The 225,029-nt window shown below is 62.7% G+C and carries 203 protein-coding genes, 2 rRNA genes and 2 pseudogenes; 95 read left to right on the top strand and 112 right to left on the bottom strand.

The features are described 5' to 3' along the window. The 8 genes from AC3WLP_RS03905 to yfiB form a co-directional block, all read left to right on the top strand. A 23S ribosomal RNA gene (locus tag AC3WLP_RS03905) occupies nt 1–81 on the top strand; the annotation flags it as partial. 130 nt (nt 82–211) lie between these two features. Beyond that, nucleotides 212–327 (top strand): 5S ribosomal RNA (gene rrf / locus AC3WLP_RS03900). 306 nt (nt 328–633) lie between these two features. Further along, nucleotides 634–4,116: an exodeoxyribonuclease V subunit gamma gene (gene recC / locus AC3WLP_RS03895; RefSeq protein WP_088513308.1), complete on the top strand. Its 3,483-nt coding sequence runs from the start codon at nt 634–636 to the stop codon at nt 4,114–4,116. Beyond that, nucleotides 4,113–7,787: an exodeoxyribonuclease V subunit beta gene (gene recB, locus AC3WLP_RS03890; protein ID WP_088513309.1), complete on the top strand. Its 3,675-nt coding sequence runs from the start codon at nt 4,113–4,115 to the stop codon at nt 7,785–7,787. Before recC ends, recB begins: the two co-directional genes overlap by 4 nt. Further along, nucleotides 7,784–9,859 carry an exodeoxyribonuclease V subunit alpha gene (gene recD / locus AC3WLP_RS03885; RefSeq protein ID WP_088513310.1) on the top strand — a complete coding sequence of 692 codons (2,076 nt, stop codon included), beginning with the start codon at nt 7,784–7,786 and terminating at the stop codon, nt 9,857–9,859. Before recB ends, recD begins: the two co-directional genes overlap by 4 nt. A 100-nt stretch (nt 9,860–9,959) precedes the next feature. After that, entirely contained in the window at nt 9,960–10,526 is a 567-nt protein-coding gene (gene yfiR, locus AC3WLP_RS03880; protein ID WP_017147955.1) for a regulatory sequestration protein YfiR, read from the top strand. Continuing rightward, nucleotides 10,523–11,794 carry a diguanylate cyclase DgcN/YfiN gene (dgcN, locus tag AC3WLP_RS03875; protein ID WP_003251568.1) on the top strand — a complete coding sequence of 424 codons (1,272 nt, stop codon included), beginning with the start codon at nt 10,523–10,525 and terminating at the stop codon, nt 11,792–11,794. The genes yfiR and dgcN overlap by 4 nt, the downstream gene beginning before the upstream one ends. A 4-nt stretch (nt 11,795–11,798) precedes the next feature. After that, nucleotides 11,799–12,290 carry an outer membrane lipoprotein YfiB gene (gene yfiB / locus AC3WLP_RS03870; protein ID WP_041168526.1) on the top strand — a complete coding sequence of 164 codons (492 nt, stop codon included), beginning with the start codon at nt 11,799–11,801 and terminating at the stop codon, nt 12,288–12,290. Nucleotides 12,291–12,560: 270 nt separating this feature from the next. Here the strand turns inward: yfiB and AC3WLP_RS03865 are convergent, their stop codons facing one another. After that, entirely contained in the window at nt 12,561–13,511 is a 951-nt protein-coding gene (locus tag AC3WLP_RS03865) for a LysR family transcriptional regulator (RefSeq protein ID WP_014859456.1), read from the bottom strand. 132 nt (nt 13,512–13,643) lie between these two features. Here AC3WLP_RS03865 and AC3WLP_RS03860 point away from each other — a divergent pair, with 132 nt between their 5' ends. Beyond that, on the top strand, nt 13,644–15,170 hold the full coding sequence (locus tag AC3WLP_RS03860) for a CoA-acylating methylmalonate-semialdehyde dehydrogenase (RefSeq protein ID WP_003251574.1): 1,527 nt from the start codon (nt 13,644–13,646) through the stop codon (nt 15,168–15,170). 10 nt (nt 15,171–15,180) lie between these two features. Continuing rightward, nucleotides 15,181–16,068, top strand: a complete 888-nt coding sequence (mmsB, locus tag AC3WLP_RS03855) for a 3-hydroxyisobutyrate dehydrogenase (RefSeq protein ID WP_012053718.1) — start codon at nt 15,181–15,183, stop codon at nt 16,066–16,068. A gap of 192 nt (nt 16,069–16,260) precedes the next feature. Here mmsB and AC3WLP_RS03850 read toward each other — a convergent pair whose 3' ends face one another. Then, complete coding sequence (locus tag AC3WLP_RS03850; protein ID WP_003251579.1) at nt 16,261–16,605, bottom strand: cupin domain-containing protein; 345 nt, start codon at nt 16,603–16,605, stop codon at nt 16,261–16,263. A 96-nt stretch (nt 16,606–16,701) separates the two neighbouring features. Further along, entirely contained in the window at nt 16,702–17,640 is a 939-nt protein-coding gene (dmeF, locus tag AC3WLP_RS03845; RefSeq protein WP_012053717.1) for a CDF family Co(II)/Ni(II) efflux transporter DmeF, read from the bottom strand. Nucleotides 17,641–17,710: 70 nt separating this feature from the next. On the opposite strand from dmeF, the gene AC3WLP_RS03840 reads away from it, so the two are divergent. After that, complete coding sequence (locus tag AC3WLP_RS03840; RefSeq protein WP_003251584.1) at nt 17,711–17,986, top strand: metal/formaldehyde-sensitive transcriptional repressor; 276 nt, start codon at nt 17,711–17,713, stop codon at nt 17,984–17,986. 106 nt (nt 17,987–18,092) lie between these two features. On the opposite strand, the gene AC3WLP_RS03835 is transcribed toward AC3WLP_RS03840, so the two are convergent. Next, nucleotides 18,093–18,974 (bottom strand): LysR family transcriptional regulator, encoded by an 882-nt coding sequence (locus AC3WLP_RS03835; protein WP_012053716.1) that lies wholly within the window; start codon nt 18,972–18,974, stop codon nt 18,093–18,095. Nucleotides 18,975–19,051: 77 nt separating this feature from the next. Here AC3WLP_RS03835 and AC3WLP_RS03830 point away from each other — a divergent pair, with 77 nt between their 5' ends. Next, nucleotides 19,052–19,816 (top strand): sulfite exporter TauE/SafE family protein, encoded by a 765-nt coding sequence (locus AC3WLP_RS03830; RefSeq protein WP_014754443.1) that lies wholly within the window; start codon nt 19,052–19,054, stop codon nt 19,814–19,816. Here AC3WLP_RS03830 and AC3WLP_RS03825 read toward each other — a convergent pair. Beyond that, complete coding sequence (locus AC3WLP_RS03825) at nt 19,806–20,120, bottom strand: putative quinol monooxygenase (protein ID WP_003251589.1); 315 nt, start codon at nt 20,118–20,120, stop codon at nt 19,806–19,808. The genes AC3WLP_RS03830 and AC3WLP_RS03825 overlap by 11 nt on opposite strands. A 163-nt stretch (nt 20,121–20,283) precedes the next feature. On the opposite strand from AC3WLP_RS03825, the gene mdaB reads away from it, so the two are divergent. From mdaB to ggt, 3 genes are all read left to right on the top strand, one after another. Next, on the top strand, nt 20,284–20,874 hold the full coding sequence (mdaB, locus tag AC3WLP_RS03820) for an NADPH:quinone oxidoreductase MdaB (protein WP_012053714.1): 591 nt from the start codon (nt 20,284–20,286) through the stop codon (nt 20,872–20,874). Nucleotides 20,875–21,057: 183 nt separating this feature from the next. Beyond that, nucleotides 21,058–21,954: a LysR family transcriptional regulator gene (locus AC3WLP_RS03815; protein WP_003251593.1), complete on the top strand. Its 897-nt coding sequence runs from the start codon at nt 21,058–21,060 to the stop codon at nt 21,952–21,954. A gap of 117 nt (nt 21,955–22,071) precedes the next feature. Continuing rightward, the gene (ggt, locus tag AC3WLP_RS03810) at nt 22,072–23,739 is read left to right on the top strand and encodes a gamma-glutamyltransferase (RefSeq protein WP_012053713.1); all 1,668 of its coding nucleotides are present in this window, start codon (nt 22,072–22,074) and stop codon (nt 23,737–23,739) included. 121 nt (nt 23,740–23,860) lie between these two features. Here the strand turns inward: ggt and AC3WLP_RS03805 are convergent, their stop codons facing one another. Together AC3WLP_RS03805 and ypfJ are read right to left on the bottom strand one after the other, a co-directional pair. Then, complete coding sequence (locus AC3WLP_RS03805) at nt 23,861–25,780, bottom strand: methyl-accepting chemotaxis protein (protein WP_012053712.1); 1,920 nt, start codon at nt 25,778–25,780, stop codon at nt 23,861–23,863. A gap of 171 nt (nt 25,781–25,951) precedes the next feature. Next, nucleotides 25,952–26,842, bottom strand: coding sequence for a KPN_02809 family neutral zinc metallopeptidase (gene ypfJ, locus AC3WLP_RS03800; RefSeq protein WP_014754439.1), 891 nt, complete (start codon nt 26,840–26,842; stop codon nt 25,952–25,954). A gap of 199 nt (nt 26,843–27,041) precedes the next feature. On the opposite strand from ypfJ, the gene pcaH reads away from it, so the two are divergent. Both pcaH and pcaG read left to right on the top strand, forming a co-directional pair. Then, nucleotides 27,042–27,761: a protocatechuate 3,4-dioxygenase subunit beta gene (gene pcaH / locus AC3WLP_RS03795; RefSeq protein WP_014754437.1), complete on the top strand. Its 720-nt coding sequence runs from the start codon at nt 27,042–27,044 to the stop codon at nt 27,759–27,761. 10 nt (nt 27,762–27,771) lie between these two features. Beyond that, nucleotides 27,772–28,377, top strand: a complete 606-nt coding sequence (pcaG, locus tag AC3WLP_RS03790; protein ID WP_003251601.1) for a protocatechuate 3,4-dioxygenase subunit alpha — start codon at nt 27,772–27,774, stop codon at nt 28,375–28,377. Nucleotides 28,378–28,546: 169 nt separating this feature from the next. On the opposite strand, the gene trmA is transcribed toward pcaG, so the two are convergent. The 3 genes from trmA to AC3WLP_RS03775 form a co-directional block, all read right to left on the bottom strand. Then, complete coding sequence (gene trmA / locus AC3WLP_RS03785; RefSeq protein WP_012053711.1) at nt 28,547–29,632, bottom strand: tRNA (uridine(54)-C5)-methyltransferase TrmA; 1,086 nt, start codon at nt 29,630–29,632, stop codon at nt 28,547–28,549. Next, nucleotides 29,629–30,924: an NCS2 family permease gene (locus AC3WLP_RS03780; protein ID WP_003251606.1), complete on the bottom strand. Its 1,296-nt coding sequence runs from the start codon at nt 30,922–30,924 to the stop codon at nt 29,629–29,631. Before AC3WLP_RS03780 ends, trmA begins: the two co-directional genes overlap by 4 nt. A 229-nt stretch (nt 30,925–31,153) precedes the next feature. Then, nucleotides 31,154–32,374, bottom strand: a complete 1,221-nt coding sequence (locus tag AC3WLP_RS03775; protein WP_003251608.1) for an MFS transporter — start codon at nt 32,372–32,374, stop codon at nt 31,154–31,156. 344 nt (nt 32,375–32,718) lie between these two features. Here AC3WLP_RS03775 and AC3WLP_RS03770 point away from each other — a divergent pair, with 344 nt between their 5' ends. From AC3WLP_RS03770 to AC3WLP_RS03760, 3 genes are read left to right on the top strand one after another with little or no spacing between them, the layout of a single operon-like run. Beyond that, the gene (locus AC3WLP_RS03770) at nt 32,719–34,155 is read left to right on the top strand and encodes a cytochrome ubiquinol oxidase subunit I (protein WP_010955309.1); all 1,437 of its coding nucleotides are present in this window, start codon (nt 32,719–32,721) and stop codon (nt 34,153–34,155) included. Nucleotides 34,156–34,158: 3 nt separating this feature from the next. Further along, nucleotides 34,159–35,166, top strand: coding sequence for a cytochrome d ubiquinol oxidase subunit II (gene cydB / locus AC3WLP_RS03765; protein WP_003251612.1), 1,008 nt, complete (start codon nt 34,159–34,161; stop codon nt 35,164–35,166). Between the two features lie 9 nt (nt 35,167–35,175). Then, entirely contained in the window at nt 35,176–35,331 is a 156-nt protein-coding gene (locus tag AC3WLP_RS03760; protein WP_003251614.1) for a DUF2474 domain-containing protein, read from the top strand. Between the two features lie 105 nt (nt 35,332–35,436). Here AC3WLP_RS03760 and AC3WLP_RS03755 read toward each other — a convergent pair whose 3' ends face one another. Both AC3WLP_RS03755 and AC3WLP_RS03750 read right to left on the bottom strand, forming a co-directional pair. Then, nucleotides 35,437–36,561 (bottom strand): methyltransferase, encoded by a 1,125-nt coding sequence (locus AC3WLP_RS03755; RefSeq protein ID WP_012053709.1) that lies wholly within the window; start codon nt 36,559–36,561, stop codon nt 35,437–35,439. Nucleotides 36,562–36,657: 96 nt separating this feature from the next. Beyond that, nucleotides 36,658–37,365 carry an autoinducer binding domain-containing protein gene (locus AC3WLP_RS03750; protein ID WP_012053708.1) on the bottom strand — a complete coding sequence of 236 codons (708 nt, stop codon included), beginning with the start codon at nt 37,363–37,365 and terminating at the stop codon, nt 36,658–36,660. A 215-nt stretch (nt 37,366–37,580) separates the two neighbouring features. On the opposite strand from AC3WLP_RS03750, the gene AC3WLP_RS03745 reads away from it, so the two are divergent. Further along, nucleotides 37,581–38,357 carry a ferredoxin--NADP reductase gene (locus AC3WLP_RS03745; protein ID WP_029611788.1) on the top strand — a complete coding sequence of 259 codons (777 nt, stop codon included), beginning with the start codon at nt 37,581–37,583 and terminating at the stop codon, nt 38,355–38,357. Between the two features lie 276 nt (nt 38,358–38,633). On the opposite strand, the gene mscL is transcribed toward AC3WLP_RS03745, so the two are convergent. Then, the gene (gene mscL, locus AC3WLP_RS03740) at nt 38,634–39,053 is read right to left on the bottom strand and encodes a large-conductance mechanosensitive channel protein MscL (protein ID WP_003251622.1); all 420 of its coding nucleotides are present in this window, start codon (nt 39,051–39,053) and stop codon (nt 38,634–38,636) included. Nucleotides 39,054–39,229: 176 nt separating this feature from the next. Between mscL and radA the strand changes: the two genes are divergently transcribed. Further along, nucleotides 39,230–40,600: a DNA repair protein RadA gene (radA, locus tag AC3WLP_RS03735; protein WP_003251626.1), complete on the top strand. Its 1,371-nt coding sequence runs from the start codon at nt 39,230–39,232 to the stop codon at nt 40,598–40,600. Nucleotides 40,601–40,635: 35 nt separating this feature from the next. Here the strand turns inward: radA and AC3WLP_RS03730 are convergent, their stop codons facing one another. Both AC3WLP_RS03730 and AC3WLP_RS03725 read right to left on the bottom strand, forming a co-directional pair. After that, nucleotides 40,636–42,153 (bottom strand): nucleobase:cation symporter-2 family protein, encoded by a 1,518-nt coding sequence (locus tag AC3WLP_RS03730; RefSeq protein WP_012053706.1) that lies wholly within the window; start codon nt 42,151–42,153, stop codon nt 40,636–40,638. A gap of 263 nt (nt 42,154–42,416) precedes the next feature. After that, a complete protein-coding gene (locus AC3WLP_RS03725) occupies nt 42,417–42,779 on the bottom strand; it encodes a PilZ domain-containing protein (RefSeq protein ID WP_003251630.1) in 363 nt (120 codons plus the stop codon). A gap of 176 nt (nt 42,780–42,955) precedes the next feature. Between AC3WLP_RS03725 and AC3WLP_RS03720 the strand changes: the two genes are divergently transcribed. From AC3WLP_RS03720 to yjiA, 3 genes are all read left to right on the top strand, one after another. After that, nucleotides 42,956–45,022 (top strand): carbon starvation CstA family protein, encoded by a 2,067-nt coding sequence (locus AC3WLP_RS03720; RefSeq protein ID WP_004577217.1) that lies wholly within the window; start codon nt 42,956–42,958, stop codon nt 45,020–45,022. 17 nt (nt 45,023–45,039) lie between these two features. Next, nucleotides 45,040–45,237: a YbdD/YjiX family protein gene (locus tag AC3WLP_RS03715; protein ID WP_003251633.1), complete on the top strand. Its 198-nt coding sequence runs from the start codon at nt 45,040–45,042 to the stop codon at nt 45,235–45,237. Between the two features lie 77 nt (nt 45,238–45,314). After that, nucleotides 45,315–46,292 (top strand): GTPase, encoded by a 978-nt coding sequence (gene yjiA / locus AC3WLP_RS03710; protein WP_012053705.1) that lies wholly within the window; start codon nt 45,315–45,317, stop codon nt 46,290–46,292. Here the strand turns inward: yjiA and AC3WLP_RS03705 are convergent. Further along, nucleotides 46,252–47,739, bottom strand: a complete 1,488-nt coding sequence (locus AC3WLP_RS03705; RefSeq protein WP_017147950.1) for a methylenetetrahydrofolate reductase C-terminal domain-containing protein — start codon at nt 47,737–47,739, stop codon at nt 46,252–46,254. The two genes, yjiA and AC3WLP_RS03705, sit on opposite strands and share 41 nt — an antisense overlap. A gap of 243 nt (nt 47,740–47,982) precedes the next feature. On the opposite strand from AC3WLP_RS03705, the gene AC3WLP_RS03700 reads away from it, so the two are divergent. Next, the gene (locus tag AC3WLP_RS03700; protein ID WP_012053703.1) at nt 47,983–48,807 is read left to right on the top strand and encodes a 5-methyltetrahydropteroyltriglutamate--homocysteine methyltransferase; all 825 of its coding nucleotides are present in this window, start codon (nt 47,983–47,985) and stop codon (nt 48,805–48,807) included. Nucleotides 48,808–48,945: 138 nt separating this feature from the next. On the opposite strand, the gene AC3WLP_RS03695 is transcribed toward AC3WLP_RS03700, so the two are convergent. Then, nucleotides 48,946–50,124, bottom strand: coding sequence for an acetyl-CoA C-acetyltransferase (locus AC3WLP_RS03695; RefSeq protein WP_012053702.1), 1,179 nt, complete (start codon nt 50,122–50,124; stop codon nt 48,946–48,948). 301 nt (nt 50,125–50,425) lie between these two features. Between AC3WLP_RS03695 and fabV the strand changes: the two genes are divergently transcribed. Continuing rightward, nucleotides 50,426–51,637, top strand: a complete 1,212-nt coding sequence (gene fabV / locus AC3WLP_RS03690; protein ID WP_014754427.1) for an enoyl-ACP reductase FabV — start codon at nt 50,426–50,428, stop codon at nt 51,635–51,637. Between the two features lie 143 nt (nt 51,638–51,780). After that, on the top strand, nt 51,781–52,689 hold the full coding sequence (locus tag AC3WLP_RS03685; protein WP_017147949.1) for an alpha/beta hydrolase family protein: 909 nt from the start codon (nt 51,781–51,783) through the stop codon (nt 52,687–52,689). A 44-nt stretch (nt 52,690–52,733) separates the two neighbouring features. Here the strand turns inward: AC3WLP_RS03685 and AC3WLP_RS03680 are convergent, their stop codons facing one another. The 4 genes from AC3WLP_RS03680 to AC3WLP_RS03665 are packed head-to-tail and all read right to left on the bottom strand — an operon-like array spanning nt 52,734 to nt 54,706. Beyond that, the gene (locus AC3WLP_RS03680) at nt 52,734–53,075 is read right to left on the bottom strand and encodes a HopJ type III effector protein (protein WP_003251646.1); all 342 of its coding nucleotides are present in this window, start codon (nt 53,073–53,075) and stop codon (nt 52,734–52,736) included. Then, nucleotides 53,072–53,365 (bottom strand): DUF1244 domain-containing protein, encoded by a 294-nt coding sequence (locus AC3WLP_RS03675; RefSeq protein WP_003251648.1) that lies wholly within the window; start codon nt 53,363–53,365, stop codon nt 53,072–53,074. Before AC3WLP_RS03675 ends, AC3WLP_RS03680 begins: the two co-directional genes overlap by 4 nt. A 9-nt stretch (nt 53,366–53,374) precedes the next feature. Continuing rightward, nucleotides 53,375–54,112, bottom strand: coding sequence for a dihydromonapterin reductase (gene folM, locus AC3WLP_RS03670; RefSeq protein ID WP_012053700.1), 738 nt, complete (start codon nt 54,110–54,112; stop codon nt 53,375–53,377). Between the two features lie 33 nt (nt 54,113–54,145). Beyond that, nucleotides 54,146–54,706, bottom strand: a complete 561-nt coding sequence (locus AC3WLP_RS03665) for a putative antibiotic biosynthesis monooxygenase (RefSeq protein ID WP_003251651.1) — start codon at nt 54,704–54,706, stop codon at nt 54,146–54,148. A 220-nt stretch (nt 54,707–54,926) separates the two neighbouring features. On the opposite strand from AC3WLP_RS03665, the gene AC3WLP_RS03660 reads away from it, so the two are divergent. After that, complete coding sequence (locus tag AC3WLP_RS03660; RefSeq protein ID WP_012053699.1) at nt 54,927–55,862, top strand: MerR family transcriptional regulator; 936 nt, start codon at nt 54,927–54,929, stop codon at nt 55,860–55,862. Here the strand turns inward: AC3WLP_RS03660 and AC3WLP_RS03655 are convergent. Together AC3WLP_RS03655 and AC3WLP_RS03650 are read right to left on the bottom strand one after the other, a co-directional pair. Continuing rightward, entirely contained in the window at nt 55,847–56,464 is a 618-nt protein-coding gene (locus AC3WLP_RS03655; RefSeq protein ID WP_012053698.1) for a hypothetical protein, read from the bottom strand. The two genes, AC3WLP_RS03660 and AC3WLP_RS03655, sit on opposite strands and share 16 nt — an antisense overlap. A gap of 59 nt (nt 56,465–56,523) precedes the next feature. After that, complete coding sequence (locus AC3WLP_RS03650; protein ID WP_003251655.1) at nt 56,524–56,952, bottom strand: PAS sensor domain-containing protein; 429 nt, start codon at nt 56,950–56,952, stop codon at nt 56,524–56,526. Between the two features lie 115 nt (nt 56,953–57,067). On the opposite strand from AC3WLP_RS03650, the gene AC3WLP_RS03645 reads away from it, so the two are divergent. Further along, nucleotides 57,068–57,523, top strand: a complete 456-nt coding sequence (locus tag AC3WLP_RS03645; RefSeq protein ID WP_003251656.1) for a flavodoxin — start codon at nt 57,068–57,070, stop codon at nt 57,521–57,523. Nucleotides 57,524–57,544: 21 nt separating this feature from the next. Here AC3WLP_RS03645 and AC3WLP_RS03640 read toward each other — a convergent pair whose 3' ends face one another. Then, nucleotides 57,545–58,426, bottom strand: a complete 882-nt coding sequence (locus AC3WLP_RS03640; protein ID WP_003251658.1) for a LysR family transcriptional regulator — start codon at nt 58,424–58,426, stop codon at nt 57,545–57,547. 97 nt (nt 58,427–58,523) lie between these two features. On the opposite strand from AC3WLP_RS03640, the gene AC3WLP_RS03635 reads away from it, so the two are divergent. The 4 genes from AC3WLP_RS03635 (at nt 58,524) to AC3WLP_RS03620 (ending at nt 64,205) form a co-directional block, all read left to right on the top strand. Beyond that, the gene (locus AC3WLP_RS03635; protein ID WP_012053697.1) at nt 58,524–58,910 is read left to right on the top strand and encodes a CidA/LrgA family protein; all 387 of its coding nucleotides are present in this window, start codon (nt 58,524–58,526) and stop codon (nt 58,908–58,910) included. Then, the gene (locus AC3WLP_RS03630) at nt 58,900–59,586 is read left to right on the top strand and encodes an LrgB family protein (RefSeq protein WP_003251661.1); all 687 of its coding nucleotides are present in this window, start codon (nt 58,900–58,902) and stop codon (nt 59,584–59,586) included. The genes AC3WLP_RS03635 and AC3WLP_RS03630 overlap by 11 nt, the downstream gene beginning before the upstream one ends. 176 nt (nt 59,587–59,762) lie before the next feature. Beyond that, nucleotides 59,763–60,671, top strand: a complete 909-nt coding sequence (locus tag AC3WLP_RS03625; protein WP_041167255.1) for an alpha/beta fold hydrolase — start codon at nt 59,763–59,765, stop codon at nt 60,669–60,671. 309 nt (nt 60,672–60,980) lie between these two features. After that, nucleotides 60,981–64,205, top strand: coding sequence for a hypothetical protein (locus AC3WLP_RS03620; protein ID WP_041167254.1), 3,225 nt, complete (start codon nt 60,981–60,983; stop codon nt 64,203–64,205). Here AC3WLP_RS03620 and AC3WLP_RS03615 read toward each other — a convergent pair. Continuing rightward, nucleotides 64,136–64,969 carry an IclR family transcriptional regulator gene (locus AC3WLP_RS03615; protein WP_012053693.1) on the bottom strand — a complete coding sequence of 278 codons (834 nt, stop codon included), beginning with the start codon at nt 64,967–64,969 and terminating at the stop codon, nt 64,136–64,138. The two genes, AC3WLP_RS03620 and AC3WLP_RS03615, sit on opposite strands and share 70 nt — an antisense overlap. A gap of 112 nt (nt 64,970–65,081) precedes the next feature. Between AC3WLP_RS03615 and hmgA the strand changes: the two genes are divergently transcribed. The 3 genes from hmgA to maiA are packed head-to-tail and all read left to right on the top strand — an operon-like array spanning nt 65,082 to nt 68,324. Next, the gene (gene hmgA, locus AC3WLP_RS03610) at nt 65,082–66,383 is read left to right on the top strand and encodes a homogentisate 1,2-dioxygenase (protein ID WP_003251670.1); all 1,302 of its coding nucleotides are present in this window, start codon (nt 65,082–65,084) and stop codon (nt 66,381–66,383) included. A gap of 3 nt (nt 66,384–66,386) precedes the next feature. Next, nucleotides 66,387–67,679 (top strand): fumarylacetoacetase, encoded by a 1,293-nt coding sequence (fahA, locus tag AC3WLP_RS03605; protein WP_014754420.1) that lies wholly within the window; start codon nt 66,387–66,389, stop codon nt 67,677–67,679. Between the two features lie 12 nt (nt 67,680–67,691). Further along, entirely contained in the window at nt 67,692–68,324 is a 633-nt protein-coding gene (maiA, locus tag AC3WLP_RS03600; protein ID WP_012053692.1) for a maleylacetoacetate isomerase, read from the top strand. On the opposite strand, the gene AC3WLP_RS03595 is transcribed toward maiA, so the two are convergent. Next, nucleotides 68,318–69,124 carry a SirB1 family protein gene (locus AC3WLP_RS03595; protein ID WP_004575364.1) on the bottom strand — a complete coding sequence of 269 codons (807 nt, stop codon included), beginning with the start codon at nt 69,122–69,124 and terminating at the stop codon, nt 68,318–68,320. The genes maiA and AC3WLP_RS03595 overlap by 7 nt on opposite strands. A gap of 124 nt (nt 69,125–69,248) precedes the next feature. On the opposite strand from AC3WLP_RS03595, the gene AC3WLP_RS03590 reads away from it, so the two are divergent. Further along, complete coding sequence (locus AC3WLP_RS03590) at nt 69,249–70,268, top strand: Leu/Phe/Val dehydrogenase (RefSeq protein ID WP_003251677.1); 1,020 nt, start codon at nt 69,249–69,251, stop codon at nt 70,266–70,268. A 58-nt stretch (nt 70,269–70,326) separates the two neighbouring features. On the opposite strand, the gene AC3WLP_RS03585 is transcribed toward AC3WLP_RS03590, so the two are convergent. The 3 genes from AC3WLP_RS03585 to AC3WLP_RS03575 all read right to left on the bottom strand — a co-directional run bounded on the left by AC3WLP_RS03585 (nt 70,327) and on the right by AC3WLP_RS03575 (nt 71,606). Then, the gene (locus AC3WLP_RS03585; RefSeq protein WP_003251679.1) at nt 70,327–70,590 is read right to left on the bottom strand and encodes a YebG family protein; all 264 of its coding nucleotides are present in this window, start codon (nt 70,588–70,590) and stop codon (nt 70,327–70,329) included. Between the two features lie 355 nt (nt 70,591–70,945). Beyond that, the gene (locus AC3WLP_RS03580) at nt 70,946–71,209 is read right to left on the bottom strand and encodes a DUF3077 domain-containing protein (protein WP_003251681.1); all 264 of its coding nucleotides are present in this window, start codon (nt 71,207–71,209) and stop codon (nt 70,946–70,948) included. Nucleotides 71,210–71,363: 154 nt separating this feature from the next. After that, nucleotides 71,364–71,606: a hypothetical protein gene (locus AC3WLP_RS03575; protein ID WP_088513312.1), complete on the bottom strand. Its 243-nt coding sequence runs from the start codon at nt 71,604–71,606 to the stop codon at nt 71,364–71,366. Nucleotides 71,607–72,054: 448 nt separating this feature from the next. Here AC3WLP_RS03575 and AC3WLP_RS03570 point away from each other — a divergent pair, with 448 nt between their 5' ends. After that, a complete protein-coding gene (locus AC3WLP_RS03570) occupies nt 72,055–72,525 on the top strand; it encodes a phosphate-starvation-inducible protein PsiE (protein WP_003251685.1) in 471 nt (156 codons plus the stop codon). A 3-nt stretch (nt 72,526–72,528) separates the two neighbouring features. On the opposite strand, the gene AC3WLP_RS03565 is transcribed toward AC3WLP_RS03570, so the two are convergent. Both AC3WLP_RS03565 and AC3WLP_RS03560 read right to left on the bottom strand, forming a co-directional pair. Further along, on the bottom strand, nt 72,529–72,819 hold the full coding sequence (locus tag AC3WLP_RS03565) for a DUF3509 domain-containing protein (RefSeq protein ID WP_003251688.1): 291 nt from the start codon (nt 72,817–72,819) through the stop codon (nt 72,529–72,531). A gap of 121 nt (nt 72,820–72,940) precedes the next feature. After that, on the bottom strand, nt 72,941–73,288 hold the full coding sequence (locus AC3WLP_RS03560; protein WP_003251689.1) for an HPF/RaiA family ribosome-associated protein: 348 nt from the start codon (nt 73,286–73,288) through the stop codon (nt 72,941–72,943). Nucleotides 73,289–73,544: 256 nt separating this feature from the next. Between AC3WLP_RS03560 and AC3WLP_RS03555 the strand changes: the two genes are divergently transcribed. From AC3WLP_RS03555 to AC3WLP_RS03530, 6 genes are all read left to right on the top strand, one after another. Continuing rightward, nucleotides 73,545–73,850: a DUF3649 domain-containing protein gene (locus tag AC3WLP_RS03555; RefSeq protein WP_003251691.1), complete on the top strand. Its 306-nt coding sequence runs from the start codon at nt 73,545–73,547 to the stop codon at nt 73,848–73,850. Next, complete coding sequence (locus tag AC3WLP_RS03550) at nt 73,847–75,424, top strand: PepSY-associated TM helix domain-containing protein (RefSeq protein ID WP_014859903.1); 1,578 nt, start codon at nt 73,847–73,849, stop codon at nt 75,422–75,424. Before AC3WLP_RS03555 ends, AC3WLP_RS03550 begins: the two co-directional genes overlap by 4 nt. Continuing rightward, on the top strand, nt 75,424–75,750 hold the full coding sequence (locus AC3WLP_RS03545; RefSeq protein WP_014859904.1) for a DUF3325 domain-containing protein: 327 nt from the start codon (nt 75,424–75,426) through the stop codon (nt 75,748–75,750). Before AC3WLP_RS03550 ends, AC3WLP_RS03545 begins: the two co-directional genes overlap by 1 nt. A gap of 5 nt (nt 75,751–75,755) precedes the next feature. Further along, nucleotides 75,756–76,331 (top strand): RNA polymerase sigma factor, encoded by a 576-nt coding sequence (locus AC3WLP_RS03540; protein ID WP_014754414.1) that lies wholly within the window; start codon nt 75,756–75,758, stop codon nt 76,329–76,331. Then, nucleotides 76,328–77,308, top strand: a complete 981-nt coding sequence (locus AC3WLP_RS03535; protein WP_012053688.1) for a FecR family protein — start codon at nt 76,328–76,330, stop codon at nt 77,306–77,308. The genes AC3WLP_RS03540 and AC3WLP_RS03535 overlap by 4 nt, the downstream gene beginning before the upstream one ends. Nucleotides 77,309–77,483: 175 nt before the next feature. Continuing rightward, nucleotides 77,484–79,874, top strand: a complete 2,391-nt coding sequence (locus AC3WLP_RS03530) for a TonB-dependent siderophore receptor (RefSeq protein WP_088513313.1) — start codon at nt 77,484–77,486, stop codon at nt 79,872–79,874. Nucleotides 79,875–79,903: 29 nt separating this feature from the next. Here the strand turns inward: AC3WLP_RS03530 and AC3WLP_RS03525 are convergent, their stop codons facing one another. Next, nucleotides 79,904–80,779: a helix-turn-helix domain-containing protein gene (locus AC3WLP_RS03525; RefSeq protein WP_088513314.1), complete on the bottom strand. Its 876-nt coding sequence runs from the start codon at nt 80,777–80,779 to the stop codon at nt 79,904–79,906. Nucleotides 80,780–80,964: 185 nt separating this feature from the next. Between AC3WLP_RS03525 and AC3WLP_RS03520 the strand changes: the two genes are divergently transcribed. Next, on the top strand, nt 80,965–81,867 hold the full coding sequence (locus tag AC3WLP_RS03520; RefSeq protein WP_014859911.1) for a DMT family transporter: 903 nt from the start codon (nt 80,965–80,967) through the stop codon (nt 81,865–81,867). Between the two features lie 117 nt (nt 81,868–81,984). Here AC3WLP_RS03520 and AC3WLP_RS03515 read toward each other — a convergent pair whose 3' ends face one another. Together AC3WLP_RS03515 and AC3WLP_RS03510 are read right to left on the bottom strand one after the other, a co-directional pair. Continuing rightward, on the bottom strand, nt 81,985–82,959 hold the full coding sequence (locus AC3WLP_RS03515) for a 2-hydroxyacid dehydrogenase (protein WP_004575357.1): 975 nt from the start codon (nt 82,957–82,959) through the stop codon (nt 81,985–81,987). A 173-nt stretch (nt 82,960–83,132) separates the two neighbouring features. Continuing rightward, nucleotides 83,133–84,080 (bottom strand): LysR family transcriptional regulator, encoded by a 948-nt coding sequence (locus AC3WLP_RS03510; protein ID WP_003251712.1) that lies wholly within the window; start codon nt 84,078–84,080, stop codon nt 83,133–83,135. A 191-nt stretch (nt 84,081–84,271) separates the two neighbouring features. Here AC3WLP_RS03510 and AC3WLP_RS03505 point away from each other — a divergent pair, with 191 nt between their 5' ends. The 4 genes from AC3WLP_RS03505 to AC3WLP_RS03490 are packed head-to-tail and all read left to right on the top strand — an operon-like array spanning nt 84,272 to nt 89,036. Next, nucleotides 84,272–85,801, top strand: a complete 1,530-nt coding sequence (locus AC3WLP_RS03505) for an efflux transporter outer membrane subunit (protein ID WP_088513315.1) — start codon at nt 84,272–84,274, stop codon at nt 85,799–85,801. Next, the gene (locus AC3WLP_RS03500; RefSeq protein WP_003251716.1) at nt 85,798–87,975 is read left to right on the top strand and encodes an FUSC family protein; all 2,178 of its coding nucleotides are present in this window, start codon (nt 85,798–85,800) and stop codon (nt 87,973–87,975) included. The genes AC3WLP_RS03505 and AC3WLP_RS03500 overlap by 4 nt, the downstream gene beginning before the upstream one ends. Continuing rightward, nucleotides 87,965–88,165 carry a DUF1656 domain-containing protein gene (locus AC3WLP_RS03495; RefSeq protein ID WP_009685040.1) on the top strand — a complete coding sequence of 67 codons (201 nt, stop codon included), beginning with the start codon at nt 87,965–87,967 and terminating at the stop codon, nt 88,163–88,165. The genes AC3WLP_RS03500 and AC3WLP_RS03495 overlap by 11 nt, the downstream gene beginning before the upstream one ends. A gap of 10 nt (nt 88,166–88,175) precedes the next feature. Beyond that, complete coding sequence (locus AC3WLP_RS03490; protein WP_004575355.1) at nt 88,176–89,036, top strand: efflux RND transporter periplasmic adaptor subunit; 861 nt, start codon at nt 88,176–88,178, stop codon at nt 89,034–89,036. 71 nt (nt 89,037–89,107) lie between these two features. Here the strand turns inward: AC3WLP_RS03490 and AC3WLP_RS03485 are convergent, their stop codons facing one another. Next, nucleotides 89,108–89,560, bottom strand: coding sequence for a universal stress protein (locus tag AC3WLP_RS03485; protein WP_088513316.1), 453 nt, complete (start codon nt 89,558–89,560; stop codon nt 89,108–89,110). Between the two features lie 216 nt (nt 89,561–89,776). Here AC3WLP_RS03485 and AC3WLP_RS03480 point away from each other — a divergent pair, with 216 nt between their 5' ends. The 4 genes from AC3WLP_RS03480 (at nt 89,777) to AC3WLP_RS03465 (ending at nt 94,900) form a co-directional block, all read left to right on the top strand. After that, nucleotides 89,777–90,682 (top strand): LysR family transcriptional regulator, encoded by a 906-nt coding sequence (locus AC3WLP_RS03480; RefSeq protein WP_003251728.1) that lies wholly within the window; start codon nt 89,777–89,779, stop codon nt 90,680–90,682. A gap of 135 nt (nt 90,683–90,817) precedes the next feature. Further along, on the top strand, nt 90,818–92,359 hold the full coding sequence (locus AC3WLP_RS03475) for an MFS transporter (RefSeq protein WP_088513317.1): 1,542 nt from the start codon (nt 90,818–90,820) through the stop codon (nt 92,357–92,359). Between the two features lie 28 nt (nt 92,360–92,387). Beyond that, nucleotides 92,388–93,449, top strand: coding sequence for an HlyD family secretion protein (locus AC3WLP_RS03470; RefSeq protein ID WP_003251732.1), 1,062 nt, complete (start codon nt 92,388–92,390; stop codon nt 93,447–93,449). Then, nucleotides 93,446–94,900, top strand: a complete 1,455-nt coding sequence (locus AC3WLP_RS03465; RefSeq protein ID WP_088513318.1) for an efflux transporter outer membrane subunit — start codon at nt 93,446–93,448, stop codon at nt 94,898–94,900. The genes AC3WLP_RS03470 and AC3WLP_RS03465 overlap by 4 nt, the downstream gene beginning before the upstream one ends. Before the next feature lie 249 nt (nt 94,901–95,149). Here AC3WLP_RS03465 and AC3WLP_RS03460 read toward each other — a convergent pair whose 3' ends face one another. Then, nucleotides 95,150–95,962, bottom strand: a complete 813-nt coding sequence (locus AC3WLP_RS03460) for an SDR family oxidoreductase (RefSeq protein WP_088513319.1) — start codon at nt 95,960–95,962, stop codon at nt 95,150–95,152. A 121-nt stretch (nt 95,963–96,083) separates the two neighbouring features. Further along, nucleotides 96,084–96,548 (bottom strand): hypothetical protein, encoded by a 465-nt coding sequence (locus tag AC3WLP_RS03455; protein WP_004577148.1) that lies wholly within the window; start codon nt 96,546–96,548, stop codon nt 96,084–96,086. Between the two features lie 169 nt (nt 96,549–96,717). Here AC3WLP_RS03455 and AC3WLP_RS03450 point away from each other — a divergent pair, with 169 nt between their 5' ends. Next, nucleotides 96,718–97,170 carry a hypothetical protein gene (locus AC3WLP_RS03450; protein WP_088513320.1) on the top strand — a complete coding sequence of 151 codons (453 nt, stop codon included), beginning with the start codon at nt 96,718–96,720 and terminating at the stop codon, nt 97,168–97,170. A 39-nt stretch (nt 97,171–97,209) separates the two neighbouring features. Here AC3WLP_RS03450 and AC3WLP_RS03445 read toward each other — a convergent pair whose 3' ends face one another. From AC3WLP_RS03445 to yaaA, 13 genes are all read right to left on the bottom strand, one after another. Beyond that, nucleotides 97,210–98,664: a mannose-1-phosphate guanylyltransferase/mannose-6-phosphate isomerase gene (locus AC3WLP_RS03445; RefSeq protein WP_003251742.1), complete on the bottom strand. Its 1,455-nt coding sequence runs from the start codon at nt 98,662–98,664 to the stop codon at nt 97,210–97,212. Nucleotides 98,665–98,699: 35 nt separating this feature from the next. Beyond that, nucleotides 98,700–99,347 carry an alginate O-acetyltransferase AlgF gene (locus AC3WLP_RS03440; RefSeq protein ID WP_003251744.1) on the bottom strand — a complete coding sequence of 216 codons (648 nt, stop codon included), beginning with the start codon at nt 99,345–99,347 and terminating at the stop codon, nt 98,700–98,702. A 20-nt stretch (nt 99,348–99,367) separates the two neighbouring features. Beyond that, the gene (locus tag AC3WLP_RS03435) at nt 99,368–100,525 is read right to left on the bottom strand and encodes an alginate O-acetyltransferase (protein ID WP_088513321.1); all 1,158 of its coding nucleotides are present in this window, start codon (nt 100,523–100,525) and stop codon (nt 99,368–99,370) included. An 11-nt stretch (nt 100,526–100,536) separates the two neighbouring features. Beyond that, entirely contained in the window at nt 100,537–101,994 is a 1,458-nt protein-coding gene (locus AC3WLP_RS03430) for an MBOAT family O-acyltransferase (RefSeq protein ID WP_047604385.1), read from the bottom strand. A 179-nt stretch (nt 101,995–102,173) separates the two neighbouring features. Continuing rightward, the gene (locus AC3WLP_RS03425) at nt 102,174–103,277 is read right to left on the bottom strand and encodes a mannuronate-specific alginate lyase (protein ID WP_019752510.1); all 1,104 of its coding nucleotides are present in this window, start codon (nt 103,275–103,277) and stop codon (nt 102,174–102,176) included. 8 nt (nt 103,278–103,285) lie between these two features. After that, nucleotides 103,286–104,728, bottom strand: a complete 1,443-nt coding sequence (locus tag AC3WLP_RS03420) for an alginate O-acetyltransferase (RefSeq protein ID WP_088513322.1) — start codon at nt 104,726–104,728, stop codon at nt 103,286–103,288. A 13-nt stretch (nt 104,729–104,741) separates the two neighbouring features. Then, entirely contained in the window at nt 104,742–106,301 is a 1,560-nt protein-coding gene (gene algG / locus AC3WLP_RS03415; RefSeq protein WP_003251754.1) for a mannuronan 5-epimerase AlgG, read from the bottom strand. A gap of 22 nt (nt 106,302–106,323) precedes the next feature. Further along, on the bottom strand, nt 106,324–107,802 hold the full coding sequence (locus AC3WLP_RS03410) for an alginate export family protein (RefSeq protein WP_003251756.1): 1,479 nt from the start codon (nt 107,800–107,802) through the stop codon (nt 106,324–106,326). Next, nucleotides 107,799–109,232: an alginate biosynthesis TPR repeat lipoprotein AlgK gene (gene algK, locus AC3WLP_RS03405; RefSeq protein ID WP_003251758.1), complete on the bottom strand. Its 1,434-nt coding sequence runs from the start codon at nt 109,230–109,232 to the stop codon at nt 107,799–107,801. The genes AC3WLP_RS03410 and algK overlap by 4 nt, the downstream gene beginning before the upstream one ends. Nucleotides 109,233–109,242: 10 nt before the next feature. Further along, complete coding sequence (locus AC3WLP_RS03400; protein ID WP_088513323.1) at nt 109,243–110,409, bottom strand: PilZ domain-containing protein; 1,167 nt, start codon at nt 110,407–110,409, stop codon at nt 109,243–109,245. Nucleotides 110,410–110,446: 37 nt separating this feature from the next. Next, nucleotides 110,447–111,928 (bottom strand): glycosyltransferase family 2 protein, encoded by a 1,482-nt coding sequence (locus AC3WLP_RS03395; protein ID WP_003251762.1) that lies wholly within the window; start codon nt 111,926–111,928, stop codon nt 110,447–110,449. An 86-nt stretch (nt 111,929–112,014) separates the two neighbouring features. Further along, nucleotides 112,015–113,331, bottom strand: coding sequence for a nucleotide sugar dehydrogenase (locus AC3WLP_RS03390; protein WP_004577139.1), 1,317 nt, complete (start codon nt 113,329–113,331; stop codon nt 112,015–112,017). A gap of 837 nt (nt 113,332–114,168) precedes the next feature. Continuing rightward, nucleotides 114,169–114,948 (bottom strand): peroxide stress protein YaaA, encoded by a 780-nt coding sequence (gene yaaA, locus AC3WLP_RS03385; RefSeq protein WP_088513324.1) that lies wholly within the window; start codon nt 114,946–114,948, stop codon nt 114,169–114,171. 137 nt (nt 114,949–115,085) lie between these two features. On the opposite strand from yaaA, the gene AC3WLP_RS03380 reads away from it, so the two are divergent. From AC3WLP_RS03380 to AC3WLP_RS03310, 15 genes are all read left to right on the top strand, one after another. Beyond that, entirely contained in the window at nt 115,086–116,213 is a 1,128-nt protein-coding gene (locus tag AC3WLP_RS03380) for a polysaccharide deacetylase family protein (RefSeq protein ID WP_088513325.1), read from the top strand. Between the two features lie 281 nt (nt 116,214–116,494). Beyond that, entirely contained in the window at nt 116,495–117,889 is a 1,395-nt protein-coding gene (locus AC3WLP_RS03375; protein WP_003251772.1) for a PhoH family protein, read from the top strand. 195 nt (nt 117,890–118,084) lie between these two features. Next, a complete protein-coding gene (gene moaC, locus AC3WLP_RS03370) occupies nt 118,085–118,555 on the top strand; it encodes a cyclic pyranopterin monophosphate synthase MoaC (protein WP_003251775.1) in 471 nt (156 codons plus the stop codon). Continuing rightward, a complete protein-coding gene (gene moaD, locus AC3WLP_RS03365; RefSeq protein WP_003251777.1) occupies nt 118,555–118,800 on the top strand; it encodes a molybdopterin converting factor subunit 1 in 246 nt (81 codons plus the stop codon). Before moaC ends, moaD begins: the two co-directional genes overlap by 1 nt. Before the next feature lie 2 nt (nt 118,801–118,802). Next, nucleotides 118,803–119,249, top strand: a complete 447-nt coding sequence (gene moaE, locus AC3WLP_RS03360; RefSeq protein ID WP_012053667.1) for a molybdopterin synthase catalytic subunit MoaE — start codon at nt 118,803–118,805, stop codon at nt 119,247–119,249. Between the two features lie 457 nt (nt 119,250–119,706). Further along, nucleotides 119,707–120,273, top strand: a complete 567-nt coding sequence (gene pnuC, locus AC3WLP_RS03355) for a nicotinamide riboside transporter PnuC (protein ID WP_088512249.1) — start codon at nt 119,707–119,709, stop codon at nt 120,271–120,273. Beyond that, a complete protein-coding gene (locus tag AC3WLP_RS03350) occupies nt 120,270–120,839 on the top strand; it encodes an AAA family ATPase (protein WP_088512250.1) in 570 nt (189 codons plus the stop codon). The genes pnuC and AC3WLP_RS03350 overlap by 4 nt, the downstream gene beginning before the upstream one ends. 297 nt (nt 120,840–121,136) lie before the next feature. After that, on the top strand, nt 121,137–121,574 hold the full coding sequence (gene fapA / locus AC3WLP_RS03345; RefSeq protein WP_003253914.1) for a functional amyloid chaperone FapA: 438 nt from the start codon (nt 121,137–121,139) through the stop codon (nt 121,572–121,574). Between the two features lies 1 nt (nt 121,575). Further along, nucleotides 121,576–122,154 carry a fibril amyloid subunit FapB gene (gene fapB, locus AC3WLP_RS03340; protein WP_088512251.1) on the top strand — a complete coding sequence of 193 codons (579 nt, stop codon included), beginning with the start codon at nt 121,576–121,578 and terminating at the stop codon, nt 122,152–122,154. 49 nt (nt 122,155–122,203) lie between these two features. Beyond that, nucleotides 122,204–123,655, top strand: a complete 1,452-nt coding sequence (gene fapC / locus AC3WLP_RS03335) for an amyloid-like fimbrin subunit FapC (protein ID WP_088512252.1) — start codon at nt 122,204–122,206, stop codon at nt 123,653–123,655. A 61-nt stretch (nt 123,656–123,716) separates the two neighbouring features. Next, nucleotides 123,717–124,397, top strand: coding sequence for a fibril amyloid maturation endopeptidase FapD (gene fapD / locus AC3WLP_RS03330; protein ID WP_012052567.1), 681 nt, complete (start codon nt 123,717–123,719; stop codon nt 124,395–124,397). A 45-nt stretch (nt 124,398–124,442) separates the two neighbouring features. Continuing rightward, a complete protein-coding gene (gene fapE, locus AC3WLP_RS03325) occupies nt 124,443–125,195 on the top strand; it encodes a fibril amyloid subunit FapE (protein WP_004577465.1) in 753 nt (250 codons plus the stop codon). A 46-nt stretch (nt 125,196–125,241) separates the two neighbouring features. Further along, nucleotides 125,242–126,522, top strand: a complete 1,281-nt coding sequence (gene fapF / locus AC3WLP_RS03320) for a fibril amyloid transporter FapF (protein ID WP_004577464.1) — start codon at nt 125,242–125,244, stop codon at nt 126,520–126,522. A 135-nt stretch (nt 126,523–126,657) separates the two neighbouring features. Beyond that, nucleotides 126,658–128,859, top strand: a complete 2,202-nt coding sequence (locus tag AC3WLP_RS03315) for an LTA synthase family protein (protein WP_088512253.1) — start codon at nt 126,658–126,660, stop codon at nt 128,857–128,859. 94 nt (nt 128,860–128,953) lie between these two features. Then, complete coding sequence (locus AC3WLP_RS03310) at nt 128,954–129,682, top strand: DUF899 domain-containing protein (RefSeq protein ID WP_088512254.1); 729 nt, start codon at nt 128,954–128,956, stop codon at nt 129,680–129,682. A 439-nt stretch (nt 129,683–130,121) separates the two neighbouring features. Here AC3WLP_RS03310 and AC3WLP_RS03305 read toward each other — a convergent pair whose 3' ends face one another. The 10 genes from AC3WLP_RS03305 to AC3WLP_RS03260 form a co-directional block, all read right to left on the bottom strand. Further along, nucleotides 130,122–132,590, bottom strand: a complete 2,469-nt coding sequence (locus tag AC3WLP_RS03305; protein ID WP_012052570.1) for a phosphatidylinositol-specific phospholipase C domain-containing protein — start codon at nt 132,588–132,590, stop codon at nt 130,122–130,124. A gap of 268 nt (nt 132,591–132,858) precedes the next feature. After that, on the bottom strand, nt 132,859–133,482 hold the full coding sequence (ureG, locus tag AC3WLP_RS03300; RefSeq protein WP_012052571.1) for an urease accessory protein UreG: 624 nt from the start codon (nt 133,480–133,482) through the stop codon (nt 132,859–132,861). Nucleotides 133,483–133,493: 11 nt separating this feature from the next. Continuing rightward, entirely contained in the window at nt 133,494–134,168 is a 675-nt protein-coding gene (locus AC3WLP_RS03295; RefSeq protein ID WP_014756407.1) for an urease accessory protein UreF, read from the bottom strand. Then, nucleotides 134,168–134,713 carry a HupE/UreJ family protein gene (locus tag AC3WLP_RS03290; RefSeq protein ID WP_003253925.1) on the bottom strand — a complete coding sequence of 182 codons (546 nt, stop codon included), beginning with the start codon at nt 134,711–134,713 and terminating at the stop codon, nt 134,168–134,170. The genes AC3WLP_RS03295 and AC3WLP_RS03290 overlap by 1 nt, the downstream gene beginning before the upstream one ends. Nucleotides 134,714–134,731: 18 nt before the next feature. Next, complete coding sequence (gene ureE, locus AC3WLP_RS03285; RefSeq protein WP_003253926.1) at nt 134,732–135,235, bottom strand: urease accessory protein UreE; 504 nt, start codon at nt 135,233–135,235, stop codon at nt 134,732–134,734. A 9-nt stretch (nt 135,236–135,244) separates the two neighbouring features. After that, nucleotides 135,245–136,948 carry an urease subunit alpha gene (gene ureC / locus AC3WLP_RS03280; protein WP_088512255.1) on the bottom strand — a complete coding sequence of 568 codons (1,704 nt, stop codon included), beginning with the start codon at nt 136,946–136,948 and terminating at the stop codon, nt 135,245–135,247. Beyond that, a complete protein-coding gene (locus AC3WLP_RS03275; RefSeq protein ID WP_010953752.1) occupies nt 136,945–137,262 on the bottom strand; it encodes an urease subunit beta in 318 nt (105 codons plus the stop codon). The genes ureC and AC3WLP_RS03275 overlap by 4 nt, the downstream gene beginning before the upstream one ends. A 19-nt stretch (nt 137,263–137,281) precedes the next feature. After that, entirely contained in the window at nt 137,282–137,584 is a 303-nt protein-coding gene (locus tag AC3WLP_RS03270; RefSeq protein ID WP_003253929.1) for an urease subunit gamma, read from the bottom strand. Between the two features lie 9 nt (nt 137,585–137,593). Then, nucleotides 137,594–138,427 (bottom strand): urease accessory protein UreD, encoded by an 834-nt coding sequence (locus AC3WLP_RS03265; protein ID WP_029611749.1) that lies wholly within the window; start codon nt 138,425–138,427, stop codon nt 137,594–137,596. 277 nt (nt 138,428–138,704) lie between these two features. Continuing rightward, the gene (locus tag AC3WLP_RS03260) at nt 138,705–139,619 is read right to left on the bottom strand and encodes a site-specific integrase (protein ID WP_004576552.1); all 915 of its coding nucleotides are present in this window, start codon (nt 139,617–139,619) and stop codon (nt 138,705–138,707) included. Nucleotides 139,620–139,835: 216 nt separating this feature from the next. On the opposite strand from AC3WLP_RS03260, the gene AC3WLP_RS03255 reads away from it, so the two are divergent. Beyond that, nucleotides 139,836–141,017: an NnrS family protein gene (locus tag AC3WLP_RS03255; RefSeq protein ID WP_012052576.1), complete on the top strand. Its 1,182-nt coding sequence runs from the start codon at nt 139,836–139,838 to the stop codon at nt 141,015–141,017. A 97-nt stretch (nt 141,018–141,114) separates the two neighbouring features. Here the strand turns inward: AC3WLP_RS03255 and AC3WLP_RS03250 are convergent, their stop codons facing one another. The 8 genes from AC3WLP_RS03250 to AC3WLP_RS03215 all read right to left on the bottom strand — a co-directional run bounded on the left by AC3WLP_RS03250 (nt 141,115) and on the right by AC3WLP_RS03215 (nt 152,521). Continuing rightward, nucleotides 141,115–143,376, bottom strand: a complete 2,262-nt coding sequence (locus AC3WLP_RS03250) for an ATP-dependent DNA helicase (RefSeq protein ID WP_088512256.1) — start codon at nt 143,374–143,376, stop codon at nt 141,115–141,117. Beyond that, nucleotides 143,373–145,022 (bottom strand): VRR-NUC domain-containing protein, encoded by a 1,650-nt coding sequence (locus AC3WLP_RS03245; protein WP_012052578.1) that lies wholly within the window; start codon nt 145,020–145,022, stop codon nt 143,373–143,375. The genes AC3WLP_RS03250 and AC3WLP_RS03245 overlap by 4 nt, the downstream gene beginning before the upstream one ends. A 125-nt stretch (nt 145,023–145,147) precedes the next feature. Beyond that, nucleotides 145,148–146,455 carry an MFS transporter gene (locus AC3WLP_RS03240; RefSeq protein WP_232535912.1) on the bottom strand — a complete coding sequence of 436 codons (1,308 nt, stop codon included), beginning with the start codon at nt 146,453–146,455 and terminating at the stop codon, nt 145,148–145,150. 99 nt (nt 146,456–146,554) lie between these two features. Next, nucleotides 146,555–147,772, bottom strand: coding sequence for a fumarylacetoacetate hydrolase family protein (locus AC3WLP_RS03235; RefSeq protein ID WP_088512258.1), 1,218 nt, complete (start codon nt 147,770–147,772; stop codon nt 146,555–146,557). Between the two features lie 20 nt (nt 147,773–147,792). Further along, the gene (locus tag AC3WLP_RS03230; protein ID WP_012052581.1) at nt 147,793–148,851 is read right to left on the bottom strand and encodes an Ldh family oxidoreductase; all 1,059 of its coding nucleotides are present in this window, start codon (nt 148,849–148,851) and stop codon (nt 147,793–147,795) included. Between the two features lie 35 nt (nt 148,852–148,886). Then, a complete protein-coding gene (locus AC3WLP_RS03225; RefSeq protein ID WP_088512259.1) occupies nt 148,887–150,428 on the bottom strand; it encodes a UxaA family hydrolase in 1,542 nt (513 codons plus the stop codon). A gap of 146 nt (nt 150,429–150,574) precedes the next feature. Next, the gene (locus tag AC3WLP_RS03220; protein ID WP_014861306.1) at nt 150,575–151,546 is read right to left on the bottom strand and encodes a LysR family transcriptional regulator; all 972 of its coding nucleotides are present in this window, start codon (nt 151,544–151,546) and stop codon (nt 150,575–150,577) included. Nucleotides 151,547–151,573: 27 nt separating this feature from the next. Then, nucleotides 151,574–152,521, bottom strand: a complete 948-nt coding sequence (locus AC3WLP_RS03215) for a LysR family transcriptional regulator (protein ID WP_088512260.1) — start codon at nt 152,519–152,521, stop codon at nt 151,574–151,576. Nucleotides 152,522–152,622: 101 nt separating this feature from the next. On the opposite strand from AC3WLP_RS03215, the gene AC3WLP_RS03210 reads away from it, so the two are divergent. Then, the gene (locus AC3WLP_RS03210) at nt 152,623–153,936 is read left to right on the top strand and encodes an L-fuconate dehydratase (RefSeq protein ID WP_088512261.1); all 1,314 of its coding nucleotides are present in this window, start codon (nt 152,623–152,625) and stop codon (nt 153,934–153,936) included. 66 nt (nt 153,937–154,002) lie between these two features. Then, the gene (locus AC3WLP_RS03205; protein ID WP_088512262.1) at nt 154,003–155,304 is read left to right on the top strand and encodes an MFS transporter; all 1,302 of its coding nucleotides are present in this window, start codon (nt 154,003–154,005) and stop codon (nt 155,302–155,304) included. 126 nt (nt 155,305–155,430) lie between these two features. Here AC3WLP_RS03205 and AC3WLP_RS03200 read toward each other — a convergent pair whose 3' ends face one another. From AC3WLP_RS03200 to AC3WLP_RS03190, 3 genes are all read right to left on the bottom strand, one after another. Continuing rightward, nucleotides 155,431–156,786, bottom strand: a complete 1,356-nt coding sequence (locus AC3WLP_RS03200; RefSeq protein WP_088512263.1) for a GntR family transcriptional regulator — start codon at nt 156,784–156,786, stop codon at nt 155,431–155,433. Further along, nucleotides 156,786–158,171, bottom strand: coding sequence for a hypothetical protein (locus AC3WLP_RS03195; RefSeq protein ID WP_088512264.1), 1,386 nt, complete (start codon nt 158,169–158,171; stop codon nt 156,786–156,788). Before AC3WLP_RS03195 ends, AC3WLP_RS03200 begins: the two co-directional genes overlap by 1 nt. Nucleotides 158,172–158,688: 517 nt before the next feature. After that, on the bottom strand, nt 158,689–159,711 hold the full coding sequence (locus AC3WLP_RS03190; protein ID WP_010953736.1) for a zinc-dependent alcohol dehydrogenase family protein: 1,023 nt from the start codon (nt 159,709–159,711) through the stop codon (nt 158,689–158,691). Nucleotides 159,712–159,917: 206 nt separating this feature from the next. Between AC3WLP_RS03190 and AC3WLP_RS03185 the strand changes: the two genes are divergently transcribed. The 4 genes and pseudogenes from AC3WLP_RS03185 (at nt 159,918) to AC3WLP_RS03170 (ending at nt 162,380) form a co-directional block, all read left to right on the top strand. Continuing rightward, the gene (locus AC3WLP_RS03185; RefSeq protein WP_088512265.1) at nt 159,918–160,832 is read left to right on the top strand and encodes a LysR family transcriptional regulator; all 915 of its coding nucleotides are present in this window, start codon (nt 159,918–159,920) and stop codon (nt 160,830–160,832) included. A gap of 141 nt (nt 160,833–160,973) precedes the next feature. Then, nucleotides 160,974–161,198, top strand: a pseudogene (locus AC3WLP_RS03180) (LysR family transcriptional regulator); the annotation flags it as partial. Nucleotides 161,199–161,252: 54 nt separating this feature from the next. Further along, nucleotides 161,253–161,831 carry an NAD(P)H-dependent oxidoreductase gene (locus AC3WLP_RS03175; protein WP_003253953.1) on the top strand — a complete coding sequence of 193 codons (579 nt, stop codon included), beginning with the start codon at nt 161,253–161,255 and terminating at the stop codon, nt 161,829–161,831. Nucleotides 161,832–161,996: 165 nt separating this feature from the next. Beyond that, nucleotides 161,997–162,380, top strand: a complete 384-nt coding sequence (locus tag AC3WLP_RS03170) for a MerR family transcriptional regulator (protein WP_003253954.1) — start codon at nt 161,997–161,999, stop codon at nt 162,378–162,380. A 69-nt stretch (nt 162,381–162,449) separates the two neighbouring features. Here AC3WLP_RS03170 and AC3WLP_RS03165 read toward each other — a convergent pair whose 3' ends face one another. The 12 genes from AC3WLP_RS03165 to AC3WLP_RS03110 form a co-directional block, all read right to left on the bottom strand. Continuing rightward, nucleotides 162,450–165,059: an efflux RND transporter permease subunit gene (locus tag AC3WLP_RS03165; protein WP_088512266.1), complete on the bottom strand. Its 2,610-nt coding sequence runs from the start codon at nt 165,057–165,059 to the stop codon at nt 162,450–162,452. A 33-nt stretch (nt 165,060–165,092) separates the two neighbouring features. Further along, the gene (locus AC3WLP_RS03160; protein WP_003253956.1) at nt 165,093–165,929 is read right to left on the bottom strand and encodes an outer membrane lipoprotein-sorting protein; all 837 of its coding nucleotides are present in this window, start codon (nt 165,927–165,929) and stop codon (nt 165,093–165,095) included. A 50-nt stretch (nt 165,930–165,979) separates the two neighbouring features. After that, nucleotides 165,980–167,263 carry a DUF1302 family protein gene (locus AC3WLP_RS03155; protein WP_088512267.1) on the bottom strand — a complete coding sequence of 428 codons (1,284 nt, stop codon included), beginning with the start codon at nt 167,261–167,263 and terminating at the stop codon, nt 165,980–165,982. Between the two features lie 2 nt (nt 167,264–167,265). Further along, nucleotides 167,266–168,030, bottom strand: coding sequence for an SDR family NAD(P)-dependent oxidoreductase (locus AC3WLP_RS03150; protein WP_088512268.1), 765 nt, complete (start codon nt 168,028–168,030; stop codon nt 167,266–167,268). Then, nucleotides 168,027–168,764 (bottom strand): 3-oxoacyl-ACP reductase family protein, encoded by a 738-nt coding sequence (locus AC3WLP_RS03145; protein WP_003253959.1) that lies wholly within the window; start codon nt 168,762–168,764, stop codon nt 168,027–168,029. The genes AC3WLP_RS03150 and AC3WLP_RS03145 overlap by 4 nt, the downstream gene beginning before the upstream one ends. 9 nt (nt 168,765–168,773) lie before the next feature. Beyond that, nucleotides 168,774–171,644, bottom strand: coding sequence for an aminotransferase class III-fold pyridoxal phosphate-dependent enzyme (locus AC3WLP_RS03140; RefSeq protein WP_088512269.1), 2,871 nt, complete (start codon nt 171,642–171,644; stop codon nt 168,774–168,776). A gap of 38 nt (nt 171,645–171,682) precedes the next feature. Then, nucleotides 171,683–172,894, bottom strand: a complete 1,212-nt coding sequence (locus AC3WLP_RS03135; RefSeq protein ID WP_012052688.1) for a beta-ketoacyl synthase N-terminal-like domain-containing protein — start codon at nt 172,892–172,894, stop codon at nt 171,683–171,685. Next, the gene (locus tag AC3WLP_RS03130; protein ID WP_088512270.1) at nt 172,891–174,189 is read right to left on the bottom strand and encodes a beta-ketoacyl-[acyl-carrier-protein] synthase family protein; all 1,299 of its coding nucleotides are present in this window, start codon (nt 174,187–174,189) and stop codon (nt 172,891–172,893) included. The genes AC3WLP_RS03135 and AC3WLP_RS03130 overlap by 4 nt, the downstream gene beginning before the upstream one ends. After that, on the bottom strand, nt 174,186–175,100 hold the full coding sequence (locus AC3WLP_RS03125; RefSeq protein ID WP_088512540.1) for a beta-ketoacyl-[acyl-carrier-protein] synthase family protein: 915 nt from the start codon (nt 175,098–175,100) through the stop codon (nt 174,186–174,188). Before AC3WLP_RS03125 ends, AC3WLP_RS03130 begins: the two co-directional genes overlap by 4 nt. Before the next feature lie 169 nt (nt 175,101–175,269). Further along, a complete protein-coding gene (locus AC3WLP_RS03120) occupies nt 175,270–176,544 on the bottom strand; it encodes a beta-ketoacyl-[acyl-carrier-protein] synthase family protein (protein ID WP_088512271.1) in 1,275 nt (424 codons plus the stop codon). A gap of 11 nt (nt 176,545–176,555) precedes the next feature. After that, nucleotides 176,556–177,125, bottom strand: a complete 570-nt coding sequence (locus AC3WLP_RS03115) for an acyl carrier protein (RefSeq protein WP_033726736.1) — start codon at nt 177,123–177,125, stop codon at nt 176,556–176,558. A gap of 332 nt (nt 177,126–177,457) precedes the next feature. Next, nucleotides 177,458–178,129: an ATP-binding cassette domain-containing protein gene (locus AC3WLP_RS03110; RefSeq protein WP_088512541.1), complete on the bottom strand. Its 672-nt coding sequence runs from the start codon at nt 178,127–178,129 to the stop codon at nt 177,458–177,460. Between the two features lie 573 nt (nt 178,130–178,702). On the opposite strand from AC3WLP_RS03110, the gene AC3WLP_RS03105 reads away from it, so the two are divergent. Then, nucleotides 178,703–179,890, top strand: coding sequence for an acyl-CoA dehydrogenase family protein (locus AC3WLP_RS03105; protein WP_004576530.1), 1,188 nt, complete (start codon nt 178,703–178,705; stop codon nt 179,888–179,890). An 8-nt stretch (nt 179,891–179,898) separates the two neighbouring features. Further along, the gene (locus tag AC3WLP_RS03100; RefSeq protein WP_003253968.1) at nt 179,899–181,002 is read left to right on the top strand and encodes a sigma-54 interaction domain-containing protein; all 1,104 of its coding nucleotides are present in this window, start codon (nt 179,899–179,901) and stop codon (nt 181,000–181,002) included. Between the two features lie 211 nt (nt 181,003–181,213). Here the strand turns inward: AC3WLP_RS03100 and AC3WLP_RS03095 are convergent, their stop codons facing one another. The 7 genes and pseudogenes from AC3WLP_RS03095 to msuE all read right to left on the bottom strand — a co-directional run bounded on the left by AC3WLP_RS03095 (nt 181,214) and on the right by msuE (nt 188,211). Next, a complete protein-coding gene (locus AC3WLP_RS03095) occupies nt 181,214–182,539 on the bottom strand; it encodes an ABC transporter substrate-binding protein (RefSeq protein ID WP_012052696.1) in 1,326 nt (441 codons plus the stop codon). Nucleotides 182,540–182,606: 67 nt separating this feature from the next. Further along, nucleotides 182,607–183,674: a branched-chain amino acid ABC transporter permease gene (locus tag AC3WLP_RS03090; protein ID WP_012052697.1), complete on the bottom strand. Its 1,068-nt coding sequence runs from the start codon at nt 183,672–183,674 to the stop codon at nt 182,607–182,609. Between the two features lie 12 nt (nt 183,675–183,686). Then, a pseudogene (locus tag AC3WLP_RS03085) lies at nt 183,687–184,572 on the bottom strand (branched-chain amino acid ABC transporter permease). Next, nucleotides 184,548–185,381: an ABC transporter ATP-binding protein gene (locus AC3WLP_RS03080; protein WP_012052699.1), complete on the bottom strand. Its 834-nt coding sequence runs from the start codon at nt 185,379–185,381 to the stop codon at nt 184,548–184,550. Before AC3WLP_RS03080 ends, AC3WLP_RS03085 begins: the two are co-directional and overlap by 25 nt. 9 nt (nt 185,382–185,390) lie before the next feature. Next, a complete protein-coding gene (locus AC3WLP_RS03075; RefSeq protein ID WP_088512542.1) occupies nt 185,391–186,521 on the bottom strand; it encodes an AMP-binding protein in 1,131 nt (376 codons plus the stop codon). An 11-nt stretch (nt 186,522–186,532) separates the two neighbouring features. After that, on the bottom strand, nt 186,533–187,624 hold the full coding sequence (gene sfnG / locus AC3WLP_RS03070) for a dimethylsulfone monooxygenase SfnG (RefSeq protein WP_003253974.1): 1,092 nt from the start codon (nt 187,622–187,624) through the stop codon (nt 186,533–186,535). Between the two features lie 26 nt (nt 187,625–187,650). After that, complete coding sequence (gene msuE, locus AC3WLP_RS03065; RefSeq protein WP_003253975.1) at nt 187,651–188,211, bottom strand: FMN reductase; 561 nt, start codon at nt 188,209–188,211, stop codon at nt 187,651–187,653. Between the two features lie 338 nt (nt 188,212–188,549). Between msuE and AC3WLP_RS03060 the strand changes: the two genes are divergently transcribed. Beyond that, nucleotides 188,550–189,788, top strand: a complete 1,239-nt coding sequence (locus AC3WLP_RS03060; protein WP_088512273.1) for an acyl-CoA dehydrogenase family protein — start codon at nt 188,550–188,552, stop codon at nt 189,786–189,788. 66 nt (nt 189,789–189,854) lie between these two features. Here the strand turns inward: AC3WLP_RS03060 and AC3WLP_RS03055 are convergent, their stop codons facing one another. The 16 genes from AC3WLP_RS03055 to AC3WLP_RS02980 form a co-directional block, all read right to left on the bottom strand. After that, nucleotides 189,855–190,841: an ABC transporter permease gene (locus tag AC3WLP_RS03055; RefSeq protein ID WP_088512274.1), complete on the bottom strand. Its 987-nt coding sequence runs from the start codon at nt 190,839–190,841 to the stop codon at nt 189,855–189,857. A 1-nt stretch (nt 190,842) separates the two neighbouring features. Beyond that, a complete protein-coding gene (locus tag AC3WLP_RS03050) occupies nt 190,843–191,820 on the bottom strand; it encodes an ABC transporter permease (RefSeq protein WP_003253978.1) in 978 nt (325 codons plus the stop codon). Next, a complete protein-coding gene (locus AC3WLP_RS03045; RefSeq protein WP_088512275.1) occupies nt 191,804–193,342 on the bottom strand; it encodes a sugar ABC transporter ATP-binding protein in 1,539 nt (512 codons plus the stop codon). Before AC3WLP_RS03045 ends, AC3WLP_RS03050 begins: the two co-directional genes overlap by 17 nt. After that, complete coding sequence (locus AC3WLP_RS03040; RefSeq protein WP_012052704.1) at nt 193,339–194,367, bottom strand: sugar ABC transporter substrate-binding protein; 1,029 nt, start codon at nt 194,365–194,367, stop codon at nt 193,339–193,341. Before AC3WLP_RS03040 ends, AC3WLP_RS03045 begins: the two co-directional genes overlap by 4 nt. After that, entirely contained in the window at nt 194,364–195,335 is a 972-nt protein-coding gene (locus tag AC3WLP_RS03035; RefSeq protein WP_088512276.1) for a sugar ABC transporter substrate-binding protein, read from the bottom strand. The genes AC3WLP_RS03040 and AC3WLP_RS03035 overlap by 4 nt, the downstream gene beginning before the upstream one ends. Beyond that, on the bottom strand, nt 195,332–195,718 hold the full coding sequence (locus tag AC3WLP_RS03030) for a hypothetical protein (protein WP_003253982.1): 387 nt from the start codon (nt 195,716–195,718) through the stop codon (nt 195,332–195,334). The genes AC3WLP_RS03035 and AC3WLP_RS03030 overlap by 4 nt, the downstream gene beginning before the upstream one ends. Nucleotides 195,719–195,727: 9 nt before the next feature. Then, the gene (locus AC3WLP_RS03025; protein WP_014756367.1) at nt 195,728–196,960 is read right to left on the bottom strand and encodes an SfnB family sulfur acquisition oxidoreductase; all 1,233 of its coding nucleotides are present in this window, start codon (nt 196,958–196,960) and stop codon (nt 195,728–195,730) included. Between the two features lie 347 nt (nt 196,961–197,307). Further along, nucleotides 197,308–198,657 (bottom strand): OprD family porin, encoded by a 1,350-nt coding sequence (locus AC3WLP_RS03020; protein ID WP_088512277.1) that lies wholly within the window; start codon nt 198,655–198,657, stop codon nt 197,308–197,310. A gap of 283 nt (nt 198,658–198,940) precedes the next feature. Continuing rightward, nucleotides 198,941–199,717 (bottom strand): ABC transporter ATP-binding protein, encoded by a 777-nt coding sequence (locus tag AC3WLP_RS03015; protein WP_003253986.1) that lies wholly within the window; start codon nt 199,715–199,717, stop codon nt 198,941–198,943. Between the two features lie 116 nt (nt 199,718–199,833). Then, entirely contained in the window at nt 199,834–201,168 is a 1,335-nt protein-coding gene (locus tag AC3WLP_RS03010; protein ID WP_088512278.1) for an ABC transporter substrate-binding protein, read from the bottom strand. Nucleotides 201,169–201,227: 59 nt separating this feature from the next. After that, entirely contained in the window at nt 201,228–202,568 is a 1,341-nt protein-coding gene (locus AC3WLP_RS03005) for an ABC transporter substrate-binding protein (RefSeq protein WP_088512279.1), read from the bottom strand. Between the two features lie 78 nt (nt 202,569–202,646). Next, entirely contained in the window at nt 202,647–203,711 is a 1,065-nt protein-coding gene (locus AC3WLP_RS03000) for a branched-chain amino acid ABC transporter permease (protein WP_088512280.1), read from the bottom strand. 4 nt (nt 203,712–203,715) lie between these two features. Beyond that, a complete protein-coding gene (locus tag AC3WLP_RS02995; RefSeq protein WP_003253990.1) occupies nt 203,716–204,597 on the bottom strand; it encodes a branched-chain amino acid ABC transporter permease in 882 nt (293 codons plus the stop codon). After that, nucleotides 204,594–205,364 carry an ABC transporter ATP-binding protein gene (locus tag AC3WLP_RS02990; RefSeq protein WP_003253991.1) on the bottom strand — a complete coding sequence of 257 codons (771 nt, stop codon included), beginning with the start codon at nt 205,362–205,364 and terminating at the stop codon, nt 204,594–204,596. Before AC3WLP_RS02990 ends, AC3WLP_RS02995 begins: the two co-directional genes overlap by 4 nt. Then, entirely contained in the window at nt 205,361–206,332 is a 972-nt protein-coding gene (locus AC3WLP_RS02985; RefSeq protein WP_088512281.1) for an AMP-binding protein, read from the bottom strand. The genes AC3WLP_RS02990 and AC3WLP_RS02985 overlap by 4 nt, the downstream gene beginning before the upstream one ends. A 20-nt stretch (nt 206,333–206,352) precedes the next feature. Next, on the bottom strand, nt 206,353–207,762 hold the full coding sequence (locus AC3WLP_RS02980) for an LLM class flavin-dependent oxidoreductase (RefSeq protein WP_004576517.1): 1,410 nt from the start codon (nt 207,760–207,762) through the stop codon (nt 206,353–206,355). 243 nt (nt 207,763–208,005) lie between these two features. Between AC3WLP_RS02980 and AC3WLP_RS02975 the strand changes: the two genes are divergently transcribed. The 5 genes from AC3WLP_RS02975 to AC3WLP_RS02955 all read left to right on the top strand — a co-directional run bounded on the left by AC3WLP_RS02975 (nt 208,006) and on the right by AC3WLP_RS02955 (nt 212,893). Then, entirely contained in the window at nt 208,006–208,995 is a 990-nt protein-coding gene (locus tag AC3WLP_RS02975; protein ID WP_088512282.1) for a universal stress protein, read from the top strand. A 95-nt stretch (nt 208,996–209,090) separates the two neighbouring features. Next, a complete protein-coding gene (locus AC3WLP_RS02970) occupies nt 209,091–210,050 on the top strand; it encodes a ribose-phosphate diphosphokinase (RefSeq protein ID WP_088512283.1) in 960 nt (319 codons plus the stop codon). A 188-nt stretch (nt 210,051–210,238) separates the two neighbouring features. Beyond that, nucleotides 210,239–210,832 (top strand): GNAT family N-acetyltransferase, encoded by a 594-nt coding sequence (locus AC3WLP_RS02965; protein WP_012052715.1) that lies wholly within the window; start codon nt 210,239–210,241, stop codon nt 210,830–210,832. Continuing rightward, on the top strand, nt 210,829–211,188 hold the full coding sequence (locus AC3WLP_RS02960; RefSeq protein WP_003253997.1) for a cupin domain-containing protein: 360 nt from the start codon (nt 210,829–210,831) through the stop codon (nt 211,186–211,188). The genes AC3WLP_RS02965 and AC3WLP_RS02960 overlap by 4 nt, the downstream gene beginning before the upstream one ends. Before the next feature lie 67 nt (nt 211,189–211,255). Then, nucleotides 211,256–212,893: a mechanosensitive ion channel family protein gene (locus AC3WLP_RS02955; RefSeq protein ID WP_012052716.1), complete on the top strand. Its 1,638-nt coding sequence runs from the start codon at nt 211,256–211,258 to the stop codon at nt 212,891–212,893. Nucleotides 212,894–213,098: 205 nt separating this feature from the next. On the opposite strand, the gene AC3WLP_RS02950 is transcribed toward AC3WLP_RS02955, so the two are convergent. Continuing rightward, on the bottom strand, nt 213,099–213,986 hold the full coding sequence (locus tag AC3WLP_RS02950) for a MerR family transcriptional regulator (RefSeq protein ID WP_012052717.1): 888 nt from the start codon (nt 213,984–213,986) through the stop codon (nt 213,099–213,101). Between the two features lie 153 nt (nt 213,987–214,139). Between AC3WLP_RS02950 and AC3WLP_RS02945 the strand changes: the two genes are divergently transcribed. The 7 genes from AC3WLP_RS02945 (at nt 214,140) to AC3WLP_RS02915 (ending at nt 219,645) form a co-directional block, all read left to right on the top strand. After that, nucleotides 214,140–214,586 (top strand): PAS domain S-box protein, encoded by a 447-nt coding sequence (locus AC3WLP_RS02945; RefSeq protein ID WP_012052718.1) that lies wholly within the window; start codon nt 214,140–214,142, stop codon nt 214,584–214,586. A 102-nt stretch (nt 214,587–214,688) separates the two neighbouring features. After that, entirely contained in the window at nt 214,689–215,111 is a 423-nt protein-coding gene (locus AC3WLP_RS02940; RefSeq protein ID WP_003254001.1) for a nuclear transport factor 2 family protein, read from the top strand. Beyond that, nucleotides 215,108–215,860, top strand: a complete 753-nt coding sequence (locus AC3WLP_RS02935; RefSeq protein ID WP_088512284.1) for an SDR family NAD(P)-dependent oxidoreductase — start codon at nt 215,108–215,110, stop codon at nt 215,858–215,860. Before AC3WLP_RS02940 ends, AC3WLP_RS02935 begins: the two co-directional genes overlap by 4 nt. 6 nt (nt 215,861–215,866) lie before the next feature. Beyond that, nucleotides 215,867–217,114, top strand: coding sequence for an NAD(P)/FAD-dependent oxidoreductase (locus AC3WLP_RS02930; protein WP_088512285.1), 1,248 nt, complete (start codon nt 215,867–215,869; stop codon nt 217,112–217,114). Further along, nucleotides 217,111–217,920 (top strand): DUF1365 domain-containing protein, encoded by an 810-nt coding sequence (locus AC3WLP_RS02925; protein ID WP_014756355.1) that lies wholly within the window; start codon nt 217,111–217,113, stop codon nt 217,918–217,920. Before AC3WLP_RS02930 ends, AC3WLP_RS02925 begins: the two co-directional genes overlap by 4 nt. Next, entirely contained in the window at nt 217,895–219,157 is a 1,263-nt protein-coding gene (locus tag AC3WLP_RS02920) for an SAM-dependent methyltransferase (protein ID WP_088512286.1), read from the top strand. The genes AC3WLP_RS02925 and AC3WLP_RS02920 overlap by 26 nt, the downstream gene beginning before the upstream one ends. Then, nucleotides 219,157–219,645, top strand: a complete 489-nt coding sequence (locus AC3WLP_RS02915; RefSeq protein WP_088512287.1) for a DUF2878 domain-containing protein — start codon at nt 219,157–219,159, stop codon at nt 219,643–219,645. Before AC3WLP_RS02920 ends, AC3WLP_RS02915 begins: the two co-directional genes overlap by 1 nt. Here AC3WLP_RS02915 and AC3WLP_RS02910 read toward each other — a convergent pair. From AC3WLP_RS02910 to AC3WLP_RS02890, 5 genes are read right to left on the bottom strand one after another with little or no spacing between them, the layout of a single operon-like run. Next, nucleotides 219,583–219,765, bottom strand: coding sequence for a DUF2256 domain-containing protein (locus AC3WLP_RS02910; protein ID WP_003254007.1), 183 nt, complete (start codon nt 219,763–219,765; stop codon nt 219,583–219,585). The genes AC3WLP_RS02915 and AC3WLP_RS02910 overlap by 63 nt on opposite strands. Further along, nucleotides 219,762–221,288, bottom strand: a complete 1,527-nt coding sequence (locus AC3WLP_RS02905) for a cryptochrome/photolyase family protein (RefSeq protein ID WP_014756352.1) — start codon at nt 221,286–221,288, stop codon at nt 219,762–219,764. Before AC3WLP_RS02905 ends, AC3WLP_RS02910 begins: the two co-directional genes overlap by 4 nt. An 8-nt stretch (nt 221,289–221,296) precedes the next feature. Beyond that, nucleotides 221,297–221,602 carry a DUF6482 family protein gene (locus AC3WLP_RS02900; RefSeq protein ID WP_012052724.1) on the bottom strand — a complete coding sequence of 102 codons (306 nt, stop codon included), beginning with the start codon at nt 221,600–221,602 and terminating at the stop codon, nt 221,297–221,299. Continuing rightward, on the bottom strand, nt 221,599–222,135 hold the full coding sequence (locus tag AC3WLP_RS02895; protein WP_012052725.1) for a DUF3833 domain-containing protein: 537 nt from the start codon (nt 222,133–222,135) through the stop codon (nt 221,599–221,601). Before AC3WLP_RS02895 ends, AC3WLP_RS02900 begins: the two co-directional genes overlap by 4 nt. 2 nt (nt 222,136–222,137) lie before the next feature. Continuing rightward, nucleotides 222,138–222,674 (bottom strand): chalcone isomerase family protein, encoded by a 537-nt coding sequence (locus tag AC3WLP_RS02890; protein ID WP_012052726.1) that lies wholly within the window; start codon nt 222,672–222,674, stop codon nt 222,138–222,140. 159 nt (nt 222,675–222,833) lie between these two features. On the opposite strand from AC3WLP_RS02890, the gene AC3WLP_RS02885 reads away from it, so the two are divergent. From AC3WLP_RS02885 to AC3WLP_RS02875, 3 genes are all read left to right on the top strand, one after another. Then, nucleotides 222,834–223,325, top strand: a complete 492-nt coding sequence (locus tag AC3WLP_RS02885; protein WP_088512288.1) for a DUF1543 domain-containing protein — start codon at nt 222,834–222,836, stop codon at nt 223,323–223,325. 78 nt (nt 223,326–223,403) lie between these two features. Further along, nucleotides 223,404–224,174, top strand: coding sequence for an SDR family NAD(P)-dependent oxidoreductase (locus AC3WLP_RS02880; RefSeq protein ID WP_088512289.1), 771 nt, complete (start codon nt 223,404–223,406; stop codon nt 224,172–224,174). Between the two features lie 95 nt (nt 224,175–224,269). After that, nucleotides 224,270–224,962 carry a DUF421 domain-containing protein gene (locus tag AC3WLP_RS02875; protein WP_012052729.1) on the top strand — a complete coding sequence of 231 codons (693 nt, stop codon included), beginning with the start codon at nt 224,270–224,272 and terminating at the stop codon, nt 224,960–224,962. Nucleotides 224,963–225,029: the final 67 nt, after the last annotated feature.

Below are 225,029 nucleotides of genomic sequence, written 5' to 3'. Positions count from 1 at the left end.
CTACGACGTTGATAGGTTGGGTGTGTAAGCGCTGTGAGGCGTTGAGCTAACCAATACTAATTGCCCGTGAGGCTTGACCATATAACACCCAAGCAATTTGCTACGCAGATTGCGGTGGTGAAGACGAAAGACCCGAAGATTCGTAAGACCACAAATATCGCATATCCGAATTCGCTGGGCTGTCCATCTGGACATTCTGGCAACAGAATTTCTTGACGACCATAGAGCATTGGAACCACCTGATCCCATCCCGAACTCAGTAGTGAAACGATGCATCGCCGATGGTAGTGTGGGGTTTCCCCATGTGAGAGTAGGTCATCGTCAAGATTCATTTCGCAAAACCCCTATCTGCGCATGCAGGTAGGGGTTTTGTCTTTGTGGGCAAAAAAGGAGATGGCACCGGCTTCGCCGGTGTTCGCGGGTAAACCCGCTCCTACGGGGAAGGGGGCAACGCCAGGCAGGGGCGCACACTCTCCAGGCCACCAACGTCACCTCCCCTATGGATCGGGAGTGCCACGCTGCGGATGGCACCGCGTTGAAGTGCCCGCTCCCACAGCCTGATGGCATTCGGCCGTTTCATGTGCGCGTGATATCGTTCCCCTCTCAGCCATCAGCGCCTCCAGAGACCTTCCGATGCCCCACACCGCCCATCTCCACCCAGGCTTCATGATCGTCCACGGCAACCGCCTCGACGACCTGCGTAGCCTGGTAGTGAGCTGGATGCGTCGCTACCCGCTGGCGCCTCTGGAAAACGAAATTGCCCTGGTGCAAAGCAATGGCATCGCCCAATGGCTGAAGCTGGCCCTGGCTGAAGATCCGCTGGAAGATGACCAAGGCGGCTGCGGCATCGCCGCTGCCATCGATGTGCAACTGCCCGGTAGCTTTATGTGGCAGCTCTACCGCAGCGTGCTTGGCCGTGGCGAAATTCCCGAAGTGTCTCTGCTCGACAAGGCACCACTGACCTGGCGGCTGATGCGTCTGTTGCCAGCGCTCATCGAGCGTCCGCATTTCGAGCCACTGCGGCGCTTCCTCACCGACGACAGTGACTTGCGCAAGCGCTACCAGCTAGCCGAGCGCCTGGCCGACCTGTTCGACCAGTACCAGGTCTACCGTGCCGATTGGCTCAAGGACTGGGCCAGTGGCGAGCACGTCATCAACACGGCCCGCGGCGAGCGCAAAGTACTGCCGCCAGGCAACCGCTGGCAAGCCGAGTTGTGGCGAGCATTGCTCGAGGATGTTGGCGAGCAAGGCATGGCGCAGAGCCGCGCCGGAGTACACCAACGTTTCATCGAGCGCATCAACAGCCTGGAGCAGGCGCCTGCAGGGCTGCCACCGAGGGTGATCGTGTTCGGTATCTCTTCGCTGCCGGCCCAGGCCCTGGAAGCGCTGGCAGGCCTGTCGCGTTTCAGTCAGGTATTGCTGTGCGTACACAACCCATGCCGCCACCACTGGGCCGATATCGTCGCCGACAAGGACCTGTTGCGCCATCAGTACAAACGTCAGCAACGCAAGCAAGGCATGCCCCTGCAACTGGACGACCAGACGCTGCACCAGCATGCCCACCCATTGCTGGCTGCCTGGGGTAAACAAGGCCGCGACTACATCAACCTGCTCGACAGCTATGATGACCCAGGCAGCTACCAGGGCGTGTTCAGCGACGGCCGTATCGACCTGTTCAGCGACGGTTCGCCCACCACGCTGCTCAACGAACTGCAGGACGACATCCTGGAATTGCGCCCGCTCGCCGAGAGCCGCGAACGGTGGCCACCAGTCGACACCACAAAAGACCGCTCGATCCGCTTCCATGTTGCGCACAGCCCGCAACGTGAAGTGGAAATCCTCCACGACCAGCTGTTGGCCCGCTTCAGCGCCGACCCGACTTTGCGCCCGCGCGACGTAATCGTCATGCTGCCGGACATCGACACGTATGCGCCGCATATCCGCGCCGTCTTCGGCCAGTTGCAGCGCAACGACCCGCGCTACATCCCGTTCACCCTGACAGACCAGGGCCAGCGTGGTCGCGAACCTTTGCTGATCGCGCTTGAGCACCTGCTCAAACTGCCTGACAGCCGCTTCGCGGTCAGCGAAGTGCTCGACCTGCTGGACGTGCCGGCAGTCCGCGCCCGCTTCGGCATCCGCGAAAACGATCTGCCCACGCTGCACCGCTGGATCGAGGGCGCTGGCATTCGTTGGGGCCTTGACGCCGCGCAGCGGGCGAGCCTGGGCTTGCCCGCCGGGCTCGAACAGAACAGTTGGCGTTTCGGCTTGCGCCGCATGCTGTTGGGTTATGCCGTGGGGGTGGGTGAGGCCTGTGATGGTATTGAGCCCTACGATGAAATCGGTGGCCTGGACGCGGCACTGATCGGCCCGCTGGTCGCGTTGCTCGATGCGCTCGAAGTCGCCTGCCAGGCCTTGTCCGAGCCTGCCACCGTCAGCCAGTGGGGCGAGCGACTGCATGCCTTGCTGCACGTGTTCTTCCTCGCCGAGGACGAGGGTGATGAGTTCCTGTTGATGCAGTTGCAGGATTTGCGTGATAGCTGGCTTGAGGTGTGCGAGACCGTCGGCCTGCACGACCCGCTACCGCTTACCGTGGTGCGTGAAGCCTGGTTGTCGGGCCTTGATCAGGGCAAGCTGTCACAACGTTTCCTCGCCGGCTCGGTCAACTTCTGCACACTCATGCCCATGCGCGCGATCCCGTTCAGGGTGGTCTGCCTGCTGGGCATGAACGATGGCGATTATCCGCGTGCGCAGCCACCGCTGGACTTCGACCTGATGGCCAGCGACTATCGCCCCGGCGACCGCTCACGCCGCGAAGACGACCGTTACCTGTTGCTTGAAGCGCTACTGTCCGCACGTGACCAACTGTATGTCAGCTGGGTCGGGCGCAGTATTCGCGACAATAGCGAACGCCCGGCCTCGGTGCTGATCGGCCAGTTGCGCGATCACATCGCTGCGGGCTGGCATTTGGCCGACGCGCAGCAGGGCCAGCCCGCGAAACCGGGCGAGCAACTGTTGCACGCACTGACCCAGGAGCACCCGCTGCAGCCGTTCAGCCCTCGGTACTTCCAGAAGGGCAGCCCATTGTTCAGCTATGCCCATGAATGGCAGGTGCTGCACCAGCAAGGTGAGGCAGACGAGCAGAGCGAGCCGGGCCTGCCGCCTTATCAGGACGCTGAAGCCCTGAGTTTGCACCAGCTGAATGACTTCTTGCGCCACCCGGTACGGCACTTCTTCAGCCAGCGCTTGAAGGTGTACTTTGAGGCGCTGGAAGCGCCGACCCCGGACGAGGAACCCTTCGTCCTCGATACCCTGCAACGCTACGGCGCCAGTGAAAGCCTGCTTGGCGCCGCCTTGGCCGAACCGGACAACGCCGAACAGGCCTTGCGCGCCCAGGCCCGACGCCTGCAGGCCTGCGGTTTGCTGCCGCTAGCAGGTTTCGGCGAACTGCTGCAAAACGAGTTGATCGAACCGCTGCCGGACCTGCTGCAACGTCACCAGCAATTGCTGCAACGCTGGCCACAGCTGGTCGAGGGCGCTTTGCCGGTGCATTTCGAGCACGGTCAGCACCGTCTGGAGGGCTGGCTGGGCCGGGTGTTCCAGGCGGAAGATCAGAGCCTTCTCAGCATCACCACAGTACCCAACACTATCAGTGCCGGGCGCAACAACCTGAAGTGGCACCGCCTTATCGCGCCCTGGGCTACGCACCTGGCGGCCTGTGCAGCGGGCTACCCCTATAACAGTGCATTGGTAGCCAGTGACCTGACCCTGTTGCTTGCACCGCTGCCGCAAGCGCTGGCCGCGCAACTGCTGGGCGACCTACTGGTGGCCCGTCAGGCGGCAATGAATGCGCCGTTGCCAGTCGCGGCCAAGACCGCGTTCGCCTGGTTGGCCCAGGACGATGCCGATAAAGCCATGGCCGCAGCAGCTCGCGCCTACGAAGGCGACGAACGCACCAGTTTTGGCGAACGGAGTGAAAGCATTGCCTTGGCCCGCCAGTTCCGGGACTTTGCAGCACTCACTGCTGACGAAACGTTTGAAGGCTGGTGCGAAACCTTGTATCGCCCGTTGTTCACCGCCCCTTGGCAGACCTTGGGCAACCCGGAGAAAGGCGCATGACCCAGGACCGTCCTCTGGCACTGAGTTTCCCCCTGCACGGTAGCCAGCTGATCGAGGCCAGCGCCGGCACGGGCAAGACCTTCACCATTTCGGCGCTGTACCTGCGCCTGATCCTCGGTCACGGTGGCGAACAGGGCTTCGAGCGCGAGCTGCTGCCACCGCAGATCCTTGTGGTGACCTTCACCGACGCCGCGACCAAAGAGCTGCGCGAGCGTATCCGCGCCCGCCTGGCTGAAGCCGCACGGTTCTTCCGTGGCGAGCTGGAAGGCGCCGATCCGCTGTTGCACCAACTGCGTGACGATTACCCACAAGAGACTTGGCCGCGTTGCGCCGGCCGGTTGGAAATCGCCGTGCAGTGGATGGACGAGGCTGCGGTATCGACCATCCATGGCTGGTGCCAGCGCATGCTGCGCGAGCATGCCTTCGACAGCGGCAGCCTGTTCACCCAGACCCTGGAAACCGACCACAGCGAGTTGTTGGGCCAGGTCATGCGCGATTACTGGCGGCGCTTCTGCTATGGGATGCAAGGTGACGCACTGGCCTGGGTGCGCGGCAACTGGGGGAGTCCAGACGCCTTGCTGCCGCGCATTCGCCCACTGTTCGGCCGTGTGCGCGCCCAGCAGGATGGGCCAGAGCCCGCCGCATTGATCCAGGCATCGCTGCAGCAACGTGGTGCACAGTTGGCCCGGATCAAGGCGCCATGGGCACAGTGGGCCGAGGAACTGCGGCAAATCTGCCGCGATGCGCTGGCCGCCAAACAGGTCGACGGCCGCAAGATGCAAGCCCGTTACTTCGAGCCCTGGTTCGACAAGCTCTGCGCTTGGGCCAGCGATGAGCAACTGGTAGAGCTCGACTTGGGCACCGGCTTTACCCGGCTGACCCCGGCGGGCATGGCCGAGGCCTGGAAGGGAGAACCTCCCGAGCACCCAGCCCTCAACGCCATGCAGCACTTGCAGCAACAACTGCAGGCCCTGGACAGCCCGGATGCCCCTCTGCTCGAGCACGCGGCCAGTTGGGTATCGGCACGTTTCGAAGTGGAGAAGCGCCGGCGTGCAGAAATGGGCTTCGACGACATGCTCGTGCGCTTGCAGCACGCACTCGCCAGCGAGGCCGGCGAGCGCCTGGCCAGTCTGATTCGTGAACAGTTCCCGGTTGCGCTGATCGACGAATTCCAGGACACCGACCCGGTTCAGTACGGCATTTTCGAGCGCATCTACCAGATCAGTGAAAACCGCGCCGAAACCGGTCTGTTCATGATCGGGGACCCCAAACAGGCGATCTACGCCTTCCGCGGTGCCGACATCTACACCTACCTTGCGGCGCGGCGCGCCACCAGCGGCCGTCTGCACAGCCTGGACACCAACTACCGCTCCAGCAAAGCCATGGTGGCGGCGGTCAACCAGGTGTTCCTGCAGGCCGAGGGGCGTGAAGCGGGGCGGGGTGCATTCCTGTTCCGCGAGGCCGATGACAACCCGCTGCCATTCATCGAGGTGCGCGCCAAGGGGCGTGGCGAACAGCTGCTGATTGACGGTGAAGTCAGTGCAGCCCTGCAATGCTGGCAGCTGGAAAGTGAAGAGCCAGTCTCCAGCAGTGTTTACCGCCAGCAACTGGCCGCCAGTTGCGCCAGCCATATTGTCGCCTTGCTCAATGGCGGCCAGCAGGGCACGGCGGGTTTCCAGAATGCCGAAGGCGAATTGCGCGCCTGCTTGCCCTCGGACATTGCCATCCTGGTGCGCGATGGCCATGAGGCGCAGATGGTCCGCGCCGAACTGGCCGCACGCGAGGTGCGCAGCGTCTACCTGTCCGACAAGGACTCGGTGTTTGCCGCCCAGGAAGCCCACGACCTGCTGGCCTGGCTGAAGGCCTGCGCCGAGCCTGACTCGGAGCGCCTGCTCAAGGCTGCTCTGGCCAGCCTTACACTGGGCCTGTCGCTGGCTGCGCTGGACCGGCTTAACCAGGACGAGCGGGTCTGGGAAAGCTGGGTGATACGTTTTCGCCTGTACCGCGACACCTGGCAGCGCCAGGGGGTGTTGCCGATGTTGCGTCACCTGCTGCATGACTTCCAGCTACCGCGTACGCTGATTCGCCGCAGTGATGGCGAGCGGGTGCTGACCAACCTGCTGCACCTGGCCGAGCTGCTGCAGCAGGCCGCTGGCGAGCTGGACGGCGAACAGGCGCTTATCCGCCACCTGGCCGAGCACCTGGCCAGTTCCGGTCAGGCCGGTGAAGAGCAGATCCTGCGCCTGGAGAGCGACGAACAGTTGGTCAAGGTGGTGACGATCCACAAGTCCAAGGGCCTGGAATATCCCTTGGTATACCTGCCATTCATCTGCACCAGCAAACCGGTGGATGGTAGCCGTCTACCGCTGGCCTGGCATGACAGCGAAGGTAACGCCCACCTCACCCTCACACCTGACGAGGAGCAGATCGAGCGCGCTGACGACGAGCGCCTGGCCGAAGACCTGCGCCTGCTCTACGTGGCCCTGACCCGTGCCCAGCATGCATGCTGGCTGGGTGTCGCCGACCTCAAGCGCGGTAATCAGAAGAGCTCGCAGCTGCATCGCTCGGCGTTTGGCTACCTGCTGGGGGGCGGCCTGGCCCTGGCTGGCTCGGCGCAGCTGACGGACTGGTTGCAGACGTTGGCGGCGAAGTGCCCGCACATCACTTGCCCAGGCCTGCCGCAGGCGGATGAGCAGATATATCGCATGCCACACGCCGAGCGTGAACTGCTGCCGGCACGCAGGCCACGCCATGCGCCTGCCGAGCACTGGTGGATCGCTTCGTACAGTGCCCTTCGTGTCGGCGATCAGACCCTCGGCGCCGACAGCTCGCAGGCCCAGCAACTGCTGGATGACGAGGTGCCCGATGCCCAGGTGTTGCGCGAGGTCCCCGCCGACAGCGGCGATATCCATCGCTTCCCGCGGGGGCCTAACCCCGGCACCTTCCTCCATGGTTTGCTGGAGTGGGCAGGCCGTGAGGGCTTCAGCGAGGTCAGCGGTAACCCTCAGCTGATCGAGCGTACCGTTGGCCAGCGCTGCAATCGCCGTGACTGGGCCGGCTGGATCCCCACCCTGAGCCACTGGATGCAACGTTTGCTGGGCGAGGCGTTGCCGCTGCCGGGCAGCGACCAGAGCGTAACGCTGGGCCAGCTGCGTCATTACCAGATCGAAATGGAATTCTGGTTCGCCAGCCACCGGGTCGACGCAGAACAACTCGATCGCCTGGTGGCACGCCACACCCACCCCGGTCTGGCGCGCCCAGCTGCGCAGCCGACTGTGCTAAACGGCATGTTCAAAGGGTTCATCGACCTGGCGTTCGAGCTGGACGGGCGTTACTACGTGACCGACTACAAGTCCAACTGGCTGGGTGCGGACATCCAGGCCTACGATGCCATGGCCATGGAAAAGGCGATTCTTGAGCACCGCTACGACCTGCAGTATGTGCTGTACCTGCTGGCCCTGCACCGCCAGTTGCGCGCGCGGCTGGCGGACTACGATTATGACCGCCATGTTGGCGGCGCCCTGTTCATCTTCCTGCGCGGTGCCAGCAGCAGCGGCCACGGCGTGTACCACGCCAAGCCACCGCGTGAGCTGATCGAAAGCCTCGATGCACTGTTCCGTGGTGAGCACGCGCCAGTACAGCAGGACCTGTTTGCCGGAGTTGCGCCATGAGCCGAAGCCTTGTCGACCTGTTGCCCACCCCGTTGCACGCAGAGCACCTGCTGGCGCTGGCACCGCAGCACAACAGCGCTGATTTGCTGCAATTACTCGACCGCTGGGTTGAGCGGGGCTGGCTACGTGCCCTGGACCGCGCATTCGTGTCGTTCCTGGAAGAGCGTGCCCCCGGCAGTGATCCCTTACTATTGCTGGCAGCGGCGCTGGCCAGCCACCAACTGGGGCACGGACATGTCTGCCTCGACCTGCAACAAACCTTGGCCGAGCCGGATTTCGCCCTGTCGTTGCCGCCGGAAGGTGACGCCCTTATCGGCCCTTTGCTACTGCCATCGCAACTGCTGGCCAACCTTGACTTGAATGCCTGGCTTCAGCGCATCATCGCCAGCCCGCTGGTGGCCGCAGGTGATACGCCTGGCCAGCAGGCGCGGCCGCTGGTACGCAGTGGCGAGCGCCTTTACCTGCGCCGTTACTGGCGTTACGAACGGCGCATCGACCATGCCCTGCGCCAGCGCCTGAGTCAGGCCGAAGCACCGCCTGCGGATCTGCCAGAGCGCCTGGCGCAACTGTTCGAGGGCGGCGCGCCAGCTGGCCAGGTGGACTGGCAGAAGCTTGCCTGCGCCTTGGCTACCCGGGCCGGTTTCAGCATCATCACGGGTGGCCCCGGCACCGGCAAGACGACCACCGTGGTGCGCCTGCTGGCGTTGCTGCAGGCGCCGGCAGTGGAGCAGGGTAGGCCACTGCGCATCCGCCTGGCTGCACCGACCGGCAAGGCCGCTGCGCGCCTGACCGAATCCATTGGCCAGCAAGTCGAGCGCCTGCAAGTCAGCGCCGAAGTACGCGGGCAAATCCCCACTGAAGTCAGCACCGTGCATCGTCTGCTCGGAAGCCGCCCGGGCTCGCGGCACTTCCGCCACCACGCTGGCAACCCGTTGCCGTTGGATGTGCTGGTGGTCGATGAGGCGTCGATGATCGACCTGGAAATGATGGCCAACCTGCTCGATGCCTTGCCGCCGCGGGCGCGTCTGGTGCTGCTGGGCGACAAGGACCAGTTGGCCTCGGTCGAGGCCGGCGCGGTGCTGGGTGACCTATGCCGGGATGCTGAGGAGGGCTTTTACTCGCCGGCGACTGCTGCGTGGCTTCAGCAGGTCAGTGGCGAGTCGCTGGCCGGCAGTGGCCTCAAGGCCGGCGATGAGCAGCGCCACCCGTTGGCTCAGCAAGTGGTGATGCTGCGGTTTTCACGGCGTTTCGGTGAAGGCAGCGGTATTGGCCAGTTGGCCAGACTGGTCAATCGTCAGGATGCTCACGCGGCGCGCAACCTGCTGGCCGCGCCGCCTGCTGACGTGCACAGCCTGTCGCTCAAGCACGAGCAGGATCGTGCTTTCGACCGCCTGTTACTGGACGGTCTGAACCGCGGTACCGATGGACCGCAAGGCTACCGCAGCTACCTGCGCACCCTTGGGCGTTACCGGCCAGCACTTGATACCGCCTTTGACGACCCCGCCTGGGAGCAATGGGCGGGCAAGGTGTTGCGCAGTTTCGAGGATTTCCAGTTGCTGTGCGCGGTGCGCCGGGGCGCCTGGGGGGTCGAAGGCCTGAATGAACGGGTGGCGCGGGTGCTGCACAATGCCGGTCTGATCGACAGCCAGCAGCCTTGGTACGAAGGACGCCCGGTGCTGGTGACCCGCAACGACTACGGCCTGGGCCTGATGAACGGTGACATCGGTATAGCCCTGCGCCTGCCGGATGAGCAGGGCCAGCCGCTGCTGCGTGTGGCCTTCCCGCGCAACGACGGCAGTGGTGGTGTGCGGTTCGTTCTGCCGAGCCGGCTCAACGAAGTGGAAACGGTATTCGCCATGACCGTGCACAAGTCCCAGGGCTCGGAGTTCAGCCACACTGCCCTGGTGCTGCCGGATGCGCTCAACCCGGTGCTGACCAAGGAACTGGTGTACACCGGCATCACGCGGGCCAAGCACTGCTTCAGCCTGGTCGAGCCACGCCAAGGCATTTTCGAAGAAGCGGTGGCGCGCAAAGTACGGCGTATTTCCGGGTTGATGCTCGAGCAGGTCTAGGGCCATGACACCCATTACACGTGGCTGCAGGCTCATACATTAAAGCGGCCATGTGCTATCGTTGCGCCGATATCGGAAGGGGCTTAAAGGGATTTCCCACATGAACGTGGCCGCAAGGCGAGTGACAAGCTGTGCGCTTTCGCTATTGCTGGCCGTCCTGTTCCTTTCTGCAGGCGCTGCCCGGGCAGACCCCGGCACAACCGCCGCCCAGGCACAGCAACGCGCCAAGGCAGTCACCCAGGTAGTACTGGGTATCTTCAGTTACGCCCGCTGGCCCGTCGAACCCTCTCCTTTGCGCCTGTGCCTGGTCGGCCCGACCGAGTACGCCGACGATCTCATCAAGGGCCATGTCCAGGAGTCCGGCCGGCCGCTGCAGGTGCGGCGCTTGCTGGCAGAAGACACCCAAGTCGCCCAGGCCTGCGATGCCCTCTACATTGGCAAGCTTGACCAGGGCCAGCGGGATCGGCTGTTCCAGCGTATCGGCGGCCACCCGGTGCTGAGCATCAGCGAGGCGGATGACCCCTGCACGGTCGGCAGCCTGTTCTGCCTGCGGGTCAGCGACCAGCAGGTGGCCTTTGAAGTCAATCTCGACTCGGTGGCACGCTCTGGCGTGCGTATTCACCCCAGCGTGCTGCAGTTGTCGCGGCGCCGGGGGGGGCAGCCATGAAACCGACCCGCAAGCGTACGGTGCGCCCGACCCTGCGCTCGGTGCTGGGCCGTGGTCACCTTAGCGTCGCCTTGCTTGCCGTTGGCCTGGCGGGTATCTCCCTCACCCTGCTGGGCGTGCTCGCCCTGCGTGTCTATGCCAACCATAACCTGCAGTTGATCGCCCGCTCGATCAATTACACGGTAGAGGCGGCGGTGGTGTTCGATGACAGCGCCGCTGCCAATGAGTCGCTGGCGTTGATTGCCAGTACCGAAGAAGTGGCCGAGGCCAAGGTCTTCAACAACGAGGGCGAGCAACTGGCGCACTGGCAACGCGACAATACCGGCATGCTCGCGCAGCTGGAGGTGCAGGTTGCCAGCGCCTTGCTGGATGAGCCGGTCATTTTGCCGATCGTGCACCAGCAACAGCAGGTCGGGCACATCGAGCTGGCAGGCCAGGGCAGGAGCCTGTTGCTGTTCCTGCTCAGTGGCTTGGCCGGTATCCTGTTCTGCACGGTCCTCAGCGCCTTGGCTGCCCAGTATCTGTCGCGGCGCCTGCTCAGCGATATCACCCGCCCGCTGCGTGGCCTGGCCAGTGTCGCCCATGCCGCCCGCCGCGAGCGCAGCTTCGACCGGCGCGTACCAGAAGCGCCGATTGCCGAGCTGAACGAGCTGGGTAATGACTTCAATGCTCTGCTGGATGAACTGGAGGTGTGGCATAGCCACCTGCAGAGCGAAAACCAGACCCTTGCCCATCAGGCCAGCCACGATAGCCTGACCGGCTTGCCCAACCGCGCCTTCTTTGAAGGGCGCCTGAGCCGCAGCGTGCGGAATGCGGCGCGTCAGCAGGACCACCTGGCACTGCTGTTCCTCGACAGCGACCACTTCAAGCAGATCAACGACACCCTTGGCCACGCCGTGGGTGACGAGGTGTTGATCAGCGTGGCCGAACGTGTGCGCGCCCAACTGCGCGAGCACGATCTGGTGGCGCGCCTGGGGGGCGACGAGTTTGCCGTGCTGTTGACGCCTTTGCATACGCGCAAGGACGCCGAACACATTGCCGAGAAGATCGTTGCCAGCATGAAGCTGCCGGTGCAACTGGACAGCGGCCGCAGTATCTCCACCTCGCTGAGTGTCGGTATTGCCTATTACCCGGATGACGGCGCTGACCCCGCCAGTCTTCTCAATGCCGCCGATGCGGCAATGTACCAGGCCAAGCGCGAACGCCGTGGCCATTGGCAACTGGCGCAGACGGAACGGTCCGCCAACGAAATCAGGAACAGGAGTTGAACCCGTGATGCACGCTTTACGTTTTCCGCTTTGGGCCTTGTTGCTCGCCATGCTGGCGCTGACGGGTTGCCAGAGCGCGCCCCCGAAAGGCCTTACCCCAGAACAGATTGCCGTGCTCAAGCGCGAAGGTTTCACCCCGACCGATGAAGGTTGGGCCTACGACTTGTCTGGCAAAGTGTTGTTCGGCAGCGATCTGGACAGCCTCAATGGCCAGAGCCAGGCGATTGTCGAGCGCATCGGCAAGGCGCTGCTCGGCGTTGGTATCCAGGGCGTGCGGGTGGACGGGCATGCCGACTCGTCGGGCAAGGCGGCGTATAACCAGCAGCTGTCCGAGCGCCGCGCGCAAAGCGTGACCAAGGCGCTGGTGGGGATTGGCATGCAGGCGCAGAACATTCAGAGCCGTGGCCTGGGCAGCAGCCAGCCGGTGGCGGACAACCGCACCAGCGCCGGGCGTACCGAGAACCGTCGAGTGTCCATCGTGGTAGCGTCCTACTGATCGTCGCCGCTCGGGCAGTCACATATATATCCTGTGGGAGCAGTCAACGCGCTGTCTGGCACCGGCTTCGCCGGTGTTCGCGGGCAAGCCCGCTCCCACAGGGTCTGTGCTTGACTTTGGAAATGCGCAGCCCCATGAGTCACATATCCCCTGTGGGAGCGGGCGTGCCCGCGAAGCAGGCAACGCGCTGTCTGGCACCGGCTTCGCCGGTGTTCGCGGGCAAGCCCGCTCCTACAGGGGCTGTGTTGGCTTCGGAAATGCGCAGGCCCATCAGTCCTGGGCAAAGCGCATCTCGCGGGTTTGCCCCATCAACAACGGCGCATTCGCCTCGGTCACCGACCGGATGTAATCCCACAGCAAGGTAATCCGCTTCAGCTTGCGCAAATCCTCCCGGCAATACATCCAGAACTGCCGCGTCACCTCGATCTCCTCCGGCAACACCGTGACCAATCGCGGGTCCTGCGCGGCGAGGAAGCACGGCAATATTGCCAGCCCACGCCCCTGCAGCGCTGCCGTGTACTGCGCGATCACGCTGGTACTGCGCAAATGTGCGCTGGCGTTGGGGATCAGGTTGGCCAGGTACAGCAGCTCGGAGCTGAACGCCAGGTCATCCACGTAACTGATGAAGGGGTGTTTGGCCAGGTCCGTCACCTGGCGGATCGGCGCGTGGCTGTCCAGGTAGCCCTGGGTGGCATACAGCCGCAGGCGGTAGTCGCACAGCTTGCAGCACACATAAGGCCCGTGCTCGGGCCGCTCCAGCGCGATGACGATGTCCGCCTCACGCTTGGACAGGCTGATGAAGTGCGGCAGCGGCAGGATGTCCACCGAAATCGCCGGGTAGGCGTCGACGAAGTGGCTTAGCTGCGGCGTGATGAAAAAGCTGCCAAAGCCCTCCGTGCAGCCCATGCGCACATGGCCCGACAACGCCACCCCCGACCCGGACACCTGCTCGCACGCCATGTGCAGCGTGCTCTCGATCGATTCGGCATAGCCCAGCAGGCGCTGGCCCTCGGCGGTCAGCACAAAGCCGTTGGTGCGCGACTTTTCGAACAGCAAGGTGCCCAGCGCACCCTCCAGCGAGCTGATGCGTCGCGACACGGTGGTGTAGTCCACGCTCAGCCGTTTGGCGGCACTGCTGGCCTTGCGGGTGCGAGCCACTTCGAGGAAGAACTTCAAATCGTCCCAGTTGAGCGCGCTCAGGGATGTGAGGTCTTTTTGCATGATGATCCGGTTTTTTTGTGCGTTCTTGTTGGATGTTTGCACATCTATACTCGAAACAAGCCTCAGGACGCCACCCCGCGTTTGCCCGGCGCTGGCGATCTCGTCCCGACAACAATTCCAAGGAGAACGCAGATGAACGCACCGCAATCCCCTAACAGCACCAAGGTCGAGCAGGTCAAGCTGCTGATCGACGGCCAGTGGGTCGAGTCCAAAACCACCGAATGGCGTGACATCGTCAACCCGGCCACCCAAGAGGTGCTGGCGCGCGTACCGTTCGCCACCGTCGAGGAAGTCGATGCAGCCGTGGCCGCTGCTCACCGCGCTTTCCAGACATGGCGTAACACCCCGATCGGCGCGCGCATGCGCATCATGCTCAAGCTGCAGGCGCTGATCCGCGAACACACCAAACGCATTGCCCAGGTGCTCAGCGCCGAGCAGGGCAAAACCCTGGCCGACGCTGAAGGCGATATCTTCCGCGGCCTGGAAGTGGTCGAGCACGCGGCGTCCATTGGCACCCTGCAGATGGGCGAATTTGCCGAGAACGTCGCCGGCGGTGTTGATACCTACACCCTGCGCCAGCCGATCGGCGTATGCGCTGGCATCACCCCGTTCAACTTCCCGGCAATGATCCCGCTGTGGATGTTCCCTATGGCCATTGTCTGCGGCAACACGTTTGTGCTCAAACCGTCCGAGCAGGACCCGTTGTCGACCATGCTACTGGTCGAGCTGGCGCTGGAAGCCGGCGTGCCGGCCGGTGTGCTGAACGTGGTGCACGGCGGCAAGCAGGTGGTGGATGCCATTTGCACCCACCAGGACATCAAGGCGATTTCCTTCGTGGGCTCTACTGAAGTCGGCACGCACGTTTACAACCTTGGCAGCCAGCATGGCAAGCGTGTGCAGTCAATGATGGGCGCCAAGAACCACGCGGTGGTGTTGCCTGATGCCAACCGCACACAAACCATCAATGCGCTGGTGGGTGCTGCCTTTGGCGCGGCGGGCCAGCGCTGCATGGCGACCTCGGTGGCGGTGTTGGTGGGCAAGGCCCGCGAATGGTTGCCGGATATCAAGGAGGCTGCCAGCAAGCTCAAGGTCAATGCTGGCTGTGAGCCGGGCACCGACGTTGGCCCGGTGGTATCCAAGCGGGCCAAGGAGCGTGTGCTGGGCCTGATCGAAAGCGGTATCAAGGAAGGCGCCAAGCTGGAACTTGACGGCCGTGACGTCAAGGTGCCGGGCTACGAGCAAGGCAACTTCGTCGGCCCAACCCTGTTCTCGGGCGTGAAGACCGACATGCAGGTGTATACCCAGGAAATCTTCGGCCCGGTGCTGGTGACCCTGGAAGTCGATACGCTCGACGAGGCCATCGCCCTGGTCAACGCCAACCCGTTCGGCAACGGCACCGGCCTGTTCACCCAGAGCGGCGCTGCGGCCCGCAAGTTCCAGAGCGAAATCGATATTGGCCAGGTCGGCATCAACATCCCGATCCCGGTACCCGTACCGTTCTTCAGCTTCACCGGCTCGCGGGGTTCCAAACTCGGTGACCTCGGGCCGTACGGCAAGCAAGTGGTGCAGTTCTACACTCAGACCAAGACCGTCACTGCTCGCTGGTTCGATGACGACAGCGTCAACGACGGTGTGAACACCACCATTAGCCTGCGCTAAGGAGTACGTCATGCGTATCGCATTCATCGGCCTGGGCAACATGGGCGCGCCCATGGCCCGCAACCTGATCAAGGCCGGGCATCAGCTGAACCTGTTCGACCTGAACAAGGCCGTGCTGGCCGAGCTGGCAGAACTGGGCGGGCAGATCAGCCCCTCGCCCAAGGACGCGGCGGCCAACAGCGAGCTGGTGATCACCATGCTGCCGGCCGCAGCCCATGTGCGCAGCGTGTACTTGAGCGAGGACGGCGTACTGGCCGGCATTCGCCCTGGCACGCCGACCGTTGACTGCAGCACCATCGACCCGCAGACCGCACGTGATGTGTCCAAGGCCGCAGCGGCAAAGGGTGTGGACATGGGGGATGCGCCGGTTTCCGGTGGTACTGGCGGCGCGGCGGCCGGCACCCTGACGTTCATGGTCGGCGCCAGTACCGAGTTGTTCGCCAGCCTCAAGCCGGTACTGGAGCAGATGGGCCGCAACATCGTGCACTGCGGGGAAGTCGGTACCGGCCAGATCGCCAAGATCTGCAATAACCTGCTGCTAGGCATTTCGATGATCGGCGTGTCCGAGGCCATGGCCCTGGGGAACGCGCTGGGTATCGATACCAAGGTGCTGGCTGGCATCATCAATAGTTCGACCGGGCGCTGCTGGAGCTCGGATACCTACAACCCGTGGCCGGGCATCATCGAAACCGCACCGGCATCGCGTGGCTACACCGGTGGCTTTGGCGCCGAACTCATGCTCAAGGACCTCGGGCTGGCTACCGAGGCGGCACGCCAGGCACACCAACCGGTGATTCTAGGTGCCGTGGCCCAGCAGTTGTACCAGGCCATGAGCCTGCGAGGCGAGGGTGGCAAGGACTTCTCGGCCATCGTCGAGGGTTATCGCAAGAAGGAGTGATGCGAGAGGTGGACTTCATCGCGGGCCAGGTGGCCTTCCCTCTGTAACTGCGCACCAGAGGGAAGGGCGCCTGCTCCGCGATTTTTTTCGTCCACGCCCACAGGTATTGCGCGGCCGTTGTAGGCGCGGGTTCACCCGCGAATGCTGCAGATGCCTCACCGCCGCATTCGCAGCTAAACCCGCGCCTGCAAATTAGGCGAAGACGAAATACTTACGTACAGTCTCGACCACTTCCCAGGTACCTTTCATGCCTGGCTCGATCACGAACACATCACCTGCTTTCAGGTGTTTCGGTTCTTCGCCTTCCGGGGTGATGATGCAATAGCCATCGAGGAAGTGGCAGAACTCCCATTTATCGTAGTTGACCTCGAACTTGCCCGGGGTGCAGATCCAGGTGCCCATGATCTTGCTGCCGTCGGCCGACAGGTAGGCATTGAGGTTGACGGTGTGCGGATCGCCGCCGATGCGCTTCCACTTGGTGGCGTCCACGACCGGCGTCGGGCAGGTTTCGCGCAGGACGGTGATGAAATCGGACATGGCACAACTCCTGGTGACTGGCTGAATGACGGGTCACCATAGGCCCAACGGCCGCGCAGCAGTTGCCTGGGCTCGACGTCCAGGTGTCTGGTCGCGCTATGGCAGGCGGTTTACCTCGACAGTGATGTGCGCCAACTCTTCGTGCACGGCCAGGGCCTGGCGCACGCCGTCGGCATTCAGTGTGGCCTGGGTGGCCAGGCCAAGAATGCAGGCGTACTGGTCCCTGCCCACCCGCCAGACATGCAGGTCGGTGATACTGGCCGGCGCCGGCAATTGCGCGACCACTTCGCGGATTTCCGCCACAACCGGGGCGTCCATCTCGGCGTCCAGTAACACTCGCCCGGTATCGCGCAGCAGGCCACGGGCCCACAGCGCGACCAGCAGCGCACCGACGAGGCCCATCGCTGGGTCGAGCCAACTGGCGCCCCAGAACTTGCCGGCCAGCAAGGCTGCAATGGCCAGCACCGAAGTGGCGGCATCGGCCATCACATGCAGGTAGGCCGAGCGCAGGTTCAGGTCGTGGTGGTGGTGGTGATGGTGATGGTGATGATCGTGGCTGTGAGGGTGATGGTCATGATGATGGTCATCGCGTAGCAGCCAGGCGCAGATGAGGTTGACGGCGAGGCCCGCCACGGCAATCAAGATGGCCTCGTCATAGTGGATCTGTCCCGGCACCAACAGCCGTTCCACCGACTGGAACGCCATCAGTCCGGCCACGCCCAGCAATAGCAATGCGCTGGAGTAGCCGCCGAGAATTTCGATCTTCCAGGTGCCGAAGGCAAAGCGCCGGTCACCTGCATAGCGCCGAGCGGCAGCGTAGGCCAGCAAGGACAGGCCAAGTGCCAGGGCGTGGGAGCTCATGTGCCAGCCGTCGGCCAGCAGCGCCATGGAGTTGAAGTACCAGCCTCCGGCAACCTCCGCCACCATCATCACTGCGGTCAGCCAAACCGCCAGGCGGGTTTTGCGCTCAGCGCCCAGGTTGCTGGTGTGGAACTGGTGGCTGTGCTGCCAGCGGTCTGAGGTTTGTGTCGCCATGGTTTATCATGCTCCCGGAAGATCGAGAAAAATACTATACCCCAGTATACCTAGCATGGCGTGAAACCCAATGGCACATACCCTGAAGAGCAAGAAGCAGCTGTTGACCCGGGTGCGCAAGATCAAAGGCCAAGCCGCCGCCCTGGAGACGGCGCTGGAGCAGGACAAGGACTGCCTGGCGATCCTGCAGCAGATCGCTGCCGTGCGCGGCGCGGTGAACGGGCTGATGGCCGAGGTGATGGAAGGGCACATCCGCGATCACCTCGTGGCGGACGGCCTGAGTGCCGAGGAACGGCAGGACGAGGCAGACAAGGTGGCAGCGTTGCTGCGTTCTTATCTGAAGTAGGAGGTCGCCGTACCCTTTCACGAATACCCCAGGGGGGTATCAATACCTTCACGGTCCGAGCGGTACGCGAACGCGTTTGTGGAAGCAGGCGTGCCAGCGAAGGCTGTCAGTGGGTAAGGGTGGATACCAGTCCGGCGGCATAGCCTGGTAATGCCGCGAAATCCCGCGCGCACACCAGCAGCCGGCGGTTGGCCCATGGCTCCTGCAGCGCCACCCAGTGCAACGGCAGCATCCCTTGCCAGCGCTGCACCGCTGCCAGCGGCACCACCCCGATTCCGGCCCCGCCCGCGACCATGCGGATCACCCCATCAAACCCCTCTGCTCGTACCCGAACCTGCATGCGCTGCCCCTCGTGCAGCGCTTGCTCTTCCAGGTACAACCCCAGTGCACTGCCGGCCCCCAGGCCGACATAGCCATGGGCCAGGCTGTCGACGAAACTTGGCGCCAGCGCACTGGCCAGTGGGTGGCCCTGTGGCGTCACTAGCACCAGCGGGTCGTCTCGAAACGGCCGGGTCTGCAGGTGCTCGCTGGGGGCGGCTGTGGACACGATGCCCAGGTCGGCCATGCCTTGGGTGATTGCCTGCACGATGCGCAAACTTGGCAGCTCTTGCACATCCACGCTGACTCCAGGGTTTTCAGCCAGGTAGCTGGCCAGCAGTTCGGGCAGGTATTCGGTCAGCGCTGCGGTGTTGCACAGCAGGCGCACCTGGCCTTGCTGCCCTTGCGCGTACAGGCCCAGATCGAACTGCAGGCGTTCGACCTGCTGCGTTATCAGCCGTGCATGCTGCAAGAGTGCTTGGCCAGCCGGCGTTGGTTGTACGCCACGGCGGTTACGTTCCAGCAAGGGAATGCCCAGCGATGCTTCCATGGCGCGGATGCGCGCACTGGCCGCTGGCAGCGACAGATGGCTGCGGTCGGCGCCGGCGGTGATGTTGCCGCACTCCAGGGTGTGCTGAAACAGCTTGAGGTCGATCAGGTCGAAATGCATGTGGCTCTGTCCGGGCAAGAGGCTGGCTGAGTATATGGCAGATTCTCACGTCGCCCGGGGCACGGCATCATCGGCCCATGACTACCTTGCTCGCGTTTTACCAGAACATTGGCCCGGCACTGTCGTTGCTGGTTGTACTGACCTTTCTGCTGGCGGGCGCAGTGAAGGGGGTCATCGGCCTGGGCCTGCCGACCATTGCCATGGGCCTGTTGGGCCTGGCTATGCCACCTGCGCAGGCAGCCGCGTTGTTGATCGTGCCCTCGACACTCACCAACCTGTGGCAGCTGGCCAGCGGCGGGCACCTGCGAGGGTTGTTGGTCCGTCTGGGGCCAATGCTGGCATTGATCTTTGTCGGCACTTTGCTGGGCAGCGCCTGGCTGGGAATCAACAGTGGCCCCTGGGCTGTGCACGCGCTGGGGGGCGCCTTGCTGGTCTATGCGTTGTATGGGTTGGTCGGCCCGGGCTTGCAGGTAGCCCCGGGACACGAGCGCTGGCTGGGACCGCTTTGCGGGCTGGTCACGGGTGTGGTCACGGCGTCGACCGGGGTGTTCGTGATGCCAGCGGTGCCTTACCTGCAGAGCCTGGGCTTGAGCCGCGAGCAGATGATCCAGGCCCTGGGCCTGTCGTTTACGGTGTCGACCCTGGCCTTGGCCCTAGGCCTGGCCGGGCAGGATGCCTTGGGTGGCCAGGCGCTGGGGGCTTCGCTGCTGATGCTGGCGCCGGCCTTGCTCGGCATGCTGGCGGGCCAGTGGCTGCGTCAGCGGATCAGCGCGCTGCTGTTCAAGCGTTGCTTTTTCATCGGGTTGGCCGCACTCGGCGTCCATCTGCTGATCAACGGCTAGCGGACGAAGCGCTGAGCATGTCGACCCTCTGGATATCGAAATCGCGCTCCAGGTAATCCATGCGTTTTTCGAAGAAGGCAGCCATGTGCGGGAGGGCCGAGTGCACGTCCAGCGCGGCCTTGTCGGCCCACACTTCGAAGAACACAAACAGGCTCGGGTCCTGCTGGTCGCGCAGCATGTGGTATTCGATGCAGCCAGGTTCCTGGCGGCTTGGCTCGACGTAGGGACGGAACAGGTTTTCGAACGCATCAGCCATTTCCGGGCGGGTCTTGGCTTTGAGGATAAAGGCGAACGGCTCACTCATGGGGCGCTACTCGGTGATGGGGGGTGACGCTATTCTACGGCAATAATGTATTGCTCATTCGTGACTTCTGGTCAATTGTATTTTGCCCCGTCACCGCTGTATCCCGCCCCCGCGAGCCTCTAACCTGCCGGCATCAATTTTTGACTCGGCCGTGGAGGCCAGCATGAAAAAGATCCTTCTGCTCAATGGTGGTAAACAGTTCGCTCACTCCGAAGGCCGTCTCAACGCGACCTTGCACGAAGCGGCTATCGCTCACCTGGACCGCGCCGGCTTCGATGTGCGCCAGACGTTCATCGATGGCGGCTACGATGCCCAGGAAGAGGTGGAGAAATTCCTCTGGGCCGATGTGGTGATCTATCAGATGCCCGGCTGGTGGATGGGCGCGCCTTGGACCGTCAAGAAGTACATCGACGACGTGTTCACTGCCGGCCACGGCAGCCTGTATGCCAATGATGGCCGTACCCGTTCGGACCACTCGCAGAAATACGGCAGCGGTGGTTTGGTGCACGGCAAGCAATACATGTTGTCGCTGACCTGGAATGCGCCGCAGCAGGCGTTCGATGACCCCAGCGATTTCTTTGAAGGCAAGGGGGTGGATGCCGTGTACTTCCCGTTCCACAAGGCCAACCAGTTCCTGGGTATGACCGGCCTGCCGACCTTCCTGGCTGTGGATGTGATGAAGCGCCCGGATGTGCCGGCGGCGTTGGCAGCTTATGAGGCCCATCTGGACAAGGTGTTTGGCAAGGCACAGTAATTTTTTGCCTGGACTGGCCTTGCCGCGGGCTTGCCCACTCCCACAGGTATTACGCAGGTTTCAAGGACTTTGCAGTATTTGTGGGAGCGGGCAAGCCCGCGAAGAGGCCCGTTCAGGCGCCGCTGGACTTGGCCTCGACAAGCGGTTATCTAATCCTTGCACAGACCAACCACAGGCCCTGATGTGAAAACCCGATCTGAAGAACTCCAGGTATTCGTCGCCGTCATCGACTGCGGCTCGATTTCCGCTGCTGCCGAGCAGATGGGCCAGACCCCGTCTGCCGTCAGCCGCACCCTGTCGCGCCTGGAGGGCAAGCTGGGCACCACGCTGGTCAACCGCACCACCCGGCGCATGGACCTTACCGAAGAGGGGCGCTACTTTCTTGAGCGCTCGCGGCTGATCCTGCAGCAGATGGACGAGATGGAAGAGCGTCTGTCGATGAACCGCCAGACCCCGACCGGGCGATTGCGCATCAATGCCGCTGCGCCGTTCATGCTGCATGCCATCCTGCCGTGGATCGGCGAGTTCCGCCGCCAGTACCCGGGCATCGAACTGGAGCTCAACACCGACGACCTGATCATCGACCTGCTGGAGCAGAGCACTGATGTGGCGATCCGCATCGGAGAGCTGGCCGACTCCAGCCTGCACGCGCGCAGCCTGGGTTGTAGTCCGGTGCAGGTGCTGGCCAGTCCGGCCTACCTGGAGCAGCACGGCACGCCACGGCAGGTCGAGGAGCTGGCCAACCACTGTCTGCTCGGCTTCAGCCAACCGGAGTCGCTCAATCATTGGCCGCTACGTCACGCTCAGGGCGATCGCTGGAGCATCCGCCCGGCGTTGGTTGCTTCCAGCGGCGAAACCCTGCGCCAGCTGGCGTTGGCCGGGGAGGGCATCGTCAGCCTGTCGCACTTCATGACCCACGAAGATATCCGCACAGGGCGCCTGCAGGTGCTGCTGAGCGAGGCCAACAATGGCTACCGTCAGCCGATCCACGCGGTGTATTACCGCAACACCCAGTTGGCACTGCGTATCCAGTGCTTCCTGGATTTCATCCAGCGCAAGCTGGCGATGTACGCCTGCTGAGTTGCCTGATCGCGACAAATCCTGTCCACAGGCGGCGAAACTTCCGACGGTTGATTGCACAGTCGAAGCGCTTCGGCCTTACTGACTGCTCAACAAAAACAACACCAAGGAAGTGTCATGCGTATTGTCCCTTTCCAGTATCTGGCTCTCGCAGCCGCGATCCTGAGCTGTTCCTCGGTTTACGCCGCCACCCTGGAGGGCGGCGCGGTGGCCGCCCCCGATCAATATGGTGCACAGGTGGCCGCCGATATTCTGAAAAAGGGCGGCAACGCGGTGGACGCGGCAGTAGCGACCGCCTTCACCCTGGCGGTGACGTACCCAGAGGCCGGTAATATCGGCGGTGGCGGCTTCATGACCCTGTTTGTCGATGGCAAGCCTTACTTCCTCGACTACCGCGAAGTCGCGCCCAAGGCCGCCACGCGCAACATGTACCTGGACGACAAGGGCGAGGTCATCGAGAACCTCAGCCTGGTCGGGGCACGCGCCGCAGGCGTACCCGGTACGGTAATGGGCCTGTGGGAGGCGCACCAGAAGTTCGGCAAGCTGCCCTGGAGCGAGTTGCTGACCCCGGCCATCGGCTATGCGAAAAATGGCTTCAAGGTGGCGGAAAAGCAGTACCAGTACCGCAACGATGCCCAAGGCATGTTCAAGACGGCGACCAACTTCAACGATTACTTCGGCAACATGAAGGTCGGCGAGCTGTTCAAGCAGCCGGAAATGGCCCAGACCCTGGAGCGTATAGCCGACAAGGGCGTGAGCGAGTTCTATCAAGGCAAGACCGCCGATTTGCTGGTGGCGCAGATGCAGGCTGACAAAGGCCTGATTACCAAAGATGACCTCAAGGATTACAAGGCGGTATGGCGTGAACCGATGGCCGTGAGCTGGCGTGGCAATGTGGTGTATACCGCGCCACCGCCGAGCTCGGGCGGTGTGGCGCTGGCCCAGTTGCTGGGCATCAAGGAAGACCGCGCGGCCGACTTTAAAGGTGTGGCGCATAACTCGGCGCAGTACATCCACCTGCTGGCCGAGATCGAGAAGCGGGTGTTCGCCGACCGCGCCGATTACCTGGGCGACCCGGCCTTCACCAAGGTGCCGGTGGACCAGCTGGTGGCCAAGGATTACCTGGCCAAGCGCGCAGCCCAGGTCAACCCGAAGGCCATTTCCGACACCGACAAGGTCAAGCCGGGCCTTGAACCGCACCAGACCACGCATTTCTCGATCGTCGACAAGCAGGGCAACGCGGTCAGCAATACCTACACCCTCAACCTCGACTATGGCAGTGGTGTGGTGGTGAAGGGCGCTGGTTTCCTGCTCAACGACGAGATGGATGATTTCAGCGCCAAACCGGGGGCGGCGAACGCCTTTGGCGTGGTCGGTGGTGATGCCAACGCGATCGAACCAGGCAAGCGCATGCTGTCGTCGATGAGTCCCAGCCTGATGACCCGCGATGGCAAGGTCGAGCTGGTTATCGGTACCCCGGGTGGTTCACGGATCTTTACCTCGATCTTCCAGGTGATGAACAACCTGTACGACTACGGCATGCCGCTGGACAAGGCGGTGGCGGCGCAGCGCGTGCACCATCAGTTGCTGCCCAAGGACACCATTTACTTCGACAGCTATGCGCCACTGACCGGGCCGGTAGCTGATGAGCTGAAGAAGATGGGCTATGTGCTGGAGGACCAGGGCTGGGAGATGGGCGACATCCAGGCGATCCGCGTCGATGGGGCGAAGCTTGAGACCGCTTCCGACCCACGTGGGCGTGGGGTAGGGATGATCGTCAAGTAGTACCTGTCAGAACGCCGGGAGGGCTTTGCCCTCCTATCGCGACACAAGGCCGCTCCCACGAGGACCTGCGTTGGGGCCTTGTGTCGCGAAAGGGCCGCAAAGCGGCCCCAGGTTCCAAAGGTCAGACGCGGAACTGGCTGACCAGTGTCTGCAACTGCCCACCCAACCGCGCCAGCTCCACACTCGACGCTGCCGTCTCGTCACTGGCTGCTGCGGTTTGCTCTGACACATCACGCACATTCAGGATGCTTCGGCTGATCTCTTCAGCCACCGCACTCTGCTGCTCTGCCGCCGCAGCAATCTGCTGGTTCATCGACTGGATGCTCGATACCGTACTGGTAATACTCTCCAGCGATGACCCGGCCTTTCGCGCCAGTTCAACGCTGCTGTCGGTCAGGGTACGGCTGCCCTGCATGGCATTCGCCACTTGCTGGGTACCGTGCTGCAGGCTGGCAATCAGCTCTTCGATCTCTTCGGTAGACTTCTGCGTGCGCTGGGCCAGGCCGCGCACTTCGTCGGCAACCACGGCAAAGCCACGGCCTGCCTCGCCGGCACGCGCTGCCTCGATCGCTGCGTTGAGCGCCAGCAGGTTGGTCTGTTCGGCCACCGACTTGATCACGTCCATCACGCTACCAATTTTCTGGCTTTCCTGCTGCAGCAGGTTCATGGCCTCGGTGGAGCGGTGCATGTCTTCGGCCAGGCGTTCGATCTGGCCAATCGCTTCGCCCACCACGCGGTCGCCGGCACGGGCTTCGTCATCGGCACCTGTAGCTGCATGTGAGGCCTGCTCGGCATTGCGCGCCACTTCCTGAACGGTCGCGGCCATTTCGTGCATGGCGGTGGCCACCTGGTCGGTCTCGACTTTCTGGCTGTTGGCGCCCGCGCTGGTCTGTTCGGTGACTGCCGACAGCTCTTCGGCGGCGCTGGCAATCTGGGTGACGCCATCGCGGATGCCGCTGATCAGCTCGCGCAGGGTGGTGCCCATGCGCGCGATGCCTTGCTGCAGCACGCCCAGTTCGTCACGGCGGGTGACGCGCATGTGCTGGGTAAGGTCGCCACTGGCGATTTTTTCCACGGCCACCAGGGTGTCTTGCAACGGGCGGGTGATCTGGCGGGTGATCAGCACCGCCGCCAGTACGCCGACCAGCAGCGCCAGCAGTGTGGCGATGGCCTGCAGGCTGCGGGCCTGGGTACTCTCGATGTCACGGCGCTCTAGCTGGATCTGGTACAGCGCGTCACTGCGCTTGACGATGTCGGCGCCCTGCACGGTCATTTCGGCGCGCGAGGTGGTGATGTTGGCAACCGCGTCGCGGAACTGGCGTACGGCGTCACGATAGGCCAGTACCGCGTTTTCGAACTGTTGCAGGCGCGTATCTGCGCTGGGCAGCTGGCGCTTGAGATTGTCGGTATCGGCCAGTGCTGCATCCAGCTGGCGCAAGGCGGCCTGCTCGTTGGCGCTGCTGTTCTCGGCGATGTAGCCACGCACATCGATGCGTACCTGCAGCAGCTGCTGGCGGGCCTTGCTGATCAGCTGGTACTGGGCCAGGCGCACGCTGTCAGCCTCGGGGCGAGCCATCACCTCCTGGCTGAGCGCATCCATGGCCTGGTCGGCGCGAATGGCCGAGCTGTCCATGGAAACGCGCGCTGCGCGGGTGGCGTCGTAGCCCTGGCGCATCTTGTTCAGCGACAGCTTGTAGGCACTGATGGTATCGCCCAGCTCACCCAGCAGCTTGACGTTCTCCGGGCTTTTGAAGGTGGTGGCCAGGTAGGCCTGCTGCTTGCTGAATGCGTCCAGCTTGGCCAGGGTGTTGGCGGCGGCGGTATCGTCGCCGTTGGCGATCATGTACTGCAGGCGCGCAATGCGCAGATCGGTGAGGTCCTTGTTCAGCTGGCCAATATCGCCCATCCAGTTGCTACGGTCGATCAGGCTGCCCAGGCTGGTCCAGCCGGTGAGGGCTAGCAGGCCAGTGAGAACCAGCACCAGGCCGAAGCCCAGGCCGAGTTTAAGGTTGACGCTGATGTTGGCGAACCAGCTGTTCATGCACGCTCTCCAGAAGTTGATTTCGCTCTCTTGATCTTCGATCGCCAGGCGTTGTTGTTCTGGATGCCCGCTGATTCGTGCAGGGGTTATCGGCCATGATTGGGGAAGCTGAAACGCTTTTTCAGCAAAATGTCAGCAAGCGGTCTCACGCGGTCCCTGTTGCACCGGGTATCAGAGAGTGCGTGCACTGAAGGTGTCGCAGCGGTTCACTTCACCTTCGGCAAACCCGGCCTTGAACCAGCGCATCCGCTGCGCCGAGGTACCGTGGGTGAACGAGTCTGGCACTACGCGCCCGCGGCTTTGCTGCTGCAGGCGGTCGTCGCCGATTGCATTGGCCGCATTCAGCGCTTCCTCGACATCGCCTGGCTCCAGCCAGTTCAGGCGTTTCTGCGCCTGGTAGGCCCATACCCCGGCCAGACAGTCGGCCTGCAACTCCTGGCGCACCAACAGGCCGTTGTCGCCCTCCATGCGCTGGCCAGCGCGTCGTGCGGCGTCGACCTTGGCCGAGACGCCCAGCAGTGTCTGCACATGGTGACCGATTTCATGGGCGATCACGTAGGCCTGGGCGAAGTCGCCAGCTGCAGCGAAGCGGGTTTCCATTTCACGGAAGAACGACATGTCCAGGTACACCCGCTGGTCCGCCGGGCAATAGAACGGCCCAACCGCTGCCGAGGCAAAACCGCAGGCCGAATTGACTTGGCCGCTGAACAGGACCAGTTTGGGGTCACGGTATTGTTTGCCGGCCTCGGCGAACAGGGCTTTCCAGGTGTCTTCGGTGTCACCCAGAACCGAGGCGACGAAATCGGCTTGCTGGTCGTTGGCCGGTGGCGCCTTGCCGCCCGCACCACTGGGCGCCGTCTGCTGTTGTTGCTGCTCCATCTGCCCGGCAAGCTGGCCAAGAATCTGCAACGGGTCCTGCCCGGTGAGCCAGCCGATGCCGACGATCAGCAGGATTGCCCCAAGCCCCAGCCCCTTGCCGCCGCCGAAACGCATGCCGCCGCCGCCACCTTCGCCTCGGGCATCGACCACGTTGTCGCTGCGTCGGCCTTTTCGCCATTCCATGAATGCTCTCCGAGCGTGAAACAAGAAGACAAAGATTAGTTCACGAAGGTGGAACCTGTCAGGCCGAGGTGTTTATCCATAACCATTTGGTTATGTATCAAGGGGTCGATTTCAATGTTCATCGCCCGCGACCTGCCGGAAACTGTAAGTCCGCCTGCCACACTCAGGCGTTCTCATAATTCCAAGAGAGGAAACCGGCATGCCCGCCCAGGACAACAGCCGCTTCGTGATCCGTGATCGCAACTGGCACCCCAAAGCCCTTACGCCTGACTACAAGACGTCCATTGCCCGCTCGCCGCGCCAGGCACTGGTCAGTATTCCGCAGTCGATCAGCGAAACCACTGGTCCGGATTTTTCCCACCTGGACTTCGGCGCCCATGACCATGACCTGCTGCTGAACTTCAATAACGGTGGCCTGCCAATCGGCGAGCGCATCATCGTTGCCGGCCGTGTCGTCGACCAGTACGGCAAGCCTGTGCCGAACACCTTGGTGGAGATGTGGCAAGCCAACGCCGGCGGCCGCTATCGCCACAAGAACGACCGCTACCTGGCGCCGCTGGACCCGAACTTTGGTGGTGTTGGCCGGTGCCTGACCGACCGCGACGGCTACTACAGCTTCCGCACCATCAAGCCGGGCCCGTACCCGTGGCGCAACGGCCCGAACGACTGGCGTCCGGCGCATATCCACTTCGCCATCAGCGGCCCATCGATCGCCACCAAGTTGATCACCCAGCTGTACTTCGAAGGTGACCCGCTGATCCCGATGTGCCCGATCGTCAAGTCGATCGCCAACCCGCAAGCCGTGCAGCAGTTGATCGCCAAGCTCGACATGAGCAACGCCAACCCGATGGACTGCCTGGCCTACCGCTTCGACATCGTGCTGCGCGGCCAGCGCAAGACCCACTTCGAAAACTGCTGAGGACCCCGCCATGCCAATCGAACTGCTGCCGGAAACCCCTTCGCAGACTGCCGGCCCCTATGTGCACATCGGCCTGGCCCTGGAAGCGGCCGGCAACCCGACCCGCGATCAGGAAATCTGGAACCGCCTGGCCAAGCCAGACGCACCAGGCGAGCACATTCTGCTGCTCGGCCAGGTGTATGACGGTAACGGCCACCTGGTGCGCGACTCGTTCCTGGAAGTGTGGCAGGCCGACGCTAACGGCGAGTACCAGGATGCCTACAACCTGGAAAACGCCTTCAACAGCTTCGGCCGCACCGCCACGACCTTCGATGCCGGTGAGTGGACGCTGCACACGGTCAAGCCGGGTGTGGTGAACAACGCTGCGGGCGTGCCGATGGCGCCGCACATCAACATCAGCCTGTTTGCTCGTGGCATCAACATCCACCTGCACACGCGCCTGTATTTCGATGATGAGGCCCAGGCCAATGCCAAGTGCCCGGTGCTCAACCTGATCGAGCAGCCGCAGCGGCGTGAAACCTTGATTGCCAAGCGTTGCGAAGTGGATGGGAAGACGGCGTACCGCTTTGATATCCGTATTCAGGGGGAAGGGGAGACCGTCTTCTTCGACTTCTGAGGTGAAGCTTGGGGCCGCTCTGCGGCCCATTCGCGGGCAAGCCCGCTCCTACAACGATCTGCTTACGCCGAGCAATGGGCTGAACGCCGATCAACGGGCTGTACGCCGATCAATGTAGGAGCGGGCTTGCCCGCGAATGGGCTGCAAAGCAGCCCCGGCAATACAACGATCAGCGCCGAACCAGCAGAACCCCACTCTCCATATGGTGGGTATACGGGAACTGGTCAAACAATGCACAGCGCTCGATGCGGTGGGTGTCCTGCAACTGGGCGATGTTCGCTGCCAGCGTTTCCGGGTTGCACGAGATGTACAGGATGCGTTCGAAACGCCGGGTCAGCTCGCAGGTATCCGGGTCCATCCCTGCCCGCGGTGGGTCGACGAACACGGTACCGAACTGATAACTCTTCAGGTCGATGCCTTCCAGGCGACGGAACGGCCGCACCTCATTCAGTGCCTGGGTCAGCTCCTCTGCCGACAAGCGTACCAGCCGCACGTTATCCACAGCGTTTTCGTCAAGGTTGCTCAGTGCGGCATTGACCGACGTCTTGCTGATTTCGGTGGCCAGCACCTGGCGTACACGCGTGGCCAGCGGCAGGGTGAAGTTGCCGTTGCCGCAATACAGTTCCAGCAAGTCATCCTCACGATCGCCCATGGCCTCGAAGGCCCAGCTGAGCATCTTCTGGTTCACTGCGCCGTTGGGCTGAGTGAACGCACCCTCCGGCTGGCGGTAACTGAACACGCGGCCAGCCACATCGAGTTTTTCCACCGCGTAGTCGCGGCCGATAACCAGGCGCTTGCCCTTGGAACGGCCGATGACGCTCACCCCCAGCGCTTCAGCCAGTTGCCGTGCTTCCACTTCCCAGGCCTCGTCCAGCGGGCGGTGATAGCACATCGTGATCATCGCATCGCCAGCCAGGGTGGTGAGGAACTCCACCTGGAACAGGCGGTTGCCCAGTTCTTCGCTGGCCTGCCAGGCTGCCTTCAGGCGTGGCATCAACGCGTTGATGCGTTCGCTGGCAATGGGAAAATCGTCGATCAGGATTGCCTTGTGCTTCTCGCCTGGGGCGAACATGGCGTAGTGGCGCTGGCCATCCTCGCGCCACAGGCGGAACTCGGCGCGCAGGCGGTAATGCTCGCGCGGTGAGTCGAAAACAGCCGGTTCCGGCGCGCCGAATGGCGCCAGCAGCTCGCGCAGCCGGGCCACCTTGGCGTCCAGTTGGGTGGCGTAGGAGGAGGGGTCGAAAGCAGCACTCATGCGTTGAACCAGCCTAGCTTGATGACGAACAGGATGGAAAGGATCACCAGGGCCGGGTTCAGGTCGCGACGGCGGCCGGAAATCAGTTTGACGGCGGTCCAGGCGATGAAGCCGAAGGCGATACCATTGGCGATCGAGTACGTCAGCGGCATGGCCAAGGCAGTTACCACCACCGGTGCGGCTTCGGTGACGTCGTCCCAGTTTATTTCCGCCAGGCCCGAGGCCATCAGCACCGCGACGAACAGCAGCGCCGGAGCGGTGGCGAACGCCGGCACGCTGCCGGCCAGGGGGGCGAAGAACAGCGCCAGCAGGAACAGCACGGCAACCACGATGGCCGTCAGGCCGGTGCGGCCACCGGCGCTCACACCCGCAGCGGACTCGATATAGCTGGTGGTGGTCGAGGTGCCCAGCAGGGAGCCGGCCATGGCGGCGGTGCTGTCGGCGATAAGGGCGCGGCCCATCTTCGGCATGTGGCCGTCCTTGCCCATCAGGCCGGCGCGCTTGGCCACGGCGATCAGGGTGCCGGAATTGTCGAACAGGTCGACGAACAGGAACGCGAAAATCACGCTGATCAGGCCCACATCGAGGGCACCGGCGATGTCCAGCTGCAGGAAGGTGGGTGCCAGCGAAGGTGGCATCGACACGATCCCGCCGAACGGCGTGACGCCCATGGCGATCGACGCGACGGTGACGGCCAGGATACCGATCAGCACCGCGCCGCGCACTTTCAGCGACTCAAGGCCGACGATCAGGAAGAAGCCCAGTGTGGCGAGAATCACTGAAGGCTGCTTGAGGTCGCCCATGCCCACCAAAGTGGCTGGGTTATCGACGACGATGCCGGCGTTATGCAGGGCGATCAGTGCCAGGAACAGGCCGATACCGGCGGCAATCGCCGAACGCAGCGGCAGCGGGATGCTGTTCACGATCCACTCGCGGATGCGGAAGATCGACAGCAGGAAGAACATCACCGCCGACAGGAACACGGCACCCAGTGCCACCTGCCAGGTGTGGCCCATGTGCAGCACCACGGTGTAGGTGAAGAACGCGTTCAGGCCCATGCCCGGTGCCAGGGCGATCGGGTAGTTGGCAATCAGGCCCATGGTGGCGGAGCCGATGGCCGCTGCCAGGCAGGTGGCGACAAAGATCGCGCCCTTGTCCATGCCGGTCTCGCCGAGGATGCTCGGGTTGACGAACAGGATGTAGGCCATGGCCAGGAAGGTGGTGACGCCCGCGAGAATCTCGGTGCGCACGTTGGTGTTGTGTGCTCTTAGTTGAAACAGCCTTTCCAGCATGCCCGCTCCCCAAGGCGCCCCCGGCGCCATGAATGTATCGACCCCATCAGCAAAGCACAGACCGTACCGGATGCTGTGGTTTTGTGTAGGGAGGAAAAAAGCCGCGCATGATACCAGCATGCATGGCGGGGGCCTATGGCCGTTGGGGAATGGGTTTTTCTGGCCCTGCGCGGGTAACGTCCCCTGCAGGCGCGGGCTTGCCCGCGAACAGGCCGGCACGGGTGATGCATCACCCGTTATGCAACCGATCCCGCTTGGCCAGGGTAGGGAACAGTTTTATCCACACCCCGGTCACCACCAAGGTGCCCACCCCGCCCAGCACCACCGCCGGCACTGTACCAAACCAGTGCGCGGTCACCCCCGATTCGAACTCACCGAGCTGGTTCGAGGCACCGATGAACAAGCCGTTCACTGCGCTCACCCGCCCACGCATTTCATCCGGTGTCTCCAGCTGCACGAACGAGCTGCGAATGACCATGCTGATCATGTCTGCCGCACCCAGTACCACCAGTACCGCCAGCGAGAACCAGAACGAGGTCGACAGGCCGAAGGCGATGGTCGCCACGCCGAACACGCCGACCGCAGTGAACATCGTCCGCCCGACGTTGCGCTGGAACGGGAAGCGCGCCAGCCAGAGCGACATCAGCAACGCCCCCACCGCTGGCGCCGAGCGCAACAGGCCGAGCCCCATCGGACCGGTCAGCAGGATGTCTTTGGCAAATACCGGCAGCAACGCGGTGGCCCCGCCCAACAATACGGCGAACAGGTCCAGCGAGATGGCGCCGAGGATGTCGGGCCGGCTGCGAATGAAACGGATGCCAGCCAGCAGCGATTCGATGCTGGCGCGTCCGCGCTGGGCGACCTGGCCGTGCGCCTGCAGGCTCAGGGTCAGCACGCAGGCAATGGCGTACAGGGCCACCGTCGGGCCATACACCCACATGCTGCCAAAGGCATACAGAAAGCCGCCCACCGCCGGCGCCACGATGGTCGCCGACTGGGTGGCCGAGGCCGACGCCGCCACTGCCCGCGGGAACAGCCCGGCCGGTACCACGTTGGGCAGCAGCGCCTGGGTTGCCGGCATTTCGAATGAGCGGGTGGCGCCGAGCAGGAAGGCCAGGGCAAAGATCAGTTCGCGGGTGACGTTGTCGGTGGCACTGCCCACTGCCAGCGCCAGGGCAATCAGCCCCTGAAGGCTTTGGCACAGGGCGGCGACCTTGCGCCTGTCATAGCGGTCGGCGACATGGCCGGTGTGCAGCATGAACAGCACCCGTGGGGCGAACTCGACCAGGCCGACCAGGCCCAGGTCCAGGACGTTGCCGGTCAATTGGTAGAGGTGCCAGCCGATGGCCACGGTGAGCATCTGGAAGCCGCTGGCGGTGAACACGCGGGCCAGCCAGAAGGCCAAAAAAGGACGATGGTGACGCAACAACTGCGGTGCGGAATCGGACATCGGAAACCAGGGGCCTCGGCGCAGTAGAGGGGGTGCGCAGCGTATCACCTGTTTGTAACAAACGGTTACTGTTTGCTCTGTTCGGCACTTTTCTACTGTTAATTAAAGAGGGTGAGGCAACAGGTCACGCGGCAATCCACCACACGGCCCACCGGGCCATTCGGGACTATGCTTCCTAGCATTAATTGATCTGGGTCAATCGTTCCAGATCAATGAAATGGCCGTCTGGCCGGAATCCCTGCGATCGAACAGAACAATTCCAACACGCCGTACTCGACCCAGTGGGGGCAGTGGGCGACTGAGGCCACAAGCCCGGACGCCGGATTATCTGAAGAGGAAGCACCATGTTCGGAATAGAGGCCTTAGAGCTCGCCCGAATGCAGTTTGCCTTTACCGTGTCGTTCCACATCCTGTTCCCGGCCATCACCATTGGCCTGGCCAGCTACCTGGCAGTCCTCGAAGGCCTTTGGCTGCGGACCCACAACCAGGTCTACCGTGACCTCTATCACTTCTGGTCGAAGATCTTCGCCGTCAACTTCGGCATGGGCGTGGTCTCCGGCCTGGTCATGGCCTACCAGTTCGGCACCAACTGGAGCCGCTTCTCCGACTTTGCCGGCGCCGTCACCGGCCCGCTGCTCACCTACGAAGTACTGACTGCGTTCTTCCTCGAGGCCGGCTTCCTGGGCGTCATGCTGTTTGGCTGGAACCGCGTCGGCCGTGGTCTGCACTTCTTCTCCACGGTGATGGTAGCGCTCGGTACGCTGGTCTCGACCTTCTGGATTCTCGCCTCGAACAGCTGGATGCAAACCCCGCAAGGTCACGAGATCATCGATGGTCGGGTGGTGCCGGTGGACTGGTTTGCGGTGGTGTTCAACCCCTCCTTCCCCTACCGCCTGATGCACATGGCCACTGCCGCGTTCGTGTCCACCGCGTTCTTCGTCGGTGCCTCGGCGGCCTGGCACCTGCTGCGCGGGCGTGACAACCCGGCCGTGCGCAAGATGCTGTCGATGGCCATGTGGATGGCACTGATCGTCGCCCCGATTCAGGCAGTGATCGGCGATTTCCACGGCCTCAATACCCTCAAGCACCAGCCGGTGAAAATTGCCGCGATCGAAGGCCACTGGGAGAACGTGCCCGGTGAGCCGACGCCGCTGATCCTGTTCGGCATTCCCGACATGGAGGCCGAGACTACCCGGTTCAAGATCGAGATCCCGGCGCTCGGTAGCCTGATCCTGACTCACAGCCTGGACAAGCAGGTGCCGGCGATGAAGGAGTTCCCGCCCGAGGATCGGCCTAATTCGACCATTGTGTTCTGGTCGTTCCGGATCATGGTCGGGCTTGGTTTCCTGATGATCTTCGTTGGCCTGTGGAGCCTGTGGTTGCGCAAACGCGGCACGCTGTACAGTTCACGCCCGTTCCTGCATGTGGCCCTGTGGATGGGCCCATCCGGGCTGGTCGCGCTGCTGGCCGGCTGGTTCACCACCGAAATTGGCCGCCAGCCCTGGGTGGTGTACGGCCTGATGCGCACGGCGGACGGTGTTTCCAACCACAGCTACGCCCAGCTCGGCTTCACCCTTGTGGCGTTCGTGGTGGTGTACTTCGCCCTGTTTGGCACCGGCCTTGGCTACATGATGCGCCTGGTACGCAAAGGGCCGCAGACCGGCGAGGGTGACGAGCACACACCGGGAGGCCCAGGCCAGAAACGCACGCCGGCACGGCCTTTGTCCGCCGCCGATGATGGCCGCGAGGCCACCTCTGCCAGCCTGAACGAGGGGAACTGAACCATGGGTATCGACCTTCCACTGATCTGGGCCGTGATCATCATCTTCGGCGTCATGATGTACGTGGTGATGGACGGATTCGACCTGGGGATCGGCATGCTCTTCCCCTTCGTCAAGGGCGAGCAGGACCGTGATGTCATGATGAACACTGTCGCGCCGGTATGGGACGGCAACGAAACCTGGTTGATCCTGGGCGGTGCCGGACTGTTCGGTGCCTTCCCGATGGCGTATGCCGTGGTCCTCGAGGCCCTGTACCTGCCCCTGATCCTGATGCTGATCGGCCTGATTTTCCGAGGCGTGGCCTTCGAGTTCCGCTTCAAGGCCAAGGCCGACAAACGGCACATCTGGGACAAGGCTTTTATCTGGGGTTCGCTGATCGCCACCTTCTTCCAGGGTGTGGCGCTGGGCGCGTTCCTGGAGGGGTTCAAGGTGGTCGACCGGCATTTTGCCGGTGGCACCCTGGACTGGCTGACCCCATTCAGCCTGTTCTGCGGGCTGGGGTTGATCGTGGCCTACACCTTGCTGGGTTGCACCTGGCTGATCATGAAGACCGAAGGGCCGCTGCAGCAGAAGATGCACGATATGGCCCGACCGCTGGCGCTGGTGCTGCTGGTGGTGATCGGTATCGTCAGCCTGTGGACGCCCATCGCCTACCCGCAGATTGCCGACCGCTGGTTCAGCATGCCCAACCTGATCTGGTTCATGCCGGTACCGCTGCTGGTGCTGGTGACCTTCTACGGGTTGCTCAAAGCGGTGGCACGCAACGCGCACTACACGCCGTTCCTGCTCACGCTGGTACTGATCTTCCTTGGCTACAGCGGCTTGGGAATCAGCCTGTGGCCTAACATCATCCCGCCGTCGATTTCGATCTGGGATGCCGCAGCGCCACCGCAAAGCCAGGGTTTCATGCTGGTGGGTACCCTGTTCATCCTGCCGTTTATCCTGATGTATACCTTCTGGAGCTACTATGTGTTCCGCGGCAAGGTCACCCACGAAGACGGCTACCACTAGGAGGGCCGCATGATGGCTGGCAAACATGGTTTGGAAGACAAGAAACCGCTGTGGCAGCGACTGGGTTGGCTGTTGCTGATCTGGGCAATGAGCGTCGCAGCGCTGGGGGTGGCGGCCTGGGTGATGCGGCTGTTCATGGGGGCGGCGGGCCTGACCACACATTGATAAAGAGCGGCAGCGGGCTTGCCCGCGAAGCAGGCAACGCGCTAGATGGCACCGGCGTTGCCGGTGTTCGCGGGCAAGCCCGCTCCTACGGGGGCGGTGGCGCGCCTACTTGCGGGCTTTCAGAATGACGAACTTGGGCGTTGCCGCCACCTGCTCCACTCCCCGGAACAACCGCGCCAGCTTGCTGTGATAGCCCAGGTGCCGGTTACCCACGATGTACAGCGCCCCACCTACCACCAGCGCTTCACGCGCCTGCTGGAACATGCGCCAGGCGAGGAAATCGCCCACTACCTGCTGTTGATGGAACGGCGGGTTGCACAGCACCACATCCAGCGACTGCTTCTCCAGCCCGGCCAGGCCATCGGCCGCGAAGAAGGTCGCCGGGCGCTCGCCCAACGCTGCCAGCCAGTTCTCCTGCGCCGATTGCACTGCCATGTACGACTCGTCGACCAGGGTGTACTCGGCCTCCGGATTGGCCAGGGCGCTGGCGATTGCGAGCACGCCGTTGCCGCAGCCCAGGTCTGCCACCCGCGCACGGCCGAGGTCGCGTGGTAGATGCGGGAGGAACGCCCGCGTCCCGATATCCAGGCCTTCACGGCAGAACACGTTGGCGTGGTTGATCAAGTCAAGTGCCGGCACGTCGAGGCGGTAGCAGCTGGGGTAGGGGGACTTGGCGAGCGGCCGCTCGGCAACCGTTGCTGTCAGCAAACGGGCCTTTTTCAGGGCCAGCGAAGCCTGTACGGGGCCGATGTACTTTTCCATCAGGTCGCCGGCCGCCCGCGGCAGGTGCTTGATCATCGCCCCGGCAATCACCTGCGCACCGGGTGCCAACTGGCCTTGCAGGCGGATCAGTTGTTCTTCCAGCAGGGCCAGGGTCTTGGGTACACGCACCAGCACCCGGTCGAACGGGCCTTGCCAGTGTTCGCTGGCCGGTACGAACGGCACACTGTCGAACGGCAGGCCATTGCGCGCCAGGTTCTTTTCCAGGGCCAGGTGCCCCAGGTGCGAGTCACCGCTGCTGACCACCTGCAACTGGCCCGCCAGGCTGGCGGCCAGGGCACCGAAGCTGTCATTGAGCACCAGTACCCGGCAATTGGCGTCGGGTGCCTGATCGTGTAGCTGCGCAAGCAGGTACTCGTCGGCGGCATCGAAGGCCTGCAACGGGTCGTTGGCCTGCTCCGGCTGGCGGATCAGGTCGAGTTCGGCATAGGGGGTGGTCAACAGGGGCATGGCGTCTGGCTCGGGTACGAAACTGCCCGTTGCGGTTCGCGCCGGGCTTTGCCGGGCGATTCTACAGGGCTTTGCCCGAGGTCGCAGGTTCGAAGATCAGATCCAGCCACGCAAGGCGGCAATGGCAATGGCTCCGGCCTTGTTGGCTGCGTTGGTCTTGGTGATCACGCTGCGGATATGGAAATTGACCGTGCTTTGCGACAGCGAGAGGATGGAGGCAACATCGGCAGCGGTCTTGCCGGCGGCAGACCATTTCAGCACTTCCAGTTCACGCTCGCTCATTTTCGGCTGGGGTGGGCATAGGGCGTTCAGGTGGTGCTCGCCCAGTACAGCGTGAAGGGTGTGGCACAGCCACTGCACACTGCCGGCTTTGTCGTACAGCTCGAGCATATCGATGTGGCCGTTTGGCCGAGCGACACTGATCTGGCTCTCGTTGTGCTGCTGATCGTGAAGCGACTGTGTCCAGCCGTGGCGCAAGCCATGCTGGCAGGCCGTTTCGCGAAATTGCGGAGCTTCCTTGTACAGGTCATCGGTCCACAGCACCGGCATCGTCGAGCTGTGACTCAGGTTCGCTGCCGGGTCCTGCTTGTAGAAGTCGTCGCGCTGGTAGCGTTCGATCCACTCACTTGGGTAGTTGCTGTAGAGGTACAGCCTTGGCGTTTGCGTAGCGATCTGAATGCGGATGTTCAGCCCAAGGTAATCCATGTCCAGGTCCTGAGCCAGATGGACTGCAATGTCGAATAGCTTCTGCGGGCTGCGTTCGCTGACGAACGCATGAAGATACTCGGGTTTCCAGTGAAGCATCTGAAACACTCCTTCGGGTGCACAGGATCCAATCCGTTTGAGTACCCGGATGATTGTAGGAAAAGACCTACCATCCTGTTGGGATTTTTTTGTTATAGCGAACAGGATTTTCTGCGAGTTCGGCACGATCACCCTTGATGAGGCCCTACAAAGCGGTGGTTTTTATCCTGGCCACTTTAGGCGACACTGTGCACACGCCAACCCTGGAGCCCGATATGACCGCTAGCGCCGAAAAGTTCACTCGCCAGACACTGCTTGATGTTAAGCCACTGACGCCGAACCTCTTCAGCCTGCGGGTTACGCGCGATGCGGGGTTCCGCTTCCGTTCCGGCCAATTCGCCCGGCTAGGTGTGACCAAGGCCGATGGTAGTGTGGTGTGGCGCGCCTATTCCATGGTCAGCGCCCCCCATGACGAGCACCTGGATTTCTTTTCCATCGTGGTGCCAGGTGGTGAGTTCACCAGTGAGCTGAGCCGTTTGGGTGCAGGCGATACGTTGCTGATCGACCGCCAGGCGTTCGGTTTCCTCACCCTCGACCGCTTCGTCGGTGGTCGTGACCTGTGGCTGCTGGCTACCGGTACCGGCATTGCGCCATTCATGTCTATCCTCCAGGACTTTGAGGCCTGGGAGCGCTTCGACAGCATCAAGCTGGTGTATTCAGTGCGCGAAGCGAAGGAGCTGGCCTATGTGGATGAAATTGCCGGGCTGGAACAGCGCGATTACCTGGCCGAGTACGCGGGCAAGTTGCAGTTCATTCCCGTGGTGACCCGTGAACAACACCCTGGGGCGTTGAATCAGCGGATTACGACGTTGATCGAGAATGGCGAGCTGGAGAGGGCGGCAGGGCTTGAACTGTCGCCAGAGCATTCTCGTGTGATGCTGTGCGGTAACCCGGAAATGATCGACGAAACCCGCAAGGTCCTCAAGGCGCGCGACCTGCAATTGAGCCTGAGCAAGCGGCCGGGGCAGGTGGCAGTCGAGAACTACTGGTAAGTCCGTTGCGGCCGTTGCGGGGCCTGTAGGCGCGGGTTTACCCGCGAAAGGGCCGGGCCTGCTGGCCAGTCTCCACCCGCCGTTCACCGTTGCTGCCGCCACCGTATTCGCGGGTAAACCCGCTCCTACACCGGATTGGTGGTGGACACACATCGGAGGTTGGACACAGGCCGCCGTGTAGGAGCGGGTTTACCCGCGAACACCGGCGAAGCCGGTGCCATCCACCGCACTGGATTCTTCGCCAGCATGCCCGCTCCTACAGCGCCCCCGGCAATTTCAGGGCAAGCGGTTCTGGTTCTGCGTCTTGAGCAAATCGCGGATTTCGGTCAGCAGCGTCTCTTCAGCCGAAGGCACAGGCGGCGTAGTCGGTGCCACGGCTTCTTCACGCTTGAGCTTGTTGATCGCCTTCACGCCCATGAAAATGGCAAAGGCCACGATCACGAAGTCGATCACGGTCTGGATGAACTTGCCATACGCCAGCACCACCGCTGGCACGTCACCTTCGGCAGCCTTCAGGGTAATGGCCAGGTCGCTGAAGTCGACGCCACCGATCAGCAGGCCCAGTGGCGGCATGATCACGTCGCCGACGAAGGACGAGACGATCTTGCCGAAGGCCGCGCCGATGATGATACCGACCGCCATGTCGACGACATTGCCTTTGACTGCGAAAGCCTTGAACTCGTTGAGCACGCCCATGTTTGGTTCCTTGTAACAAAAGGTGAGGTTAACGCAGTGTAAGCCACTTAAACGCTTCATGCGTTGTGTTCAGGGCTACTGACTGCAGTTAGAACGAATAGTTTTGTCGCATCTCGAGGCGTTCGAGACACGTCCTGCTCAGTTATCATGGCGAATTTTTCCAGGAGACCCCACCCATGGCCAAGGCCAAGCGCTTGTATGGCTGCACCGAATGCGGCGCGACCTTCCCCAAATGGGCCGGCCAGTGCGGCGAATGCGGGGCCTGGAACACCCTGGTCGAAACCATGATCGAAAGCGGCGGCGCTGCTGCACCCAGTAGCGGCCGCGCTGGCTGGACAGGACAGCAAGCGCAGATCAAGACCCTGGCCGAAGTCAGTGTCGAGGAAATCCCGCGTTTCACGACCAGCAGCACCGAACTGGACCGCGTGCTGGGTGGCGGCTTGGTGGATGGCTCGGTGGTGCTGATTGGCGGTGACCCCGGCATCGGCAAGTCGACCATTTTGCTACAGACCTTGTGCAACATCGCCGTGGGCATGCCGGCACTGTATGTCACGGGGGAGGAGTCGCAGCAGCAGGTGGCCATGCGCTCGCGGCGGCTGGGCCTACCCCAGGACCAGCTCAAGGTGATGACCGAAACCTGCATCGAGACGATCATTGCCACAGCGCGGGTCGAGAAGCCGCGGGTAATGGTGATCGACTCGATCCAGACCATTTTCACCGAGCAGTTGCAATCGGCCCCGGGCGGCGTGGCCCAGGTGCGCGAAAGCACAGCGTTGCTGGTGCGCTACGCCAAGCAAAGCGGTACGGCAATCTTCCTGGTCGGCCACGTGACCAAGGAAGGCTCGCTGGCTGGCCCAAGGGTGCTGGAGCACATGGTCGACACGGTGCTGTATTTCGAAGGTGAGTCCGATGGCCGGCTGCGCTTGCTGCGGGCGGTCAAGAACCGCTTTGGCGCGGTCAACGAGCTGGGCGTGTTCGGCATGACCGATCGTGGTCTCAAGGAGGTATCCAACCCGTCGGCGATCTTCCTCAACCGTACTCAGGAAGAGGTGCCGGGTAGCGTGGTGATGGCAACCTGGGAGGGTACCCGGCCAATGCTGGTCGAGGTGCAGGCGCTGGTCGACGATAGCCATCTGGCCAACCCGCGGCGGGTAACCTTGGGCCTGGACCAGAACCGCCTGGCCATGTTGTTGGCGGTGCTCCACCGCCATGGCGGTATCCCGACCCATGACCAGGATGTGTTTCTCAACGTGGTCGGCGGAGTGAAGGTGCTGGAAACGGCTTCGGACCTGGCGCTGCTGGCGGCGGTGATGTCCAGCTTGCGTAACCGGCCACTGGCCCACGGTTTGCTGGTGTTTGGCGAGATTGGCTTGTCGGGCGAGGTACGGCCGGTGCCCAGTGGTCAGGAGCGCTTGAAGGAAGCGGCCAAGCACGGCTTCAAGCGTGCCATCGTACCCAAGGGCAATGCGCCGAAAGAAGCGCCTGCGGGTTTGCAGGTGATTGCCGTTACCCGCCTGGAACAGGCGCTGGATGCATTGTTCGAATAGTGTGCAGGAGCGAGCAAGCTCGCTCCTGCAATCAGTCAGTGTTCGGCAACGGCCGTGCGCCTGACCGTTTCATTGCCATGCTCGTCCAGTTCCAGCATCGGCACTTCGTTACCTTCGGCATCGAACAGCTTGCCATCTTTGAAGTAGTCCCCATCACGCAGCGCGGAAATGTCCGAATACTGGATGGTGCGCTCGTAGGCTGCAGCGAACACTGACTGGTTTTCCGAGTTGCCGGTGGTGAAGTGGTTGAAGATCAGGTTCAGCAGGATGGCCATGATCGCCGCCGAGCTGATGCCGGAGTGGAAGATGGTCTCGAACCAGTTCGGGAAGTGGTGGTAGAAGGTCGGCGCGGCAATCGGGATCATGCCGAAGCCCAGCGAGGCCGCGACGATGATCAGGTTGACGTTGTTCTTGTAGCTGACCTTGGACAGGGTGCGGATACCGCTGGCCGCCACGGTGCCGAACAGCACGATACCGGCGCCGCCCAGTACCGGGGTAGGCACGGCGGCAATCACCCGGCCCATGACTGGCAGCAGGCCGAGTACCACCAGAATCACGCCGCCGGTAGCCACCACGTAGCGGCTCTTGACCCCGGTCACGGCCACCAGGCCAACGTTCTGGGCGAACGCGCTTTGGGTGAACGAACCGAAAATCGGCGCCAGGATGCTCGAGGCCATGTCGGCGCGCAGGCCGTTGCCCAGGCGCTTGGAGTCCACCTTGGTGTCGATGATCTCACCCACGGCGAGGATATCGGCCGACGTTTCCACCAGGGTGACCATGATCACGATACACATCGACAGGATCGCGGCGATGTGGAACTCCGGCATGCCAAAGTGGAAAGGCGTGGGGAAGGCGAACATCGGGCCTTCGCTGACCTTGCTGAAATCGGTCATGCCCAATGCCCAGGCGATCAGCGTGCCGACCACCATAGCCAGCAGGATCGACAGGCGTGAGATGGTGGCGCTGCCAAGCTTGCTCAGCAGCAGCACGATGGCGAAGGTCAGCCCGGCCAGGCCGATGTTGGCCACGCTGCCGAACTCCGGCGAGGCGCTGTTGCCACCCATTACCCAGCGTGCGGCAACCGGCATCAGGGTCAGGCCGATGGTGGTGATCACGATACCGGTCACCAGCGGCGGGAAGAACTTGGTGATGCGCGAGAACACCGGTGTGATCAGAAAGCCGATCAGCGACGCAGCCATGACCGCGCCGAGCACTCCTGGCAGGCCACCGCCCCCCTCGCTGCTCAGGATCGCACCCATGGTCGCCACACCGGCGAACGACACGCCTTGCACAAGCGGCAACTGGCAACCGAAGAACGGCAGGCCAAGGGTCTGCAGCAGGGTGGCAAGGCCACCGGCGAACAGCGATGCGGCGATCAGCATGCCGATTTCGGCACCATTCAGGCCCGCGGCCTGCCCCAGGATCAGGGGTACTGCGACGATCCCACCATACATGGTCAGCACATGCTGCAGACCATAGGCCAGGTTGGCACCAAGACCGAGGTTTTCATCCTCGGGTCGCTTGGCGGGAGACGTGCTAGGGGACGTAGTCATGGAGCAGGCTCTCTGTTTATTGTTGTGCCGCTACTGTAGACACTTCCTACAAATGATTGCCACAAGAATTGTATACAATATTTTGATCGGAGCGCGAACAGATCCGGCCGCAGGGTGTGTTAAAACCCAATGCAGAAGGCGTACCAACTTGGCAGAAGCTGTATTAGAAGGGTGTGTACAAAGCAACGCTACCCAGGCTTAAAGCTGTCTGGGTAGACAAGAAACACCAGGCGGGAAGGCTATTAGCTAGCTAAGAGATTTTATTATTCGATGAGTTCACGCAGCTCACGCATCATTTCGGTGCTGTCAGCCACGTTCAATTCCACAAGACGGTGCAAATGGCTCATCGAGTCGAGGTCGATGTACAGGCAGATGAAGCCCAGGCGGTCCGGTTCTTCGTGGCGCAGTTCGACCTGCATCTGCACACGGGCATCCTCGTTCAGCTCGATGATGGCGTCGAAGTCCTGAGTCAGGTCGGCATCCCAGCCTGCGGGGCGTTCGATCAGCAAGCCTTTGAGTGAAAGGTCCAGCAGTTTTGCAGGCCAGCGTTTCAGCCCCTGGCGCAGCTCGATGGGGGCATCGAAGTCGATGCGTTGAAAGCGGCGGCGTTCGTCATGATCGCTCATGGCTTGGATCCTCGATAGGTCATCAGGTGTCATCCTGACTATAGTTAGAGTTGCATGTGCATCAGGTACTGCAATCAGGCCGCAGAGGCTCTAGAACGAAGCAAGTGTGGCAATGCCGCTTGACTGGCCCTAGACTCGGTGGGCGGTCTTTCCAATCCACCAGCTGGAAGCTAACCATGAACAACAATAATAGCCTGCTACGCCATATTCCGTGGCTGGCGCTGGCAGTCATAGGCGCCTGCGCACTGGGTGTGGTTGCCCTGCGTCGCGGCGAGGCGATCAACGCCTTGTGGATCGTGGTCGCGGCAGTGGCCATCTACCTGGTCGCCTATCGTTACTACAGCCTGTTCATCGCCACCAAGGTGATGCAACTCGACCCGCGCCGTGCCACCCCTGCGGTGCTCAACAACGACGGCCTGGACTACGTCCCGACCAACAAACACATTCTTTTCGGTCACCACTTCGCTGCCATCGCCGGCGCGGGCCCCTTGGTCGGGCCGGTACTCGCCGCGCAAATGGGCTACCTGCCCGGCACGCTGTGGCTGATCGCCGGCGTGGTGCTGGCCGGTGCGGTGCAGGACTTCATGGTCCTGTTCCTGTCTACCCGCCGCAATGGGCGCTCGCTGGGCGACATGGTGCGCGAGGAAATGGGCAGAATCCCGGGCACCATCGCCCTGTTTGGCTGCTTCCTGATCATGATCATCATCCTCGCGGTGCTGGCACTGATCGTGGTCAAGGCCCTGGCCGAAAGCCCATGGGGCATGTTCACGGTGATGGCGACCATCCCGATCGCGATGTTCATGGGCATCTACATGCGCTACATCCGTCCGGGCCGTATTGGCGAAATCTCGGTGGTTGGCGTGGTACTGCTGCTGGCCTCGATCTGGCTGGGGGGCGTGATCGCTGCGGACCCGGTGTGGGGCCCGGCGTTCACGTTCACCGGCGTGCAGATCACCTGGATGCTGGTGGGCTACGGTTTTGTCGCCGCCGTGCTGCCAGTGTGGCTGGTGCTGGCGCCACGTGACTACCTGTCGACTTTCCTCAAGATCGGCACGATCCTTGGCCTGGCCATCGGTATCCTGATCATCGCTCCCGAGCTGAAAATGCCGGCGCTGACCCAGTTCACCGACGGTACGGGCCCGGTGTGGAAGGGTACCCTGTTCCCGTTCCTGTTCATCACCATTGCCTGTGGTGCGGTGTCCGGCTTCCACGCGCTGATTTCCTCGGGGACCACCCCCAAGCTGCTGGATAACGAAACCAACGCCCGCTATATCGGCTACGGCGGCATGCTGATGGAATCGTTCGTCGCCATCATGGCCATGGTTGCGGCCTCGGTGATCGAGCCAGGCGTGTATTTCGCCATGAACAGCCCGGCTGCAGTGGTCGGTACCGATGTCGCGTCGGTGGCGCAGACCGTCAGCAGTTGGGGCTTCCTGATTACACCCGAGCAGCTCGAAGCCGTTGCCCGTGACATCGGCGAGCACACCATTCTGGCCCGTGCCGGCGGTGCGCCAACCCTGGCGGTCGGTATCGCGCAGATCCTGCACCAGGTGTTGCCAGGTGAAAACACCATGGCCTTCTGGTACCACTTCGCGATCCTGTTCGAGGCGCTGTTCATCCTCACTGCGGTAGACGCTGGTACCCGTGCCGGGCGCTTCATGTTGCAGGACCTGCTGGGCAGCTTCGTGCCTGCACTCAAACGCACTGAATCGTGGGGGGCCAACCTGCTTGCCACTGCTGGCTGCGTGGCACTCTGGGGCTATCTGCTGTACCAGGGCGTCATCGACCCGCTGGGTGGCATCAACACCCTGTGGCCGCTGTTTGGTATCTCCAACCAGATGCTGGCCGGTATCGCCTTGATGCTCGGTACTGTTGTGCTGATCAAGATGAAGCGTCAGCGCTACATCTGGGTCACCCTGCTGCCGGCCGTATGGCTGCTGATCTGCACCACGGCTGCAGGCCTGATCAAGCTGTTCGACCCCAACCCGGCTGTCGGCTTCCTGGCCCTGGCCAAGAAGTACAGCACTGCGCTGGACGCCGGCCAGGTACTGGCCCCGGCCAAGGACATCGGGCAGATGCAGCACGTGATCTTCAACGCCTACACCAACGCGGGCCTGACGATCTTGTTCCTGCTGGTGGTCTTCAGCATCCTGTTCTTCGCCATCAAGGTCGGCTACGCCGCCTTGGGCCGCAAAGAACGCAGCGACAAGGAAACCCCGTTCCAGGCGTTGCCTGACGCGTAATCGAGAGGACTGCAATCATGTTCAACGACTTGGGTCGACTGGGCAAATACCTGGGGCAGGCAGCCCGCCTGATGGTCGGCATGCCCGACTACGACAACTATGTCGAACACATGCAGAAAACGCATCCGGACAAGCCGGTGATGAGCTACGAGGCGTTCTTCCGCGAACGCCAGGAAGCACGCTACGGTGGCAAGTCCGGGCCCAAGTGCTGTTGAGCCTGCGGTACGTGTAAATCTGTGGGAGCCTGGGTAACCGGCTCCCACAGTCATTTTCAGATTCAGGAGTATTTTGCGTGCAGACGCCCATTCCCGTAACCGTCCTCACGGGCTTCCTCGGTGCCGGCAAGACCACCTTGCTCAGGCACATGCTCAAGGCCGAGCATGGCCTGAAGCTCGCCGTGATCGAAAACGAATTCAGCGAGGCCGGCATCGACAGCCAACTGCTGGGTGACCAGCCGGTGCAGGTCATGACCTTGGCCAACGGTTGTGTATGCTGCAGCATCCATGGCGACCTGACTCGCGCGCTTTACCTGCTGCTTGAACGCCTGGATGCAGGGGAAATCGCCTTCGATCGCCTGGTGATCGAATGCACCGGCCTGGCCGACCCGGCGCCGGTCGCGCAAACGTTCTTCATCGACGAGGAGCTGCGTGAGCGCTACATCCTCGACGGCATCATCACCCTTGTCGATGCCGCGCATGCCGAACTGCACCTGACCCAGACCATCGCTCAGGCCCAGGTCGGCTTTGCCGATCGTCTGCTGCTGAGCAAGACCGACCTGGTCGAGCCAACTGCGGTTGAAGCCCTGCGCGAACGCCTGGCCCGCATCAATAGCAGGGCGGCGATCCGTGTGGTCGAACACGGCTGCATCGACCTGGCTGAATTACTGGATGTGCGCGGTTTCAACCTCAACCCCGACCTTGGGGTGAACCTGAAACCGATGTTGCAACCCGTGCTCAAGCCTGCCACCCCGGACCGCATTTCCACGATGGTGCTGCGTACCGAAACCCCGCTGGATATCGACCGCCTCAGCAGCTTCATGAACGAGCTGCTGGAAACCCACGGCAAACAGCTGCTGCGCTACAAGGGCGTGCTGAACATTGCCGGCGAGGAACGCAAGCTGGTGTTTCAGGGCGTGCTCAAGCTGTATGGCTTCGACTGGGACGCCGAGTGGGCCGCAGGCGAAGCGCGCGAGAGTGTGATGGTGTTCATTGCCGACGAACTGCCCGAGGCTACGATTCGGGCTGGCTTCGAGGCAATGGCTGCGGGCTGAGCCGCTGCGGCGCCTGCCCCGCGAACCACTGCGGCCATGAGCTGCGGTGGCGGGTTTCGACCTCGATGCACGGGATCAGGCGTTCAGTCAGCACAGCAGTTTGCCGCACGGCTTTGGCGGTGCGGTACTTGACGCTGTGGATGCACTCGCGGTCGCCGAACTCGCAGCGGTTCAGGGCGGTTCCGCCGCAAGGGCCATTGGCCAGGCCTTTAGGGCAAGTTTCCGGGCAGATATACAAGGTGTCTTCCAGGCGGCAACGGCCGCAGGTGTCGCAACCCACCAGCGGGCGCTTCACATTGCGCTCCAGCGTGTGCAGCACGTGTGCGCCAGCGCGTGTTGCCCACAGAGGCTGGCGCACTGCCCAGCCGAAGGCCTTGCTCAGGCTGTTGCGCCGGCTGAACAGCAGTGAATGCATGCCATGCATCAGGTGATAGCGGGCTTTTTCCTTGAATGAGGCATCGACCCGTGACTCGCCCAGGCGCCAGCCCGCCTGTGGCGGATGGAAGGTTACCGCTGGCAGGCCGGGCATCTGCCAGCTGGCGTGCCAGGCCGGTGTCCATTGCTCCAGGGACTGAACCTGGGATTGCCAGTGCTCGATACGGGTCTCTAGGGTCAGCAACTGTTCGAGTGTGTGAACCCCTGACAGGTGCACACCGGCGTAACCCATCAGCTTTGTACCGATGATCTGCAAGGCCAGGCGGTCAACACTGCGCGCCTGGGCAAAGGCCTTGGACTGCGCCGTTTCCGCTTCGAGCATGTCGCGCATGGAGGGCGTGACAGTCACGCCGGCCACGTGGTCGAGCATCGCCGCGCGCCCGTGGGTGAGGCTCATGAGGCAGGCCAGCATGGGCTTGGGTGAGGCCTGGCGGCGCATCCAGTGTATGGCTTCCTGATGCTTGGCGGCATCGAAGCCCAGTTGCAAGGTGAGAAAGTCAGCCCCCGCTGCCAGCTTTTTCTCGGCCTTGAAATACTGGGCGCCGCCTTCTTCCTCGTGGTACTTGAACGGGTTCAGCGCCGCGCCCAGCAGCCAGTGCGGGCAGGCCTGGCGAGCAACCTGCAGGGCGGCGACCGATTCCAGATAACGCACCGGGCGCTGGCCAGGTTCATGGCCGGGCAGGCGGTCGCCAGTCAGCAGTAACAGCTGGTCGAGGCCGGCGGCGTCCATGCGCTGCAGTTGGGCGAGCAGGTGGTGGCGTTCGCGATCCTTGCCTGAAAAATGCGGCAGGGCAGGTACCGGGTTGCTGAACGAGGCGAGGGCGTCCAGCGGTGACATGTCCAGCGGGCTGCCGACACGATCACCGATGGCCACGGTCATCGGCCAGCCGCACAGGTGCGCACGGGCCATGATCGCTTCCATGGCGGCAAAGCGTTCTGCGGAAGGCTTGGGGACGAACTCCATGACACAGACGAAGTTCTGTTCGCGCAGGGCGGTTTTCAGCAGGCTCATGTTGGCCGGGCACCTGGTGTGGTCAGGGTGGCATTGTGCGGCAGAAGGCGAGCTGGGTCATGTCCGGATGCGCAGGATGGTGATCTGAATGAGACATGGGGGCGCGAAGATCATGACAGCATGATCATGACAGCATGATCATGAAGATTTCTTGGGTTCATCTCAAATTTAATGAGTTTGTCTCAATACCCCGTCAGCCGGAGAATCCCCCTTATTCATTCAAGCATGCTGAAGGGACAAGACATGGCACTGGCGCATAACCTGGGCTTTCCACACATCGGCCGTGACCGCGAGCTGCGTGCCCGCCACTGGCAGGTGCAGAAAGACGCCGGCATCGAGCTGGTGCCGGTCGGCGACTTCGCCTGGGACAGCCACGTGCTGAGCACTGGTGACCAGCCGTTCGTTCTGAACTGGGAACCATTGTTCGAAGAAGTGGAACACGCCAAGGCCCTGGGCCTTGCAGTCAAGCCGGTGGTGATCGGCCCCTTGACCTATCTGTGGCAGGGCCAGACCGTGGGCGGTGACGTCGACAAGCTGGAGCTGCTTGACCGCCTGCTGCCCGTGTATGACCAGCTTCTCAACCGCCTGGCCGACCATGGCGTTGAATGGGTGCAGATCGATGAACCCATCCTCGCCCAGGACCTGCCCCAGGATTGGAAAAATGCTTATGAACGTGTCTACAACATCCTTCAACGCGCACCGTTGAAGAAGCTGATCGCCACGTACTTCGGCGGCCTGGAAGGCAACCTCGGCCTGGCCGCCAACCTGCCGGTCGATGGCCTGCACGTCGATCTGGTTCAGGCGCCCGAGCAGTACCAGACCATTCTCGACCGCCTGCCGGCCTACAAGGTACTGTCGCTGGGCCTGGTCGACGGTCGCAACGCCTCGCCTTGCGATCTGGGCAAGACCCTGGGGCTGCTGCACGAGGCCCATGAACGCCTGGGTGAGCGGCTGTGGTTGGCGCCGGCCTGTTCGTTGCTGGAAAGCCCAGTGGACCTGGCCGTGCAGAAGTGCCAGGAAGTGGCGGTGCTGGCCGCTTCGCTGGAGCAGGACCGAGTCGCGGCTTGATCATTTGCTGCCTGTACCGGCCTCTTCGCGGGTAAACCCGCTCCTACAACGGCGTGCGCGCAATCATTGATGTGTGTCCGCCACCGATCAGTGTAGGCGCGGGTTTACCCGCGAAGAGGCCGGGCCTGCTTGAATCAATCAGCGTTCGATGGCCAGCGCCACCCCTTGCCCACCACCAATGCACAAGGTCGCCAGGCCTTTTTTGGCATCCCGTTTGATCATCTCGTGCAGCAGGGTCACCAGCACCCTGCACCCGGAAGCACCAATCGGGTGGCCCAGGGCAATCGCCCCTCCATTGACGTTAACCCGCGCGGCATCCCATGCCAGCGCATTGCCCACGGCCAGCGCCTGGGCGGCAAAGGCCTCATTGGCTTCGATCAGATCCAGTTCGGCCAGTTGCCAACCGGCCTTGTCCAGGCAACGCTGGGTCGCCGAAACCGGACCAATACCCATGATCGCGGGGTCTACCCCGGCACTGGCGTAGGCGGCGATCTTCGCCAGCACCGGCAGGCCCAACGCCTTGGCCTTCGCTGCGCTCATCAAAAGCACGGCGGCGGCGCCGTCGTTCAGGCTGGAGGCATTGCCTGCGGTGACGCTGCCGTCCTTCTTGAAGGCCGGGCGCAGTTTGGCCAGGGACTCGGCGGTGGTGTCCGTGCGTGGTTGCTCGTCACGGGCAAAAACCTTGGGCTCGCCCTTTTTCTGCGGCAGCACGATGGGGGTGATTTCAGCGTCGAAACGGCCGGCCTCAATCGCTGCCACTGCCTTGCGCTGCGATTCGGCAGCAAAGGCATCCTGCTGCTCACGGCTGAGGCCGTACTTGTCCACCAGGTTTTCGGCAGTGATGCCCATGTGGTAGTCATTGAAGGCATCCCACAGGCCGTCCGTGATCATGCTGTCGATCAGTTGGCCATGGCCCATGCGTTGGCCGGTGCGGGCCGAGGGCATCACGTAGGGGGCAAGGCTCATGTTCTCCTGGCCACCGGCAATCACCACCTCGGCATCGCCGCAGCGGATCGCCTGGGCGGCCAGGTGCAGGGCCTTGAGGCCTGAGCCGCAGACCTTGTTCAGGGTCAGGGCCGGTACGCTGAAGGGCAGGCCAGCCTTGATTGCTGCCTGGCGTGCCGGGTTCTGACCGGCACCGGCAGTGAGCACTTGGCCGAGGATGACTTCGTCGACCTGCGCCGGGTCCAGCCCGGTTTGTTTCAGCAGTTGCTTGATCACGGCGGCGCCGAGGTCGACCGCAGGCACAGTGGCCAAGGCGCCCTGGAAGCTGCCGATGGCGGTACGGGTTGCGGCGACGATCACCACGTCGTTCATGTTGTTGTTCTCCGTGCAATGGGCGTAGTGCCGCCAGCATCGGCGGGTTTGGCTTATTTGTTAAGTTTGTTTTTCTTTCGGATTGATGTGAAAAGCAAATCAATGGGTGCCCGGCGTTCTAACCCGCCAATCTGGATTTCAAGCAGCCATGACCCTCCTGCACAGAAGAACTCTGGTTTTGCATCCCTCTGATCACCCCGTAATATGTGTCGGATAACCTGCGGGGGTAGTCTCACCCTCTGATCAATCGGAATCGCCCCAAGCGGCGCTTTCCTGGCATAAACCTGACGAGGTACAGACATTGGCCATCATTCATCCTAAGGTTCGCGGTTTCATCTGCACCACGACTCACCCGAAGGGCTGCGAGCTCAACGTCCGTGACCAGATCGAAGCCACCCGCAAGCTGGGCGTACGCGAGGATGGCCCGAAGAAGGTCCTGGTCATCGGTGCTTCCAGCGGCTACGGCCTGGCTGCCCGCATCACGGCGGCCTTCGGCTTCAAGGCCGACACCCTGGGCGTGTTCTTCGAAAAACCAGGCACCGAGACCAAGGCCGGCACTGCTGGCTGGTACAACGCTGCCGCCTTCGACAAGTTCGCCAAGGCCGAGGGCCTGTACAGCAAGTCGATCAACGGTGACGCCTTCTCTGACGAAGCCCGCGCCAAGGTCATCGAGCTGATCAAGAACGAAATGGGTGGCAAGGTCGACCTGGTCATCTACTCGCTGGCTTCGCCCGTGCGCAAGCTGCCGCAGACCGGTGAAGTCATTCGCTCGGCACTCAAGCCGATCGGCCAGCCATACAAGTCGACCGCCATCGACACCAACAAGGACACCATCATCGAGGCCAGCATCGAGCCGGCCACCGAGCAGGAAATTGCCGATACCGTCACCGTCATGGGTGGCCAGGACTGGCAGCTGTGGATCGATGCGCTGGCTGGCGCCAATGTACTGGCCGAAGGCGCTCGCACCGTGGCCTTCAGCTATGTCGGCAGCGATATCACCTGGCCGATCTACTGGCACGGTGCACTGGGCCAGGCCAAGCAGGACCTGGACGAAACTGCCCTGCGTCTGAACCAGAAGCTGGCCGGTGAAGTGAAAGGCGGCGCCAATGTGGCGGTGCTCAAGTCGGTGGTTACCCAGGCCAGCTCGGCCATCCCGGTGATGCCACTGTACCTGTCGATGGTCTTCAAGATCATGCAGGAGAAAGGTGTTCACGAAGGCACCCAGGACCAGCTCGACCGCATGTACCGCGACCGTATGTACCGCACCGACGGTGCGCCGGCAGAGGTCGACGAGAAGGGGCGCCTGCGCCTGGACGACTGGGAACTGCGTGACGACGTGCAAAACGCCTGCAAGGCCCTGTGGCCACAGGTGACCACCGAGAACCTGTTCGAGCTGACTGACTACGCCGGTTACAAGAAGCAGTTCCTCAACCTGTTCGGCTTCGAGCGCGCTGACGTCAACTACGACGAAGACGTGGCCACCGATGTGAAGTTCGACTGCGTCGAGCTGTAATCGGGTAAGCCTGTACCGGCCTCTTCGCGGGCAAGCCCGCTCCCACAGGTTCTCCCCCTGTAGGAGCGGGTTCACCCGCGAAGAGGCCAGTACAGGCTACAAAATCTTTGCTAGTTTTGGCGCACAACAACAGGACATGCGCCATGAGTAGCCTCATCCAACCCGCTACCCCATTTCGCCACCCCGCGGCCGACGGATACAGCCTCGGCGGCTTCTGCTGGCGCCACGCCCAACCTGACCCCCAGCGCCCGCTGGTGATCATCAACGCTGCCACGTCGGTACGCTGCCGCTATTACGCCCGCTTTGCCGACTACCTGTTCGCCCACGGCTGCGATGTGCTGACCTACGACTACCGTGGCATCGGCGAATCCCGGCCGGCGTCGCTGCGTGGTTTCCAGGCCTCCTGGAGCGACTGGGGCCGGCTGGATTTCGAAGCCATGCTGGCGCATGCGGCAGCGCATTTCCCAGATCAGCCGGTGGACGTGGTGGGGCACAGTTTCGGCGGTTGTGCTGTAGGCCTGGCACCGTCGGCTGGCCAGATCCGTCGGGTCGTGATGGTTGGCGCGCAGTTCGCCTACTGGCGCGACTACGCGGCCAACCAGCGCTGGCAGCTGTTCGGCAAGTGGCATGTGGTCATGCCGCTGCTGACCCGGGTATTCGGCTACTTTCCCGGCAAGCGCCTGGGTTGGTTGGAAGACACGCCATCCGGCGTGGTTCACGACTGGACCACGCGCACCCCACGTTATGAGCACCGCCCCAGCGGGCGGGCGTTGGAGGCGCTACCGTTCGCCCAGGTGCGTGCGAAGACGCTGGCCATCAGTCTGACGGACGACCCTTTCGGGACCGTAGCGGCAACCGAGCGTTTGTTGGGTTATCTGCAAACTGCCGAGCGCCAGCACCTGCGCATTGCACCTGTGGATATCTCGGTCGGGGAAATTGGCCATTTCGCGTTCTTCCATGACCGGTTTCGCGAAAGCCTGTGGCCGGTGGCCTTGCAGTGGTTGCGGCAGGGGAGGCTGGAAGGTGGGGGGCCTGGCACCATTATCGATTGATGGTGGGCGCTGGATCGTGGGGGCGCCAAGCGCCCCCGGCAATATCAAGCCTTGCGCGCAAGCGGCTGCGCAGCAAACTTCACACCCGCCAGACCGTGTTTGATCAGCGCACGGATGTTGCCATGGTCGCTACCCTCAGGCGTGGCCACCACATCACGGTAGTGCTCGCCGAAGGCCAGCAGCGCTTCCTGGTCGCTCAGCCCTTCAAGCAAGGCCAGGCCCAAGGTTTTGCACGAACCTTCGTTCTGCCCTGCCGCATTCTCCACGCCGCCGTTGTTGAAGGCCTGCGGCTGGTAGCTGTAGTTGTCGGCAATGAACGCCAAGGTATCGGCAAATACATGTTGGCCGCTGGCCAGGCTTGCGCGCAGGGTATTCAGGTCAGTCACGAGGTTTTTCCTTTTTCGAACGCCGCTTGTTGTTCGGCGCTGGCTTCTTTCTGGTATTGGGCTTTCCACTCGGCGTAGGGCATGCCGTACACCGCTTCGCGGGCATCATCCAGGCTCAGGTCCAGCTGACGCTCATCAGCGGCGGCCTTGTACCACTTGGACAGGCAGTTGCGGCAGAAACCGGACAGGTTCATCAGGTCGATGTTCTGTACGTCGGTGCGCTTTTGCAGGTGTTCGACCAGGCGCCGGAACGCGGCGGCCTCGAGCTCGAGCTGTTGTTGTGGGGTCATGGTCTTCTCTCAAGTCATGCGGTTCTTCAGGTGGCGGCCACCGTTGATGACCACCTGGCTGCCGGTGCTGTACTGGCTGGCGAGCAGGTACTTGACGGTCTCGATCAGCGGGCCGGCGCCGGGTTCGAATTCCAGCAGGGCCTTTTTCAGGGTTTGCTGGCGGTAGGCTTCGTCACCCCCTTCCTTGAGGATCAGCAGCCCGGGCAGGATACCGTTCACACGCACCTTGGGCGCATATTTTTCAGCAAATGACAGCACCATGTTCTGCAGTGCGGCCTTGGTGGCGGCGTAGCCGATGTGGCTTTTACTGCCGCGCGAAGAGGTTTCGTCGCAGATGTGAATGATGTCGGCCTTTTCCACCTTGGCCAGCAGGTCGCCCAGGGCCAGGTTGAGGTGGTAGGGCGCTTCGACGTGCAGGCGGAACATGGTCTCGAGGTTGTCGAGGCCGTCGTCGAGCCATAGCGAGGCGTTGTGGATGATGGCGCGCAGTCCGTCGTAACGATCGTGCAGGTGATCGATCAGCGCCTGGCGGTCGTCCGCCTGGCACAGGTCGGCCTGAAACTGCACGATGTTGGGGTGGGCTGCCTGGGGCAGGATGCTGCGGCTGGCACTGACCACCGTATGGCCGGCCTGTGCCAGTTCGAGGGCCAGGGCCAGCCCGACACGCTGGCTGGCTCCGGTAACGAGAATGGGGCTGTTCATGTTCGGGGTGGTCAACTTGTCTGTCCTTTGGTTGCCACCCAGCATACCCGAACTGTTTGCCTGTTGTATGGCCTGGCCTCAGCGGCTGCGCAAGGCGCCAGCAGCGGGCGGGGAGGCCTGAAGCCAACTGGCCAGCAGGCGGGTGGACAGCGGGATGAACAGGTACACCATCACCGGCGTCAGGGCCAGGGTGCTGAGCAGTACCCGGGGCACGAGGTCGAGTGCCGTCAACCAGTGGCCGAACACCAGGTTGAAGGCCAGCGAGACTGGGAAAAACGCCAGCCAGATGGCCACGGCCTGCTTCCAGCGTGGCGGTTTTTGCACCCTGTTGGTGCCAAACCAGTCGTCGATACCGCTAACGCGCGCCTCTTTGGGGCGCTCGAACAGACCGTTGCCGCGTTGTAACCATGCGCGACGCGAGGCGGAGTGCTCCCAGGCATGCAGGGTCGGCTCGTCGCTGAAGCGGAAGATGATCTGAAATTCGTCGCCATCCCGGGGCGGGGCGAGGATGCCCGAGCCGAGGTAGCCAGGGAAGTCGGTGGCCAGCTGTTCGCCTTCGTGTAGCCAGGCCAGCAGGTCCTGGTAGCGGCCGTGGGCGGCGCGGCGCGACACCATGAGGGTGACGGGTGGGGTAGACATTGTGTATCTCCTGGCAACGGGGCTGGCGGGTAGCTGGCCCCTTTGGCTGTGTGGCCCGGGGTGGTGGGCGACGCAGTCGTGCATGCAAGAATCGGGCACGCATTATCGCGCAGTTGCGATCTTCGGCAACTATCAGCTGGCAAACGTTGGCATCAACAGACCGACGCAGTCGTAGTAAGCTATGTGCTCAGTTTTTTCGCACTGAGGGTACTTCGTGCAGATGAACGAACAGGGACGTAAACCGCTGATCGATGCGAGTTTCGAACAGCAGGAGCTGTTTCCGATTCGTGAAGTGTCACGCTTGACCGGTGTCAACGCCGTGACCCTTCGCGCCTGGGAACGCCGTTATGGGCTGATCCAGCCCATCCGTACCGACAGTGGTCACCGCCTGTATTCCCAGGCTGATATCGATGAAATCCGCCGTATCCTCGGCTGGCTGGAGCGCGGCGTGGCGGTCAGCAAGGTGGGCAGCATTCTCGCTCGCGGCCATGCCCTCTCCGGGCAGGCTGACGGCGCAGTGGACCCCTGCTTGCGCTGGCAAAACCAGATTCGCCTGGCGGTACAGCACTTCGACGTGGCGGGCCTGGATCGCCTTTATGACGAGGTGTTCGCGGCCAGCACCCTGGACCAGGTTTTCGCCAATGTGTTCATGCCGGTGTGGCATGACATGGTAGTCCGGCAAGGCGGCTACGGGCAGGCCAGCGAATGGCTGTTCTATGATCAGTTCCTGCGCGGTCGGGTTTTCGCCCGCTTGCAGCTGGCCCGTGTGCCGAGTAGCCGCACCGTGCTGGTTGCGCCATTGCCGGGGCAGTGCCATGAGCTTGAGTTACTGGTAACCAGTCTGATCCTGGGTAGCGATGAAACACGCGTGATCCCGCTGGCGAACGGGCAGCCGCTGCAAGAGCTTGCGCTGGTCTGCGAACGGCTGAAGCCGGACGCCTTGGTGCTGTTTTCCCATCCGTCGCCCACAGTAGAACTCACCCGGCACCTCAAGCGCCTGGCGTCGATGCTGGAATGCCCGTTGTTACTGGCCGGTGAGGCGGCAGAAGCGGTACAGGACAGCCTGGCTGGCAGCCCTGTAGCCTGCCTGGGCGCGCAGGGCAGTGTGATGCGCCAGCGTTTGCGGCAGTTTCTGGCCCGTCAGCTCGATACTTGAGTGTGCAGCTCGGGATGGGCGTGGCGGTGGGCCTGGAGGATATAGTCGCGCAGCCGTTCGATTTCTTCGGCTGGGCTTTGGCCGAGTTCGTAGGCAGCCAGGTCCGTGCCGATGCGCCGGCCCAACACACCATGCAGTTCGATCGGGGTGATGCCGCCTGGGGCGAAGCGCAGCTCGAAGCGGGCGGGTGCTGTTGGCAAATCACGGACTTCCAGCAGCACGCCTTTGAAGGAAATCTCCCGCACCCACAGGCCGCTTGCCTTGTCATGGGCATCGAGCAGTGCGCTCGGCTGGTCCAGCGACAAGCGCCATGGGCGCAGCATGGGGCCGTCTTCGTAGATTTCCGGTGAACCCAGCTGCAGGTGCAGGGCGTGGAACTCGTCCTCTACCAGCTGCAGCGGGAAACTGATCTGCTGGTTGTTGAACTGGGCCTGCAAGGTCACCTGCTCGTTAGCCACCAACCGCGTAAGCAAGCTTTGAATGCGGCGGTCGCCATTGACCAGCAGGCTCGACATGGTGTCAGCCAGGTTCAGTTGTGGCGAATGCTGCATGTTCTGTATGAAATCCAGCTCGTCCTGGGTCAGGAGCGCGTCTGCTTGCATGATCGAACTCGGTGGTGGCGATTTCTTCAACGGAATTGACCGTGCGTGGCGGACTTGGTTCAGGCGCGTTCGTCGGGTTTCGGACGAGCGCGCAGTTCCGCCAGCTCCCGTTCCAGTTCGACCTGGCGGCTGACGTCCTTCTGGATGCCGATGAAGTAGGTGCGCTGGTCGAAGTCGCTCTTCACCGGCGTGATCGACAGCTCGTTCCAGAAGGCGCTGCCATCCTTGCGATAGTTGCGCAGCACTTCGCGGCAGGGGCGGCCTTCGGCCATGGCCTTGCGGATGCGTGCGCGGCCGAGCTGGTCACGGTCGTCAGCCTGCAGGAACCGGCAATCCTGATAGAGAATCTCGTCACGGCTGTAGCCAGTGAGGCATTCGAAAGCGGCGTTCACGTAGATCAGGATAGTGTCGTCGCCTTCCTTTTCGGCAACCACGATGCCGTCATTGGACGCATCGACCATCGATTGCAGCAATTGCGCGTTGATCATGTCCGGGCCATAGGTGAAGGAAAACGGAAGATGGCGACTTTGGTAACGGCGGCCTTTTGCCAGCGTTGAATGCTAGTATCCTACGTTTTCACTCAGTTTCGGAATCCTCTACCCGATGAAAGTCGCCATTATTTCCGGCTCGGTCTATGGCACCGCCGAAGAAGTCGCCCGTCACGCTGAATCGCTACTCAAGGCGGCGGGTTTCGAGGCCTGGCATGCTGCGCGTGCCACCCTTCAGGATCTTCAGGGTTTTGCCCCCGACGCCTTGTTGGCCGTGACATCGACCACCGGTATGGGTGAGTTGCCGGACAACCTCATGCCGCTGTACAGCACCCTTCGTGACACACTGCCCGCAGCCTGGCGCGGCCTGCCTGGTGCGGTGATCGCGCTGGGCGACTCCAGTTATGGCGATACCTATTGCGGGGGTGGCGAGCAGATGCGTGAGCTGTTCGCCGAGCTGGGCGTGCGCGAGGTGCAGCCAATGCTGCGCCTGGATGCGAGCGAGACCGTGACCCCGGAGGCGGATGCCGAGCCTTGGCTGGCTGAGTTGGCGAGCGCACTGAACGCCTGACCCGGCATCTGCGCAGGCGTGTTAGCCATGGGGCTCGCGCAACAAGGCCAACCACGCCTGCGCCGCCCGTGACAGGTAGGCGCCGCGTCGCCAGATAAACGCGATATCCCAACGTAAATCCTCCTGCGCATTCAACGGCACACGCACCACCCCGGGGCGCTCCAGCGCTTTTGCCACCACCCGGGGCAGCATCACCACGCCCTGGCCCGCTGCCACCAGCGCTGCCAAAAAATCCGCCTGGCCGCTGCGCCCGCCTTCCTTGGGGGTGAAGCCCTGCTGCTGGCACGCCTTGAGCAGCCGATCGTTGAGCACGAAACTGCGCTGGTACAGCAGGAACGGTGTATCGGCCAGTTGCCTCAGGCCCACGGCGTCCAGGCCCGCCAGGGCATGGCCAGCCGGCAGCAAGGCATCCAGCGGTTCGTTGCAGAAGGGCTGGTAGTCGAATGCCTCGTCGGTGGGCGTCAAGCAGCCGCCCAGTTCCAGTTCGCCACTTCTGACGGCCTGTTCGACGTTGCGGCTGCCGCCTTCAAGCAGCTGGATGGCGATGTTCGGATGGCGCCGCCGGTACTCGGCGAACAAGCCGGCGAACAACGTGTCGCTGCCAAGCATCGGCAAGCCCAGGCGTAGTTCGCCACGCTCCATCTGGCTGAGATCGTCCAGCTCGTTGAGCAGCGCCTGGCGCTGGCGCAGCAGGGCTTCGCCACGCTCCAGCACGATGCGCCCGGCAGCGGTCAGGTGCAGGTGCGACGCCTGGCGCTCCAGCAGCGGCTGGCCCACATCTTGCTCAAGCTGGGCCACCTGCTTGCTCACGGCCGACTGGCTGATGTGCAGGGTCTGTGCCGCCTGGGTAAAACCGCCGCGGTGGACCACTTCGATAAAGCTGCGCAGTTGTTTGAATTCCATTGCTTCGATTCCATTCTGGAATGGCAGGCAGTCTAACAATTCGCTTCTGGCCTAGGCAGCCAAATCTTAAAATGAGGGCCTGTCGAGGAACCCCGCCATGAAACCTGCATCATTGAAAGAAGCCCTGCGCCTGCTCGTCGAGCTGGCGGTTCTCTGTACCCTGTTCCTGCTCGGTGGCCAGATTGCCAGTTGGCTGGGTTGGCCGATCCCCGGCGGTGTGATGGGCCTGGCACTGCTGTTGATACTGTTCGCTTCGGGTGTGCTCAAACCGGCCACGCTGCAATTGGGGGCCGGCTGGCTGATGGCTGAGATGCTGTTGTTCTTCATCCCGGCGCTGATGAGCCTGCTCGACTATGGCGCATTGATCCGTGAAGAGGGCTGGCGCATCTTGCTGGTGATTGCCGTGAGCACGCTGATGGTGATGGTAGTGACCGCCATGACCGTGGAGCTGGTGTGCCGCTGGAGGCTGCGCCGTGAGCCTTGAACCCATGCCGCTGTTCTGGTTGGCCTTGACCCTGCTGGCTTACCTGGGTAGCCGTTGGTTGTACCGGCGTAGCAAGCGCTACCTGCTGTCGCCGTTGATTTTGGTGCCGGTGTTGCTGCTGGCTGTGGCCGTGCCGCTGCATACGGCCTATGCCGAGTATGCGCGCAACACCCACTGGTTGATGGGCGTGCTCGGCCCGGTGACCGTAGCTTTCGCGGTGCCGATCTGGCAGCAGCGGGCCATGCTGGCGCGCCATTGGCCGGCCCTGATGGTGGGCATGGTAGCCGGCAGCAGTGCCTCGATCGCCAGCTCCTGGGGGCTGGCGCACCTGTTGGCGCTGGACAGCGCAACCAGCCTGTCGCTGGTGCCGCGCTCGATCACCACGCCATTTGCCATGCCGCTGGCCCATGACTTGGGTGGGGTGCCAGAACTGACAGCGGTGTTCGTGATGTTCACCGGCGTGCTAGGTGCCATGTTCGGCGGTGTGCTGTTGCGTTGGTTGCCGCTGCGTACGCCGTTGGCACGGGGGGCCCTGTTCGGTGTTGGCGCGCATGGTGCCGGGGTCAGTCGGGCGCAGGAAGTGGGCCGTGAGGAAGGCTCGGTGGCCGGCCTGGTGATGGTCCTGACCGGGCTGCTCAACCTGTTCGCGGCGCCGTTGTTGGCCTTGCTGCTCTGACCGTTCGTGCCACTGACTCGCTCAGTCATCAAGCTGGCTGGCAACGCAAGTTCCAGCCAATGGGCTGCTGGCTAGACTTTGCCTCGACATAGAGAGCACATGTAAGTGCCGAGGTGACATGCAATGAACGCAGCCTTGCCCTATTCCGCCAACACCACTACACCGGGACCCATCTGATGCCTATGGCCGAGATTCCATTGTGCGTCTGGCGTACCCGGGCACAGAGTTTCATGTTCCGGGGCCAGAGCATCCGCTACTGGACCGCAGGGCAAGGAGAGCCTCTGCTTCTGTTACACGGTTTCCCCACCGCCAGTTGGGACTGGCACTACCTGTGGGGCCCTCTGAGCCAACGTTTCCGGGTGATCGCTTGCGACATGCTTGGCTTTGGTGATTCGGACAAGCCCGTCGATCACACTTACAGCCTGATGGAGCAGGCAGACCTGCAGCAGGCATTGCTTGCCCATCTGCAGGTCGCGCAGCCCGTGCACCTGTTGGCCCACGACTACGGCGGCAGCGTGGCTCAGGAACTGCTGGCGCGACACCATGAGCAGCGTGCCGACATTGCCAGTTGCGTGTTCCTCAATAGCGGGCTGTTCCCCGAAAGCTGCCGCATGCTACTGATCCAGAAGCTGCTGCTCAGCCGGTTTGGCTGGCTGGTCGGGCGCTCGTTCGGGCGTGACGACCTGGTGCGTAACGTGATTCAGGTCTACGGCCCCTGCACGCATCCCAGTGAAAGCGCGCTGGATGATCTCTGGAGCCTGATCGCTGCCAACCGGGGCACGCGCATCCTGCACAAGCTGGTGGGCTACATGCCGGAGCGCAGGTTGCACCGCGAACGCTGGGTCGGGGCGATGCAACGTAAAGGCGTGCCGCTGCGCTTGATCAATGGCGTGGTCGACCCGCTTTCCGGCGCGCACATGCTTGAGCGCTACCGGCAACTGATACCGGAGCCGGACACCGTGCAGTTACTGGGCATTGGCCATTACCCGCATACCGAAGCGCCCGTGCAGGTGCTGCGCCACTACCTGGCCTTTCGTGAGCAGCCGCTGAGCTTCTACCCGCTGAAAGTCTTGACGGTCACCTGACCGCCAGGATGCATTTTCAGATTTCAAAAAAAAGGCCGCTGCAAGCCGCAGCGGCCAATCGAGACGTCAGATCAAGGAGCTTCAAAATCTACGTCGGTGAACCTCGCAGGCTTGAAAGGCGGGGGGGAGAGCCCTTCAAGCCGGCCAGTGAGTCAAGAATAAGCGCTTGATCCGTTAGGAAAAATAGCGTCTGTCGACATTCACCTTTACGTTTCAGGCAACAGTGCCAAGTGCTGGGTAAGCTTCCCTGCGCTATTGCCTTCATCGTCCGTTCACTCTGCTGCCTCCTTGTTTTTTGGAGCGCAGTTCATGTCTTTCGATTTCAATCTCGGCAGCCCCGATTTCGGTGAAGGGTGCCCAGGTGCACGCTCTGTGAAAGAACAGGTGAAGGCCATGATGGCCCACGCCCAGGAGCTGCAACAGCTGATGGCTGCGGTTGCGCAATTGGGCAGCCTGATACCGGAGGCGCATCGACAACAATTCACCGAGCAGAAGCGTTTGCCGTTGGCGGTTGTCGAGTCGCTTGTGCCGCAAAGGCAGGCGGTTCTTGACCAGTGGTGGAAGCAACAGTCCAGATTAAGTTCGAAACCACTTACCCTGGCGTCCCATTTGATCCAGCTGATGTTTGCTGAAACGCGCCTCAAGGCTCTTACGTTCAAGGCCTGGGAAGCCGGTATCGAGGCCCTTGAGCAGGACGGGGACGTAAACAAGCATGAGGTGTACCTGGTTGCCGGAGATTTGCGTTTTCGTTTGCCGGGCGTCGTCGCCAGCTGTCATGACCTCGAACAGAACCCGGACGCACCTGCGGATTTTCTGATCTACAGCCTGGCCAGCGGTTGCTGGTTCGACACTGAACGCGCGCGCGCAGCCAGCGCACTCGCCCCAGCCTTTGCTGAAGGCAGCCCGTTGCGTTGGCTGTTGTCTTCGCAAGAGCGGGCGGCGTTGTCTACAGAGGGTTTGACACTCGATTTCGTGCCGCTGCAAGTGCCACTTCACAGGTACTTCATCCGTGATCTGCGGGCTTTCCAGCTTAAGGCCACCCAGCGCAGCCTACGGGTAAAGGTCGATGACGCGCGGCGTCTGGCCCAGCTCGACAGTGCGGCTCGGCTTGAGCCTTTGGTGGCTGCGCTGCAGAAACGTGCGACGCGGCATGTGCGAGCGTACCGCACCAGCCTGCTGCCCGAATGGCGGCGGTTCATGCAGGGTGAGGAACTGCGAGCCTATCGACAACTGGAAGATGACCTGCAGGTGAAGGAGCAGCGTTGCACCGAGCGTCTGGCGCAATGGCGCGACCTGCGCAGCTTCGCCAAGATTCAAGTCAGGCAAGCCCTTGGCCTGGATATCGACCCCGAGCAGGTACGCGTGTGTGTCAGTCACGTCGATGACCCTGAGCAGGTGATGAAACACACCCTGCTCGATTGGGCGTTGAGTGGTGGCTACAGCGGGGGCCAGCTCAAGGTCGAAGTCCTGGGGGAGCGGCACCGTTCATTGTTGGGAAGCACCTCTATCCAGAGCGTGATCGAAAAACTGGATTTGCGCGTGAACTACGTCAAACAGATCCGTACGCTCTATGACGACGCTTTGACCATGGCCGCACTGTGCGAGGTGCTTGATGCGCGGCTGGCGCTGGCCAATCAGGCCGCTCGTCATCAAGGGTTTCACCCGGCTGGGTTCGATCTGCTGCACCACGCACGCCAGGGGAACATGCAGGCCAATGCCATCAGCGCCGGCCTGGTTTGCCTCAATGGTGCGCAAACGCCCTTGAAGGATCTGCTGTGTCTGGTGCAGGGCGATCAGTACTTGCTCTACGCCCCTGGTGCACCAGGAGGCGATTTTCATCTTTTCGATTCACTCCAGGAAATGGCGCTCGAAATCGGTAGTTGGACCTTGTGGCCGGTAGGCAGTGAGTACCTGCTGGGGCAATGCTCGCGGGCCCAGCATGATTCGCTCAAACGCCATTTGCGCAAGGTCGAGATGCTGCCCACCGACTGGTCCATGCACAGCGTGACGCTCGCGCCGATCAAGTCGCAGCAGTGGCTGGATGTGCTCAATGCCCTGGCCAGGCGCAAGATCACTGCCCTGATCGAGGACCAGCAGGCCACCACGCCAAGCTGGTTCATCAACGCCAGTCGTGCCGAGCAGCAGGCACTGGTTGATATCGATCAACTGCTCAAGCTGGCGCAGGCCAGGTACCAGTCGCTGATGAAGATGCCGAGTTTTCGCACCTTCGCCCATCGACAGGTGACGGAAAAAATCAACTCATACCCGGGCAATCGCGGCGGCGCAATCAACCCGGATCAGGTATTGATAACGCTGGAAGAGGATGCCATTCGCACACTGACACAGACCGTCATCAAAGGTTATCCCACGTATTACAATTTCTCCGACTTTGCCCGCATCACCTCGGCTACCGGCCAGGATATCTCGCACCTGAGCCCGGCGCTGCTGGGGAGCTACATTCGTGCTGCCGACCTGGGCAACAAGTACATCGAAGAAGTGAAAGCGCAGTTACTCGACCGCTCCAGGCCGGAATATGAAAGGCTCAGGCAGTGTTATCGCACGCTCTTTGCTTTGAAGATCAGGCGTGCCGTGCTCAGTGAGAAACTTCAGGGCCGATTGTCGGGCCGCCATGCGCAGTGGCTGGAATCGGTGATCGACAGTTTTTCGGGGACCTCGATCGACGCGGCGTGCAACCTTTATCCGTTGTGGATGGACGATTGCCCTGTTCAAGGTGCCTACCTGCTGAAGCATGCTCGTGACCGCGAGCTTGAGCCCTTGGTCTATCTGCCAGAAATCGAGCAAGGCCCCACGCTGCGGACCCTCAGCGAGCTGGCAAGGACTTGGCGTGAGCACGACTTGGCAGGTTATTGCCAAGACCGCGTGCCGTTATCGAACCAGGCGCGCTTGAACACATTGATCGAAGAGCAACTGCGCGCCGGGGATGGCATTGAGCTGGTGCTGGACGCCGTTGCCCGAGGCAGGGGTGTGCGGCCGCCGATAGGGGAGACCGGGCGTATCGGGGATCCTGTCCAGGACCTGGAGAAACGTATCAGGCGGATGATCAACGAAGCCGCTGAAGACAGCGCCGACGCTGCCGAGCGTATTTCGGCCGTGGTGGTGGAGTGGGGGATCGTACTGGCCGGCATCCTCACCGTGCCGTTTCCGCCGGCGGCTATGGCCGTCGGGCTGTTCTGTGCGGCCAGGTCCTTTGTCACCGGGGCCATCGCGTGGAGCGATGGCGACCGTTCCGCCGCCTTGCTGTCGTTCGCGGCGGGGGTTGCAGGAACGGTGGCCTCCACGGGGGTTTTGGCGCGGCTGTTCGGTGCCGCGCAGAAATACATCACCGTACTTTCCCGGGCAGAGGTGTCGCAGCCCACGGCCTTCTCGCGTGTGATCGGGCGGCTATGCGATGACTACGGCGATTTGGTGAGCGAGGTGGCACCCGCCCTTTATGACGGCTTCTCTCAGGAACTGCTCTGGCTCGTCGAGGAGGAAACACAAGACGTCGAAGCGCAGTGTGGGTTGTCCGCATAACCCATGCGCCAGCTCACGGTTCGTGCGGCCGTGAGCAGGCGCTGCGCCGCCGGCCCATGTTCATCGGCATGGAAGATCGACGTCGGCCCGACCACAGTCATCACCGCCGCAATCTGCCCCAGGGCGTTGAATACTGGCGCCGACAGCGCATCCACCCCTGGCATCAGCAGGCCATGCACATGGTGCAGGCCCTGTTCGCGGATGCCGGCCAGCAGTGTGTCGTAGTCACTGGCGGTTTGTTGCAAAGCGGCCAGTTCCCTGTCGCGCAGCTCCTGGGTTTCTCGCTCGGGCAGGTAGGCGGCGAATACCAGCCCGGTGGACGAGCTGAGCAACGGCAGCACCGAACCGATCTGGGTCACCACGGTGACCGCGCGCACGGCAGGTTCGATGCTTACCACCGTGGCCCCCTGGTTGCCCCACACAGCGATGAAGCAGCTTTCGTTGAGCTCATCTCGCAACTGCGACAACGGCATTGCCGCCACCTTCAGCACATCGATGCTGCCCAGCGCCGCCAGCCCCACCCGCAATGCCTCGCGCCCCAGCCCGTAATGGTTGGTGGCCGCATCCTGTTCGGCAAAACCACTCGCAATCAGCGCCTGCAGGTAGCGATGCACTTTGCTTGCAGGCATCTGCACGTGCTCGGCCAGGCGTGATAGTGAAGTCGAGGGTGAGAGTTCGGCGAGGGCCTTGAGGATGTCGGTGCCGACTTCCGCCGAGCGGACCTTCTGCTTGCCGGTGTCGGTGGGGGAGCTGGCTTTGGCCATGGGAGGGGAGGTTCCGGATTTATCGTGTCGCCTTTATAGCTTGACGCCTTGAGCGGAGCAAATTACGTTATTCGTAATCTGATTACGATAAAAACAAAATCCGGAGGCATCGATGAACCGCGACACGTCGCCCGACCTTCACTACCTGAGCGGCTTCGGCAACGAATTCGCCAGCGAAGCATTGCCCGGGGCGCTGCCTGTCGGGCAGAACTCCCCGCAGAAGGCCCCATATGGCCTGTATGCCGAGCTGCTGTCGGGCACGGCGTTCACCATGGCCCGTAGCGAGTTGCGCCGTACCTGGCTGTACCGCATTCGCCCTTCTGCCTTGCACCCACGCTTCGAGCGCCTGGCGCGCCAGCCGCTCGGCGGGCCACTGGGGGGCATCAACCCCAACCGCCTGCGCTGGAGCCCGCAGCCGATTCCTGCTGAACCGACCGATTTCATCGAAGGTTGGCTGCCCATGGCTGCCAACGCCGCAGCGGAAAAACCGGCTGGCGTGAGCATCTACATCTACTGCGCCAACCGGTCCATGGAACGGGTGTTCTTCAACGCTGACGGTGAGCTACTGCTGGTGCCGGAACAGGGCCGCCTGCGCATCGCCACCGAACTGGGCGTGATGGAGGTCGAACCGCTGGAAATTGCGGTGATCCCACGTGGCATGAAGTTCCGCGTCGAATTGCTCGACGGCCAGGCCCGTGGCTACATCGCGGAAAACCACGGTGCGCCGCTGCGCCTGCCGGACCTGGGCCCGATCGGCAGCAATGGGCTGGCCAACCCCCGCGACTTCCTCACGCCTGTGGCCCACTACGAAGAAGCCGAAGGCCCGGTGCAACTGGTACAGAAGTTCCTGGGTGAGCACTGGGCCTGCGAGCTGCAGCACTCGCCACTGGACGTTGTGGCCTGGCATGGCAGCAACGTGCCGTACAAGTATGACCTGCGCCGCTTCAACACCATCGGCACCGTCAGCTTCGACCACCCGGACCCCTCGATTTTCACCGTGCTCACCTCGCCAACCAGCGTGCATGGCATGGCCAACATGGACTTCGTGATTTTCCCGCCACGCTGGATGGTGGCCGAGAACACCTTCCGTCCGCCATGGTTCCACCGCAACCTGATGAACGAGTTCATGGGCCTGATCAATGGCGCCTACGACGCCAAGGCCGAGGGCTTCCTGCCGGGTGGTGCCTCGTTGCACGGGGTGATGAGTGCCCATGGCCCCGACGCTGAAACCTGTGAAAAGGCCATTGCCGCTGACCTGGCGCCGCACAAGATCGACAACACCATGGCCTTCATGTTCGAGACCAGCCAGGTGTTGCGCCCGAGCCTGCAAGCCCTTGAATGCCCGCAATTGCAGGCCGACTACGATAGTTGCTGGGCGACCTTGCCGAGCACCTTCAACCCGAACCGGAGATAACCCATGAACCACACTGCCAATGCCCGTAGTTGGGTCGAGCACGCCAACGGGCACAGCGACTTCCCGCTGCAGAACCTGCCCTTGGGCATCTTCAGCCGGCCGGGTGAAGCCAGGCGCTGTGGCGTGGCGATCGGCGACGCGATCCTCGACCTGGAGGCGGTGCTGGCCGCCGGCCTGTTCGACGGGGCGGCCAAGGCCGCCGTTGAAGCCACCCGCGGCGGGGCTTTGAACGCCTTCTTCGCTTTGGGCCGCAATGCCCGCGTAGCCCTGCGCGAGCGTTTGCAGGTGCTGCTCGATGAGCACAGCGAACACCAGGCGGCCTTGAAGCCGGCGTTGTTCCTGGCCAGTGACTGCCAGCTGCACGTGCCGGCGCAGATCGGTGACTACACCGATTTCTACGTTGGCATCGAGCATGCGAAGAACGTGGGCAAACTGTTCCGCCCCGACAACCCACTGCTGCCCAACTACAAGTACGTGCCGATCGGTTATCACGGCCGCGCCTCCACCATCCGCCCGTCCGGCACCGACGTGCGCCGGCCCAAGGGCCAGACCCTGCCGGCCGGGCACACCGAGCCGAGCTTCGGCCCTTGCGCTCGTCTGGACTACGAACTGGAACTGGGTATCTGGATTGGTCAGGGCAATGACATGGGTCAGGCAATTCCGGTAGGCGATGCCGCCGAGCACGTAGCCGGCCTGTGCCTGCTCAACGATTGGTCGGCGCGCGATATCCAGGCTTGGGAATACCAGCCACTGGGGCCGTTCCTGTCCAAGAGCTTCATCACCACCATTTCGCCTTGGGTGGTCACCGCCGAAGCGTTGGAGCCGTTCCGCTGTGCTCAGCCGGCACGCCCCGAAGGTGACCCGCAGCCGCTGTCGTACCTGCTGGACAAGCGCGACCAGGCCAGTGGTGCATTTGATATCGAACTCGAAGTGCTGCTGCTGACCGAGCGCATGCGTGAGCAGGGCATTGCCCCGCACCGCCTGACCCTGAGCAACACCCGCAGCATGTACTGGACCGTGGCGCAGCTGGTGGCGCATCACAGCGTCAATGGCTGCCAACTGCAGCCAGGTGACCTGTTCGGTTCGGGCACGCTGTCGGGCGCTACGCCGGGATCGTTCGGTAGCCTGCTGGAGATCACCGAAGGCGGCAAACTGCCGGTCGAGCTGGCCAGCGGCGAGGTGCGCAAATTCCTCGAAGACGGCGACGAAATCATCCTGCGTGCCCGCTGCACACGTGACGGCGTAGCCAGCATCGGTTTCGGTGAATGCCGCGGTACGGTCATCGCAGCCAATTGAGGAGGCAGGGGTATGGAGCTGTACACCTATTACCGTTCCACCTCGTCTTACCGGGTGCGCATTGCCCTGGCACTGAAGGGGCTGACTTACCAGTCCCTGCCGGTCAACCTGCTGCAGGGTGAGCAGCGCGGCGAGGGCTATGTAGCCGTCAACCCGCAGGGCCGTGTACCGGCCTTGCGCACCGACGGTGGTGAGGTACTGGTGCAGTCGCCGGCGATCATCGAGTACCTGGAAGAGGTTTATCCACAGCCTGCGTTGCTGCCGGCCACCGCCGAGGCACGGGCCAAGGTACGTGGGGTGGCGGCCATCATTGGTTGCGACATTCATCCGCTGCATAACGTCAGTGTGCTCAACCGGCTGCGCCAGGCCGGTCAGGATGAGGGGCAGGTCAACCAGTGGATCGGCCACTGGATCAGCCAAGGGCTCGCGGCAGTGGAGCAACTGATTGGCGATCACGGTTTCTGCTTTGGCGACACGCCTGGGCTGGCGGATGTGTACCTGATCCCGCAGTTGTACGCGGCCGAACGCTTCAACATCGACCTCGACAGCTTCCCGCGCATCCTGCGGGTTGCCGCACTGGCGGCCGCGCACCCGGCGTTCGCCAAGGCCCACCCCGCCCAGCAGCCGGACAGCCCGGCTCAGTGAAGTGAACGGTTCGTCGCCGGAAGCTTGCCGATTCGCTCGGACAGCTTCAGGCGCTGGACCGGGTCTTCCGTCAGCAGCAACGCATGCTCCAGGTCGAAGCGCTCGGCCTGTGGGCAATCCAGATGATGGTAGAGCGAGGCGCGGGTCATGTAGTCGCTCACCTGCACCGGGCCCAACTGCATGATGCGCTCTGCGTCGATCAACGCCGCCAGGTGGTTGTCGTTACTGATGTGCAGTTGGCGCAGGTTGCGTGACAGGCGTTGCAGCATCTGCAGCGGGCTGGCGCTGCGCAGGTGCTCGGCGGTCAGCGCCAGGTGCGGGCCGAACTGGCGCGCCAGCAATTCGCGGCAGTCGCTGGGGTACAGGCGCCGGCCGCCGCAGGGATCGAGCAGGTGGTCGGCACCCGGCACGCGCAGCAGGAAATGGCCAGGGAAGCCTACACCCTCCAGCGGTATGGACAGGCGCCTGGCCAGTTCCAACGCGAGGATGGCCAGGGTCAGTGGTTGGCCGCGGCGGCGCTGCAATACCTTGTCCATCATCGCCGCATGGGGGCGCAGGGGGTGATATTCATCCTGCTGAAAGCCCAGCGCATTGAGCTGGCGCAGCAGTGGCTGGGCCAGTTCGCAGAGTGGAAGCATCGGCAGGTTGGCGCTTATCTCGCGCTGCAGGTCGTGCAGCGCAGCAAGGCTGGCCGCGGGCTCGACACCCGGGTCGTGCTCGGCAGCAATCCACAATGCGGCTTCCAGCAGGTCGACAGGCTCGCGTTCCAGGCAGGCCAGGCAGGCTTGACGTGGCTTCATGGGGCATCTCCACACACGTTTGAGTATTAGCCGTGGCGCGTGGTTTCGTCCAGTGGTCCGGCGGCGGCGTCAACGCCGAGGCCGTGCCTATACTGGAAGGAGCACCTCGTAGGGGAGCCGGTCGATGTTCGCGCTGATGCAAAGCACCCGTACCCAGTCACTGCACCTGTTCAATGACCCGCCTACAGGCCTGAAAGCCGTTGTGGCAATCCACAGTGAGCATTTGGGCCCGGCCATGGGGGGGTGCCGCTACCTGCCTTACGCCGATGACGAAAGCGCCATGACCGACGCGATTCGCCTGGCCCAGGGCATGAGCTACAAGGCAGCACTGGCCGGCTTACCGATGGGGGGTGGCAAAGCGGTGATCATGCGCAACCCGCATGTGGAAAACCGCGCCGCGCTGTTCGAGGCCTTTGGCCGCTTCATCGATACCTTGCATGGGCGCTTCATCATCGCCGTGGACAGTGGCACCTCGACCTTGGACATGGACTGCATTGCCCACAGCACGCCCTACGTGACCAGCACCACTGCATCGGGCGACCCATCACCACATGCGGCGATGGGGGTGTTCGCGGGCATACGTGCCACAACCTCGTTCCGGCTGGGCAGCGATGACCTGAGAGGCTTGCGGGTAGCGGTGCAGGGGTTGGGCAATGTCGGTTATGCACTGGCGGAGCAATTGCATGCGGTGGGCGCGGAGCTGCTGGTCAGCGACCTTGACCCGGGGCGGGTGCGGCTGGCGATGGAGCAGTTCGATGCCAAACCGGTGACCAACGATGCGTTGATCAGTACCCCTTGCGATATCTTTGCACCCTGCGGCGTGGGCCCGGTACTGAACGGGCAGAGCGTGATGCAACTGCGTTGTGCGGCAGTGGCGGGGGCGGCCAACAACCAGCTGACGACCTTGCAGGTGGCAGACCAGCTGGAGTCGCGCGGCATATTGTATGCACCTGACTACGTGATCAATGCCGGTGGGCTGATCTATGTGGCACTCACCCACCGTGGCGAAGACCAAGGCACCATTACTGCGCACCTGGCGCGGATTCCTTCACGGCTGACCGAAGTGTTTGGCCATGCGCAGGCGGAGAAGCGTTCGCCGGCAAGGGTGGCGCAGATGTTGGCGGAGCGGTTGTTGTATGGCTGAAGGTTGCTGATGGCGTTGTTGGCCACTTCGCCGGTAAACCCGCACACCTCGGGCGATATCACTCGGCAGCAGTACCCTCAAGCAATTCGGCCAACGCATCCGGCTGGCTTTTGAACGCCCGGGCGAACACATCGCGGTTCTTCGCCATGTAGATACCGGCTTCCTCGACCTGCTGCTCGGTCAGCGACGGCACCGCCTTGTGCAGCACTTCGGCCAGGCGCTCGGCCAGCTCGAGCATTTTGTCGTGACGGTCTGCTTCGGCCTTATCCATGAACAAGCGCTCCGGGTCGCGGCTGCTGCGGTACACCACTTCGACGGCCATTCATCACCTCTATGCCTTTTTGCTGGTTGTGTTGCGGTTTACTGTATCTATATACAGTAATGGCAATGCTGGTTGGTTCGCAAGCAGAAATTGTAGCGTGGCACAGACCGAGCGCTGCGGGTGCGCCTTTGCCAGGAACAATTGGTTCGAAACAGATGTAGGAGCGGGCTTGCCCGCGAATGCGGTGGCGGCTGCGACGGTGAATGACCGGGAGATATTGGCCGGCAGGTCCGGCCTATTCGCGGGTAAACCCGCTCCTACAATGGTGCGCCGCGCGGGCGGGGCTCGATCTCACAGGCGCTGAAACTGCTGCGGCAAATACATAGAGGCCTTCATCCAACCTGAAGCGAAATCCTCATTGCTTCATGCCCAACTCGGCATCATCCATCAGCGCCTTGGCCATGGCACTCAGATAATGGGCGGCCCATATCATCATGGGCTTCTCCTCCATCAGGCCAGTAATGGTCAATTCACGCACATAGCCCATCAATTCCGACGACTGCTCGCGGGCGTCCCTGCAGGGGATGCCAGGCTCGATGCGGAACAGTGGATGGGTGCTGTTTTCGCCTTGATAGAAAGTGGTCTTGCCGACGGTGAATTGGGTGTCTTCTGTTGTCATTGTTCAATTCCCTGAAGTTTCTCGAGTGCCTGGCCGACCCTTTCGCGGGCATGCCCGCTCCCACAGGTACAGTGCAAGTCTTGAAGACTGTGGTGATCCTGTGGGAGCGGGCGAGCCCGCGAAGAGGCCGGCCCTCCCGGCACATTAACCAGTCTTAGTGCGAAGTCCTGGGCTCAGCGGGCATCTGCACCTGAACCAGTGCCGACTCAAGCAGAGCCCGCAGCGCCTCCAGCTCATGCATGGAGGTCATCATCAGGATCGAAACCGGTGACTTGGGCTGAAGCAGCAACGCCTGATGCACCACGGTGGCTGCGCACAACGCGTAGTCGGTGGCCTGGATCAGGGTGTCTTCGAGGGAATGGGGGTTATGGGGTGGATCGGGAACTACTTTCAGCATGGTGAAGGCCTGTTCAAAGTTGGGGCCACCACCTCCTGCTGTCAAACAATGAGGCGGCAGCTGTACATGGGTTGACAGACCGGTGAACAGAACCAAAAGCCGGCGCACACGAGGTGCCCCATGACAGCTGCCATAAAGGCAAAGCCATGTGGTTAGTTCAGGGCGGCCTGTCAAAGCCGGTCGCTGATTGGCAGCGACGACCCCAGACTAGTGCGCATGCCCGAACGCCACAATGGCAGGGAGTATCTTTGGGAAATGCCCTACAAGGAAGGGGTTAAATCTGATTTTTCCCCAAGCACGGCGTGCTTTTTTGCAATGCGCCACGCCTCAAGGTGTCTTGCGGCAATCGGTCGCCTTCCAAGACAGGGGCTTGGCCCTTTAACTGCATGGCACAAGCGTCACATCAGCGACGCATCATCCTTAAAGACGTATCGGGGAATGGAACATCGTGAACATCAAATGGGCAGAAAAACTGCGCAAGGGCCTGCACGGCTCGGCCGACTCGCTGGGCAACCTGTGCGTCGAGGCGTTCCATTACCTGGCGCTGTTCGGCATTGGCGCGATCACCGCCTACGCGGCGGTGGTGACGTTCCTGGACATGCTGGGCAAGGGCGGGATCAGTGTCGATGACATCCTGCTGTTGTTCATCTACCTGGAGCTGGGGGCGATGGTGGGGATCTACTTCAAGACCAACCACATGCCGATCCGCTTCCTGCTGTACGTGGCAATCACCGCGCTCACTCGCCTGCTGATCGGCGATGTTTCGCACCACAAGGCACCCGATGAAGGGCTGTTGTACCTGTGCGGCGGCATCCTGTTGCTGGCGTTCTCGATCCTGGTGGTGCGCTACGCTTCGTACCGCTACCCCTCGACCAAGGTGCTGGACGCCAACGGCAAGGCAGTGGAGGAGGGCAAGTAGCCCTCAGTTGGCAATGAAATGGCGCGGCTCGTGGCGGGCGTCACGGGTCAGCGCGGCCAGCACTTGCAGGGGGTTCTGGCTGAGTTCGATCGCAAGGCCCAGGCGGATGCTGTCGATCACCCGTTGCAGGCGCACCGGGTCGTTGCGTTGGGCCGGGGTGATGAGGCGCTTGGCGACCACGCCGGCGTCGTCGGACAGGGTCAGCATGATACTGCCGTCGAGGTTTGCAATGCTCAGGTTCACCCGGTATTCGGGCGCGAATGCAGCACTGATTCGTTCGAATGGGTTGTTCATGGTCTTGCTTCTGCGTTGAGTGAATGCAGAGGTTGACCGGGACGTTCGCACGTTGGTTCAGCGCCATTGATCGGCACAAACGAAAACGCCCGGCTCAAGGCCGGGCGTTTTGCATTGCCGATCAGGCGTCCGGGTCACTCAGTTCCAAGACGCCGCGCTTGCTGCGCAGCTTGCCGTAGAAGTGCTCCAGCGCGTGATTGAGCTTGGTGGCGGCACCGTCGACTGCCTGGTCCAGCGAACTGGCGGTGTGGGTCACGGAAATCGGTTGGTGGCCTTTCGGGCGAGCCTCCATCTGGCAGCGTTTGTCATGCGGTCCGGGCTTGACGCCGTTCTCGTCGCGCAGGTGAACCTCGATGCGGGTGAGGTCTTCTTCGTAACGTTCCAGCGAGTTCTGCAGTGTGCTGCGGACCCACTGGTCGAGCCGGGCGTTACCGTCGAAATCGTTGCTGCTGTTGACCTGGATTTGCATGATTCAATCCTTATTCAGCTTGCTCGCATGGAGACGCGCCTAGGCCCTTGAGACCCTTGGAATTTCTGCGCCTCTTGACTCTAAGGTCAGGCAACTGCGGAATGAATTCAAGCCCTTTTTGAAAATAAATTTCTTGTTGCAAATGGGCTTACCGTGACGCGTGGCGCGTACGGCCAAATGCGTAGCGGGGGCTGGGCTTTGCTTATGAGAATTGAAATCATTATTATTGCAGCCCCAAGAACGCCCGGACCCCGCCATGACGCGCAAAACCGCCGGCCTCCCGCTCAGCTATCGCCTGGCCGTGACATCCCGTAGCCTGGCCGCGCTGCTGGGCGGCTATCTGCTGGCGTCCCTCGCGAGCGTCTGTATTGCCTTGCTGGCGCCACTGCCCAAGGTCGATGCCACGCTCACCGGCCTGCTGCTGTCGTTCGTCTTCTACCTGCTGGCGTTCATCTGGTGTTTCGCCTGCCGCAGCGCCTGGCGTGCCTGGTTGGGCGTATTGGCGCCAAGCCTGCTGCTGGGCGTGATCAGCGGCGTTGCCTACTGGATGAAAAACGCATGAAAGAAGGCTTCCGCCAGGCCATGGCCTGGCTGCACACCTGGACCGGCCTGATCTTCGGCTGGCTGTTGTTCGCCATCTTCCTTACCGGCACGCTGTCGTACTTCAAGGAAGAAATCACTCATTGGTCACAGCCTGAAGTGCGCAGCCATGCCCTGGACCCGATCAATAGCCTGGCGGTAGCTCAACGTTACCTGCAGGACAATGCAGGGCATTCGAGTACCTGGTTCATTCGCATGCCGAACGAACGGGAGGCCGCCTTGAGTGTGGGCTACCGCGACCCCAGTGGCGGCCCGCGTGGCTTTGTCAGGAAAACCCTCGATACCCAGACCGGCCAGCCGGTGGACGCACGTGACAGCCGCGGTGGTGAGTTCTTCTACCGCTTCCACTTCCAGCTTCAGATGCCTTACCCGGTTGGCCGTTGGCTCTCGACGTTCTGCGCTTTCATCATGCTGCTGGGGTTGGTCACCGGCATCATTACCCACAAGAAGATCTTCAAGGAGTTCTTCACCTTCCGCCCTGGCAAGGGGCAGCGTTCCTGGCTGGACGGGCACAATGCCATCGGCGTGCTGGTGCTGCCGTTCCACCTGATGATCAGCTACAGCAGCCTGGTGCTGTTCATGTACATGGTGATGCCGGCGGGCATCATGGCCAGCTACGGCAATGACACCGACAAGTACTTCAACGACCTGTTTGGCCGCAACGATGCGCCCAAGGCGGCCCAGGTGGCCACGCCGCTGGTAGCGCTGCCGAGCCTGTACGCCAAGGTGCAGGCGCTGCAGCCGGGGGCGCGTGTTGGCAGCATCCAGGTGCAAAACCCGGGCGACAGCAATGCCCGCGTCACCTTCACCCAATCGGCAGCCGACCACGTGGCTTATCGGCGTAGCGCCAACTGGACATTCGATGGGGCCAGCGGTGCGCTGTTGAGCCAGGGCAAGCCGGAGAGCGGTTTAATGATGACCGCCTTCAGTTTCGCCGGCCTGCACATGGGTAACTTTGCCGGGCCTTGGCTGCGCTGGCTGTATTTCTTCTTTGGTGTGGCCGGTACGGCGGTGATTGGTACCGGGTTGGTGATGTGGTTGGGCAAGCGCCAGCTCAAGCACGCCAAGAGCGGAGCTGTGCCAGGGGAGCTGCGCCTGGTCGAAGTGCTCAATATGGCCAGCATGAGTGGCTTGTTGCTGGCGGTGGCGAGCTTTTTCTGGGCCAACCGCCTGGTGCCCATGGCTGTCGAAGGCCGGGCCGACTGGGAGGTCAATGCTTTCTTCATCGCCTGGGGCCTGTCGCTGGTGCACGCCGTGCTGCGTAGCGGGCGCAAGGCCTGGGGCGAGCAACTGGCGCTGGGCGCGCTGGCCTTCGCCCTGCTGCCGTTGCTCAATGGCCTGACGACTGACCGGGGCTTGAACCATTCGGTACTGGAGGGTGACTGGGCCATGGCCGGCTTCGATCTGACAGCCCTGGGGACCGGCCTGTTTCTGGCCTGGCTGGCCCACAAGATGCTGGCCAGCCCAACCCCCGTAGCCAAGCGCGCGGCGCGTGCGACAAAAAAGTCGAGCATTGAAACGGTGGAGGTGAGCTGATGCTGGGTAACGCACTGATTGCCTTTGCGGGCTTTGTTGCCCTGTGCCTGGCGATGGAAAAGCACTTCAGCGACTTGCTCGGGCGCAAGCCGAGCCCCAGGCACTTGCTCCTGTTACGTGTTGCAGGTTGGCTGCTGCTGATGCTGTCGCTGGTGCTCAGCGTGTACCTGCGTGGCTGGGCCCTCGGCCTGGTGGAGTGGACCGCAGTGATGATGGCCGGGGTAACACTGTGGGTGTTCGGCCTGCCGTACCAGCCTCGTCTGCTGCTGGGCCTGGCTGCCGTCAGCGTGGTGCTGGGCCCCCTGCTGGCCGTATCTGCTGCGTGATCCCTGTGAGCGAGCCGAGGGATATCATCGAACCTGACGCTGACAGCGCAGGCGCGCGTGCACGTTTCGTCCAGGTGTTCCAGGCCCAGCGTGCGCGTATGGAGGCGTTGGTAAGCCGTCGGGTCGGCTGCCGCGCCACTGCTTCGGACTTGGTCCAAGAGCTGTTCCTGCGTTTCTGGCGTCGCCCCGAGGTCAAGGTCGAGGCGCTGGACACTTACCTGCTGCGTTGCGCGGGCAACCTGGCCATAGACCACCTGCGCAGCGAAAGTAGCCGCGAACGCGTGGCCGAAGCCGCTGTGCCGGTGAATGAGGCGAGCCTGGCCCAGGCCCCTGAGCAGGCCGTGGAGGTCGACCACGACTTGCAGCGTATCGAGGCCACCTTGCGTGCCTTGCCCGAACGCACCCGGCAGATCTTCCTGCTCAACCGCATTCACGGCTGCAAGTACAGCGAGATCGCCAAAGCCATGCAGCTGTCCCAGAGCGCCGTGGAAAAGCATATGATGCGCGCCCTCGAAGCGTGCAAGGCGAGTGTTGCCGAGCCCGCGTCCACCCCACGCCGGCCAGGGAGCGCCCGTCGATGAGCCGTTTACCGCCGATCACCGAAGCGCAGTTTCAGGCTGCCCTGCAATGGTTCAACCGGATTAACGAGCAACCCGGGCAAGCCGAAGGGGCGGCATTCAAGCGCTGGTTGCTGGCCGACCCCGCGCACCGCGCAGCTTATGAACAGGCCCAGGTGCTGTGGCAGAAAAGCGCCGCCCCAGCGGCGCGGCTGGCGGACGAAGAACAGGACGCCCTGCAGCGCTACCTCGATGCCATGGCCAGACCGCCGGCGCGTGGCGGGTGGCGGCGGGTGGCAGGGCTGGCGTTGGCAGCCTGCCTGGTGCTGGCCGTGGGCGTCGCCGGGGGCTGGCACCCGGGGTACTGGTTGCGGGACCTGCAGGCGGACTACAGCAGTGCCGGGCAGATTCGCCAGGTGACCTTGGCCGACCAGTCACAGGTGACGCTTGATGCCGGTAGCGCCATTGCGGTCGACTTCGCCCAGGGTGAGCGCCGTGTGCGGTTGCTGCATGGTGCGGCGTTCTTCGAGGTTACCCATACCGGTGAGCCGTTCCTGGTGGAAGCTGCCGGCGGCGAAGTGCGGGTGCTTGGCACCCAGTTCGAGGTGCGTGAGCAAAGCGAGGGCGCCCAGGTGACGGTGCGCAGCGGGCGTGTGGGCGTCAGCCCCGCGCAGGGCACTGTGGCGCGAGAACTGACTGCCAACCAGCAGCTGACCTACCGCGCAGGCAGGGTAGGCGACACCCTGGCGGTGGACAGTGACAACCGCCTGGCCTGGCGCCAGGGGTGGCTGAACTATTACCAGGTGCCGCTGGCGCAGGTGATCGAAGACCTTGGGCGATATTACCCGGGGCGTATCCTGTTGCTCGATGGTGACCTGGGGCAGCGCAAGGTCAGCGGCAGCTTCCCGGTGGCCGAGCCGCTGCTGGCGCTGGATTCGCTGGGTAAGGTGATGGGTTTTTCACGGCAGACCGTGTTGGGGCGTTTGACCCTGATTCGGTAGTTGCCTGTGCCAGCCTCTTCACGGGTAACCCCCCCGTAGGAGCGGGTTTACCCGCGAAGAGGTCGCCACAACAAAAATATTTCCAGGCACAGGTGAGGTAACAGCACGTGGCATCCGTGTAATGAGTGAAAGTGCGATTCATTCGCAGTAATCACCCTCTCACAGGTCAGCGTCCATGAAGTTCTCCCCGCGTTGCGTCCCTCTCTGGTTCGGCCTTGCTGCGCTCCCGGCCTTCGCTGTCGCCCCCCTGGCAACCGCGGCCGAGCAGCTGCAGGCCTATGCCTTCGCCCAGCCGGCCCAACCCTTGGCCCAGGCCCTGAACGCCTTCAGCCGCACCACTGGCCAGAGCGTGGTCTACACCCTCGAGTTGCCGGGCGTGCAAGCGCCAGCGCTGAAGGGTCGGTTCAGCGCCGAGCAGGCGCTGCAACAACTGCTGGGCAACGCTGGGCTGGCCTGGCGCCGCGTCGACGCACGTACCCTGACCCTCGAACCTGCAGACACCTCCGGTGCCCTCAACCTGCAGGCCACCACCGTGACCTCGCAACAGGACGACTACAGCTACCAGCCCCTGGCCAGCGCTTCGATCATGCGCGGGCAGGGCCCGAACCAGGACATCCCCCAGGCAATCAACGTGGTACCGGCCCAGGTCATCCGCGACCAGGCCCCGCGCAACCTCGATGATGCCCTGGCCAACGTCAGCGGCATTACCCAGGGCAACAACTTCGGCGGCACGTCCGACACGGTGATGAAACGTGGCTTTGGCGACAACCGCGACGGCTCGATCATGCGCGATGGCATGCCCGTGGTGCAGGGTCGCAACCTCAACGCCAGCACCGAGCGGGTTGAAGTGCTCAAGGGGCCTGCCTCGCTGCTGTACGGTATCCAGGACCCGGGTGGGGTCATCAACGTGGTCAGCAAGCGTCCGCAGTTGCAGCAGTACAACGCCCTGACGGTGCGCGGCTCGACCTATGGCAGCGGTAAGAACGGCAGCGGTGGCGGGCTCGACAGCACGGGCGCACTGGGTGACAGCAACTTCGCCTACCGCCTGGTCGTCGACCACGAAGACGAGGACTACTGGCGCAACTACGGTGTGCACCGCGAATCGCTGGTGGCACCGTCGCTGGCTTGGCTGGGCGAAGACACCCAGGTGGTGCTGGCTTACGAGCACCGTGAATTTCTCTATCCGTTCGACCGTGGCACCGCGTTCGGCAACAACGGCCACCCGCTGAACATCCCTGCCACGCGCCGCCTGGACGAGCCGTTCAACGACATGGAAGGGCGCTCCGACCTGTATCGCCTGGAAGTCGACCATCAGCTGGCCGATGACTGGAAGCTGCACTTCGGCTACAGCTTCAATCGTGAGACCTACGATGCCAGCCAGGTTCGCGTGACCGGCGTCAACGAAACCCAAGGCACGCTGACACGCAGCATCGACGGCACCCACAACGCCATGAGCCGTGACCAGTTCGTGACCCTGAGTCTCAATGGCAATGTCGAGCTGGCGGGGATGCAGCATGACCTGCTGTTCGGCATCGACCATGAAGACCGCAAGATCTTTCGCGGTGACCTGATTCGCCAGACGCCACAGTCCACGTTCAGTTATCTGGACCCGGTCTACGGACAGGAAGTGGAGGGCACCAACGTGCGAGCCAGCGACAGTGACCAGACCGACAAGCTGCGCACCGATGCGCTGTTCGTGCAGGACGCGCTGCACCTCGATGAGCACTGGATCCTTGTAGCAGGTGCGCGTTTCCAGCAGTACGACCAGTACGCTGGCCGCGGTCGCCCGTTCAAGGCCAATACCGACATCAGTGGCCAGGCTTGGGTACCCCACGCCGGTATCGTTTACAAAGTCGACGACCAGCTCTCGTTCTATGGCAGCTACAGCGAGTCGTTCAAGCCCAACTCGACCATCGCGCCGCTGACCGGCAATGTCGTGCTCGACGCCTCGGTGGCACCTGAGGAGGGCAAGTCGTGGGAGCTGGGCGCCAAGCTCGACATGCCAGGCCGCATCACAGGCACCCTGGCATTGTTCGATATCACCAAGCGCAATGTACTGGTCTCGAACTTTGACGCCGTCACAAGCGAGACGGTCTACAGCAATGCGGGTGAGGTCAGTTCACGCGGAGTGGAACTCGACGTGACCGGCCAGATCAGCGAGCGCTGGAGCCTGATCGGCAGCTATGCACTGACCGATGCCAAGGTCACCAAGGACCCTGATCTTGAGGGCAATCGCCTGCAGAACGTGGCCCGGCACAGCGGCTCGCTGTCGGCGGTGTATGACTTTGGCAGCCTGTTCGGGGGTGACCGGCTGCGCTTCGGTGCCGGCGCCCGTTATGTGGGCGAGCGTTCGGGTAACGCGACCAATACCTTCGACCTGCCGAGCTATACCGTTGCCGATGCGTTTGCCACTTATGAAACCAAACTCGACGAACACAACGTGCGCCTGCAACTGAACGTGAAGAACCTGTTCGACAAGGTGTATTACAGCTCGGCGGTGAACCAGTACTTTGTGGCGATTGGCGATGCGCGGCAGGTCAGTTTGTCGAGCACCTTCGAGTTCTAGGCAAATGGGGCCGCAGAGCGGCCCCGGTTTCAGATGAAAAAGGCCTTGCGGTATTCGCCAGGTGTTGCCCCCAGGGCTTGGCGAAACCGGTTGCTGAAATGGCTGGCACTGGCAAACCCGCACAACAAGGCAATCTCCCCCAGCGGCATTACTCCCAGCCGCAACAACTGGCACGCCCGGTGCAGCCGCCGGGCCAGCAGATACTGGTGCGGCGGGAGCCCGAAACTGGCGCGGAACATGCGCGCAAAGTGGTATTCGGACAGATTGCAGCGCAGCGCCAGCTCTTCCAGGGTGATGGGCTGGTCCAGGTGTGCCTCGAGGTAGTCGACCAGCTGTCGGCGCAGGTTTGGCGCCAGCCCGCCTTTCAGGCGCAGGCCTTGGCGCAACCCGACCTGGCTGAGCAGCGCATGGTCAACGATCTCGTGCGCCAGGCTGCTGGCCAGCAGGCGCTCGCCGGGCTCGTCCCAGTCCAGCTGGATCAATTGACGAAAGCGGGCAGCCTGCTGCGGGTCGTCCAGAAAGGTCGCTTCCTGCAGTTGCAGCTCGCGCGGTTCCCGGTCGAGCAGGCGTACACAGCCCAGGGCGAACTGCGCCTCGCTGACATACAGGTGTGCCAGGCGGATCGCACCATTGACGACCCAGTTCGATTCCTGCCCGGCCGGCATCACGCACAGCTTGTCGGGCGCACCTTTGTCGGCCGGGCGCTGGCGGCGGAAGGTGCCGGTGCCGTCGGCGATGTAGCACGACAGGGTGTGATGGCTAGGCGCCTGGTAGTCGCGCGCATCGTCACGGTTGCTCCACAACGCTGCCGCCAGTCCGTCGCCCAGGTGCGCGCTCAGCTCCAGCCTGGCGTTGGGCGAGGCATGCATGGCGTTGAACACTTGCAACTGGGTGAGTGGCGTCATTGGCAGGTCCTCTTGCCTGCCATCCTACTGCGCCCTGGATCGAGTGACAGCTACCGGCGCAAGAAAAGCGCAAGTTCGTGCAAGCAGCCAGAGGCCGATCGAAAGAACACTGGTGATCCCTGTAGGAGCGGGTTTACCCGCGAAGCGCCGGGCACCGATTTCCAGAGGCCCAAGGAACCGCCACCATGAACCTGTCACTCTACCTGCTCACCGTCCTGATCTGGGGTACCACCTGGATCGCCCTGAAACTCCAGTTGGGTGTGGTCGCGATCCCGGTGTCGATCGTCTACCGCTTCGCCCTGGCCGGGCTGATCCTGTTTGCTTTCCTGTTGCTTACCCGCCGGCTGCAACCCATGAACCGCCGTGGCCACCAGATCTGCCTGGCCCAGGGCCTATGCCTGTTCTGCGTCAACTTCATCTGCTTCCTCAGCGCCAGCCAGTGGATCGCCAGCGGCCTGATCGCGGTGGTGTTCTCCACCGCGACACTGTGGAACGCGCTTAACGCTCGTATTTTCTTCGGCCAGAAAATCGCCAGCAATGTGCTTGGCGGTGGTGCCTTGGGCTTGCTTGGCCTGGGCCTGCTGTTCTGGCCGGAGCTGTCGCATCACGCAGCCAGCCGCGAAACCCTGTACGGCCTTGGTTTAGCCCTGTTCGGCACGCTGTGCTTCTCGGCCGGCAACCTGCTGTCGAGCATGCAGCAGAAGGCCGGGCTCAAGCCGATGACCACCAATGCCTGGGGCATGGTCTATGGGGCGGTGATGCTGGCGGTGTTCTGTGTGGTCAGCGGCGTGCCGTTCAGCATGGAGTGGAATGCGCGCTATATCGGTTCGCTGCTGTACCTGGTGGTGCCGGGGTCGGTGATTGCCTTCACTGCCTACCTGACGTTGGTCGGGCGCCTGGGCCCGGAGCGGGCAGCTTACTGCACGGTGCTGTTCCCGTTGGTGGCGTTGAATGTGTCGGCGGTGGCTGAGGGTTACCAATGGACGGCGCCGGCCTTGCTCGGCTTGGTGGCGGTGATGGCGGGGAATGTGCTGGTGTTTCGCAAGCCCCGGGCCAGGGTGGCTGGGGGTGTTGTGGTAGCCAAATAGGTGATGGGTTGCCTGGGCCGGCCCTTTCGCGGGTAAACCCGCTCCTACAGGGCAGTGCACACCCTTTGTAGGCACGGGTTTACCCGCGAAGGGGCCGGCCCAGGCACTCCAAAACGGTCAGCCCTTCCACACCTGCGGGTTCACCAGGTCCCGCGGCCGCTCGCCCAGCAGCGCCGCACGCAGGTTGTCGATCGCTCGGTTGGCCATGGCCTCACGGGTTTCGGCAGTAGCCGAACCAATGTGCGGCAGCGTCAGCGCATTGGGTAGCTTGAACAGCGGCGAGTCGCTCAGCGGCTCTTTCTCGTACACGTCCAGGCCCGCGCCGCGAAGGGTGCCGTTCTGCAGCGCCTCGATCAGCGCCGCCTCATCCACCACCGGCCCACGGGCAATGTTGATCAGGAACGCACTCGGCTTCATCAGCTTCAGCTCGCGGCTGCTGATCAGTTTGCGGGTGGCATCGGACAACGGCACCACGATGACCACGAAGTCGGCTTCGGCCAGCAACTGGTCCAGGCTGCGGAACTGTGCGCCCAGCTCCTGTTCCAGCGCAGTCTTGCGGCTGTTGCCGCTGTACAGGATCGGCATGTTGAAGCCAAAGCGGCCACGGCGTGCCACTGCTGCACCAATGTTGCCCATGCCGACGATGCCCAGGGTCTTGCCATGCACATCGCTGCCGAAGTGGGCCGGGCCCACGGTGGCCTGCCAGTTGCCGGCCTTGGTCCAGGCATCCAGCTCGGCGGTGCGCCGGGCGCAGCCCATGATCAGCGAGAAGCCCAGGTCGGCGGTGCTTTCGGTCAGCACGTCGGGGGTGTTGGTCAGGGCGATGCCGCGCTCGTTGAAGTAGTCGAGGTCGTAGTTGTCATAGCCGACCGACACGCTGGACACCACCTCCAGCCTGGCCGCGCCTTCAAGCTGCGCTCGGCCGAGCTTGCGGCCAACGCCGATCAGACCATGGGCTTCAGGCAGGGCTTCGTTGAACTGGGCGTTGATGTCGCCGAGCTTGGGGTTGGGCAGAATCACGTTGAAGTCTTGCTGCAGGCGCTCGGCCATGGCCGGGGTGATACGGCTGAAGGCCAGGACGGTCTTTTTCATCGGGCAACTTCTCTGCTAGGCGGGGTGGGGCTGTGCCGGCCTCTTCGCGGGCAAGCCCGCGCCTACAGGGGCGCGGTGCCTTGCAGGAACGGGCTTGCCCGCGAAAGGGGCGGAACAGGCGAAATCAATGGTTAGCAACCTACCATTGTCAGCCCCCGCAATGCAGCAGCTTTTTAGTTGGCGATCAGCACCTGGTGGGTTTTCAGGTCTGCCTCATGCGCGGCAAGAATCTCTGGCAGCGAGTTGCGCAGGTACTCGACCCAGGTCTTGATCTTGGCATCCAGATACTGCCGCGATGGATAGATGGCATACAGGTTCAGCTCCTGCAGGCGATACTCGGGCAGCACCCGAACCAGGCTACCGTCCCGCAGGCCCTCGATAGCCGAATAGATCGGCAGCACGCCTACGCCCATGCCACTGCGGATCGCAGTCTTCATGGCATCGGCGGTATTCACCATGAACGGCGAACTGGTGATGTTGACCATCTCTTGGCCTTCCGGGCCATCGAACAGCCATTTCTCCAGCGGTATGACCGGGCTGACCATGCGCAGGCAGGCGTGCTTGAGCAGGTCGGCAGGCTTGTGCGCCACGCCATGCTGGGCGATGTAGGCGGGCGAGGCACAGACAATGCTGTAGGTGATGCCCAGGCGCTGCGAAACGAACCCTGAGTCGGGCAGTTCGGTGGCCAGCACGATGGAGACGTCATAACCCTCGTCGAGCAGATCGGGCACGCGGTTGGCCATGGTCAAATCGAAGGTCACGTCCGGGTGCGTTTCGCGGTAGCGGGCGATGGCATCGACCACGAAGTGCTGGCCGACCCCAGTCATCGAATGCACCTTCAACTGCCCGGCCGGGCGCGCATGGGCGTCGCTGGCTTCGGCCTCGGCTTCTTCGACGTAGGTAAGAATCTGTTCGCAACGCATCAGGTAGCGCTTGCCGGCTTCGGTCAGCGCAATGCGGCGGGTGGTACGGTTGAGCAGCCTTGTTTGCAGATGGGCTTCCAGATTGGAGACTGCCCGCGACACGTTCGCGGTGGTCGTATCCAGTTGCGCCGCAGCGGCAGTGAAGCTGCCGAGTTGGGCTACGCAACTGAAAGCACGCATGTTTTGCAGGGTGTCCATGGGTCACTCTCGAGGTAGAGGACAAAATTGTGTCACGAAGTAACTTGGAAAAGAGAAAAAGTTGCCTTCGACCAAAGGCGGATTATCGCTGTTTTGGTAACAAAGATTCGCAGGAATCTGTGCTTATCGCCAGTGCTGCTGCCCCCTAGAATTGCCCGGCCCCTTCACCTCTTCCTCGGGAAATCGCAGCTGTGCCGCGTCGCATCATCAGAACGCTCAAGGCGTTCAGTGCCTGTGCCCTTGCCCTCACCTTGAGCGGCTGTATCGGAACCTGGGGCATTGCCCCGCAAAGCAAGACGCTGCAAGCCAATACCTTGACCACCGACGCGGCCATTCGCGAAGCCGCGACCGACGCTCACTGGCCCGACCAGCAGTGGTGGCACGCCTATGGTGACCCACAGCTGGACCGCTGGGTTACCCTGGCCGTGGCCGATAGCCCAAGCCTGGCCATGGCCGCGGCGCGGGTGCGCGAAGCCAAGGCCATGGCCGGTGTGGTCGAGTCGGCGGAAAAGCTCCAGGCCAACGGCCAGGCAACGCTCAAGCGCCACAACTGGCCTGAAGACCAGTTTTATGGCCCCGGCGCGTTGTCGGGTGCCAACACCTGGGACAACAACGCCGCCATCGGTTTCAGCTACGCCCTTGACCTGTGGGGGCGCGAGCGCAATGCCAGCGAGCAGGCCGTGGACCAGGCGCACATGAGCGTGGCCGAAGCCCGTCAGGCGCAGCTGGAACTGCAGAACAATGTGGTGCGTGCCTACATCCAGCTGAGCCTGCATTTTGCCCAGCGCGATATCGTCAAGGCCGAACTGGAACAGCAGGAGCAGATCCTGGCCCTGGCCAAGCGTCGCCTGGATGCCGGTATCGGCACCCATTTCGAAGTCAGCCAGGCCGAAGCGCCGCTGCCGGAAACCCACCGCCAGCTCGACAGCCTCGACGAAGAAATTGCCCTGACCCGCAACCAGCTGGCCGCACTGGCCGGCAAGGGGCCGGGGGAAGGCGCGCAGTTGCAGCGCCCGGTCCTGGCCTTGGCCGCGCCGCTGAAACTGCCTTCGAACCTGCCCGCCGAACTGGTTGGCCAGCGGCCTGATGTGGTTGCCAGCCGCTGGCAGGTGGCTGCCCAGGCGCGTGGCATCGACGTCGCTCACGCCGGCTTCTTCCCCAACGTCGACCTGGTCGGCAGCCTGGGCTTCATGGCCACCGGCGGTGGCCCGCTGGAATTCCTGACCGGGCGCAAGTTCAACTACAACGTCGGCCCGGCCATCAGCTTGCCGATCTTTGACGGTGGGCGCCTGCGCTCAGAACTGGGCGTGGCCTCGGCGGGGTATGACGTGGCGGTGGCCCGCTACAACCAGACCGTGGTTGGTGCACTGAAGAACATCTCCGACCAGTTGATCCGCCGCGAGTCGATGAAAGAACAGTCGCACTTCGCCGCCGAATCGGTTGCTGCCGCGCAGAAAACCTACGACATCGCCATGGTCGCGTTCCAGCGCGGCCTTACCGACTACCTGAACGTGCTCAACGCGCAGACTTTGCTGTTCCGCCAGCAGCAGGTGCAGCAGCAGGTGCAGGCCGCCCGCCTGATTGCCCATGCCGAGCTGGTCACCGCCCTGGGTGGTGGCCTGCAGGCCGGTCAGGATGCGCCGAAAGAGGAACGCCAGGCAGCACCGAAGACCCCGGCCACCCTGGCCATTTTCGACAAGAAGCCGGATAACGCCGAATGAGCACTTCCAGTTTGCCCGTGCGCTGGCTGCAAAGCCTGGAATGGCGCCGGGGCTTCTTTGCCTGGGCGCGCACCGACGGCGTGACCTGGGTGTACATCTTCAAGGTGCTGGCCGCCGCGTTCATTACCTTGTGGTTGGCCATGCGCCTGGAGCTGCCGCAACCGCGCACGGCCATGATCACCGTGTTCATCGTCATGCAGCCGCAAAGCGGGCATGTGTTCGCCAAGAGCTTCTACCGGGTGCTGGGCACCCTGGCCGGCTCGGCGATGATGGTGGCGCTGATCGCCATCTTCCCGCAGAACACCGAGCTGTTTCTGCCCAGCCTGGCCCTGTGGGTGGGCCTGTGCTCAGCCGGTGCCATGCGCTACCGCACCTTCCGCGCCTATGGTTTCGTGCTGGCTGGCTACACCGCAGCGATGATCGGCCTGCCGGTGCTGCAACACCCCGACCAGGCGTTCATGGCAGCGGTATGGCGGGCGCTGGAAATCGCCCTGGGTATTCTGGTGTCGACCTTCGTCAGTGCCGCGATCCTGCCGCAGTCGGCCAGTGCCGCAATGCGCAACGCCCTGTACCAGCGCTTTGGCGTGTTTGCCGGGGTGGTGGTCGAGGCCCTGCGTGGCGACAGTCAAAAGGACCGCTTCGAGAGCAGCAACGTGCGCTTCGTGGCAGAGGCCGTGGGCCTTGAGAGCCTGCGCAACGTCACCGCTTTCGAAGACCCGCACATGCGCCGTCGCAGTGGCCGGCTGGTGCGCATGAACAGCGAGTTCATGGCCATCACCACCCGCTTCAATGCCTTGCACCGCTTGCTGGAGCGCCTGCGTGCCCGTGGCCCGCTGCAGATCGTCAGTGCCATCGAACCGGGCCTGAACACCCTTGTGGAGTTGCTGCAGCCCTATGTGGGCCGGGCGTTGACTGACGCCGATGCGCTGCGCCTGACCCTGGAGCTGGCCGCCTACAAGGAAGGCCTGCAGGCTCAGGTGCGAGGGCTGCGGGCTGAGTACCTGGCAACGGACCCCAGCGAATCCGACCTGCTCGATTTTCACACCGCGTTCGAGCTGCTGTACCGCTTCGTCGACGAGATGTTGAGCTACGCCGAAACCCATGCCTCGCTGGCCGCGCACAAGCACGAGCGCGAGCAGTGGGACGAGCCCTACGTGGCGCAGACCAGCTGGTTGGTATCGCTGGCGGCCGGTGTGCGCGCCTCGGCAGTGCTGTTGCTGCTGGGCAGTTACTGGCTGCTCAGCGATTGGCCCAGTGGCGCCATGATGACCCTGATCGCCACGGTCACCGTATGCCTTTCGGCGGCGTCGCCCAACCCCAAGCGCATGTCGTTCCAGATGGCTTGCGGCACGGCCATCGGCGCTTTTGTCGGCTTCTTCGAAACCTTCTTCGTGTTCCCCTGGATCGACGGTTTTCCGCTGCTGTGCATGGTGCTGGCGCCTGTGTTCGTGCTGGGCGCGTTTCTTTCGTCGCGCCCTGCCTACGCCGGTTATGGCATCGGCCTGCTGGTGTTCTTCGCGATTGGTTCGGTGCCGAACAACCTCACCGTTTATGACCCGTACACCTTCATCAACGACTACATCGGCATGGTGATCGGCATGTTCGTCTGTGCCGCCGCCGGGGCGATCATCCTGCCGCCCAACAGCCGCTGGTTGTGGAGCCGCCTGGAGCAGGCGTTGCGCGAGCAGGTGCTGTTCGCCATCAGCGGCCGCCTGCGCGGCCTGGGCTCGGCCTTCGAAAGCCGCACCCGCGACCTGCTGCACCAGGCCTATGGCCTGGCGGCCGGCAAGCCGCAGGTGCAAAGCCAGCTGATGGGCTGGATGTTCACCGTGCTGGAGATCGGCCACGCCGTCATCGAGCTGCGCAAGGAGCAAGCCCGCGCCCCGGTGCACCCGGCCTATGCCGAGTCGCAGCCTTGGCGCCAGGCAATCCGTGTCATGGGCCGTGCGCTGACCCGGCTGTTCCTGCAGCCCAGCGCCAGCAACCACGAGCGCGCACTGGTGGCAGTGGACCACGCCATCGCACGCGTGCAGGCCACCGACGAGCCATTCGCCCGGCACTTCGACACCTCGGTGCTGCGCCGCGTGCAAAGCTACCTGCACTTCATCCGTACTTCCCTGCTGGACCCACAGTCGCCACTGGCACCGGCGAAAGGACTGCACCATGCCCCGTGAGATCGCCTTCCATGGCGTGTACATGCCCACCATGACCTTGATGTTCCTGTTTGCCCTGGGCCTGGCCTGGGGCCTGGACCGGTTCATTGCCAGCCATGATGGCTACCGCTTCTTCTGGCACCCGGCGCTGCTGCGCCTGAGCCTGTTCGTCTGCTTGTTCGGCGCCATGGCGCTGACTGTCTACTGGTGAGAATCCTTCGATGAAAAAGTTCTTCAGCCTGATCGCCACCCTGCTGGTGCTGGTCGCTGCCGTGGCCATCGGTCGCCAGTTGTGGCTGCACTACATGACCACGCCATGGACCCGTGATGGCCGTGTGCGTGCCGACATCATCAACGTCGCTGCCGACGTGCCCGGCTACGTGGTGGATGTACCGGTCAAGGACAACCAGCGGGTGAAGAAGGGCGACCTGCTGATCCAGATCGACCCTGAGCACTACCAGTTGGCCGTCGACCAGGCCAAGGCACTGGTCGCCTCGCGCAAGGCCACCTGGGAAATGCGCAAGGTCAATGCCAAGCGCCGTGCCGACATGGACAACCTGGTGATCTCCAAGGAAAACCGCGACGACGCCAGCAACATCGCCAATTCCGCCCAAGCCGATTATCAACAAGCCCTTGCCGAGTTGGCCGCAGCCGAGCTGAACCTCAAGCGTACGCATATCGTGGCGACGGTTGACGGCTACGTGACCAACCTGAATATCCACAAGGGCGACTATGCGCGTACCGGCGAAGCAGTGATGGCGGTGGTCGACGAGCACTCGTTCTGGGTTTACGGGTTCTTCGAGGAGACCAAGCTGCCGCATGTGAAGGTGGGGGACCAGGCCGAATTGCAGATGATGAGCGGCGAGCGCCTCAAGGGGCATGTGGAGAGCATTGCCCGCGGCATCTACGACCGTGACAACCCACAGAGCCGCGAGCTGATCGCCGACGTGAATCCGACCTTCAACTGGGTGCGGCTGGCACAGCGGGTGCCGGTGCGCATTCACATCGATGAAGTGCCGGAAGGGTTTTTGCTGGCGGCGGGGACGACTTGTACGGTGGTGGTGAAGCCGAGTTCGCCTTGAGATATACGTCGCCAGGCCGATCGAGCGCACCCCGCGCGCTGCCCGATCCGCTTGGCGACACCTCGCGCAACTCAGGCACTCGCCGCCCCCACCAACACCGGCACTTCGACCCGATCAATCACCTTCGCGCTGATCGACGGGTCGAGCAACCGCCCCAGCCGCGACAGGTGACGGTGGCCCATGATGATCAGCTCGCAACGCAGCTCTTGCGCCTTGGCGACAATCGCTTCAACTGGCAGCCCGGCCACCATGCAGCCCTGGCTGGCGAAGCCGGCTTGCTGCAGTTCGCGCACGGCCTCGGCTACGGCGTGGTCGGCATGCTGCTGTTCCTCGCAGGCGGCGGGGTATTCTTCCCGTTCCTCGGCGGTGTAGGGCGCGGGTTGCGCGTGCACCGCGAAGGTCGAATCGATGGCCAGCAGCACGTGCAGTTCGTGCTCGCCCGGGCGGCAGTAGCGGCGGGCGAGGGCAAGCAGGGCGGCAGATGTGGGGGAGGCGTCGATGGCGATCAGGACGGGGCTGGGCATGCAGGATCCTTGATGTATTTGGGGGCTGGGGCGGCCTCTTCGCGTAGACCAACGTAGGCGCGGGTTTACCCGCGAAAGGGCCGAACCTGCCATGCATCATTCTTGACCCAATCCTTTCCCTGAATAAATGGCCCACCACGCACAAGCGCATTGCGTCCGGTGCAATCCATCAACCTGATACCATCACATTTCCCACAGCTGTAACGGAAAACGGCCATGCAACTTCCGGACATGAACCTGCTTGTCGCCCTCGATGCCTTGCTCGACGAGGGCAGCGTGGTTGGCGCGGCGCAACGCATGAACCTGAGCCCGGCAGCCATGAGCCGGACCCTGGGGCGTATCCGCGAAGCGCTGGGTGACCCGATCCTGGTGCGGGCCGGCCGTGGCCTGGTGCCGACGCCGCGTGCGCTGGCCTTGCGCGAGCAGGTGCATGGCCTGGTGGAGCAGGCCGGGCAGGTATTTCGCAGTCGCGACGATGTCGACCTGGTGAACCTGGACCGTGCCTTCAACATCCGCACCAATGACCTGTTCATCGCCCTGTATGGCGCTCAGTTGTTGCGCATGATGCTGGCCCAGGCACCGCATACGGTGCTGCGTTTTGTGCCGGAGGGCAGCGGCGACGATGATGCGGTGCTGCGCAATGGCCAAATCGACTTGATCATCAGTTCAGCCATTGAACTGGGCCCCGAAATCAAGGTTCAGAGCCTGTTCAACACCTACTTCGTGGGCTTGGCGCGTGAAGGGCACCCGGTTTTCGATGACGAGATCACCCCTGAGCGCTTCGCCGCCTACCCGCACATCAGCGTGTCACGCCGTGGCCGTGCCAATGGGCCTATCGACGTGGCACTGGCCAATTACAAGGTGGAGCGCCGGGTAGCGCTGATCACGACGAGTTTTCACTCCGCGATGTTTTCGCTGCCGGACTCGGACCTGATCTTGCCGATACCCGCCAATATCCTGAACAGTGTGAACAGGCTGAAACTGCCATTGAGGTCCTTCGAGATCCCCGTGCCACTGGAAAAGGTCAATGTCATGCAGGCATGGCACCCGCGGTTCGATAACGACCCGGCCCATCGCTGGCTGCGGCAGACGTTGAAGGCGTGCGGCAGGATGGACCCTTGAGGCGTATGGCACGTGCGCATCCGTTGCCCGATTGCGTTTGACGCAATATAAAACTGCCAACAAGTCAGTTTTCGTAAGCATTCGACCTTTTTAGACTTGCTCCAGTCGCAAATTTGTTGCCGGAGATGTCTGCCCATGAGTTCCCTGTCCGCCCCGTCTGCCGCCATTGCCGCCGCCCCCGCGCCGGCTGCGCCCGTGCAGGCGGCGTTCGGCCTGCAGGTAGTGGTCGGGTTGTTCGGTGTATTGCTGGCTGTGCTGTGCGCCGGCCTCAACGAGTCGGTAACCAAGATTTCCCTGGCCGATATCCGCGGCGCCCTGGGCATCGGTGCCGACGAAGGTGCCTGGTTGCTGGCGGTGTACAGCGCCGCTTCGGTCTCGGCCATGGCCTTTGCACCGTGGCTGGCGACGACCTTCTCGCTGCGCCGCTTCACCATGAGCGCTATTGGTCTGTTCGCCGTGCTTGGCCTGCTGCAACCGTTCGCCCCCAACCTGCACAGCCTGATGTTGCTGCGTGTACTGCAGGGCTTTGCCGCTGGCGCGTTGCCGCCGATGTTGATGAGCGTGGCCCTGCGCTTTTTGCCGCCAGGTATCAAGGTCTATGGCTTGGCCTGCTACGCCCTGACCGCCACCTTTGGCCCCAACCTCGGCACGCCGCTGGCGGGGCTGTGGACCGAATACGTCGGTTGGCAATGGGCGTTCTGGCAGATCATCCTGCCCTCGCTGCTGGCCATGGTCTGCGTAGGCTGGGGGCTGCCGCAGGACCCGCTGCGCCTGGAGCGTTTCAAACAGTTCGACTGGCGGGGCGTACTGCTGGGCCTGCCCGCCATCAGTTGCACTGTGCTGGGCCTGTCGCTGGGCGACCGCTGGGGTTGGTTCGACTCGCCGCTGATCTGCTGGCTGCTGGGCGGTGGCCTGCTGTTGCTGGTGTTGTTCATGTACAACGAGTGGTCCGAGCCGTTGCCGTTTTTCCAGTTGCGCTTGTTGCAGCGGCGCAACTTGAGTTTCGCCTTGGTGACCCTGGCCGGTGTGCTGATCGTGCTCTCGGGTGTGGGCAGCATCCCGTCGGCCTACCTTGCGCAGATCCAGGGCTACCGCCCAGCGCAGACCAGCCCGTTGATGATGCTGGTGGCCATGCCGCAACTGATCGCCCTGCCGCTGACGGCGGCACTGTGCAACATCCGCGCAGTGGACTGCCGCTGGGTGCTGGGCATTGGCCTGGCGATGCTGGCGGTGTCCTGTGTTGGCAGCAGCCTGCTGACCAGCGAGTGGATCCGTGGCGACTTCTACCCGTTCTACCTGCTGCAGGTGGTCGGCCAACCGATGGCAGTGCTGCCGTTGCTGATGCTGTCCACCAATGGCATGACCCCGCAGGAGGGCCCGTTCGCCTCCAGCTGGTTCAACACCGTCAAGGGCCTGGCCGCCGTCATCGCCGGTGGCCTGCTGGATGTTCTTGGCACCCTGCGCCGGCATTTCCATTCCAATCACCTGGTGGACAGCCTGGGCAACGCCCCGCTGGTCGACGGCAACGCCGCCGGCCTGGCCAAGCGCATTCACGACCAGGCGCAGGTATTGACCTCGGCTGACCTCTATCTGGTGCTGGCCTGTATCGCCGTGGCCCTGATCTGCCTGATTCCTTTCGTGCCTACCCGGGTCTATCCGCCGCGTGCGGTGGCTTGAGCCCTGGATGATTTCGAGAACCATTGAAATGACCAACAACCGCAAAACCCTTTTCATCGGCTCGGTGCTGGCCGTGGCCGTCCTGGCCGGCATCGTCGGCCCCTGGATGTTTGGCAGTGACCACCGCCAGAGTACCAATGACGCCTATGTGACCGCCGACTACACCGTGGTCGCGCCCAAAGTCGCCGGTTTCATCAAGCAAGTGCTGGTGGAAGACAATCAGCAGGTCACGGCTGGCCAGTTGCTGGCGACCATCGACGCCCGTGACTACCAGGCTGCGCTGGATGCTGCGCAGGCGCAGTTGCTGGTAGCCCAGGCACAAAGCGCCGATGCCCGCGCCACGCTTGAACGCCAGGACGCGCTGATTGCCCAGGCCGAAGCGGCAGTGAAGGCGGCCCAGGCTGAAGCGGCGTTCGCCGACCATGAAGTCAACCGCTACAGCCGCCTTGCCGAGCAGGGCGCGGGTACCGTGCAGAACGCCCAGCAGGCGCGCAGCGCGGTCGATCAAGCCCGTGCTCGCCTGGCCAACGCTCAAGCTGCGCGGGTGGCGGCGCGCAAGCAGGTAGACATCCTCACGGCTCAAGTGGCCAGCGCCGATGGCCAGCTCAAGCGTGCCGAAGCAGGCCTGGAAAAGGCCCAGCTCGATCTGTCCTACACCCGCATCACAGCGCCGGTGGACGGTATGGTCGGCGAACGCGCCCTGCGCGTGGGGGCCTACGTCAACCCGGGCGCTCGCCTGCTGTCGGTGGTGCCGTTGCAGCAGGCCTATGTGGTCGGCAACTTCCAGGAAACCCAGCTGACCCACGTACAGCCGGGCCAGCCGGTGCGCATCAGCGTCGACACCTTCTCCGGCGAAACCCTGCAAGGCCATGTGCAAAGCATTGCCCCGGCTACCGGCGTAACCTTCGCCGCAGTCAAGCCAGACAACGCCACCGGCAACTTCACCAAGGTGGTGCAGCGCATTCCGGTCAAGATCGTTCTCGATGATGGCCAGCCACTGCTCACCCGCCTGCGTGTGGGCATGTCGGTCGAAGCCACCATCGACACGCGTGGCGACAAGCTGGACGGCAAAGAGGTAAGCGCGCGATGAAACCGGGATTACGCTTGAGCCCTTTGCTGCTGGCTGTGCTGCTGACCGGTTGCACCCTGGGCCCGGATTTCCTGCGCCCAGATAGCCAGGCCCCGCAGCAGTGGGCGCCGCTGCAAGGCGAGGCGGCGGCCAGCCAGCCGCAGGCCGAACCGCTTGAACTGCGCTGGTGGGAAACGTTCCACGATGCCCGCCTGAGCGCTTTGATCCAGCGCGTTGCCGAACGCAACCTCGACCTGCAGATGGCCAGCGCGCGGCTGCTGCAAAGCCGTGCCCTGCGCAGTACCTTGGCTGCCGACGAAGTACCGTCGGTGGACGTGAACGCCGGTTACAGCCGCGCTCGTAACAGCACCGATGGCTTGAGCGATCCGTCCGGCAAAGCCGGGAAAGAAGCCTTCAACCTTTGGCAGGGCGACCTGGTGGCTGGTTGGGAACTGGACCTGTGGGGCCGTGTGCGGCGTCAGGTCGAGGCTGCCGATGCCACGGTCGAAGTGGCCGAGAATGACCGCCGCGGTGTGCTGTTGGCACTGCTTTCGGAAACCGCCGGCAATTACATCCAGCTGCGTGCCGTGCAGCACACCCTCGATGTGACGCAGGATAACCTCAGGGTCGCCCGGCACAGCCTGAAGCTGTCCCAGGACCGCCAGGCCGAAGGCGTTGCCACACGCCTGGATGTGGCCCAGGCCAGCGCCCAGGTCGCTTCTATCGAAGCGCGCCTGCCAAGTCTGGAAGCGCGGCGTGATGACCTGATCAATGCCCTCAGCCTGCTCGCTGCCGAGCCGCCGCGCAGCCTCCAGGCCGAATTGCTGCCAGGCGGCGAGCTGCCTGCGCCGCAGCAGAAGTTTGCCATCGGCTTGCCGTCCGAACTGGCCGAGCGCCGCCCGGACATCCGCCAGGCCGAGGCCCGCCTGCATGCCGCCACTGCCAGTATTGGCGTGGCCAAGGCGGATTTCTACCCGAGTATCCGCCTGTCGGGCAGTGTCGGCTTCCAGGCGATGCAGCTGTCGGATTTCGGTGGCTGGGATTCGCGCCGGTTCGCCTTCGGTCCACAGATGTCGCTGCCAATTTTCGAGGGCGGCCGGCTCAAGGGCACCTTGGAACTGCGCGAGGCGCAACAGCAGGAAGCCGCGCTGAACTATCGCAAGGTGGTGCTGGGGGCCTGGCATGAAATTGACGATGTGCTACGCCTGTACAACGCCAGTCAGTTGCGCCGTGATCACCTTGCCGAGGCCGTGCGGCAAAACCGTATCGCCCTGGAAACCGCCCAGCGCCAGTATGTGGAAGGGGCGGTGGACTTTCTCAATGTGCTGACGGTGCAAGGCGCGCTGCTGGCCAGCGAGGAGCAATGGATCGACAGCTCGGCGGCGGTGTCGCAGGCGCTGGTGGGGCTTTATAAGGCACTGGGCGGTGGCTGGCAGGCGTTTGACGAGCAGCTGCCGAATGCTCACAGCTAGGGAGGAAGCACAGAGTTTGAAGGGGGGGGCACTGCGCTCCATGGCCTGATTCTTTGCAGGCTGCACCGGCCTCTTCGCGGGTGAACCCGCTCCTACACGGCGGCCTGTGTCCAACCACCGAAATGTGTCCACCACCAATCTGTGTAGGAGCGGGTTTACCCGCGAATACGGTAGCGGCGGCAACGGTGAACGGCGGGTGAAAATTGTCCTGCAGGCCCGGCCCTTTCGCGGGTACAGGCAGGCGATCACTCAGAGTGGGCGCAGCAGGCCAAAGCGCTTGCGCAGCGCCCAGTCCAGCAACCGCCGCGGCAGCAACCGTGCCATCAGCGGCAAGGCTGTACTGCCATTCCCCAAACGTACCACTGCGGGCGCCGGCGACTTGCCGACTGCTGCCAGCACGCCTTGGGCAAATACCGCCGCCGACGTTGGCTTGTCCTGCGATGCCCGCGCCCGCGCCTGCACATGCTCACGCAAAGGCCACCACGCCGAGTCGACCGCCAGCACCTGCTCAGCCTGGCGCTGGGCATTGCTGGCGAACTGCGAGGCAATTGCACCCGGCTGTACTTCCATTACCCGCACACCGAACGGTGCCAGTTCCAAGCGCAAGGCATCGCTCAGGGCATGCACTGCCGCCTTCGAGGCGCAGTACGCGCCGGCGAATGGCGTGACCAGCACGCCCGATACACTGCCGATATTCACCACCAGGCCGCGTGAGCGGCGTAGCAGCGGGAACAGCGCCCGGGTAACGCCGACCACGGCGAAGACGTTGGTTTCGAACTGCTGGCGCAGGGCGTCGACGCCACCATCGAGCAGTGGGCCCATGGCACCGTAACCCGCGTTGTTGATCAGGATATCGAGGGTTTGCAGTTCCTCTGCCAGGCGGGCCAGTGCCTCGCTGTCGTTTACATCCAACTGCCGGGCCGTGTAGCCGGCGGCACTCAGTTGCTCGACATCCTCAGGCTTGCGGGCGGTGGCCCAGACATGGTGGCCCGCATCGCGGAAGGCGTCGGCCAGGGCGCGGCCGATGCCGCTGGAACAACCGGTGATCAGGACGGTGGGCATGGTAGGGGCCTGTTGTCATGGAGGATTGGTTGTTGCCTGTGCCGGCCTCTTCGCGGGTCAACCTGCCCCTACACCCTGCAGGAGCGGGTTGACCCGCAAAGAGGCCGGCATAGGCAACACATCAATTGGCAAATGTACCTTGCAGGTGCTCTGCCCGGAATTCCAGGGTCTGCGGCCGATAGCCGGAACGCAGCGGCGGCAATGGCAGGCAGTCATGCCACTCGGCCCCCGGCTGCAATTCACCTGGCCCTCGGTATCGCGGTGCATTGTAGGTGTTCTCGGCCAGGTTTACGGTATCGCCCGGTGCGTACGCTGCCACGCGCCAGCGCAGTTCGGTCAGCGGCACGTCGTTGCCGTTCTTCATGCGTACCTGCAGGGCACGGTCGGCGGGACAGTGTTCGGGGGCGTAGGTCAGGCGCAGGTCCAGGCGTGCCAATCGACTGCTTTCGCGGCTGTCTTGCCAGACCACGAACAAGGCCACCAGGCCCAGGCCAAACACGGCCGCCAGGGAGATGGGAAGAGCCTTGGCTGGGTAACGCAACAACAACACCAGCCAGGTGAGGATCAGCAGGGCACCGATCAGCATCGCGTAATCGCCTCATTCGCGCGCAGGGATATCTACAGCCTATCTAAAACCCAGCGGTCAGGTAACCGGTGAGCAACTATGCCAGAAGCCAGACCTGGCAATACTGCGAGTAGTGGAAAGGGTACATCCATTCTAGATTCCGCCATGCCTATTCAAAAGGAGCATGGCCATGAGTGACACATCGGTTGAGCAAAAACCTGTGCAAGAAATGAAAAAAACGCCTGCCAAGGGCAACGTTACGGCTGTCATCAGCCTTGCGGGTCAAAAGGAGGATTTCGTTTCCGAGGGCGTGGACTACGGGAGCGCTGAAAAATCAGCGTGGTTGTATGCGTACAAGGGGCAGGCCGAAGATGCGGACGTCTACATTGACTTCGATCTGGAACTACAGGAGGGCGTGCGGGATGTCGTTATCGGGGGTGAGGCGAACCGGGCGCTTGTTCACAAGCGCGGCACAACCTATGGCGGCTATGCGAAATCCGGACGTATCCGGAAACTCGAAATGACTGCCACAAGCATCAGGGCTGAATCCTTCGAATTTGAAGGGGAGGATGATTTGCAGCGACCTTTCAGGGTGGTGGGTGGCCCATTCGACATCTACGTCATAGCCCCAAGCGTTGAATAAGCAGGTTCGCCCCTGGTCAGCCCAGGGGCGAGTCAGCATTTACTGCGCGATAGTCTTCACCGAAACGCCGCGCTCGATGGGTGTGGACGTGCGCCCATACACATCCTCGAAGCGCTCGATGTCATCCTCGCCCAGGTAGCTGCCGGACTGCACTTCGATGATCTCCAGCGGGATCTTGCCCGGGTTGCGCAAACGGTGCACCGAAGCGATGGGGATATAGGTCGACTGGTTTTCGGTCAGCAAGAACACGTTCTCGTCGCAGGTCACCTCGGCGGTACCGGATACCACGATCCAGTGCTCGGCGCGGTGATGGTGCATCTGCAGCGACAGGCTGGCGCCCGGCTTGACGGTGATGTGCTTGACCTGGAAGCGGCCGCCCATGTCCACCGAGTCGTACGAGCCCCACGGGCGATACACTTCCAGGTGGTTCTGGGTTTCCGTGCGGCCCTGTTCGTCGAGGGTCTTGACCATCTGCTTGACGCCCTGGACCTTGTCCTTGTGGGCAATCATCATGGCATCCTTGGTCTCGACCACCACGATGTTCTCCAGGCCGATCACCGACACCAGTTTGCCGTTGCCGTGGATCATGCAGTTGCGGCTGTCTTGAACCACCACGTCGCCCTTGGTGACGTTGCCGTTGTCGTCTTTCTCGTGCACTTCCCACAGCGACGACCAGCAGCCTACATCGCTCCAGCCGGCCGACATCGGCACCACGCAGGCACGCTGGGTTTTCTCCATCACCGCATAGTCAATGGAGTTGTCCGGGCAGCAGGCAAAGGTGGCTTCGTCGATGCTCAGCACATCGCCGTCTTCCTGGCTGCGCTCCAGGGCCAGTACGCAGGTATCGTAGATGTCGCCGTCGTGCTTTTTCAGCTCTTCGAGGAAGCGGCTGGCGCGGAACAGGAACATACCGCTGTTCCAGAAGTAACCACCGGCCTGGACGAACTCGGCCGCGCGTTTTTCGTCGGGCTTCTCGACGAACTGCGCAACCCGCGCCACGCCCTCGGGCAGCAGCGCATCCTGGCTGGAACGGATGTAGCCGTAGCCGGTTTCCGGCTTGGTCGCCGGCACGCCGAACAGCACCATCTCGCCACGCTCGGCGGCCACGGTGGCCAAGGCCAAGGCACGTTGCAGGGCTTTCTGGTCATCGATCACATGATCGGCAGGCAGCACCAGCATAAGCTCGTCGCGGCCTTCGTTGACCAGCTTCATGGCAGCCATGGCCACGGCCGGCGCGGTGTTGCGGCCGAACGGTTCCATCAGGATGCCTTGGGTTTCCAGCTTCAGTGCGGCCAGTTGCTCCTGGACGATGAACTTGTGGTCCTTGTTACAGACCACGATCGGGGTGTCCATGCCCTCGAATACAAGGCGCTCGATGGTTTGCTGGAACAGCGTGTGCTCACCGGTCAGGGCCAGGAACTGTTTGGGGAACTGCTTGCGCGACAGAGGCCACAGACGGGAACCGCTACCACCAGAAAGAATTACCGGGATCATCATGTTTCTCCAATAGTCGTTGAGAGGCAGGGGAATCAGTTGCTAGCCACGGGGCGAGTTACCCACACCGGCGACAAGGCGTTGCCGGAACCCGTTACGTACAGCACTGCGGCTTCGCCGCGCTCCAGGGCGACGGGTTTCACGTCACCCACTTTCTTGTCTCCTTGGTACAGCGCCAGGTTGACCTTGACCGGGTTGATTTCGCGTTCGCCACGGCCGTTGGCGGCCACCGGCTTGACCACTTCGGTCTTGCCGTCGGCGGTTTTCAGGGTCAGTTGCTGGTCGCTCAGGTTCTGCACGCGCACCAGGGCTTTCTGCTTGTTCTTGAACGGTGGTTCTTCGATCAGCTTCGGGCTGCCGCTGTTGCTGTTGACCAGGGTGTAGTACTTGTCCGAGGCCAGCTTGACCGGCACGCTCTTGCCGCCGACTTGGGCGGTGTAGTCGCCGCCTGGCAGGAAGCTGAAATCGCTGCTGGCCTGTGCGCCAACCTGTTTGATCTGGGTGTTGCCGACCGACGCGGCGGCGGGTGCGCTGGTCGCGTTGTACAGGCGTACGAAGGTCGAGCCTTTCGGCGCACTTGGGCCATACAGTGCGGCGTCGGCACCGGCGAAGGCCTGCATCGAAGCAAGGGAAAGGCCGGCCGCGAGGGTGAGGGCTTTGGCAATGGAAGTCTTGGTAGTCATGTGCGTTTCCTCTCTATCAGTCAGTGGTCTGTCCGGGTGGACGACAAGGCCAGGTTTTCTTCGGATTTACGGGAGTTTTTCAGCTGCGCGATCCACTGCGGATCGAAGCTGCTGAGGTCGTTTTTCATTGGCAGATAACGTTCGGGGAACTCCCACACCACCACTTGTGGTGCGGCGTTTTTAAAGGCATCGCTTTGCAGGTACTTGAGCATCGGCAGCAGCGGGCCATGGCCGTCTTCGGCGTAGTTGGCGACGTCACTGCCCAGGGCCTGCTGCAGCGCGCCGAGGAAGTTCCAGTGCGGGTTGGCGCTGTAGCTGGTGCCTACCAGTGCAACCGGGATCTGCTTGTCGGCGAACAACGCGTCGCCGGCGTCACCCTCGGCATCGACCGGCCGGGTGGTGCGTTTCTGCAGGTTGTCCGGGGCCGGCAGCAGGTTGCTGAACAAGGGGTCCAGTGGCAGGAAGTTGGTCAGGTCGCCCTTGTAGGGGGCGGTGTTGCCCGCTTCTGTGATGAAGGCTTGTGGGTCGCCATTGAGCAGGCTCTGGCGGCTGACCGCTTCGGCCAGCGCCTGCGCCGCCACTTCGGCCCCCATAGGCGTCCAGTGGGTGTCAGTACGCAGAAACACCTGGCCGCGGGCCTTGGCCTGCTCCATCGGTGCCATCAGGTCCGGTGCGAACACGTTGGCCTGGCGTGCCTGGGCATGGAACTGGTTGTACAGGTCGTCATGCAGGCTGGCAGGCCGCTCTTTGCCCAGGTACTCGGCGTAGACCCGTGCCTTGGCCGGCACGATCGCCAGCACCAGCTGGCTACCGTGTTGCTGCAGGGTGTCGCGTACGCCACGGATCAGTGCCAGGTTCTCCTGCATCAATTGCTCGGCACCGGCGGTGGGCTTGAACTCCTCGTCGCTGAACAACCACTGGTCGCGGCCCAGTACCACACCAGGGCGGCCTTCGTTGAACAGTTTGAAGTCCATGGCCGCCCACAGGTTGGTGCCCAGGCGCTTGATCGGGAACTCGGCGTCGTAGTGGGTCTCGGCGGCCTTGGCCAGCTTGCCGTTGAGCAGGGTCATCTGCTCGGTGCGCTGGAAACTCTGCAGGCCACCGGTGGACCAGGCGCCCATGCCGACCAGCAGGCCGAGGAACGACAGGGAGTAGGTGATGCGTAATGTCCGGGTCATGGTCATCAACCTCAGAACTGGAAGTAAAGGAACGGCGAGTAGCTTTGCGCCGAAAGCTTGAGGATCGAGGCGACGAACAGCAGCAGGATCAGTGCGCGGGTCATCACCCGGGTCCAGTCCAGGCCGATCGAGCCGTCAGCGTTGACCTGCACCGGGGCCACCTTGGGCGTCGGCCTGGCATTGCGGTAGAAGTCGCGCAGGCCGAAGAACGCCAGGGTGAGGTAGGCGATGACCAGCGTGGCCACCTGCAGACCGGTGAGCTGGGCGCGGTTGAGCTCCGACAGCTGCCAGTCGCCGAAGCTGAACATGGCGCCGTACATACGGGCGGCCACCTGCAGGTTTTCGGCGCGGAAGATCACCCAGCCGACCACCACCAGCAGGAAGGTGAAGGCCCACTTCACCGGGTTGAAGCGCTGCGGGTTGGTGTCGAGGCCCAGCGCGCGCTCGATGGCCAGCCACATGCCGTGCCAGGCGCCCCAGATGATGTAGGTGAAGTTTGCACCGTGCCACAGGCCGCCCAGCAGCATGGTCAGGAACAGGTTGCGGTAGGTATTGAAGGTGCCTTTGCGGTTACCGCCCAAGGTGATGTACAGGTAGTCGCGCAGCCAGGTCGACAGGCTGATATGCCAGCGCCGCCAGAACTCGGTGATCGACTGGCTGATATAGGGCTGCTTGAAGTTTTCCATGAAGCGGAAGCCCATCATCAGGCCCAGGCCGATGGCCATGTCGCTGTAGCCGCTGAAGTCGAAGTACAGCTGTGCGGTGTAGGCCAGGGCGCCGAGCCAGGCATCGCCCGTGGTGGGGTTTTGCAGGGCGAAGCAGTGGTCGGCGACCACGGCCAGGGTGTCGGCGATGAACACTTTCTTGATGAAGCCCTGCATGAAGCGGGTGCAGCCTTCGGAGAACTTGTCCAGTGTGTGGGTGCGGTTGTTGAACTGGTCGACCAGGTCCTTGAAGCGCAGCACGGGGCCTGCGATCAGGTGCGGGAAAATCGCCACGAACGCTGCGAAGTCGATCAGGTTGCGGGTAGCCGGGGTGTCACCGCGGTATACGTCGATGATGTAGCTGATCGACTCGAAGATGTAGAACGAGATACCGATCGGCAGCAGCACGTGGGTCAGAATGAATGGCTCCAGGCCAAACGACGTCATGATCGCGTTCAGGCTGTCGACACCGAAGTTGGCGTACTTGAAGTAGCCGAGGATCGCCAGGTCGACACCCACGCCGAGCAGCAGCCAGCGCTGCGCCGGCTTGGTGCGCACACCGGCGGCACCGACTTTCAGGCCGATCCAGTAGTTCCACAGGGTGACGCCGGCGAACAGTGCCAGGAAGTCCACTCGCCACCAGGCGTAGAAGATGTAGCTGGCGACCAGCAGCAGCAGGTTGCGATAACGTTGCCCGCTCAAGTAGTACAGGCCGAGGAAGATCGGCAAGAACAGGAACAGGAACACGTTGGACGAGAAGACCATCCCGGTTCTCCTAATTTGTTCACAGCATCCAGGGCAAAGCGCCCCCCAAACCCCCCAGTGCAAGACTGGAAGGCAACTTAGATTCCTGTGGGAGCGGGCAAGCCCTTGCCATGCACCGCGGTGGCTTCTTCGCGGGCATGCCCGCTCCCACAGGTTCCGCCCCCGCAATGGGGGTCAATTCATTTCTTGCTCTCTGCACTCGGGTCGTAGACCCGGGTCACATCGCCCCCCAGCCGGAAGCTGTTGAACGGCTGCATGTCGTGCTTGCGCTCAAGCGTGTCGCCGACGCAGTGGTACAGCGCACACCAGGGCTCGAGCCAGGAGTACTTGCTGTCGACCTTGAGGTCGGTCATGTCCTGTTTCTTGCCCGCGCGCGCCTTGAAGTGGCTGGGATCGCGGGCGCCGGCCAGCACGCCTTCACCCAGGCGCTGCAAGGCGAAGTTGTTCTCGGCGCGCAGGTCAACACCATTGGCCTGGGCGAAGCTGGCAATCATCGCCAGCGGCGGCAAGGCGTAGTTGTGATAGGCCAGCGCGCGCTGCTTGCGCTTGATTTCGTTGGGCAGGAAGCCCTGGTCATCCACCTGGTTGGCGCCCACCTTGTATTCCTTCACGGCCCAGTCGAACAGGTCGCGACGGTCGGTGGCGACGGCGGTAGCCATGACTGACCAGGCCGCCCAGTAGCTGTGGTTGTTGATCTTCTCCAGCGGCAGGTCGCTCCAGTCACGCACAGTCTGCTCGGCCAGGCGGCTGAGCCATTTTTCGATCAGGTCGGCCTCGGCCTGGTGTGCCGCCAGCGGTTGCGAGTTGGAGAATTTCAGCCGCAACCATGAACCGCTCATGCTGCCCAGCGCCCATTTGCGCATCGACTTGCCGGTATGGTTGTAGTCGGTGGACAGCAATGCACCGGCGCGTGCCCAGGTACCCAGCCACGTCAGGGTGCAGTCGAGTTGCGCCGGGCGGCCGTCGCGCATGTACTGGCCGACCATCTTGCTCACGCCTTTCTCCAGCGTGGTGATGTCTTCGGTCGACGTGCGGAAGGCTTTTTCCGAGGCTGCGTTGAGCGTTGCCCGTGCCTTGTCCGAGCCTTCGTACTTGCTGCGAAACTGCAGCGGGCCGGTGTATGGCTTGGGCGCCGCTTCGCAGCGGAAGTTACCCTCACCGGTCTTGAGCTTTTCGATCCCCTGGTAGTAACCCTGCGGCGGTACCAGCGCGGCGTGCGCGGCACCGCCAAACAAGGCCAACGCGAGCAGGGCGGGGCTGGAAATTCGCTTGAAAATGGTCATGGGTCGCCTCACTGGCCAGCCTGCGCGGTCTGCGCAGGCACGGCGAAGTTGTTGCGTTTGCAGAGTTTGGCTTCGACCTTCTGGGTGCCGCTTTCCGGCCCCTGTACCTCGAACGCCAGCAGGCTCTGGCTGGCCCAGTCCTCGTCTTCGCGCATCTGGAAGACGAAGCGGCCGTCGGTGTCGGAGGTTTCCGGTTTTTCCAGCTTGATGTCCTCATGGCGGCCGTTGAGGTACCAGAGGGTGGCCTGCAACACCTTCACCGAGGGGTCTTCGAACTTGACGTCCATCTGCAGGTTGCGGTTGATCAAGTCTTTGATCACGCCACCCTTGCCGTTGACCATCAGCTCGTTCTTGCCAGGCTTGAGGGTGGTGCTGGCGCTCATCAGGGCTGGGCGGTCGTCGCAGCCGTCGTCGAGCAGGCCAAGGATTTGCCGCCAGATGGTTTCCTGGTCCAGGCGGTACAGTGGGGAGAATTCCCAGATCAGAATCTTCGGCGGGTTCTTCTGGAATTCCTCGCTGCCCAGGTACTGGATCATCGACCCCTCCAGGCCACCGCCAGGGAAGGCGACGTTGAGCACGTCGGCGCCGATGTATTGCTCGAGGAAGCCCGAGAAGTTGTAGTTCTTGCCGCTGTGGCTGGTGCCGACCAGGGTGATCTGCGCGTTGCCGCCATCGCCGAACAGGTCGTCGCCGCCACCGCTGGAGCCCTTCGGCTCGGTTGCGAACTGGTCCATGTACTGCACGGCGTAGCTGGTGCCACACAGTTGGCCGGCGACGTTGTGCAGGGTGCCGGTCTTGCCCATGCGCCCGGACTTCTTCGTCTCGAATTCCTTGCGCGGGATACCTTCGAAGGCCGGCATCTTGTGCACGGTGTCGGCCACGATCTTCGCCGCGCGCTGTGCACCGTAAGGCGTCCAGTGCTGGTCGCCACGGAAGTAGAAGTCCTTGCCCTGGTCAGCGGCGGCCAGTTGCTCGTTGGTCAGCGGTGACAGGTCGGGCACGTTGTAGCCCATGCTGGCGAAGCGCTTGAGCATGGCCTGGTAGTTGCCCAGGGCCTTCTGGTAGTCGAACGCGGCTTTTTCGGCCGGGTTGAGCATGTTGCGGTTCACCAGGCCACGGGTCGGCTGGTACACCACCACCAGTTCCACACCACGTTTCTTGAACGCGTCGTGCACTTGCTGCAGGCGTTTGTAGCCGGCTGGGGTGGTGTTGAACTCGGTGCGCAGGTCTTCGCGGGTGCGGAACAGCCAGTCGCCCTGGGCCTGCACCAGCGTGGTGAAGTTTTGCTGATAGCGGGTGGTGTAGCGGCTGGCATCGTGCGCTTCAGGGCACAACTGGCAGCAGGGCTCGGCGTTGAAGGTCGGGGCCTTGACGTCTTCGGCGCGCACGCCCTGGCTGATTGCCAGAAGGGCGGCGGACAGGCCCAGCAGTTTCATCAGGTGTGGAGTCATGGTCTGGGCTTCCTTAATCGATCATTTCGGTCTGGCGTTCGACCGGGTCGATCAGCACAGCCTTCTGCTGGCGTACCAGCAGGTCGAGGATTTCGTCCTGGCGCTCACCCAGCACACCATTGAGGCTGATGCCGCTGGCCTTGCGCGGGGCGAGCATGGACACCTTGTACAGCTCGACCGACAGCGGCGAGTCGATCGACAGCGGGCCGGAGCCGTTGGCCGACAGCTCGCCACCCACCACGATCAGCGACACCTTGGTGTCGAACGGGTCGAGGGCGATGTCGCGGTCGGTGTCGGACAGGTCCTTGATGTGGCCGTATACGCCGACCAGGCCGTTGGCCATGGCGACGTTTTCGTACAGGCGGATGTTCACGCTGTTACGCACGCGGATGCCGTGGCGGCGGTTGTTGACCAGCTTGTTGCCCCAGATCAGGTTGTCGCCGCTTTCGTACAGGGTGATGCCGTCGGTGTGGTTGCGGTAGATCTCGTTGTAGGCCACCAGGTTGTTGACGCTGTTACGGTCGATCACCACGCCCGAGAGCTTGTTGTCGTAGCTCTTGTTGTTGATGATCCAGCTGTCGTTGACCTCACGCGAAACGATGATGCCGTGCTTCTTCTTGGTGCCGTACACCGTGTTGCCGGCGATGATCAGGCGATGCGAACGGTCGTGCGGGTCGATGCCGTAGACGATGTTGTCGCGGTAGGTGCTGTCCTTGATCACGAAGTCCTGGGTTTCGTAGCAGTAGAAGCCGTACCACATGTCGCTGAACTCCGAACCGATGATCCAGCCGGTGGGCTCCGGGCGGCCCATGCGCTTGGCCATGTTCGGCGTGTACTGCGAGATGCTCACGCCATACGACTTGGACTTGGCGTAGCCGAAGCTGGCCATCTTCGTATTGACGATATAGGTCTCGGTACCGCCCCACGACAGCAGAAACGGGCGGAATTCCTTGGGCGAGCGGAAGGTCGCCGGGCCGTTGTCCTTTTCCCGCCAGCCGGTCACCTGGGTGTCGGTTACGAACAGCTTGCCGTCATTGACCAGAAAAGCGCCGCCCTCCTGGGACAGGCGCAGCTGTTTGACCTTGCCGTCGATCTCGAGGATGCCCTTTTGCCCGACCACGATCGGCAGGCGTGCCAGGTAAACCCCAGGCTCGACTTCGCTGAAGTACTGTTTGGGTACCTTCTTGCTCAGCTCGGTCAGGTCGACATGGCCGTCATCGACGAAAATCGCCTGCGGGATGCCGTGCTGGCGCTGCACCCACTCGGCGGCCTTGTTGTCGCCGCCAACGAACTCCTTGAGGGTGTCCTCCTGGAACATACGGCGCAGGCTGACCTTGCCCTTGTGGCGGCGGTCGATTTTCTTCTGCACCGCCTCGGCCGTGAAACCGGTGAGGTCGGGCAACTTTGGCGGGTCCATCTGCAGCGGCTCGATCGGTGCGCTGGCCACCGTATAGGTCTTGGCCTGCTGCAGCTCCTTGGCTATCACCTGGGGCTCTGCGGCAGTGGCCAGGCCGCTTGCCAGCAGCAAGGCACTGGCCAACAGGCTGTGACGTAAGTGCGGGTGAAGGTTCATCACGGTCAGTCCCCTACCGGCCTCAGAAGCGCCAGATGACGTCGACGAAGGCGCGGTGCATGTACGAGTCCGCTTCCTTGCCGTAGGCGTCGCCCGGCTTGAATACACCGGCACGCAGGCGCACCAGGGCTGACGGCTCGTCGATGGCCTGGCTCATCGAAGCCGGCAGCAGGCCTTGCTTGAAGTACTTGGTCACGACCACGTCCATTTCCTGGCCGAGGTCTTTTTCGCCATCGACCAGCGGGCGATTCACGCCGTTGTCGTTGACCACCGCGTTGATGCCACTGGAACCGATGTTCTGGTTGCCATCGACCCGCCAGAATTTGTGGTAGATCAGGCTCGCGTCATAGTCGTCACGCAGCTGCCACGAAGCGAACAGGGTGGCGGCCTGCAGGTTGCCCAGCTCGCCGCGGAACGCTTCGCCGAAGCGGTGCACACGCGAGCGGGTGCCGGTGAAGTTGGAGCGGTTGCTCTCCAGGCCGGTCTGCTCGAAGTTGTTCGAACCGTCATCGCCGCCGCCGCCGCTACCGCGGGCGTACGCGGCGCCGACCTGCCATTGCGGGTCCAGACGCAGGCGGATACCGAGGTCGGTTGCCCAGGCGTTGACGTCACCGCTCTGCTTGCCGGTGGCGACCTGGTCGTCACCCACCTGCTGGGTGCTCAGCTTGTCGCGGTCACCGGTCAGCCAGGTGACGCTGCCCCAGTAATTCACGGTGTGGTCGTTGCGCCAGTTGTAGGCGTCGCTGTTGGCCTCCAGGCCCAGCCAGGTAAGGTCGCCAGTGCGGGTCTTGTCCAGCGCGTCGACCGTTTCGCCGGGGTTCTTCAGGCTGCCGCTGTCATGTGTGTGGTGAGCGCGCAGGCCAACCCAGTGGCCAGGGGTCCACTGTGTGGCGACGTTGCCGTAGATGTGGGTGCGGTCCTTGTCTTCCGGCGCCAGTTCGGTGAGATCGGTGCGGTATTCGCTGAAACGCTGGGCGACGCCCAGGTCGGCCTTGAGCAGCGTGGTGTCGAAGGTCCAGTTCAGCGCTTCGATGTTGGTATCGCGCCACATGCCATCGTCGCTGCGCAGGCGCTGGCGACCGAAGCGCAGTTGCTCGCCTGGGTAGGCGGTAAGGCCGCTGTAGCCGACCCAGAACTCGCGCATGGCCAGGTAGCTTTTGTCTGGTTGACGGCTGTCGTCGCCGGTGTCGGTGCTGGTGCCGTCGTCGTTCTGGCGCAAGGTGTCGGTTTCGATGGTGTCGGTCGCAGCGACTGCCTGGCCCATGGCGTAGGCACTCCAGTTACCGCGCTCGCCGTACACCCACGGGCGCAGATCCAGGCCCAGGCCGTTGACGTCGCCGCCAGAGCGGGTGCCCAGGTCACGGTCGTCTTCCGACTGGCCGGTGATTTTCACGTCCAGGCCGAAGTTTTTTTCAGCGGTCATTTCCGCCAGGGTCGGGCAGGACCACAGCAGGGCGAAGCTCAGGCCGATGCCGGCTTTCACGAAGGGATTGAGCGTCATAGCGAGTCCTCACCGTCTACTTCTTTTTCGTCGTCTTGCAGGGCTTCGAGGGCCAGGGTGCTATTCGCGCCCTGCGCCAGGCTGCCGCGTGCACGCTTTTCCTGGTCCAGCAGTTGCTGGGCCTGGTTGCGCTGATCAGGTGTCAGTTGCTGGTCGAGCTGCTGCAGCAGTTCGGCTGATTGCGGCGTCGGGTTGGCCTGCGACAGCTGGGCGAACACCCAGGCGTTGCCCGGTTGCGGGCGGATGCCGTGGCCCTCGCTGAACAGCTGAGCCAAGGCATAGTCGGCGCTGTTCTGCCCGCCACGGGCGGCGGCCAGCAGGTGGTCGACGGCTTTCTGCGGCTCGACATTGCCCAGGTAGCCGCGGCGGTAAAGCTGGCCCAGGTAGTAATGGGCGCTGATCTCACCGGCTTCGGCAGCGGCTTGCAGGTGCTGCTCGGCTTTTTGAGCGTCGGCTGGCAGGGTTTTGCCTTCGTAGTACAGACGGCCCAGCAGCAGTTCGGCGCGTGGCTGTTCAGCTTCGCGGCCTTTGTCGATGTAGGCCATCAACTGGTCGGTGTCGCCCAGTTCGGGGAAGTCGTATACCAGCTGTGCCAGGCTGACCCAGGACGCCGGGTTGGCCGGGGCTACTTGCTCGAGCAGGTCCTTGGCGGTTTTTTCGTCGGTCTGGCCAAGGCTACGGTCGGCCAGCACGCGGGCCACGCTGTCAACACGGGTGGCCGGCACTGCGCCACGGGCGTAGGCGGCCTTCAGCTGGCCGAGCAGGGCGGCTTGCTGGTCGGCCTGGCCGCGTTTCTGGTACACGGTGGCCAGTTCGACGTAGCAGATGTCGGTGCTGTTGAGCGCCGCCTTGCAGATCTTTTCCACTTCGCCCAGGTGCTGGTCATAGGTGCCCTGGGTGCGGTACAGCAGCACCTGGGCCAGGCCCGCTTCCGGGTTGCCGGCGGCGCGCCACTGGTCGATCTGCTGCTGCGCGTTGACCTTGGGGAAGCTCTGCGGGTAGCTGAGGTAGAGCATCGCCAGTGGGATCAAGGTGTTGCTTTCGCCTTGACTGGCCGCTTGCTTGAGCAGGGTTTCTGCTTCTTCGCGCTCGGCCTGGGTGCTGTCCGGCTTGGCCACCAGCAGGCGGCCAAGGCGCGCCTGGGCGCGTGGGGACGTGGCGGCTGCAGCGCGATAGGTGGCTTCGGCTTCCTTGATTTGCGAGGGGTCGCGGGTGGCCACCTTGATGTCCGCAAGGCCGACTTGCGCTTCGCTGTAGCCCAGGTCGGCCAGCGCCTTGTAGTTGCGCTCGGCCAATGCCGTGTCACCGCGCTTCATGGCCTCGTTGGCCAGGCGCTGGTCGGGCAGGCCGGCACAGCCGGCCAGGGTGATGGCGGCGGCCAGTGCACACAATCCCAGGTTCACGCGGACCTTGTAGGTATCAGAGATCATTGTCCGTCCCTCACAGGCCACGGGCCACGGCTTTGTCGATCAGCCAGTTCAGCGAGGGGCCACGGTCGCTGTTGACCGAGGCCGGGCGGCCGGCCAGTTCGGCGGGCAGGCCGCTGTCTGGCTTGATCTGCACGCGGATGTCGGAGGACAGGTCTTCGCTGTTGAGGCTGGCGCTGCTGACGATCTGACCGGTGCGCACTTCGTCTTCGCCGGCCACCTGGAAATTGACCCGGGTACCTGGCTTGACCTCGTCGAACTGGCGGTAGCTGAAGCGCGCCTCGACCATCGGGTTGGTGGTGCGTGGGATCAGCTGAAAGATCGGCTGGCCCTTGGCGGCGTACTGGCCGTCGTCCACCAACTGGCGCGCGACCACGCAATCGCAGGGGCTGGTGAGGGTGCCGGACAGTTGCTTGCCGAACAGCTCCTCGATCTTCGCCGGCTCCAGCTGTGCGTCTTCAAGGTTGCCCTTGAGCATGTCCAGCATGCTGGTGGTGAAGCTGGCCAGTGGCGCGCCCTTGGCGATCTGCCCACCGCTTTCGACCAGGCTGCTCACGGTACCGTCGCGCGGCATGGTGACGTTGGTGGTCGGCACTGCGACCACACCGGCTTCGGCATGGCTGACGAAATACATGCCATACAACGATTTGGCGACGAAGCCGAAGGCCGCAACGCCGACCACGAACACGCCCAGTGTGACGGTGACTGCCTTGAAACGGCCGAAGGCGCTCAGGCCCGACCCGCCGTCCTTCTGCTTGCGCGCCTTGGTGAAGTTGTCGCGCTGCAGGGTGCTGAGTACGTCGCCGATGCTGATCAGCTCACCCGACAGGTGGCTGGTGATGATGTGCCGCAACGTGGCGATGTCGCGAGGTTCAAGGTTCTGGAACTGCGCACCGATACGGCCATTGTCCGGGTTGTACGAGCGCACCTGGAACTCGATGTCCATCGACAGGCCCAGGTTGTCGACCACGAACTGCAGGCGCCCGCGCAGCACATCGCCCACCGACTGCGGTTGCTTGGTGTGGAAGCTCAGGCCGCCGGCAGAAAGGTCTTCGACCTTGACTTCGTGGACCTGGCGCTGGGCGTCCAGGAACCGCAGCTTGGCGGGAATGCGTACCCGGGCGTGTTGGCGCTGGGCTTCGGACTCATGCACGACATTGACGTTCACGGCGGTATTCATGGTGGTTTGTTCCTGTTAGATCCGATCCGGGTTGGGCTCACACGACCATGAACAGCACAGCAACGAAGATGCTGGCAGCCGAGAAGGTCATGGTCCGCGAGGACCAGGTGTTGAACCATTGTTGAAAGCTGGCGAGGTCACGCTTGAGGGCAGTGGGCTGACGCGTCCACGACTGCTTGTCGAGGCGGAAGAACACGTAGATCTTCATCAGCGCGCCGATGATCTGGTTGTAATAGAGAATCAGCGGGTAGGCTGGGCCTACGTTGTGGCCTGAGCACAGCAGCATGATGGTGAGGATCAGGCGCGTGATGCCGATCCACAGCAGGTACACCAGCAAGAAGGCCATGCCGAACTTGAGGCTGGCGATCACCGCCACGGTCAGGCCCAGCAGGCTGGTCCACATCGACACGCGCTGGTCGAACAACACGATGCTGGTGAACAGCCCCAGGCGGCGCAGGCCAAGGCCCAGTGCCCGTGAGTTCTGCCGCAGGTTGTTGCCGTACCAGCGGTACATCAGCTTGCGGCTGGCCTTGAGGAAGCTTTTTTCCGGCGGATGCTCGACCGTGTTGATGGCGGCGTCCGGCACGTAGAAGGTGTCGTAGCCCAGGCGCATCAGGCTGAACCAGCTGGACTTGTCGTCCCCGGTAAGGAACTTGAAGCGGCCCAGGCGCCAGTGCATCAGCGAGTCGCTTTCGACGTCGGCGATGAACTCGGGGTTGGTCACCACACTGGCGCGGAACATCGACATGCGCCCGGTCATGGTAAGCACGCGCTTGGACAGGGCCATCGAGCACATGTTGATGTGGCGCTGGGCGAAGCGCAGCTTGTGCCACTCGCTCATGATGTAGCCGCCACGCACTTCGCAGAATTCATTGGTGGTCAGGCCGCCCACATTGGGGAACAGCTTGAACCACGGCACGGTCTTGCGTACCACGCCGTCGGCCAGCACGGTGTCACCGTCGATTACCGCCACCACGGCGTTCTCGTCCGGCAGCATGCGCGAGATGGCGCGGAAGCCGTAGGCCAGGCCATCGCGCTTGCCGGTACCGGCGATACGCACGATGTCCAGCTTCACGTGGGCCGGCGGGTTGTACTTGGCCCACAGGCTCTTCACCAGCAGTTCATCGGACATTTCCACCAGCGAGCAGACCACGGTGGTGGGGAAGCCGCAGTTGATCGCCTCGCGGATCACCGAGCTGTACACCTGGGCGGTGGTCAGCGCTTCGATACGGAAGCTGGTGACCATCAGGTAGACATGCGACGGGTCGGTGGCGTTACCCATTTTCTGCACCTTGCGGCGCAGATACGGGTACACGCCGTAGAGGAAGATCATGCCGCGGATGAAATGGGTGGCGCCCATGGAGTAGCGCCAGATGCCGACTGCGCCGACCAGGAAGATGAAGTGCTTCGACTGCGAGTCGAAGATATCAGCTGGCAGGGCCAGGGCGATCAGCATGAGCAGGCTCATGTAGAGCAGCCACCCGGCGCACTGCAACAGCACTGTCTGGAGCCTTTGCATGTTCAGCATCCGTCGAGAATTCGGGAAAGGGTGGGCAGCGAGGAGGCGGCTCTTGTCGAGTGCCTCATCGCTGCCCGGCCGGGCACTTACCAGCAGATGCCTTCGGTACGGGCGGTAGTGCTGGTCGGTTTGTTCATGAAGCCGACCAGGTCGATCACCTGCTTGCCGGCTGGCGCTTGCAGGGCCAGCGCACGGAACTGCTCGTCACGGTTGCCGAGGACGATGATGTCGGCGTTGTCGATCACCTGCTGCAAGTTGGCGTTGAGCAGCGACGACACGTGTGGGATCTTCGACTCGATGTAGTCCTTGTTGGCGCCGTGAACACGGGCGTACTGGACGTTCTCGTCGTAGATGTCCAGCTGGTAGCCCTTGCCGATCAGGCGCTCGGCCAGTTCCACCAGCGGGCTTTCGCGCAGGTCGTCGGTGCCGGCCTTGAAGCTCAGGCCCAGCAGGGCGACCTTGCGCTTGTCGTGGGCTTCGATCAGCTCGAAGGCGTTCTGCACCTGCGATTCGTTGCTACGCATCAGCGAGTCGAGCAGCGGTGCCCGCACGTCGAGGCTGGCGGCGCGGTAGGTGAGGGCGCGTACGTCCTTGGGCAGGCAAGAGCCGCCGAAGGCAAAGCCTGGGCGCATGTAGTACTGGGACAGGTTGAGGACCTTGTCCTGGCAGACCACGTCCATCACTTCGCGGCCATCGACGCCCACGGCCTTGGCGATGTTGCCGATTTCGTTGGCGAAGGTGACCTTGGTGGCGTGCCATACGTTGCAGGTGTACTTGATCATCTCGGCCACTTCGATCGGCTTGCGGATGACCGGGGCGTCGAGTTCTTCGTACAGGGCCTGGAGGATGTCACCGCTGGCGCTGTCCAGTTCGCCGATGACCGTCATCGGGGGCTGGTCGTAGTCCTTGATGGCGGTGCTTTCACGCAGGAATTCCGGGTTGACCGCCACACCGAAGTCGACGCCGGCCTTCTTGCCCGAGCAGTCTTCGAGGATCGGGATGACCACGTTCTTGACGGTGCCAGGCAGCACGGTGCTGCGCACCACGATGGTGTGACGGCGGGTGGTGTCACGCAGCACGTAGCCGATTTCGCGGCACACGGACTCGATGTACTCCAGGCCCAGGTCGCCGTTTTTCTTGCTGGGGGTGCCCACGCAGATCATCGACACATCGCTGGCACGGATGGCTTCGGCGAAGTCGGTAGTGCCGCGCAGGCGGCCATTGGCGATGCCCTGTTGCAGCAGTGCTTCCAGGCCAGGTTCGACGATGGGCGACTTGCCCTGGTTGATCAGGTCGATCTTGGTGCTGGACACGTCCACACCGATCACTTCATGGCCACGCGCCGTCAGGCAGCCTGCACAGACTGCACCCACATAACCCAAACCAAAGATGCTGATACGCATCGCTATCACCTCATGTGTTTATCACGCCGACGCCTCCGCAGAGAGCCGGGCTGGGTTGATTAACAACAGTTTTCGGGCGCACGGATCCATGGCGAATGCACACTTCGCCGAGCGCAGGCAAAATAAATCCGGAACGCAAAAAGTTATGCGCTCAAAGTTGGCACTCAATAGCCATTCATTAAAAAACGTGCCCTGAAATGCAGCCGTCTTTATTGCAATGCGCTACTTGGCGCGTTGCTGTGCTTGTTTTTTCAAGTGAATAAATCCTTTGAAATCAACCACTAGGACGATTTGTAAGGGACGCGTCTCTCCTGCATGGACAAGGTCTTCGGGGGGGTCCGTGATACCTGTCGAATTTCTTATGGCGGGCAGTGGATACCCGCCGTTGTCATCTGTAAGTCATCTCTCACAGCCCGTAGGCAGGACAATCGTTACGGCACTATGAGCGATTGGCTTTGGCAGAAGTTCCTGAGCCGGTTTCGCCCGAATGAAAGATTTCTAAATATTTATTCAGTTGTGGACAGTTTCAAATTGATAGCACGCGGGTGTTTCGCCCCCGTGTATCAAGGGCGTAACTGTTGCGAGATATTTTTATGCCAGCATCTGAAAAATTTTTTCAGAATTCGTCAAAAAAGGTATGAACGGTCTTATGTCGTTTGGCGATAAAGGTGGGTGTGCTGGATTTTTGGCGTCAGATTAATGGCGTTATGGCGGTTTGCAGCGTGCCCTGTTGCAGGGCAGAGAGGGGGGCAGAGCTGCTGGCCTCTTCGCGGGTGAACCCGCTCCTACAGGTAGCGCATTACCTGTAAGAGCGGGTTTAGCCGTGAAGGGGCAGGGTCACTCCGAGGGGTGATCGCGCAGGAACACCAAATGGTCCGGCTTGGACTGCTCGGCACTGTAGTAGTACCCCTGAGCATCGAACTGCTTGAGCTGATCCGGGGTGCTGATGCGCTGCTGGATGACGAAGCGGCTCATCATGCCGCGGGCTTTCTTGGCGTAGAAGCTGATGATCTTGTACTGGCCGTTTTTCTGGTCCTTGAAGTCGACGTTGATCACCCGGGCCTTTAGTGCACTGCGTTTCACTGCACTGAAATACTCGTTACTGGCCAGGTTCAACAGCACGTCATCGCCTTGGTCGGCCAGGGCCTGGTTCAGCCATTCGCTGATGCGCGTGCCCCAGAAGGCGTACAGGTCCTTGCCGCGGGCGTTGGCCAGCTTGGTGCCCATCTCCAGGCGGTAGGGCTGCATCAGGTCGAGCGGGCGCAGCAGGCCATATAGGCCCGAGAGCATGCGCAGGTGGTCCTGAGCGTAGCTGAAGTCGTCGTCACTCAGGCTCTCGGCATCGAGGCCGGTGTACACGTCACCCTTGAACGCCAGCAACGCCTGCTTGGCATTGACCGGGGTGAAGTCTGGGGTCCAGCTGCCAAAGCGCGCAGCATTCAGGCCGGCGAGCTTGTCGGACAGGTGCATCAGCTCGCTGATCTGCGCCGGCGACAGTTCGCGCAGTTGCTGGATCAGGGCCTGGGATTCATCCAGGTACTGGGGCAGGGTGAAACGCTCGGTCACTGGCGGGGTGTCGTAGTCGAGGGTCTTGGCGGGGGAAATCACCGTCAGCATCGGGTCGGCTCCTGGCATCGTTGGCCGAGGATTCTACGGGGTGGGCGGTACAAGTCCAAACTATGGCGACGATAGTCACAGCCCATGGTCGGTGCAGGCGCTATAGTTCGCGTTTTGCCGTTGCGGAGCCTTCCACTGTGCGCATTGCTTCTGCCTTGCTGGCCGGCCTGCTGAGCCTGGCCGTGCAAGCCGCCCCTTCACCTCAGGTCAGCCTGGACCGCAGCCTGTGGCCCGAACAGCTGGACAGCCCGGCGCTGTTCGATGTGGCCTCTCGGGCAGAAATTCTATCGTTCGCCCAAGTGCTGCACGAAAGCGAGTTGCTGGATGACGCAAGCCTGGCGGCCCGGCTGGGGCTGCGGCAGATCAACCTGCAGAAGGTGCGCCAGGTTCGGGCGCGCATGTGGCAGCGGTTGTGGGAGGGTTATCAACAGGCGCAGCGCAGTTGTGAGCAGGATGCATCATTCTGCTATCCGATTACGTCCATGGCGGAATTGCGTACACAATCGGCGACGTTCGCTGTCGATGTCGGTGCGTTCTATGCCGGCTGGATCGAGCCGAGCCACCAGTTTCATGTCCGCTACCTGGACGAGCAACTGCGCAAGGCGGCGTTGCTGCCGCAGACCAGCAGCGAAATCGAGCGGTTGTCTTCGCGTGAGCGCAAGGGTGACGAACTGAACGACCGCATGTTCCTGCTGACCTTTGTCGGCGGGCCCGGGCCCGAGGGGGGCAGTACGGATCTACTCACCGATTACCTGCGCCGGCAAAAGCTCGAAGGCACGTTCTTCACGCTCGGTAACCGCTTGCAGCAACGCCGTGATGGCGCGGCGGCAAATGCCTTGCGCCAGCTCTATGGCGGGCAGTGCGTGGGTATTCAGGGGTGGGAATACCGCTCCCATGCGCAGTGGACCGACTGGCAGGATTCGCTGCGGCGCAGCCAGGCGCGGGTGCAGGCTGATCTACCCGAGCAGTATGTGCCGCTGTTCCGCCCTCCTTATGGCCAGCGCCGGGCTGACGGCGAAGCGTTCATGGCCCGCCAGCAGTTGCGGGTATCGTTGTGGGACATCGATGCCCAGGATGACGGTGCATTGAGCGCAGAAGCGTCCGCACAGCGCGTATTGACCCTGATGCTGTTGTGGCGCAAGGGCGTGATCCAGTTTCATGACAGCCTTCCCAAGGCGCAGCCGGCGGTGGAATGGTTGCTGCGCAATACTGCGCAAAGCGGCATCGGCTGGGAGGATTGCCGGGAATATGGATACCGCGAATAGAGGGTATGACTTTTGAGCGTAGTCCCCTCTGACGCTGGCGCCAAGGCCTCTTCGTCAATCGGAAAAATAAACTTCAAAAATGCGTAAAAATGCTTTTTACGGTCATGGTTTTTGCGGTATGAAGAAACCAGACAGCCGATTCCTGCAGCACAGGTGGCGTCATCCAGGCCCACCTAGCCAGGTTCGCTTCCCGCCCGTAACAACGCGGATACGGGAACAGCGGCAGTCACTCTGCGGCGTAACAGACCACGCCGTGTGGCTTCGACATAAGGTGACCGAGTATGGATGACCAAGGACGCAACCCTTCCTCCAGCAAGCCAATCCTGTATGTGCTCGATACCAACGTCCTGATTCACGACCCTAACGCGTTACTGAACTTCGAGGAGCACCATGTCGCCATCCCGATGACGGTGCTGGAGGAACTCGACAAGCTCAAGACCGGCAAACAGAGCATCGCCGCCGAATGCCGGCAAGCCATCCGCCTGATAGACCAGACCCTCGGTGACGCTTCGCCCAGCGATGTCGAGCAGGGCGTACCGATCCAGCGCAACAAGAGTGGCCCCAAGGGGTTCCTGTCCATCCTGATGACCCCGCGCAACGAGCCGAACAAGCTGCTGCCGGAAAACCTCAACGACAACATCATCATCAACCAGTTGCTCGAAGTCCGGGCCCGGCGCACCGACCTGGATGTCGTGCTGGTCACCAAAGACATCAACATGCGCCTGAAGGCGCGCGCTTGCGGTATAGCGGCTGAGGACTACAGCACCGACCAACTGGTCGATGACGTGTCCTTGTTGTCCAAGGGCTACCATTCGGTCACCGGCTCGTTCTGGGACCGCGTGAGCAAGGTCGATACCCGCCAGGAGCGCGGCCGCACCTGGCATCGGGTGCAGATGATCGACAACCTGCCAGCTGTGCACGTCAATGAGTTCATCATCGATGAGCAGGGCTTCGTCGGGTGGATCAAGGGCATTCGTGACGACGAACTGCTGCTGCTCGACCTGCACCAGGAGCCGTTGCTGCACCAGGAAGCCTGGGGCCTGAAACCACGCGACATTCACCAAAGCCTGGCGCTGTTTGCCCTGCTGGACCCGGATATCCACCTGGTGAACCTGACCGGCGCCGCCGGCTCCGGTAAAACCATCCTGGCACTGGCTGCGGCCATCGAGCAAACCATGGTCAGCAAGCGCTACCGGCGCATCATCGCCACCCGCAGCGTGCAGGGGCTGGACCAAGAGATTGGCTTCCTGCCGGGTACCGAAGCAGAGAAGATGGAGCCGTGGCTGGGCGCCATCACTGACAACCTCGAAGCTTTGCACATGGATGACGAAAGCACCCATGGCAGCGTCGAATACATCCTTGAGCGCGTGCCGCTGCAGTTCAAGTCGCTGAACTACATCCGTGGCCGCAGCTTCCAGCAGAGCCTGATCCTGATTGACGAGTGCCAGAACCTGACGCCGCACCAGATGAAAACCATCATCACCCGTGCCGGCTCCGGGTCCAAGGTGGTCTGCCTGGGCAACCTGGCGCAGATCGACACCCCCTACCTGTCCGCGACCAGCTCGGGCCTGACCTACCTGACCGAGCGCTTCAAGGACTTCCCCCACGGCGTGCACATCACCCTGCAGGGCGTGCCTCGCTCGGTGCTGGCCGAGTACGCCGAGTCTCATTTGTAAACCCTGTAGCCGGGCAGATTACTGCCCGGCCTCTTCGTGGACACGCCCGTTCACAGGATCTCCACTTGATTCGAGGCCGTGGAGCTCCTGTGGGAGTGGGCGTGCCCGCGAAGAGGCCAAACCTGCCGACACATACCTCTGCTCAAACCTGACCCACAGGTTTACACTGCGAAATCCCTTTACAGGAGCAGAGCAGTGCTGACACATCTTGATTCCCAGGGGCGGGCCAACATGGTCGACGTCACTGAAAAGGCCGTGACCGAGCGCGAGGCTACCGCCGAGGCGCGGGTGCGCATGTTGCCGCAGACCTTGCAGATGATCGTCGACGGTGAACACCCCAAGGGTGACGTGTTCGCCGTGGCGCGCATTGCCGGGATACAGGCGGCGAAAAAAACCAGCGACCTGATCCCGCTGTGCCACCCGCTGATGCTCACCAGCGTCAAGGTCGAGCTCAGCGCCGAGGGGCAGGATGCCGTGCGTATCGTCGCCCGCTGCAAGCTGGCCGGGCAGACCGGTGTGGAGATGGAGGCGCTGACCGCCGCCAGCGTGGCCGCGCTGACGATCTATGACATGTGCAAGGCTGTGGATAAAGGTATGGTCATCGAGCAGGTGCGCCTGCTGGAAAAACTCGGTGGCAAGAGTGGCCATTACAAGGTGGAGGCGTGATGAAGGTCAAGGTGATGTACTTCGCCCGTTACCGCGAACTGTTGGGCGTGGATGCCGAGCGGGTGGAGGGTGCGTTCAAGGTGCTCGATGATGTGCGCCAGGCCTTGGTTGCCAAGGGCGGGCAGTATGAAGTGCTGGCCGAGCAGAACCTGATGTGCGCACGCAACGAAGAGCTGTGCAAGCTCGATGAACCGCTGGAAGAGGGCGATGAAGTGGCGTTCTTCCCACCGGTGACCGGAGGCTGAACATGGCTGTACGAGTGCAGGAAGGCGCGTTCGACCCGGGGGCTGAGACCAATGCCATGCATGCAGCCAATGTGGGCGTGGGCGCGGTGGTCGGTTTTGTCGGCTATGTGCGGGATTTCAACGATGGCCGCGAAGTGGCGGGGATGCTCCTCGAACACTATCCGGGCATGACCGAAAAGGCCTTGGCGAAGATCGTGGTCGAGGCCGAGCAGCGTTGGCCGCTCTTGAAAGTGGAGGTGCTGCACCGCATCGGTGCGCTGGAACCGGGCGAACCGATTGTGTTCGTGGGGGTGGCCAGTGCCCATCGGCAGGCGGCGTTCGATGCCTGCAACTTCATCATGGACTACCTGAAGACCCGGGCGCCGTTCTGGAAGAAGGAGAATACCCAGGAAGGGCCAAGGTGGGTGGAGGGGAAGCGGAGTGACCAGGATGCGGCGGGGCGCTGGTGATCAAGGCGCCACCGGTCGCCTGTAGGAGCGGGTTTACCCGCGAAAGGGCCGGCCCTGCTGGCCAATCTCCCCCCGACAATTTGCGCATCAAAGCCGCCGGGGCCGCTGCGCGGCCCAATCGCGACACAAGGCCGCTCCCACAGATTGATCGCGTGTAGCCCGCTGAAGGTCAGTGATGATACGAGTCATCTTCACCGGCAAAGCTGATTGACACACCACTGGATGGGTGGAGGGGAAGCAGAGTGACCAGGATGCGGCGGGCCGCTGGTAATCAAGGCGCCGCTGATCCTTTGTGGGCATGCCCGCGAAGGAAGCAACGCGGTGGATGGCACCGGCGCTGCCGGTGTTCGCGGGTAAACCCGCTCCTACAACCGGGTATCCCACCGCTGCGCCCTACACCTTCACCGGCCGACCCGCTACAATCTCGCCCCTTCCCCGTAGCCTCCAAGGATCGCCGATGTCCGGCCTTGAACTCATTGCCGCCCTCCTCGGCGTAACCGCTGTCTGGCTCACGGTCAAGCAGAACGCCTGGTGCTGGCCAATCGGCCTGGTCATGGTGCTGATTTATGGCTGGCTGTTCTACGAGGTAAAGCTGTACTCGGGCATGTTGCTGCAAGTGGCCTACGCCATCCTGCAACTGTACGGCTGGTGGCAATGGAAGCGCCCCGGCCACGCTGAAGACGCCCGTCAGGTCTCCCGCCTGCAACGCCCGGCACTGTTCACCGGCCTGGCCACCGGGGTGCTGCTGAGCGCCGCCCTGGGCGCGGCCATGGCCAACTGGACCGATGCCGCCCTGCCCTGGCTGGATGCCACCCTGACCGGATTCAGCCTGGTGGCGCAACTGTGGATGGCGCAGAAACGCCTGCAGTGCTGGCCCCTGTGGGTCGTGGTCGACATCATCTATGTGGGCCAATACCTGCATCAGCAGTTGTATTTCACCGCCGCCTTCTTCGCCGTGCTCACCCTGATTGCTGTACGCGGCTGGCTGGAATGGCGCCGCGACCCGGCGTTGGTACAGCCATGAGTGCGCCACAAGCAATGAAAGTGCTGGTACTGTGCGGCCCAGAATCCAGTGGCAAAAGCTGGCTTAGCGGGGTGATCCAGGCACATTTTGGTGGCGTGGTGGTGGGCGAGTACGTGCGCCATTTCATCGACCAGCAATGCCGTGACACCTGCTACGCCGATATTCCCGCCATCGCCCGCGGGCAACTGGCATGGGAGGACCGTGCGCGCGAGCTGGCGCCCCCACTGCTAATTCTGGACACCCACCTGCTGAGCAACATGCTCTGGAGCCAGGCACTGTTCGACGACTGCCCAACCTGGCTGGAAGAGGCACTGCTGGCACGGCGTTACGACCTGCACCTGTTGCTCAGCCCGCAAGGGGTGGACTGGATTGCCGATGGTCAGCGTTGCCAACCCGATCTCAGCGATCGTCAGCGCTTTTTCGACGACAGCCAGGCGTGGCTGAGGCGGCACAACCAGCCGCACCAAATACTTGATGGCAATTGGCCGCAACGCCAATTGCTGGCCTTGCAATCGGTTGCTATGCTGCTTGGTAGCGATGCGCCATCATGCCCGACCGAGTGTTAAACCACTGACACACTCCGGTGGGGCAAAGCCCCCGAAATTGCGGGGCTTGACCCTGTCCTGGGGGCAGTGTCAAGCCCGTGAAACACACTTGCAAAAACCCTTCCAATCAAGGCCACAGCTGACTTTGCCGGCAACGCGCAGGGCAAGCTGTTTCAAGCCTGAGACAACATGCGCCGCATTTTGTCAGCCTCTTGCCCTAACTATCTGATCTAAAAAAGATTCTAAAAAGCGGCACACCTTCTGCTCTGTCGTTCGCATCGCTGAACAGGGCCAGCGCTCAAAGAAGGAGTTGCCGTCGTGAGGAAACGTGACAAACGCCTCTATCACCTATTACTGGTGGGTTGTGTACTGGGGTCACTCAGCCTGACGGCTCAGGCGGACAAGGGGATCATCATCATCAAGCGCGATGTGCAGGTGCGCAACGCGACCATCCCCCCTCTGATCCCAGACCCGAGCCCTACCACTGTCAATGCCAACCCTTCTGCCCACGTGCTCAAGCAAACCAACGAGCTGAGCGATGGCGACTTCGCCGGCATCAGCAGCGGTGCAGGCATCAGCAACCTGGTCACCCAGCAGACCAACAACCTGGGTGGCAACCTCGGCAACCAGAACCAGCTTCCCAACTTGGCGGGCGGACGCGGCACGGGGTCGGGTAACGGTATCTCGAACATGGTCAACTCGAGCGTGCAGCGTGGCCTCGCGCCGCTGCAGATTCTGACCGGCGGGGGCAAGTGAGATGAAGCGCACACTGCTGATGCTGGCCGCCCTTTGCACTGCGCCGGCCTTTGCGCAATCCCTGGTTCCCGTCATCAACAACGCCGATATCGACAGTTCAGGCAGCCGCTATCAGGGCAACCTCTCTGTCAACCAGGCCGCTGGCGACAAACAGCAGCAAGTCAATGCGCGGGCCATCGCCGTCGGCCCCGAAGCCAATGCAAGCATCCAGATCCGGCAACGGCTCAACACGCCCGCCGACCCCGCGATGGACGCCCGCTCAACCATCCAGGGCAACGCTTTCAGCAACGGCAGCGGCGCCCTGGGGGTCAACCAGAGCGCAGGTGCCAACACCCAGCAAGCCAACGCACTGAACATCAGCATTGGCGCACAACCGCAAAGCATCGACGACAGCGTCCTCATGCAGCAGAACGTGGCGCTGATCAACAACTCAGGAGCAACTGACATTCCAGCAGGCTATCGCCAGGTCACCACCAGTGACCAGGCCTTCACCGGTAGCCGAGGGGTGATCCAGTTGAACCAGAGTGCCGGGGTGGGAAACCGAATGGCCAACACCTTGAGCATCCGGGTCGCGGATTGACCCTGCAGTTAAGAACGACACTTAACCTAATAGCGTACGGAGAATCACCATGAAACCCTCGATGGCAATCAAGCCTCTGGTTTTCGCAATTGCTGCGGTCATGGCTGTTGCTGTACAAGCTGGGCAAAATGATCGGCGTAATGACCACCATAACGGCCACCACAACAATGGTCATCACACGCCTCCACCCACCAAGATCCCTGTGTATGCAACGGCCAATGCCTGGGATACCCAAACCAGCACTCGCAACCGCATCTCCAATGAAGGCACCATCAACGAAGCCGAGATGAGTGACTCTGGCACCGGCTCCAGCGGCAACGTTGGCATAAACGTGGCGGCCGGTAACGGCAACCAGCAAGATAACGCCGCTGCCATTGCCAACGCAGGCTCCGACTCGAGCCTGGACAACAGCTTCGTGTTCGGCATGGCCAGTGCCACAGCTGACGTTGTGCAAACCAGCAGAAACAACCGGGTCGACAACTATTCGACCCAGTCTTCGGCTGTGATGAGCGGCTCGGCCAGCGGGGCTGAGGGCAACATTGGCATCAACGTTGCCGGTGGCGACCTCAACCAGCAGAAAAACACCATGGCCATCGCCAACACCGGTGCCCCGCTGGGTAACGCCACTGCCACGGCTTCGGCCAATCAGGACGGCCCAGGCCTGATTGTAAACAACAGCGCCGACCGCACCTATCGGGTGGATACGATTACCATCACCAAATCGGCCAGCGGTTCAAGCTCGAAGGAAGGCAGCTTCAACTCGACCGACGACCGCAGCTCGTCTTCGAGCTTCAGCGTCGCCGGTGCGCAAAGCGCCAGTTCCAGCGGCTCCAGTGGCTGGAACTCCAGCGGCTCGCAATCCAGCAATGCCAGCGGCTCCCACAACTCGAGCGCAAGTGGCTCGTTCGGCTGGGATGCCAGTGGCTCTGCCAGCGGCAGCCACAGCGCCTCGAGCAGCGCCAGCCTGGCAGCTTCGCTGGACGCTGCAGCCAACGCCACGCGTACCTTTACCACCGATGATGGCCGTCGCGAGCGCACCCGCTCCAGCACCTTCGATGGTTCGCTGAGTGCGTCGCTGGATGTGTCGGTCGACAAGTCGCACGAAAGTGCATACGACTCGTCGTTCGAGAAAGCATTCGACTCCAACTACGACAAGTCGCATCAATCGGCGTATGACAAGTCCAAAGAATCTTCGTACACCAAGTCTCACGACTCTTCGTACGAGAATGCTTCGGCGTCCGACTTCTCGAAGTCTGGCGAGAAATCGAAACAATCCTCGAACGACGTTTCGAAGAGCTACAGCGAAAGCAGCGCCTACGACTTGAGCAATACTGTGTCCTTCCAAGTGCTGACCCCGACCGGCTGGGCCAACCCAGTTACCAACACTGCAACCCTTAGCGGTTCGGTGAACGGTGGCAGCGGTAACCTGGGCGTGAACGTAGCAGCCGGTGTGGGCAACCAGCAAAGCAACTCGCTGGCCATCTCCAACACTTCGTTCTGACCGCTGTGCTTGAGGCCCCCTTCGGGGGGCCTTTCTTCAACACACCGTAAGGCATCCGATCATGCGTATTTTCGCCTTGGCGTTTTTGCTGTGCCTGGCCAGCGTGAGCGAAGCTGCACAAATGCCGCTGTCCGTCCTGCCGGGCGGCGCTGTGGTGTTCAAACCGATCCAGAGCTTGCGTGAACGTAAGTTCGCCGACCTGGTGCAACAAAAGACCGACTTCAGCTGCGGCGCCGCCGCGCTGGCGACCATCCTGCGCCAGGCGTACTGGCTGGATGTGGACGAACATCAGATCATCGAAGGCATGCTGGCCCACGCCGACCAGGACCTTGTGCGCACGCAAGGCTTCTCGATGCTCGACATGAAGCGCTACGTCGAAAGCCTCGGGATGCGTGCCCGCGGTTACCGGGTGGCACCTGAAACCCTGCACAGCGTACGCATTCCTGTCGTGGTGCTGATGGATGTGCGCGGCTACAAGCACTTCGTGGTCATGCAGAAAGTCGACAAAGGTTGGGTGTACATCGGTGATCCGGTGCTGGGCCACAGGCGATACAAGGTCGACGATTTCCTCAAGGGCTGGAACGGCATCATCTTCGCGGTGATCGGCCAGGGTTACGACAAGAACAACATCCTGCTCGACCCGCCCCTGCCACTGACCGCCAAGGGCCGGGTGAACAACTTCACCCCCGTGCAGGACGCAGAGCTGCTGGACTTCGGCTTCATCAGAAGCGACTTCTTCTAACGACTGTTCTAATGACAAGGAGCATGAAGCTCCAGGGAGCATTTCATGAAGACTTCATTGTGGTTGGCCATCGCCTGCCTGGCAGCCAGCTTGCCCAGTCACGCAGAGGCGTTGAAACCCATCGAACTGAAGGACCAGGAGCTGGCCAACCTCCGGGGCCGCTATGTGATGCCCGGACGAATCGTGAGCTTCGGCATTGTCATGTCCAGCACCTGGCAAAATGCAAAAGGGGATGTGATCGGGGCAACGTCCACGCTGCAGGTTCAGCAATCGACCATCAAACCCCAGTTCTATGTCTCGATGATCGATAGAAAAGGCGCAGGTACGGCGCCGAGCAGCGCGTCTGCTGCCGGGACTGGCGTGGTAACGGGCGGCAACGGCCTGACCACCACCGAAGGTGTGACCCAGGTGGTCCGTGCAGCCGGTGACAACAACGCCGCTTACAACAACGTCGATATCAATGTGACCAAAGCCAACCAGGCCCCCGCCGTACAACAGCAAGGCCAGGTACTGGCCGCCGGCCAGACCCTGGTCGGGGAAAATGGCGCCGGCGCGCTCAGTGTGTCCTCAAGCGGTGTGGGCGTGCAGCTCAACATCAATGCCAGCAACAACCAAGGCAGCAGCGTGCAACGCCTGGCCCAAGGTGGCCTGCTGCAGAACTCGACGCTGCTTGGCAACGGCAACCTGGTCAACAACGTCACCACCCTGAACGTTGTCATGCGCGAGAGCGTGCCGACAGCGGCTTCCCTCAACGGTAGCCTCGACCAGCTCAAAGGTCTTCGCACCTTCGGATACTGATCTACGCTCAGTCTCATCAAAAGTAGTTGGAAGGGACGGCAACTCCATGTACCGATCTTTTACGCTCAGAGCTTTTGTGTGCTTGACTACCTTGGCCCCCGCCACCGCACTTTACGCAGCCGCCGACCCACAAGTCGAAGCGCTGAAACAGGAACTGATTGAACTCAAACGCCGCTATGAGGCACAGCAACAGGCGCTGATGGTGCTGGAGCAACGTGTGCGCCAGGTCGAGGAGGCCCCTGCTGCCGCGCAACCCAAACGCTTGGTCAAGTCTCCGGCCGAAGGGGTGAAAGGTGCGCAGACCGTCGCCTCTGGCGCACCGGGCACTACGGGGAGCTCCTACGGCCAGGCGCTGACAGCCGATTCCGAGCCGGCGCAAAGCGTTTCCAACCTGTATGACGAAGCCAGCGGATTCTTTGGCGGGGGCAAGTTCAGCTTCGAAACCGGCGTTACCTATACCCATTACGATACCCGTGCGCTGACCCTCAATGGCTTTCTGGCACTGGACTCGATCTTCCTCGGCAGCATCAACCTTGACCGGATCAAGGCTGACAACTGGACCCTGGACATGACCGCGCGCTACAACCTGGCGCAGCGCTGGCAGTTCGATATCAACGTCCCCGTGGTTTACCGCGAGTCCACCTACTCGTCTGGCGGTGCGGGGGGAGCCGGGGCAACCACTTCCGATGCCAGCGTGACCCGCGACCCGGAAATCGGCGATATCAACGTCGGGGTGGCCTACAAGTTCCTCGACGAGGACGAAACCTGGCCTGACGCAGTGGCCACCCTGCGAATCAAGGCACCGACCGGCAAAGACCCCTATGGCATCAAACTGCGCGAGGTGGACGGCAACAACAACCTCGCAGTACCGGAAAGCCTACCGACCGGCAACGGTGTATGGTCGATCACACCGGGCATCTCGCTGGTCAAGACCTTCGACCCGGCCGTGCTGTTCGGCAGCCTGTCCTACACCTACAACATGCAAGACTCGTTCAGCGACATCAGTCCGCAGGTGAACAGCAAGGTGCCGGGTGACGTCAAGCTTGGCGACTCGTGGCAGATCGGCGGTGGCATCGCCTTTGCCCTTAACGAAAAGATGAGTATGTCGTTCTCGGTATCCGACCAGTTCGCCCGCAAGAGCAAGATCAAACCTGATGGCGGCGACTGGCAATCGATCTCCAACAGTGACTACAACGCCGCCAACTTCAACATCGGCCTGACCTTCGCCGCCACCGACAACCTGACCATCGTGCCCAACCTGTCCATTGGTCTGACCGATGACGCACCTGACTTTTCTTTCAGCCTGAAATTCCCTTATTACTTCTGATAGTTGCCATCGGCCGGGCCCGTGCGAACGGGCCCGACTTTGGTTACAAGCCTTGTAACCGGCCGCCTTCCCTGCCCTGGCCTGATATCATCAATCACAGATGCATGACGATTTAATGGCAAAAGGGAAGTTTTTGTGAAGAACCTGTCCGACCACCCAAGCACCCGGCTTGCCGCTTTGGCGGCCCTGGTGCTGGTGATCCCACTGGGTACGCGCGCCATGCTGGGTTGGTCCAACCCGTTCGGTTACCTGTCCGATCTCGCCCTCGGCAGCCTGTTGATAGTGCTGCTACACCGCAGGCCGTGGTGGCTGGCGCTGCCCGTGCTGCTGGCCTGGGCGGCGCTGTGGGTGGCCTCGGCTGAACTGGTAAGCGCAGTGGGCCGACTGCCCACCAGCGCCGACCTTAACTACCTGACCGACCCGCAATTCATGGAGAATTCGACCGGTGGCGGCCTGGCCCATGCCTGGCTGCCCTGGGCCCTGGGTGGCGGCCTGCTGGTCTGGCTGGCCTGTGCGTGGCGCAGCCGTGCACGGCGTAGCCAGCCACTGCCGCGCAAAGCCTGGGCCATACCCGTACTGCTGTTCGGCGCGCATTGGAGCAGCCAGCAGCTGGTACCTTCCGATGCCGACCAGTGGCGGCAATACAACCTCCCCCACCAGTTGATGTCTGCCGGCGTCGGTAGTCTGCAACGCCAGGTCGAAGGCTGGATGGGCCGCACGCAACCCTTCACCCCGCTGGCCAGCAGCGGCCTGACTCAATCCGACCTGCATGGGCAAAGGCTGCTTGCCGGCCCTGGAAGCGCCCGCAACTTGCTGGTGATTACCCTGGAAGGCATCCCGGGCGCCTACCTGCAGCCTAACCGCCAGGCGCTGAACAGCCGTTTCAACGACGACTTGATGCCCAAGCTCAGCAAGTGGGCCGAGCGCGGCATGAACACCCCAGACTACGTGCTGCACACCCACCAGACCATCCGTGGCCTGTATGCGATGCTGTGCGGCGATTACGACAAGCTGGCCAATGGCACGCCCAAGGGCGTAGAACTGCTGACCCAGAACGAACGCAACCAGGCCTGCCTGCCGGCGCAATTGCGCCAGGCCGGCTTCACCACCCACTATCTGCAAGGCGCGGGCCTGCGCTTCATGGCCAAGGACCGCATCATGCCGCACATCGGTTTCGATTCGGTGCATGGCCAGGAGTGGTTCGCCAACAAGAACTACCTGGACTTCCCGTGGGGCAAGGATGACCGCGCCTTCTTCGAAGGTGCCCTGGGCTATGTGGGCCAGCTGCAGAAGCAGGACAAGCCATGGATGCTGACGCTGCTCACCGTGGGCACCCACCAGCCCTATTCGGCGCCGGCCGAGTACCTCGAGCGCTTCAACACACCGAAACAGGCAGCGGTCGCCTACCTGGATGACGCAGTCGGGGCATTTCTTGACAATCTCGAGCGCCAGGGCGTCCTCAAGGACACACTGGTGGTGGTGACTTCCGACGAGTCTCACGGCATCGATGGCGTGCGCCTGGCCTCGTCCTGGGGCTTCAACCTTACATTGGCGCCGGAGCAGGCCCAACTGCCAACCATCAAGCGCGGCACTTACGGCCATATCGACCTGGCCACCTCGCTGCTCGACTACTTCGCACTGCCCATTCCTGTAGCGCTTGGCGGTCGCTCGTTGTACCGCGACTACGACAGCGGTCGCGAAATGATTTCCTACACCAACGGCATGCTGCGCTACCACAACGGCCAGGGCCTGTTCACCGAATGTGACTTCCAGCAGCGCTGCCGGCGTTATGCCAGTGAGGGCTTCATCACCGACCAGGCCCGCTACCTCGGGCCGGCCGACAGCTTGCTGGGCCAACAGATCGGCGCCTTGGCCGGGGTGCTCGACCAATCCTTGCTGCAAACCCCACTCAACCTGCGTTACCAGTTTGGCGGCCCTTCGCCGATCAAGTTGCGCAAGCGCATTGACGATGACTGGGCCGACAACCTCATTGGCGCCCAGTATCTGGAAATGCCCGGAGGCTCGCATACCCGCGTGCGGGTCAAGGTCCGCTCGCTGGACCCTGAACGTGCGGCTTATATCCGGCTCAAGGCCAAGCAGTTGGAACAGGACGTGCCGCTGGGCCTGCCAGAAGAGGTAAAGGTCACTGCCGACGCGCCACTGGAGATGGAGTTCAGCTTCGACAACCCAACCGAGCGCAAGGCGTTTTCCTTCCACTTGCTGGGCTATGGCGGCGGCAAGGTAGAAGTCAGCGACTTCAGCGTGATCACCGCCCTGCCGGGTGAGGATGACGACGCCGATGAACTGGCCGAGGGGCATATCGCTCATTCGGGCTAAGCAGGTACCGCTCATCGCCCGGTCACCGGTGCTTGTCGAATCGACCTGGTCGTACTCGACCAAGGTGTGAATCCCCCAGCGAGGAGACAGCACCATGAGCACCCGCGAAAGCAGGCACCCGGTGGTTTCCCGCAGCCAGTGGCTGGCAGCTCGCCAGCAACTGTGGCTGCACGAAAAGGCGTTTACCCACCACCGCGACGCGCTAGCCGCAGCCCGTCGCGCCCTGCCTTGGGTAAAGGTCGAGCAGGATTACCGCTTCTTCGGCCCGAACGGCGCGTTGAGCCTGGCCGACCTGTTCGCAGGCCGCAGCCAGTTGCTGCTTTACCACTTCATGTTCGCCGAAGGCTGGAGCGAGGGCTGCCCAGGCTGCTCTTTTCTGGCTGACCACTTTGACGGCGCCAACCTGCACCTGGCCCACCACGATGTGTCGCTGGTGGCGGTGTCACGGGCCCCGTATGCCGAATTTCAGGCATTTCGCCAGCGCATGGGCTGGCAGTTCCCGTGGTATTCGTCGCATGGCAGCCCCTTCAACGAGGACTTTGGCGTCAGTGTCGGCAGTGAAGGCCAGCGGCAGTACAACTATGAGCCGTATGTGGGCAATGAAAGCGAGCTGCCCGGCTTGAGTGCGTTTTTCCGCGAAGGCGACGGCAGCGTGTACCACACCTACTCAACCTACGCTCGCGGGCTGGACATTCTGGTCAACACCTACAACTTCCTCGACATTGCGCCACTGGGGCGCAATGAAGGTGGGACCATGGACTGGGTGCGGCACCATGACCGCTATGAAGGGCAACCGGACAAGCCTCACTGCTGTCACAGATGATGCAGGCAACACGCACACCTGTGGGAACGGTTTTACCAGCGAACACCGGCAGAGCCGGTGCCATCCACCGCGTTGGTTTCTTCGCGGGCGTGCCCACAGGGTTAGGCATTAACGCTGATGGTTGCCCGCAAAAACGCGTGCATATTTACCACATGTTGCACCGGGACGGGTTCGAGGGCGTACTGGCCGCAAGCGAACAGTTGCCGCTTCACGCTGAACTGGCGGGGGCCAAGAGCGGCGCTCTTCTCCCTCGCCAGTCAAACGCTGCTGGATACCTTGATGCAGGTGCACGCTGACGCGCCGCCAGCCGAATATACCGGGAGGATAATCGGGCTGCCCTTACCCACCTGAGTGGTAGAACAATCAACGGAGCCACCAGTTGCTCGCCGAAAGTCAACACACTGCGCGTTTCGCGACAATACAGAAAATAGACGTTGTATTATTCAGCGTCCACTTTGCCGTATTGAAGCAGATGCAACCATCTTATTTTGGCATTGGTGCCTATCCATCGTATCTCCCGGACGCCTTTGGGTAGACTAGTAGGTACATCCGACAGCAACGGCACCTCAAAGCCATCACCTTCAAAGTCTTTAGAGATGATGTATTGCCTGAAGCACAGCAACCCCAACCCGCCAAAGGTAATCAACCTGTTACGATTGTACGGCCGCGCCGCGAAACGCACGCTTCCGCCCTCGTTGCTGATGGCGGTTTCCCTCCAGAGTGGAATCAACGAACCGAAAGGTAGTTTTTTGCGGACCGGGTCACCGTCAAATAATGGCAGTGGATACATATTCACGTTGACTCGCGCCCCAACGGGTGGTTCCACTTCATCGCCTTCGTCGCGCCGTGAAATATTTGCGAGGTTTTGATTGACAATGGAGTTGACATACCCCGGCGTCACAAAATCCAGCAATACCACCTGCGGGGCACTCCAGTTAGCCGGGTAGCTATTAAGATTGTGTGCCAGTTTTTCATTGATGACTTTCGCCATTTTTTCGACCGAATCCGCCCCGCTCTGCGGGGTGCGAGTCCAGTTGAGCATGAAGCCGACGCCATATTCACCCGGCACATGCCTTGCCCACTTACCCAACTGATCTTCAATCACAGCATCTGTGTCTTTCGAATTAGCGTAGTCATCCACAATTTGATACGCATCCCAAGAATTTGGACCCTTTGTTTTTCTATAAAACCCTGAGTCAGGCGCATCCATCAATCCTTCACTGACCACCAGCATTTTCCCGCGCAAATCCTCCAGGATAAATTGGTTCACCGGTTTGCGCTCACCCGGTTCGGCACTGACTTTGTGCAGACGATTCGCATGGCGATTAATCATCGTTTGAATGGCTGAAACGTCAGCGTCGGGTATATGCGTGAAGCTCAAGATCACGAACTCTCCGCGATTTTCTGTCAAGAACGTGTCAACGGAAGTGAGTACTTCGTCGAGCGTCGCGCCGTCGCATCCCGGCCCCGTGCCGGTGCCTGTCCGATGGTAACAAAGCAGTTGACCATCAGCGCGAGCGACCCGGATATCCAGGTAACGAACACCCATCCGGAGTTGCTCCGCAATGGAGGCGCGTTGCGCTCTAGATGCTGCCTCACCAAAGCCTCCCCCGGTGCAATTATGCAGTGGGCCATACATGCCAGCGTTATGGCTGCCGGGAAGCACCATATCTTGCACGCGAGTCGTACCTATCAATCTGGTCATCCACGCCTCGGTGGGCAGCGCATTTAGCGATCCCTCGTATACGAATATTTCGTCGTCCGTGAGCGGCTCTCCGCCGCGCTGAAAATACATCGAGGCATCAAACTCCCCGTACGGCGTCGGCGCCTTACCCTCCACTCGAACCCAACGCTTACCATCGTCCGGGTTGCGGGCACCAATGGCGCCGAACCACCAGTTATTTGATGTTCCTGTATGACCTTGAGCGATGAAAACGTCCTTGAATACCAGCGTTTGGTCCATGCCACTGAAACTACCGCCCGTCACGGTCAGTTTCAACGTGCCTTTGAAACCAAAATTGAGCTTACCTGGAGCATGCCCGAACGTATTTTCGGAATCACTGATGTAGCTACTGAACCAGTTCGCGACAGCATCCGTACCGTGCCGCCCCACCTTGAAGCTCATAGTTCCATTGCTGGAGAAACTTCTTGTAAACGGTGGGTCGATATAGTTATCAGGATCTTGGCCACTGGAAACCTTCGCCGACGTAATTTCGTAGGAGCCATAAACAATCTCGTTAGCCGTTCCAAAGGGTTGGCCATATTTGGACCGGAAATGCACCTTGTTATCGTGATACGTCTGCTCCACGTCTGCCTGCGGTTGAACTGCCTCGGCTCGCGCCTTTTTCCCGGCGAGCAGTACCAAAGGACGAAATGCCCAGGTCGCGCCAAGCGTACTCAACTGTTCAAAATTACAAGCCCCGTGGACAATTCTTTCCTCAGCATCCCTAATCCAATAGGGAAGAGCGAATTCATAGTCCGAAAGATCACCTGTAAAACCATCAGCGTACAGACTGAACCTGACACCTGACCCGTCGTGATATAAAATCTCCCAACCATCGGCGTATTGTACTTCTGACTGACCGTCAGTCTGCAGACTGTGCTTCACGAAGGGTGAATTGGTATCGCTCAACGGAGCACTTTCACTAGCTGCGGAGGGTGCTGCGTTCATTGTGGGTCTGACCGTTCCAATCCTTCGCCTCCAACGGCCATCAGGGTTGGTAAGTGTCACTACCTCCATGTCAAACATACCAGGCCTGACAAGCATGGCCGGACGTTCAATTTCTTCGAATTCGCCCCAGTCTACCGGGTCTGTACATTGCTTAGGGGTGTAGACACGGATGAGCACGTCCCCGGAGGGACTGATAAAACTGATCTCTTCGAATTCGTCGCTCGCCAGTTCAGTCATGACCATCCACCTGCTTCCGTTATAGGGGATGTCAGCATTGCACTCGGCAAGCACAGGCTGCTACTGGCAAAAATATCAGTTCTGGGGCCGGGAAATAGCAAACGCGAAGACGAAAAAAACCCCGGAAAGCCTTGAGCTACCGGGGCCAGTGCGCCCTGGCCATCGACAAGCAACTGTTGCCAGCGTTGGCGCAGTTCAACAAACGCGCGTAATTCATTTACCCAGGACCGGTCCCTTCGCGGGACAAGCCCGCAGGGACCTCGATCTGTCAGGCTCGCGCACCCAGCATCCCGCGCTCGACGATAAAGTCGATCACCGCCTGCAACCCCTCGCCCTTCTTCAGGTTGCTGAAGGTCCAGGGCCGCTGCGGCCGCATACGCTGGGTGTCGCGTTCCATCACTTCCAGTGAAGCCCCGACATAAGGCGCCAGATCGGTCTTGTTGATCACCAGGAAGTCGGACTTGGTAATGCCTGGGCCGCCCTTGCGCGGGATTTTCTCGCCCTCGGCCACGTCGATCACGTAAATGGTCAAGTCAGCCAACTCCGGGCTGAACGTGGCGCTGAGGTTGTCACCGCCGCTTTCCACGAAAATGACTTCGAGGTTACCGAACTTGCGCGCCAGCGCTTCGACCGCCGCCAGGTTCATCGAGGCGTCTTCACGAATGGCCGTGTGCGGGCAGCCGCCGGTCTCCACGCCAACGATGCGCTCCGGCTCAAGGGCGCCGGCCTCGGTGAGGATGCGCTGGTCTTCCTTGGTATAGATGTCGTTGGTAACCACGGCAATCTGGTAGTGATCGCGCATGGCCTTGCACAGCGCTTCCAGCAGAGCGGTCTTGCCAGAGCCGACCGGGCCGCCGACACCGACGCGCAGGGGTTGTTGATAGCTTTGCATGCAGGCAGTCCTCAGGAACGGAACAAACGGGTGTATTGGGTTTCGTGACGCGATGAAGCGATGGCCAGCAGCGGCAGGCCGCCGCCGAGCTGGCCATCGCCCAGGGCCAGCGCCTGGTCCAGTGCAGCGGGCAAGTCGGCGCCAAGGTCGCGCAGCAAGGTCTGGGCAGCCTGTTGCCCGAAGGGCACCAGCTTGACGCCAGCCATGACCGCGCCCTCCAACCAGGCAAAGCCATGGCCCAATGCCAGCTGGCGCAGCGGGATGGCCCAGTGTGCAGCCAGCCAGGCCATGCCGCCCAACTGGGTCAGCTCAAGGCTGGCGCGCCAGGCGGGTGCCTGGCCCAGTTGCCAGCCGTCGAGCAACCGCGCCAGCGCTGCGCCGCGCTGCTGTTCTTCCAGGCGCAGCTCGGCGGTTTCGCGGTTGGCCAGCAAGAACCGGCTCCAGTGACCGAACGCTTCGGCGTCCTCAGCCTGGCAGGCGTGGTACAGACGCGCCAGCACCGGCCAGTCGAGGCAGGCCAGGGTGTCGTGAACCTGCTCACGCTGCCAGCCGACAAAACTGTCCACGCCCCGAACCCAGCCGGCCTCGACCGCCCACTCCAGGCCTTGCGAATAGGTAAAACCACCCACCGGCAAGCCGGGGCTGGCCAACTGCAGTAGGCGCAGCAGCGCCAGGTCGCTGTTCATCAACCGGCCAGCACCAGCGCGGCGCCGGCCAACAGGCCACCGCCAAAGGCCTTCTGCAGGCCGCTGTGGCGGCGCAGCAGGCAACCGACTGCAAAGCCCGCCGCCAGCAGCAAGCCGCTGACCACGACAAACCCCGCGCTGAATTGCCAGAACGCGCTCGGCGTGGCTTCTACGCCATGTGCCCAACCATGGAACAAGGCGAACACCGGCATGGCCATGGCCAGCAGCGACTGGCGACTCGGCAGCAGCACCGCCCCGGCAGCCACCAGCAGCGACACGGCAATCAGGGTTTCCATGCCCAGCACATCGCCGAACAGGTGACCGCACACGGCACCACCGAACATGGCCGCCAGGGTAGCCAGGGGCAATGTCAGGTTGCGACGGGTCAACGCGGCGAGCACGCCGGTACCCAGCAGCATCAGCAGGTGATCGAGCCCGGTCAGCGGGTGCAGCAGGCCGTCCTGCAGCGGGTTGCTGTCATGGCCCGGATGGGCGAAGGCTGGCAGTGCCAGCATCAACAGAAACAGGGCGAAAGTCTTTTTCATTGGTTGCTCCAGGGCAGTTCAGGAATGGGCAGGCAGGCGTACGAACGGGTGATCGTGGCCATGGGCATGGCTGTGGCTGTGGCCATGCGGTGCACTTTGGTAAGCGCCCGCTTCAGGCTCGAACGGGGCCTGTTCGGCCTCTACCGTCAGGCCCAGCCCCCGCAGCATGTCGTCCAGCACATGGTCGTGCTGGAAGCGCAACAGCCCGGGTTCGATCTGCAGCGGCACATGGCGGTTACCCAGGTGGTAGGCGGCGCGGGCCAACAGGTGTGGATCGGCACAGCGCACGGTGGACACCGCCTCGGGCGCCGCCAGCACGCGGATCAGTTGGGTGCCCTCGGCATCGGCCAGCAGTTCACCTCCGCGCAGCAGGTGGCCGCGCTCCAGCATCAGCCCGGCTTCGCGGCCATCGTCCAGGGTTACTCGCAGGCGGCTCTTGATACGGCTGTCCACGTCAAGGGTGACAGTGCCACTGACAACCCGCGTACCGGGTTCGGAGATACGGCGGCTCAAGACAATCATTTGTGCTCCTCAGAACAGGAAATAGCGCTGGGCCAGCGGCAGTTCGCTGGCCGGTTCGCAGACCAGCAGCTCGCCATCGGCACGCACCTGATAGGTCTGCGCATCGACTTCGATCAGCGGCTGCAGGGTGTTATGGACCATGTCCGGCTTGCGTACCCGCCGGCAGCCGTTGACCACGCCAATCAGGCTGCGCAGGTTAAGCGCCTCGGCCAGCCCGCGGTCCATTGCCGCCTGGGGCAGGAATGTCATGCGTGTGGCATGCCGAGCCGCGCCCAGCGCGCCGAACATCGACCGATAGTGCACCGGCTGGGGGGTGGGTATGGAGCCGTTGATGTCGCCCATGGGCGCGGTGACGATCATCCCGCCCTTGAGCACCAAAGCCGGCTTGACCGCAAAGAACGCTGGCGACCACAGCACCAGGTCGGCCAGCTTGCCGACCTCCACCGAGCCCACTTCGTGACCGATGCCATGGGTGAGTGCCGGGTTGATGGTGTACTTGGCGATGTAGCGCTTGACCCGAAAGTTGTCGCTGTACGGGGTGTCCGGTGCCAGCGGCCCGCGACGCAGCTTCATCTGGTGCGCCACCTGCCAGGTGCGCAGCACCACCTCGCCAACCCGACCCATGGCCTGGGAGTCGGACGAGGTCATGGCAAAGGCGCCCATGTCGTGGAGAATGTCCTCGGCAGCGATGGTTTCGCGGCGAATGCGCGACTCGGCGAAGGCCACGTCCTCGGCGATGCTCGGGTCCAGGTGGTGGCAGACCATGAGCATGTCCAGGTGCTCGTCCACGGTGTTGATCGTGTACGGCAGGGTCGGGTTGGTCGAGGATGGCAGCACGTTGGCCTGCCCCGCCGCACGGATGATGTCCGGGGCATGGCCGCCACCGGCACCTTCGGTATGGAAGGTGTGGATGGTGCGGTCGCCGATGGCCGCCAACGTGTCTTCGATACAGCCCGACTCGTTGAGGGTGTCGGTGTGAATCGCCACCTGGATATCCATTTCCTCGGCCACGCCCAGGCAACAGTCGATGGCTGCTGGCGTAGAGCCCCAGTCTTCATGCAGTTTGAGCCCGACAGCACCTGCGGCAATCTGCTCGCGCAGCGCGTCCGGCCGCGAGGCATTGCCCTTGCCCAGCAACCCGATGTTGATCGGCAAGCTGTCGGCGGCCTGCAACATGCGCGCAAGGTACCAAGGGCCGGGCGTGCAGGTGGTGGCATTGGTGCCAGTGGCCGGCCCGGTTCCACCGCCGATGAACGTGGTGACACCGCTGTTCAATGCCTCGTCCACCTGCTGCGGGCAAATGAAGTGGATATGCGAATCGACCCCCCCGGCGGTGACGATCTTGCCCTCGGCCGCGATTACCTCGGTCCCTGGCCCGACCGGCACGTTCACGCCCGGCTGCACATCGGGGTTGCCCGCCTTGCCGATCACCGCAATGCGTCCATGCTTGATGCCGATGTCGGCTTTGACGATGCCCCAGTGGTCGATGATCAGCGCATTGGTCAACACCAGGTCCATGGCCTCGGCCGCCAGCATCTGGCCCTGCCCCATGCCATCGCGAATAACCTTGCCGCCGCCGAACTTCACCTCTTCGCCGTAAATCGTGAAGTCTTTCTCGACCTCCACCCACAGCGCAGTGTCAGCCAGGCGCACGCGGTCGCCAACCGTGGGGCCGAACATGTCGGCATAGGCCTGACGGGAAATACGGCTCATGCCCTGCCCTCCAGCGCGCCCATCACCTTGCCCTGAAAACCATAGACCTCACGCTTGCCGGCGTACGCCACCAGTTGCACGGTACGCGCCTGACCCGGCTCGAAGCGCACGGCAGTGCCGGCCGGGATGTCCAGGCGAAAGCCCAGGGTGGGCGCCCGGTCGAACACCAGCGCGTCGTTGACTTCATAGAAGTGGTAGTGCGAGCCGACCTGCACCGGCCGGTCGCCATGGTTGGCCACACTGACGCTGACCGTTTCTCGGCCACTGTTCAACTCGATGTCGCCCGCGGCGACCTGGATTTCACCTGGGATCATGCGACGCTCCTTGGCGGTTTCAGACGATGGGGTCATGCACGGTCACCAACTTGGTGCCATCCGGGAAGGTCGCTTCGACCTGTACGTCGTGAAGCATTTCAGCGATACCGGGCATCACCTGCTCACGGGTCAGCACTTCACGCCCCAGGCTCATCAGCTCGGCGACTGTGCGGCCATCGCGGGCGCCTTCGAGCACCGCGGCACTGATCAGCGCCACGGCCTCCGGGTAGTTGAGCTTCAGGCCACGGGCCAGACGCCGCTCCGCCAGCAGCGCGGCAGTGAACAGCAGCAGTTTGTCTTTCTCTCTCGGGGTAAGCTCCATGGCGCTCTCTCAGGTAGCCCAGATACGCGGCGGGCAGGCTGGCAGGCCGAGGATGGCCGGGCGCAGCACATGCCACAGGCGTTGCAGGGTGCGTTGCAGGTGTTGGTTGTCATGGTCGAGCACGCGGATCACCAGCAACGACCCGAGCAGGGTCGCACCGGCCGGGTTGCCCAGTTCATCGAGTAGCGGGCGAACCTGCTCCAGCACTGCCTGATCGGCAGGTGCGGCACAAAAGGTGGCGAGTAGCGGATGCCCACCCAGCTTGCCCAGGTGCCCGCCTGCGAGCCGCAGGCGCTCATGCAGGCCAACCTCGTCAGGCAGTTCGATGTGCAAAAGGCTGTCGAGGGCGCCGTGGTCGAAACGCTCGTGCATGACCGGACGGCCCAGGCACAGGGTTTCCCAGGCCAGCAGGCGGGCGCCCGGCTCGAGGGTAAAACGGCTGGCGAGGCTGGCGCGGGCGCCAGAGAAGAAGATGCTGTCCTGCGGCAGCCACTCCAGGGTGCTGCCCGTGGCCATGTGGAAGCGTTGGGTCAACCGCGCGGTCGGGCCAATGCTGCGGTAGAACTTGCTGGCACCGGGCATGGTCAGCAGCGCGTGGCTACCCGGCTCCAGGTGAATGTCCAGTTCCAGGCGGTCGCCGGCGACGATACCGCCCGGCGGGTGCAGGACATAGACATGGCACGGCGCACCTTCAGGATAGAAAGGCCGCTGCACCAAAAGAGGTCCGAAATGCTTCCACGCACCAAGGCGGGTCACGCCGTCACGCTGGACAAAGCGCAACTGCAGGTGAGCACTCCAGCCTGCATCGTCTTGCTGTTGTTCGATCTGCTCCGCGAGCGACATCCTGCGGCCCCTGAAATCCGTGGCCTGCTGGCCGTTTAGAGGGTCCGGCGCGGGCGGCTGCTAGCGCGCGCGGCCTGACCACTCGATCAAATTCGCAGGCTGGATATAGCAGGTTGCGGGCCAACTTCGCAGGTGAACGATGATGAAACCTGTGCTGCGCCCGCTCTGGCATCGGGCATGCGGGGGAATGGCGCACAAAGCAGGGGCGTGTGTCGGCCCTGTTTCGGTGCCGGCATACGTGAAAAGGGGGCTGCTTTGAGCCCCACAATTTCAAGCCTCAGTAATCGAAGCGGTCCACGGCACGCCGACGCTCGTTGTCATCACGCCGGTCATAGATGGCCGTAGTCTGGATATTGGCATGGTGCGCCAGCTTCTGCGCAATCGACAGGTCGTGCTCTTCGATCACCCGGGTAATGAATGCCCGGCGAAAATCGTGCGGCATGATCTTCACCCCCACCTGCGCGCCGCGCTGGCGGGCAATGTAGTAGATCGCATGCTTGGTAATGCGCGCCCGGGTAATGTGGTTGCCGCGACGGATGCGGTTGAACAGGAACGGGTCATCTTCCGCCCCGGCAGGCAGGTCCTGGCGGCGCAGTTCAAGCCAGGCCTGCAGCTTCTCGAACGCCCACGGCGGTGCGTACTTGACCAGCTGGTGGTTGCCCTTGCCCACTACCTGCAGGCTGCGCGCCTCGAAGTCGACCTGGTCGAGGTCGATGTCGACCGACTCCGACTTGCGCATGCCGGTGCCGTACAGCAAGGCAATGATCGCCGCATCACGTACCCCCTGTGGCCGCGGGTCGGCGGCGCACACATCCATCAGCTCGCGGATCAGGCTGCGGCGCAGGTTGCGCCCTGGCGGCAGGCGGCTGCCCGTGGCGGGCTTGACCTCGCGAATACGCAACAGCTGCTCGTGGTCGATCAGGCCCTGACGCCAGGCCTCGTTCATCACCCCGCGAATCGCGTTGACGTACAGCGACGAGCTGTTGGGCGCGTAGCCATCGGCACGCAGGGCAGCCACCAGTGCAATAACATGGCCCGGCTCGAGCCGATGCCAAGGCACATCGACAATGTTGCAGTCGACAAAACCTAGCCGGTCGGCGGCGTCCTGAAGAATGTAGCGCATGGTTTGCTGGCTGGATGGGGCCAGACGGGCCATGTACTGCAGCAGCGGATTTTTCGAGAGGTCGGACAAAACGTGAATCCTGTAGCGAAGCGTCAGCCGGCACTGAACCAGGCAAACCCTGAAGCAAGTCAAAACGACATACAAGCCAGTCTGAATGACCGCAATACGCGCGTGTCATTCGGACCCTGAGAAGTGCCATCACCTTGATATTCAAGGGCTTTGCAAACTGGCACGGATCGTGATCTTACCCCAATTGAAGCCTACTGAACGAACCAAGGACTGCCCATGCTCTTGCAACCCACTGCTTCACGCCCACGCCAAGCCGTCTGGAGCCTGGGTTTTCGCCCGTTCTTCCTGGGTGGCAGTTTGTTTGCGCTGATCGCCCTGCTGTTGTGGGCCGGCGTACTGGCTGGGGCACTGGCCCCTGCACCGCCCGGGGGTATGCTCGCCTGGCACCGCCACGAGATGCTTTACGGCTTCGCCGCCGCCATTATCGCGGGTTTTCTGCTGACCGCCGTGCAGAACTGGAGCGGCATCCCAGGCTTGAGCGGGCGGGCGCTGCAGGGTGTGTTCCTGCTTTGGCTGCTGGGGCGGGTAAGCTGGTTTATGCCACTACCGGGTAGCTTGCGGGTACTGGTCGAGGGCAGCTTCCTGCCATTGGTGGCATTGAGCCTGGCGCGACCGGTCCTGCAACGGCGCCTGCGCAACAACTACCCGATCGTCGTACTGGTGCTGTTGATTGCCGCCTGCCAGTGGCTGACCTTGGCCGGCTGGTTGCACCAGGACGAACTGTGGCAGCGTCGTGGAATATTTGCCGGGCTGTGGCTGGTGACGGCGATGATGACCGTACTCGGCGGCCGGGTCATACCCTTCTTTACCCGCCGTGGCCTGGGTCACCTTGACGCGGCCCCTGCCCGCCCATGGCTGGACCGAGCCTGCCTGTTGCTCAGCGTCGCAGTACCGCTGGCGTTTGCCACCGGCCTGGCCGATACGCCGCAAGCAAATTTGGCGGTGCTGTTTTTTGCCTTGTTCGCGCTGCACGCGACCCGACTGGTGCTGTGGCATGACCGTGGCCTGTGGCGCGTACCGTTGCTGTGGTCGCTACACCTGGCCTACGCCTGGCTCGCCCTGGCCTGCCTGGGCATGGCGTTGTGGCATAGCGGGGTGGCCCTGAGCCCGAGCCTGGTGACCCACGCGCTGACCGTTGGCGCCATGACCGGGCTGATCCTGGCCATGATGGCGCGGGTCAGCCTGGGCCACACCGGCAGGCCATTGCAGGTGCCGACCAGCATTGCCTGGGCCTTTGCCCTGATGCAACTGGCGACCTTGGCCCGGGTGATTCTGCCGCTGTTCACATCGCTGGGGGTAAGCGTTTCGGCACTGTGCTGGAGCCTGGCGCTGTTGCTGTTCCTGCGCCATTACCTGCCCATCCTGCTCCGGCCCCGGGCAGACGGAATGCCCGGTTGACGTGCTTGGGCCGCCTTGCGGCGGTGTGCCATGAGGGGAACTTGGTGGATGGTTTGATCCCCCCTGATTGCGACTGATCGTCAAAGGCGAAAGACCGCTAGACAATAGCCGCCGCCCACCACCCTGGAAACATCTGCTGCACCCGGGGCTCGGCGAAGCGTTCGTCAATCAGCACCAGTACGCCACGGTCCTGGTCACCCCGAATAACCCGGCCCGCCGCCTGGATCACCTTGCGCACGCCCGGGTAGAGGTACGCGTAATCGAAACCCGCGCCAAATTGCCGCCCCAGGCGCTGTTTGAACTGCTCGTTGACCGGGTTGACCTGAGGCAGCCCCAGGGTAGCGACAAACGCACCAATCAGCCGCGTGCCGGGCAAATCCACCCCTTCGCCGAAAGCGCCGCCCAATACAGCAAAGCCCACACCTCGGCCATCGGCGACAAAGCGATCGAGAAATGCCTGGCGAGCTGCCTCGTCCATACCCGGCTCCTGTGACCACAGCGGAATCTGCCCATGCTGCTCGGCCAACAGCCCTGCCACCTGTTGCAGGTATTCGAAACTGCTGAAGAACGCCAGGTAGTTACCCGGCATACGCTCATACTGCCGGGCAATCAGGTCAACGATCGGCGCCAGGGAGGCTTGGCGCTGCTGGTAACGGGTGGACACCTGGCTGGCAATGCGCACCTCCAGCTGTTCGGCACGGAACGGCGCGGCCACGTCCAGCCAAGCGGTATCGGCTGGCATGCCCAGCAGGTCGCTGTAGAAGTGCCGTGGGCTCAACGTGGCGGAAAACAGCGTCACACTGCGCGCCGCCTGCATGCGTGGTGCCAGCAGCCGCGCCGGGGTGACATTGCGCAGGCACAGCGTGGCCAGCCGCCGCTTGCGCGGGCCCTGGCGCTGGCTGATGTCGAACAGAAAGTGCTCGTCGAACAGCTCGGCAACCCGGCAGAACTGCAAGGCCTGATAGTAGAACTGCAACACCTGGGGGTCGATGTGCGTGGGGGCCTGGTTCATCTGTTCCTGAATCACCCCGACGCACTGCTGCAGGGCGCGCAGCAGGCCTTCGGGCAGCGACTCGCTGGCCTGGTACGGCGCACGCTGCTCTTTATACAGGGCGTTCCACTGCCTGTTCAGGCGGTCCAGCGCACTGACCAGCCCAGGCGGTTTGCTCTGGCGCAACGCCAGCAGCTGGCCCTGGTCAAGGGTGGCGCTGTACATGCCGCGCCCACGCTCGACCAGGTTATGCGCTTCGTCCACCAGTACTGCCACTCGCCACTGGTTGAGCTGGGTCAGGCCGAACAGCAAAGCATGCGCATCGAAGTAGTAGTTGTAGTCGGCGACCAGCACGTCGGCCCAGCGCGCCATCTCCTGGCCCAGGTAGTACGGGCACACCTGGTGCGCCAAGGCCACTTCACGCAGGTTGGCGCGGTCGAGCAACGGCAGTGCTGCCGCAGCCTCGCGCGCAGCCGGCAAACGGTCGTAGAAACCTGCGGCCAATGGGCAGGACTCACCATGACAGGCCTTGTCCGGGTACTCACAGGCTTTGTCGCGGGCGATCAACTCCAATGTGCGCAGGGCAGGTTGCGGCGTGGCCTCGGTGATCTGGCGCAGGGCATCCAGGGCGAGTGCCCGGCCTGGTGTCTTGGCGGTGAGAAAAAACAGCTTGTCCAGCTGCTGCGGCACCATGGCCTTCAGCAGCGGGAACAAGGTACCAAGGGTTTTGCCAATGCCGGTGCTGGCCTGGGCCATCAGGCAACGGCCGGTGCTCACCGCTTTGTATAAGGTTTCAGCCAACTGCCGCTGGCCCTTTCGGAACTGTGGGTAGGGGAAACTCAGCGCCAGCAGGCCTTGGTCACGGTCGGCCAGGCGTCGTTGCTGCGATCGGGCCCAGCCCAGAAAGCGCTGGCACTGGGTTTCGAAGAAGGCCTGCAGCTCGGCAGCCGAACAGTGCTCCGTGAACAGCGTCTGGCTGTCGCTGTCCACGTCGAGGTACACCAGCGCCACCTCGATGGCGGGCAGTTGTCGTGCCTGGCACATCAACCAGCCATAAACCTTGGCCTGTGCCCAGTGCAACTGACGGTGATTGGCCGGTTGACGCGCCAGGTCGCCACGGTGCGTCTTGATCTCTTCCAGGCGATTGCTGCCAGGGTCATAGCCATCGGCGCGGCCCCGCACCCTGAGGGTTTCGAACCGGCCTTCAAGGGCGATTTCCGACTCGTAGCCAGCAGCCCGCCGCGCCACCACCCGCTGATGCCCTTCGATACCCTCCTGGGCGGTGGGCGATGGCGTGAAGCGCAGGTCCAGGTCACCGACCTTGGCGCTGAACTCACACAAGGCGCGCACCGCTACGCTGTAGCTCAAGGCGTTTCGCTCCAGCGCACGTGGCACACCGCGACCGGAAGGCCGTGCTGCCTGCAGAACTCCAGCCAGCGCAGCTGATTGTCCTGCAGGCGGTCACCGGGCCCCTTGACCTCGACCATGCGATAACGGCCCTGCTCGGGCCAGAACTGAATCAGGTCGGGCATGCCGGTACGGTTGTTGCGAATGTCCTGCAACAGGCGCAGGAAACATTGCTTGAGCGCCGCGGCCGGCAGGCAAGCCAAGGCCTGCTCCAGCAGTTCCTCGCTGAGCATGGACCAGAACACGAACGGCGACTGCAGCCCCTGTTTGGCCACGTAGCAGTCGAGAATCGCCTGGCGATGGCTACCCTCGTCGAGCCTCCCGAGGCAGCGTTCGAACAGTGCACTGCGCCGTTGCTGGAAGTCGCTGTCGTGCAGGTCCTGTGGCGCGGCCTGGAACGGGTTGAAGAATGCGCCGGGCACCGGGGCGAAGATGGCCTCCCAGCACAACAGGCCAAACAGGCTGTTGAACAGCGTGTTTTCCACGTAATGCGCCTGCCCCCCCTCTTGCATCAGGTGCTGACGCACGGCTTCTTCAACGCCCAGTGCAGCGTCCCCGCGGGGCAGTTCGAGCTCGATCAGTTCCAGCGGCGTGGTGCGCTGGCGCCGCTGTGGCGGGCCGCCGAGTTTGCGCGCCAGGCGTGGCAGCATGCGCTGCAGCGCCTGCACCTCCAGCGCGTTGGCAGGTGCCGCAGCCAGTTGCACCGCCAGTGCATGGGCCTGGTGCCACTGTTCGGTGCGCTCCAGCACCCTCACCTGGCGAATGCGCGCCTGGGGATGGTTGCATTGCGCATACACCGTCGTGGCCAGGTCCCATTCACCCAGGCGTTCGCATTGTTGGCCCACGGCGAATTGCAGTCGTGCATGGCGCCGGGCCAGCCAGGGGTTGCTGCTGTGCAGACCCTGCAGGGTGGCAAGGATCGGCAGCGGGTCGCCGCCCTGCTCCAGGCGCTCGGCGCACTGGTGCAGCGCCATGGCCAGGTCGACATCGTCACGTTGCTGCAAGGCACGCGAATCGGAGCTGAACGGCACCTGCTCGTAACGCAGCAAGCCCAGGTCGGCAAGGACGAAGTCTGACCAGTCCTGGTACAGGTTGCCGAAGAACAGCAGGCGCATGCGGTCGCACAGAGGTTGCAGGCACCACTGGAGGATGCGCACCTCGCTGTCAGGAAACCACTCGACCAGTGACCGGGCCGCCAGCGCCAGGGGTTGCAGCTGTGCCAACAACTCATGCTTGGCCGCGCGCGGGCGGTTCAGTTGCCGGGCGAAGCAGCGGGCCAGTTCTTCCTTGCGCAGCAACGCGAACAGCTGTTCAAGGTCCAGTTGCTCGGGCTCCCGTACCCAGCCGAGGGCCAGCAACGGCTGCAGCGCCAGTGCAGTATCGCCGATTTCGGCGTAGTCGAGCCGATCGCTGCGAAACAACTCGCCTTTGCGCATCACCATGCGCACCATCAAGGCCTGGGCTGGCGCTTGCAGTTGACTGAAGGCACGGATGAAGGCCAGTTCCTGGTCATCGAGCAGGTCCTGGTAGCGCTGTTCGACCCACAGCACGACCTGGCGGAAGTTATGCAGGTAGTAGAACGGGTCGTCGACGGAATGGGCGATCACGGGCGGAAGTCAGATGGCGGCAACAGGCACTGTTTATACATACAGATACCCCTCCATGACAAGCGCCGCGGGTCGCGTCACAATCAACCAAGGGTTCAGGGGCTGCACTGCAGCCCCCGTAGCGTTCACGCCTGTTCAGTTGCGCCAGCCATCCCGCCCGCCTCGACCCTGGCACTGCCAATGGGCGCCTGAAGCAGCAGGAAATACGCCACCGCCGAGCACAGCGCCACCACCGCGCTGATCATGAACGCCGTGGTGAACGAGCCCGAGTACTGGATGCTGAAGCCCGTCGCGATCGGTGCCACCGAGCCTGCGATGTAACCGCCGAAGTTCTGGATCGAGCCAAACGAGGCCACGCGCTGGCTGTCGACAATGGTATTGACGATCATCCAGGCGGTGGCACTGGCCATATTGATGCTGAACAGCGCCAGGCAAAGCAGCATGATGCACCCCGTCAGGCCGGTGACGAACGACAGTGGCAAGGTGAACAGCGCTGCCAGCAGCAGGCCAGTGATGACACTGAACTTGCGGCTGCCCAGCACGCTCATGCCACGCCTTACCAGCCAGTCACAGAAGCGCCCGGCAACGATGGTACCCGCCGCACCGAAGCCATACGCCAGCGACACCACCCAGGCGGTCTTGTACAGGTCCAGACCATGCTCGCGCTCGAAGTAGCCCGGCAGCCAGGTCAAGTGCAGCCAGAGCATGTAGATCACCCCCATGAAACCCAACACCGCGCCCCAGGTACTGCGGTGCTTGAACAGATCAAGCCAGCCGGCAAAGTACGAAGCCTTCGGCGCGGTTGCCGTGGCGGCCGCAGCCTGGCGCTCACTCGGCAGCGGTTTGCCCTCGGCGGCAAGCTCTGCCAGAAAACGGGCCTTGCTCTTGTAGAAGGTCAGCCAGCACAGCGCCAGTACCACGCCGATCACGCCGGTGATGATGAACATGCCGCGCCAGCCAAAGTTGACCATGAACAGCGTCAGCAACGGCGGCGCCAGGCAGGGGCCAAGACAGGTCGACGACCAGACCACACCGGTCGGGGTGCCGCGCTCGTTGGCGTCGAACCACTCCGACAATGCCTTGGCCGCCGATGGGAACATCGGCGCTTCGCCAATCCCCAGCAACACCCGCAGGCCCATGAAACCGGCAAAACTGTTGACCATGCCAAACGCCGCCTGGGCAACCGACCAGCCCAGCAACGAGGCGCCGAGGGCGATCTTGCTGCCCAGGCGGTCGATGATCATGCCCATTGGCAACTGGGCAAAGGCATAGGCAATGGAAAACGCCGACAACAGGATGCCCATCTGCGACGGGCTGATCATCATGTCTTTCTGGATGGAGGTGTTGGCGATCGACAGCGCACTACGGTCCAGGTAGTTGACGATGCCGATCAGCAGCAGGAACACGACGGTAATGCGCTGGTACTTCTTCATTGGGTTCATGTGATGACCTTTATTATTATTGTTGCCGCGCTGTCAGCGCCTTGACGATCCCTCGATGATGCTGCGCCCCTCCCTGACGCAGCGAGCCGTTCAAAGCGGGCGGGCGGTGGCCGCGACCTCCAGCAGGCCACGCCGGCCGAGGTTGTCGATCAACGCGCGCAGGCCGAAGTCCCACTGCGGTGCCAGATCGCTGGTGGTCACGCGGTTGCACAGGGTACCCAGTTGCGGGTTGCTGATGCTCACCACGTCACCCGGTTTGTGGGTAAAGCCGTTACCCGGCTGATCGCGGTCCTGCTTGGGGGCGAACAGGGTACCGAGGAACAGCACCAGGCCGTCAGGGTACTGGTGGTTTTCGTTGAGGGTTTGCTGCACCAGGTCTTGCGGGTCACGGCTGATCTGGCGCATGGAACTGCGCCCGGAGAGGATAATGCCGTCCTCGCCTTCCACCCGCAGGTCCACCTCGGCAGCACGCACATCGTCCAGGCCGAAGCTTTCGTCAAACAACCGCAGCAGCGGGCCCAGTGCAGTGGAGGCGTTGTTGTCCTTGGCCTTGGACAGCAGCAACGCGCTACGCCCTTCGAAGTCACGCAGGTTGACGTCGTTGCCGAGCATGGCGCCCTTGATGCTGCCATTGCTCGACACAGCCAGCACCACTTCCGGTTCTGGGTTGTTCCAGCTGGACTTGGGGTGGATGCCGATGTCGGCGCCGTGGCCAACCGCGGACAGCGGTTGGGCCTTGGTGAACACTTCGGCATCCGGGCCTATACCCACCTCCAGGTACTGCGACCACAGGCCTTGCTCTACCAGCACCTTGCGCAGCGCTTCGGCCTGAGCCGAGCCGGGCACGATCTGCGACAGGTCGGCGCCGATGCGGCTGGCCAGGGTGTCACGGATGGCGTCGGCCTTGGCCGGGTCGCCCTTGGCCTGTTCTTCTACCACACGCTCCAGCAGGCTGGTGGCGAAGGTCACACCAGCGGCCTTCACCGCTTGCAGGTCGATCGGCGCCAGCAGCCACGGCTGGTGCGGGGTGCGCCGTGCAGGATCGCTGTTGTCCAGCAATGCCGGCAGCGCAATCAAGGGTTCGGCCAGCGGCAAGGCACGCAGGTAGGCCACCGGATCGTCCACTTCCAGCAGCGCCGAGACGGTCGCCACGTGGGTGCTGATGTCGTAGACAGCGCCGGCTTTCACCAGCACCACCGCCGGCCCCTGCTCCGGCAACCAGACGCGCCCTACCCAGCTGCCGCTGTCGAAAACGCTGGCATCATGGTTCACTGGCAGCGGTTGATTGGCGTTCGTTCGATCAGTCATCTGTGTTCCCTTGCTGTGCATCATTGGAAAAGTCCCGGCAGTTGCAACTGCCCAGCCACACGCTCAAGGTCGGCTATCAACTGCGGCGAAAGGCTCACGCCCTGTTCCACGGCCTGGCGACGCAGGGCAAGGCCTGCTTGCCCGGGCAGGCGTACCGGGCGTTCGGGGTCGAGCGGGCGGCTTGCCAGAACCAATCCCCCCAGGAAGCTGGTTTCGTCGAGGAACGCCTCCAGGCCGCCGAACATGCGCGGGTCAATCACCAGCGCAGTGGCCGAGGCGCCCCACTGATCCGGTGCATCCTTGCGCCCATGGCCGGCCAGCCCCGAGGTGAGGGCTTCGACCAACAGCGCAAGGGCAAACCCTTTATGGCCAAAGGCCTGGCCGCCGAGCGGCAGGATGCTGCCTTGCGGGCGGGTAAAGAAATCGCCCGGGTCATCGCTGAGCTGCCCGTCATTGCTCACCAGCACCGGGTGCGGCAGACGTCGGCCGGCATCGCGGCATTGGCCGACCAGGCCGAGGGTAACGGTGGACATGCTGACGTCCAGCAGGATCGGCTCACCCTGGGTCGGGATACCGGCAGCAATCGGGTTGGGGGTGTACACCGGGTCGATGCCACCATGAGCACAGACCAACCCCACCGACGGATCCGACGAGTAGACGATGGCCAGCAACCCTTGGTCGGTGTATGGCTTGAGGTAGGCGGCCAGGCAGCCGATATGGGCAGCGCGGCGTACTACCGCAATACCGATGCCCTGCTTGGTCGCGCCCGCGGCCGCGCAATCCAGTGCCCGGCTGACGCAATAGGGCCCCAACACGTAGTGGCCGTCGAACAGGCTGGAAACACCACTGTCGGCGACCTGTTCCAGTGCCTGCGCGCGGGCCTTGACCTGCCCGCTGAGCACGCCGTCGATGTAGCGGCTGACCAGGTTGAGGCCATGGGTACGGTGGCCGAGCAGTTCGCCTTCGAGCAGCACCCGGGTCACCACCTGGGCGACCTCCACGTCGGCTCCGGCTTTCATGAACAGTTGCTCGACAAACGTGGTAAGCGTTTGCACGTTGTACCGTGTGGTTTGAATCATTGCAGTTGCCTCGCAAATGGGACGGGAGCGGTCAATCAGGTCACGGCGCCGATCTGCCACGGGACGAACTCGTTTTGCCCGTAGCCGTGCTGTTCGCTCTTGCTGCGTTCCCCGGAGGCAATGCGCAGCATCTGCTCGAAGATGAATGCGCCGCGCTCTTCGATGCTGGTGGAGCCATCGGCGATGCCGCCACAATTGACGTCCATGTCCTCTTGCTGGTGCTCGAACAACCGGTTGTTGGTTGCCAGCTTGATCGATGGCGCCGGGGCACAGCCGTAGGCCGAGCCGCGGCCGGTGGTGAAGGCGATCAGGTTGGCCCCGCCGGCCACCTGACCGGTGGCCGAGACCGGGTCGTAGCCGGGGGTGTCCATGAACACCAGGCCCTGGGCACGCACGGCTTGCGCGTACTGATACACATCGACCAGGTTGCTGGAACCTGCCTTGGCCACTGCGCCCAGGGATTTCTCGAGGATAGTGGTCAGCCCCCCGGCCTTGTTGCCGGCCGAGGGGTTGTTGTTCAATTCGGCGTTCATACGCTGGCAGTAGTCTTCCCACCAGCGAATGCGCGCCACCAGCTTCTCCCCCACCTCACGGCTTACCGCGCGGCGCGTGAGCAAGTGCTCGGCACCATAGATTTCCGGGGTTTCGGAGAGAATGGCGGTACCACCGGCGGCCACCAGGCGGTCAACGGCATTGCCCAGTGCCGGGTTGGCGGTGATCCCCGAATAGCCATCTGAGCCGCCGCACTGCAGGCCGACCACCAGGTGGCGGGCACTGACCGGCTGGCGCCGTACCTGATTGGCCTCGGCCAACAGCGCCTTGACCTGGGCGATACCGGCAGCGATGGTTTTCGAGGTGCCCCCGATCCCTTGGATGGTAAAGGCGCGCAGTTGCGCACTCGCCTGCAGGCCCTGGGTTTCCAGCAGGGTTTCGATCTGGTTGGTTTCGCAGCCCAGGCCGATGATCAGCACGGCAGCGAAGTTGGGGTGGACGGCGTACCCGGCCAGGGTGCGGCGCAGCAGGCCCAAGGCTTCACCGCTCGGGTCCACTGCGCAGCCGGCACCGTGGGTCAGGGCGACCACACCGTCGACATTCGGGTAGTCGGCCAGCACCTCGGGGTGAATGTCACGGCGGAAATGGTCGGCCACGGCCCGGGCCACGGTTGCCGAACAGTTCACCGAGGTGAGAATGCCGATGTAGTTGCGGGTAGCGACACGGCCATCGGCGCGCACGATGCCCTGGAACTGCGCGGCGCAGCCTGGCAGGCTGCGGGTATCGACACCAAACGCGTAGTCGCGGGCAAAATCGCCCATCTGCACGTTGTGCACGTGCACATGGTCGCCAGCGTCGATCGCCTGGGACGCAAACCCGATGATCTGCCCGTAACGGCGCAACGGCTGGCCTTGCGCCACAGGCTCGGTGGCGAGCTTGTGGCCTGAAGGGATGGGCTGGCGCACGGTAATCGCCTCGGCATCCAGGCGCACGCCCGGCGCCAGGGCCTGGCGGGCGATGACGACGTTGTCCAAAGGGTTGAGGCGGATGACGGCGGGGTCACCGGATTTGGCAATCAGTTGCATGGGACCTCTCAGGGCGGAGCGGCTGACTTCTTGTTATGGCTGTCGCCACTGTAAGAAGCCTGGTGCCGCATTCCCAATGAGATGATCCGATCGAGCGATAACCTGGAGTTATCGCAAGGGTATTTGGGTGCGTGATCTTAAATCGGCTAGGGGTGGAACGCAGCATCTGCCGGAGATTGCCGCCGTCGCTGCGCGCCCTCCAGCAGAATCTCGACAAACGCCCTGGCGGAGGCGCTCAGCGGTTCATCCTTGCGGGTGACCACACCATACTCCAGCGCGGGCACCTGCAAAGGGCTGCGCAGCTCCTTGAACTGCCCGCTGGCCAACTGCGCGGCCACCATCGAGCGCGGCAGCATGGCAATCATCGGTGCCGATTGCAGCAACTGCAGGAACATGGGCATGGAGATGGTCTCCACGCAGTCGGCAGGCGTGGCGATTCCGGCCACTCGGAACGCCTGCTCCAGGCGGTTGCGGATCGGCGTACCCACCGGGTACAGCACCCACGGCCAATCGCCTAGCGCCTCAAGCGGTGTGTTGTCGAGCCGGTTGAGCGGGTGCTCGCTGTTCACCACCAGGCTGAAGGGTTCAGGCTCCAGCGGCTGGAAGTCGAACAGCTGACCGAAGCGTTCCTCGGTGAAGCGGCCAATCATGATGTCCAGCTTGTTCTGCTCGAGCATGGTCAGCAGGTGATCGCTGGAATGCTCCACCACTTCAATCGACAGTAACGGGCTTCGCGCCTTGATGGCGGCGATGGCCTGCGGCAATACCAATGCGGTCGCGGCAAAGATCCCGCCAACCCGAATGAAACCGTGCCCGCCGTTGCGCAGGCGGTTGACCTGGTCGACGAACTGTTGCGACTCGGCCAGGGCACCCTGGGCGTACCGCACCACGTATTCACCCAACTCGGTGGGTGGCATGCTGCGAGGCAGACGCTCGAACAGGGCAAAGCCGAACTGCTCCTCAAGGTCACGCAGCATTTTGCTGAGCGCCGGCTGGCTGAGGTTCATGCGCGTGGCGGTGGCGTGCATGTTGCGCGTGCGCGCCAGCGTGTCGATCAACACCAGGTGCTTGTAGCGGATCCAGTTGCAAAAGCTGGAATGGGTCATGTCCGGCGGCATAGACGCAGGGCCTCATGCAGGTGAAAGTTATTGTGCCCGCAGGTAACGCAGCAAGGTATCAAGGGCAACCGAGTTGGGCCGCGAGCGCAGGGTCAGCACGCCGAGGTTGGCCATCGCCAGTGGCAACTCCACCGGCAGGACGGCGACCATGCCATAGCGGGCATAATGCTGGGCCACGTCATTGGGCACCACCGCAATCATTTCGGACGCTTCGAGCATGGCAGTGGTCGCCAGGATCGAAGCGGTTTCGACGATATCCAGCGACTGCACCATGCCACCGGCCTGCAATGCGCTTTCGACGCGACGGCGCATCGGGCTGCCGATGGGGTGCAAGATCCACGTCAAGCTCACCAGGTCGGCCAGCTGCAGCCCTGTGGCTGTCGCCAAGGGATGACCTGCGCGAGCAATTACGCGCATCTGCTCACCGCCGTCGAACAGCTCGATATTCAGTTCCTGGCTGTCGCTCTGGTCCGGCAGGCGCCCCACCACCATATCGAAATCACCGCGTAGCAAGGCCGGCAGCAAGGTGTCGCTGGTGCCCACTTCCAGCGAGATACGCACCTTGGGCTGGTCACGCTTGTAGGCCAGCACCGCCTTGGTCAGCACGCCCGGTACCGGGCCCATGACGCTGCCCACCCGCACCAGGCCCAACGCCCCGCGCGCCAGTTCGGCGATTTGCGCCTGGGCATGATCGAACTCATGCAATGCGTTTTGCGCATAGCGAATCATCACCTCGCCATACAGCGTCGCTTGCATCCCCCGGGGCAGGCGCTCGAACAAACGTACCCCCAGGCGCTCCTCAAGCTGCTGTAGCAACAGGCTGGCGGCCGGTTGCGTGGTGTGCATCGCGGCGGCGGCGCGGCGCAGGTTGCCGAATTCGCCCAGGGCATTGAGCAACGTGATCTGACGGCTGGAAATCTTCAAGGCACCGAGGCTGGCAGGCGCCTGGGCCTTGTCAGGTGGCAAGCGAGACATATCGAATCCGGTATCACTGATTAAGATTTGGCGATTATGCCTGTATCGCTCGACAACCTACAGTCAGCTCTCCCTGTGCCTGAACAGAACAAGAGTCGACCATGAGCATACGCATTACCCACCTGAGCGTTCGCGATATCCGTTTCCCCACTTCGCTGTCGCTGGATGGCTCCGACGCCATGAACAGTGCCCCCGACTATTCGGCGGCCTACGTGGTGCTGCACACCGACGCTGCAGCCCTCGAAGGCCACGGCCTGACCTTCACCATTGGCCGTGGCAACGAGATATGCGCGGCAGCGGTGCAGTCGCTGGCCCCCTTGATCGTCGGCCTTACGCTCGAAGAAATCAGCGCCGACATGGGCGCTTTCTGGCATCGCTTTACCGTCAGCGACAGCCAGTTGCGCTGGCTGGGCCCGGAAAAGGGCGTGATCCACCTGGCCACCGCCGCCATCATCAACGCGGTGTGGGACCTGTGGGCCAAGCACGAGGGCAAGCCCGTTTGGAAACTGCTGGCCGACATGACGCCAGAGCAGCTGGTGCGCTGCCTGGACTTCAGCTACGTCACCGACGTGCTCACCCCCGAAGAGGCCATCGCCCTGCTGCGCCGCCAGGCGCCGGGCAAAGCCCAGCGCGAGGCACACATGCTGCGTGAAGGCTACCCCGGGTACACCACTGCCCCGGGCTGGCTGGGCTACAGCGAAGAGAAAATGCGCAAACTGGCCCGCGAGGCCGTGGCAGACGGCTGGACCCACGTCAAACAGAAGATCGGGGCCGACCTGGAAGAAGACATCCGCCGCGCCAGCATCCTGCGCGACGAAATAGGCTGGGAACGCACCCTGATGATGGATGCCAACCAAGTGTGGGGCGTCGAAGAGTCGGTGGCCAACATGCGCCGCCTGGCCGCCTTCGAACCGCTTTGGATCGAAGAACCGACCAGTCCCGATGACATTCTCGGCCACGCCACCATTCGCCAGCGCATTGCGCCAATCGGTGTCGCCACCGGTGAGCACTGCCACAACCGGGTGATGTTCAAGCAGATGTTCCAGGCCGGTGCACTGGACTTCTGCCAGCTGGACGCAGCCCGCCTGGGCGGCCTTAACGAGGTCCTGATCGTGCTGCTGATGGCCGCCAAGTACGACGTGCCGGTCTGCCCGCACGGCGGTGGCGTCGGGCTGTGCGAGTATGTGCAGAACATCGCGCTTTTCGACTACATCGCGGTGTCTGCCTCGCTGCACAACCGGGTGCTGGAGTACGTCGACCACCTGCACGAGCACTTCATCGACCCGGTGGTGATCCATCGCGGGCGCTACATGCCGCCACAACGCCCTGGCTACAGCATCGAGATGCACGCTGAGACCCTGGAACGTTATCAGTACCCCAACGGCGCAGTGTGGCTCGACATCAACCGTTCCTGACCCACAGACCTGAGTGTGCCGCTGCTGCGCGGCACACCACCAGCACTTTTCACGGGGAAAAAAACAATGACAACCCTCACCCGCGCAGCGGCTTGCGCCCCAGCCACCACCCATGAGCAGCGCTTGAACGGCCTGCTGCTACGCAAATTGATGCCACTGCTCATCGTCGTCTACGTGATGAGCTTTCTTGACCGCACCAACATCGCCCTGGCGAAAGCCAGCATGGGCATCGACCTGGGCCTTTCGGTAGCCGCCTATGGCCTGGGCGCGGGCTTATTCTTCCTCACCTATGCCTTGGCCGAAGTGCCCAGCAACCTGATCATGCACCGGGTGGGCGCGCGCTTCTGGATCACCCGTATCATGATTACCTGGGGTTTGCTCTCGGCAGGCATGGCCTTCGTTCAGGGTGAAACCTCGTTCTACATCATGCGCCTGCTGCTGGGGGTCGCCGAAGCTGGCCTGTTCCCCGGGGTAATGCTGTACCTGACCTACTGGTTCGACCGCGAACAACGCGCCCGTGCCACGGGGTACTTCCTGCTGGGTGTGTGCCTTGCCAACATCCTTAGCGGCCCGCTGGGCGGTGCCCTGCTGGAGCTGGACGGTGTACTGGGCTGGCATGGCTGGCAATGGCTGTTCGTGCTCGAAGGCCTGCCCGCCGTAGCCCTGGCCTATGTGGTGTGGAGGAAGCTGCCGGACGGTCCAGCCTCGGCGCCTTGGCTGACGGCTGCCGACGCCCAGGACATCGAGCGCCGCCTGGCCGCAGAGCAGGCGGCCGCACCGCAGCAGAGCAAGCTGGGGCAGATGTTCCGCGACCGGCAGATCTGGCTGGCGATCGTGGTCTACTTCGTGCACCAGATCACCATCTACACGGTGATTTTCTTCCTGCCGGGCATTATCGGCACCTACGCTGCGCTTTCGCCCTTCCAGGTCGGCCTGTTGACAGCGGTGCCGTGGATTGCAGCAGCCATGGGTGCTGCGACCTTCCCACGCCTGGCCACCTCGCCGCGCCGCTGCCGCACCCTGCTGTTCTTTGGCCTGCTGACCATGGCGGCCGGATTGCTGCTGGCATCGCTGGCCAACTCGTTCATCGGCCTGATCGGGTTTTCCCTGACCGCGCTGATGCTGTTCGTGGTGCAGTCGATCATCTTCGTCTTCCCCTCCAGCCGACTGAGCGGCAGCGCGTTGGCGGCGGGCCTGGCCTTCGTCACCACTTGCGGTCTGTTTGGCGGCTTCGTCGGGCCGTCGGTGATGGGCCTGATCGAGCAGACCACCGGCAGCACCCGCAACGGGTTGTGGATCATTGCAGCGTTGCTGGTATGTGCGGCGCTGGTCAGTACCCGTTTGCGTCAAGGGCAAGAGCAACCCTGAGGCGTACTCAATTTACGCCCCCTGCAGGTGGCTTCTGTGCTGCGAGTGAGCCTTGAGATCTTCAGGCCGTGATTTCACTTGTCGGCCCTCTCGCAGCACTTGGCGGCGCCTGCAAGCGTCTTGATTTCAACTTGAGAAGCGGGTGTTTCGCCCGCAGCGCACCTCAAGCGCCTGCGCCAGTCGCCTTACCGCCAGTTGCAGTTCATCCGGGCGCCCCCCCAGCCAGATCAGCGCAAGGTGTTGAGGGTAATGCCCCGGCAGGCCGAACTGCTCGCCCGGTAGTGCGTGCAATGCAGAGCCTGCCAACGCTGCGGCAATACCGTCCCACGCCAGCGGCTGGCAAAAGCTCACCCACAGCATTTGCCCACCTTGCGGCATGTCGAAGACCACCCGTTGACCGAATTGCGACTGCAGTACATGCGCCAGGTATTGCGTACGCCTTTGCAAGTCTGTGCGTTGCTGTACCAGCTGCGTTTCGATTTCCCCCTTGCCGAGCATGTGAGCAAGCGCCTGCAAACGTAGCGGCGCAAGCCGAAACGCCCGTTCAGCGAATGCCTTGGCCAATACGGTGTCACGGCTCAGTAAATAGGCATACGGCGCCTCTGCCCCCACTGCGGCCTCGAACGTGCCCATCACCAGAAGCCAGCGCGGGTCGATCCAGTCACGCAGGCGTGTGCTCGGCGGCCCGTCGTAACAGAGCTCGCTGTCCAGGTCGTTTTCCAGCAGCCATACAGGGTGCTGGCCAAGCAAAAGACCAAGCTGCTGCTGGTAATACGGTGAAACCAGCTGCCCTTGTGGCATGCCCAGGCAAGACGGCATGACCAGCAGGCTTACCGGCTCGCTACCCAGCAGCTTGGCCAACGCGTGCAGCTCGGGGTTGCCACGGGCATCCAGTGGTGTTTCCAGCACGCGCATGCCGGCACGCGCCAGGGCGCGCAACACTTGCCAGCAACAAGGCGAATGCACCAATGCGGTACCACCTTGCAGGGCCAGCGCCGCAAGCAGCGTCTCCAGCACCGCCAGCACATCGGGGGCTAGCTGGACATCATCGGCATGCCAGTACTGGTTGGAGCAGCGGGTGTATCGCTCAGCCACAGCATTGCGCAAACGGGCGCTACCCAGCGCTTCCCAGGACGCAACGCTGCGATCACGCTGACGGGCCAAACGCCGTTCGTGACCAAGCAGCATGCGCTCCAACAGTGGCTGCGTCGGCAAGGGAGGCTGCCGGGCCACGGCCACGGCCTGATCTTTGCCACCGCTCTGTACGTAATAGCCCGACCTCGGCAGGCAGTGTACACGGCCCTCCTCTTCCAGCAGGCTGTAGGCACTTTGTACCGTGGCCAACGACACCCGCAGCCGCCGGGACAGCTCACGCAATGATGGCAACCGGCATGTGCCAACGCCTGCAGCTTGTTCGATCAACGCTTCCAGGTAGCGATACACCTTGCGATACGCGAACTCGCCTGGGGCCGCTCGCCCCATCAAGGCAGCCCCGCAACACCACGCCGCCGCCCCAACGCCAGCTGCGGCAGCAGCCTCAGGTGTACATCGCGGCGGGCCAGGTTGTTAAGCAGGCGCCATCCCGCCAGCGGCAACTGCCCATCATAAATTTGCCGCAGTTGCCCCAACGGCAAGCCACTGGTATTCACCAGCCAGGCTTTGACTGCATCGGGGCAGGGTTTGCCTTGCAAGGCCCTGTGCAGGTACGGCAACGCCACCACCATGTCGGCGTGCCTACACTGCAAGAACCGCTCGAGGTTTTTCCCCTGCCTGGCAAACGGGCTGAACAGCAGGCACACCAGTTGGGCCTGATTGATGCCGTAGGCTTTGCCCAATAGCAACGGCGCGGCGTCACGCTGCTTGCTGCCGCCCGCCTGCCCTGCCAGCCTCAGCGCTGGGCGCCCGGCCAGCGGCTCCAGACTGCGGGCGCGCAGTTCATGCAGCTGGGCCGTGGCTAGCGAGTCAACGAATTCGGACAGCGGCAAAGCATCCGCAGCCGTCTCGAAGTGACAACCCAGCATCGCGTCAAGCTGCGGCTCTTCAAGCAAGTGCGGCAACAGGTCATCAATAGCGATCAGCCGCACCGGCGCGCGCTCCGGTACGGCGCCTGGAACCGGCTCGTGCTGACCACCCGGTGCGCCCCCAACAGCACCGTGCAATCGGCTCAGCCCTTGGGCCAGCGCCGCCAGGCACTGGTGCACTGCATGCGAGCCACGCACGCCGGCCAGGCGCAGGCTACGCCGGGCCCACGCCAGGTATCGGCGCCGCTGCAGCCCGGGCATGGCGGTGACCAACGCATCGGGAGGCACCGCTGCCTGCAGCGCCTGACCCACGGCCCCGGCCAGCTCCAGGTGCAGGCGGCAGCCCAGCAGGGCTTCAGGCCTGGCATCGATCATGTGGCCGAACATCAACATCGCGTCCCTCGCCAGCAGCCAGCGCTCAGGCATTACCGAGAGCCGACGACTGAACGGCACCACTGCGCGCCCCTCGATCATCTGCAATTGCACCCGCGGGTCATCCTGCATGAACAACGCGCTAAAACTGCGCTCGTGAGCTTCCAGCGTGGCGCTATCGGCAACCGGCAGGCTGACCACCAATACCCGCAGCTGGAAGGTTACCGGCGAACGCAGGGCAATGCTCAGTTGCGCGGCACGCAACATGGCCAGCAGCCGGCTGCTATGGCGGTCGCTCCCTTGCAATACCTGCAAGCTGAAAGTACCGATGTACTCCGGCCCGCCTGCAGCGACCAACAGGCGTTGTATCAGCAACTGCAAGGAAGCGCGCTGGGCCTGGGACATGTGGTTCAACAAGCGCTCGAGTACTTGCTGGTAGATATAATGCATCGCCTGGTCGTGAATAGCAGTCACGCAATCACCTCATCAACTTCATGCAGCCAGCGCATGCGGTATCCAACATTTGAACGTGAACATGCGCCGAACTTACCTAGAAGAAATTTCTTACAACAAAATGAAAGTAATGACGTAACCCTTCACTGTCGCCAAGCCATCGAGAAGAAACCACCCCTGCGATGGCCTGTCGCTGTCACATGCTGCTCTATATCAGGCATAGCCATGCTCATCCCACGTTCCTTGCACAAACTATCATTGGGCCATTATCGAGAGGGAGGCAGCATGAATTGAAGATACAGTTCAGGGTAAAAAAACCATTCAGCATCCGTGTCAGTTCACAGTGACTCGCAAGGCAAAAGCATTCAAGGCTGATTATTTGCCGGGATATTTCTGACAGCCCGAAAGCTACGGACTTATATGTAGTCCACATCTGGGTTTATTGTAGGAACAGTCCTACTTTAAGTGTTGAAACACTTTACTCCGCGCATAAAAAACCCGGGACATTGCCCGGGTTTTCCGCTTGCGCCACCCACCGTCAGTGTTGCGCCATGTCCAGCACGACGCGCCCGCCGCACGGGCATTGGTCCATGTAGCGATGCGCCTCGACCACCTGCTCGAACGGGTACACCTTGATGATCTGCGGTGTCAGCAGCTGATCGGCGGTGAACTGGTTGATATCGCGCAAGGCACGCTGCAGTGCCACCTGGTCCTGGCTGATGCCAAGCTCTGGCTTGCCGGTGAAATTACCGATGCAGTGCACATAGAACTGAATGTTCTTCTGGAATGCCGCGCAGGCCGGGAACGGCGTCTGGTTGCCGCCTTGCAGACCGTACAGCACCAGGCTGCCACGCGGCGCCAGCACATCACCCAACAGCGACATCTGCGGGCCGCCCATGCCGTCGAGCACCATGTCCACACCACGGCCATCGGTGTACTTGCCAATCTGCAGCAGCAGGTCTTGCTCTTCGGTGACGATCACTTTGTCTGCGCCCAAGCCCAGCAGGTAGTCACGCTGCGCCGCTTCCTTGGTGGCGGCGAACACTTTCAGCCCCAGGGCCCTGCCCAGCTGCACGAAGGCAGGCCCGGCGCAATGGCTGGCATCGGTGACCAGTGCTGTCTGCCCGGCCTTGGCCCGTGCCAGGTCGACGTAGGCGAAGTAGGCGATCAGCAGCGGGGTGTAGTGCACGCTGGCCTCGATCGGGGTGAGCACATTCGGGTAGCGCGTGATGGCTGTACGGGGCAGTACGATGACATCGCCGTACACCGGGTGGTCGTTGGCACTGGTGGCCGGGAAGCTGGCGACCCGATCACCGACGGCAATGTCATCGACCCCTTCACCGACCGCAGTCACCACCCCGGCCATTTCGTGACCGATCCCCGCTGGCAGACGCGCCTGGGACGGTGCCAGATTCTGGCGCCAAAGCACGTCATACCAGCTGACGCCAACCGCTTCGACGCGGATCTGCACCTCGTCGGCAGCGGGTGACGGTTCGGCCTGCTCTTCGCAACGGAGCACGTCGGCAGCACCGAACTTGTGGAAACGGATCATGCGGGACATCGCATACCTCGCCTTTGTGAACCTCTAATTACCACTGACTCTATCCGGGCTTTGCCCGTTAGACCATCAGTGGGCATTAATAGTCGACATGCTTGTCATCGATTGGGCACCTGACTTTCCCTGCGATTGGTCCCCCTAAACCCGTGCAGGGTAACAGCCTTTGGCCTTAAGATTCACCTCTGCCCCACATTAGGCGAAGCGCACCGATGAATCGAAACGACCTGCGTCGTGTAGACCTCAACCTGCTGATCGTGTTCGAAACGCTGATGCACGAGCGCAGCGTGACCCGTGCCGCAGAAAAACTGTTTCTCGGCCAACCGGCCATCAGCGCGGCGCTGTCGCGCCTGCGCAACCTGTTCGATGACCCGCTGTTCGTGCGCACAGGGCGCAGCATGGAGCCGTCGGCACGGGCCCACGAGATCTTCGCCCTGCTGTCAACGGCACTGGATTCGATTTCCACGGCAGTCAGCCGCGCCGCCGAATTCGACCCGGCCACCAGCAATGCGGTGTTCCGCATCGGCCTGTCGGACGACGCCGAGTTCGCCTTGCTGCCGCAACTGCTCAAGCGCATTCGCGCCGAGGCACCCGGTATCGTGCTGGTGGTGCGACGGGTCAACTACTTGCTGATGCCAACCCTGCTGGCCTCGGGCGAGATTTCGGTGGGTGTCAGCTACACCAGCGAACTGCCGGCCAACGCCAAGCGCAAGGTGTTGCGCCGCAGCATGCCGAAACTGCTGCGCGCCGACAGCGTACCCGGCAGCATCACCCTGGATGACTTCTGCGCCCGGCCCCATGCGCTGGTGTCGTTTGCCGGGGACTTGTCCGGGTTCATCGACGAAGCCCTGGAAGAAATCGGCCGCAAGCGCCACGTGGTGCTGGCGGTACCGCAGTTCAACGGGCTGGGGAGCTTGCTGGCAGGTACCGATATCGTGGCGACGGTACCGGACTACACGGCGGATGCACTGACGGCCGCCGGCGGCTTGCGGGCCGAGGATTTGCCGATACCCGTGCGCAGTTTCGAACTGCACATGGCCTGGCGCGGGGCACAGGACAATGACCCGGCGGAGCGGTGGCTGCGGTCGCGGATACAGATGTTCTTTGGGGACCCTGAGAGTCTTTAGGGAAAATCCAGACAAGTCACCCAGCACCCGGCAACGGCTGATTTCCGGGCTCAGAAAAGCTCGATTTGTAGGCGAGGATTATTGAACATCAGGGCAGCACTGGTTTTTCTGGCTTTAACATGCTCTAGTCCTGCCCCCCCCCTGACGTTCAACGACACCCTCAGCCACGCTTATGTCGCCCTCAACGCCAACAGTGCCCTCGCCGTCTATCTGGAGGCGAAAGCCCTTCAAGCCGGTTGGCGCTTGCAAGTGCGAGTGCGGGCTCAACGCACATTGCGTTTCTGCGCCCCCTCATTCAACGGTTTGCCGGGCTCCAGCCGAGCGCTGCTGGACTGTTTGTCTCTACCGCTAACCGGCAAGGCTTGACTCTACCGTAAGGGGCAGACTTTACCCTTGGCACTTCATTACCTGGAGTTTGTCATGAAGCGCAAACGCATGCTCGTAATCCTCGGCCACCCTTCGAACGACAGCTTTTGCGGCGCTGTGTCCGAACGTTATGTCGAGGCTGCCACGCAAGCAGGCCATGAGGTGCGCCTGCTGCGCCTGGATACCCTGGATTTCGACCCGGTCTTGCACGATGGCTATAACCAGATCCAGTTGCTTGAGCCCGATTTGATCAACGCACAGAACGACATTACCTGGGCCGAACACCTGACATTGGTGTACCCGATCTGGTGGGGCGGCATTCCGGCATTGCTCAAGGGGTTCTTCGACCGCGTGTTTCTGCCCGGTTTTGCCTTCAAGTACCGCAAGGGCTCGCCCTTCCCGGATAAGCTTCTCAAGGGCCGCACCGCTCACCTTTTGGTGACAATGGACACGCCGCCGTGGTACTACCGGTGGGTGTATCGCATGCCGGGCCTGCACCAAATGCGCAAGACCACCCTGGAGTTCTGCGGCATAAAACCCCTGAAAACCCTGACCTTCGGTCCGGTATTGGGCTCCAAGCCGGAACAGCGTGAAGCCTGGCTCAAGCAAGTCCAGGCCGTCGCCAGCCGCTGATCGGCCCCGGTCAGGCCGTGCCCCTGCGCTGCCCAGCCGAGCCTCCCTGCTGTGATGCCTTGTTCAGCCTGGCTTCCCACCCCCTGACGCTTGTGCAAAAATGTCGCGCGCCTGTACGAGCACGCGACATCTTTTCGCTTCTGATGCGCCAAAAAAGGGATTTTCATGTACATCGGCAAAGCCGCCCAGCTGTCGGGCACCACCGTCAAAAGCATCCGCCATTACGAAGAAATCGGCCTGTTGCCACCCCCGCAACGCGAAGGCAAGTACCGCATCTACAGCCAGCAAAGCGTAGAGCTGCTGACCTTCATCAAATGCGCTCAGCAACTCGGTTTCAAGCTCAAGGAAATGCAGGCCATTCTGCAGGATCATCGCGGCCAGGAGCTGCCCTGGGATCTGGCCATGCAGGCCATCGATAACAAAAAGCAGGAATTGATGGGGCAGATCCAGGCCTTGCAGCAAGTGCATGACGGCTTGGTTGAGTTTGAGCTGAGCCTCAAAGATGCTCAGATGCAATGCCAGTTCGAACACCTGGAAAAAGCCCGCTGAATCCGCTCCGCCGCCCCTGAACGGCCATGGCGCCCCGTGCCGTTTTCAGCACGCAGGCGCCCCGGCGATTTAGCCTGGCACAGCCCCACCCCCCGGCTGCTCGCCCTCTTGCACGGCTGGCTGCGGCACAATCGAGGCAAAGAACCACGGCGAAATCAGCGTGACCAACAAAATGGTCATGAAGCCGCTGGATGACAGCGCCAGTATCACCAATACACCCAGGTCAATGACGGGTTTGTAGGCGGAGAACAGCAGCGCGACAAAGCCCATCGAGAAGATCACGACGTTGACCACCGTCGAGCGCCCGACGCCCTGCATGGCCGCCAGGATGGCCTCGTCGATCTCGATGCCCTTCTGCACCAGCATCTTGATCCGTGACAGCAGGTGAACGGCGTAATCCACGACGCCCACCACCAGGAACGTCACCAGTGTGGTACCGATGTTCAACTCGATATCCAACAGGTACATGCTGCCGTACACCGTCACCGACGTGGTCAGCAACGTCAGCATGCCGAGGATGCCCAGGCGTACTGACTTGAGCCAGAACATCATCATCAAGGTCACGGCCAGCAACGCCAGCGAGAAGCTAAGCACCTGACCCTGGGTGATTTCCTGCAACACCCCGGTCCATATGTACGGCGTACCGGCATGGGTGACCTGCAGGTTGGCCGGTTTGTTGATGGCCAGCCAGGCGTCCAGTTTATCGAGCATCGCCTGGTAATCGCCCGCCACAGAGGAGGTCATGGTGAACAGCGTCACCGCCTTCGAGTAATCGGCATTGAGCACGTTCTGCAAGTCAGTGCCGCCACCGTTCTCGAACATCATGATGTGTTGTTCGATGAGCGAGTTGCCATCGACATCGAAGGTCTCCGGTTTCCCGTCATCATCGACCACCGTCACCTGCTCCACCGCCTGCGGCACCCGCAGGAAAGCAGGGTTCATGTCGTTAAGCACAAGGTTCATGCGCTTGATGTAGGTCGCCACCGAATAGGTGTAACTCACGTTCGGCTGGGCCTTGATGAACTGGTCCAGACGGTCGAGGAACTGCACGGTTTCAGTGGTCAGCGCGCCACGCGGAGTCTTGGTGTCGAAAGCGATCCAGCCCGGCGATGTACCCGCGACTCCGGCCCGGTTGATGAATTCGTCGGACATCCGCACCGGGCTGTCCTTCTTGAAGTAGGCAATGCCCGAGTCTTCGATATCCACCTTGAACGTGAACACCGTCATCATCGCCAACAACGGCAGGGTCACCAGCAATACCGGCTTGCGCCAGCGAATCAGCCAGGCACAGAACACCACCAGATAGTGGGAGATCAGCGACGCTTTCAGTTGCACTTTGCGCGGGACGGCATCTTTGCCCCAGATCGAAATCCACGCCGGAATCAGTAGCAACGAGATGATCAGCGCCGCCGTCAGGCCGATGGACATGAACACGCCAAAGTTGCGGATACTGACAATGTTGTTGGTGGTGGAAATCAGGAACGTGGCAATCGTCGTGACCGTTGTCAAAACTACGGGCGTGACCATCAGGCGCTGGGTTTCCCGGTTGGCTTCGCGGAAAGACTTACCCGAATTGAGCTGTTCGTAATACTCGGCCATGACGTGGATCGCGTCGGCACAACAGATGGTGAACAGGAACACCGGCAAGACACTGGTGAGCAAGTCCATCGGCACACGCAGCAGCGCCATCAGGCCAAGGGTCCAGATGGTGCAGAACAGGATATTGAACAGCGGCAGCACCACGCCCAGTGGTTTGCGAAAGAAGAAAACCAGCAGAGAGGTCACCAGCAGGAACACGATCGGGAACAGCATCGCCAGGTCGTGATCGATGATTTCCTGCTGGGCCGCAATGAAGATCGGCATGCCGGCGATGAACACCTCATCGGTGAACTCCGGGTGAGCGGCCTGGTACTTCGCGATGATCTCGCGGACCTGGTGATAGGCACGCAATTGGGCCTGAGCGTCGTCCTGTTTGGTGCCCAGTTCGGCGACGACTATGGCGACTTTCTTGTCCGCCGAGACGACGCCACCGACCATCTGCTCGTTGCCCATGATCTGCGCTTCGACCTTGATCGGGTCCATATCCAGGGCATGCAGGGTCTTGTGGATCCACAACTCGCCATCGGCACTCAAGCTGATGTTTTCCAGGTCAGCCATCGAGGCCATTTCCTGGATCGGGTTGAGCCGCTCGGCAAGAAAGCTCAAAAACCGCAGGTCATGGCTGTCCCAGTTCCGGGCAATCCCATGGTCGCGCAGCGCTTTGGCGGCAGCGTAATCGTTCTGCGAAAAACCCTCGGCGAGGATCTGCACCAGCAAACCCTGAGCATCAGGGTCGCCACTGTGCAGGCCGACGATGCGCTGCAGTTCGACACGGTCCTCATCGTTCGCCAGCATCAACCGGCGTATGGCCTGGGACAGCTCGAACTGGGCGTTCAACGACGTGGTGTTGAAGACACTCTCGGGGTTGTTCAGCGCCACCATGACCGAGTCATACGTGCCGGTGAACTCGCGCTGCAAATCAATGATCGTCTTGCGCGCCGGATGAGTGTCCTTGAGCAGATACGGATTGGTGTCCGACATCAGCGCGCCGAGGGTGTAGGTGAAGTAGGCGGTGATCGCCACCAGCACGAACACAATTGCCCGCGCATAGCGCTCGACGAAGTTCAGGTATCTTTCCATGAATGAGGGTTCCAGATGAATCGGGAGCGGCGCTTAGCGGGCAGACACGGCGTATTCCGGCAAGTCGCCGGCTTTCAGCCCGCGCTTGATCGCGGTCTGCGTGAACAGGCGGTCGTCCAGCGCGACGTTGTACTGCAACTGGTTGAAGCGCAGCTGAGAGCGCGTACCGGCGATGAAGTCCTCGGTTTCGCTGAAGGTAATGCTGTCGATCTGGTCGATGGTTTCAGTCTTCAGGGTGCGCATCTGCTTGAACATCACACCTTTTACATCGAAGAAGTCCTGGCGCAGCACCAGTGAGTTCTTCTTGTCAACCCAGACCTTGAGCTTGTTGTAGCCGGTCTTGGCCAGCACGGCAGGCGTCGCCGGCTCACGCTCGATCACGTAGCAATCGCGGCCCTGCAACTGCTCTTCGCCAACCAGCGTTTGGCGATAGTCTTCGGCGCGAATCTTGTCGAGGTCGGCATAGGAGTAGTCGCTACCCATGAACGCCCCGCGTTTGTCCGTGGTGGAAATCCTTCGGGTCTGTCGGCTGACCGGCAAATACATCCATTGGCTGTCTTCGAGGCCCAGGGCCTCGCGCGGGTTTTCGATGTGGAAGGCGACGTCACGCACATCACTCGGCGCGGAGAAATACATGGTGAATTTGTCGCTGTCCGGGTAATCCTTTTGCAGGTAGCTGAACTCGCGGATGCGGCTGTTACCTTGCTTGTCGATCAGGATCAGGGACACCTGGGACATGAAGCTCTTGCCGTCATCGCGGTCCCGGGCCTGGCGAATGATGTCGTCGGCCGTGCGTGTTTCAGCTGCCATGGCGGCAGCGGCGCTCAGCAGCAGTGCGCTTACAGTCAGGGTCTTGAAGATGGGCAACATCGCGATTTCCTTTTCATTGTTTGAGTGGTTCGCACACCGCACCGGTGTGGTCAGAACAGATAACCGGCGGACAAGCGCACCTGGTCGCGGTTGGCGTACGCACCGAACTGGCGGTCGGGCTTGCCGAAGAACACATCGACTTCGAGCCCCAACTTGAGCCAGTCCACCGGTTTGTAGGTGAAGATCCCCTGAACGAAACTGTCGTCCTGCGCTGGCGGCGACATGCCGAAAACCAGACGGGTCTTGAGGCGATCCTGGAACTGCGAGCCTTCGGCAGACACGGTGAACAGGTCGTCGCGTTTGTCCTGGACCATGCCGGGCTGCCAGTCGAGCAGCCGCTGATGTTGCCACTGCGTCGAGATCAGCCAGTCCCGCAAGAGGTAATCGACGCCCAGCAGCGACTTGGTCATCGCCGTCTGGTCGCTGCCGTAAGCGCGGTAAGGATTGGTGACGCGCCAATTGTCGAAGTAGGCGACTTCACTGCGTACCACGATGCTGTGGCCGGCATCGATGGCCACACCGGCGCCGCCCATGGAATAGCGCGGGAATTGCCGTTCGAGGCGAATCAGGCCCTCTTCGGTCTGGCCTTCGACGGCGTAAACCGGGTCCTGTTGGCGGGCGTTGAGGGCAACGAAGCTGACATCCACCGTGCCGACCCGGCCGTTGGCACTGGCGCCGTAACCGAAGCCACTGTGACCGTCATACCCGGGCCGCGAATCGACCACAAACATCTGCGGATCAGGTGTGGCAAAGATCGGTGCATCGAACTCGCTGCCGACGGCCGGCGCCTGGTTCTTCACGAAATCAGTGATCACCAGCGCTTCCAGCTCCCACTCGGCGACCGGCTGCACCAGGCGAATCATCGGCACGGCGATGCGGCTGTCTTCCAACAGACCGATCACACCCTCGCGATAATCCAGCGGGTTGATCTGATCGAGCACCCGTAATTCATCTGCTCGCCCCCACACCACCTGCTGCCAGCCCACCGTCAGCTCGCCGTCACCGACGTAGAGCCCCCAGTAAAGGTGCCGCCAATCGGCAGTGGCCCGGTAATCGTCCCGGGCTTGCGCGCTGTATGGGTTGTTGCCGTCATAACGGAAGTCGTAACGGGCTCGCCCCTTGGCCTTGTAGTAGCCGCTGTCCCAGGCATCCTCCAGGCTGAACTTGAGGTACACGGCCTTTTGCGTGACCTGGTCGTCACCGTGCAGACGCACGGCCGTGGCAACGCCGATCTCCGCTTCATGATGCTCCGGCCACCACTCGGCGATCGCCACTGGCGAGCCGAGGCTGACCAGCGCGGCCAAAAGGCCGCGGTTCAATCCCAGTCGAGCCATGGCTACATTCCCAACCCGGCACCGCCGTCGATCATCAGGCTTTGCGCCGTGACACCACTCGCCTGCGGGCTCGCCAGATAACGAACCATGGCCGCCACTTCTTCGCCCTGAATGAAGCGCCGCAGCGGCAACTTCTTCTTGGCATTGCGCAGGATTTGCTCGTGGCTGATCCCGGCGATGCGCGCTTGAGCCGCCAATTCGCCTTGCAACATCGGTGTGTCGATCCAGGCGGGCAGGATGGCATTGACGGTGATTCGCCGTGGCGCCAGGTCCAGCGCCAAGGCTTTGGTCATGCCAATGATACCGTGCTTGGAGGCGCAGTAAGCGGTGTTGCGGACCTTGCCCGCTCGGCCGAGGATCGACGACATGTTGACGATCCGCCCACCCTCCGCCATCAGTGGCAGGCACAACGAGGTGACGTAAAAGGTGCCGTTGAGGTTGATCGAAATGACCTTGTGCCAGTTGTCGAGGTCTTCGGGTTCGTTCTCGTCGCAGACCCCGGCGCTGTTGACCAGCACATCGACAAAGCCGACCCGGTTGGCCAGGCCCTTGAACAGAAGTTGCAGACTGGCGAGATCGGCGATGTCCGCTTGATGGGTTTCGATGCGAGCGGCAAATTCGCCCTCGGTGACCCAGCTCTGCAAGGTTGCCAGATCCCGATCAAGCAAGATCAAAAGGTGCTCGGCCTGGGCTGCAAAACTTTCCGCGACGGCGCGGCCAATACCATTGGCCGCGCCGGTAATCACAATCGTGCGTAACTGGCTCATGGCATTTTCAATCCGCCGTTGACGGACAAGACTTCGCCCGTGACGTACAGGCCGCGCTCGGCCAGATACAGCACCGCGTCGGCAATTTCTTCAGGGCGGGCGAACCGTTTGATCAACAGCCGCGACTGGATTTCCTGCTCATGGGCGCCGACCAGGGCTTGGCTCATGTCGGTGCTGACGATGCCGGGCGCCACCGCGTTGACCCGGATGTTGCGCGGCGCCAACTCCACCGCCAGTGCGCGTGTCAATGCTTCTACACCGCCTTTGGCGGCGGCGTAGTTGCTCTGGCCCTTGCCGGGCTTTTGCGCGGCCACCGAACTGAGGTTGACGATGCACCCGCTGCGTTGGCGCATCATGCAGGGCAGCACCTGCTGACAGCACAACAACGTGCCGACCAGGTTGGTCTGGATGACCTCGGTGATGTCGCTCAACGATTGCGTGGCGAGCAAACCGTCACGGGTAATACCGGCGTTGTTGACCAATAAGTCGATACGCTCGAAACGTTGCTCGACCCGTTCAAAAAACGCCTGAATGCTCGGCGCTTCCTTGACATCACACTGCACGGCCAGGCAGTCCCGGCCGAGCCCTTCGACCTGCGCCTGCAAGGCAGCGGCTGACGCCTCGTCACGGACATAACTGAAGGCAACCTGATAACCCGCGCCGGCCAGGGCCAGCACGATGGACTTGCCAATGCCGCGACTGCCGCCGGTCACGACAGCTATTTTCTGAGTCATGACCGCTCCTTACAGTGAGTTTTGAGTTTTGAATTGCGCGAGGGTGAAACCGTGGGTCGCGGCCAGTGCGCGGACCTGCTGCACTTGCTCACGGCTGATATCGCCGTAGGAGCCGTGCTGGCTCATGCCAGACAAGCCCATCAACACCGACTCGGCCATGCACGCATACAGCTGACCTTTTTTCAGATAGGCCCGCACGTTGGGCGCCAGGCCGTCGTCGAACGGCGTCTGGACGATGCCGCCGTGCATGTAGAGCACGTCTTCGCGTTGGCTCGACAGGTCTTGATGGACGTTCAGCGGCACGGCGATATCGCAAATCACGCTGCGCTCGGCAAAATGTTCGGCACCGAGGAACGGCTGAGGCGCATTGGCAGCGCACAGGACAATCCGTGCGCCCTTGATGGCGTCGAGATCGTTGGTGACCGTGATGAAGGCGTTCGCGCCAAGGCGCTCATCCACCAGGCGGGCGATGTGCAAACCGAGGTCGGCTTTTTGGCCATGTGAGTGCAACAAACCACGAAAACCATCAAGGGTCAGCAGTCGCTGGGCCAACCGGTCGTGTTCGGCCGTGCCTTTGAGGATCGAACGGGCCGCGTCGGCGTAAATCTGTTGCGCAGTTTTCTCCAGGCGCCGAACCGAGCCGTCACGACCGCTGCCAATCAGAATCAGGTGATCGACGGTGGCGGACAGCACCGAGGCATAGGTCGACGCAACGTTACCGGCGGCACCGACAACGGCAGCGGTTTGCTCGCAAAGTGCCAGACCTTGCTGTACACAGCCTTGCTCGATGGCTTCGAGCCCCATGCCGATGGTCAGGGCGTTGCCGGACGTCAGCGCCATGTCGGCAATCTTCAGCGCCTGACAATTGTTGGTGACGATCGAGGTGTACATCCCGAGGCCGGCGATGCTGCAGCCATCGGCGCGGGCATCGGTGACACGCCTGCCGACTTCTTCGCGAATGCTGTCCAGGTCACCGCTGCGGATGTACTCGGCCATGGCATCCGAATCCATGCACAGCGGGTATAACGTGAACTCCACCGCCATGCCGAGGCGCGACCGAATGATCACCGGGCCGACTGGCACAGCGCGGCGTTCAGGCTTGGTGCGATTGATGAACGTGCGTTTTTGTTCCGGGCTCAGGGCTGCCAGCGAGGGATCGACGTCACCGAGGATATCGGCATCGATCAGGTGGTTGATGAACGCTACCCGAGCGACGACTTCGACCTTGGCAGCGGTGTTTTCAACGGGCTCAGCCACCCGAAAATCGTCCTGACGGACTGGCACGGCGGGCATCGAGTCCGCGCAGATACCCGCCGCCAACGGCAACGCATCGCCACGGCGCAGCATGTCGCAGACCCGTTGCAGGGCAGCGATCAGCCCGTCGATTTCGCCCAGGGTGATACAGGCTGGCGGCTCCAGGCGAATCACGTTGGAGTTGCTGCCCGAAGGTGCTACCCGCAACGCTTCGAATTGCAACAGGTAACCGGCAATCAAGTAACCCAAGGCATCGTTGTACTGGGCCGACGCCTGTACCAGCGAACTGCTGACACTCAAGTCGTGCAATTCCAGACCCACCAGCAAGCCACGCCCGCGCACATCGGCGATCACATCCGGATAGGCCATCTTCAGTTCATTGAGCGAGGCTTTGAGGTAGGCGCCCTTGGTGCGTATGTCTTTGAGCATCGCGTCGTCATTGGCGAACAACCGGCGCAATGCCGACAGCGCGATATGGCAGGACGGATCGTCCTCGGCGAAGGTCGAGCTGTGGATATAGCTGAACTCGCCTTCGTAGTGGCTGCTGCGGATCACCGTCGCGGCGATTTTCATCAAGCCGCCGCCGAGTGCCTTGGACAGGCAGTAGTAGTCGCCTTGCAGGTTGAACTGGCTGCTGGCAAGAAACGTCCCGGCGCGACCAAAACCCGACTGCACTTCATCGACCACCAGCGGGCATTGTTGCTCGTTACACAGCTTGCGCAGCCCCAGATAGAAATCGGCCGCGAACTCGTTGATACCGCCTTCGCCCTGAATCGGTTCCATCAACACGGCGGTAATCGCACTGAACGGCAATTGCAGCACGTGCAGGTGTTCGCCGTCCCATTGCAGGCTCAACCAATGGTGCGTGTGCCGGGCCGGCAATGCCTGCAACTGATGGGGCTGCTGTGGGTCGATGAACTCGACGTTCAGCCCAAAACGGGCAAACGGCGCGCGGTACTGACGGCCATAGGTCAGTTGCACGGTATTGACCAATTTGCCGTGGAAGCTGCCGCGCAGGGCGACGAATACCGGTTCGATGTGCAACTGCGCCAGGTTGTGTTGGCGAACGGCTTCAACCACCTGACGCAAGGTCACGCTGTTCAGGGTGGTCGGCAGGACACCTGCAGGCAGGTCGAGGTCGGCCACCTCCAGTTCGCGGTAAGCGTGTTCGCTGGCGGTCAGGCTGGCCAGGGTGAAATCGATGTCGTCGAACTGCTTTTGCAGGCTCTTCTGGCGACGGAACTCCGCGTGCTTGACGGCGATTTCCACCGCCTCCGCGCCACTGTTGGAGAAAGTCGAAACATAACGTTCGGTGTTCTTCAGTTCGCGATTGAAGGCGTCGCTGAGCGCTCGCCCCAATTGCCCGGCCGCACCGCGGATCGACATTTGTGCGTTGAACGGCACGTCGCTGCGCAGCAGCGCACATAGCTGATCGACAAACTGTGGGTCGTTGTGGCCGAACAGTGCCGCACCGTAACCGCCGAGAAAGTCGGTGACCGCGACCATGTCGCCCTTGGGGTTGCGGTAGAACAACTGGCTACCGAGGGCGCGCTCAAATTGACACTCAAGGCCCAGTGCCTGGAGCAGGCCGACGAATTTGGGCCGAACGAAATCGCGATAATCCATGACAGTCATATCCCTTGAAAGTAAAAAAGAGGCGGTAGTCAGCGGCAGTCCTGAGTGGCCTTTGCGCTGTAGAGCACTTGATAGGCGGCGCTGAATCCGTTGTCGTCGCGATTCAGCACCAGGCAATGCGCAAGGCTCGCGGCGTGGGGCGCGCCCTGAATGAACGGCAGGTTCGCCACTGGTTGCTGCAAACCGGCAATCGGCGGCACGCTTTGGGCCTGCAATGCGCAACGCGCCAGCATCAGATCCACCAGGCTCGGCGCCGCGCTGAGAATGCCGTTGATCGCCAACCCGCTGGTGATGTGCGAGGCGCGCGCAAGGGCCAGCGTCTGGCACAACACGCGGTCTTTGTGCGCATCGCCGGTGCCGCTGCACACCAACACATCGGTTGGGCTGTCGGGCAGGCTCAAGCGACCGAGGGAGGCATGGGCCGTCATGTCGGCGAGGCACGCCTGAGGACCGGCCGGCAGGTCTTCGCGCCGGCGCAGCACCAATGCTGCCGCGCCCTCCCCGGCAATGCCGCCGGTGCCCCGAAGGTCAAACGGCAGCAGCGTGTTAGAGCCATTGGCACTGATGACACCCGCCTGGACCAACCCGGACAGCGCCAGGGCATCCAGCTCGCTGCCCGCACCGACAACGATTGCCGCGTCAATGCGGCCAGCCTGCAAAGCGGCCGTAGCCTCACGCAAGGCTGCCAGGTTGCCGGCGACACCTTGCATATAGGCGTTGCACTCACCCACCAGTTTCAGCGCCAGGCTGGTGACACCCAGCAAGCAGTTGCTCAAGCCTTTGAGCACCAGAAAAGGGTCCTGGGCACGGTCTTGCAGGATCCGTTTGGCGAACGCCGCCATGTCGGCGACGCCGTCCTGCCGACAGCCGAGCAACAACTCGGCATAGGATTCCAGAGACGGATGGGTGTAGCCGCCCTGACAGCAATACAAACCGAAACGGACATCCGGCGGCTCATCGGCCAGACCGGCTTCTTCCAACGCCTGACGTACCGCGCTGACACCCCAGATCACTGCCGGCGTGCAGTAACGCTGAAGGTTTTGTGCAAGGTCTTGTCGGCTGCGTTGGTGGTCCTGATCCTGAATTTGCCCGAACGCCACCACGCGTTCGCTGCTGAACCGTCGGGCGTTCAGCGCCGTAATTGCACTGCGCCCTTCGGTTGCGGCCGCCCAGAAAGGCTCGACACCCCAACCGCTGGGCAACACGCAACCCGCACCGGCAATCGCGACCGCCTGTTTCATCGCGGCGCCTCCCGGTACTTGCACAGCGCCAGTGAAGTGTTGAGGCCGCCGAAACCGAAGGAGTTGCTCAGGGCAACGTCGACCTTGCGCTTGACCGCTTGAAGGGCGCAGTAGTCGAGGTCGCATTGTTCGTCGGCATCCTGCAGGTTCAGGGTCGGCGTGACCCGATCATCCCGGCAGGCCAGGGCCGTGAGCATGAACTCCGGTGCTCCGGCGGCCGCAATCAGGTGGCCGAACTGGGATTTGTTGGCCGTCACCAGCAACCGCCGATAATGTTCGCGCTCGGCGAACAGGGTCTTGATCGCCAGGGTTTCGGCGGCATCGTTGAGGGGTGTCGAGGTACCGTGGGCATTGATCAGGTCGACCTGTTGCGGCGCCAGCCCGGCATCCGTCAGGGCCGCCTGCATCGCCAGCACCGCGCCACGGCCCTGCGGGTCGGGGGCGGTGATTTTGTAGGCATCCAGGCTGCTGCCGAAACCCAGCACTTCGGCGTACGGCGTTGCCCCTCGGGCGAGCGCCCGTTCGAGGGTTTCGAGCACGACAAAACCACCGCCTTCACCCGCAATCAAGCCACTGCGATGGCGGTCGAACGGCCGACACAGTTCGGTGCCCCAACGCTGTTCGCTGCTGGCGGCGCCGAGCAGATACAGCGCGGTCATGGTGTCCAGGCTCAGCACCGAATCGGCGCCCCCTGCAATGGCCAGCTCGACCTCGCCGCGACGGATCATCTGGAATGCATTGCCGATGGCCTGGGACGCTCCCGCGCAGGCGCTGCTGATATTGATCACCGGGCCTTCACTGCCGATGCCATCGGCAATCACCCGCGCAAGGCGGTCGTTGCTCTGACACAGTGAACTGTCAGGATCGACCTGCGCCTGTCGCGCCATCAATTGAGCCCAGGACGGCGCCTGCGCCGGGTTATCCGCCAGGCTGAGCAGCATGTCCTGCAAACGATGAGCAGGTGCGCCGGACGCTGACAATACCGCCGCGCCACGCAACTGTTCGGGGCTCAGACCACTATCGGCAATGGCTTGGGTGGCCGCGACCCAACCAAAGCGGGTGCGTTTTTCCAGCGACAATCCCCAGGCCGGATGGTTTTTCAAGTGTGCCGGCATCAAGCCCATATCCACGGGCGCTGCGTAACGCACGGGGAACGCACCCGCCTCGACGCCTTCCGGTTGCCATGGCCGAATGCAATGCTCGCCGGCCAACATGCTTTGCCACATGGACTGCCACTCGAAACCGAAGCCGGTAACGGCGCCCATACCCGTGATCACGATCCGTGTGGGGCTCATGGGTAACTCTCCATTGTCTCTGTGTCCGACGACGTTCTGGCCAGCAGCACCGCGCCCCAATGCCCGCCTCGGCTATGTTCAATCAACAGCGTGTAACGGCTGCAATCCAGTGCCCAGGTCACAGCAATTTCGCTGAGCAAGGCGCTGGCGCCCAAGTCACCTAGCAATGCCTTGGAGTGTTCGAGGGTGTGCCCCGATAGGCTAAACAACGCGGCAATCTGCGGATCCTGTGCATCGGCGACGACTTGCCCGACATCGCTGAGGCACAGTTTTTCGTTGCTCAAAGCACGCTCGATGACGTCGCGACCAACCGCCAGTCCACGCTCGGGTTGCGCGCTGTAACCACGGGCAAACCCGGCAATACGCAACGCAGATTGAGCACCGCTGCCTGGGTTGGTCGTCAGCAACAGTGCCGCAGCACCTTCGCCGAAAACCCACGGGCCGGGGTTTACAGGTGGGTGAGTAGCGTCACGCAGGTACAACGCCGGGGTGATGTTCGGACTGCTGCTGACGACCACGGCAGCATCGGCACGGCCTTCGCTCAGATGGGCAGCGGCCTCCATCAAAGCATCCAGCCCCGCATTGCCCTGGGAGCAAAAACCGCCCATGGGCCCCTTGCAACGCAAGGCCTCAGCCGCGTGGGCCATGACGCTGCTGTTGAGCATCATCAGCGCATGCAGCGGCGGTGTGTGGGCAAAGAATTGCGCCAACAGATCGGCCGGTTGTGCACCAATGGCCTGCACTGCATCCCAGCACGAGCTGGGGCCATCCACTTCCGGAATGGCAGCAGTCAATGCGATCCGCTCGTCGGGCAGTTCCAGCCCACGCAAGGTCTCGGCGAGACGGCCGGCGCAATACAGCAGGCGCGCGCCCTGAGGCTCGAGGCTGCGGGACAGTTTGCGGTCGTACACACCCGCCGGCAAGGCGGGCGCTGCAACACAATGGGCCAGACGTGCCGGGTCGAAATCCAGCGGTTGCGCGGCCTGAGGTTGACTGTCACGAGGCGCACATTCAGTACCGGCGGCGTTGAGTACCGACGCAGCAGTGATATAAACAGCGGTTGAATTGGATCTGGTCATGTCATGCCCTGCCCAGCACCAACGAACTGTTCACGCCACCAAACCCGAAGGAGTTGGAAAGCACGACATTGATCGGTTGCTGCAACGGTTCACAAAGGAATTTCAACGCCGGAAATTCGGATTTTTCCGGCTGAAAATTGAGGGTCGGCAAGGCCACGCCCAACTGAATGCTCATCAACGACAGCACCGCCTCAATGGCACCGCTGCCGGCCAACGAATGCCCTACGGCAGACTTGTTGGCAGTGAACGTCATCTGCTCCAGGGTTTCGCCGAAGACCTGCGCCAGGCCCAGGGCCTCACAACGGTCATTGGCCTGTGTCGACGTACCGTGAACATTCACATGGTCCACAGCCGCACTGGTCAGTTCGGCATCGGCCAGGGCGGCCGTCATGCAGGCGGCATACTTGCTGCCGTCGCGGCTGCTGGAGGTGATTTTCTCTGCCTCGCACAGATTCGCGTAACCCAGCACCCGGCCCAGCGAACAGGCCTGACGACGCTCGGCATGCTCGCGGGATTCCAGCACCAACAGCGCCGCCCCTTCGCTCAGCACAAAACCGCAGCGGTCCGGCATGAACGGCCGGCTCTGTTCTGGTGGGGAAAAGTCCAAGCGCTGGCAGAGTGCGCCCAGCCCATCAAAGCTGTAGTAGGACAATTCATGGGCCATCAACTCCACCGCGCCACACAACGCCAGGTCGATCTCGCCACGGGCGATCGCTCGATAGGCGCTGCCGATGGCCATGGTGCCGGCGGCACAGGCATCGGAATGTGTGGAGATATGGTCACGTACACCCAGCCATTCGGCGAGATGGCAGGTTTGCTGATCAACCCGCCGGGCAAACGCCCCACCGCTGAGGGTGTGGTTATCCAGGAACTGGTCGAGATCGACCCGCCCCTGATCGTCCATGTAACGGCTGGCGTCCCGCAAATCACCGCTCACGCAATGTTTGTTGGCCCCGACGAAAATACCGCTGGCGACTCGGGCAAAAGCGCCGTCGGCCAACCCGGCATGGGCCAGCGCCTGACGGGCCACGTAATGCGCCAGCCATTCCTGGCGGGAGGTGGTCTGCAGGTCGCCCGGAAAGGCCGCCGCGATGACCTGCCATTGTTGCTCATCGATAAATCCGGCCGCCGGGTTCGCAAACCCCAGTTCGACAAACGCCGGGTGCTGGCCAATGCAGGAACGGTTTTCGCTGATCGTCGTGAACAGCGAGGCCGCATCCAGTGCCGTGGGAGCCACCAGTCCATAGCCGGTGACCAGAACCTCTCGGGCCTGCATCAAGCCACCCCCTACGCCGAAGCCTTCAACTGGGCGGCCGCGTACTGCTCAACCAGCAGACGCGAGATCGAGTCACCGTCCAGAGGGGTCAGGCGAGCACTGCAACCGCCACACACCACTTGTTGGCGTTCATTGAGTTGGGCATGAGCCGCGCCACACTCAGGGCAGGTTTCGGGGAGGTGGTTGAACACGTTATGGCATTGCTGCGCCCAGTTCCGCACGGTGGTGGCCGAGAAGACATCGCCCGGCTGCATGCCCACGTGCAGCTGGCCCGGCGCATAAGCGCTGAGGCTCTGCTCCAGCAAGGCCACGCCGTCCTGCGTGATTCGGCCTTTTTCGATAAACCGGGTGGCGTCGCCGAACACCGCTACCGCGTGATCCAGCACGCTGGTTTTCGGCAAGGTGCAACCGTACTGACGGCCCAGCTGGAAGCTCAGGTCGACGATGTCCAGCGAGTCGGCGCTGAGGTCGTCAACGATACTGCTGTGCTCTGTCACGTCGCCCCTGTCCAACACCAGCAACTGCGCAAGAATCTCCTGTGTACTGCTGATAACGCTGTCCAGTTCCAACGGATTATTCATTGATTGTTTCCCTACAAAAGCCGCATTGAATGAATAAAGTCATCGGGCCAAAAAAGCTGTTTTCAGGCCAGATCTATCGAGGGCCGGGAGTCTAAAGTCTCCCCCTAAGGGGAGAGTCAACGTGCCATCAGTGCTTTTTGTGGGAAATCCCGACGCACCCTGAAACCTTTGATTTATGCAGCTCAATGGGGCTTGGAGAGGAATCGTAAGATGACAAAATCGATGGCTTGAAACAGCACGAGAGTTCCAGAAATGGGGTGTCACCGTACCCGCAAGCACCAGAGGTACCCTGCGCAGCGGAACAGTTTTCGTCGGGCCGTGAATCTCGTCGATCAGTAGGTTATTGCCGCGTTCACCGGCTTGCCGATCAGGTGATAAACCAGCCCCGCCGCAAAGCCGGCCATAGGCAACAGCCAGATGACCCAGCGGTGGGTGGTTGCTCGCGCAAGCCCGACCCGTTGCTGCATGTCACCAGACAACTCGTGGGGAAAACACTCGCCCCACGCTTTCAGCCCCACCGCCTGCAACTGCCGTTGTGCCGCTGCGCGTCGTGTACGCTCCGGCTCACCGCGCAATCCCAGTGGCAAGGCCACGTTGTCGAGCACGCTTCGATGCGGCAGTAAACCGAAATGCTGGAACACCATGCCGATGCGCTGCGACCGCAGTTGGCGCAGCGCAGGCTGCGTCAAGTCGCTCAGGACCTCACCGTCGATGAGCACCTCGCCGCTGCTCGGTTCTATCAACCGGTTGACGTGGCGCAGCAAAGTCGACTTGCCGCTGCCGGATGTACCCATCAAGCAAAGCACTTCGCCGCGCCGCACCGCGAGGTTCACTTGCTCAACCGCGTTGCTGGAGCCTGACCGGCTCCCCTCGTAACGTTTGGTGATCGCACGAAATTCCAGCGCGATACCAGGAATCGATGCAGAGCCAAGGGAGTCTGCGCTGATCCGCGCAGGGGTTTCCAAAGGGTCGTTGGCAATCAGTGGATATTTATCAGCGATCACGTCGCCCCCGGAGTTCAATGGATTCCAGGGCAACGAAGCAGACTCCATGCCAATCGGCCAAACCCCGCGTACTCAAGCGCGAGACGGGTTTTTGCCATGACAGCATGGTGTTGAGGAGGCAGCAACGTTGCATGGCTGCTGTTGTGTGGGAAACAGCGAAGAACACGCCTGCGGTCTTCGTGAACGAAAGCTTTGGCAGCCTTTGTGCTGCCATTGCATTTGCAATGACTAAGTATTCCATACGGGAATATAAATATTATTTTTTATTATTTTTAGAGATATGAATCGACTTTTATACTTTCATCAGACCCGCGATGAATCGGGGTAACCGTGCTGGAGGGTTGAAGTTTCTGATGCCAACGTCATTGCCTACCTCCGGCCAATCCCAAGTGCTGTTGCAGCTGCACCCGCTGTTCAGTTTCTTCCAGCCTCTGCAGGCCCGCATCCCGCTAGCCGCAGAACGCACCGCAGCCCTCTTCCACCGCCAAGCGCATGTGCTGAGCAATTTGCCTGAGGAGCCGCTATGAAACGCCCCCCAATCCGCCCTCCCCACCCGCCAGCGAGGAATGCCGAGTGACAACCCCTCTACGACCTGCCGTGCTCAGCCCCTTGCAGACTGCACGTCGCCTTGCGACGGCGTTCGCCGAAACCGCCGTCGAGCGTGACGAGGCCGGCGGCACACCCAAGGCCCAGCGCGACGCTATCCGCCAGAGCGGCTTGTTGGCGCTGAGCATACCCACCCAGTTCGGCGGCCTCGGCGCTAGCTGGAGCGAAACCCTGGAGGTGGTGCGCGAATTCGCCCGGGTCGACAGTTCCATCGCCCACGTCTTCGGCTTTCAGCACCTGATGCTGGCTACCGTACGCCTGTTCTCCCGCCGCGATCAGTGGCAACCCTGGTTCGAGCAGACCGCGCGCAAGAACTGGTTCTGGGGCAATGCGCTCAACCCCCTGGACAGCCGCACCGTACTCACACGCTTCGACGGTTGGTACGAGTTTTCCGGCAAGAAGAGTTTCTGCTCAGGCGCCAGCGACTCGGAAATGCTGATTGCCTCGGCGGTCGATGAAAGTGCTGGCGGCAAGCTGCTGATCGCTGCCATCCCCAGCGGCCGGACCGGTATCACACTGCATGATGACTGGAACAACATGGGCCAGCGCCAGACCGACAGCGGCAGCGCTACTTTCGAGCGCGTGCGCGTCGAAGAGAACGAGATGCTTCTCGACCCCGGCCCGCTGAGCACACCCTTCGCCAGCCTGCGCCCGCTGATCGCCCAGTTGCATTTCGCCAACGTATTCCTTGGTATCACCGAAGGCGCTCTGGAAGAGGCTCGCCATTACACGTTGAAGGAAGGCCGCCCGTGGTTCCGCTCCAAAGCCCGACATGTCAGCGAAGACCCTTACATCCTGCGCCACTACGGCGAGTTCTGGGTCGGTCTGGAAGGCGTGCGCCTGCTGGTGGAGCGCGCCGCTACGCAACTCGACGCGGCCTGGCACAAGGAGCACGCGCTCGGCGCCGAAGAGCGTGCGCAACTGGCGCTGGCCATCGCCACGGCCAAGGTGGCGGCGGCACGCACTGGCCTGGACATCTGCAACCGCCTGTTCGAGGTCACTGGCGCACGCGCGACCCACGCCTCGCTGCGCCTCGATCGCTACTGGCGCAACCTGCGTACCCAGAGCCTGCACGACCCGCTGGACTACAAACTCCACGAGCTGGGTGAGTGGGCACTGAGCCAGACGCGACCCACCCCATCTTTCTACTCATAGGAATCGCCATGCAGTTGCTGACCCTCCCCCCTTCGCCGTCACTGGCCACCTCGATCCGGGCGACCGCACAGGTCTTCGAAGACGCTAGATCGCAGGCGCTGCTCGCCCACCTGCAACAGGTCGCCCCCAGCGAGGCCAGCGTCCTGATCATCGGCGAGACCGGCACGGGCAAGGAGCTGGTCGCACGCCACATACACAACCTCAGCGGACGGCGCAACGGCCCCTTCGTCGCGGTGAACTGTGGCGCCTTTTCGGAGTCGCTGGTGGAAGCCGAGCTGTTCGGCCACGAGAAAGGCGCCTTCACCGGCGCCCTGGCGGCCAAGGCCGGCTGGTTCGAGGAGGGCAACGGCGGCACACTGTTCCTCGACGAAATCGGCGACCTGCCCATGGCCATCCAGGTCAAGCTGTTGCGCGTGCTGCAAGAGCGTGAAGTGGTGCGCCTGGGCTCGCGCAAGAGCATCCCCATCGACGTGCGCGTGGTCGCCGCCACCAACGTGCAACTGGACAAGGCCATCGCTGCCGGCAACTTCCGCGAAGACCTGTACTACCGCCTCAACGTGGTCAGCCTGCAACTCTACCCGCTGCGAGAACGCCCGGGCGACATCCTGCCGCTGACCCGACACTTCATCAAGACCTACTGCAACCGCCTGGGTTACGGCGAAGTGCGCCTGTCCCCCGAGGCCGAACGCAAGCTGGTGAGCTACGACTGGCCCGGCAACATCCGCGAGCTGGAAAACGTCATCCACCACACCCTGCTGGTGTGCCGCAATGGCCTGGTGCAGGACGACGACCTGCGCCTGTCGCACCTGCGCATCGAGCGCCAGGACAAGTCGCCGGTGAGCACCGCCGAAAGCGCCGAAGAGCAGTTGCTGCGCGCCTTTCAGCGCCTGTTCGAGGAGCAGGCCGGCAGCCTGCACGAGAAGGTCGAGGACACCCTGCTACGCAGTGCCTATCGTTTCTGCCACTGCAACCAGGTGCACACGGCCAGTCTGCTGGGTCTGAGCCGCAACATCACCCGCGCCCGACTGATTGCCATCGGCGAACTGGTGGTCAATCGGCGCCGGCCAGAGCCCCAGATGCGCCCTGAGCGGGCGATACAACTATCAATCTGAGAGGCCGCCACGAACGATTGCCCCCCCTTGCCAACTGCGCGAGGAGGGTTGCGAAGGACAGAAGCGCATGGCCGCGCCAAATGGCGGCAATCGCAACAGACTGGAAGCAGCCCCCAACCTTTGAGCCGGTGTGGGCCTGGTGCGCGGCGGCGCCCGAACTGCGCAGGGCTGAAGACAGGCCGGGGGGACGCCACCGGCCCTGCCCGCGCGATCAGCCTTCCTGGCTGCAATCACGCGGGGTGATACCCTTCTCTTTGGCATATTGATGCGACGAGGCCTCGATGATCGGCCGCAAAAACGCGCGGTCGGCCTGTACCCAGTCGCTGATCAGTTTCCACTTCTGCCCGTCCCACTGCTGGAAGCGCACCGCACCACCGCCTTCATGGTCGGAGCAGGACAGTTTCAGCGGCTGCACCAGCCCCTTGGCACCGAGTGCCTGCAGGCGGGTATCGTCCAGGTTCAGGTGTTCGAAGCCCCAACGCACCTGCTCGCCACTCAGCGGTTGCCTGCCGAACTTCTCCTGAGCCAGACGCAATGCCTCGACGTTGAGGATGCCGTTGACCACGCCGAGGTTGTAGTACACGGTGCCGAAGCGCTTCGGATCGGCCAGGTCGCCTTGGCCCTTGTCCACCACCGCCTGTTCGATGCCCTGCAGCACCGGGAAGTCGGTACCGGACGGATGCGTGGTGATGGCGATGAAGCCCTTGGCCGCGGCACCGGCAGGCGCCGCGTCTTCCTCGGAGTTGCTCCAGATATTGCCGATGATACGGTCGGCAGGGAAACCGACCTTCTGCGCAGTCTTCAGCGCCACCGGGTTCATCACGCCCCAGCCGCGCAGGATGACCCAGTCCGGCTTCAGGCGGCGGATGTTCAGCCACTGCGATTGTTGCTCGTTGCCGGGGTGCGGCACCTCCAGCAGGGTCAACTCGAACCCGTACTTGTCCGCCAGGGCCTGCAGCACCTCGTTGGTTTCCTTGCCATAGGGCGAACCGTGAAAGAGCGTGACGATCTTCTTGCCCTTGAGGCCCTGCTCGCCGCCTGCCTGCTGTGCGATCCAGTTGACGATGGCCGATACCTCGGAATAGGGATTGAGCTGCAGCGGGAAGACGTAAGGGAACACGCTGCCATCGGTGGAGTCGGTACGCCCATGGTTGATGGTGATCAGCGGCAGCTTGTCGGCCGTGGAGCGTTCCAGGGTGGCATACGCGATACCCACCGACAGCGGATTGGTGGCGGCAGCCGGTGCGCCGTTGAGCCCACCCTTGAGGCGCTCGTAGCACTCCACCCCCTTCTCCACGACGTACTCAGTCTCGCACTCGCTCCAGGTCAGCTTGACACCATTCACGCCGCCTTGGGCGTTGACGTACTTGAGGTAATCGATAAAACCACCGAAGAAACCGGTGCCACCTGCGGCATAGGGGCCAACGCGGTAGCTCTGCAGGGGGAAATACTGTTCGTTGGCCGCGTGCACGTTGAGTGCACCGGCCGCCAGGCTCACGGCCAGCGCCAGGCGGCCGAGGACGGATCGGGTCGACATCGTGGTTATCCTTTACAAATCAGTGGGCAGTGACATAAGGCGGGCGAAGCCCGGTGCGAAGGTTCGCTCAGTGGCGCAACGGCCAACGCCGAGTGCGCTCGCGAAAGCGTTGCCAGAGGCGCGCCAGGCCCTCCGGTTCCTTGATCAGGAAGATGATGATCAGCGTGCCGAAGGCCATCTTCTGTAGGTTCTCTATCTGTCCGGCATCAATCAGCCCGGTCGGCAGCAACCCGGCCAGGTTCGACAGCAGCACCGGGAACAGCACGATGAAGGCGGCGCCGAGGAAGTTCCCGAGGATGCTGCCCAGGCCGCCGATAATGATGATGAACAGGATCTGGAACGAGCGGTTCAGGTCGAAGCCGTGTGGCTCCACCGTGCCCAGGTAGGTGAAGGCCCAGAGCGAACCGGCCACGCCGAGGTAGAAGCCGCTGATGGCAAAAGCCAGCAGTTTGGTCTTCAACAGGGGGATGCCGATCACTGCGGCGGCGGTGTCCATGTCGCGCACCGCCATCCAGTTGCGCCCCAGCTCGCTGCGCACCAGGTTGGCGCCCAGCCAGAACAGCGCGCTGACCACCGCCAGGGTCAGCATGTAGCGCCCGGCCGGCGACGAAAAGTCATACCCGGCCATCAGCAGCGGCGGCGCGCTGATCACCCCCGAGGCACTGTCGTTGCTGAACCAACTGAAGCGGGTCAGCGCCCATGGCACGAAGAACTGCGCCGCCAGTGTCGACACCAGCAGATAGAAGCCTTTGATGCGCAGGCTTGGCAGGCCGAACACCACGGCCACCAGCGCCGCCACCAGGCCGCCGAGCAGCAGGCTGGCCAGCAGCGGCAGCCACGCCACGCGCAGCTCGAAATTATAGGCTGCGAAGGCACCTACTGCCATGAACGCCGCCGAACCCAGGGACAGTTGCCCGGCATAACCGGTCAGCAGGTTCAGCCCTAGGCCGGCCAGCGACAGCAGTAGAAATGGGATCAGGATGGCACTGAACCAGTAATCATTGCCCAGCAGTGGCACGCCGATGAAGGCGAACAGGACCAAGGCCGCCAGACCCAGCCGATCCTGGCGCAGGCGAAAGAATCGTCGGTCGTCGGCGTAACGCACGCTGAACTGGCCCGCTTCTCGATACAGCATGATCGACGCTCCTCAGACTCGCTCGATGGCGCGCTCGCCGAACAGCCCAGCCGGACGCACCAGCAGGAACAGCAGGGCCAGCACATAGGGAAACCAGTTTTCGATGCCGCCGCCGATGAGCGGCCCGAGGTACACCTCGGCGAGCTTCTCCGAAGCGCCGATGATCAGGCCGCCGACGATCGCCCCGCTGATCGAGGTGAAGCCGCCGATGATCAGCACCGGCAGGGCCTTGAGCACCACCAGCGAGAGCGAGAACTGCACCCCCAGGCGCGCGCCCCAGAGCAGCCCGGCGACCAGCCCGACGAACCCGGCCACCGCCCAGACCACCGCCCACACCCTCGGCAGGCGGATACCGACGCTCATCGCCGCGCGGGGATCGTCAGCCACCGCACGCAGCGCCAGGCCGATGCGTGTGCGGTTGAACAGCAAGGACAGTAGCACCACCAGGGCCGCCCCCCGCGGTTGCGGCGGCGAACAGGTCGAACTGCGACAGCAGCAAGCCACCCAGTTCCAGCGGCGCGTCGCTGATGGCCAGCTCCAGGCCGTGAACCTGAGCGCCCCACAGGGCCTGGGCGGCGCCCTCGATGATGTAGGCCAGGCCGAGCGTGGCCATGAACAGGGTAATCGGCGAACGCCCCACCAATGGCCGCAGTACCGCCCGTTCGATCAGCAGCGCCAGGGCGATCATCGTCGCCAGGGTGACGAGAAAGGACAGCCAGAACGGCACGCCGCGCTCCAGCAGGCTGACGAAGGTCAGCGCGGCGAACAGTACCATCGCCCCCTGGGCGAAGTTGAACACACCGCTGGCTTTGTAGATCAGTACGAAACCGATGGCCACCAGGGAGTACATCACCCCGGCCAGCAGGCCACCGATCAGCACTTCGAAAAAGAATGCCATGTCGCGCTCCTGTGTGGGAACAGCCCCGAAGCTGCCGCCGGGCGGACACCCAGATAGGCCGCGATCACGTCGGGGTTGCGGCGAACCTGCTCGGGGGAGCCGTCGCCGATCTTGCGGCCGTAATCGAGCACCACCACATGGTGGGAAATGCCCATGACCACGCCGATGTCGTGCTCGATCAGCACCACCGTCATGCCGAACTCACGGTTGATCTCGACGATGAAGCGGCTCATTTCGCGCTTCTCCTCGGCATTCATCCCGGCCATCGGCTCGTCGAGCAGCAGCAGGCGCGGCTCGGCGGCCAGCGCACGGGCCAGCTCGACCCGCTTCTGCAGGCCATAGGGCAAGGTGCCAACGATTTCGTCACGCCACGGCTGGATGCGCAGAAACTCGATGACCCGCTCGGCGGCGGCGCGTTGGCGATCGTCCTCGCCCGGCGCGCGGCCGATGCGCAACGCCTGCTCCAGCCAGGAACTGCGGCGCTTGAGGTTGCGCCCGGTGAGCACGTTGTCGAGCACGCTCATGCCCTTGAACAGCGCGATGTTCTGGAAGGTGCGAGCGATGCCGTCGCGTGCCGCTGCATGTGGGTGCATCACCCGACGCTGCTGCCCGGCAAAACGAATACGCCCCTGCTGCGCCCGGTAGACGCCATTGATGATGTTCAGCAGCGAGCTCTTGCCCGCGCCATTGGGCCCGATCAGCGCACAGATCTCGCCTTCGGCGACGCTGAAGCCGATGTCGCTGATGGCCTTCACACCCTTGAACGAAAGGCTGATGCCCTCCAGTTCCAGCAACGGGAAGTTCGACATGAACGCTCCTCAGACGGGCTGAACCCGGCCTTGCGACCGAGCAGCGAGGGATGAACGGGGGCTGCGCACGGCCTGCCAGCGGGGTGCCTCCCGCCAGATACGCGGCGCCACCCCAAGGGCGGCGAAGAACGCCTGCACCTCGCCCGGCAGGGCCTCACCGACCAGCAGCGGCACCCGGGTGCGGCTCAGGCCCAGCACATCGCGCAGCGGCCGACGCAGCAACACGTGGCCAAGGCCGTTGCGCAGCAACCCACCGCGCGCGTCAAGCGCCCAGTCCAGCCCGCGCCGCAGCAGGCTGCCCGGCAGCGGTAGACGCTGCTGAGCCAGTACATACAGGCGGCCGTAGCTGTCGTGGGTGCCGAGTACCAGGGTCGGGCCGAGTTCACGGCGGTCGGTGTCGCGGGTCGCCAGGCTCTCCGGAAAATTCATCCGAAAGCCTGCCAGCAGCCAAGGCGCCAGCAGGTAGCGGGCCTGGCCGCTGGTGGCGAAGTTGCGGGAGGCCAAGGCTTCCTCGGCCGCCGTCAGGCGCTCCTGTTCGACCAACCGACGCCCCTCGCCCAGCACCTCGGCATGGCTGAGCCCGTGCTGCTGAAGTTGGCCATCGGCATCCAGCCGGTGAAAGCTGAACGCTGGGCGCTCGCTCTGCGCCTGCACCGGCAAGGCAGGATCGGGCAACTGCGCGGCCAGGCGAGCGTAATTCGGCAACCCGGAATCCGCCAGGCCACGGCCATCGGCGTAGAACAGCAATGCCGGCACATGACCGCTCGCCAGCACCCGCTCGACCTCCTCCTGACCTTCGGCAAAGACGAACCCGGCCTGCAGTTCACGCAACAGCGTCAGTTGCTCCGCGTCGGGCATCAGCGGGTCGAGCAGTGCCGCGACGCCGCCCAGCCACTGCGCCGCCAGGCTTGCCAGCAGCGCCTCAGGGCGCGGCCGGCTGACGATCAGCAGGCTGTCGCCGGCCGCGAAGCCGACCTCGCGCAGCCCGGTGGCCAGGCTCTGCACCTCGGCCAGCAGTTGCGCCCAGCTGCGCGCCTGCCACAGGCCTAGACGCTTGTGGCGCAACGCAACGTCCGCCCCACGTTGATGTGCCCGGGCCAGCAAGCTGGCCGGCAGGTTGTCCGCGAGCGCCTCATGCATGGCCACGCACCTCAGGCCACAGCGAGGGAGGCATGCTGCTCCTGCTCCAGTTCGCGCACCAGCGGCAACACATGCTTGCCGAAATACTCGACCTCTTCCTGGAAGTGCAGGAAGCCGGAGAGGATCAGGTCGACGCCGACCGCCTTGAGCGCGACGATGCGTTCGGCGATCTGCCGTGGCGTACCGATCAGGTTGGTCTTGAAGCCGTCGTTGTACTGCACCAGGTCTTCGAAGGTCGACTTGGCCCAGTTGCCCTCGCCTTCCGGGCTGGCCGCACCGGCGTTCTTGACTTCACTGCCAAAGCCGTTGACCGCCTCCGGGTCGGCCTTGGCGATGATCTCTGCCAGCACCGCGCGGGCCTCTTCCTCGGTGTCGCGGGCGATGATGAAAGCGTTTACCCCGACCTTCACCGAATGCCCGTTGGCCGCTGCCTTGGTGCGGATATCGTCGACCTGGGTCTTGATGCCCTCGACACTGTTGCCATTGGTGAAGTACCAGTCGGAGACCCTCGAGGCCATGTCGCGCGCGGCCCGCGAGCTCCCGCCCTGGAAGATTTCCGGGTGCGGGTGCTGCAGCGGCTTGGGCTTGAGGGTGTAGTCGTTGAAACGGTAGAAATCGCCGTGGAAGCTGAAATTGTCCTGGGTCCAGATGCCCTTCAGGGCACGAATGAACTCCTCGGATCGGCGATAGCGCTCGTCATGGTCCAGCCATGGCTCGCCGATGGCGCGGAACTCGCCCTTGAACCAGCCGGACACCACGTTGATGGCGATGCGGCCCGCGGTGAACTGGTCGATGCTTGCCAATTGCTTGGCTGCCAATACCGGCGTCCAGGGTCCGGGCAGGATCGCGGCGATCACCTTGAGTTTTTCGGTGGCGGCCAGCAGCGCGTGGCTGATGGTTACCGACTCGTGCTGGTTGTCAGCGCCATAGCCGGCGGTGAAGCGGATCTGCGAAAGCGCGTACTCGAACCCGGAACGCTCGGCAATCTGCGCCAGCTTGCGGTTGTAATCGATGTCCCAGCTGGTGCGTTGTTCGATCTTGCTGACAACGAGGCCACCGCTGACGTTAGGAACCCAGTAGGCGAATTTGATCGGTTGGCTCATGGCGATGTCTCCTGTAACTCGGAAAGTCAGGCCGCGCGGGCGACCGGGATATGAAAGAAGGCGCCGACGGTATCGAGTACCCGCTCGATCCGTTCGAACTGCGCAGGGTCAGCCAGGCGCTGATCGTCGAAAGACTCGACACTGGCGTACAGGCCGTACGGCAGGGTGTGGGCCTGGAAGAAAGCGAATAGCGGGCGCAACTGGTGATCGATCATCAAGGCATGTCGCTCGCTACCACCGGTGGCGGCAAGCACCACGGGCACGCCCTTGAGCGACTGGTAATCGACCAGGTCGAACAGGTGCTTGAACAAACCGGTGTAGGACGCGCGATACACCGGGCTGCCGACCAGTAGCAGGTCGGCTTGCTCGATGGCCTGCAAATGCGGTTGCAGGTCAGCCGAGGCGCTATCGCGCTCCAGCGAACCGGCCAGGCTGGCGGACAGTTCGGCGATGCGCACCCAGTGCACCTCCAGCTTCGGCAACACGGCCGGCAGCCGCTCCACCAGGGCCTGCAGCAGACCATGGGTGCGTGATGGAGCCCGCAGGCTGCCGGACACTACCACGACCCTGATAACACGTGCGTTCATGCTCATCCCTCCTTGCCCAGCGGGCATTACCTGAGGAAGCTTCAGCAGCAACCGTGCCAATCCATAAAAACCTTTAAATTCAGGTACTTGAACGCTAGCGCTAGCAGCCTGAACTGTCTTTTGGCCAACAAGCTGTTGAACCACTGACCCTCGGCCAACAGTTGCCCCGGAAAACGCAATTGACCGCCCACCAACAGTCATTCAGCAAGCTGTCGGCGAGCGAACAGCCCGCCCCACCAGAATGATCACAACCCATTGATTTAAAAGGCATTCACTGCAAGGCACGAAGTTTGCGAGAGCATCGCCGTCAGCAATCGCATCAATCGAGGAGAACTGCGATGACCGCCCAAGCCCCACTGCCCCACCTGTCTACCGGTACCCACTACGAATCCCTTGCCGCCCGCTTCCGCCCCATCTTTACCCGCATCGCCGAATCCAGCGTGGCACGCGAGCGCAACCGCACCCTGCCCCATGAGCCCATCCAGTGGCTCAAGGACGCCGGCTTCGGCGCCGTGCGTGTACCCGTCGAACAGGGCGGTGCCGGCGCTTCCCTGCCACAGTTGTTCCAGCTGCTGATCGAACTGGCCGAAGCCGACTCCAATGTGCCGCAGGCACTGCGCGGGCATTTTGCTTTCGTCGAGGACCGCCTCAACGCCCATGCCAGCACCCCACAGGACGTCTGGTTCAAACGCTTCGTCGACGGCGATCTGGTGGGCTGCGCCTGGACGGAGGTGGGCGCAGTGAAGATCGGCGACGTCAGCACCCGGGTGTCGCGCCAGGGTGATCAGTGGGTGGTCAATGGCACCAAGTACTACAGCACCGGCAGCCTCTTCTCCGACTGGATCGACCTGTTCGCCCGCCGAGACGACACCGGTGGCGACGTGATCGCAGCGATCCGTACCCGCCAACCCGGCATCACCCAGAGCGACGACTGGGATGGTTTTGGCCAGCGCACCACCGGCAGCGGCACCTCGGTGTTCGAGAACGCGGTGGTCGAGGAAGAGAACATCATCGACTTCGCCACCCGCTTCAAATACCAGACGGCCTTCTACCAACTGGTGCTGCTCGCCGTCATCGTCGGTTCCGGCCGCGCCGCCGTGCGTGACTTCAGCCAGGAAACCAGCAAGCGCACGCGCGTGTTCAGCCATGGCAATGGCGCAGCGGTAAGCGAGGATCCACAGGTATTGCAGGTTATCGGCAAGGCCTCCGGGCTGATCTACGCCGCCGAGGCAGGCACCCTGCGCGCCAGCGAGGCCGCGCAGCAAGCCTACCTGGCGCGTTTCGGCAATGACGAGAACGCCGAGCGCAAGGGCAACATCGCCGCCGAACTGGAATCGGCCCAGGCCCAGGTGGCGGCCATCGAATGGGTGCTGCGTGCCACCAGCGACCTGTTCAACACCCTCGGCGCCTCCGGTACCAGCACCACCAAACAGCTCGATCGCCACTGGCGCAACGCCCGTACTGCCGCCTCGCACAACCCGGTGATCTACAAGGAACGCATCATCGGCGACTGGCACGTCAATGGCAGTGAACCGCCCTATGTCTGGCAGATCGGTGGCGGTGCCAAGCAGTCCTGAAAGCATGGCCTGGGGCACACCCCCAGGCCTCGTCACGGCACTGGCGTTTCGCCCGAAACGCCAGAACTAGCCAGCGCCGAGTCGCCGACTGGCAAAACTGAACAGCAGAACCGAGAGAATCAGAACGCCGGTGGCCACCTGCTGCCAGAAGAAATTCCAGCCAATCAGCAGCAGACCGTTGGCCGTGACGTTGAGAAATAGCACACCGAGCAGTGTACCGGGTACGTTGACCCGGTTGTGCAGGCTCAGCGTGGCACCGATGAAGACCGCACCGATGGCATTCATCAGGAAGGCATTGCCGGACATCGGCGCGTAGGCGTTCACCGTGGCCGGCAGCAGGATGCCCGCCAGCGCGCTGGCAAAGGCACTGGCGATGAACACCAGGGCAGCGATACGTCGCTGCGCCAGGCCCGAATAACGCGCCACCAGTGGCTGGCTGCCAAGGACGATGATCTCCCGGCCTAAGCGGCCACGCGCCAATACCACGCCATACACCAGCGCCAACAGTGCCACCAGCAGCAAGGGTAGCGGCACGCCGAGCAAGCGCTCACTGGCCAAGCCGCTGCGCACCTGCGCCTCCAGGTAGATCGGTTGTCCGCCATCGGAAAGCAGCTTTTGCACGCTGCTGCCAATGAACAGCGTGCCAAGGGTGGCCAGAAAAGGGGAAATACGCAGCCCGGCGATCAGCCCGGCATTGAACAACCCGGCCAGGCTGCCAGCCAGCAGCCCACCGGGAATCGCGACATAGAGCCCGAAGCCGGCATTGAGCAGCAGGACGAAGGTCAGCGCCGAGAAGTCCAGCGCAGTGCCGACTGACAGGTCGATGCCACCCGCGGCGATGGCGTAGGTCATGCCGATGGAGACGATGGCCAGCAACACAAAATTGTTCAATAACAGGCTGGACAGGTTGCCGACGGTGAGAAAGCCGGGTGCCTTCAACGCGAAGAACAGTAGAACGGCGGCGAACAGCGTCGGCATGACCAGGCGCAGCAACGCCTGGCCAGAGAGCCCGGTCAGACCGGCAGGCTGCGGGGCGGATAACGAATCGGACATCTCAGGCCTCCTTGTTGCGCAAACCGGACAGGGCCACCACCAGCAGGATCAGGACACCCTGCACGCCGTCGACCCAGAAGCTGGAAATATTCAGAAGCTGGAAGCCGTTGATCAGCACCCCGACCAGCATCGTTGCCAGCAGCGTGCCGCCGATGCTCGGCTGCAGACGCTGGGAGAAGATCACCCCAAGAAAAGCAATGGCCACCACCGACAGCAGCATCTCGCCGGAGCCGGTGGTGCTGCCGCTGAACCAGGCCGCCGAACAAAACGCGGCCAGGCTGCCGCACAGACCGCTGATCAGGTAGCTGGCGAACACGTAGCCACGCACCGACAGCCCAGCGGCATTAGCCGCCTCCGGGTATTCGCCGATGGCGTACAGGCGCAGGCCGAATGGCGTGTACTGCATCAACACGATCAGCACGCCACCGACCGCCAGCAGCACCCAGGCCAGGGCTGGCACGCCGAGCCAACTACCGAAGGCCAGCCCTTCCAGCAACGGCGAAGTGCTGGGCAGCACGGTGTTTTCGGTCAGCACCAGTTCCAGCCCGGCCACCAGGTTCATCGTGGCCAGGGTTGCCAGCAGCGGCGGCAAACGGAAACCGACCACCACCAGCGCATTCAGCGTGCCGATGGCCAGGCCAGTGCCAAGCGTCGCGGCGATGCTGACAACATCGCCGAAACCGGCGTTGTTCAGGCTGGCGTAGACCGCAGCGGACAACCCGAGGTTGGCCGCCAGCGACAGATCAAGCCCACCGGACACCACGTTCGAGCCGCCGCCGATGATCACCGTGGTCAGGCCGAAGGCAAGGCTGCCGAGGATCGCCGACTGGGCCAGCACATTGACCAGGTTGCTCGGGGTGAGGAAGTTCGGCGCACTGAGGGCGAAGGCCAGCAGGATCGCGGCGAAGGCCAGCAGCGCACCACGGCGCAGCAGCCACTGCGCGAATCGCGGGTGGAAGGCATCAGATAGCAATGGCATAGGCATAGAAAGGTCGTTCCTCGTTCTGCGCGCGTTGCGCGCCGGTAGCCACCGCCAGAAGGCGGTCACTGTTCGCCTCGCCAGCGGCGAAACGTGCGGCGATGGCGCCGCGGTGCATGACATGAATGCGGTCGCAGAGGCCGATCAACTCCGGCAGGTCGGACGAGAGGATCAACACCCCGGCGCCCTCCTTCACCAGTTCACCGATCAGCCGATAGATCTCCACCTTGGCGCCAACATCGATGCCAACGCTGGGCTCGTCCAGCAGGTACAGGCTGGAACACCGCGCGAACCACTTGGCCAGCGCCACCTTCTGCTGATTGCCACCGCTGAGCTGACGCACCTTGGCATGCGCGCCAGGGGCCTTGATCCTCAGGCGCTCGATCAGCTCCAGGGTGGTATGCCGCTCGCGCGCCGGCGACAGCAGCCCCAGGCGGACGAAGCGCGACAGTGCCGCCAGGGTGGTGTTCTCCTGCACGCTCAGGTCGAGCGCCACGCCTTGCCGACGGCGCTCCTCGGGCATCAGCGCGACGCCCTGGGCGACAGCTTCGCGCGGGCTGCGCAAGGACAACGGTTGCCCGTCCAGGCGCACCTCGCCGCTGTCCGGTGGCGCCAGGCCGAACAGGCTGCGTAGCAACTCCTTGGCGCCCGAGCCCACCAGCCCGGTGAGGCCGACGATCTCGCCACGGCGCACCTGCAGGTCGATGCCCTGGTAGGCCCGTGCCCGACCCAGCCCGCGTACGTCGAGCAACAGCGCACCGGCAGGCACCGCTACCTTGGGGTACAGCTCGCCGACTTCGCGGTTGACCATCAGGCGGGTGATCTGCTCCAGCGACGTGTTGCGCGGGGAGACTTCAGCGACATCGCGACCGTTGCGCAGTACCGTCACGCGGTCGCACAGGGCCTCGATTTCCTGCAGGTAATGGGAGATGTAGACGATCGCCAGGCCATCGTCACGCAGGCGCTGGACGATCCGCAGCAAACGCTCCACCTCACGCTGCACCAGGGCCACGCTGGGTTCGTCGAACACCAGCACACGCGGTTTGATCAGCAGCGCGCGGACGATCTGCACCATCTGTTGCTCGGCGCTGCTCAGTTCACCGATCAGCGCATTCGCCGGCAGTCGCAGGCCGAAGTAGTCGTCCAGCAGACGCGCGGCCTCGCGCTGCTGGGAGCGGCGATCGAGCAAGGGCCCGAATCGCCGTTCGTGGCCGAAGAACAAGGCTTCACCCACGGTGAAACGGGCCGGCAACAAGCGTTCCTGGTGGATGAAGCCAATGCCCAGGCGCTCCACCTGGCGCGGGCTGAAATGCCTGTGCGGCTGGCCGTCGAGCAGCAGGCTGCCGGCGTCCGGGCGGTGAATGCCGGCCAGCACCTTGATCAGCGTAGACTTGCCGGCGCCGTTCTCGCCCACCAGACCGTGCACGCTGCCCGCCGCCACCCGCAGGCTGGCGCCGTCGAGCGCCCGGGTGGCACCGAAGGTCTTGACGATGCCACGCAGCTCCAGCACCGGCGTACTCATGCGTCGCCTCGGATGCGTTTGACGTCATCGACGTTGCCCGCCGTGGTCAGCAGGGTCTCGACGAAGGTTTCGGGCGGCAGATCGTGCTCGCCGGCCAGATAGCGGGCGACGTTATGCACCGCCGTCCGGCCAATCAACGCAGGCTGCTGCGCCACCACTGCAGCCACCGGGCTGCCGGGCTGGCGCAGCAGTTCCAGCACCTCGGGCGTACCGTCGACGCCATAGGTGCGCACTTCATTGCGCCCGGCTTCGATCAGCGCCTGGCTGGCACCGAGCTGCGGCAGATCCCAGGCCGCCCAGATCGCGTCGAGCTCACCCTTGGGGTACTTGTTGAGCAAGGCGGCAACCTGACTGCGGGCATCCTGCACGGTGTTGGGAATCACGTCGCGCAACTCCGGCTGGATGAACTCGATCTGCGGGTAGAACTTGCTCACCAGCTTCAACTGGTCATAGCGAATGCCGCAGCTCGGCACGCCATAGAAGCCATTGAACAGCAGCACCCTGCCCTTGCCGCGCAGATCGGCCACCAACTGCTTGGCCAGCAGCAAACCCGTGCTCCAGTTGTCTGCGGAAATCGTATTGACCGCGTACTGCGACGGCACCTCGATGGTGAACAGCGGGATGCCGGCGGCGCTGATGCGCTTGAACCAGGGCTCGATGATGCTCAGCGTGCCGAGGGTGTGAATCACTGCATCGGGCTTCTGCGTCACCAGATTCTGCAACTGGGTCACCATGGCCTTGTCGTTGCGCCCGGCATCCAGGGTGATCGGCGTGCCGCCCAGGCGCTGTACCTCCTCGACCTGCGCCTTGAAGGCCCGGCTGTCGAAGTAGATGCTGGTGCCCACGGTGCTGATGGCGATGCGCTTGCCCTTCAGCGAAGGCACTGTGGCACTGGCCTCGGCACCGCTGTCGGCTCCAGCCGCCATGGTGCGGGTCAATGGTGCGGCGAGCCCGAGAGCGAGCATCGCCGAAGACGCGCCGAGCAGGCAGCGCCGGGAAATGCCGGAGCAGTCGTTGTCACTCATTGGTCACCTCGCAGGTGCTTGACCTGAGCCAGGTTGTCGCGGGTCGTCAATAGCGCGGCGACATGGGTTTCCTTCGGCAGATCACGCTGGCCGGCCAGATAGCGGGCAACGTTGCGCACGGCGGTGCGGCCGATCAGGTCGGGCTGCTGCGCAACCACCGCGCCGATGGGCGAGTTGTCATGGGCGATCAGCTCCAGTACCTCCGGCGTGCCGTCCACACCATAGGTGCGGATCTCACTGCGCCCGGTGTCGATCAGCGCCTGGCTGGCGCCGAGCTGAGGGATGTCCCAGGCCGACCAGATGGCGGCGATATCGCCCTTGGGGTACTTGTTCAGGAGCGCGGCGATCTGGCTGCGGGCGTCCTGCACGGTGTTGGGAATCACGTCACGCAGCTCCGGCTGGACGATCTGCAATTGCGGATGATCGGCCAGTACCTTCTTCAACTCGTCGTAGCGGATCGCACAGACCGGCACCCCGTAGAAGCCGTTGAACACCAGGATGCGGCCCTTGCCGCCGGTGTCGCGCACCAGCTGTTCGGCCAACGCGCGGCCGGCCGCGACGTTGTCCGAGGTGGTGTTGTTGAGGCTGTACTGCGATGGCACATCAATGGTGAACAGCGGGATGCCTGCGGCCTGGATGCGCTTGAGCCAGGGGTCGATCACGCTCAGGGTGCCGAGGGTCTGAATCACCGCATCGGGCTTTTGCGTGACCACCGTGTTCAGTTGTGTGACCAGATTGCGGTCGTTGCGCCCGGCGTCGAGGGTGATCGGCGTGCCGCCCAGGCGCTTGATCTCATTGACCTGCGCCTGGAACGCCTTGATGTCGAAGTAATGACTGGTGCCAGTCATGCTCACGGCAATGCGCTTGCCGGCCAGCGACGGCACGGCCTCGCCCTCCTCCTCGGCTTGTGTCAGGCCGCCCGCCAATGCCAGCACCAGGGCGGTGAGCAACGTCAGGATTCGACTCATGCTTGCACCCTTTGCTGATCTGCCAAGGCGGCGCCGTTGAGGTAGTGGTCGCCGAGCAGTCGCCGTTGAGTGGGCAGTGCCGGTTCGGCGCTGCCCGGCTGCGGACGCGGCAGACTACTGCCCACCAGTTCGAAATGCGTCTGCGCGGCCAGGCGCGCGGCCTCGGCGGCGCCCAAACGAAAAGCGATGGCGGCCGACTGCGAGGCGTCGGCGCGTGCCAGCAACGCGTCGGCGGCGTCGATACGGATGCGCAACTCGCCGACTGCAGCGATGACCAGCGCTTCATGGCGAGCACTCTGCCCGCGCAGGTAGTCAAGCAGAGCTGCCTCGACATGACGGGCGTGGGCCAGGTCACCCCGGCCTTGGGAATGGGTGTTGGACATGGCGTGACCTCAGTTCCAGGAATGACGTTGCGGCTTGACGCCGTTGAGCAGTTGATTGCCGACCAGGTGGTACTTCCAGCGCACCGGGTCATGCAGCGTGTGGGTGCGCGCATTGCGCCAGAAGCGGTCCAGCCCCTGGCTGGCCGAGACGCTGCGCGTGCCGCCCAGCTCCAGCAGGCGACTGGACGCCTCAAGGGAAATCTCGGTAGACAGCACCTTGGCCTGGCCGACCACCACTGAGGCTTCAGCAACGTGCTCTTCGCCAGGCTCGGCGACGGCGCGATCGACCGCCTCGGCAGCGCGCTGCAAGATCGCCTCGGCCGCCTGCAGGCGCCAGGCCAGCTCGCCGATTAGCGCCTGGCCAAGTGGATCCTGCCAGCCGTGCTGCAAGCCGCTGTCGACCCACGGGCGTGCCTGACGCGCCACGCGCAGGGTTTCGGCAAAGGCGCCACGGGCGATGCCGGTGTCCACGGCGGCCTGGATAATCTGCGAGATCGGGCCATCAGCGGTTGGCTGGTCGTAGGCCTTCCAGGCCGGTATCACCTCGCTCGCTGGCACTCGCACGCCTTCGATACGCACCTGGCCGCTGGCTGTGATGCGCTGGCCGAAGCCATCCCAACTGTCGATCACCGTCAGGCCAGCTGCATCGCGTGGCACGAAGGCGATGTGCGGGCGGCCCTCCTCGTCGACACCCGCGACCGGGACGATGTGGGCGAACAGCGCCCCCGTGCAGTAGGCCTTCTCGCCATCGAGCACGGCGCTGTCGCCGTCGAAGCGGATCTGCGTCTGGAAGGTGGTGACGTACTGGCTGCGCGCTTCGGAAAAGGCGTTACCGAAACGGTAGCCTTGCAGCACCTTGGCGTAGTAGCGGCGCTTCTGCGCCTCGCTGCCGGTCAGGCCGAGGTTGCTGAGCACACCAAAGTGGTTCTGCGGCAACTGGCCGAGCGATGAGTCGGCGGCGGAGATAGTCGCGATCACCTCGCTGAGGGTGACATAAGATACCCCGGCGCCGCCGTGCGCCTTGGGCACGCTGATTGCCCACAGACCGCTTTCGGAGAAGCGATCCAGTTCCTCCCAGGGCAGGCGCCGCTCGCGATCACGCCAGGCTGCCTCACGGGCAAAATCCTCGGCCAAGCGCTGCGCCACCTCGATGGCTTCGGCGTCGCTACGGATGATCTGTGCCGGGCGCCGAGGCGTCGAGCTGACCTGCTCGCGCAGATCGGCGGGTTGTGACTGAGTCATGTGTTGCTCCAAGCGTGATGGATTCTCCAGGGCTACTGCACAGCCCGTACCAACCTGGAAAATCTTTCATATTCAATGACTTGATGCGCAATCCAGATAATTGGAAAAGCACCTGTGGCGGCAAACTGTGGATTGGCTGTTGCCGGGCGGACACTTGCCTCAGCACCTGTTCACGACCTGCTGCGCGTCGGCCCTCCTGCGTTAAAAAAAAGCTGGAGCGCCAGCGTGGTCGGACTGCTCATTTACAGCGGGTGAAGTCGAGCGCGACTCCGACCGCGACTCGCCTGTTTTTGCGGGGCCGCCATCGGTGTTGCATGGCGTTATCTCGCGAGATCGTGAGCAGGTTCTCAGAGGCTGATATCCAGCGGGTACTGGACGATCAGGCGCAGTTCGTCGACGTTGGACTCGGCGACGTGATCGCCACCGACGCGGTGGGTGGCCTGCATCAAGTTGAACGAGAGGTCCTTGGCCGGCCCACTCTGCAGCACGTACTTCAGCCACAGGTTGCGCTCCCAGTGGCGGCCGTCCTCGGTACCATTGAAGTAGCTGTAAGCGCCACCCGCGCGCGTTCCGTCGATGTCGGTACCGCGCACGTAGCGGGCCGTTAGGCTCAGCCCAGGCACGCCAAGCGTGGCGAAGTCATAGTCGTAACGGGCTTCCCAGGCTCGCTCATTGGGGTTGTTGAAGTCGGAAACCTGCGAGGCGGCATCCAGTTGCAGGTCATAGGTGTTCCACACGTAGTCGAACGGCGTGTCGCCATCGATGCGTGTGTAGGACAGCTTGAAGCCATGAGCGCCGGCAGCCAGACCGGCATGCACGCTCCATGAGTCGTTGTCGATCTGGCCGGCCAGCGCCTGGCCGCTGTCACGGGTGCGGTAATAATTGAGGCCGGTCTTCAGGCTCAGCTCGCTACCCAGCGGCTGCACATGGTCGACGCTGAAGAACGACTGGTTCCATACGTCGTCGAGGCGGCTGCTGTGCAGGCGCAAGGTGAGCTGGTCGTTGAACTGGTAATCGCCACCCAGGTACGCCACATCGTTGGCGCCCTTGATACGCCCGGCATAGACGGTGCCGAGATCACCACGGTGGTTGCTGGCGTTGCGGTCACTGCTCGACTCCAGCTTGCCGCCCTGCAGGCTCAGGCCATCCAGCGAGTTGTTGTTGAAGATGAAGCCGCGCAGTGTCTGCGGCAGCAGGCGAATGTCGCTGGCGTGCAGCACCGGGCTGGTCGGGCTCACGTCGCCATAGCGCAGTTCGGTGTCGAAGGCGCGCACCTTGAGCGCGGCACCAACCTTGCCGTAGCTGTCCTTGGGCTCGCCATCGAAGTTGCTCCCCGAGCGCGACACGATGCCGGGCACGCCGACACCATTGCCGACTGCCCCATTGCCGCCATCGAGCTTGAACCCGACCAGCCCCTGCACATCCACGCCGAAGCCGACAGTGCCACGGGTGAAACCGGATTGCAGATTGGCGATGATGCCGTGGCCCCATTCACGATGCAGGCTCTGCCGCTCACCCTTGTTGGGGTTGAGGGTGAAGTCGCCGTTGCGATAGTCCTGGCTGAAGAAGAAGTTGCGGTTGAGCACATGGATCTGCGTGCCGTCGATGAAGCCTTCATCATCGCTGTCGGCAAACGCGGGGCCGGCCAGCAGGATGGCCAGAGAAAGAGCTGTTCTGTAGCAAGCGGTAGAGCGCATGGCAGTGATCCTTGGAATGACGAGGTAGGCGCCTTTCCAGGCGCTGTAAATCCAGTTATTCCAACAACCATGCCAACAGAAAAAATCATTGTTATTCAATCACTTGAACAATCTACTCAACAATATGATGCACCGTCTGCGGAGCAATCTGCACAACTGCTGTTGCCGGCGCCACAGCGCTTTCGTCAGGACAAAAAAACGCGGCCTGGGCCGCGTTGAATGGAACATCACCTACTCAGTAAAAGGCGGTATGACCACAGCGTTCCACAGCCCTCGCCACCGCTCAGTCAGCCTTGCCGCCCAGGTAGAAATGCTGAATATCTTCCCGCGCGGCCAGCTCGGCAGCACTGCCCTCACCCACCACCCGGCCGTTCTCCAGGATGTAGGCATGGCTAGCATGGCGCAGGGCAACGTTGATGTTCTGCTCGGCCACCAGAAAGCTCACGCCCTCCTGCGCATTGAGCTGGGCGACGATGGCGAAGATCTCCTCGACGAGGATCGGCGCCAAGCCCATCGAGGGTTCGTCGAGCAGCACCAGGCGCGGTTTGGTCATCAGCGCGCGGCCGATGGCGAGCATCTGCTGCTCACCGCCGGAAGTCAGCCCAGCCTGAGTCTTGCGCTTGGTCTTCAAGCGCGGGAACCAGGCATAGATGCGCTCCAGATCCTGCTCCAGTTGGCGCCGCGTCGGGTTACGCAGGAAGCCGCCACTGCGCAGGTTTTCCTCGATGGTCAGGTGGGCGAACACATGCCGTCCTTCCAGCACATGGACGATACCCTGGCGTGCCAGCAGGTTGGCCGCGACACCGGCGGTGTCCTGCCCCTGGAAGCGGATATGGCCACGGCTGACCTGCGCCCGGTCGGCCTGCACCAGGCCGGAAATAGCCTTGAGTGTGGTGCTCTTGCCAGCACCGTTGGCGCCTAGCAAGGCGACGATATCGCCCTGCCCGACCCGCAGGGATACACCGGCCACGGCGAGGATTGCGCCGTCGTAGATCACTTCGATGTCCTCCACTGCCAGCAGCTCACTGCTGACGGCGGCTGGAAGAGTCGCACTGGTCATGGATTGTTGCCCTCTGGTCGTCGTTCAGCGGGCGGCGCCTGCCGCCCCAAAGCCTTGAAATGCGTTGCCCGTGCCGGTCGCGGCTAAAGCTCCTGCCACAGGTGAAAAGCGAGCGCTCACGGCGCGTCACACGCACGGGGGGTCACGCCTTTCTCTTTCGCGTACTCGGCAGCCTTGGCGTCAATCAGGGGGCGCAGGGTGACATGATCGGCCTGCACCCAATCGGTGATCAGCTTCCACTGCTGGCCATCCCACTGCTGCACCTTGACGGCACCGCCCCCCTCGTGGTCGCTGCACGACAGCTTCAGCGGCTGCATCAGCCCCAGGAAACCGATCGCCTTGAGCCGCGCATCGTCGAGATCGAGGTGTTCCAAGCCCCAGCGACCTTCCTCGCCATTGAGCGGCCGCGGTCCGAAGTGCTTCTGCGCGGCGCGGATCGCCTCGACGGCGATGGCGGCATTCACCAGGCCGGAGTTGTAGTAGACGCTGCCGAAGCTCTTCGGATCCTTGAGGTCGCTCTTGCCCTTGTCGAGGATGTGTGCCTTGATGCGCTGGTGGATGTCGAAGTCGGCACCGCCCGGATAGGGCGTCAGGGCCAGATATCCCTTGCCCGCCTCGCCGGCCGGCAGCACGTCTTCATTGGAGCTGGCCCAGATGTCGCCAACGATGCGATCGACCGGAAAGCCGAAGCGCGCCGCAGTCTTGATCGCCACCGGGGTGGACACGCCCCAGGTGCGCAGGAATACCCAGTCCGGCTTGAGCTGGCGCACCTGGCGCCACTGCGAGGCCTGCTCGTTACCCGGGTCGGCGACGGGAATCTGGATGTTCTCGAAGCCGTACTTCTCCGCCAGCAGCTTCAGCGGCCCCTGGGTTTCCCGGCCATAGGCGGAGTCGTGGTAGACGGTGGCGATCTTCTTGCCCTTGAGCTTGTCCAGCCCACCCTCGCGCTCGGCCACGTAGTTGATGAATGCCGAAGCCTCGCTGTAGAAGGTCAGCATCACCGGGAAGTTGTAGGGAAAGACGCGGCCATCGGTGGCCTCGGTTCGACCATAGCCGAGGGTGATCAGCGGGATCCGGTCGGCCTCGGCCTTGTCCGCCAGGGCATAGGCAGCCGGCGCACCATTGGGCTGGTAGACCGCTACCGGAGCGCCATTGAGGCCGTTCTTGAAGCGCTCGTAGCACTCGATGCCCTTCTCCGCCGTCCACTCGGTCTCACACTCCTGCCAGACCAGCTTGACGCCATTGATGCCGCCTTCGACGTCGTTGATGTAGCGCAGGTAGTCGATCATCCCGGCCCACACCGGAATGCCGCTGGAGGCATAGGCACCGACTCGGTAGGTGGCTAGCGGGAAGAATTGTTCATTGGCCGCCTGGGCCGCCGACGGCATCGCGGCGTAGCTCGCGAGCGCCAGGCCAAAGGCGGCGACACCGCGTTTCAGCGTTGCATACATGGTCTTTCTCCTCAGGCGCCCGGCCCACGCGACGGTGGCCGGGCGCAGGTCATGGGGGTTTATTGCTCGTTGGCGCAATTACGCGGGGTGATGCCCTTCTCCTGGGCATAGGCGGCGGACTTGGCCTCGATCAGCGGACGCAAGGTGGTGCGGTCAGCCTGGATCCAGTCGGTCACCAGCACCCATTTCTCGCCGTCCCACTGCTGAACGCGGGCCGCACCACCGCCCTCGTGATCAGAGCAGGACAGCTGCAGCGGTGGCAGCAGCCCTTCGAAGCCACTGGCCTTGAGGCGCGCGGCGTCGATATTCAGGTGCTCGAAGCCCCAGCGCGCTTCCTCACCATTGAGCGGGCGGTTGCCAAACTTGCCCTGGGCGGTGCGCAGCGCCTCGACGGCAATCGCGGCATTGATCAGGCCGATGTTGTAGTACACCTTGCCGAAGTAGCGCTTATCCTTCAGGTCGCTCTTGCCGGCATCGAGGATGTGCTGGCGCAGGCGCTGGTGAATCTCGAAACCGTCGCCACCGGGGAACGGCGCCAGGGCCTGGTAGCCCTTGGCCGCCGTGCCGGCAGGGAGCACGTCGGCCTCGGAGCCGGCCCAGACGTCGCCGATGATGCGCTCCACCGGGATGCCGAAGCGTGCGGCCGTCTTTATGCCAACCGGAGTGGACACGCCCCAGGTACGCAGGAACACCCAATCTGGCTTGATCTGCCGCACCTGGCGCCACTGCGCCGACTGCTCATTGCCCGGATCGGCCACCGGGATCTGGATGTTCTCGAAGCCGTATGTTTCCGCCAGCAGCTTCATCGGCGCTTGGGTTTCCCGGCCATACGCCGAGTCGTGGTAGACGGTGACGATCTTCTTGCCCTTGAGCTTGTCGAAGCCGCCCTCGCGCTCGGCGATGTAGTTGATGCCCACCGAGGCCTGCCCGTAGTAGTTCAGCAGCAGTGGGAAGGCATAGGGGAACACGCTGCCGTCGGTAGACTCGGTGCGCCCGCCGGCACCATCGATCAGCGGGATGCGGTCGGCCGCGCCCTTCTCCATCAGCGCATAGGAGCCCGGAGTGCTGTGGGTGAAGAAGAACGCCGTCGGCGCGCCATCCTTGCCATCTTTGTAGCGCTCGTAGCACTCGACGATACGGTCGACGTTCCACTCGGTCTCGCACTCCTGCCAGACCAGCTTGACGCCGTTGATGCCGCCTTCGACCTCGTTGATGTAACGGAAGTAGTCGATCTCTCCGGCCCACCAGGGAATCCCGCTGGAGGCATAGGCGCCGACCCGGTAGGTGGCCATGGGAATGAACTGCTGGTTGTCGGCGGCCTGGGTGACGACCGGAGACAGGGCCTGGGCGCCAAGCACGAAGAGGCTGACGAGCAGGTGACGATGCAAGGTTTTGCGCATGGTGTGAACTTCTTGTGCTGGGGTGAAAACCTCCTTTCCCGCGGTCGGGTCAAGGTTCATGGAAAGAGGCGGTCGTGCTCAGAATCGCAGCGGCCAGACCCTGATGCGTTCGCGCAGGTCGCCGAGCAGGCGTACCAGGCCTTCCGGCTCCTTGATCAGGAACCAGATGATCAGGCTGCCGAAGAGGATCTTCTGCAGGTTCTGCAATTGCCCGGCATCGACGTTGCCGCCGAACAGCCACTGCCCGGCATGGCTGAGCAGAATCGGTGTGAGGCTGATGAAAGCCGCGCCGATGAAATTGCCGGCGATGCTGCCCATGCCACCGATGATGATGATGAAGAGGATCTGGAACGAGCGGTTGATATCGAAGCTGCCGGCACTGGACGTGCCCAGGTAGGCGAAGGCCCAGAGCGCCCCGGCGATGCCCAGGTAGAAAGAGCTGACGGCAAAGGCCAGGCGTTTGTAGCGCTCCACCGGAATGCCGATCACCGAGGCGGCGGTGTCCATGTCGCGGATCGCCATCCAGTTGCGCCCGACCTGGCTGCGCACCAGGTTGACCGCGACCCAGGTCAGCAGCACCACGCAGCTCAGGGTCAGCAGGTAGCGATCTACCGGCGAGGCCAGGCTGTGGCCGAACAACTCCAGGCGCGGTGCGCTGATGGTGCCGGACGAGGCATGGTTGTAGAACCAGGGAAACTTGGCGAACACCCATTCGAGGAAGAACTGCGCAGCCAGCGTGGTGACCATCAGGTAGAAACCCTTGATCCGCGAACTGGGTATGCCGAACAGCAAGCCGACCAGGCCGGCAATCAGCCCGCCGCCGATCAGCGCCAGCGGCAAAGGGAGCCCAGGCACACGCAGCAGCAGGCCGTAGGTGGCGAAGGCGCCCACCGCCATAAAGCCGGCGGCACCGACCGAGGTCTGCCCGGTGTAGCCGGTCAGCAAGTTCAGCCCCAGCCCGGCCAGCGACAGCACCAGGAAGGGAATCAGGATCGCGTTAAGCCAGTAGTCGTTGCCCAGCCAGGGCAAGCCGACGAAGGCCACCAGCAGCAACAACGGCAGGCCCACTGGCCAGCGACGGCGCACCAGGGTCAGCGGCGCCTCGTCGAAGCCGGCGCCCAGGCGTGAAACGGTAGCGGTCATTGCGTCATACCCGTTCGGTGGCCCGGTCGCCGAACAGGCCGGCCGGACGGATGTAGAGGAAGATCAGGGCAAGGAAATAAGCGAACCAGGGCGTGATGCCGCCGCCGATCAGCGGGCCTATGTAGGCTTCGGCGAGGTTCTCGGCGGCACCGACGATCAGCCCGCCGACGATGGCTCCGCCAATCGAGGTGAAGCCGCCGATGATCAGCACCGGCAGCGCCTTGAGCACGACCAGCGAGAGTGAGAACTGCACGCCCTGACGCGCCCCCCAGAGCAGCCCGGCCACCAGCCCGACCATTCCGGCCACGGCCCAGACGATCTGCCAGATGCGGTTGAGGTTGATGCCCAGCGACAGCGCCGCGCGGGTATCGTCGGCCACCGCCCGCAAGGCCACACCGATGCGGGTCTTGTTGAACAGCAGCGCCAGCACCGCCACCAACAAGGCGGAAACGCCGGAGGCAACCAGGTCGAACTGGCTGATCATCAGTTCGCCGACGAACAGCGGGACGTCCTCGATGCCCAGATCCAGCGCGCGTACCTGGGCGCCCATCAAGCCCTGGGCCAGGCCCTCGATGATGAACGACAGGCCAAGGGTGGCCATGAACAGGGTGATCTGCGAGCGATTGACCAGGGGCCGCAGCACCAGGCGCTCGATCAGCAGCGCGCCGACGATCATCACCAGTACGGTCAGGGCCAACGCCAGGGCGAACGGCAGGCCCTGCTCGTGCAGGCTGACGAAGGTCAGCGCAGCAAACAGCAGCATCGCGCCCTGGGCGAAGTTGAACACGCCGCTGGCCTTGTAGATCAGCACGAAGCCGATGGCCACCAGCGAATACAGGGTGCCGGCGAGCAAGCCGCCGATCAAGGTTTCCAGGAAGAAGTTCATCCGTGCGGCGCTCCCAGGTAGGCGGCGATCACATCGGGATTGGCCTGCACTTCGGCCGGTGTGCCATCGCCGACCTTGCGCCCGTAGTCCAGCACCACCACGTGGCTGGACAGCCCCATGACCACCTGAATGTCGTGTTCGATGAGAATCACCGTGGTGCCGAGATCACGGTTGATATCGGCGATGAAGCGGCTCATGTCCTGTTTCTCTTCGGCGTTCATCCCCGCCATCGGCTCGTCGAGCAGCAGCAGGGTCGGCTGCGCGATCAGCGCACGCCCCAGCTCCACGCGTTTCTGCAGGCCATAGGCCAGGCTGCCCACGGCAACGTCGCGCCAGGGCTGCAGCTCGAGGAACTCCAGCACCTGCTCGGCACGCTCGGCGAAAGCCCGGGCCTCGCGCCGGGCACGTGGCAGGCCCAGTGCCTGTTCGAGAAAGAAACTGCGCTGGAAACGCGACAGACCGGTAAGCAGGTTGTCCAGCACACTCATCTTCTTGAACAGCGCATTGTTCTGGAAGGTACGGCCGATCCCCAGCCGCGCCGCCTGCAGCGGGTGCGGCCGGCGCAACGGCTCGGTGGCGAAGAACAGCTGGCCGGCATCGGCCCGGTAGACGCCATTGAGGATGTTCAGCAGCGAGCTCTTGCCGGCGCCATTCGGCCCGATCAGGGCGCAGATCTCGCCGCGCCTGACGCTGAAGGACAAGTCGGAAATCGCCTTCACGCCCTTGAACGACAGCGACACGTTGCGCACCTCCAGCAAAGCACTCATGCCGCGCGCTCCAGATATTCGTGCAGCCATGACAAGCGTGCCGGGCCTTGTAGCGCCACGCTGGCAGACGCACTTGGCACCTCGATCCGGCGCAAGCGATGGAAGCCGAGCAGACGCCGCACCCGCTGCTTCAGCCAGCGACGCAAGCCCTGGTGTGGATTTTCCAGCGTCCAGTCACACAGACGCCGTCGCCAACTGCCTGGTGGCGCCAGGCGGGCATCGATTTCGCCCGCCAGCGCCTCGACCCCCGCAGCGGACAACAACAACCCGGTCGGGGCGATTTCGCGACGGTCGCGACCAGCAGACTCGCTCGTTTCCGGGAAGGCTAGACTTTCGCCATGGTGCAACCAACGGCTCAGCAAATGCCCCAATCCCTCATGCCATTCGGTGCCCTCATCGACCCACAGCACGTCATCTTCGGCGCCCTGCGCCCAACCCTGACGCTGCGCCACCGGCGCCTCGCCGACAAACAGCGTCGACAGCGGCTGCACCTGCCACAAGCCGTTGCTCACGACATTGGCCTGGGCGGAAAACAAACGCAGTGGCCACAGCTCGGCAAGGCCGCTGCCCAACCAGTGCGACACGTCTTCACGGCGTTGGACGAAGGCGAACGTCGGACGCGCCTGGCGCAGTTGCCGTTGCAGCTCATCGCCACGGCTGTCGCGGCCAATCACCAGACTGTGGCCGCCAAGCGGGTGGGCAGCCAACGCCAGAATCAGCAGGCTCGGCTCGAAGGCGCCACTCAATGCCAGGCGCTGCCCGGGGCCGAACCCCTGCTGGCGCAAGCCGTTGGCAACCCGCTCGACCTCGTGCTGCACATCGATCCAGCGCCAGGCCTTCCACGCACCAAGACGGCGATGACGCAGGGCGATTTGTGTCGGCCGTTCTCTGGCCCAACGCTGCAGCGCCGTCAGGGCGCTGTCGGCCACTACGTCGGGCAACGGCAGATAGCGTTCATGAATGCTCATGCAATGACTCCTCTGCCGATTCAGGCCGGCTCGGCCAGGTTGACACCGACGTTCTCGCGCTGCTGGCTGAGGTCACGATAGCCGGCGCCAGGATGGTTGGCGGGCAGTCGCGGGCCATCCCCGAACAGCTTCTCGCGCAGGGTTCCGGAACGATATTCGGTCTTGTACACACCGCGTTTCTGCAACTCGGGCACCAACAGCTCGACCACATCGCGGAAGGTTTCGTGGGCCAGGACGTAAGCCAGGTTGAAGCCGTCCACGTCGGTTTCCTCGACCCAGGCTTGCAGCTCGTCGGCGACCGTCTGCGCACTGCCGACGATCAGCGGGCCGAAGCCGCCGATACCAACCCAATCGGCCAGTTCCTGCACCGTCCATTGCTTATTGGGGTCGGCGGTGGAAAAGGTTTCCACTGCCGACTGAATGGCATTGGTATGGATATGCTTGAGCACCTGGTCGGGCCGGTACTGGCCGAAGTCGATACCCGTCCATCCCGAGATCAGCGCCAGCGCACCTTCGTAGCTGGTATATGACGTGAGCTCCTGCCACTTGGCCTGAGCCTTGGCGTCGGTCTCGTCGACGATCACTGTCTGCAGGTTGAAGATCAGCACCTTGCGTGGATCACGCCCGGCCTCGGCAGCGCGACGGCGGATGTCGGCCACGGTTTTCTTCAGGATCACCTTGGACGGTGCGGCGACGAACACGCACTCGGCGTGTCCGGCTGCGAAGTCCTTGCCACGGCTCGACGCCCCCGCCTGATAGAGCACCGGCGTGCGCTGCGGCGAAGGCTCGCAGAGGTGGATGCCGGGCACCTGGAAGTGCTTGCCCTGGTGGCGGATCTCATGAACCTTGCTGGGATCGCTGAAAATGCCGCGCTCGCGATCACGCAGCACAGCGCCCTCTTCCCAGCTCCCCTCGAACAGCTTGTAGAGCACTTCAAGATATTCGTCGGCGTAGTCGTAGCGCGCATCGTGGTCGCTCAGCGCCTTCTGCCCGAGGTTGCGCGCGCCGCTGTCGAGGTACGAGGTAACGATGTTCCAGCCGATGCGCCCCTTGGTCAGGTGATCCAGGGTCGACAGGCGCCGGGCGAAAGGATACGGGTGCTCGAACGTCAGCGAGGCGGTGAGGCCAAAACCGAGGTGTTCGGTAACCAGCGCCATCGGGGTGATCAGCGCCAGCGGATCATTGACCGGAACCTGGGTCGCCTGGCGGATGGCCGCATCGCCATTGCCACCCAGCACGTCGTAGATGCCGATCACGTCGGCGATGAAGATGCCGTCAAACTTACCGCGCTCAAGCAACTTGGCCAGATCCGTCCAGTACTCCAGATCCTTGTATTGCCAGGCGCGATCCTTGGGGTGCCTCCAGAGTCCGGGCGACTGATGGCCGACACAGTTCATCTCGAAGGCGTTCAAACGAATTTCACGTGGCATGGGAGCTCCTGATCGATAGGCTCGGCACCCTGTTTCGGCGCCTCTCAATGCTCTATCAACACAATCCATGCCAATAAATATTTTCTTTATTTACAATGACATAGAGATTACTCGAAGCAGCTTTAATGCCTGCAGGACGACATCACTGCTGATCAGCTGTACAACAGCGAACAGTGTTGATGCGCAGCGAGAAACATGCCGAGCTCTGCGACCCGGTCATGAGTACACCGCATTCAGCCAATCTTGATAAATATCAAGGTCATCGAGCCCCACTGCGTCACGCTTGGCCTGAACCGGTGGGCCTTCATCGAGGCTGCCACCGCGGTGGAGGCCATCATGAATACTTACTCAAGACTGCTGCTGATCTGCCATCCAGACCTGCACCCTTCGCCTGCCCTGACGCGTGCTCAAGCGCTGAGCAGTGCGACAGGTGCTACCTTGCACCTGGTGGCGCTCAGTCAATTGCCCTCGCGCCTGGCAACTCTGGACCAGGTGCTACGCAAAAACGCCCGCAAGCAGGACGCCGAGCATCGCAAGGCTTGGCTCGCTGAGCAGGTGAAGGCGCTGGGCGAGCTGGGCATTACCGCCTACGCCGAGACACTGGACGATCAAGACCCGCTCAAGGACTTGATCCGGCTGGCCCAACTGCACCGGGTCGGGATGGTGATCAAGGACATCCAGCACGAAACCGCCTTGAGCCGTGCCCTGCTCACGCCATTGGACTGGCAATTGCTACGCCGCTGCCCGATCCCGCTGCACCTGGTAGCCCAGGCTGAAACGCAGCTGCCAGCGCGCATACTGGTCGCCGTGGACCTGGTCGAGCACGACCCGGTGATCGACAAGCTCAACGACCACATCCTGCAATCGGCACAGGCACTGGCACAACGCTGCAAGGCGCAGCTGCATTTGCTGCAGGCCTACGAACCCAGCGCCAGCTTCGTCGCCTATGCCGCCGCACCCGTGGCCTGGACCGACAAACTGGTCGAGGAAATGTCCGGTCGTGCGCGCGAGCGCATGGCGACGTTCGGCGGCCGTTATGGCATCAAGCCAGATCACCTGCACCTGGTGCGGGGCGCTGCCCGTAACGTGGTCAGCGAATACGCGAACCAGCAAGGCTTCGATGTGGTGGTGATGGGCACGCTCTACCACGAGGGGATGAGCAAGGTCGTCGGCAGTACTACCGAGCAAACCCTGTACAAGGTTCACTCCAGTATTCTGGCGATTCACGGTTGAACGATCGCCCGCTGGCTATGCTCGACTAGATATTCATCAAACCGCACAGTGCCATGCAGCTCATGTTGCTGTGAACGACCTCTGGAGCGCAGGGCATGAATGACACACCGCCGTTACTGTTCGCCTTGCAAGGCAGCCAGGCCTATGGGAATGCCGTGGCGCAACGCCTGGGCAGGACACTGTCTGCACATGAAGAGCGCGACTACGAGGACGGAGAGCACAAGTGCTGGCCTGGCGAATCGGTGGACGGTCGATCGGTCATCGTCTTCCACTCGCTGTATGGTGACGCGCACCACAGCGCGCATGACAAGCTATGCCGGTTGTTGTTCTTCTGTGGCGCGCTCAAGGACGCTGCTGCCCGCCAGGTGACGGCAGTCACGCCTTACCTCTGTTACGGTCGCAAGGACCGCAAGGTGGAGTTTCAGGACGCTATCATCACCCGCCATGTGGCTCGGCTGATGGAAAGTTGCGGCGTGGACCGCATTGTGGCGCTGGACGTGCACAACCCCAGCGCCTTCGACAACGCCTACCGAATCCCGAGCTGGAACCTGCAATGCACCCCACTGTTCGCCCAACGCCTGGCCCCGCTCCTCGGTGAGCAGGCGGTCACGGTGGTGTCGCCAGATATGGGTGGCGTCAAACGTGCGGAGCAGTTTCGCCAGGTCCTGGCGCACCTGCTGGCGCGCCCGGTCTCGGTGGCCATGATGGAAAAACACCGCCAACAGGCAGGCCTGAGCGGCGAACACCTGGTCGGTAACGTGGCAGGCAGCACCGTTATCGTGTTCGACGACCTGATCAGTACGGGGCAGACGCTGCTGCGCGCTGCCCAGGCCTGCCGGCAGGCCGGAGCCAGCCGCCTACTGGCTGCGGCCACCCACGGCCTGTTCACCACCGGTGGCGAGCTGTTCGACAGCGGCGCGTTCGAACGGGTACTGGTGGCCGACAGCATCGCCCCCTTTCGCCTGCCCGTGCGATGCCTGGCGCAACTGGATATCGTCGATACCAGCGCCTTGGTCGCCGAGTTGCTTGCCAACCGCCCGGGCACTGGCGCATGACCCCGGTGCAGGTGGCGCCGGCGGAGCGTCCCTGCTCCTGAAATCGGTCGGGCCATGAGGCGTGTCGCAGGCCATGCTGATGGTGTTCGCGCAGAGCATCATGGGAACCGCTATAACCGTCTACCCTGCCTCCCTGCCAAAGGCGTAGCCCTTGAATACTGCCCCCCGGCACCATGGGAGCACTGTGCATGCCTATCGACTTCAGACCCGCTCGAGTCTCGGACGCGCATGATATTGCGCGCTTCTTTCAACTGACATCGGAGGGCATGGCCGATTACATATGGAGCAAGCTCGCCGCACCTGGAGAAGCCTTGCTGAGTGTCGGTGCGTCTCGCTATGCCAGAGAACAGGGCGACTTTTCATACAAGAACTGCCTGATGGCCACTTTCGAAGGGCGCGTCATCGGCATGATGCATAGCTATGCCTTGCGCGCAACGCCTGACAGGCCAGTCGAGACCGACCCCGTCCTCGCGCCTTATTCCGACATGGAAATACCCGATACCTTGTACATATCCAGCCTGGCGCTGGATGAAGCCTGGCGGAGCCAGGGGCTGGGCGCCCAGTTTCTTCGCCACGCCCAGCAGCGCGCTGACGACGCGGGCCTTGATGGGTTGTGCCTGATCGATTACGCAGAAAACCATGGTGCACGCCGCTTCTACGAACGTCATGGTTTTCAAATTGTTAAAACCTGCCAGATCGTTCCGCACCCGATGCTGGGCGTCACCGGTGAAGCCTATTTAATGTATCGCCCTACTCACAACGTGCTCGAGAAACAGCCATGAACCAGAAACTGACCGTGTTCCGCGAACTGGATATCCAACCGCTGCGCGACCTTCCGTTTTTTGAAGAAGTCCTGGAAGGTACCCCTCACACGCTGACGTCCAAGTACTATCACGATGAACAGCAAGGTCGCATTTCCGGAGAATGGGAAGCCAGCACCGGGGCGTGGCGCATTGACTACAAAGTCTGGGAGTTCTGCCACGTCCTGAGTGGATGCTGCGTCATTGAGCTTGAGGGTTGCGCCCCGGTCACACTGGCCGCTGGCGACACGTTCATTATCGAACCGGGCGCCAAGGGCAAATGGACCGTAGTGGAAGACATGAAGAAGAACTTCGTGATCCTCGTGCCCGCGAACTAAGCCACTGAATGCTGGCTGAAGCCGACTATGCTGGTAGCAATCCACACGCCGGCACAGGGGCTGTTAAATGGGCAACAAGCGCAGGTTCGGGCGGGCTGCTGGGCTAATGCTACTGATCCACGTGCTGTTCTCGCCCCTGCTCCATGCGGACACCCCTCAGCCTGGGCCAGAGATAGAGGGTGTGATTGCCGAACCCGCGCCGCTGACCGTCATCAACCGCACGGTGCTGGTCTTTCGTGCGACGCTGCTGGGCGAAACACCCACGGTGCGTGCCCAGCGCGCCAAGAAGGTCATCGAGGATACGCTTCAGGAAACAAACGATCTGGAGGTTCGCGTCGACCCTATCCTGCACAGCTACCTGGTGCTGCTGGGCGGGCGCCGTGCATTCATCGTGACGCCACTGGATGCTGCGGCCGATACCATTACCACAGGCGAAGCCGCCGAGCAGGCCGCCGAGAACCTGCGCCTTGTTGTCGAGGAAACCCGCCAGGCGCGTAGCCTGCGGTTCTTGCTCACCGCGATAGGCTACAGCGCTGCAGCAACCTTGGTCTTTTTCATGCTGGTAAAGGCCGCAGGCTACTGTCGACGCAAGCTCCTTGGACTGCTGCCTAAACTGATGGGCAAACACTCCGAGCGCCTTAAGGTCGGCCACACGCAACTGTTCGACCTGCAGAACCTGTACTACCTGATCGACCGCTCACTCTGGCTGCTGTACTGGTTGGTCGTGTTGTTGTTCTGCTACCAATGGCTGGGCTTCGTGCTGTCTCAGTTCCCCTACACAAGGTCTTGGGGGGAAAGCCTCAATATCCACCTGATGGCGCTGCTCAACTACCTGATCAGCGGTATTTTGCGTGCCATGCCCGGCCTGGCCGTTGCATTGTCGATCTTCTTCATCGCCCGGGGCATCAGCGCTTTCTCCAAACGTGTGCTAAGGCGCATGGCACGCCCGGGCACATTGAAATGGCTGACCGCCGAAACCTTGCAACCGACCATGCGCCTGACGTCGCTGGCGATCTGGCTCTTCGCCCTGGTGATGGCCTACCCCTATCTACCCGGCTCGGGTACCGATGCCTTCAAGGGGTTGTCAGTGTTGCTCGGTCTGATGGTTTCACTGGGGGCGACCAGTGTCATCGGCCAAGGCGCCGCCGGACTGATTCTCACCTACACGCGCACGCTGCGCGTCGGTGAATTTGTACGTGTGGGTGATTACGAGGGCACGGTGACCGAAGTGGGCATGTTCACCACGACCATTCGCACCGGGCTTGGCGAGGTGCTGACACTTCCCAACTCGATGATTACCGGCTCGGTGACCAAGAACTACTCACGAATCGTGCAAGGGCCAGGCTATGTGGTCGACACCGTGGTGACCATTGGCTACGACACCCCGTGGCGTCAGGTCGAGGCGATGTTACTGGAAGCGGCTCGGCGCACCGACGGCGTGCTGCAAACGCCCATGCCCCAGGTATTCCAGACGGCACTGTCGGACTTCTACCCCGAGTATCGATTAGTGGCCCAGGCCATCCCGTCAGAGCCCAGGCCACGCGCGCAGCTTTTGAGCCTGTTGCACGCCAATATCCAGGACGTGTTCAACGAGTATGGGGTGCAAATCATGTCGCCTCACTACCTGAGCGATCCCGAGCAGCCCAAATGGGTGCCCAAGGAGCAGTGGCACGCGGCCCCGTCCAAACCTGAAAACACCGCGTGAGCAATGAGGTCTCAGGTGCCGGTCAGCGCAATGATCACCGGCCCACAGACCGCTAACAGGACATTGGAAACGGCGTAGCAGACGGAAGCCGATGACCGGCGTGTTGCTCCCCGACTGCTTGAGGATCTTGTTCATCGACGCCGATAAGGGCCAAAAGCATGCCGAGCAACGACCCAACCACCCTGAGCATCGCGCAGGGCCAGGCTCAAACGTCCAGCGCCCCCCTGAGCAAGGCGTCAAGCACACGCGCGACGTCAGCACCCTGCTCGTCCAGCAGGCACACCGGCAGCCCGTGCAAGGCCGCTTGCACACCGGCCAGCCCCTCGCCCGTCAAGGCCAGCGGACAAGCAATGTCCATCTGCAGGGAGCGCAGGCGCTTGGCCAAGGCAGGGCTCACCGGTGGCTGCAGCGCGATCACCAGTGCCGCTGGCTGCATCGCCGCACACAGCAGCGGGAGCTCTTCCAGCGGCTGCCCGCAGCCGAGCACTTCGATGCGTTGTCGCTCGCTGCTCAACAGCAGCCCGGCGCACAACACCTGGCATTCGGCTTGACCCTCGGTACCCGCCAGCAGCACCCGCGGCGCATCGACCTGGTTCATCTGCAAGCGCAGCAGCAGCCGGGCGCGCAAGAACGTATCGAGAAACAACCATTGGCTACGCTGGCCTGGCGCAGTGCCTGAAGCCAGCTCATGCCAAACCGGCATCAGCACGTCCCGCAGCACCGTGGCCTTTGGCAAGAGTGTGAACAGCTGCCCATGGATAGCTTCCAGCGCCTGCGCATCGAATGCCCTGGAAGCGCGCGCAACGGCGGCGCGCCAGTCGTCAAAGGCCGAGGGCTGCTGCACAGGCGCCTCAGGCTGGCCGGCGAGCCTGTCACCCACCTTGCTGATGGGCAGGCCGTTGGCGGTCCAGCGCAAGATGTCACGTATGCGCTGGACATCCTGGGCCGTGTACAAGCGATGGCCGCCCTCGGTGCGCTGCGGGCGAATCAACCCATGACGCCGCTCCCAGGCACGCAAGGTCACCGGATTGATGCCGGTCAGGCTGACCACATCGCGCATGGGTAGCAATTCGGGTGGGGTGGCGTCGGTCATAACGAGGTGTCATTCAAGGGGTGATACATTCTAAACCCAGATGCACCTTCTGCGGCGAGCCTCCTTGGTTCATCATGCAACAAACAGCGCCAAAAGCTACTGCACGGAAGCCTTTGGCGCACATCGCATACGAAATGCCTGTAGGTGAGCCCCATGATCAATGCAAAACTCCTGCAACTGATGGTCGAACATTCCAACGATGGCATCGTTGTCGCCGAGCAGGAAGGCAATGAGAGCATCCTTATCTACGTCAACCCGGCCTTCGAGCGCCTGACCGGCTATTGCGCCGACGATATCCTCTATCAGGACTGCCGTTTTCTTCAGGGCGAGGATCACGACCAGCCGGGCATCGCAATTATCCGCGAGGCGATCCGCGAAGGCCGCCCTTGCTGCCAGGTGCTGCGCAACTACCGCAAGGACGGCAGCCTGTTCTGGAACGAGTTGTCCATCACACCCGTGCACAACGAGGCGGACCAGCTAACCTACTACATCGGCATCCAGCGCGATGTCACAGCGCAGATATTCGCCGAGGAAAGGGTTCGCGAGCTGGAGGCTGAAGTGGCAGAACTGCGCCGGCAGCAGGGCCAGGCCAAGCGCTGACAAAAAACCTATACAAGGACGTTGACTTGTATAGATAAAAGCTTAGGCTTCAGTTATACCTGTACAACAATTCAATGTTGTACAGGATTCCTGGAGCCCAGTATGTCAGCGTACCTACAGCAGTTCGCCGAGCGCTTCGCCCGCCTTGATGGGGCGAGCCTCGACACGCTGGATAAACTGTACAGCGACGATGTCACCTTCCGTGATCCCCTGCACCAGATACAGGGGCTGCAGGCCCTGCGCGCCTACTTCGAGCAGTTGTACGCCAACGCCACCGATATCCGCTACGCCTTCACCAGCGCCGACGAGGTAAAGCCCGGGCAGGGGTACCTGCGTTGGACACTGCAGTTTTGCCACCCGCGCCTGGCGGGGGGCCAGCCGATCACGTTGCAAGGCTGCAGCTGCCTGCATTGGCGCGACCGTGTGCATTTTCACCAGGACTATTTCGACGCCGGTGCCCTGCTTTATGAACACCTTCCCGTCATGGGCACTGCGATCCGCTGGCTCAAAGGCAGGCTGGCATGAGCCGCTGTTGGCTGACCGGCGCCAGCAGCGGTATCGGTGCCGCGCTCGCACAAATCCTCCTGGAACAAGGCCACCAGGTCGCCTTGGGCGGGCGCAACGCCGACCGCCTTGCCCCGCTGGCCGAACGGTTTCCTGGGCAGGTATTGCTGGCCATTGGCGATCTTGACAACCCGGAGCAGGTCGCCGGCATCGCTGCGCATATCGAGCAGGCCTGGGGAGGCCTGGACATGGCCATTCTCAATGCCGGCACCTGCGAATACCTGGAGCCTGGGCATTTCGATCCGGCGCTGGTCGAGCGCGTCATGCGCACCAACCTGCTGGGCGTCAGCTACTGCCTGGCGGCAGCACTGCCCTTGCTGCGCGCAGGCCAGCGCCCCCACCTGGTGGTGATGGGCAGTTCGGTAACCTGGCTGGCCTTGCCCCGCGCCGGCGCCTATGGCGCGTCCAAGGCCGCGGTGCGCTATCTGGTGGAGTCACAGCGAATCGACCTGGCACGCGAAGGCATCGCGGTCACCCTGGTGAGCCCAGGCTTCGTGGACACGCCACTGACCCGTCGCAACGATTTCCCCATGCCACAGCTGTGGTCTGCGCAGCGTGCCGCCCGGCATATCGCCAGGCGCCTGCCCCGCCGCCCCCTGGAAATCAACTTCCCCGGTCTTTTCACCTGGGTGTTGCGCCTGCTCGGGGCGCTGCCCGCGCGCCTGCGCCTGGCGCTGGGCCAACGCCTCGCCCGTCATGAACAGGAATGATGATCCATGCGTATAGCAATCATCGGCAGTGGCATCGCGGGGCTGACCTGCGCCCATTTGCTGTCACGCCAGCACGAAGTCACGGTTTTCGAGGCCGAGCAATGGGTCGGGGGCCACACCCACACCCTTGATGTGGTCTGGAAAGGCCAGCAGCATGCGATAGATACCGGTTTCATCGTCTTCAACGACTGGACGTACCCGAACTTCATCCGCTTGCTCGACCAGCTCAAGGTCCCTTCACAGCCGACCGAGATGAGTTTTTCCGTGCATGACCCGATGACGGGCCTGGAATATAACGGTCACGACCTGAACACCCTGTTCGCCCAACGCAGCAACCTGGTGTCCCCAGGGTTCTGGGGGATGATCCGGGACATTCTGCGTTTCAACCGTCAGGCACTGGCCGACCTGGACAACCAGCGTATCGATGCCAGCACCACGCTGGGCGACTACCTTCAAGCGAACCGCTATGGGCAACGCTTCATCGATCATTACATCGTGCCAATGGGGTCGGCGATCTGGTCGATGTCTCGCGCAGACATGCTCCACTTCCCGCTCGAGTTCTTTGTGCGCTTCTGTCGCAACCACGGCTTGCTGTCGGTCAACCAACGCCCACAGTGGCGGGTGATCAAAGGCGGCTCGCGCAGCTATGTCGCGCCGCTGTGCCGACCGTTTGCTGAGCGCATCCGCCTCAATTGCAAGGTTTACCGCGTCAGCCGCGACGAAGGTGGCGTGACCCTCGTGAGCGCGGCCGGCACCGAACGCTTCGACAATGTGGTGTTCGCTTGTCACAGTGATCAGGCCCTGGCGCTGCTGGAAAGCCCCAGCAACCAGGAGCGCGCCGTACTCAGCGCCATCGATTACGCCAGCAACGACGTGGTGCTGCACACCGATACCCGCCTGCTGCCACGCCACCAGCGCGCCTGGGCCAGTTGGAACTACCGCCTGGGCGGCCCTGAGCGGGCGCCCGCCGCGCTGACCTACAACATGAATATTCTGCAGGGTATCCAGGCACCGACAACCTTCTGTGTGAGCCTCAACCAAACCGCACTGATAGACCCGGCGCAGGTCATCGCCCGCTTCCAGTACGCCCATCCCCAGTACAGCGTTGCAGCGTCGGCTGCCCAGGCATGCCAAGGGCAACTGCAGGGTCAGCAGCACAGTTACTTTTGTGGTGCCTACTGGGGCAATGGCTTTCATGAAGACGGGGTGGTCAGCGCACTGAAGGTGGCCGCGCACTTCGGAGAGCACCTGTGAACAGCAGCCTCTGCCTGGGCTGGATCAGCCACCGACGGCTGACGCCGCGGGTCCACGCGTTCCGCTACCGGATCGGCATGTTCTACCTGGACCTGGACGAACAATCCTGGCTGATGGGCCTGTCACGCTTGCTGGGACACTGGCGCCTGGCGCCGTTGTGCTGGCGCGAGACCGACTACCTGCCCGCCCTGACCCGCCAAGGCGAATCGCTGGCCCAGGCTGCACGCTTGCTGGTCGGGCAGGCGACGGGGCATCTGCCCGAAGGCCGGGTACAGCTGCTCACGCAACTGCGTTGCTGGGGGCTGTCGTTCAACCCGGTGAGTTTCTATTTCTGCCATGACCGCGACGGGCGCCTGAGCGCGATCCTGATGGAAGTGCGCAACACACCCTGGCGTGAACGCTTTCATTACGTGCTACCGGTGCAAGGCAACCTTGCCAAGCCCTTCAGCGTGGCCAAGGCCTTCCATGTGTCGCCATTCATGCCGCTGGACATGGACTATCGCCTGCGCTTCTTCCTGGACACGGACCATGTACGCATTCAGATGCAGAACTGGCAAGGCGGCACAAAGGTGTTCGAGGCCGACCTCGCCCTGCGCCGCAAGCCACTGGATGGAGCAGCGCTGCGGCGGTATGTCCTGAACTTCCCATGGATGAGCCTGCGCACTGTCTCGGCCATCTACTGGCAAGCGCTTCGCCTGTTACTCAAACGCACCCCCGTGCACGACCACACCACCTGCCAGGGTGACCTGGCACTCGGCCAACCTTGCGAGGACCTTGATGATGTCAAATCCCACCCTGAGCGTTAGCAAGTTCGCAGGCCTTGCGCCACTGCTCGGCGGGCTGGCACGAAGCGCCGTGCTCGCCCAGTTGGGCAAGCTGCGTCACGGCCACCTGCGCCTGCTCAGCCACGGGCAGCAGTGGAGTTTCGGTGATGCCGACAGCCCGTTGCAGGCCGAGGTGGAGATCCTCGATGACGCCACCTGGAGCCTGATCGCCGGCAATGGCTCGATCGGTGCTGGCGAAGCCTACATTCACGGCTATTGGCGCAGCCCCGACCTGGCGCTGGTGACCCGCCTGTTCGTCGCCAACCTCGAAGTGCTCGACGCGCTCGAGGGCGGCCTGGCCCGCCTGGGCCGCCCTGCCCTGCGCCTGCTGCACCGGCTCAACCGCAACGACAAGCGTGGAGCCCGGCGCAACATTCTGGCCCACTACGACCTGGGCAATGCCCTGTTCGAGCGGCTGCTTGACCCCACCATGATGTATTCGGCTGCGCAATTCGAACACCCTGGGCAAACACTGGAGCAGGCCCAGCTGCACAAGCTGGAGCGCATCTGCCAGAAGCTCGAACTGAGACCTGACGATCACCTGCTGGAAATTGGCAGCGGCTGGGGCAGCCTCGCTATCCACGCAGCCACCCGTTACGGCTGCAGGGTCACCACCACGACGCTCTCCGAGGCGCAGTACAGCCATACCCTGGAGCGCGTTCAGGCCCTGGGGTTGGGGCAGCGTGTGCAAGTGCTCCGCGAAGACTACCGCGACCTTCAAGGCACGTTCGACAAACTGGTTTCCATCGAGATGATCGAAGCGGTTGGCCATCGCTACCTGCCGGTGTATTTCCGCCAGTGTGCTTCGCTGCTCAAGCCTGAAGGCCTGATGCTATTGCAGGCGATCACCATCCGCGACCAGCGCTATGCCCAAGCGCAGCGCTCGGTCGACTTTATCCAGCGCTACATCTTCCCCGGTGGCGCCCTGCCTTCGCTGAGCGTGTTGCTCGACACCGCCAGCCGGCACACTGGCCTGAACCTTGTGCACATGGAAGATTTTGGCCTGGACTACGCCCACACCCTGCGACACTGGCGCGAAAACCTGCGTCAGGCACGCACTGCGCTGACGGACCTTGGCTACGATGACATGTTCCAGCGCTTGTGGGAGTTTTACCTCTGCTACTGCCAAGGCGGTTTCGAGGAACGCGCCATCGGTGTTGCGCACCTGCTCTGGGCAGCACCCCAGGCACGCCGCGCGCCCTTGCCTGGCAGTGCCTGATGCGCAGCCGCTGGCTGATCGCCAATGCCCTCTGGCTGCAAGCCGGCTGGTGGGTCTGCGTGCTGGGGGCCGAGCGGCCCTTGTTGTTGCTGCTGGTGATTCCGGGCGTGGCAGTGCACCTGCGCCTGTGCCCGGACATCCATGCCGAGGTCAAGGCGCTGGTGCGCGTCACCTTTATCGGCTGTGTGCTCGACAGCGCGCTGGGAGCACTGGGGGTGTTCGGTTTCGACGCCTGGCCCCTGCCGCTGTGGCTAGCGCTGCTGTGGTTGGTGCTGGCCAGCGGGATGCGTCACAGCCTGGCATGGGCCGGCAGGCACTGGCGAATCGGCGCACTGCTGGGGGCGATTGGCGGCCCTCTGGCCTACGTAGGCGGCGCCAGGCTGGCAGGTGTCACCTTGCCCTTGGGCGCGCTGGAAACCGGCCTGCTACTGATGCCGATATGGGCGTTGGCCCTGCCCCTGCTGGCGCGCATCGCGGCGCGGCGCTGACCGGCGACATCGCTCGGAGCAGTAACGCACCTGCTCCCAACAGCGTGCCCAGCGCTTGCGCCAGGTGAACGGCCGGCCACACACCACGCAAACCTTGCTGGGCAGAAGGCTCTTTTTCATAACGCCTGCCCCGCATCGAGCCGCGCCAGCAATGACTGGCCACGTTGCCACACGGCATCGCGACGGCCAGCGGGCATGCCATCGAGGCTACGATAAACCAGGGCCAGGCGCGGGTTAGCCGAGAGCTGGGGGCGATGGCGAATGAGAAAATGCCAATACAAGGCATTGAACGGGCAGGCCTCCTCTTCGGTCACCTGGTCGACTCTGTAACTGCAAGCCTTGCAATGATCGGACATGCGCTGGATATAACGACCACTGGCGCAGTACGGCTTGGACCCCAGGTAGCCGCCATCGGCGTGCATCACCATGCCAAGCGTGTTGGGCAGTTCGACCCACTCGAAGGCATCCATGTAGACCGCCAGGTACCACTCACAAATCGCGGTTGGCACGATACCGGCCAGCAAGGCGAAGTTGCCGGTAACCATCAACCGCTGGATATGGTGAGCGTAGCCCAACCGCAGGGTCTGCCCGATGGCTTGCGCCATGCAGCGCATGCGGGTGCGCCCGGTCCAGTAGAAATCTGGCAGCGCCCGGTCGTTGTTCAGGTGATTGAGCCCGGCATACGCCGGCATGCGCTGCCAATAGATGCCACGCACATACTCACGCCAGCCGATCAACTGGCGAATGAAGCCTTCGGCTGCATTGAGCGGCACCCGCCCCTCGCGCCAGGCTTTGTCGACGTCGTCGCACAAACGACGCACATCCAGAAGCCCGATGTTGAGCGCCGCACTGATGCGCGCATGAAACAGGTACGGCTCGCCTTCGGCCATCGCATCCTGGTAGTCACCGAAAGCCGCCAGGCCGAAATCCAGAAAATGCTGCCACAGCTGTTGTGCCTCGGCGTGGGTCACGGGGTAGTCGAAACCGTCGACGCCCCCGTAATGGTCGCTGAAGCGCTGACGCACCAAGGCCACCACCGCTGCGGTGATGTCGTCTTGCGCGAAATGCGCAGCGAACGGGCCACGCAGCTGCCGTGGCAACGGTTTGCGATTGTCGCCATCGAAATTCCAGGCCCCACCTGCCGGGCTGCCGTCAGGCTCCATGAGCAGGCCGGTTCGCTTGCGCATGCCACGGTAGAAGTGCTCCATACGCAGCTGGCGACGTTCTGTAGCCCAGCGCCCGAAGGCTTCACGGGAGCACAGAAAACGCGTGTCGCGAAACCACACAAGCGGCAGTGCGGCATCACGCAAGGCCTGCTCCAGGCGCCACTCACCGCACTCGGTCAAGTGAATGTGGGTGGCGCCCAAGGCTTGTTGCCATCGACGCAACTCACCCACGATGCTGCCGCTGTTACCCTCGGCATCCAGCTCGACATAGTGCACCTGCCAACCCCGTTCACGCAGGGCCTGGGCAAAATGCCGCATGGCGCTGAAGATGAGAATGATCTTCAGCGGATGATGCGGTACGTATCGGGCCTCCCCCTCCACTTCCGCCATCAGGACCGCATCGCGAGCAGGGTCAAGGGACGCCAGACTTGCCAGGTCGAACGACAGTTGGTCACCCAGCACCAGGCCCAGGCGCATCGTCCGGGCTACCACTGGCTGGTGAGCGTTACCGGTACGCGCAGCGGCGCGATGGGGCCGTCGCGTTGTCCGCACATCTCATCGTGCACCACCTGCTGCACCAGCATGCATGGCACCGGCGGCAGGTCGACCAGCAACTGCCGCAGTTCGGTCGTGGAGCGCACGCGCACGGGCTGCCCCTGGGCATCGCTCAATGTCACAGGGCCGGCGTCGGTCAGGGCGCGCAGGAGGTAGAAGCCCCCCTCTAGCGACAGCAGTTCAAGTTCCTTGGCTTCGCCGGTCGAAACCAGCTGGGTCAGCGCGATCAGGTTCATGGTGTGCCCTCTGGCAGGCGGCGGAAGAACAAGGTGATCTGGCCAATCTCAACGCCCAGCTTGCTCATGCTCGAGCGGTTGATCAGGGTGTCGTTATCCATGAGGTACATCCAGTCGTCCAGGTCTACCTGCCAGTGCCGCCCATCGACCGGCAGGTCCAGTTGATAACGCCATCGCAGCGCGTTGCCCGCCACTTCGCCACGCGCCTCGCCGATCACGTCCCCCGCGGTTCCCCGCCAGCGCCCGGGGCCGTCCGGCACCAGCGTCCAGGTACGTTGCTGGCGTGTGCCATCGCTATAAAGAAAATGTTCGTCGAGGATCAGCCGCTCACCCTCGCGGCGGCTGTCGATGCGCACGTGGAAGCGCTTGACCACCTCCCCGGAACGCTTCTGGAACATCCCCCACGCCTGAACCGGGCGCGAGAAGAACGCCGCCAGGTCCAGCTTCGGCTGCTCCTGGGCATAGTGCTCGATACCGACATTGCCACAACTGCCCAGAAGCAGGCAGGCAGCCAGCAACAGCGCTTTGTACATGTTCAGGCTCCTCGGTCATCGCCAGCCAGCCCAAGCAGCCGCTGACGCAATTGGGGATCTCTGGCCCGCGGGTCAAGCCAGATGGCGAAGAAGGCCCGGGCGAACACCGGATCGTCGATCGCGTGGCTCAGTTTGCCGTCGACGTAAAAGCGGCAGCCCTGCCCCGGCAGGTATAGGCCCGTGATGCGCATACCAGGCGTCACGTCCACGAATGCCTGCTCTATCGCCCTGGTCCATGCCGCGCGTTGCTGTGCCGTCATGCTGCCGCCACCCAGGCGTTGCATTTCCTCAAGGCTGGCCTTGACCAGCGTGTCCCTGGACAATGAACGGTGATAGAGCAGCTCAAGGGCGAACGGTTGGTTCCAGTCCTGAACCGGGCCAACTGCCCATAACCGGGCGGTATACAGCCGCAGGCCAAACCAGGTGAAATCACCGGCGCCCAGCCGTTGCGCCGCAGGCAGCTCCGCTCGCCAGTCTGCCGCCGACGACATGGCGGCTAGCAGCAGGCATAGACAGGTCCAACGTGCAGGGTGCGCCATTCTGACCTCGAGCACTTTGCTAAATACTATACAATAGTAGACGCTTGTACAGATATTTGACGAGTCATGTATAGTTTTTAATGCCCAGCATGCATATTTCTGCAAGCCTCGCGCCCCGTTATCGAACACCCATGAAAGTCGAGATAGAAGGAATTGCTCATGCTGTACGTCGTCATGCTCGGTGGACGCCACCCACGGGCCAATATCGAGGTCCACGATGTGTTGTTCGCGCAGGCGGACTCACTTGAACAAGCTTACCCACATCTGCGCCGAGCCTGGTTCGGGAGCCGAACGGGCCTGCACATCGACGCGTGGATGGAAGTCCACGGTATTGACCACTACCGCCTCGAATTCAGTCAGGTAGCGCCTGGCCCACACGATCCCAGGTTGTTCTTCATCAACCTGGGCGGCTACGAGCCCGGGGTGTTTGGCGAGGCACACCGCTACCTGCTGGTGGTGGCCAGGGACAAGGCCGAGGCCAAGCAACTGGCCAAGCAGCGCCTGCAGGCAGACTGGCTCAAGCCGCATACCGATGCGGTACTGGACGTCGACGATTGCCTGCCGATCGACTGGGTGAACGGCCGTTACGTGCACTTGATCGAAGGGCCCCATGACGGCTTACGGCAGTACAGCGACTATATCCTGCTGTGAGCTCGCCCCTGCCATGTGCAAGAACGTTGGCAGGCATCACAGGACGAGGCACCAGCGCCCAGCCAAGAGGACACGCCGATGAGCCTGATAAACGACCTTCAGACACCCGCCAACGTGCTGGTCTGCGGGGCCAGCCAAGGGATCGGCCTGGCATTGTGCACGCAGTTGCTGGCGCGCGATGACATCGGGCTGGTGTTCGCCGTTTCGCGACGCGCCACCACCAGCCCTGCGCTGGATACCTTGTTCACAGAGCACGCGCGACGGTTGGTTCGCCTCGACTGCGACGCCCGATCCGAGCAGGCACTGCAAACACTGGCCGCGCAGGTGGGCGCCTGCTGCGACCAACTGAACCTGGTCTTCAGTACGCTTGGCGTGCTGCAAGACGGCCCGGCGCGGGCTGAAAAAGCACTGACCCAGCTAGACATGGCGGGGTTGCTGAGCACTTTCACAACCAACTGTTTCGCCCCTGTTCTGCTGCTCAAGCATTTGCTGCCGCTGCTGCGTCGGCAACCGATGGCCTTCGTCGCCTTGTCGGCGCGGGTTGGGTCGATCGGCGACAATCACCTGGGTGGGTGGTACAGCTACCGTGCCAGCAAAGCCGCGCTCAACCAGCTTCTGCGCACTGCAAGCATCGAGCTGAAGCGACTGAACCCCGCGTCGACGGTACTTGCATTGCATCCCGGCACCACCGACACCCAGCTTTCCCGACCCTTTCAGGGCAATGTGCCGCCAGGCAAACTGTTCTCGCCCGCGTTTGCCGCCACCTGCATCCTGGCGCTTGTGAGCCGTCACGGCCCGGCGCAGAGCGGAACGTTCTGGGCGTGGGACGGCACGCCGATTCCCTGGTGACGCGCGCGGAGAGTTGCAGGCCAAGTCGATGAACCAGCCCTGAGCGAGAACGGTCAACCCTTTATCTGACAACGGCAGAAGGAAGGGTGGAACGAATGGTTTCGTTTGATCTGCAGCGGATGCTGATAGGCGACTTTCCCTTTACCTTTCTGCTGGAGGTCGCTGTGCGTGTTTCAGCGGCCTTCCTGGCCGTGTTCTTCTTTCTGAAATTCAGTGGCCGGCGCGGGATCAGACAGCTGTCCCGGTTCGAGCTCGTGGTCATTCTCACCCTGGGCTCAGCTGCCGGCGATGTGACCTTTTACGAGGACGTACCGCTGCTTCCGGTGGCCTTGGTTTTCCTCACCCTGTTCATGCTTTACCGAGGAACGGTCTACCTCATGAGGCGAAACAGAACCTGCGAAGCCTGGATCGACGGGCTGCCAGTCACGGTAGTGAAAGAGGGCATGTACGAAATCCATTCGCTGCGTCACATGAACATTTCACCAAATGAGCTGTTCATGGAGCTACGCCAGCAAGGTGTCGAGCACCTGGGCCAGGTTCGACTGGGCCTTCTGGAAACCGATGGCGATCTCAGTTTGTATTTCTACGATCAGCAAGACACACGCCCAGGCCTGTCAGTGCTGCCGGTCGAGCATCGCCCGGAGTACACATCCCCGCCCGGCGCCGGGGTGCATTGCTGCGTGAGCTGTGGTTTCCCGGCCTACCATGAGCCTCATGACACCCTGGCGTGTTCACGTTGCGGTCATACGGTCTGGTCGCCTGCATTGGATACCGTGCGCAACCGTTAGCAGGTTCTCCCCATACCGCCAGGCATCGAGCAGGAACTTTGCTCGCTGTTTGCAGGCCCTTATGAAA

The organism is Pseudomonas sp. FW305-E2, assembly GCF_058782925.1.
The sequence above is the reverse complement of the archived record's forward strand: the minus strand, read 5'-3'. Positions and strand labels throughout refer to the sequence as shown.

Excerpts from the sequence above, each read along its gene's own strand:
- algG (WP_003251754.1), bottom strand. The coding sequence starts at position 106,301 with ATGAACCTTCACCCGCACTTACGTCACAGCCTGTTGGCCAGTGCCTTG.
- AC3WLP_RS03375 (WP_003251772.1), top strand. The coding sequence starts at position 116,495 with ATGGATGACCAAGGACGCAACCCTTCCTCCAGCAAGCCAATCCTGTAT.
- AC3WLP_RS03440 (WP_003251744.1), bottom strand. The coding sequence starts at position 99,347 with ATGACTACCAAGACTTCCATTGCCAAAGCCCTCACCCTCGCGGCCGGC.
- AC3WLP_RS03665 (WP_003251651.1), bottom strand. The coding sequence starts at position 54,706 with ATGTCTACCCCACCCGTCACCCTCATGGTGTCGCGCCGCGCCGCCCAC.
- AC3WLP_RS03730 (WP_012053706.1), bottom strand. The coding sequence starts at position 42,153 with ATGACTACGTCCCCTAGCACGTCTCCCGCCAAGCGACCCGAGGATGAA.
- AC3WLP_RS03215 (WP_088512260.1), bottom strand. The coding sequence starts at position 152,521 with ATGTCTCGCTTGCCACCTGACAAGGCCCAGGCGCCTGCCAGCCTCGGT.
- AC3WLP_RS03290 (WP_003253925.1), bottom strand. The coding sequence starts at position 134,713 with ATGAAAAAGACTTTCGCCCTGTTTCTGTTGATGCTGGCACTGCCAGCC.
- AC3WLP_RS03865 (WP_014859456.1), bottom strand. The coding sequence starts at position 13,511 with ATGCAAAAAGACCTCACATCCCTGAGCGCGCTCAACTGGGACGATTTG.
- AC3WLP_RS03120 (WP_088512271.1), bottom strand. The coding sequence starts at position 176,544 with ATGCAGGCCCGAGAGGTTCTGGTCACCGGCTATGGACTGGTGGCTCCC.
- AC3WLP_RS03745 (WP_029611788.1), top strand. The coding sequence starts at position 37,581 with ATGACCGCTAGCGCCGAAAAGTTCACTCGCCAGACACTGCTTGATGTT.
- AC3WLP_RS02905 (WP_014756352.1), bottom strand. The coding sequence starts at position 221,288 with ATGCGCCTGGGCCTGGTGCTGGGTGACCAACTGTCGTTCGACCTGGCA.
- maiA (WP_012053692.1), top strand. The coding sequence starts at position 67,692 with ATGGAGCTGTACACCTATTACCGTTCCACCTCGTCTTACCGGGTGCGC.
- AC3WLP_RS03655 (WP_012053698.1), bottom strand. The coding sequence starts at position 56,464 with ATGCAAGCAGACGCGCTCCTGACCCAGGACGAGCTGGATTTCATACAG.
- AC3WLP_RS03715 (WP_003251633.1), top strand. The coding sequence starts at position 45,040 with ATGTTCAACGACTTGGGTCGACTGGGCAAATACCTGGGGCAGGCAGCC.
- AC3WLP_RS03635 (WP_012053697.1), top strand. The coding sequence starts at position 58,524 with ATGAAACCTGCATCATTGAAAGAAGCCCTGCGCCTGCTCGTCGAGCTG.
- AC3WLP_RS03165 (WP_088512266.1), bottom strand. The coding sequence starts at position 165,059 with ATGGAAAGATACCTGAACTTCGTCGAGCGCTATGCGCGGGCAATTGTG.
- AC3WLP_RS03035 (WP_088512276.1), bottom strand. The coding sequence starts at position 195,335 with ATGAGTCGAATCCTGACGTTGCTCACCGCCCTGGTGCTGGCATTGGCG.
- AC3WLP_RS03430 (WP_047604385.1), bottom strand. The coding sequence starts at position 101,994 with ATGGTCTTCTCGTCCAACGTGTTCCTGTTCCTGTTCTTGCCGATCTTC.
- pcaH (WP_014754437.1), top strand. The coding sequence starts at position 27,042 with ATGCCCGCCCAGGACAACAGCCGCTTCGTGATCCGTGATCGCAACTGG.
- AC3WLP_RS03590 (WP_003251677.1), top strand. The coding sequence starts at position 69,249 with ATGTTCGCGCTGATGCAAAGCACCCGTACCCAGTCACTGCACCTGTTC.
- AC3WLP_RS03615 (WP_012053693.1), bottom strand. The coding sequence starts at position 64,969 with ATGGCCAAAGCCAGCTCCCCCACCGACACCGGCAAGCAGAAGGTCCGC.
- AC3WLP_RS03275 (WP_010953752.1), bottom strand. The coding sequence starts at position 137,262 with ATGATCCCAGGTGAAATCCAGGTCGCCGCGGGCGACATCGAGTTGAAC.
- AC3WLP_RS03575 (WP_088513312.1), bottom strand. The coding sequence starts at position 71,606 with ATGCTGAAAGTAGTTCCCGATCCACCCCATAACCCCCATTCCCTCGAA.
- AC3WLP_RS02970 (WP_088512283.1), top strand. The coding sequence starts at position 209,091 with ATGAATGACACACCGCCGTTACTGTTCGCCTTGCAAGGCAGCCAGGCC.
- AC3WLP_RS03305 (WP_012052570.1), bottom strand. The coding sequence starts at position 132,590 with ATGACTGAACTGGCGAGCGACGAATTCGAAGAGATCAGTTTTATCAGT.
- AC3WLP_RS03230 (WP_012052581.1), bottom strand. The coding sequence starts at position 148,851 with ATGATTCAAACCACACGGTACAACGTGCAAACGCTTACCACGTTTGTC.
- AC3WLP_RS03595 (WP_004575364.1), bottom strand. The coding sequence starts at position 69,124 with ATGAAGCCACGTCAAGCCTGCCTGGCCTGCCTGGAACGCGAGCCTGTC.
- AC3WLP_RS02910 (WP_003254007.1), bottom strand. The coding sequence starts at position 219,765 with ATGAAAAAGAGCCTTCTGCCCAGCAAGGTTTGCGTGGTGTGTGGCCGG.
- recD (WP_088513310.1), top strand. The coding sequence starts at position 7,784 with ATGAGCCGAAGCCTTGTCGACCTGTTGCCCACCCCGTTGCACGCAGAG.
- AC3WLP_RS03485 (WP_088513316.1), bottom strand. The coding sequence starts at position 89,560 with ATGCCCAGCCCCGTCCTGATCGCCATCGACGCCTCCCCCACATCTGCC.
- ureG (WP_012052571.1), bottom strand. The coding sequence starts at position 133,482 with ATGCAAAGCTATCAACAACCCCTGCGCGTCGGTGTCGGCGGCCCGGTC.
- ypfJ (WP_014754439.1), bottom strand. The coding sequence starts at position 26,842 with ATGGAATGGCGAAAAGGCCGACGCAGCGACAACGTGGTCGATGCCCGA.
- AC3WLP_RS03480 (WP_003251728.1), top strand. The coding sequence starts at position 89,777 with ATGCAACTTCCGGACATGAACCTGCTTGTCGCCCTCGATGCCTTGCTC.
- msuE (WP_003253975.1), bottom strand. The coding sequence starts at position 188,211 with ATGAACGCACGTGTTATCAGGGTCGTGGTAGTGTCCGGCAGCCTGCGG.
- AC3WLP_RS03395 (WP_003251762.1), bottom strand. The coding sequence starts at position 111,928 with ATGCAAAGGCTCCAGACAGTGCTGTTGCAGTGCGCCGGGTGGCTGCTC.
- AC3WLP_RS03060 (WP_088512273.1), top strand. The coding sequence starts at position 188,550 with ATGACCGCCCAAGCCCCACTGCCCCACCTGTCTACCGGTACCCACTAC.
- AC3WLP_RS03090 (WP_012052697.1), bottom strand. The coding sequence starts at position 183,674 with ATGCTGTATCGAGAAGCGGGCCAGTTCAGCGTGCGTTACGCCGACGAC.
- dmeF (WP_012053717.1), bottom strand. The coding sequence starts at position 17,640 with ATGGCGACACAAACCTCAGACCGCTGGCAGCACAGCCACCAGTTCCAC.
- AC3WLP_RS03310 (WP_088512254.1), top strand. The coding sequence starts at position 128,954 with ATGAGCACCCGCGAAAGCAGGCACCCGGTGGTTTCCCGCAGCCAGTGG.
- ggt (WP_012053713.1), top strand. The coding sequence starts at position 22,072 with ATGCGTATTGTCCCTTTCCAGTATCTGGCTCTCGCAGCCGCGATCCTG.
- AC3WLP_RS03840 (WP_003251584.1), top strand. The coding sequence starts at position 17,711 with ATGGCACATACCCTGAAGAGCAAGAAGCAGCTGTTGACCCGGGTGCGC.
- AC3WLP_RS03040 (WP_012052704.1), bottom strand. The coding sequence starts at position 194,367 with ATGAGTGACAACGACTGCTCCGGCATTTCCCGGCGCTGCCTGCTCGGC.
- AC3WLP_RS03560 (WP_003251689.1), bottom strand. The coding sequence starts at position 73,288 with ATGCAAATCCAGGTCAACAGCAGCAACGATTTCGACGGTAACGCCCGG.
- AC3WLP_RS03135 (WP_012052688.1), bottom strand. The coding sequence starts at position 172,894 with ATGAAACAGGCGGTCGCGATTGCCGGTGCGGGTTGCGTGTTGCCCAGC.
- AC3WLP_RS03045 (WP_088512275.1), bottom strand. The coding sequence starts at position 193,342 with ATGAGTACGCCGGTGCTGGAGCTGCGTGGCATCGTCAAGACCTTCGGT.
- AC3WLP_RS03240 (WP_232535912.1), bottom strand. The coding sequence starts at position 146,455 with ATGAAGAAGTACCAGCGCATTACCGTCGTGTTCCTGCTGCTGATCGGC.
- AC3WLP_RS02980 (WP_004576517.1), bottom strand. The coding sequence starts at position 207,762 with ATGCCACGTGAAATTCGTTTGAACGCCTTCGAGATGAACTGTGTCGGC.
- AC3WLP_RS02915 (WP_088512287.1), top strand. The coding sequence starts at position 219,157 with ATGCGCAGCCGCTGGCTGATCGCCAATGCCCTCTGGCTGCAAGCCGGC.
- fapF (WP_004577464.1), top strand. The coding sequence starts at position 125,242 with ATGTACCGATCTTTTACGCTCAGAGCTTTTGTGTGCTTGACTACCTTG.
- AC3WLP_RS03170 (WP_003253954.1), top strand. The coding sequence starts at position 161,997 with ATGTACATCGGCAAAGCCGCCCAGCTGTCGGGCACCACCGTCAAAAGC.
- AC3WLP_RS03130 (WP_088512270.1), bottom strand. The coding sequence starts at position 174,189 with ATGAGCCCCACACGGATCGTGATCACGGGTATGGGCGCCGTTACCGGC.
- AC3WLP_RS03725 (WP_003251630.1), bottom strand. The coding sequence starts at position 42,779 with ATGAGCGATCATGACGAACGCCGCCGCTTTCAACGCATCGACTTCGAT.
- AC3WLP_RS03025 (WP_014756367.1), bottom strand. The coding sequence starts at position 196,960 with ATGACTCAGTCACAACCCGCCGATCTGCGCGAGCAGGTCAGCTCGACG.
- AC3WLP_RS03585 (WP_003251679.1), bottom strand. The coding sequence starts at position 70,590 with ATGGCCGTCGAAGTGGTGTACCGCAGCAGCCGCGACCCGGAGCGCTTG.
- fahA (WP_014754420.1), top strand. The coding sequence starts at position 66,387 with ATGAACCACACTGCCAATGCCCGTAGTTGGGTCGAGCACGCCAACGGG.
- ureC (WP_088512255.1), bottom strand. The coding sequence starts at position 136,948 with ATGAGCCGTATTTCCCGTCAGGCCTATGCCGACATGTTCGGCCCCACG.
- AC3WLP_RS02890 (WP_012052726.1), bottom strand. The coding sequence starts at position 222,674 with ATGGCGCACCCTGCACGTTGGACCTGTCTATGCCTGCTGCTAGCCGCC.
- AC3WLP_RS03400 (WP_088513323.1), bottom strand. The coding sequence starts at position 110,409 with ATGAATACCGCCGTGAACGTCAATGTCGTGCATGAGTCCGAAGCCCAG.
- AC3WLP_RS03545 (WP_014859904.1), top strand. The coding sequence starts at position 75,424 with ATGCTGGGTAACGCACTGATTGCCTTTGCGGGCTTTGTTGCCCTGTGC.
- AC3WLP_RS02875 (WP_012052729.1), top strand. The coding sequence starts at position 224,270 with ATGGTTTCGTTTGATCTGCAGCGGATGCTGATAGGCGACTTTCCCTTT.
- AC3WLP_RS02935 (WP_088512284.1), top strand. The coding sequence starts at position 215,108 with ATGAGCCGCTGTTGGCTGACCGGCGCCAGCAGCGGTATCGGTGCCGCG.
- AC3WLP_RS03490 (WP_004575355.1), top strand. The coding sequence starts at position 88,176 with ATGAAAAAGTTCTTCAGCCTGATCGCCACCCTGCTGGTGCTGGTCGCT.
- AC3WLP_RS03770 (WP_010955309.1), top strand. The coding sequence starts at position 32,719 with ATGTTCGGAATAGAGGCCTTAGAGCTCGCCCGAATGCAGTTTGCCTTT.
- AC3WLP_RS03080 (WP_012052699.1), bottom strand. The coding sequence starts at position 185,381 with ATGTCGAACTTCCCGTTGCTGGAACTGGAGGGCATCAGCCTTTCGTTC.
- moaD (WP_003251777.1), top strand. The coding sequence starts at position 118,555 with ATGAAGGTCAAGGTGATGTACTTCGCCCGTTACCGCGAACTGTTGGGC.
- AC3WLP_RS02940 (WP_003254001.1), top strand. The coding sequence starts at position 214,689 with ATGTCAGCGTACCTACAGCAGTTCGCCGAGCGCTTCGCCCGCCTTGAT.
- AC3WLP_RS02985 (WP_088512281.1), bottom strand. The coding sequence starts at position 206,332 with ATGAGCATTCATGAACGCTATCTGCCGTTGCCCGACGTAGTGGCCGAC.
- fapD (WP_012052567.1), top strand. The coding sequence starts at position 123,717 with ATGCGTATTTTCGCCTTGGCGTTTTTGCTGTGCCTGGCCAGCGTGAGC.
- AC3WLP_RS03205 (WP_088512262.1), top strand. The coding sequence starts at position 154,003 with ATGACAACCCTCACCCGCGCAGCGGCTTGCGCCCCAGCCACCACCCAT.
- hmgA (WP_003251670.1), top strand. The coding sequence starts at position 65,082 with ATGAACCGCGACACGTCGCCCGACCTTCACTACCTGAGCGGCTTCGGC.
- AC3WLP_RS03050 (WP_003253978.1), bottom strand. The coding sequence starts at position 191,820 with ATGCCATTGCTATCTGATGCCTTCCACCCGCGATTCGCGCAGTGGCTG.
- AC3WLP_RS03420 (WP_088513322.1), bottom strand. The coding sequence starts at position 104,728 with ATGACTCCACACCTGATGAAACTGCTGGGCCTGTCCGCCGCCCTTCTG.
- AC3WLP_RS03000 (WP_088512280.1), bottom strand. The coding sequence starts at position 203,711 with ATGACCGCTACCGTTTCACGCCTGGGCGCCGGCTTCGACGAGGCGCCG.
- AC3WLP_RS02960 (WP_003253997.1), top strand. The coding sequence starts at position 210,829 with ATGAACCAGAAACTGACCGTGTTCCGCGAACTGGATATCCAACCGCTG.
- AC3WLP_RS03190 (WP_010953736.1), bottom strand. The coding sequence starts at position 159,711 with ATGTCCCGCATGATCCGTTTCCACAAGTTCGGTGCTGCCGACGTGCTC.
- AC3WLP_RS02880 (WP_088512289.1), top strand. The coding sequence starts at position 223,404 with ATGAGCCTGATAAACGACCTTCAGACACCCGCCAACGTGCTGGTCTGC.
- AC3WLP_RS03530 (WP_088513313.1), top strand. The coding sequence starts at position 77,484 with ATGAAGTTCTCCCCGCGTTGCGTCCCTCTCTGGTTCGGCCTTGCTGCG.
- AC3WLP_RS03860 (WP_003251574.1), top strand. The coding sequence starts at position 13,644 with ATGAACGCACCGCAATCCCCTAACAGCACCAAGGTCGAGCAGGTCAAG.
- AC3WLP_RS03095 (WP_012052696.1), bottom strand. The coding sequence starts at position 182,539 with ATGTCGACCCGATCCGTCCTCGGCCGCCTGGCGCTGGCCGTGAGCCTG.
- AC3WLP_RS03465 (WP_088513318.1), top strand. The coding sequence starts at position 93,446 with ATGAAACCGGGATTACGCTTGAGCCCTTTGCTGCTGGCTGTGCTGCTG.
- AC3WLP_RS03155 (WP_088512267.1), bottom strand. The coding sequence starts at position 167,263 with ATGGCTCGACTGGGATTGAACCGCGGCCTTTTGGCCGCGCTGGTCAGC.
- AC3WLP_RS03850 (WP_003251579.1), bottom strand. The coding sequence starts at position 16,605 with ATGTCCGATTTCATCACCGTCCTGCGCGAAACCTGCCCGACGCCGGTC.
- AC3WLP_RS03200 (WP_088512263.1), bottom strand. The coding sequence starts at position 156,786 with ATGGGGCGAGCGGCCCCAGGCGAGTTCGCGTATCGCAAGGTGTATCGC.
- fapE (WP_004577465.1), top strand. The coding sequence starts at position 124,443 with ATGAAGACTTCATTGTGGTTGGCCATCGCCTGCCTGGCAGCCAGCTTG.
- AC3WLP_RS03720 (WP_004577217.1), top strand. The coding sequence starts at position 42,956 with ATGAACAACAATAATAGCCTGCTACGCCATATTCCGTGGCTGGCGCTG.
- AC3WLP_RS03270 (WP_003253929.1), bottom strand. The coding sequence starts at position 137,584 with ATGGAGCTTACCCCGAGAGAGAAAGACAAACTGCTGCTGTTCACTGCC.
- pcaG (WP_003251601.1), top strand. The coding sequence starts at position 27,772 with ATGCCAATCGAACTGCTGCCGGAAACCCCTTCGCAGACTGCCGGCCCC.
- AC3WLP_RS03830 (WP_014754443.1), top strand. The coding sequence starts at position 19,052 with ATGACTACCTTGCTCGCGTTTTACCAGAACATTGGCCCGGCACTGTCG.
- AC3WLP_RS03175 (WP_003253953.1), top strand. The coding sequence starts at position 161,253 with ATGAAGCGCAAACGCATGCTCGTAATCCTCGGCCACCCTTCGAACGAC.
- AC3WLP_RS03460 (WP_088513319.1), bottom strand. The coding sequence starts at position 95,962 with ATGCCCACCGTCCTGATCACCGGTTGTTCCAGCGGCATCGGCCGCGCC.
- mdaB (WP_012053714.1), top strand. The coding sequence starts at position 20,284 with ATGAAAAAGATCCTTCTGCTCAATGGTGGTAAACAGTTCGCTCACTCC.
- AC3WLP_RS03030 (WP_003253982.1), bottom strand. The coding sequence starts at position 195,718 with ATGTCCAACACCCATTCCCAAGGCCGGGGTGACCTGGCCCACGCCCGT.
- AC3WLP_RS03295 (WP_014756407.1), bottom strand. The coding sequence starts at position 134,168 with ATGAACAGCGACCTGGCGCTGCTGCGCCTACTGCAGTTGGCCAGCCCC.
- AC3WLP_RS03495 (WP_009685040.1), top strand. The coding sequence starts at position 87,965 with ATGCCCCGTGAGATCGCCTTCCATGGCGTGTACATGCCCACCATGACC.
- AC3WLP_RS03695 (WP_012053702.1), bottom strand. The coding sequence starts at position 50,124 with ATGAACGACGTGGTGATCGTCGCCGCAACCCGTACCGCCATCGGCAGC.
- AC3WLP_RS03825 (WP_003251589.1), bottom strand. The coding sequence starts at position 20,120 with ATGAGTGAGCCGTTCGCCTTTATCCTCAAAGCCAAGACCCGCCCGGAA.
- AC3WLP_RS03755 (WP_012053709.1), bottom strand. The coding sequence starts at position 36,561 with ATGCCCCTGTTGACCACCCCCTATGCCGAACTCGACCTGATCCGCCAG.
- cydB (WP_003251612.1), top strand. The coding sequence starts at position 34,159 with ATGGGTATCGACCTTCCACTGATCTGGGCCGTGATCATCATCTTCGGC.
- dgcN (WP_003251568.1), top strand. The coding sequence starts at position 10,523 with ATGAAACCGACCCGCAAGCGTACGGTGCGCCCGACCCTGCGCTCGGTG.
- AC3WLP_RS03510 (WP_003251712.1), bottom strand. The coding sequence starts at position 84,080 with ATGGACACCCTGCAAAACATGCGTGCTTTCAGTTGCGTAGCCCAACTC.
- AC3WLP_RS03620 (WP_041167254.1), top strand. The coding sequence starts at position 60,981 with ATGTCTTTCGATTTCAATCTCGGCAGCCCCGATTTCGGTGAAGGGTGC.
- pnuC (WP_088512249.1), top strand. The coding sequence starts at position 119,707 with ATGTCCGGCCTTGAACTCATTGCCGCCCTCCTCGGCGTAACCGCTGTC.
- AC3WLP_RS03535 (WP_012053688.1), top strand. The coding sequence starts at position 76,328 with ATGAGCCGTTTACCGCCGATCACCGAAGCGCAGTTTCAGGCTGCCCTG.
- AC3WLP_RS03520 (WP_014859911.1), top strand. The coding sequence starts at position 80,965 with ATGAACCTGTCACTCTACCTGCTCACCGTCCTGATCTGGGGTACCACC.
- AC3WLP_RS03055 (WP_088512274.1), bottom strand. The coding sequence starts at position 190,841 with ATGTCCGATTCGTTATCCGCCCCGCAGCCTGCCGGTCTGACCGGGCTC.
- AC3WLP_RS02885 (WP_088512288.1), top strand. The coding sequence starts at position 222,834 with ATGCTGTACGTCGTCATGCTCGGTGGACGCCACCCACGGGCCAATATC.
- recB (WP_088513309.1), top strand. The coding sequence starts at position 4,113 with ATGACCCAGGACCGTCCTCTGGCACTGAGTTTCCCCCTGCACGGTAGC.
- yfiR (WP_017147955.1), top strand. The coding sequence starts at position 9,960 with ATGAACGTGGCCGCAAGGCGAGTGACAAGCTGTGCGCTTTCGCTATTG.
- AC3WLP_RS03445 (WP_003251742.1), bottom strand. The coding sequence starts at position 98,664 with ATGATCCCGGTAATTCTTTCTGGTGGTAGCGGTTCCCGTCTGTGGCCT.
- AC3WLP_RS03835 (WP_012053716.1), bottom strand. The coding sequence starts at position 18,974 with ATGCATTTCGACCTGATCGACCTCAAGCTGTTTCAGCACACCCTGGAG.
- AC3WLP_RS03750 (WP_012053708.1), bottom strand. The coding sequence starts at position 37,365 with ATGCTTCACTGGAAACCCGAGTATCTTCATGCGTTCGTCAGCGAACGC.
- AC3WLP_RS02895 (WP_012052725.1), bottom strand. The coding sequence starts at position 222,135 with ATGTACAAAGCGCTGTTGCTGGCTGCCTGCCTGCTTCTGGGCAGTTGT.
- recC (WP_088513308.1), top strand. The coding sequence starts at position 634 with ATGCCCCACACCGCCCATCTCCACCCAGGCTTCATGATCGTCCACGGC.
- AC3WLP_RS02955 (WP_012052716.1), top strand. The coding sequence starts at position 211,256 with ATGGGCAACAAGCGCAGGTTCGGGCGGGCTGCTGGGCTAATGCTACTG.
- AC3WLP_RS03550 (WP_014859903.1), top strand. The coding sequence starts at position 73,847 with ATGAAAGAAGGCTTCCGCCAGGCCATGGCCTGGCTGCACACCTGGACC.
- AC3WLP_RS03255 (WP_012052576.1), top strand. The coding sequence starts at position 139,836 with ATGCTCTTGCAACCCACTGCTTCACGCCCACGCCAAGCCGTCTGGAGC.
- AC3WLP_RS03645 (WP_003251656.1), top strand. The coding sequence starts at position 57,068 with ATGAAAGTCGCCATTATTTCCGGCTCGGTCTATGGCACCGCCGAAGAA.
- AC3WLP_RS03805 (WP_012053712.1), bottom strand. The coding sequence starts at position 25,780 with ATGAACAGCTGGTTCGCCAACATCAGCGTCAACCTTAAACTCGGCCTG.
- AC3WLP_RS03775 (WP_003251608.1), bottom strand. The coding sequence starts at position 32,374 with ATGTCCGATTCCGCACCGCAGTTGTTGCGTCACCATCGTCCTTTTTTG.
- AC3WLP_RS03235 (WP_088512258.1), bottom strand. The coding sequence starts at position 147,772 with ATGACTGATCGAACGAACGCCAATCAACCGCTGCCAGTGAACCATGAT.
- AC3WLP_RS03625 (WP_041167255.1), top strand. The coding sequence starts at position 59,763 with ATGCCTATGGCCGAGATTCCATTGTGCGTCTGGCGTACCCGGGCACAG.
- AC3WLP_RS03225 (WP_088512259.1), bottom strand. The coding sequence starts at position 150,428 with ATGCAACTGATTGCCAAATCCGGTGACCCCGCCGTCATCCGCCTCAAC.
- AC3WLP_RS03580 (WP_003251681.1), bottom strand. The coding sequence starts at position 71,209 with ATGACAACAGAAGACACCCAATTCACCGTCGGCAAGACCACTTTCTAT.
- AC3WLP_RS03500 (WP_003251716.1), top strand. The coding sequence starts at position 85,798 with ATGAGCACTTCCAGTTTGCCCGTGCGCTGGCTGCAAAGCCTGGAATGG.
- AC3WLP_RS03425 (WP_019752510.1), bottom strand. The coding sequence starts at position 103,277 with ATGACCATTTTCAAGCGAATTTCCAGCCCCGCCCTGCTCGCGTTGGCC.
- trmA (WP_012053711.1), bottom strand. The coding sequence starts at position 29,632 with ATGAGTGCTGCTTTCGACCCCTCCTCCTACGCCACCCAACTGGACGCC.
- AC3WLP_RS03005 (WP_088512279.1), bottom strand. The coding sequence starts at position 202,568 with ATGCGCAAAACCTTGCATCGTCACCTGCTCGTCAGCCTCTTCGTGCTT.
- AC3WLP_RS03185 (WP_088512265.1), top strand. The coding sequence starts at position 159,918 with ATGAATCGAAACGACCTGCGTCGTGTAGACCTCAACCTGCTGATCGTG.
- AC3WLP_RS02930 (WP_088512285.1), top strand. The coding sequence starts at position 215,867 with ATGCGTATAGCAATCATCGGCAGTGGCATCGCGGGGCTGACCTGCGCC.
- moaE (WP_012053667.1), top strand. The coding sequence starts at position 118,803 with ATGGCTGTACGAGTGCAGGAAGGCGCGTTCGACCCGGGGGCTGAGACC.
- AC3WLP_RS03660 (WP_012053699.1), top strand. The coding sequence starts at position 54,927 with ATGAACGAACAGGGACGTAAACCGCTGATCGATGCGAGTTTCGAACAG.
- AC3WLP_RS03160 (WP_003253956.1), bottom strand. The coding sequence starts at position 165,929 with ATGTTGCCCATCTTCAAGACCCTGACTGTAAGCGCACTGCTGCTGAGC.
- AC3WLP_RS03075 (WP_088512542.1), bottom strand. The coding sequence starts at position 186,521 with ATGCATGAGGCGCTCGCGGACAACCTGCCGGCCAGCTTGCTGGCCCGG.
- folM (WP_012053700.1), bottom strand. The coding sequence starts at position 54,112 with ATGCTGGGTGGCAACCAAAGGACAGACAAGTTGACCACCCCGAACATG.
- AC3WLP_RS03265 (WP_029611749.1), bottom strand. The coding sequence starts at position 138,427 with ATGTCGCTCGCGGAGCAGATCGAACAACAGCAAGACGATGCAGGCTGG.
- AC3WLP_RS03700 (WP_012053703.1), top strand. The coding sequence starts at position 47,983 with ATGGCACTGGCGCATAACCTGGGCTTTCCACACATCGGCCGTGACCGC.
- AC3WLP_RS02950 (WP_012052717.1), bottom strand. The coding sequence starts at position 213,986 with ATGACCGACGCCACCCCACCCGAATTGCTACCCATGCGCGATGTGGTC.
- AC3WLP_RS03760 (WP_003251614.1), top strand. The coding sequence starts at position 35,176 with ATGATGGCTGGCAAACATGGTTTGGAAGACAAGAAACCGCTGTGGCAG.
- AC3WLP_RS03015 (WP_003253986.1), bottom strand. The coding sequence starts at position 199,717 with ATGACCAGTGCGACTCTTCCAGCCGCCGTCAGCAGTGAGCTGCTGGCA.
- AC3WLP_RS03475 (WP_088513317.1), top strand. The coding sequence starts at position 90,818 with ATGAGTTCCCTGTCCGCCCCGTCTGCCGCCATTGCCGCCGCCCCCGCG.
- AC3WLP_RS03145 (WP_003253959.1), bottom strand. The coding sequence starts at position 168,764 with ATGACTCAGAAAATAGCTGTCGTGACCGGCGGCAGTCGCGGCATTGGC.
- AC3WLP_RS03470 (WP_003251732.1), top strand. The coding sequence starts at position 92,388 with ATGACCAACAACCGCAAAACCCTTTTCATCGGCTCGGTGCTGGCCGTG.
- yaaA (WP_088513324.1), bottom strand. The coding sequence starts at position 114,948 with ATGCTGACGGTGATTTCCCCCGCCAAGACCCTCGACTACGACACCCCG.
- AC3WLP_RS02920 (WP_088512286.1), top strand. The coding sequence starts at position 217,895 with ATGTCAAATCCCACCCTGAGCGTTAGCAAGTTCGCAGGCCTTGCGCCA.
- AC3WLP_RS03650 (WP_003251655.1), bottom strand. The coding sequence starts at position 56,952 with ATGATCAACGCGCAATTGCTGCAATCGATGGTCGATGCGTCCAATGAC.
- AC3WLP_RS03555 (WP_003251691.1), top strand. The coding sequence starts at position 73,545 with ATGACGCGCAAAACCGCCGGCCTCCCGCTCAGCTATCGCCTGGCCGTG.
- AC3WLP_RS03140 (WP_088512269.1), bottom strand. The coding sequence starts at position 171,644 with ATGGATTATCGCGATTTCGTTCGGCCCAAATTCGTCGGCCTGCTCCAG.
- fapB (WP_088512251.1), top strand. The coding sequence starts at position 121,576 with ATGAAGCGCACACTGCTGATGCTGGCCGCCCTTTGCACTGCGCCGGCC.
- AC3WLP_RS03450 (WP_088513320.1), top strand. The coding sequence starts at position 96,718 with ATGAGTGACACATCGGTTGAGCAAAAACCTGTGCAAGAAATGAAAAAA.
- radA (WP_003251626.1), top strand. The coding sequence starts at position 39,230 with ATGGCCAAGGCCAAGCGCTTGTATGGCTGCACCGAATGCGGCGCGACC.
- AC3WLP_RS03705 (WP_017147950.1), bottom strand. The coding sequence starts at position 47,739 with ATGAGCCTGCTGAAAACCGCCCTGCGCGAACAGAACTTCGTCTGTGTC.
- AC3WLP_RS03390 (WP_004577139.1), bottom strand. The coding sequence starts at position 113,331 with ATGCGTATCAGCATCTTTGGTTTGGGTTATGTGGGTGCAGTCTGTGCA.
- algK (WP_003251758.1), bottom strand. The coding sequence starts at position 109,232 with ATGATCTCTGATACCTACAAGGTCCGCGTGAACCTGGGATTGTGTGCA.
- AC3WLP_RS03525 (WP_088513314.1), bottom strand. The coding sequence starts at position 80,779 with ATGACGCCACTCACCCAGTTGCAAGTGTTCAACGCCATGCATGCCTCG.
- AC3WLP_RS03435 (WP_088513321.1), bottom strand. The coding sequence starts at position 100,525 with ATGACCCGGACATTACGCATCACCTACTCCCTGTCGTTCCTCGGCCTG.
- AC3WLP_RS02945 (WP_012052718.1), top strand. The coding sequence starts at position 214,140 with ATGATCAATGCAAAACTCCTGCAACTGATGGTCGAACATTCCAACGAT.
- AC3WLP_RS03685 (WP_017147949.1), top strand. The coding sequence starts at position 51,781 with ATGAGTAGCCTCATCCAACCCGCTACCCCATTTCGCCACCCCGCGGCC.
- AC3WLP_RS03410 (WP_003251756.1), bottom strand. The coding sequence starts at position 107,802 with ATGACGCTCAATCCCTTCGTGAAAGCCGGCATCGGCCTGAGCTTCGCC.
- ureE (WP_003253926.1), bottom strand. The coding sequence starts at position 135,235 with ATGATTGTCTTGAGCCGCCGTATCTCCGAACCCGGTACGCGGGTTGTC.
- AC3WLP_RS03675 (WP_003251648.1), bottom strand. The coding sequence starts at position 53,365 with ATGACCCCACAACAACAGCTCGAGCTCGAGGCCGCCGCGTTCCGGCGC.
- AC3WLP_RS03350 (WP_088512250.1), top strand. The coding sequence starts at position 120,270 with ATGAGTGCGCCACAAGCAATGAAAGTGCTGGTACTGTGCGGCCCAGAA.
- AC3WLP_RS03455 (WP_004577148.1), bottom strand. The coding sequence starts at position 96,548 with ATGCTGATCGGTGCCCTGCTGATCCTCACCTGGCTGGTGTTGTTGTTG.
- AC3WLP_RS03115 (WP_033726736.1), bottom strand. The coding sequence starts at position 177,125 with ATGAATAATCCGTTGGAACTGGACAGCGTTATCAGCAGTACACAGGAG.
- AC3WLP_RS03020 (WP_088512277.1), bottom strand. The coding sequence starts at position 198,657 with ATGCGCTCTACCGCTTGCTACAGAACAGCTCTTTCTCTGGCCATCCTG.
- AC3WLP_RS02965 (WP_012052715.1), top strand. The coding sequence starts at position 210,239 with ATGCCTATCGACTTCAGACCCGCTCGAGTCTCGGACGCGCATGATATT.
- fapC (WP_088512252.1), top strand. The coding sequence starts at position 122,204 with ATGAAACCCTCGATGGCAATCAAGCCTCTGGTTTTCGCAATTGCTGCG.
- AC3WLP_RS02990 (WP_003253991.1), bottom strand. The coding sequence starts at position 205,364 with ATGAGTGCTTTGCTGGAGGTGCGCAACGTGTCGCTGTCGTTCAAGGGC.
- sfnG (WP_003253974.1), bottom strand. The coding sequence starts at position 187,624 with ATGAGCCAACCGATCAAATTCGCCTACTGGGTTCCTAACGTCAGCGGT.
- AC3WLP_RS02995 (WP_003253990.1), bottom strand. The coding sequence starts at position 204,597 with ATGAACTTCTTCCTGGAAACCTTGATCGGCGGCTTGCTCGCCGGCACC.
- AC3WLP_RS03640 (WP_003251658.1), bottom strand. The coding sequence starts at position 58,426 with ATGGAATTCAAACAACTGCGCAGCTTTATCGAAGTGGTCCACCGCGGC.
- AC3WLP_RS02900 (WP_012052724.1), bottom strand. The coding sequence starts at position 221,602 with ATGAACCTGATCGCGCTGACCCAGCTGGTTTCGACCGGCGAAGCCAAG.
- AC3WLP_RS03150 (WP_088512268.1), bottom strand. The coding sequence starts at position 168,030 with ATGAGCCAGTTACGCACGATTGTGATTACCGGCGCGGCCAATGGTATT.
- AC3WLP_RS03515 (WP_004575357.1), bottom strand. The coding sequence starts at position 82,959 with ATGAAAAAGACCGTCCTGGCCTTCAGCCGTATCACCCCGGCCATGGCC.
- AC3WLP_RS03100 (WP_003253968.1), top strand. The coding sequence starts at position 179,899 with ATGCAGTTGCTGACCCTCCCCCCTTCGCCGTCACTGGCCACCTCGATC.
- AC3WLP_RS03780 (WP_003251606.1), bottom strand. The coding sequence starts at position 30,924 with ATGCTGGAAAGGCTGTTTCAACTAAGAGCACACAACACCAACGTGCGC.
- AC3WLP_RS03220 (WP_014861306.1), bottom strand. The coding sequence starts at position 151,546 with ATGCCGCCGGACATGACCCATTCCAGCTTTTGCAACTGGATCCGCTAC.
- mscL (WP_003251622.1), bottom strand. The coding sequence starts at position 39,053 with ATGGGCGTGCTCAACGAGTTCAAGGCTTTCGCAGTCAAAGGCAATGTC.
- AC3WLP_RS03210 (WP_088512261.1), top strand. The coding sequence starts at position 152,623 with ATGAGCATACGCATTACCCACCTGAGCGTTCGCGATATCCGTTTCCCC.
- mmsB (WP_012053718.1), top strand. The coding sequence starts at position 15,181 with ATGCGTATCGCATTCATCGGCCTGGGCAACATGGGCGCGCCCATGGCC.
- AC3WLP_RS03565 (WP_003251688.1), bottom strand. The coding sequence starts at position 72,819 with ATGAACAACCCATTCGAACGAATCAGTGCTGCATTCGCGCCCGAATAC.
- AC3WLP_RS03010 (WP_088512278.1), bottom strand. The coding sequence starts at position 201,168 with ATGTATGCAACGCTGAAACGCGGTGTCGCCGCCTTTGGCCTGGCGCTC.